The sequence below is a fragment of the Mycobacterium sp. D16Q16 genome, from assembly GCF_002013745.1.
Lineage (GTDB): Bacteria > Actinomycetota > Actinomycetes > Mycobacteriales > Mycobacteriaceae > Mycobacterium.
The window spans coordinates 230687-458278 of the sequence record NZ_MAEY01000004.1; the positions used below are offsets into that span (position 1 = coordinate 230687).

244 protein-coding genes, 4 tRNA genes and 5 pseudogenes (2 of these 253 only partly in view) are annotated in these 227592 nt (G+C 64.5%); 83 read left to right on the forward strand and 170 right to left on the reverse strand.

Features of this window, described 5'->3' with window-relative positions; genetic code table 11:
* The 7 genes from B4394_RS05600 to B4394_RS05630 form a co-directional block, all read right to left on the reverse strand.
* Positions 1-316: the beginning of a class I SAM-dependent methyltransferase gene (locus B4394_RS05600; RefSeq protein WP_078314457.1), read on the reverse strand. 461 nt of this gene lie to the left of the window's left edge; 316 of the gene's 777 nt are visible here — the first part of the coding sequence; it begins with the start codon at positions 314-316; its stop codon lies off the left edge, out of view.
* Complete coding sequence (locus B4394_RS05605) at positions 313-2493, reverse strand: molybdopterin-containing oxidoreductase family protein (protein WP_078308478.1); 2181 nt, start codon at positions 2491-2493, stop codon at positions 313-315. Before B4394_RS05605 ends, B4394_RS05600 begins: the two co-directional genes overlap by 4 nt.
* 90 nt (positions 2494-2583) lie before the next feature.
* Positions 2584-3711 (reverse strand): ABC transporter ATP-binding protein, encoded by a 1128-nt coding sequence (locus tag B4394_RS05610; RefSeq protein WP_078308551.1) that lies wholly within the window; start codon positions 3709-3711, stop codon positions 2584-2586.
* A 203-nt stretch (positions 3712-3914) separates the two neighbouring features.
* Complete coding sequence (locus B4394_RS05615; RefSeq protein ID WP_070952071.1) at positions 3915-5285, reverse strand: MFS transporter; 1371 nt, start codon at positions 5283-5285, stop codon at positions 3915-3917.
* 81 nt (positions 5286-5366) lie between these two features.
* Complete coding sequence (locus tag B4394_RS05620) at positions 5367-5963, reverse strand: DUF4126 domain-containing protein (protein WP_078308477.1); 597 nt, start codon at positions 5961-5963, stop codon at positions 5367-5369.
* Between the two features lie 51 nt (positions 5964-6014).
* Positions 6015-6593 (reverse strand): nitroreductase family deazaflavin-dependent oxidoreductase, encoded by a 579-nt coding sequence (locus B4394_RS05625; RefSeq protein WP_078308476.1) that lies wholly within the window; start codon positions 6591-6593, stop codon positions 6015-6017.
* Complete coding sequence (locus B4394_RS05630; protein ID WP_078308475.1) at positions 6571-8064, reverse strand: carotenoid oxygenase family protein; 1494 nt, start codon at positions 8062-8064, stop codon at positions 6571-6573. Before B4394_RS05630 ends, B4394_RS05625 begins: the two co-directional genes overlap by 23 nt.
* A 49-nt stretch (positions 8065-8113) precedes the next feature.
* Between B4394_RS05630 and B4394_RS05635 the strand changes: the two genes are divergently transcribed.
* Positions 8114-8869, forward strand: a complete 756-nt coding sequence (locus tag B4394_RS05635) for a TetR/AcrR family transcriptional regulator (protein ID WP_078314458.1) — start codon at positions 8114-8116, stop codon at positions 8867-8869.
* 7 nt (positions 8870-8876) lie between these two features.
* Here the strand turns inward: B4394_RS05635 and B4394_RS05640 are convergent, their stop codons facing one another.
* The 3 genes from B4394_RS05640 to rplJ all read right to left on the reverse strand — a co-directional run bounded on the left by B4394_RS05640 (position 8877) and on the right by rplJ (position 10237).
* On the reverse strand, positions 8877-9173 hold the full coding sequence (locus B4394_RS05640; RefSeq protein WP_078314459.1) for a hypothetical protein: 297 nt from the start codon (positions 9171-9173) through the stop codon (positions 8877-8879).
* 85 nt (positions 9174-9258) lie between these two features.
* On the reverse strand, positions 9259-9645 hold the full coding sequence (gene rplL / locus B4394_RS05645; RefSeq protein WP_070952067.1) for a 50S ribosomal protein L7/L12: 387 nt from the start codon (positions 9643-9645) through the stop codon (positions 9259-9261).
* 64 nt (positions 9646-9709) lie between these two features.
* Positions 9710-10237 (reverse strand): 50S ribosomal protein L10, encoded by a 528-nt coding sequence (gene rplJ, locus B4394_RS05650; protein ID WP_078308472.1) that lies wholly within the window; start codon positions 10235-10237, stop codon positions 9710-9712.
* A gap of 277 nt (positions 10238-10514) precedes the next feature.
* On the opposite strand from rplJ, the gene B4394_RS05660 reads away from it, so the two are divergent.
* The 4 genes from B4394_RS05660 to B4394_RS05675 all read left to right on the forward strand — a co-directional run bounded on the left by B4394_RS05660 (position 10515) and on the right by B4394_RS05675 (position 14872).
* Positions 10515-11474, forward strand: a complete 960-nt coding sequence (locus B4394_RS05660) for an alpha/beta fold hydrolase (protein ID WP_078308471.1) — start codon at positions 10515-10517, stop codon at positions 11472-11474.
* A 107-nt stretch (positions 11475-11581) separates the two neighbouring features.
* On the forward strand, positions 11582-12886 hold the full coding sequence (locus B4394_RS05665) for an ABC1 kinase family protein (RefSeq protein ID WP_078308470.1): 1305 nt from the start codon (positions 11582-11584) through the stop codon (positions 12884-12886).
* Position 12887: 1 nt separating this feature from the next.
* Complete coding sequence (locus B4394_RS05670) at positions 12888-13832, forward strand: alpha/beta fold hydrolase (RefSeq protein WP_070952063.1); 945 nt, start codon at positions 12888-12890, stop codon at positions 13830-13832.
* 179 nt (positions 13833-14011) lie between these two features.
* A complete protein-coding gene (locus tag B4394_RS05675; protein ID WP_078314460.1) occupies positions 14012-14872 on the forward strand; it encodes a cyclopropane mycolic acid synthase family methyltransferase in 861 nt (286 codons plus the stop codon).
* Here the strand turns inward: B4394_RS05675 and B4394_RS05680 are convergent.
* Both B4394_RS05680 and B4394_RS05685 read right to left on the reverse strand, forming a co-directional pair.
* Positions 14851-16296 carry a glycerol-3-phosphate dehydrogenase/oxidase gene (locus B4394_RS05680; protein WP_078314461.1) on the reverse strand — a complete coding sequence of 482 codons (1446 nt, stop codon included), beginning with the start codon at positions 16294-16296 and terminating at the stop codon, positions 14851-14853. The genes B4394_RS05675 and B4394_RS05680 overlap by 22 nt on opposite strands.
* A gap of 20 nt (positions 16297-16316) precedes the next feature.
* Positions 16317-16916: a TetR/AcrR family transcriptional regulator gene (locus B4394_RS05685; protein ID WP_078308466.1), complete on the reverse strand. Its 600-nt coding sequence runs from the start codon at positions 16914-16916 to the stop codon at positions 16317-16319.
* A 63-nt stretch (positions 16917-16979) separates the two neighbouring features.
* Between B4394_RS05685 and B4394_RS05690 the strand changes: the two genes are divergently transcribed.
* Both B4394_RS05690 and B4394_RS05695 read left to right on the forward strand, forming a co-directional pair.
* Positions 16980-18572, forward strand: coding sequence for an FAD-binding oxidoreductase (locus tag B4394_RS05690; protein ID WP_078314462.1), 1593 nt, complete (start codon positions 16980-16982; stop codon positions 18570-18572).
* 5 nt (positions 18573-18577) lie between these two features.
* Positions 18578-19456, forward strand: a complete 879-nt coding sequence (locus tag B4394_RS05695) for a diacylglycerol kinase (protein ID WP_078308464.1) — start codon at positions 18578-18580, stop codon at positions 19454-19456.
* Here the strand turns inward: B4394_RS05695 and B4394_RS05700 are convergent.
* A complete protein-coding gene (locus tag B4394_RS05700; protein WP_078308463.1) occupies positions 19453-20397 on the reverse strand; it encodes a class I SAM-dependent methyltransferase in 945 nt (314 codons plus the stop codon). The genes B4394_RS05695 and B4394_RS05700 overlap by 4 nt on opposite strands.
* Before the next feature lie 199 nt (positions 20398-20596).
* Here B4394_RS05700 and B4394_RS05705 point away from each other — a divergent pair, with 199 nt between their 5' ends.
* The 3 genes from B4394_RS05705 (at position 20597) to B4394_RS05715 (ending at position 23292) form a co-directional block, all read left to right on the forward strand.
* Positions 20597-21262 (forward strand): TetR/AcrR family transcriptional regulator, encoded by a 666-nt coding sequence (locus B4394_RS05705; protein ID WP_078308462.1) that lies wholly within the window; start codon positions 20597-20599, stop codon positions 21260-21262.
* A gap of 95 nt (positions 21263-21357) precedes the next feature.
* Positions 21358-22056 carry a YciI family protein gene (locus tag B4394_RS05710; protein WP_078314463.1) on the forward strand — a complete coding sequence of 233 codons (699 nt, stop codon included), beginning with the start codon at positions 21358-21360 and terminating at the stop codon, positions 22054-22056.
* A gap of 6 nt (positions 22057-22062) precedes the next feature.
* Positions 22063-23292 (forward strand): RNA polymerase sigma factor, encoded by a 1230-nt coding sequence (locus tag B4394_RS05715; RefSeq protein WP_078314464.1) that lies wholly within the window; start codon positions 22063-22065, stop codon positions 23290-23292.
* On the opposite strand, the gene B4394_RS05720 is transcribed toward B4394_RS05715, so the two are convergent.
* Together B4394_RS05720 and B4394_RS25330 are read right to left on the reverse strand one after the other, a co-directional pair.
* On the reverse strand, positions 23289-24281 hold the full coding sequence (locus tag B4394_RS05720; protein ID WP_176138284.1) for an alpha/beta fold hydrolase: 993 nt from the start codon (positions 24279-24281) through the stop codon (positions 23289-23291). The genes B4394_RS05715 and B4394_RS05720 overlap by 4 nt on opposite strands.
* A 10-nt stretch (positions 24282-24291) precedes the next feature.
* On the reverse strand, positions 24292-24699 hold the full coding sequence (locus tag B4394_RS25330) for a hypothetical protein (RefSeq protein WP_176138285.1): 408 nt from the start codon (positions 24697-24699) through the stop codon (positions 24292-24294).
* A gap of 314 nt (positions 24700-25013) precedes the next feature.
* Between B4394_RS25330 and B4394_RS05725 the strand changes: the two genes are divergently transcribed.
* Positions 25014-26009: a LysR family transcriptional regulator gene (locus B4394_RS05725; RefSeq protein ID WP_078314466.1), complete on the forward strand. Its 996-nt coding sequence runs from the start codon at positions 25014-25016 to the stop codon at positions 26007-26009.
* A gap of 24 nt (positions 26010-26033) precedes the next feature.
* Here B4394_RS05725 and B4394_RS05730 read toward each other — a convergent pair whose 3' ends face one another.
* The 22 genes from B4394_RS05730 to B4394_RS05835 form a co-directional block, all read right to left on the reverse strand.
* Positions 26034-27737 (reverse strand): sensor histidine kinase, encoded by a 1704-nt coding sequence (locus tag B4394_RS05730; protein WP_078314467.1) that lies wholly within the window; start codon positions 27735-27737, stop codon positions 26034-26036.
* 44 nt (positions 27738-27781) lie between these two features.
* Positions 27782-28432 (reverse strand): response regulator transcription factor, encoded by a 651-nt coding sequence (locus tag B4394_RS05735; RefSeq protein ID WP_078308550.1) that lies wholly within the window; start codon positions 28430-28432, stop codon positions 27782-27784.
* Between the two features lie 62 nt (positions 28433-28494).
* Positions 28495-28695: a hypothetical protein gene (locus B4394_RS05740; protein WP_078314468.1), complete on the reverse strand. Its 201-nt coding sequence runs from the start codon at positions 28693-28695 to the stop codon at positions 28495-28497.
* Between the two features lie 153 nt (positions 28696-28848).
* Positions 28849-29559, reverse strand: coding sequence for a 50S ribosomal protein L1 (gene rplA, locus B4394_RS05745; protein ID WP_078314469.1), 711 nt, complete (start codon positions 29557-29559; stop codon positions 28849-28851).
* 88 nt (positions 29560-29647) lie between these two features.
* Positions 29648-30076, reverse strand: a complete 429-nt coding sequence (gene rplK, locus B4394_RS05750) for a 50S ribosomal protein L11 (protein ID WP_070909331.1) — start codon at positions 30074-30076, stop codon at positions 29648-29650.
* Positions 30077-30159: 83 nt separating this feature from the next.
* Positions 30160-30822, reverse strand: coding sequence for a transcription termination/antitermination protein NusG (gene nusG, locus B4394_RS05755; RefSeq protein WP_286141942.1), 663 nt, complete (start codon positions 30820-30822; stop codon positions 30160-30162).
* Between the two features lie 147 nt (positions 30823-30969).
* On the reverse strand, positions 30970-31371 hold the full coding sequence (gene secE, locus B4394_RS05760; protein ID WP_078314470.1) for a preprotein translocase subunit SecE: 402 nt from the start codon (positions 31369-31371) through the stop codon (positions 30970-30972).
* Positions 31372-31441: 70 nt separating this feature from the next.
* A tRNA-Trp gene (locus tag B4394_RS05765) sits at positions 31442-31514 on the reverse strand.
* Positions 31515-31681: 167 nt separating this feature from the next.
* Positions 31682-32152, reverse strand: coding sequence for an FAS1-like dehydratase domain-containing protein (locus B4394_RS05770; RefSeq protein WP_078288558.1), 471 nt, complete (start codon positions 32150-32152; stop codon positions 31682-31684).
* A gap of 2 nt (positions 32153-32154) precedes the next feature.
* The gene (gene hadB, locus B4394_RS05775; protein ID WP_078288560.1) at positions 32155-32586 is read right to left on the reverse strand and encodes a (3R)-hydroxyacyl-ACP dehydratase subunit HadB; all 432 of its coding nucleotides are present in this window, start codon (positions 32584-32586) and stop codon (positions 32155-32157) included.
* Positions 32586-33056 (reverse strand): (3R)-hydroxyacyl-ACP dehydratase subunit HadA, encoded by a 471-nt coding sequence (gene hadA, locus B4394_RS05780; protein ID WP_078308447.1) that lies wholly within the window; start codon positions 33054-33056, stop codon positions 32586-32588. The genes hadB and hadA overlap by 1 nt, the downstream gene beginning before the upstream one ends.
* Positions 33057-33153: 97 nt before the next feature.
* On the reverse strand, positions 33154-33321 hold the full coding sequence (rpmG, locus tag B4394_RS05785; protein ID WP_030096611.1) for a 50S ribosomal protein L33: 168 nt from the start codon (positions 33319-33321) through the stop codon (positions 33154-33156).
* A 39-nt stretch (positions 33322-33360) separates the two neighbouring features.
* Positions 33361-33437 (reverse strand) — tRNA-Met (locus B4394_RS05790).
* A 38-nt stretch (positions 33438-33475) separates the two neighbouring features.
* Positions 33476-33548: transfer RNA gene (locus B4394_RS05795), tRNA-Thr, on the reverse strand.
* 418 nt (positions 33549-33966) lie between these two features.
* Positions 33967-34224, reverse strand: coding sequence for a DUF7218 family protein (locus B4394_RS05800; RefSeq protein ID WP_078308444.1), 258 nt, complete (start codon positions 34222-34224; stop codon positions 33967-33969).
* A gap of 189 nt (positions 34225-34413) precedes the next feature.
* Positions 34414-34647: a microaggregate-binding protein 1 gene (gene mbp1, locus B4394_RS05805; RefSeq protein ID WP_078297777.1), complete on the reverse strand. Its 234-nt coding sequence runs from the start codon at positions 34645-34647 to the stop codon at positions 34414-34416.
* A gap of 150 nt (positions 34648-34797) precedes the next feature.
* Positions 34798-35355 carry a Dps family protein gene (locus B4394_RS05810; RefSeq protein WP_078297778.1) on the reverse strand — a complete coding sequence of 186 codons (558 nt, stop codon included), beginning with the start codon at positions 35353-35355 and terminating at the stop codon, positions 34798-34800.
* 72 nt (positions 35356-35427) lie between these two features.
* Positions 35428-36072, reverse strand: coding sequence for an SAM-dependent methyltransferase (locus B4394_RS05815; protein WP_078308441.1), 645 nt, complete (start codon positions 36070-36072; stop codon positions 35428-35430).
* The gene (locus tag B4394_RS05820) at positions 36072-36839 is read right to left on the reverse strand and encodes a PIG-L deacetylase family protein (RefSeq protein WP_078308438.1); all 768 of its coding nucleotides are present in this window, start codon (positions 36837-36839) and stop codon (positions 36072-36074) included. The genes B4394_RS05815 and B4394_RS05820 overlap by 1 nt, the downstream gene beginning before the upstream one ends.
* On the reverse strand, positions 36836-37777 hold the full coding sequence (locus B4394_RS05825; RefSeq protein ID WP_078308435.1) for an acyl-CoA dehydrogenase family protein: 942 nt from the start codon (positions 37775-37777) through the stop codon (positions 36836-36838). The genes B4394_RS05820 and B4394_RS05825 overlap by 4 nt, the downstream gene beginning before the upstream one ends.
* The gene (locus B4394_RS05830; RefSeq protein WP_078314471.1) at positions 37774-38538 is read right to left on the reverse strand and encodes a glycosyltransferase family 2 protein; all 765 of its coding nucleotides are present in this window, start codon (positions 38536-38538) and stop codon (positions 37774-37776) included. Before B4394_RS05830 ends, B4394_RS05825 begins: the two co-directional genes overlap by 4 nt.
* Positions 38539-38854: 316 nt before the next feature.
* Positions 38855-40414, reverse strand: a complete 1560-nt coding sequence (locus B4394_RS05835) for a bifunctional aminoglycoside phosphotransferase/ATP-binding protein (protein ID WP_078308429.1) — start codon at positions 40412-40414, stop codon at positions 38855-38857.
* A 173-nt stretch (positions 40415-40587) separates the two neighbouring features.
* On the opposite strand from B4394_RS05835, the pseudogene B4394_RS05840 reads away from it, so the two are divergent.
* The 3 genes and pseudogenes from B4394_RS05840 to B4394_RS05850 all read left to right on the forward strand — a co-directional run bounded on the left by B4394_RS05840 (position 40588) and on the right by B4394_RS05850 (position 42919).
* Positions 40588-41468, forward strand: a pseudogene (locus B4394_RS05840) (Acg family FMN-binding oxidoreductase).
* Positions 41469-41477: 9 nt separating this feature from the next.
* Positions 41478-42335 (forward strand): universal stress protein, encoded by an 858-nt coding sequence (locus tag B4394_RS05845; protein WP_078314472.1) that lies wholly within the window; start codon positions 41478-41480, stop codon positions 42333-42335.
* A 152-nt stretch (positions 42336-42487) separates the two neighbouring features.
* Positions 42488-42919, forward strand: coding sequence for a hypothetical protein (locus B4394_RS05850; protein WP_286141903.1), 432 nt, complete (start codon positions 42488-42490; stop codon positions 42917-42919).
* A gap of 56 nt (positions 42920-42975) precedes the next feature.
* Here the strand turns inward: B4394_RS05850 and B4394_RS05855 are convergent, their stop codons facing one another.
* Both B4394_RS05855 and B4394_RS05860 read right to left on the reverse strand, forming a co-directional pair.
* Positions 42976-43200 (reverse strand): hypothetical protein, encoded by a 225-nt coding sequence (locus B4394_RS05855; RefSeq protein WP_078308421.1) that lies wholly within the window; start codon positions 43198-43200, stop codon positions 42976-42978.
* On the reverse strand, positions 43197-44477 hold the full coding sequence (locus tag B4394_RS05860; RefSeq protein WP_078314473.1) for a S8 family serine peptidase: 1281 nt from the start codon (positions 44475-44477) through the stop codon (positions 43197-43199). The genes B4394_RS05855 and B4394_RS05860 overlap by 4 nt, the downstream gene beginning before the upstream one ends.
* A 276-nt stretch (positions 44478-44753) precedes the next feature.
* Between B4394_RS05860 and B4394_RS05865 the strand changes: the two genes are divergently transcribed.
* The gene (locus B4394_RS05865) at positions 44754-44999 is read left to right on the forward strand and encodes a hypothetical protein (RefSeq protein WP_139359959.1); all 246 of its coding nucleotides are present in this window, start codon (positions 44754-44756) and stop codon (positions 44997-44999) included.
* Positions 45000-45025: 26 nt separating this feature from the next.
* Here B4394_RS05865 and B4394_RS05870 read toward each other — a convergent pair whose 3' ends face one another.
* Both B4394_RS05870 and B4394_RS05875 read right to left on the reverse strand, forming a co-directional pair.
* Positions 45026-47635 (reverse strand): LuxR C-terminal-related transcriptional regulator, encoded by a 2610-nt coding sequence (locus B4394_RS05870; RefSeq protein WP_078308549.1) that lies wholly within the window; start codon positions 47633-47635, stop codon positions 45026-45028.
* 103 nt (positions 47636-47738) lie between these two features.
* Positions 47739-48863, reverse strand: a complete 1125-nt coding sequence (locus B4394_RS05875) for a catalase family protein (RefSeq protein WP_078308412.1) — start codon at positions 48861-48863, stop codon at positions 47739-47741.
* 247 nt (positions 48864-49110) lie between these two features.
* On the opposite strand from B4394_RS05875, the gene B4394_RS05880 reads away from it, so the two are divergent.
* From B4394_RS05880 to B4394_RS05900, 5 genes are all read left to right on the forward strand, one after another.
* Positions 49111-50916, forward strand: a complete 1806-nt coding sequence (locus B4394_RS05880) for a peroxidase family protein (RefSeq protein ID WP_078308548.1) — start codon at positions 49111-49113, stop codon at positions 50914-50916.
* Positions 50917-50996: 80 nt separating this feature from the next.
* Positions 50997-52523, forward strand: a complete 1527-nt coding sequence (locus B4394_RS05885; RefSeq protein ID WP_078308409.1) for a S8 family peptidase — start codon at positions 50997-50999, stop codon at positions 52521-52523.
* A 17-nt stretch (positions 52524-52540) separates the two neighbouring features.
* On the forward strand, positions 52541-53815 hold the full coding sequence (locus B4394_RS05890; RefSeq protein ID WP_078308407.1) for an alpha/beta hydrolase family protein: 1275 nt from the start codon (positions 52541-52543) through the stop codon (positions 53813-53815).
* A gap of 126 nt (positions 53816-53941) precedes the next feature.
* Positions 53942-54886: a trypsin-like serine peptidase gene (locus tag B4394_RS05895; protein WP_078314474.1), complete on the forward strand. Its 945-nt coding sequence runs from the start codon at positions 53942-53944 to the stop codon at positions 54884-54886.
* Between the two features lie 45 nt (positions 54887-54931).
* The gene (locus tag B4394_RS05900; RefSeq protein WP_078297793.1) at positions 54932-55174 is read left to right on the forward strand and encodes a peptidase associated/transthyretin-like domain-containing protein; all 243 of its coding nucleotides are present in this window, start codon (positions 54932-54934) and stop codon (positions 55172-55174) included.
* Positions 55175-55189: 15 nt separating this feature from the next.
* Here B4394_RS05900 and B4394_RS05905 read toward each other — a convergent pair whose 3' ends face one another.
* A complete protein-coding gene (locus tag B4394_RS05905; RefSeq protein ID WP_078308401.1) occupies positions 55190-55438 on the reverse strand; it encodes a hypothetical protein in 249 nt (82 codons plus the stop codon).
* Between the two features lie 175 nt (positions 55439-55613).
* Between B4394_RS05905 and B4394_RS05910 the strand changes: the two genes are divergently transcribed.
* Genes B4394_RS05910 through B4394_RS05920 form a run of 3 tightly spaced genes read left to right on the forward strand, consistent with a single transcriptional unit; the run spans position 55614 to position 57303 of the window.
* Entirely contained in the window at positions 55614-56078 is a 465-nt protein-coding gene (locus tag B4394_RS05910) for a PadR family transcriptional regulator (protein WP_078308398.1), read from the forward strand.
* On the forward strand, positions 56078-56455 hold the full coding sequence (locus tag B4394_RS05915; protein WP_078308395.1) for a 2TM domain-containing protein: 378 nt from the start codon (positions 56078-56080) through the stop codon (positions 56453-56455). Before B4394_RS05910 ends, B4394_RS05915 begins: the two co-directional genes overlap by 1 nt.
* Positions 56452-57303: a metal-dependent hydrolase gene (locus B4394_RS05920; RefSeq protein WP_078308392.1), complete on the forward strand. Its 852-nt coding sequence runs from the start codon at positions 56452-56454 to the stop codon at positions 57301-57303. The genes B4394_RS05915 and B4394_RS05920 overlap by 4 nt, the downstream gene beginning before the upstream one ends.
* 111 nt (positions 57304-57414) lie before the next feature.
* On the opposite strand, the gene B4394_RS05925 is transcribed toward B4394_RS05920, so the two are convergent.
* Positions 57415-57497 (reverse strand) — tRNA-Tyr (locus B4394_RS05925).
* Between the two features lie 91 nt (positions 57498-57588).
* Here B4394_RS05925 and B4394_RS05930 point away from each other — a divergent pair.
* On the forward strand, positions 57589-58080 hold the full coding sequence (locus B4394_RS05930) for a YajQ family cyclic di-GMP-binding protein (protein WP_078288602.1): 492 nt from the start codon (positions 57589-57591) through the stop codon (positions 58078-58080).
* 12 nt (positions 58081-58092) lie between these two features.
* Positions 58093-58725, forward strand: a complete 633-nt coding sequence (locus B4394_RS05935) for a LysE family translocator (protein WP_078308386.1) — start codon at positions 58093-58095, stop codon at positions 58723-58725.
* 42 nt (positions 58726-58767) lie between these two features.
* On the opposite strand, the gene B4394_RS05940 is transcribed toward B4394_RS05935, so the two are convergent.
* Positions 58768-59832 carry a TIGR03617 family F420-dependent LLM class oxidoreductase gene (locus B4394_RS05940; protein ID WP_078314475.1) on the reverse strand — a complete coding sequence of 355 codons (1065 nt, stop codon included), beginning with the start codon at positions 59830-59832 and terminating at the stop codon, positions 58768-58770.
* Between the two features lie 34 nt (positions 59833-59866).
* On the opposite strand from B4394_RS05940, the gene B4394_RS05945 reads away from it, so the two are divergent.
* The gene (locus B4394_RS05945) at positions 59867-60889 is read left to right on the forward strand and encodes an NAD(P)H-dependent glycerol-3-phosphate dehydrogenase (RefSeq protein WP_078288610.1); all 1023 of its coding nucleotides are present in this window, start codon (positions 59867-59869) and stop codon (positions 60887-60889) included.
* Here B4394_RS05945 and B4394_RS05950 read toward each other — a convergent pair whose 3' ends face one another.
* The 7 genes from B4394_RS05950 to B4394_RS05980 all read right to left on the reverse strand — a co-directional run bounded on the left by B4394_RS05950 (position 60890) and on the right by B4394_RS05980 (position 67978).
* Positions 60890-61702 (reverse strand): RsiV family protein, encoded by an 813-nt coding sequence (locus B4394_RS05950; RefSeq protein ID WP_078314476.1) that lies wholly within the window; start codon positions 61700-61702, stop codon positions 60890-60892.
* 20 nt (positions 61703-61722) lie between these two features.
* Positions 61723-62214, reverse strand: a complete 492-nt coding sequence (locus tag B4394_RS05955) for a hypothetical protein (RefSeq protein WP_078308378.1) — start codon at positions 62212-62214, stop codon at positions 61723-61725.
* A 37-nt stretch (positions 62215-62251) separates the two neighbouring features.
* Positions 62252-63322 carry a ferredoxin--NADP reductase gene (locus tag B4394_RS05960; protein WP_078314477.1) on the reverse strand — a complete coding sequence of 357 codons (1071 nt, stop codon included), beginning with the start codon at positions 63320-63322 and terminating at the stop codon, positions 62252-62254.
* Positions 63323-63332: 10 nt separating this feature from the next.
* Entirely contained in the window at positions 63333-64196 is an 864-nt protein-coding gene (locus tag B4394_RS05965; RefSeq protein ID WP_078288622.1) for an SDR family NAD(P)-dependent oxidoreductase, read from the reverse strand.
* A gap of 29 nt (positions 64197-64225) precedes the next feature.
* Entirely contained in the window at positions 64226-65830 is a 1605-nt protein-coding gene (locus tag B4394_RS05970; RefSeq protein WP_078314478.1) for a flavin-containing monooxygenase, read from the reverse strand.
* A gap of 90 nt (positions 65831-65920) precedes the next feature.
* Positions 65921-66904 carry an AurF N-oxygenase family protein gene (locus B4394_RS05975; RefSeq protein ID WP_078308369.1) on the reverse strand — a complete coding sequence of 328 codons (984 nt, stop codon included), beginning with the start codon at positions 66902-66904 and terminating at the stop codon, positions 65921-65923.
* 90 nt (positions 66905-66994) lie between these two features.
* Positions 66995-67978: a diiron oxygenase gene (locus tag B4394_RS05980; RefSeq protein WP_078314479.1), complete on the reverse strand. Its 984-nt coding sequence runs from the start codon at positions 67976-67978 to the stop codon at positions 66995-66997.
* Between the two features lie 135 nt (positions 67979-68113).
* Between B4394_RS05980 and B4394_RS05985 the strand changes: the two genes are divergently transcribed.
* Complete coding sequence (locus B4394_RS05985; RefSeq protein ID WP_078308363.1) at positions 68114-68479, forward strand: DUF4873 domain-containing protein; 366 nt, start codon at positions 68114-68116, stop codon at positions 68477-68479.
* 12 nt (positions 68480-68491) lie between these two features.
* On the opposite strand, the pseudogene B4394_RS05990 reads toward B4394_RS05985, so the two are convergent.
* Positions 68492-69092, reverse strand: a pseudogene (locus B4394_RS05990) (TetR/AcrR family transcriptional regulator).
* A gap of 48 nt (positions 69093-69140) precedes the next feature.
* Between B4394_RS05990 and B4394_RS05995 the strand changes: the two are divergent.
* Complete coding sequence (locus B4394_RS05995) at positions 69141-69581, forward strand: PaaI family thioesterase (RefSeq protein ID WP_078314480.1); 441 nt, start codon at positions 69141-69143, stop codon at positions 69579-69581.
* Complete coding sequence (locus tag B4394_RS06000) at positions 69581-70114, forward strand: TIGR03086 family metal-binding protein (protein WP_078314481.1); 534 nt, start codon at positions 69581-69583, stop codon at positions 70112-70114. The genes B4394_RS05995 and B4394_RS06000 overlap by 1 nt, the downstream gene beginning before the upstream one ends.
* 76 nt (positions 70115-70190) lie before the next feature.
* Here B4394_RS06000 and htpX read toward each other — a convergent pair whose 3' ends face one another.
* Both htpX and B4394_RS06010 read right to left on the reverse strand, forming a co-directional pair.
* A complete protein-coding gene (gene htpX, locus B4394_RS06005) occupies positions 70191-71051 on the reverse strand; it encodes a zinc metalloprotease HtpX (RefSeq protein WP_078314482.1) in 861 nt (286 codons plus the stop codon).
* 77 nt (positions 71052-71128) lie between these two features.
* Positions 71129-72115: a polyprenyl synthetase family protein gene (locus tag B4394_RS06010; protein ID WP_078314483.1), complete on the reverse strand. Its 987-nt coding sequence runs from the start codon at positions 72113-72115 to the stop codon at positions 71129-71131.
* A gap of 38 nt (positions 72116-72153) precedes the next feature.
* Between B4394_RS06010 and menJ the strand changes: the two genes are divergently transcribed.
* Positions 72154-73383 carry a menaquinone reductase MenJ gene (gene menJ / locus B4394_RS06015; protein WP_078308351.1) on the forward strand — a complete coding sequence of 410 codons (1230 nt, stop codon included), beginning with the start codon at positions 72154-72156 and terminating at the stop codon, positions 73381-73383.
* A gap of 13 nt (positions 73384-73396) precedes the next feature.
* Here menJ and B4394_RS06020 read toward each other — a convergent pair whose 3' ends face one another.
* From B4394_RS06020 to B4394_RS06045, 6 genes are all read right to left on the reverse strand, one after another.
* On the reverse strand, positions 73397-74080 hold the full coding sequence (locus tag B4394_RS06020; RefSeq protein WP_078308348.1) for a demethylmenaquinone methyltransferase: 684 nt from the start codon (positions 74078-74080) through the stop codon (positions 73397-73399).
* A gap of 19 nt (positions 74081-74099) precedes the next feature.
* On the reverse strand, positions 74100-75242 hold the full coding sequence (locus B4394_RS06025; RefSeq protein ID WP_078308345.1) for a glycosyltransferase family 4 protein: 1143 nt from the start codon (positions 75240-75242) through the stop codon (positions 74100-74102).
* Positions 75243-75303: 61 nt separating this feature from the next.
* Positions 75304-75744 carry a DUF3592 domain-containing protein gene (locus B4394_RS06030; protein ID WP_139359960.1) on the reverse strand — a complete coding sequence of 147 codons (441 nt, stop codon included), beginning with the start codon at positions 75742-75744 and terminating at the stop codon, positions 75304-75306.
* Entirely contained in the window at positions 75741-77363 is a 1623-nt protein-coding gene (gene menD / locus B4394_RS06035; RefSeq protein ID WP_078314484.1) for a 2-succinyl-5-enolpyruvyl-6-hydroxy-3-cyclohexene-1-carboxylic-acid synthase, read from the reverse strand. Before menD ends, B4394_RS06030 begins: the two co-directional genes overlap by 4 nt.
* Before the next feature lie 12 nt (positions 77364-77375).
* Positions 77376-78212 (reverse strand): alpha/beta fold hydrolase, encoded by an 837-nt coding sequence (locus tag B4394_RS06040; protein ID WP_078308340.1) that lies wholly within the window; start codon positions 78210-78212, stop codon positions 77376-77378.
* A gap of 11 nt (positions 78213-78223) precedes the next feature.
* Positions 78224-79192 carry an o-succinylbenzoate synthase gene (locus tag B4394_RS06045; protein WP_139360004.1) on the reverse strand — a complete coding sequence of 323 codons (969 nt, stop codon included), beginning with the start codon at positions 79190-79192 and terminating at the stop codon, positions 78224-78226.
* Between the two features lie 163 nt (positions 79193-79355).
* On the opposite strand from B4394_RS06045, the gene B4394_RS06050 reads away from it, so the two are divergent.
* Both B4394_RS06050 and B4394_RS06055 read left to right on the forward strand, forming a co-directional pair.
* A complete protein-coding gene (locus B4394_RS06050; RefSeq protein ID WP_078308337.1) occupies positions 79356-79682 on the forward strand; it encodes a hypothetical protein in 327 nt (108 codons plus the stop codon).
* A 62-nt stretch (positions 79683-79744) separates the two neighbouring features.
* Entirely contained in the window at positions 79745-80194 is a 450-nt protein-coding gene (locus tag B4394_RS06055; RefSeq protein WP_078308335.1) for a nitroreductase/quinone reductase family protein, read from the forward strand.
* A gap of 13 nt (positions 80195-80207) precedes the next feature.
* On the opposite strand, the gene B4394_RS06060 is transcribed toward B4394_RS06055, so the two are convergent.
* Both B4394_RS06060 and B4394_RS06065 read right to left on the reverse strand, forming a co-directional pair.
* Positions 80208-81380 carry a GGDEF domain-containing protein gene (locus B4394_RS06060; RefSeq protein WP_139359961.1) on the reverse strand — a complete coding sequence of 391 codons (1173 nt, stop codon included), beginning with the start codon at positions 81378-81380 and terminating at the stop codon, positions 80208-80210.
* Positions 81381-82388, reverse strand: coding sequence for a pirin family protein (locus tag B4394_RS06065; protein ID WP_078314616.1), 1008 nt, complete (start codon positions 82386-82388; stop codon positions 81381-81383).
* 49 nt (positions 82389-82437) lie between these two features.
* Here B4394_RS06065 and B4394_RS06070 point away from each other — a divergent pair, with 49 nt between their 5' ends.
* The 4 genes from B4394_RS06070 to B4394_RS06085 all read left to right on the forward strand — a co-directional run bounded on the left by B4394_RS06070 (position 82438) and on the right by B4394_RS06085 (position 85027).
* A complete protein-coding gene (locus B4394_RS06070) occupies positions 82438-82788 on the forward strand; it encodes a GNAT family N-acetyltransferase (RefSeq protein ID WP_078314486.1) in 351 nt (116 codons plus the stop codon).
* Complete coding sequence (locus B4394_RS06075) at positions 82785-83243, forward strand: carboxymuconolactone decarboxylase family protein (RefSeq protein ID WP_078314487.1); 459 nt, start codon at positions 82785-82787, stop codon at positions 83241-83243. The genes B4394_RS06070 and B4394_RS06075 overlap by 4 nt, the downstream gene beginning before the upstream one ends.
* Before the next feature lie 108 nt (positions 83244-83351).
* Complete coding sequence (locus tag B4394_RS06080) at positions 83352-84050, forward strand: hypothetical protein (RefSeq protein ID WP_078314488.1); 699 nt, start codon at positions 83352-83354, stop codon at positions 84048-84050.
* Between the two features lie 56 nt (positions 84051-84106).
* Positions 84107-85027 carry a 1,4-dihydroxy-2-naphthoyl-CoA synthase gene (locus tag B4394_RS06085; protein WP_078314489.1) on the forward strand — a complete coding sequence of 307 codons (921 nt, stop codon included), beginning with the start codon at positions 84107-84109 and terminating at the stop codon, positions 85025-85027.
* A 68-nt stretch (positions 85028-85095) separates the two neighbouring features.
* Here B4394_RS06085 and B4394_RS06090 read toward each other — a convergent pair whose 3' ends face one another.
* Positions 85096-85932, reverse strand: a complete 837-nt coding sequence (locus B4394_RS06090; RefSeq protein ID WP_078308321.1) for an SDR family oxidoreductase — start codon at positions 85930-85932, stop codon at positions 85096-85098.
* Positions 85933-86064: 132 nt separating this feature from the next.
* Here B4394_RS06090 and B4394_RS06095 point away from each other — a divergent pair, with 132 nt between their 5' ends.
* Positions 86065-86949 (forward strand): SDR family oxidoreductase, encoded by an 885-nt coding sequence (locus B4394_RS06095; RefSeq protein ID WP_078308318.1) that lies wholly within the window; start codon positions 86065-86067, stop codon positions 86947-86949.
* Positions 86950-86977: 28 nt separating this feature from the next.
* Positions 86978-87364, forward strand: coding sequence for a VOC family protein (locus tag B4394_RS06100; RefSeq protein ID WP_078308316.1), 387 nt, complete (start codon positions 86978-86980; stop codon positions 87362-87364).
* Positions 87365-87398: 34 nt separating this feature from the next.
* Here the strand turns inward: B4394_RS06100 and B4394_RS06105 are convergent, their stop codons facing one another.
* The 3 genes and pseudogenes from B4394_RS06105 to B4394_RS25990 all read right to left on the reverse strand — a co-directional run bounded on the left by B4394_RS06105 (position 87399) and on the right by B4394_RS25990 (position 89190).
* Complete coding sequence (locus B4394_RS06105; protein WP_078308313.1) at positions 87399-87677, reverse strand: hypothetical protein; 279 nt, start codon at positions 87675-87677, stop codon at positions 87399-87401.
* A gap of 30 nt (positions 87678-87707) precedes the next feature.
* Positions 87708-88991, reverse strand: a complete 1284-nt coding sequence (locus B4394_RS06110) for an inorganic phosphate transporter (RefSeq protein WP_078308310.1) — start codon at positions 88989-88991, stop codon at positions 87708-87710.
* Positions 88976-89190: pseudogene (locus B4394_RS25990) on the reverse strand (hypothetical protein). Before B4394_RS25990 ends, B4394_RS06110 begins: the two are co-directional and overlap by 16 nt.
* 61 nt (positions 89191-89251) lie before the next feature.
* Here B4394_RS25990 and B4394_RS06120 point away from each other — a divergent pair.
* From B4394_RS06120 to B4394_RS06130, 3 genes are read left to right on the forward strand one after another with little or no spacing between them, the layout of a single operon-like run.
* Positions 89252-89593: a DUF3349 domain-containing protein gene (locus tag B4394_RS06120; protein ID WP_078308307.1), complete on the forward strand. Its 342-nt coding sequence runs from the start codon at positions 89252-89254 to the stop codon at positions 89591-89593.
* Positions 89590-90738 carry an o-succinylbenzoate--CoA ligase gene (gene menE, locus B4394_RS06125; protein ID WP_078308304.1) on the forward strand — a complete coding sequence of 383 codons (1149 nt, stop codon included), beginning with the start codon at positions 89590-89592 and terminating at the stop codon, positions 90736-90738. Before B4394_RS06120 ends, menE begins: the two co-directional genes overlap by 4 nt.
* Positions 90739-90772: 34 nt before the next feature.
* Positions 90773-91291, forward strand: a complete 519-nt coding sequence (locus tag B4394_RS06130; RefSeq protein ID WP_078308301.1) for a cupin domain-containing protein — start codon at positions 90773-90775, stop codon at positions 91289-91291.
* Here B4394_RS06130 and B4394_RS06135 read toward each other — a convergent pair whose 3' ends face one another.
* The gene (locus tag B4394_RS06135; protein ID WP_078314617.1) at positions 91292-91750 is read right to left on the reverse strand and encodes an SRPBCC family protein; all 459 of its coding nucleotides are present in this window, start codon (positions 91748-91750) and stop codon (positions 91292-91294) included.
* A 52-nt stretch (positions 91751-91802) separates the two neighbouring features.
* Here B4394_RS06135 and B4394_RS06140 point away from each other — a divergent pair, with 52 nt between their 5' ends.
* Positions 91803-92300, forward strand: a complete 498-nt coding sequence (locus B4394_RS06140; protein ID WP_078308298.1) for a pyridoxamine 5'-phosphate oxidase family protein — start codon at positions 91803-91805, stop codon at positions 92298-92300.
* On the opposite strand, the gene B4394_RS06145 is transcribed toward B4394_RS06140, so the two are convergent.
* A complete protein-coding gene (locus B4394_RS06145) occupies positions 92297-93070 on the reverse strand; it encodes an S-methyl-5'-thioadenosine phosphorylase (RefSeq protein WP_070952047.1) in 774 nt (257 codons plus the stop codon). The genes B4394_RS06140 and B4394_RS06145 overlap by 4 nt on opposite strands.
* 434 nt (positions 93071-93504) lie before the next feature.
* Between B4394_RS06145 and B4394_RS06150 the strand changes: the two genes are divergently transcribed.
* Both B4394_RS06150 and B4394_RS06155 read left to right on the forward strand, forming a co-directional pair.
* On the forward strand, positions 93505-94122 hold the full coding sequence (locus B4394_RS06150) for a superoxide dismutase (protein WP_286141944.1): 618 nt from the start codon (positions 93505-93507) through the stop codon (positions 94120-94122).
* A 36-nt stretch (positions 94123-94158) separates the two neighbouring features.
* On the forward strand, positions 94159-95031 hold the full coding sequence (locus B4394_RS06155; protein WP_078308542.1) for a 1,4-dihydroxy-2-naphthoate polyprenyltransferase: 873 nt from the start codon (positions 94159-94161) through the stop codon (positions 95029-95031).
* A 22-nt stretch (positions 95032-95053) separates the two neighbouring features.
* On the opposite strand, the gene B4394_RS06160 is transcribed toward B4394_RS06155, so the two are convergent.
* The 4 genes from B4394_RS06160 to B4394_RS06175 form a co-directional block, all read right to left on the reverse strand.
* Complete coding sequence (locus B4394_RS06160; protein WP_078308289.1) at positions 95054-95389, reverse strand: hypothetical protein; 336 nt, start codon at positions 95387-95389, stop codon at positions 95054-95056.
* 433 nt (positions 95390-95822) lie between these two features.
* Positions 95823-96404, reverse strand: a complete 582-nt coding sequence (locus tag B4394_RS06165; protein WP_078308282.1) for a Clp protease N-terminal domain-containing protein — start codon at positions 96402-96404, stop codon at positions 95823-95825.
* A 6-nt stretch (positions 96405-96410) separates the two neighbouring features.
* A complete protein-coding gene (locus B4394_RS06170) occupies positions 96411-96632 on the reverse strand; it encodes a sigma-70 RNA polymerase sigma factor region 4 domain-containing protein (RefSeq protein ID WP_078308277.1) in 222 nt (73 codons plus the stop codon).
* A gap of 134 nt (positions 96633-96766) precedes the next feature.
* Positions 96767-97075 carry a DUF4229 domain-containing protein gene (locus B4394_RS06175; RefSeq protein WP_078308269.1) on the reverse strand — a complete coding sequence of 103 codons (309 nt, stop codon included), beginning with the start codon at positions 97073-97075 and terminating at the stop codon, positions 96767-96769.
* A 76-nt stretch (positions 97076-97151) separates the two neighbouring features.
* Between B4394_RS06175 and B4394_RS25035 the strand changes: the two genes are divergently transcribed.
* On the forward strand, positions 97152-97313 hold the full coding sequence (locus B4394_RS25035) for a hypothetical protein (RefSeq protein WP_099051365.1): 162 nt from the start codon (positions 97152-97154) through the stop codon (positions 97311-97313).
* A gap of 33 nt (positions 97314-97346) precedes the next feature.
* Here B4394_RS25035 and B4394_RS06180 read toward each other — a convergent pair whose 3' ends face one another.
* From B4394_RS06180 to B4394_RS06215, 8 genes are all read right to left on the reverse strand, one after another.
* Positions 97347-98756, reverse strand: a complete 1410-nt coding sequence (locus B4394_RS06180; RefSeq protein WP_078308541.1) for a MinD/ParA family ATP-binding protein — start codon at positions 98754-98756, stop codon at positions 97347-97349.
* A gap of 251 nt (positions 98757-99007) precedes the next feature.
* Positions 99008-99982, reverse strand: a complete 975-nt coding sequence (ccsB, locus tag B4394_RS06185) for a c-type cytochrome biogenesis protein CcsB (protein ID WP_070952043.1) — start codon at positions 99980-99982, stop codon at positions 99008-99010.
* The gene (resB, locus tag B4394_RS06190; RefSeq protein ID WP_502688514.1) at positions 99979-101574 is read right to left on the reverse strand and encodes a cytochrome c biogenesis protein ResB; all 1596 of its coding nucleotides are present in this window, start codon (positions 101572-101574) and stop codon (positions 99979-99981) included. The genes ccsB and resB overlap by 4 nt, the downstream gene beginning before the upstream one ends.
* A 2-nt stretch (positions 101575-101576) precedes the next feature.
* On the reverse strand, positions 101577-102368 hold the full coding sequence (locus B4394_RS06195) for a cytochrome c biogenesis CcdA family protein (RefSeq protein ID WP_078308268.1): 792 nt from the start codon (positions 102366-102368) through the stop codon (positions 101577-101579).
* Positions 102365-102976, reverse strand: a complete 612-nt coding sequence (locus B4394_RS06200; RefSeq protein ID WP_078308266.1) for a TlpA disulfide reductase family protein — start codon at positions 102974-102976, stop codon at positions 102365-102367. The genes B4394_RS06195 and B4394_RS06200 overlap by 4 nt, the downstream gene beginning before the upstream one ends.
* Before the next feature lie 3 nt (positions 102977-102979).
* Positions 102980-103582, reverse strand: coding sequence for a histidine phosphatase family protein (locus B4394_RS06205; RefSeq protein ID WP_078308264.1), 603 nt, complete (start codon positions 103580-103582; stop codon positions 102980-102982).
* Between the two features lie 8 nt (positions 103583-103590).
* Entirely contained in the window at positions 103591-104895 is a 1305-nt protein-coding gene (gene hemL, locus B4394_RS06210) for a glutamate-1-semialdehyde 2,1-aminomutase (RefSeq protein ID WP_078308539.1), read from the reverse strand.
* Positions 104896-104947: 52 nt separating this feature from the next.
* Positions 104948-105337, reverse strand: a complete 390-nt coding sequence (locus tag B4394_RS06215) for a nitroreductase family deazaflavin-dependent oxidoreductase (RefSeq protein WP_070952038.1) — start codon at positions 105335-105337, stop codon at positions 104948-104950.
* Between the two features lie 21 nt (positions 105338-105358).
* Here B4394_RS06215 and B4394_RS06220 point away from each other — a divergent pair, with 21 nt between their 5' ends.
* Positions 105359-105730 (forward strand): nitroreductase family deazaflavin-dependent oxidoreductase, encoded by a 372-nt coding sequence (locus B4394_RS06220; protein ID WP_078308262.1) that lies wholly within the window; start codon positions 105359-105361, stop codon positions 105728-105730.
* On the opposite strand, the gene B4394_RS06225 is transcribed toward B4394_RS06220, so the two are convergent.
* A complete protein-coding gene (locus B4394_RS06225; RefSeq protein WP_078314491.1) occupies positions 105721-106968 on the reverse strand; it encodes an oxygenase MpaB family protein in 1248 nt (415 codons plus the stop codon). The genes B4394_RS06220 and B4394_RS06225 overlap by 10 nt on opposite strands.
* 135 nt (positions 106969-107103) lie before the next feature.
* On the opposite strand from B4394_RS06225, the gene B4394_RS06230 reads away from it, so the two are divergent.
* Entirely contained in the window at positions 107104-107697 is a 594-nt protein-coding gene (locus B4394_RS06230) for a TetR/AcrR family transcriptional regulator (protein ID WP_286141946.1), read from the forward strand.
* Positions 107698-107705: 8 nt separating this feature from the next.
* Here B4394_RS06230 and B4394_RS06235 read toward each other — a convergent pair whose 3' ends face one another.
* Complete coding sequence (locus B4394_RS06235) at positions 107706-109790, reverse strand: M13 family metallopeptidase (RefSeq protein WP_078314492.1); 2085 nt, start codon at positions 109788-109790, stop codon at positions 107706-107708.
* A 98-nt stretch (positions 109791-109888) separates the two neighbouring features.
* Between B4394_RS06235 and B4394_RS06240 the strand changes: the two genes are divergently transcribed.
* Complete coding sequence (locus B4394_RS06240; RefSeq protein ID WP_139359966.1) at positions 109889-110668, forward strand: sulfite exporter TauE/SafE family protein; 780 nt, start codon at positions 109889-109891, stop codon at positions 110666-110668.
* A gap of 19 nt (positions 110669-110687) precedes the next feature.
* Here the strand turns inward: B4394_RS06240 and B4394_RS06245 are convergent, their stop codons facing one another.
* From B4394_RS06245 to B4394_RS06295, 11 genes are all read right to left on the reverse strand, one after another.
* Positions 110688-112865 (reverse strand): heavy metal translocating P-type ATPase, encoded by a 2178-nt coding sequence (locus B4394_RS06245; protein WP_078314493.1) that lies wholly within the window; start codon positions 112863-112865, stop codon positions 110688-110690.
* A 47-nt stretch (positions 112866-112912) separates the two neighbouring features.
* The gene (locus tag B4394_RS06250; protein ID WP_078314494.1) at positions 112913-113671 is read right to left on the reverse strand and encodes a class I SAM-dependent methyltransferase; all 759 of its coding nucleotides are present in this window, start codon (positions 113669-113671) and stop codon (positions 112913-112915) included.
* 41 nt (positions 113672-113712) lie between these two features.
* A complete protein-coding gene (locus tag B4394_RS06255; protein WP_078314620.1) occupies positions 113713-113955 on the reverse strand; it encodes a hypothetical protein in 243 nt (80 codons plus the stop codon).
* Between the two features lie 20 nt (positions 113956-113975).
* Positions 113976-114494, reverse strand: a complete 519-nt coding sequence (gene mce1N, locus B4394_RS06260; protein WP_078314495.1) for a transport-regulating membrane protein Mce1N — start codon at positions 114492-114494, stop codon at positions 113976-113978.
* Positions 114487-114924, reverse strand: coding sequence for a hypothetical protein (locus B4394_RS06265; protein WP_070952031.1), 438 nt, complete (start codon positions 114922-114924; stop codon positions 114487-114489). Before B4394_RS06265 ends, mce1N begins: the two co-directional genes overlap by 8 nt.
* 50 nt (positions 114925-114974) lie before the next feature.
* Positions 114975-115451: a hypothetical protein gene (locus B4394_RS06270; RefSeq protein WP_078314496.1), complete on the reverse strand. Its 477-nt coding sequence runs from the start codon at positions 115449-115451 to the stop codon at positions 114975-114977.
* A 34-nt stretch (positions 115452-115485) separates the two neighbouring features.
* Positions 115486-116466, reverse strand: a complete 981-nt coding sequence (gene hemB, locus B4394_RS06275) for a porphobilinogen synthase (RefSeq protein WP_078314497.1) — start codon at positions 116464-116466, stop codon at positions 115486-115488.
* 27 nt (positions 116467-116493) lie between these two features.
* Positions 116494-118143, reverse strand: coding sequence for a bifunctional uroporphyrinogen-III C-methyltransferase/uroporphyrinogen-III synthase (locus tag B4394_RS06280; protein WP_078308247.1), 1650 nt, complete (start codon positions 118141-118143; stop codon positions 116494-116496).
* A 31-nt stretch (positions 118144-118174) separates the two neighbouring features.
* Positions 118175-119098: a hydroxymethylbilane synthase gene (hemC, locus tag B4394_RS06285; protein ID WP_078308245.1), complete on the reverse strand. Its 924-nt coding sequence runs from the start codon at positions 119096-119098 to the stop codon at positions 118175-118177.
* Positions 119099-119188: 90 nt separating this feature from the next.
* Positions 119189-120532: a glutamyl-tRNA reductase gene (locus B4394_RS06290; RefSeq protein WP_078308242.1), complete on the reverse strand. Its 1344-nt coding sequence runs from the start codon at positions 120530-120532 to the stop codon at positions 119189-119191.
* A gap of 111 nt (positions 120533-120643) precedes the next feature.
* Entirely contained in the window at positions 120644-120898 is a 255-nt protein-coding gene (locus B4394_RS06295; RefSeq protein WP_078308240.1) for a glutaredoxin family protein, read from the reverse strand.
* Positions 120899-120996: 98 nt separating this feature from the next.
* Between B4394_RS06295 and B4394_RS06300 the strand changes: the two genes are divergently transcribed.
* Together B4394_RS06300 and B4394_RS06305 are read left to right on the forward strand one after the other, a co-directional pair.
* Positions 120997-121917 carry an HAD family hydrolase gene (locus B4394_RS06300; protein WP_078314498.1) on the forward strand — a complete coding sequence of 307 codons (921 nt, stop codon included), beginning with the start codon at positions 120997-120999 and terminating at the stop codon, positions 121915-121917.
* Between the two features lie 85 nt (positions 121918-122002).
* Entirely contained in the window at positions 122003-122470 is a 468-nt protein-coding gene (locus tag B4394_RS06305; protein WP_078308236.1) for an FAS1-like dehydratase domain-containing protein, read from the forward strand.
* Here the strand turns inward: B4394_RS06305 and B4394_RS06310 are convergent.
* Positions 122467-123471 carry an AraC family transcriptional regulator gene (locus B4394_RS06310; protein ID WP_078308233.1) on the reverse strand — a complete coding sequence of 335 codons (1005 nt, stop codon included), beginning with the start codon at positions 123469-123471 and terminating at the stop codon, positions 122467-122469. The two genes, B4394_RS06305 and B4394_RS06310, sit on opposite strands and share 4 nt — an antisense overlap.
* A gap of 109 nt (positions 123472-123580) precedes the next feature.
* Here B4394_RS06310 and B4394_RS06315 point away from each other — a divergent pair, with 109 nt between their 5' ends.
* From B4394_RS06315 to B4394_RS06325, 3 genes are read left to right on the forward strand one after another with little or no spacing between them, the layout of a single operon-like run.
* Positions 123581-125014: a DUF1254 domain-containing protein gene (locus B4394_RS06315; protein ID WP_286141904.1), complete on the forward strand. Its 1434-nt coding sequence runs from the start codon at positions 123581-123583 to the stop codon at positions 125012-125014.
* Positions 125015-125024: 10 nt separating this feature from the next.
* A complete protein-coding gene (locus B4394_RS06320; RefSeq protein ID WP_078308231.1) occupies positions 125025-125369 on the forward strand; it encodes a heme-binding protein in 345 nt (114 codons plus the stop codon).
* A complete protein-coding gene (locus B4394_RS06325) occupies positions 125366-125647 on the forward strand; it encodes a hypothetical protein (protein WP_078314500.1) in 282 nt (93 codons plus the stop codon). The genes B4394_RS06320 and B4394_RS06325 overlap by 4 nt, the downstream gene beginning before the upstream one ends.
* Positions 125648-125663: 16 nt before the next feature.
* Here B4394_RS06325 and B4394_RS06330 read toward each other — a convergent pair whose 3' ends face one another.
* From B4394_RS06330 to proC, 8 genes are all read right to left on the reverse strand, one after another.
* Positions 125664-125903 (reverse strand): hypothetical protein, encoded by a 240-nt coding sequence (locus B4394_RS06330; protein WP_078314501.1) that lies wholly within the window; start codon positions 125901-125903, stop codon positions 125664-125666.
* A gap of 75 nt (positions 125904-125978) precedes the next feature.
* Positions 125979-126581: a DUF4352 domain-containing protein gene (locus B4394_RS06335; protein WP_078314502.1), complete on the reverse strand. Its 603-nt coding sequence runs from the start codon at positions 126579-126581 to the stop codon at positions 125979-125981.
* A 343-nt stretch (positions 126582-126924) separates the two neighbouring features.
* The gene (locus B4394_RS06340) at positions 126925-127854 is read right to left on the reverse strand and encodes an NAD(P)H-dependent flavin oxidoreductase (protein WP_078314503.1); all 930 of its coding nucleotides are present in this window, start codon (positions 127852-127854) and stop codon (positions 126925-126927) included.
* Positions 127855-128071: 217 nt separating this feature from the next.
* On the reverse strand, positions 128072-129145 hold the full coding sequence (locus tag B4394_RS06345; RefSeq protein WP_078314504.1) for a lysophospholipid acyltransferase family protein: 1074 nt from the start codon (positions 129143-129145) through the stop codon (positions 128072-128074).
* A 22-nt stretch (positions 129146-129167) separates the two neighbouring features.
* On the reverse strand, positions 129168-130232 hold the full coding sequence (locus tag B4394_RS06350; protein ID WP_078308220.1) for an SDR family oxidoreductase: 1065 nt from the start codon (positions 130230-130232) through the stop codon (positions 129168-129170).
* A 63-nt stretch (positions 130233-130295) separates the two neighbouring features.
* A complete protein-coding gene (locus B4394_RS06355; protein WP_003402602.1) occupies positions 130296-130397 on the reverse strand; it encodes a 30S ribosomal protein bS22 in 102 nt (33 codons plus the stop codon).
* A gap of 203 nt (positions 130398-130600) precedes the next feature.
* Positions 130601-130861, reverse strand: coding sequence for a helix-turn-helix domain-containing protein (locus tag B4394_RS06360; RefSeq protein WP_078294123.1), 261 nt, complete (start codon positions 130859-130861; stop codon positions 130601-130603).
* Between the two features lie 142 nt (positions 130862-131003).
* Positions 131004-131891: a pyrroline-5-carboxylate reductase gene (gene proC / locus B4394_RS06365; RefSeq protein ID WP_176138286.1), complete on the reverse strand. Its 888-nt coding sequence runs from the start codon at positions 131889-131891 to the stop codon at positions 131004-131006.
* 174 nt (positions 131892-132065) lie between these two features.
* Between proC and B4394_RS06370 the strand changes: the two genes are divergently transcribed.
* Complete coding sequence (locus B4394_RS06370) at positions 132066-133310, forward strand: serine hydrolase domain-containing protein (protein WP_078314506.1); 1245 nt, start codon at positions 132066-132068, stop codon at positions 133308-133310.
* Here the strand turns inward: B4394_RS06370 and B4394_RS06375 are convergent.
* The 9 genes and pseudogenes from B4394_RS06375 to B4394_RS06415 form a co-directional block, all read right to left on the reverse strand.
* Positions 133307-134268 (reverse strand): annotated as a pseudogene (locus B4394_RS06375) (R2-like ligand-binding oxidase). The gene B4394_RS06370 and the pseudogene B4394_RS06375 overlap by 4 nt on opposite strands.
* Before the next feature lie 203 nt (positions 134269-134471).
* On the reverse strand, positions 134472-134978 hold the full coding sequence (locus B4394_RS06380) for a MarR family winged helix-turn-helix transcriptional regulator (protein ID WP_502688374.1): 507 nt from the start codon (positions 134976-134978) through the stop codon (positions 134472-134474).
* On the reverse strand, positions 134975-135595 hold the full coding sequence (locus B4394_RS06385) for a DJ-1/PfpI family protein (protein ID WP_078314621.1): 621 nt from the start codon (positions 135593-135595) through the stop codon (positions 134975-134977). Before B4394_RS06385 ends, B4394_RS06380 begins: the two co-directional genes overlap by 4 nt.
* 96 nt (positions 135596-135691) lie before the next feature.
* Positions 135692-136135, reverse strand: coding sequence for a nitroreductase/quinone reductase family protein (locus tag B4394_RS06390; protein WP_078308208.1), 444 nt, complete (start codon positions 136133-136135; stop codon positions 135692-135694).
* 10 nt (positions 136136-136145) lie between these two features.
* Positions 136146-136601: a nitroreductase/quinone reductase family protein gene (locus tag B4394_RS06395; RefSeq protein WP_078308204.1), complete on the reverse strand. Its 456-nt coding sequence runs from the start codon at positions 136599-136601 to the stop codon at positions 136146-136148.
* Between the two features lie 29 nt (positions 136602-136630).
* Positions 136631-137470, reverse strand: coding sequence for a thioesterase family protein (locus tag B4394_RS06400; protein WP_078314507.1), 840 nt, complete (start codon positions 137468-137470; stop codon positions 136631-136633).
* 5 nt (positions 137471-137475) lie between these two features.
* Complete coding sequence (locus B4394_RS06405; RefSeq protein ID WP_078314508.1) at positions 137476-138321, reverse strand: sugar phosphate isomerase/epimerase family protein; 846 nt, start codon at positions 138319-138321, stop codon at positions 137476-137478.
* Between the two features lie 16 nt (positions 138322-138337).
* Complete coding sequence (locus B4394_RS06410) at positions 138338-139591, reverse strand: Rv0497 family membrane protein (protein WP_078308197.1); 1254 nt, start codon at positions 139589-139591, stop codon at positions 138338-138340.
* Positions 139592-139657: 66 nt separating this feature from the next.
* Positions 139658-140605 carry a Ppx/GppA family phosphatase gene (locus tag B4394_RS06415; protein ID WP_078308194.1) on the reverse strand — a complete coding sequence of 316 codons (948 nt, stop codon included), beginning with the start codon at positions 140603-140605 and terminating at the stop codon, positions 139658-139660.
* 34 nt (positions 140606-140639) lie between these two features.
* Between B4394_RS06415 and B4394_RS06420 the strand changes: the two genes are divergently transcribed.
* Positions 140640-141455 carry a DUF3109 family protein gene (locus B4394_RS06420; protein ID WP_078308532.1) on the forward strand — a complete coding sequence of 272 codons (816 nt, stop codon included), beginning with the start codon at positions 140640-140642 and terminating at the stop codon, positions 141453-141455.
* Positions 141456-141458: 3 nt separating this feature from the next.
* On the opposite strand, the gene mca is transcribed toward B4394_RS06420, so the two are convergent.
* From mca to B4394_RS06435, 3 genes are read right to left on the reverse strand one after another with little or no spacing between them, the layout of a single operon-like run.
* A complete protein-coding gene (gene mca / locus B4394_RS06425; RefSeq protein ID WP_078314509.1) occupies positions 141459-142328 on the reverse strand; it encodes a mycothiol conjugate amidase Mca in 870 nt (289 codons plus the stop codon).
* Positions 142329-142374: 46 nt separating this feature from the next.
* Entirely contained in the window at positions 142375-142920 is a 546-nt protein-coding gene (locus B4394_RS06430; protein ID WP_078308188.1) for an SRPBCC family protein, read from the reverse strand.
* Positions 142910-144490 carry a flavin-containing monooxygenase gene (locus B4394_RS06435; protein WP_078314510.1) on the reverse strand — a complete coding sequence of 527 codons (1581 nt, stop codon included), beginning with the start codon at positions 144488-144490 and terminating at the stop codon, positions 142910-142912. The genes B4394_RS06430 and B4394_RS06435 overlap by 11 nt, the downstream gene beginning before the upstream one ends.
* Positions 144491-144709: 219 nt before the next feature.
* Between B4394_RS06435 and B4394_RS06440 the strand changes: the two genes are divergently transcribed.
* Positions 144710-145486, forward strand: coding sequence for a class I SAM-dependent methyltransferase (locus B4394_RS06440; protein WP_070953481.1), 777 nt, complete (start codon positions 144710-144712; stop codon positions 145484-145486).
* A gap of 14 nt (positions 145487-145500) precedes the next feature.
* On the opposite strand, the gene B4394_RS06445 is transcribed toward B4394_RS06440, so the two are convergent.
* From B4394_RS06445 to B4394_RS06480, 8 genes are all read right to left on the reverse strand, one after another.
* A complete protein-coding gene (locus B4394_RS06445) occupies positions 145501-147324 on the reverse strand; it encodes an SDR family oxidoreductase (RefSeq protein WP_070953482.1) in 1824 nt (607 codons plus the stop codon).
* 15 nt (positions 147325-147339) lie between these two features.
* Positions 147340-148410 carry a PDR/VanB family oxidoreductase gene (locus tag B4394_RS06450; RefSeq protein WP_078314511.1) on the reverse strand — a complete coding sequence of 357 codons (1071 nt, stop codon included), beginning with the start codon at positions 148408-148410 and terminating at the stop codon, positions 147340-147342.
* Between the two features lie 53 nt (positions 148411-148463).
* Positions 148464-149348 carry a metal-dependent hydrolase gene (locus B4394_RS06455; protein ID WP_078314512.1) on the reverse strand — a complete coding sequence of 295 codons (885 nt, stop codon included), beginning with the start codon at positions 149346-149348 and terminating at the stop codon, positions 148464-148466.
* 4 nt (positions 149349-149352) lie between these two features.
* Positions 149353-150303, reverse strand: a complete 951-nt coding sequence (locus B4394_RS06460; RefSeq protein WP_070950626.1) for an SDR family NAD(P)-dependent oxidoreductase — start codon at positions 150301-150303, stop codon at positions 149353-149355.
* Between the two features lie 9 nt (positions 150304-150312).
* Positions 150313-151233: an SDR family NAD(P)-dependent oxidoreductase gene (locus B4394_RS06465; protein WP_078314513.1), complete on the reverse strand. Its 921-nt coding sequence runs from the start codon at positions 151231-151233 to the stop codon at positions 150313-150315.
* Entirely contained in the window at positions 151230-152801 is a 1572-nt protein-coding gene (locus B4394_RS06470) for a flavin-containing monooxygenase (RefSeq protein WP_070953486.1), read from the reverse strand. The genes B4394_RS06465 and B4394_RS06470 overlap by 4 nt, the downstream gene beginning before the upstream one ends.
* A 29-nt stretch (positions 152802-152830) precedes the next feature.
* Positions 152831-153685 carry a metal-dependent hydrolase gene (locus tag B4394_RS06475; RefSeq protein WP_070953487.1) on the reverse strand — a complete coding sequence of 285 codons (855 nt, stop codon included), beginning with the start codon at positions 153683-153685 and terminating at the stop codon, positions 152831-152833.
* A gap of 186 nt (positions 153686-153871) precedes the next feature.
* Positions 153872-154567: a TetR/AcrR family transcriptional regulator gene (locus B4394_RS06480; protein ID WP_030096462.1), complete on the reverse strand. Its 696-nt coding sequence runs from the start codon at positions 154565-154567 to the stop codon at positions 153872-153874.
* Positions 154568-154858: 291 nt separating this feature from the next.
* On the opposite strand from B4394_RS06480, the gene B4394_RS06485 reads away from it, so the two are divergent.
* From B4394_RS06485 to B4394_RS06535, 11 genes are all read left to right on the forward strand, one after another.
* Positions 154859-155518 carry a TetR/AcrR family transcriptional regulator gene (locus tag B4394_RS06485; protein WP_078314514.1) on the forward strand — a complete coding sequence of 220 codons (660 nt, stop codon included), beginning with the start codon at positions 154859-154861 and terminating at the stop codon, positions 155516-155518.
* Positions 155519-155867: 349 nt separating this feature from the next.
* Positions 155868-156830, forward strand: coding sequence for an ABC transporter permease (locus tag B4394_RS06490; RefSeq protein WP_078314515.1), 963 nt, complete (start codon positions 155868-155870; stop codon positions 156828-156830).
* 2 nt (positions 156831-156832) lie between these two features.
* Positions 156833-157711 (forward strand): ABC transporter permease, encoded by an 879-nt coding sequence (locus B4394_RS06495; protein ID WP_078314516.1) that lies wholly within the window; start codon positions 156833-156835, stop codon positions 157709-157711.
* A gap of 3 nt (positions 157712-157714) precedes the next feature.
* Positions 157715-158794: an MlaD family protein gene (locus B4394_RS06500; protein ID WP_078314517.1), complete on the forward strand. Its 1080-nt coding sequence runs from the start codon at positions 157715-157717 to the stop codon at positions 158792-158794.
* Complete coding sequence (locus tag B4394_RS06505; RefSeq protein ID WP_078314518.1) at positions 158791-159804, forward strand: MlaD family protein; 1014 nt, start codon at positions 158791-158793, stop codon at positions 159802-159804. Before B4394_RS06500 ends, B4394_RS06505 begins: the two co-directional genes overlap by 4 nt.
* A gap of 14 nt (positions 159805-159818) precedes the next feature.
* Positions 159819-160823 (forward strand): MCE family protein, encoded by a 1005-nt coding sequence (locus B4394_RS06510; RefSeq protein WP_078314622.1) that lies wholly within the window; start codon positions 159819-159821, stop codon positions 160821-160823.
* An 8-nt stretch (positions 160824-160831) separates the two neighbouring features.
* A complete protein-coding gene (locus B4394_RS06515) occupies positions 160832-162079 on the forward strand; it encodes an MlaD family protein (RefSeq protein WP_078314519.1) in 1248 nt (415 codons plus the stop codon).
* Complete coding sequence (locus tag B4394_RS06520) at positions 162076-163110, forward strand: MlaD family protein (protein WP_030096454.1); 1035 nt, start codon at positions 162076-162078, stop codon at positions 163108-163110. Before B4394_RS06515 ends, B4394_RS06520 begins: the two co-directional genes overlap by 4 nt.
* Entirely contained in the window at positions 163107-164183 is a 1077-nt protein-coding gene (locus B4394_RS06525) for an MlaD family protein (protein WP_078314520.1), read from the forward strand. Before B4394_RS06520 ends, B4394_RS06525 begins: the two co-directional genes overlap by 4 nt.
* Entirely contained in the window at positions 164180-164986 is an 807-nt protein-coding gene (locus tag B4394_RS06530; RefSeq protein ID WP_078314521.1) for a hypothetical protein, read from the forward strand. The genes B4394_RS06525 and B4394_RS06530 overlap by 4 nt, the downstream gene beginning before the upstream one ends.
* 3 nt (positions 164987-164989) lie before the next feature.
* Entirely contained in the window at positions 164990-165799 is an 810-nt protein-coding gene (locus B4394_RS06535) for a hypothetical protein (RefSeq protein WP_078314522.1), read from the forward strand.
* Positions 165800-165802: 3 nt separating this feature from the next.
* Here B4394_RS06535 and B4394_RS06540 read toward each other — a convergent pair whose 3' ends face one another.
* The 22 genes from B4394_RS06540 to B4394_RS06645 form a co-directional block, all read right to left on the reverse strand.
* A complete protein-coding gene (locus B4394_RS06540; RefSeq protein WP_078314523.1) occupies positions 165803-166351 on the reverse strand; it encodes an SRPBCC family protein in 549 nt (182 codons plus the stop codon).
* 2 nt (positions 166352-166353) lie between these two features.
* The gene (locus tag B4394_RS06545) at positions 166354-167925 is read right to left on the reverse strand and encodes a flavin-containing monooxygenase (protein ID WP_078314524.1); all 1572 of its coding nucleotides are present in this window, start codon (positions 167923-167925) and stop codon (positions 166354-166356) included.
* 198 nt (positions 167926-168123) lie between these two features.
* Positions 168124-169674: a flavin-containing monooxygenase gene (locus B4394_RS06550; protein ID WP_078314525.1), complete on the reverse strand. Its 1551-nt coding sequence runs from the start codon at positions 169672-169674 to the stop codon at positions 168124-168126.
* Positions 169671-170528 carry an SDR family NAD(P)-dependent oxidoreductase gene (locus B4394_RS06555; protein WP_078314526.1) on the reverse strand — a complete coding sequence of 286 codons (858 nt, stop codon included), beginning with the start codon at positions 170526-170528 and terminating at the stop codon, positions 169671-169673. Before B4394_RS06555 ends, B4394_RS06550 begins: the two co-directional genes overlap by 4 nt.
* Positions 170525-171526: an alpha/beta hydrolase gene (locus tag B4394_RS06560; RefSeq protein ID WP_070950619.1), complete on the reverse strand. Its 1002-nt coding sequence runs from the start codon at positions 171524-171526 to the stop codon at positions 170525-170527. The genes B4394_RS06555 and B4394_RS06560 overlap by 4 nt, the downstream gene beginning before the upstream one ends.
* 101 nt (positions 171527-171627) lie before the next feature.
* Positions 171628-172977 (reverse strand): ABC1 kinase family protein, encoded by a 1350-nt coding sequence (locus tag B4394_RS06565; RefSeq protein WP_070915839.1) that lies wholly within the window; start codon positions 172975-172977, stop codon positions 171628-171630.
* A 72-nt stretch (positions 172978-173049) separates the two neighbouring features.
* Positions 173050-174330: a TetR/AcrR family transcriptional regulator gene (locus B4394_RS06570; RefSeq protein WP_057967807.1), complete on the reverse strand. Its 1281-nt coding sequence runs from the start codon at positions 174328-174330 to the stop codon at positions 173050-173052.
* Between the two features lie 149 nt (positions 174331-174479).
* Entirely contained in the window at positions 174480-175166 is a 687-nt protein-coding gene (locus B4394_RS06575; RefSeq protein ID WP_030096443.1) for a winged helix-turn-helix domain-containing protein, read from the reverse strand.
* Entirely contained in the window at positions 175163-176476 is a 1314-nt protein-coding gene (locus tag B4394_RS06580; RefSeq protein ID WP_070915571.1) for a sensor histidine kinase, read from the reverse strand. The genes B4394_RS06575 and B4394_RS06580 overlap by 4 nt, the downstream gene beginning before the upstream one ends.
* Before the next feature lie 150 nt (positions 176477-176626).
* Complete coding sequence (locus tag B4394_RS06585) at positions 176627-177397, reverse strand: phosphoglyceromutase (protein WP_030096441.1); 771 nt, start codon at positions 177395-177397, stop codon at positions 176627-176629.
* 43 nt (positions 177398-177440) lie between these two features.
* Positions 177441-177980, reverse strand: coding sequence for a hypothetical protein (locus B4394_RS06590; protein WP_078314527.1), 540 nt, complete (start codon positions 177978-177980; stop codon positions 177441-177443).
* A gap of 19 nt (positions 177981-177999) precedes the next feature.
* On the reverse strand, positions 178000-179331 hold the full coding sequence (locus B4394_RS06595; RefSeq protein ID WP_139359971.1) for a phthiocerol/phthiodiolone dimycocerosyl transferase family protein: 1332 nt from the start codon (positions 179329-179331) through the stop codon (positions 178000-178002).
* Between the two features lie 168 nt (positions 179332-179499).
* Complete coding sequence (locus tag B4394_RS06600) at positions 179500-181038, reverse strand: flavin-containing monooxygenase (RefSeq protein ID WP_078314528.1); 1539 nt, start codon at positions 181036-181038, stop codon at positions 179500-179502.
* Positions 181035-181976 carry a reductase gene (locus B4394_RS06605; protein WP_078314529.1) on the reverse strand — a complete coding sequence of 314 codons (942 nt, stop codon included), beginning with the start codon at positions 181974-181976 and terminating at the stop codon, positions 181035-181037. The genes B4394_RS06600 and B4394_RS06605 overlap by 4 nt, the downstream gene beginning before the upstream one ends.
* A gap of 12 nt (positions 181977-181988) precedes the next feature.
* The gene (locus B4394_RS06610; RefSeq protein ID WP_078314530.1) at positions 181989-184028 is read right to left on the reverse strand and encodes an alpha/beta hydrolase fold domain-containing protein; all 2040 of its coding nucleotides are present in this window, start codon (positions 184026-184028) and stop codon (positions 181989-181991) included.
* Entirely contained in the window at positions 184025-184948 is a 924-nt protein-coding gene (locus B4394_RS06615; RefSeq protein WP_078314531.1) for an SDR family NAD(P)-dependent oxidoreductase, read from the reverse strand. Before B4394_RS06615 ends, B4394_RS06610 begins: the two co-directional genes overlap by 4 nt.
* A gap of 123 nt (positions 184949-185071) precedes the next feature.
* On the reverse strand, positions 185072-185626 hold the full coding sequence (locus B4394_RS06620) for a pyridoxamine 5'-phosphate oxidase family protein (protein ID WP_078314624.1): 555 nt from the start codon (positions 185624-185626) through the stop codon (positions 185072-185074).
* 51 nt (positions 185627-185677) lie between these two features.
* Positions 185678-187252: an AMP-binding protein gene (locus B4394_RS06625; RefSeq protein ID WP_078314532.1), complete on the reverse strand. Its 1575-nt coding sequence runs from the start codon at positions 187250-187252 to the stop codon at positions 185678-185680.
* Between the two features lie 89 nt (positions 187253-187341).
* Positions 187342-187845 carry a type III secretion system chaperone family protein gene (locus B4394_RS06630; protein ID WP_078314533.1) on the reverse strand — a complete coding sequence of 168 codons (504 nt, stop codon included), beginning with the start codon at positions 187843-187845 and terminating at the stop codon, positions 187342-187344.
* Entirely contained in the window at positions 187842-189173 is a 1332-nt protein-coding gene (gene mshA / locus B4394_RS06635; protein WP_078314534.1) for a D-inositol-3-phosphate glycosyltransferase, read from the reverse strand. Before mshA ends, B4394_RS06630 begins: the two co-directional genes overlap by 4 nt.
* 64 nt (positions 189174-189237) lie before the next feature.
* Complete coding sequence (locus tag B4394_RS06640) at positions 189238-189699, reverse strand: SRPBCC family protein (protein WP_078314535.1); 462 nt, start codon at positions 189697-189699, stop codon at positions 189238-189240.
* 136 nt (positions 189700-189835) lie between these two features.
* The gene (locus B4394_RS06645) at positions 189836-191074 is read right to left on the reverse strand and encodes an ROK family transcriptional regulator (protein ID WP_078308100.1); all 1239 of its coding nucleotides are present in this window, start codon (positions 191072-191074) and stop codon (positions 189836-189838) included.
* Between the two features lie 300 nt (positions 191075-191374).
* Here B4394_RS06645 and B4394_RS06650 point away from each other — a divergent pair, with 300 nt between their 5' ends.
* On the forward strand, positions 191375-192124 hold the full coding sequence (locus B4394_RS06650; RefSeq protein ID WP_078314536.1) for an SDR family NAD(P)-dependent oxidoreductase: 750 nt from the start codon (positions 191375-191377) through the stop codon (positions 192122-192124).
* Positions 192125-192224: 100 nt separating this feature from the next.
* Here B4394_RS06650 and B4394_RS06655 read toward each other — a convergent pair whose 3' ends face one another.
* From B4394_RS06655 to B4394_RS25910, 3 genes and pseudogenes are all read right to left on the reverse strand, one after another.
* Positions 192225-193202, reverse strand: coding sequence for an oxygenase MpaB family protein (locus B4394_RS06655; RefSeq protein ID WP_078308095.1), 978 nt, complete (start codon positions 193200-193202; stop codon positions 192225-192227).
* Entirely contained in the window at positions 193195-193668 is a 474-nt protein-coding gene (locus B4394_RS06660) for a TetR family C-terminal domain-containing protein (protein ID WP_286141906.1), read from the reverse strand. Before B4394_RS06660 ends, B4394_RS06655 begins: the two co-directional genes overlap by 8 nt.
* Positions 193669-193683: 15 nt before the next feature.
* Positions 193684-193932, reverse strand: a pseudogene (locus B4394_RS25910) (TetR/AcrR family transcriptional regulator); the annotation flags it as partial.
* A 494-nt stretch (positions 193933-194426) separates the two neighbouring features.
* Between B4394_RS25910 and B4394_RS06665 the strand changes: the two are divergent.
* Positions 194427-195683, forward strand: coding sequence for a cytochrome P450 (locus B4394_RS06665; protein ID WP_176138287.1), 1257 nt, complete (start codon positions 194427-194429; stop codon positions 195681-195683).
* A 20-nt stretch (positions 195684-195703) separates the two neighbouring features.
* Here B4394_RS06665 and B4394_RS06670 read toward each other — a convergent pair whose 3' ends face one another.
* The 3 genes from B4394_RS06670 to B4394_RS06680 all read right to left on the reverse strand — a co-directional run bounded on the left by B4394_RS06670 (position 195704) and on the right by B4394_RS06680 (position 198131).
* Entirely contained in the window at positions 195704-197068 is a 1365-nt protein-coding gene (locus B4394_RS06670; protein ID WP_078308088.1) for a L,D-transpeptidase, read from the reverse strand.
* Positions 197069-197167: 99 nt separating this feature from the next.
* Positions 197168-197611, reverse strand: a complete 444-nt coding sequence (locus B4394_RS06675) for a hypothetical protein (protein ID WP_078308086.1) — start codon at positions 197609-197611, stop codon at positions 197168-197170.
* 85 nt (positions 197612-197696) lie between these two features.
* A complete protein-coding gene (locus tag B4394_RS06680; protein WP_078314538.1) occupies positions 197697-198131 on the reverse strand; it encodes a winged helix-turn-helix transcriptional regulator in 435 nt (144 codons plus the stop codon).
* A gap of 87 nt (positions 198132-198218) precedes the next feature.
* On the opposite strand from B4394_RS06680, the gene B4394_RS06685 reads away from it, so the two are divergent.
* Entirely contained in the window at positions 198219-199457 is a 1239-nt protein-coding gene (locus B4394_RS06685; RefSeq protein ID WP_078314539.1) for an MFS transporter, read from the forward strand.
* On the opposite strand, the gene B4394_RS06690 is transcribed toward B4394_RS06685, so the two are convergent.
* Genes B4394_RS06690 through B4394_RS06710 form a run of 5 tightly spaced genes read right to left on the reverse strand, consistent with a single transcriptional unit; the run spans position 199346 to position 203622 of the window.
* A complete protein-coding gene (locus tag B4394_RS06690; protein WP_078314625.1) occupies positions 199346-200899 on the reverse strand; it encodes a radical SAM protein in 1554 nt (517 codons plus the stop codon). The genes B4394_RS06685 and B4394_RS06690 overlap by 112 nt on opposite strands.
* Before the next feature lie 11 nt (positions 200900-200910).
* A complete protein-coding gene (locus B4394_RS06695; protein ID WP_078314540.1) occupies positions 200911-201366 on the reverse strand; it encodes a hypothetical protein in 456 nt (151 codons plus the stop codon).
* Positions 201363-201698: a hypothetical protein gene (locus tag B4394_RS06700; RefSeq protein WP_078308078.1), complete on the reverse strand. Its 336-nt coding sequence runs from the start codon at positions 201696-201698 to the stop codon at positions 201363-201365. The genes B4394_RS06695 and B4394_RS06700 overlap by 4 nt, the downstream gene beginning before the upstream one ends.
* The gene (locus B4394_RS06705) at positions 201695-202471 is read right to left on the reverse strand and encodes a prolipoprotein diacylglyceryl transferase (RefSeq protein WP_078314541.1); all 777 of its coding nucleotides are present in this window, start codon (positions 202469-202471) and stop codon (positions 201695-201697) included. Before B4394_RS06705 ends, B4394_RS06700 begins: the two co-directional genes overlap by 4 nt.
* A gap of 59 nt (positions 202472-202530) precedes the next feature.
* Positions 202531-203622: a UDP-N-acetylmuramate dehydrogenase gene (locus B4394_RS06710; protein ID WP_078308074.1), complete on the reverse strand. Its 1092-nt coding sequence runs from the start codon at positions 203620-203622 to the stop codon at positions 202531-202533.
* A gap of 26 nt (positions 203623-203648) precedes the next feature.
* Here B4394_RS06710 and B4394_RS06715 point away from each other — a divergent pair, with 26 nt between their 5' ends.
* Positions 203649-204152, forward strand: coding sequence for a DUF2505 domain-containing protein (locus B4394_RS06715; protein ID WP_078314542.1), 504 nt, complete (start codon positions 203649-203651; stop codon positions 204150-204152).
* A gap of 10 nt (positions 204153-204162) precedes the next feature.
* Positions 204163-204678 carry a DUF2505 domain-containing protein gene (locus B4394_RS06720; RefSeq protein ID WP_078314543.1) on the forward strand — a complete coding sequence of 172 codons (516 nt, stop codon included), beginning with the start codon at positions 204163-204165 and terminating at the stop codon, positions 204676-204678.
* 9 nt (positions 204679-204687) lie between these two features.
* Here B4394_RS06720 and B4394_RS06725 read toward each other — a convergent pair whose 3' ends face one another.
* The 3 genes from B4394_RS06725 to B4394_RS06735 form a co-directional block, all read right to left on the reverse strand.
* Positions 204688-206139 carry an amidase gene (locus B4394_RS06725; protein ID WP_078314544.1) on the reverse strand — a complete coding sequence of 484 codons (1452 nt, stop codon included), beginning with the start codon at positions 206137-206139 and terminating at the stop codon, positions 204688-204690.
* Between the two features lie 94 nt (positions 206140-206233).
* Complete coding sequence (locus B4394_RS06730) at positions 206234-207313, reverse strand: hypothetical protein (RefSeq protein ID WP_078314545.1); 1080 nt, start codon at positions 207311-207313, stop codon at positions 206234-206236.
* Complete coding sequence (locus B4394_RS06735; protein ID WP_078308525.1) at positions 207310-208638, reverse strand: hypothetical protein; 1329 nt, start codon at positions 208636-208638, stop codon at positions 207310-207312. Before B4394_RS06735 ends, B4394_RS06730 begins: the two co-directional genes overlap by 4 nt.
* Positions 208639-208706: 68 nt before the next feature.
* On the opposite strand from B4394_RS06735, the gene B4394_RS06740 reads away from it, so the two are divergent.
* Entirely contained in the window at positions 208707-209144 is a 438-nt protein-coding gene (locus B4394_RS06740) for a hypothetical protein (RefSeq protein WP_078314626.1), read from the forward strand.
* Between the two features lies 1 nt (position 209145).
* Here B4394_RS06740 and B4394_RS06745 read toward each other — a convergent pair whose 3' ends face one another.
* From B4394_RS06745 to B4394_RS06755, 3 genes are read right to left on the reverse strand one after another with little or no spacing between them, the layout of a single operon-like run.
* On the reverse strand, positions 209146-210348 hold the full coding sequence (locus B4394_RS06745; protein ID WP_139359972.1) for a CHAT domain-containing protein: 1203 nt from the start codon (positions 210346-210348) through the stop codon (positions 209146-209148).
* Positions 210345-212030 carry a hypothetical protein gene (locus B4394_RS06750; RefSeq protein ID WP_078314627.1) on the reverse strand — a complete coding sequence of 562 codons (1686 nt, stop codon included), beginning with the start codon at positions 212028-212030 and terminating at the stop codon, positions 210345-210347. Before B4394_RS06750 ends, B4394_RS06745 begins: the two co-directional genes overlap by 4 nt.
* A gap of 56 nt (positions 212031-212086) precedes the next feature.
* Positions 212087-212545: a lipoprotein LpqH gene (locus tag B4394_RS06755; protein WP_078314628.1), complete on the reverse strand. Its 459-nt coding sequence runs from the start codon at positions 212543-212545 to the stop codon at positions 212087-212089.
* A gap of 128 nt (positions 212546-212673) precedes the next feature.
* On the opposite strand from B4394_RS06755, the gene B4394_RS06760 reads away from it, so the two are divergent.
* The 3 genes from B4394_RS06760 to B4394_RS06770 are packed head-to-tail and all read left to right on the forward strand — an operon-like array spanning position 212674 to position 215206.
* Positions 212674-213462, forward strand: a complete 789-nt coding sequence (locus B4394_RS06760) for an SAM-dependent methyltransferase (RefSeq protein ID WP_078314547.1) — start codon at positions 212674-212676, stop codon at positions 213460-213462.
* Between the two features lie 10 nt (positions 213463-213472).
* Complete coding sequence (locus B4394_RS06765; protein WP_078308060.1) at positions 213473-214261, forward strand: carbon-nitrogen hydrolase family protein; 789 nt, start codon at positions 213473-213475, stop codon at positions 214259-214261.
* A gap of 15 nt (positions 214262-214276) precedes the next feature.
* Positions 214277-215206 (forward strand): LmeA family phospholipid-binding protein, encoded by a 930-nt coding sequence (locus B4394_RS06770; RefSeq protein ID WP_078308058.1) that lies wholly within the window; start codon positions 214277-214279, stop codon positions 215204-215206.
* On the opposite strand, the gene deoC is transcribed toward B4394_RS06770, so the two are convergent.
* Positions 215203-215895, reverse strand: a complete 693-nt coding sequence (gene deoC, locus B4394_RS06775; protein WP_078314548.1) for a deoxyribose-phosphate aldolase — start codon at positions 215893-215895, stop codon at positions 215203-215205. The two genes, B4394_RS06770 and deoC, sit on opposite strands and share 4 nt — an antisense overlap.
* An 18-nt stretch (positions 215896-215913) precedes the next feature.
* Between deoC and B4394_RS06780 the strand changes: the two genes are divergently transcribed.
* Positions 215914-216732: an isocitrate lyase/PEP mutase family protein gene (locus B4394_RS06780; RefSeq protein WP_078314549.1), complete on the forward strand. Its 819-nt coding sequence runs from the start codon at positions 215914-215916 to the stop codon at positions 216730-216732.
* 30 nt (positions 216733-216762) lie between these two features.
* On the opposite strand, the gene B4394_RS06785 is transcribed toward B4394_RS06780, so the two are convergent.
* From B4394_RS06785 to B4394_RS06810, 6 genes are all read right to left on the reverse strand, one after another.
* A complete protein-coding gene (locus B4394_RS06785) occupies positions 216763-217224 on the reverse strand; it encodes a transglycosylase family protein (protein WP_078308045.1) in 462 nt (153 codons plus the stop codon).
* A gap of 356 nt (positions 217225-217580) precedes the next feature.
* On the reverse strand, positions 217581-217961 hold the full coding sequence (locus tag B4394_RS06790) for a DUF2599 domain-containing protein (protein WP_078308043.1): 381 nt from the start codon (positions 217959-217961) through the stop codon (positions 217581-217583).
* Entirely contained in the window at positions 217961-218239 is a 279-nt protein-coding gene (locus B4394_RS06795; RefSeq protein WP_078300852.1) for a DUF2516 family protein, read from the reverse strand. Before B4394_RS06795 ends, B4394_RS06790 begins: the two co-directional genes overlap by 1 nt.
* Before the next feature lie 48 nt (positions 218240-218287).
* Complete coding sequence (locus tag B4394_RS06800; RefSeq protein WP_078308041.1) at positions 218288-218935, reverse strand: heparin-binding hemagglutinin; 648 nt, start codon at positions 218933-218935, stop codon at positions 218288-218290.
* 32 nt (positions 218936-218967) lie between these two features.
* Positions 218968-219384 (reverse strand): helix-turn-helix domain-containing protein, encoded by a 417-nt coding sequence (locus B4394_RS06805; RefSeq protein WP_078308039.1) that lies wholly within the window; start codon positions 219382-219384, stop codon positions 218968-218970.
* 99 nt (positions 219385-219483) lie between these two features.
* On the reverse strand, positions 219484-220818 hold the full coding sequence (locus B4394_RS06810) for a DUF445 domain-containing protein (RefSeq protein WP_078314629.1): 1335 nt from the start codon (positions 220816-220818) through the stop codon (positions 219484-219486).
* 76 nt (positions 220819-220894) lie between these two features.
* Between B4394_RS06810 and B4394_RS06815 the strand changes: the two genes are divergently transcribed.
* Together B4394_RS06815 and B4394_RS06820 are read left to right on the forward strand one after the other, a co-directional pair.
* Positions 220895-221614 carry a TetR/AcrR family transcriptional regulator gene (locus B4394_RS06815; protein ID WP_078308520.1) on the forward strand — a complete coding sequence of 240 codons (720 nt, stop codon included), beginning with the start codon at positions 220895-220897 and terminating at the stop codon, positions 221612-221614.
* A 25-nt stretch (positions 221615-221639) separates the two neighbouring features.
* Positions 221640-222479: a polyphosphate kinase 2 family protein gene (locus B4394_RS06820; RefSeq protein ID WP_078314550.1), complete on the forward strand. Its 840-nt coding sequence runs from the start codon at positions 221640-221642 to the stop codon at positions 222477-222479.
* A gap of 25 nt (positions 222480-222504) precedes the next feature.
* On the opposite strand, the gene B4394_RS06825 is transcribed toward B4394_RS06820, so the two are convergent.
* Together B4394_RS06825 and B4394_RS06830 are read right to left on the reverse strand one after the other, a co-directional pair.
* On the reverse strand, positions 222505-223374 hold the full coding sequence (locus tag B4394_RS06825; protein ID WP_070915620.1) for a cyclopropane mycolic acid synthase family methyltransferase: 870 nt from the start codon (positions 223372-223374) through the stop codon (positions 222505-222507).
* Between the two features lie 74 nt (positions 223375-223448).
* Positions 223449-224108 (reverse strand): TetR/AcrR family transcriptional regulator, encoded by a 660-nt coding sequence (locus B4394_RS06830; protein WP_078308033.1) that lies wholly within the window; start codon positions 224106-224108, stop codon positions 223449-223451.
* A 261-nt stretch (positions 224109-224369) separates the two neighbouring features.
* Here B4394_RS06830 and B4394_RS06840 point away from each other — a divergent pair, with 261 nt between their 5' ends.
* The 4 genes in view from B4394_RS06840 to B4394_RS06855 are tightly spaced (each overlapping or abutting the next) and all read left to right on the forward strand, a layout consistent with a single transcriptional unit that may run on beyond the window.
* Entirely contained in the window at positions 224370-225920 is a 1551-nt protein-coding gene (locus tag B4394_RS06840; protein ID WP_078308029.1) for an amino acid permease, read from the forward strand.
* Complete coding sequence (locus B4394_RS06845; RefSeq protein ID WP_078308027.1) at positions 225920-226753, forward strand: urea amidolyase associated protein UAAP1; 834 nt, start codon at positions 225920-225922, stop codon at positions 226751-226753. Before B4394_RS06840 ends, B4394_RS06845 begins: the two co-directional genes overlap by 1 nt.
* Positions 226750-227358: an urea amidolyase associated protein UAAP2 gene (locus B4394_RS06850; RefSeq protein WP_078314552.1), complete on the forward strand. Its 609-nt coding sequence runs from the start codon at positions 226750-226752 to the stop codon at positions 227356-227358. Before B4394_RS06845 ends, B4394_RS06850 begins: the two co-directional genes overlap by 4 nt.
* Positions 227355-227592, forward strand: partial view of a 5-oxoprolinase/urea amidolyase family protein gene (locus B4394_RS06855; protein WP_078308023.1) — the beginning only. 1754 nt of this gene lie beyond the right edge of the window; 238 of the gene's 1992 nt are visible here — the first part of the coding sequence; it begins with the start codon at positions 227355-227357; its stop codon lies beyond the right edge, outside the window. Before B4394_RS06850 ends, B4394_RS06855 begins: the two co-directional genes overlap by 4 nt.

Below are 227592 nucleotides of genomic sequence, written 5' to 3' on the forward strand. Positions count from 1 at the left end.
TGTTTCCCGGCCCACAGGCGACATCGAGCACCCGGTCGCCCGGCTCGATCGCCAGCAAGTGCAGCGCCCGCTGAGCCTCGTGGGTTCCCGACCGCGCGGTCAGGACCGCGAACGCGAACGACCGCCAGAACCTGTCGTACACCCAGCTGAAAACGGCGTTCTGCATCGTCTGCTGTCCACGGTGCAAGCAGACGTTCTGGGGGCCCATGACATCGAGGTAGCCCTCGCTCCTAGCGCGCACCGGGACCGTGAGCAGCCCTTCGATCTGCTGCACGGCGCTACCCGCCCCGGGCGTTCGGCCCTGCGCACCCGTCACACGCGCTCCACCCTGACGGGCACCCCGTTAAGCCGTGCCATCCCGGCCAGCGCCTCCAGGTCCGCCGGCTCGCTGGACATCAGCAGGTTGACGTTGGCGCCGGGGTTCGCATTGGCGGTCTGCCACGCACCGCCCCGGTTATGGCCCCACCCGTGCGGTACGGCGATGACGCCGGGAACGATGTCCTTGGTCGCCACGGCGGGCAGCTCGATCTCTCCGTGCGCCGAGCTGATCCGGATCCGGTCATCGGTGGCGATCCCCAGACGTTCGGCATCGTCGACGTGAAGCTGAGCGCGCTGCATCCGCGCGCCACGCATGAGCATCGGCGAGTTGTGCATCCATGAGTTCTCCGACCGCATCTCCCGCATCCCGATCAGCCGCAGGGGGTAGTCCGGATCGCTGCGCCGCCGGGACAGCGAGGCGATCTCGCGCTCTATATCGTTGTGCTGCAGCCGCACTCGGCCGCCGCGGTGCACCACCGCCCGCCGCAGGCCACCCTCGGGCACCATCGGCGCCACCACCTTGCCGTGGGGATGCTGCTCTACCAGGTTGCGGAAGCTGACCCCGCCCCGCCGCAGCCCGAACCAGTCACCGCCCTCCCCGAGGCGAATCACCATGTCGATCATCGGGCGCGGAGTGAGGCGCCTACCGAACAGCGACATCAGCTTGCGAACGCCCTGGACCGCGCCCAACAGCGGGGTCATGCGCCACAGCCGCGCCGTCAGATCGTCGATGATCTCCCATTCCTGCCTGGCCAGGCCTGCCGGGGGGACCACAGCCTCACTGGCCTGCCGGAACGGAGTGGGCTGCATCGATGGAAAGGCGACCGGAAAATCGTCGCGCTCATACATGGTGGTGGCCGGCAGGATGTAGTCCGCGTGGGCATTCGTCTCGTTGACGTAGAGGTCGATCGCAACCATGAGATCGAGCTGCCTGAGGGCGCCTTCGAGTTCGTCACCGTTAGGCACCGAGAGCACGGGGTTTCCGGCGCTGACAAACAACCCGCGCACCTGGCCCTTTCCCGGCGTGGTGATCTCCTTGGCCATCAGGGCCGCGGGTTCGGATCCGAGCACCGAGGGGAAACCGCCGATGCGCGAGCGGCGACGGCGGTAGATCGCGCCGAGTGCCCGGCCCGCGACCTTCATGGCGTACCGCTCCCCCGGCATCCCGTACCCACCGAACACCTGCCCACCGGGGATATCGGCGTTACCGGCGACGAGGTTCACGACATTGAGCAGATAGCTCGTCAGCGTCCCGTTCTCGCCGAGACAGATCCCGACGCGCCCATACACGGCCGCACAGGAGGTGCCGGCAAGATCTCGCGCCAACCGGCGCACCGTCACCGCGTCGATCCCCGTCTGCGCACGAGTCGACTCGGGCGTGAATTCTCGAGAGACCGCCTCGATCCAATCGATTCCATTGGCTTGCTTAGTGATTCGCTCACGATCAACCAGGCCCTCGGCGAACATCACCTGAATGAGCGACAGCAACAGGAAGGCGTCCCCGTCGGGGGTGATACCCATCCACTCGAACTCCGAGGCCGTCTCGGTACGGCGCGGATCGATGACGAGCACACGCCCGCCACGCTTGACCACCTCGCGCATCCCGTCCTTGATTCGCGGCATCGATAACGCGCTTCCGTGTGACACAACGGGATTCGCGCCGATCACGACCAGCAGGTCGGTACGCGGGATGTCGGGGATGGGAAACACCAGCGGCGACCCGTACAGCAGCTGACTAGCGACGAACTGATTATTGATGTCCTGCGAGCCGGCCGTGAACAGGTGAAACCCCCCGCCCATCCCGTTGGTCATCAGCTGAAGCCACAGGACATGCGAGTAGCTAAATGCCCCGGGGTTTCCGAAGTACCAGGCCAGCCCGCCCGATCCGTGCGTGTGGTGGATATCGCGCACCCGGGCCGCGATATCGCCCATCGCGGTCTCCCAGTCCACCGGCTCGAACTCGCCTGATGCGGTGCGCCGCAAGGGGACAGTCACCCGATCCGGGTCGTTATGTACCTCGGCGAAGGCAATGCCCTTCTGACACGCAAAGCCTGCCGAGAGCGGATTCTCCTTATCGGGACGTAGCGAGAGCAGCTTGCCGTCCTCGACCGTGGCCACCATCCCGCACAGCGGCTCACAGATACGACAGAAGGTCGCTTTCGTTTCGACTGTCATAGTCGGCACCGCTTTCACACGTCACAGGGCTGACCCCTATTCGATAACGCGTGTTCGCAAATATCAACCCCGGATTCCCCGAGGCCGCTACTACCCCCGGACGGGCGGGATCTGGCCCGTGGGAGCGTCGTCGTCGACCGTGTTGATGGTCTGGGTGGGCTGCTCGGTCTGCGGCGGCGCCAGCGTGGCGGTGGTGACACCGGCGGGTTCGTCGCCGAAGTCGTGCACAGGGAACTGGTGGGTGCCGGCGAGGCTGTCCTGGATCGCGGCCTGAGCGTTGGGCGGCAGCTGGTGCATGATCTCGCGCACCCGCGCCTGACGACGCCCGACAGCCGCACGTTCCGGCATACCCGGGGTGGCCTGAATCTGCGGCGGTACGCCCTCGATCTCCTCTACACCGCCGTCGTGGTGTCCGGCGTCGAGGTGCGCCTGCTCCTCGGCCATGGTGGCCTCGTCCTTTTCCTCGGACATACCGATCGGACCGATACGACGGCCGTTCAGGAACTGCTTGATCACCGGCTCATCACTGGTCAACAGCACCTCACGAGGGCCGAACATGACGAGCTGGCGGCGGTACAGCATGCCCATGTTGTCCGGCACGGTACGGGCGATGTTGATGTTGTGCGTCACGATCAGGATCGTGGCGTCAATCTGGGCGTTGATGTCGATGAGCAGCTGGCTCAGGTACGCGGTACGCACCGGGTCCAGACCGGAGTCCGGCTCGTCACAGAGGATGATCTGCGGATCCAGCACCAGCGAGCGGGCCAGGCCGGCACGCTTGCGCATACCGCCGGAGATCTCGCCGGGAAACTTGGTCTCGTGGCCGGTCAGACCCACGACGTCAAGCTTCTGCATGACGATGTCGCGGATCTCGGATTCCTTCTTCTTGGTGTGCTCACGCAAGGGGAAGGCGGTGTTGTCGTACAGGTTCATCGAGCCGAACAGCGCGCCGTCCTGGAACATCACACCGAAGAGCTTGCGGATCTCATAGAGCTCCTTGGAGGAGCACTCCATGATGTTGGTGCCGTCGACGTAGATGGCACCCTGCTCCGGGCGCAGCAGCCCGATCAGCGACTTCAGGAAGACGGACTTACCGGTACCGGACGGCCCCAGCAGCACGCTGACTTCACCCGGCGGCAGGGACAGGCTGACGTTCTCCCAGATTCGTTGTGAACCAAAGGACTTGGTCAAACCCTCAACGGAGACTTCTGCACCCACCAGGCGATCCTTCCGCGACACGCACACTTCACCACCAACCCGGCCAGGCTGTGGTTCGGATCACTTTAGCGCATGCCCAGGAGCTGCATCGCGTTTGTGCCCAGACCAGCCCATCGACTGGCTAACTGTGATAACCAGGCACTACGCGTCTAGTGCACGCTACTGCCGGTCTTCCGCGAGTCCGCCCGCCCTCGCGTCCACGACTACTTGTCGGCGGGCTCCGCGTCCGTAGATGCATGCCGTCGACGCTCAACGATGAGCAGTGCCCCGGCCAGTAGCGCGATGAGCACGACGATCAGCCCGACGATGTCGGCGAAGACACTCGGATGGGCGAGGCCATATCCGGTCAGCAGATCCACCTCGGCACGCTGCCGAACGAACTGACCGAGGACTACACCCAGCGCAGAAGCTGTGACCGCCAGGCCCCCGACCACCGTCAGCTGCACCGGCGAAACCCCATGGAACACCGCGTAGAAAAGGTAGACGGCCAGCGTCGCGATACCAGCCCCGGATAGCAGCAAGCCCAGTAACAATCCGCCCTCTGTCGTCGCGGCATCCAGTTCGATGACGGTCGCCACCACTCCGGCCACCAGCAACGCCACGCCCAGCACCGCGACGAGCGTGCGCTTGCCCGCGTCGATGAGGTACCCGGCGACCGGAGCCAAGACCAGTCCGGAGACGAAGAGGGCGAACGCGGGGGTATCTGAGGGTGCCTGCTCGCGATCGATCGACCACCACATGGCCGCATGATCGAAGTCGGCGAACCGCACCAGGAAGGTGAGCACGGTGATGGCCAACAGTGCCGCCAGCACAACCGGACGGGTCAGCACGTCCGCGGCGATCAGTGCCGCCGAGCCCCTGCGCCGCGTCTGCGCGAAGAGCGCACCGAAGGACACCACAGCGACGATCGCGAGGATCGCGGCGCGCACCGGCGAGGCTTCGTCGATCAGGAGCCAGGCCAGGGCGGATACCCCCACTAGCCACAGCAGGGCGCCAACGAGGTCGAAGGTGTCGAAGGTGCCGACGAATTCGCGGTGCGGCTGGGTGAGAACCACCACCAGCACCACGACGGTCGCCGCGAGGATCCCGTAGGTGATCGGGCGCCAGTTCTGCGGCGAGTTGATATCCAAAACCTGACCCGCCAGCATGGCCAACGGATACATGGCCACCCAGAATCCCAAGGACAGACCACGCCCCTGTCTAGGTGTCGAATGCAGCACGATCAGCATCGAGGCCACCACGGTCAGCCCAGCGCCCAATGCCGAAACCAGCATGACCCAGGCAAGTAGTGTCGCCGATCCCGGTATCAACGACCCGGCCGTCGATAGGCCCAGGATCACCAGTCCGGCGGCCAGGAAGGTCGTCGGCCGAATGTGATTTCCCAACCGGGCGAACACAAGCAATGTCACCACTGCTACCACGTCACCCGCGACGGTCGCCCACTCCACCGTGCCAAGGGCGTCATCACCCCGGTCCACTCCCCACACCGCCGCCAGACCGTGGTCCAGCATGGTCACCCGCGCCACCAGTAGCGCGGCGCAAGCGATAAAGACGTGCCGTACGGCCAGATTCATGTCACCTTCATTCTCTCGTCTTGATCACTCTATGAGCCCCATCCACATTCGTCCTGCGATAGCCGTTATCGCGAGAGCTATCTACGGGCCGGCCGAGTCGGTTCTGCGCCTGCCACGCGCCCAGCGGATCGCCCGGAAGGCCACCCATCCCAGTGCGACCGCAAGCACCAGCACCACGACAAACGCAAGAATCGGCACTGCCAAAGCGAGGATCGTCAGCACCAGCGAGGTGCCGTCTTCAGCGGTCGAGACCACTGGATTCCCCACGCCGGCAGTGGTGCCCGTCACAAAGGGGCGTGCGACCGTTCGGCCGGCATGCACACTGCCGGCGGTGATGGCGCCGAGAATCGCGCCTACCGCCGGTGGCAGATTCGCGGAAAGGCTCGTTTCCGCGGTGAACAGAATGGCTCCCGACGCCGGTGCGATAAATGTGCCGATCGCATGCAGGACCGAGTCGAGGGCCGGAATCTTGTCGCCGATGAGGTCGAGCACGAAGATGACCGCAAGGACGATCAGCGCCGGAGTGGAGGACAGCCAGCCGTACGACTGCCCGAGCTCGATCCACCCGAATCGGTCGGCGGCACCCACCGCGAGCAGCGGCAGCCAAGCGTTCAGTCCGGCGGCACCCGAGAGCCCGAACGCCCCGAGGATGGCGCTGATGGCCGAGGTGATCTCCATGTCACGAGTGTGACGCGATCGCGCGGTTTCAGCGGCGATTTCCCGACGGCGTCACGCGCGTGTGTCGAGTTCGACGACGAGTGGTGTCCCGCCCTCGAACCAGGCGCGATGCAGTTCAACAATCTTGCGTCGCGATGGCAAGCCCGTGCGGTGGAACATGTTTTCGACGTAATCGAAGGGATGTACGACACCACAGAATCGCTCGCGAGCCGCGTCATACACCGGGTCGCCGGGTGCGATCGGCCGAGCCACCCCGGAGTACGTTCCGTCGGTGAGCCTCAGGCTTACCTGCGGGTTGGCCTGAATATTCTTGACCCACAGGGTGTGCCGACCGGTTATCGCGGCCAGATATGCCCTATCCCCGTGGCGCACCGCCTTGACATACGTGATGCGCGGACTCCCGGATCTTCTGCCGATGGTCGTCAGTATGCCCACCCCGCGAGGCACCCGGATCGCGAACCATGGCCGGTGTATCGCGTGCAGCGCCCCGGCGAAACGCCGGCGCTCTGCCAGCGGGGCTGCCGTGGTGTCCAGTCCCGGTCGCCGCTCGAACACGTACCGTCCGTCCGTGTAGCGCAACGACTCCGGCAAGGGGCCGTCCACGGTCTTAGCGGGGGTCCCAGTTCCCATGGAATCCTGCCGGCACTCGCTGTGGCAGATCGACCGTTGCCGCAAGCTCCAGAGTCTGTGCGTCCAGCACCACGAACTTGCCGTCGGACGTCCCGGCGCTGAGACCGAACCCGACGAGCACACCATCGTCTTCGGCAGTTCCCGAAGGATTCGGCACAAACGACATCTCACCCACCGCGAGCGAATCAAGCGCAGTCCGGCTGTCGGTGCCCGTCTGGTAATCGAACTTGACCAGGCTGCCGTCCACCTTGCCGTCGGACTCGAATGCCCCGGCAATGCAGGGCAGATATCCGTACCGGTGCTTCTTACCCGTCAGCTGCTCGTTGATCCGGGGGAACTCGAGATGGCGGTCATCACGACGCTCCATGGTGACGGTGCCCTTGGCCAGGTTGATAACCCAACGGTCAAGCAGGCCGCGCGCATCGCTGGGGCCGAGTACGTCGGCGGAGAACATGGAGTCATAACGGACCAGATCGATCACCAGGACTTCCTGGCCGTCACGCATCTCGGAGTATCCGTTCAGCGGGTGGAACACGTAACACGGCTCGATCTCGAACCAGCGCACATCGGATTTTCCTCCCTCACGCGGCATCACACCAATTCTGGCCGGGTACTTGGGATTCCACGAGTACGGAATCGAGGGCGACTTCCCCGAGAGTTGACTCGCCCTGGCGGCGATCGGGCCGGGGATCTTGATCTTGCCAATCAGGGATTGCATGACCAGCTGGGCGGGCTTGCGCAGAATCGCCGGCATTGGCACCGACTTGGTGATCATCGAGGTGTCCAGGGTGACGGGCAGGTCGTAGAAGACGACGTACTTCTCGGTGAGAGTGAAGTCGTGCATCATCGGAGAACCGTGGACCTTGATGTCAACCGTACGGCGGGCCCTGCCCGAGACGTCGATGACTGAATACTGCACGGTGTTCCCGCGCGCGAAAGAGTATGAGACGGCATGCATTTCACCCGTATCGGGATCAATTTTCGGGTGGGCGGTGTATCCACCCGGCAGTGTCCCCTGGAAATCGCAGGTCCCGACGGTATCCAGCTCCTCGGTGAGCTCGTAGTTGGCGATACCGCCCTCCACCAGCGCCAGGGTGCGACCGGCATGACTGAGCGCATTGGTGTTGGGTCCGATCAGCGATGTGCCGGCCGAGGTACCGACGGCGACCGCCGCCTCCCCCAATGCCTTGCGCACCGACGCGGTGCGCACCCAGCGATTGCGGTACCACTGCGCCTTCCCGTCGCGTAACGACAGGCCGTGCACCATCGCATCTCCGCTGAACAGGTGGTAGGTCGCGGGGTCCACCTCGGCGGCCGGGTTGGGACCGTTACGCAGGTAGCGCCCATCCAGGTAGTCCGGAATGGTGCCGGTGACTTTCAGGTCGGTACTTGTCACTTCCTGCTGAACCGGCTCCCAGACTCCGGTCAGATACAAGCTCTCCACGGCGGTGGGCTGGACTGTGGCGGTCATCGTGTCCTCCAGGGCTGACTGGCTGGCATAACATCGTTATTACGCCGTTATGGTGAACCTACTCCCGTTGTGCGAACATGGCAAGACCATGAGCTCATCCATACCGCGAAACAGTCAGGGAAACGACCGGGCCGTCGCACGCAATCCCCGGGTCGACCTGGTATCCGCGGCAGTGCAGCTGCTAAACGAGCAGGGCCCCGATGCACTGCAGACGCGGAAGATCGCCGCTGCCGCCGGCACCTCCACCATGGCGGTCTACACCTATTTCGGTGGCATGAGCGAGCTCATCGCCGAGGTAGCCGAGGAAGGCCTGCGCCAGTTCGCCGCAGCACAGTCCGACGTGCCCCAGACCGGTGACCCCATCGCCGATTTCATGGTGACGGGCATGGTCTATCGCCAGTTCGCCATCGACCACCCGCACATGTACCGACTGATGTTCGGCGTCACGAGCGCGCACGGCATCAACGCCCCCAGCCGCAACATGTTCAACACCGTGCACCTGACACCCCAGCACGCCAGCGCCACACGGCTCTATCGCAGCGTGCAGCGCGCCATGGCCGCGGGCCGGATCGACGGCTCACCCGACGACGCCGCGAAGGTCGCCGCGACCGCCGCCAAGTTCTGGACCATCATGCACGGGTTTGTCATGCTGGAACTGGCCGGATTCTGGGGCGAAGACGGCGCTGCGGTCGGCCCGGTACTGGGCTCCATGACCACGGATCTGCTGATCGCACTGGGCGATACGCCCGAACAGCTCAGCAGCTCGGCCGCCAACGCCGCTGCCCGAATCGCCGCGCTGGCCTAGCGCCGATCTAGAGCGGCGCCCAGGACAATTCGTCGGGATCTTCGTGGCTGATCGGCACGGTGGTCGGTGCCGGTGCCGACACCGCGGTATCCCGCAGGGCCGCCACTGCACGGACCGCTGTCGCGGTGGGAGCTCGCATATCCCGGGCAAGACGCGTTAGCAGTCGCCTGCGTAGCTCGTCATCGGTGGACGTCTGCGTTCGCGGCGTGGGTGCGACCGTCTCGGGAGTGCGACGACGCCGGGCGCGAAGCGCCGCGAGGAGCAGCAGGAAGCAGCTCACGCCGATGAGCAGAGAGACGATCACGGAATCGAGTGTGCGGGGTGAAAACGAAACCGGCCCCCGGAAGTCCGAAGACTCCCAGGGGCCAGGTTTCGAAACGTACTGCGAACTACTTGACGGTGATCGTCGCGCCGGCAGCCTCGAGCTTGGCCTTGGCGTCCTCGGCGGCCTCCTTGGCAACCTTCTCCAGCAGCGGCTTGGGGGCCGCGTCGACCAGGTCCTTGGCTTCCTTCAGACCCAGGCCGGAGACGATCTCGCGCACAACCTTGATCACGCCGATCTTCTTGTCGCCGGCGCTCTCCAGGATGACGTCGAACTCGCTCTGCTCCTCGGCAGCCTCGGCGGCCGGGGCAGCGCCACCGGCAGCGGCGACGGCGACCGGAGCGGCAGCGGTGACCTCGAAGACCTCTTCGAAGGTCTTGACGAACTCGGACAGCTCAAGCAGCGTCAGCTCCTTGAAAGCATCGATCAGTTCCTCGGTGCTCAGCTTTGCCATGATGTTGGTTCCTTCCTTGATTTACAACAGGTTTGGTTGGTACTGGCGGATCGAAGGGGCGCTTCTACGCCGCCTCTTCGCTGGCCTTCTTTTCCTGCAGGGCGGCGGCCAGGCGTGCAACCTGGGACGCCGGGGCGTTGAACAGCCCGGCGGCCTTGGCCAGGTTGCCCTTCATCGCGCCGGCCAGCTTGGCCAGCAGCACCTCGCGCGATTCCAGATCGGCGATGCGCTCAACCTCGGCAACTGACAGGGCGCGGCCATCCATGTAGCCGCCCTTGATGATCAGAGCCTTGTTTTCTTTCGCGAAGGTCTTGATGGCCTTCGCAGCGTCCACGGGCTCACCCTTGATGAACGCGATTGCCGTTGGGCCGCTGAACAGTTCGTCCAGGCCCTCCACACCGGCGTCCGCAGCCGCACGCTTGACCAGCGTGTTCTTGGCGACGGAGTAGGTGGCGGAAGCTCCGAGGGAGCGACGCAGGGTGCCCAGAGCGGACACCGACAGGCCGCGGTACTCGGTGATCACGGTCGCAGTTGAATCCTTGAACTGCTCGGTGATCTCGGCAACGGCGGTGACCTTTTCAGTCTTGGCCATGTATTGCCTCCTCATCTCGTTTCGGTCGCTGCACCTGGGACATGACGGCCTGAGATCGAGAAGGAGTCTGAAATGACGAACGCCCCGACGCAGACAGGTCGGGGCGTGAAAATCCGCGGACTTTTGGTCCGCGAGTCTAAACCTCGTCCTCCTGCGTGGGCCGTCAGGACATGTCCTGAACCTTCAACCTCGCGAGAGGTGACCGACGGTCTTCGGTGGAGCTCTGAGAGATTACCGCAGATGGGGGCGATCATCCAAAACGGCGTGGTATCCAGGAATGGTGCCGTTGTCCTCCGAAGTTCCCACCCGATCAGGCATCGCACGTAACGGCGATATCGAGCTCTTCTACGAAGACCTCGGCAACCCGGGCGATCCCGCGGTCATCCTCGTCATGGGTGTAGCGGCGCAGCTCCCGATGTGGCCGGACGGGTTCTGCCAGCGACTCCTCGATCGAGGCTATCGCGTGATCCGCTTCGATAACCGCGATTGCGGGCTGTCGACGAAGCTGGACGGGCACAAGGCGCCCGGATCGGTCCAGCGCCGGGTGGTCCGCTACGCGTTCGGCGTGGGCAGTGCGGTCCCGTACACGCTCCTCGACATGGCCGAGGACGTCCGTACCCTCATCGACCACCTTGGCCTGGACACCGTGCATATAGCGGGTGCCTCGATGGGTGGGATGATCGTGCAGGTCTTCGCGGGCACCTACCCCGAGCGCGTCAACTCCGTCGGCATCATCTACTCGGCGACCGGCCGCCCATTCTCACGGTTGCCGTCCTGGGCACTCATCAAGACCGCCATGACGGCCCCAGGTAAGAACGCGACGCCCGAGGAATGGCTCGAGTTCGAGGTGAACACCGGCATCGTCTACAACGGGCCCGACAACCTGCCCTCCCGCGAGGCACTGCGACAGCGCATCCTGGAACACCGGGCCCGCAGCGACTACAAGGTGGGTACCGTGCGCCAATTCGACGCCATCCTCGGCACCGGCAGCCTGCTGCGCTTCACCCGCGCCATCACCGCCCCGACGGTCGTGATCCACGGCCGCAATGACCCGCTGGTGCCGTATCAGAACGGGCGGGTGGTGGCCAAGAACATCCGGAACTCGCGGTTCGCGCTCATCGAAGGCATGGGCCACGATCTGCCCGAGCCCGTGTGGGAGCCCGTGACCACAGAGTTGTTGGCAACTTTCGACAGGGGCACCGCCCGCCCGCGGGGCTCTGTGTGCAGGACTGACTAGGGCCGCACGGCCATGATGCGGCACACTTGCATTTCATGACTGCCCAAGAACGTTCCGGCCGGAGCGTAGGTGAAGGCCGTGGACGTCAGGTTGCACCGCTCGGGCGCGTGGCGTTGCTCTCCGAGGCCGCGCGGCTGGGCACCACAGGCTGGCAGGTCGCCCGCACCGCAGGCCGAGTGCTGGGCAAGATCACCAAGAAGGGCAGCTTCGAGCAGAAGGTCATCGCCGAGCTTCCCCAGACCTTCTCCGATCTGGGTCCCACGTACGTCAAGCTCGGCCAGATCATCGCCTCCAGTCCCGGCGCGTTCGGCGAGCCGCTGTCCCGTGAATTCCGGGGCCTGCTCGACCGCGTCCCGCCCGCCGATTCAGCCCAGGTTCGAGAACTCATCATCTCCGAGCTCGGCGATGAACCCGAAAAGCTCTTCGCCAGCTTTGACTCCGAGCCGTTCGCATCCGCGTCGATCGCCCAGGTGCATTACGCGACACTGCATTCCGGCGAGGACGTGGTGGTCAAGATCCAACGTCCGGGGATCCGCCGCCGGGTCGCGGCCGACCTGCAGATCATGAAGCGCGGAGCGGCGCTACTGGAACTAGGCAAGGTGGGCCGGATGCTCTCCGCCCGCGACGTGGTGGACGATTTCTCCGGAAACCTTTCCGAGGAACTGGATTTCCTTGCCGAAGGCCAGGCCATGCAGACCTGGGTGGAGCACCTGCACACCTCGTCGCTCGGCAAGAACATCCGGGTACCGGACGTGCACTGGCACTACACGACATCCAAGGTGCTCACCATGGAGCGGGTGCACGGCATCCGGATCGACGACGCGCCGGCCATCCGCAAGGCGGGCTTCGACGGCACCGAGCTGGTGAAGTCGTTGTTGTTCTCGGTGTTCGAATCCGGTCTGCGCCAAGGCTTGTTCCACGGCGACCTGCATGCGGGAAATCTTCTCGTGGACCACGAGGGCCGGATCGTATTCCTGGACTTCGGCATCGTCGGATTCATCGACCCACGGACCCGCTGGCTGTTGCGCGAGCTGATTCACGCGCTACTGGTCAAGAAGGATCATCGCGCCGCGGGCAAAATCGTGGTTCTGTTGGGCGCCGTCGGCAATCCCGGCGACGCCGATAAGGGCACCCAGGACATGCAGGCCTTCGCCACTCCACTGACCATGAAATCCCTTGGGGACATGTCATATTCGGAGATCGGCAAGCAGCTGTCCGCACTCGCTGAACAATACGACGTCAAGCTTCCGCGTGAGCTGGTACTCATCGGCAAGCAATTCCTGTACGTCGAGCGGTACATGAAGCTGCTGGCGCCGCGCTGGCAGATGATGGAAGACCCCGAACTCACAGGCTACTTCGGCAACTTCATTGTCGACATCAGCCGTGAGCACAACCGCGAGGGAGACATCTGAGATGACGGCCAGCACCGCCAAGGTCGGCGATATCGAGCTGTGCTACGAGGAGTTCGGCAACCCAGCCGACCCCGCGCTGCTACTCATCATGGGCATTGGCGCGCAGATGGTGTTCTGGCGCACCGAGTTCTGCCAGCAGCTCGCCGGCCAGGGCTACCGTGTCATCCGCTTCGACAACCGGGACTGTGGCCTGTCGACCAAGCTGGACGGGGTGCGCGCCGGGGGCGGATCGCTCCTTCCCACGATGGCGAAATTCCTTGCCGGAGTGAAAATTGCCGGCACCGCGTACACCTTGGTGGACATGGCGGCCGACGCGGCCGGTCTACTCGATCATCTCGGCATCGAGCAGGCACATATCGTGGGCGCTTCGATGGGCGGCATGATCGCGCAGGTTTTCGCCGCCGAGCATCCTGATCGGACCGAGACGGTCAGCATCATCATGTCGAGCAACAACCAGCCGTTCCTGCCGCCGCCCGGACCACGTCAGCTGATGGCGCTGTTGACGCCTCCGCCCGCCGGCGCCACCCGTGAGCAGATCATCGCCAATAGCGTGCAGGTGGGCCGGACCATCGGCAGTCCGAAATACCGCCAGTCCGAGGCGAAGTCATATCTACACGCTGCCGAGTACTACGACCGTAGCTACTACCCCAAGGGTTTCGCCCGGCAATTCGCCGCGATCATGGGGACCGGTAGCCTGGTGCCATTCAACAACCGAATCACTTCGCCCGCACTGGTTTTGCACGGCAGGGCCGACAAGCTGATGCGTCCTTCGGGTGCGCGCGCCATCGCTCGCGCCACCCCCGGCGCACGGTTGGCACTGATCGACGGAATGGGCCACGATCTGCCCGAACCACTGTGGAACCGGGTCATTGCCAAGCTCACCGAGAACTTCGCCCGATCAGAGCCCGCAGAGGACGCAACGGAATCGGAGGCCGCGGACCGCTAATTAGGTCCCGTAGGGAACGATTTCGCCGGGATCAAGCTGGCTGTTAATTCTGCGCGGAATCCTTGTACCTGCTGCGGTCATGCTTTAACCTCGGCACGGGGTAACAGCCACCCCTAGATCCGATCAATCGCACGCGCGCCGTTCGGGGCACAGCGCCATCTCTCGCGAGAGGCCTTCGCATGTCCAGATTGACCCCTAAGTTCTCTGATGTACAAGCACATTACGACCTGTCTGACGACTTCTTCGCGCTGTTTCTCGACCCCAGTAGGACCTACAGCTGCGCATACTTCGAGCCCGAGAGCCTGACACTCGCGCAGGCACAGCAGGCCAAGATCGACCTCGCGCTCGGAAAACTGGGTCTAGAGCCCGGGATGACCCTGCTGGATGTCGGCTGCGGTTGGGGTTCCACCCTGAAACGCGCCCTCGAGCACTACGACGTCAATGTCATCGGCCTGACCCTCAGCAAAAACCAATTCACGCACGTCACCAAGCTTCTCGACTCCACTGAAAGTTCGCGTACGCACGAGGTTCGGTTGGCCGGGTGGGAGGAATTCGACGGCACCGTCGACCGAATCGTCAGCATCGGCGCCTTCGAGCATTTCGGCCACGAACGGTACGCCAGCTTCTTCGAGATGGCCCACCGGATACTTCCTGACGATGGAAAGATGTTGCTGCACACCATTGTCAGCTTTCACCCGGAGGAATTGAAGCGCAGGGGAGTTCCGCTACTGATGTCGCGGGTTCGATTCATGCACTTTATGCTCACCGAGATATTCCCTGGTGGTCGTTTGCCTTCCATACCGATGGTGGACCAGCATGCCGCGCAGGCGGGCTTCCGTATTACCCGCCACCAAGCGCTGCAACTCCACTATGCGCGCACCCTGGACTGCTGGGCCGAGAACCTGGTCGCACACAAGGGCGAAGCGATTTCCCTTCAATCCCAAGAGGTTTACGACAGGTACATCAAGTACCTGACAGGTTGCGCCGATGCCTTCCGGGAGGGCTGGATCGACGTAGTTCAGTTCACCTGCGAGAAGTAGGAGTCGACCAGGCCCTGAACCGCGCCGACGGCCAGTTCCTTGTCGGCGGGCACGAGCCCGATACGGGTACGACGATCGAGGACATCATCGGTGTCGAGCGCACCCTCATGAGTGAGCGCGAATTCGACTTGTTCACAGGTGATATCGACATCGTCGACCACCCGGGTACCGACGGCACCCGGCCAGTCGTCCACCACGGTCAGGTTCTGCGTCACACACTCCGAGGCCGCCAGCGGCCGGCGTTCCAGACCCGCGTCGAGGGCGTCCTCGGCCATCTTGCGATAGGTAGTCAGCTTGCCGCCCACCACGCTGACGACACCCGACTCAGATACCCGGACCGCGTGCTTACGGGACAGGTCCGCGGTCGCGGAGTCATCACCGTCGAGAAGTGGTCGCAGCCCCGCGAAACGTCCCGCCACATCCGATTCGGACAGTGAGGTCTGCAGCACCGTATTCACGGTGTCGAGGAGGAACTGCTCCTCCTCCGCAGAGGGTTCGGCCACATCCGGTACCGGACCGGGCGCCGGCTCGTCCGTGAGCCCGAGGTATACCCGATCGTGGATGGCGGGCAGGGCGAACACGAAACGGTTGATCGTGCCGGGCACCGGAACAGTCAGGGCGGCGGTAAGTCCGCCGAAGCTTGCCGCGCGGAACACCAGGTGTGTCCCACGGCTAGGACGCAGCTTAATGTCATGGTCGACTTGGCCGGCCCATACCCCGGCGGCATTGATGACCAAACCCGCCTGTACCGCAATGGTATTGCCGGTCAGCTCGTCGCGAAGCACCGCGTCGTCGCCGGTGACCTGCTCGGCGGACACTCTGGTGAGGATGCGGGCACCCAGACCCGCCGCCGTGCGCGCGATGGACACCACCAACCGCGCATCGTCGACGAGCTGCCCGTCGAAGGCCATCAATCCACCGCGAAGTCCGTTGCGCCGCACGGTCGGCGCCCGGCGGATGACTTCACCCGCGTCGATCGCGCGCGAGCGGGGCAGCACGTCGGCCGAGGTGTGCGCGAGCTTGCGCAACCCATCCCCCGCGACGAATCCCACCCGCACCAGGGTCCGGCTGAACATGCTCACCGCCGGGTGCAGCGGAACCACCTGCGCGAGCGGGTGAATGAGGTGCGGGGCGGTACGCGTCATGAGGATGTGCCGCTCGATCGCGCTTTCCCTGGCAATACCCACCTGACCCGACGCAAGATAGCGCAATCCGCCGTGCACCAGCTTGGAACTGAATCTGCTTGTGCCGAAGGCAAGGTCGTGCTTCTCGACCAGCGTGACACGCAGGCCGCGGCTCGCCGCGTCGAGTGCCACTCCGACGCCGGTGATACCACCGCCGATGACGAGGACGTCAACCGGAGCGCCACCGGCCAGCGCGGCGAGATCGGCACTGCGTCGTGTGCTGTTGAGCTGGGTTGTCATGAACTCTCCTAAGGGGCGGATCAAGCCGTGAGATATCCGTCTATGGCAGCGGCCAATTCATTCACCAGCTCATCCGGCGAGAGAATGTCGGCGACGATGCGCGCCGACTGGAGAACCGATTGGCCGATCAGCAGCACCATCGCCGCCATCTGCTCAGGGCCGCCGGCGCGAATCGATCCGTCCGCCTGACCCTCGGCGATGATCAGCGCGGTCCAGCCGATGAGTGCGCGCTGGCTGGTGCCCAACCGCCGCACGATGTAGGTCAGCAGGAGTTCGGGATCGGACCGCAGGATTGCCGCGAAAATCGAGTGCTCACGCACCTGGGTGACTAGACCTGCCACCGACTGGACCAGGCGATCGCGCGCATGCCCCTGTCCGGTCGCGGGCAGGATCGAGGCCATTTCCCGCGTCAGCAGATCGGCGACCAGGGAGCGCACATCGGGCCAGCGCCGATACACCGACGGACGGCTGACACCGGCACGCTTGGCGACCTCCACCAGTGTGGTCCGACGCACCCCGAACTCGGTGACGCAGGACAGCGCGGCATCCAGGATGCGTTCAGTGACGGGATCCGCCGGGACCTCCGCGACCCCGGCGATGTCTGTCGTCTCGACCGTCATGTCACCTCACCTTCACCAGAAAATCTGCGTTACAACTTGCCATCGTATGTAATACTGTAACGCATGATGGAGTGGGACGCCTGGGGCGTGGCCGAAAAACGACAGACTCTCTCACCTGAGGTGAAGACGCTCTTGGCGTCTGCGCTGGGCATTCCCGAACGGGATCCGGTCAGCCGCGACGAATCGACCGTCACCCTGTCCCCCGGCTCTCTCACCCACGAGCAGTTGACCGCCCTGTCGGATCTGCTCGGCGCTGAGCATGTGCGCACCGATCACGGTTCCCGGCTGCGACACTCGGGCGGCAAGAGCACCCCGGACCTGCTGCGCCGGCGCTCCGCCGGCGTCCAGGAGGCGCCCGATGCCATCGTCTACCCGGCATCGCATGACGAGGTGTCCGCACTCCTCACGCTCTGCGGTGAGCAGGCCATCGCGGTCGTACCGTTCGGCGGCGGCACCAGCGTGGTCGGCGGGCTGGACCCCGAGCGCGGCGAATTCACCGCAGTCATCGCGGTGGACCTTGGGCGGATGTCCGGCCTGGTCTCCCTTGACGAGGAATCCGGAACGGCCGTGCTGCTGCCCGGAACGACCGGGCCCAAGGCCGAAGAACTCCTTGGCGCCAAAGGTTTTTCGCTCGGACACTTTCCGCAGAGCTTCCGGTTCGCGAGCATCGGCGGTTTCGCCGCCACTCGCTCTTCCGGGCAAGCCTCCAGCGGATACGGGCGCTTCGACGCGATGGTGGATGCGGTCCGGATCGCCACACCGCGCGGTGATCTCAATCTGGGCAGGGCGCCCGCCTCGGCGGCCGGCCCGGACCTGCGGCAGCTCTTCCTGGGATCCGAGGGCGCACTCGGCATCATCACCGAGGTGACCGTGCGCGTGCACCGACTCCCCGAAGACACCTGGTACCAGGGTTGGTCCTTCCCCTCCTTCGATGCTGGGGCTCAGGCGCTGCGCACGCTGGTCCAGTCCGATGCCGCACCCACCGTGCTGCGGCTGTCCGATGAAGCCGAAAGCGGGCTCAATCTCGCGCTGGCCAAGGACATCGGCGGGAAGAACCCCGCCACCGGAGTGCTGGCGATCACCACGGTCGAGGGCACCCGCGGGCACGTTGAGGCCCGCTCGGCCGAAGTAGCGGCCGTTCTCACCGCGGCCGGTGGCACCGCGCTCGGCGACGAGCCCGGCAAGGCCTGGGATCACGGCCGGTTCGATGCACCGTACCTGCGCGATGCACTCATCGATGCGGGCGCTGTGGTGGAGACGTTGGAGACCGCGACCTCATGGCGGAACCTGGCCACCCTACGTACGGCGGTCACTACAGCACTCTCCGAAGCCCTTGGCGCCCAAGGCACTCCACCATTGGTTTTGTGCCACATTTCGCATACCTATCGCACCGGCGCCTCGCTCTACTTCACCGTGGTGTGCGCGGCCGCCGAGGATCCGATGATCCAATGGGGTAAGGCGAAGAAGGCGGCGGGTGATGCCATTGTCACCGCGGGCGGCACCATCACGCACCATCACGCTGTCGGACGCGATCATCAGCCGTGGCTTGCCGATGAGGTCGGCGAGCTCGGCATCGAGATCCTGCAGGCGGTGAAGCGCACCGTCGATCCGCGGGGAATTCTCAACCCCGGCAAGCTTATTCCTGTTAGCGAGTAGCGCCGATGACCCATCTCACCGTCCTGACGAACCCGGCCGCGGGCCACGGCGCAGCACAAGCAGCCGAGGCCGCCATCGCGCATCTGCGTGCGCGCGGACTGACGGTGACACATCACGCGGCCTCATCGGCATCGGAATCGCATGCCCTCGCACAGGAAGCCGCCCGCACGGGCGCCCGCGGAATCGTCGCCGCGGGCGGGGACGGTCTGGTGAGCATCGCGCTACAGGCGGTCGCATCCACTCCGGTGGCGCTCGGCGTGATCCCGATCGGCACCGGAAACGACTGCGCCCGCATGCTGGACATCCCGCTGGGCGATCCGGTGGCCGCCGCCGACGTGATCGCGACCGGCGATACCCGGGTGATCGACTGCGGGCGTGTGCAATACAACGGACACACAACCTGGTTCGCCACGGTGGTGGCATCGGGATTCGACTCGTTGGTCAACGATCGCGCCAATCGGATGAGCTGGCCCCGCGGCCGTCGCCGTTATGACATCGCGATGGCGTTGGAGGCCGCGAAGCTGCGGCCGCTGCCGTTCCGCATCGAATTGGACGATCAGGTGATCGAGACCGATGTCACCCTGGTCGCGGTCGGAAACGGAACCTCATATGGCGGCGGAATGCGCATCTGTCCCAACGCCATTCTGGACGATGGGCTACTGGACGTGACGGTGGTGGCGGCCGGTGGGCGGCTGCGCCTGCTGCGGCTGTCCCCCACCGTCTACAAGGGCACACATGTCAACCTGCCCGAGGTGAGCACCTTCCGGTCGCGGCGAGTCCGACTGTCCGCCGACAACATCACCGCGTACGCCGATGGGGATCCGGTGGCACCACTGCCGATCGATATCGACGTGGTTCCCGGCGCCCTGACCGTCTTCGCCTAGCCAGTTTTCTCCGCGATCAGGAATGCGGAGTTCGGGGTCGCGTCGGGCAGATCAGCGGGGATACCCCGACCGTGACGCTCCAACAGTGCGGTCGTGGTCTCGCTGGCCACCTGCCATCCACGGCCGGCCAGGAACTCCCCCGCGTCAGTACGTTCCTCCAGATACCACAGTTCCGCCACATCGGGAATGTCCTGATCTTGGATACTCTCGGCGGCACGCCGGAACACCTGCCCCCGTTCTCTTTGCCGGGCAAGTGTTTCCGGATCAAAGAAGCCTTCACCGAAGTTCTCCACGGCGACACGGCTGCCCGGCACACTGAGTGAATCAATCCGCTCGAACAGCAGGTCCTGGGCCGCGGGCGGCAGATACGGCAGCAGGCCCTCGGCGATCCAGGCCACCGGCTCGCTAGCATCAAACCCGCTGGCCGCCAACGCGGCGGGCCAATCGTCGCGCAGGTCCACCGCAACCGGGACATGGCGAACGCGCGCCGTCGCGCCCTGCGCGTCCAGGGTGTCGGCCTTGAAGGCGAGAACCGTGGGAAGGTCCAGCTCGAACAGCACCGCATCGGCGGGCCAGTCGAGTCGCCACGCGCGTGCGTCGAGACCGGCAGCCAGGATCACCGACTGTCGAATACCGGCCCCGGACGCTTGGCGGAAGAAGTCGTCAAAGAACTTGGTGCGGCACGCGACATAGGACCGCATGGCGGCAATGCGCTCGGCCAATCGGGGCTCGGCCGCTAGCAGCGCAGCGGGCGGTTCGCCGTCGAAGCGGTACACGCTCCACACTCCGTCGCCGGCAGCCTCGAGAAAGAGACCGGCGTACGGATCACTGATCAGCGGGTTCTCGCTACGCGTTTCCGCATCTCGGGCGCTGGCCACCCCCAACGCCGTGGTGCCGACACTCTCCGTGATCTCCCAGCTGTCTCCATCACTTCGCGCCATGAGTTCCTTTGTACGCCAGCCTGGATAGTGTGCCGACGGAACTGGCCGCCATAGTTTGTCAGTGCGGACCCCTCACGCCGCACATCCCACCACCGCGAACCAGTGAGGCCAGTCCGGAAGAACCACGGACGACCAGCTCGCACTATTTATAGAACAGCACGATATATTTGTCTAGTAATTCCAGGGATTGAGATACACGGTGACGGACCACACGGGAGCTGCCGAAGCAGGACGTGGCCGCGGTCGGCCCATCAAGGACGGCAAGACCTCCACAGAAGTGCAATCGCACTTGCTCGACGCGACTGAGCGTGTGCTGGCCCGCGTTGGCGTCACGGCACTCAGCATGGGCGCCGTAGCCCGTGAGGCCGGGTACAGCCGCGGGGTCGTGTATCGCTACTTCAACAACCGGGACGAGGTACTGGACGCGCTGATCGTGCGCAGGGCGACAACGAACATCGCAGAGACGGCTCCCCGGCTGATGGCGCTTGGGGACTGGTCCGAGATGGTGGTGGAGTCCATGGTCATCGTCGCGACCGAGACGACACAAGACCCCTTGCTCCGCGCACTCGCGGACCCGGATGGCACCCATAGCACCGCCGCCAGCCTGATATTCGGCTCACCCGGGCTGTCACAGATGCTCACGGCACTGTACGAGTCAATGTTCAGCAGCGGTCTGGCGCCGCTACGCGAGGGGCTCAGCGCCGGCGACGCCTCGCGCTATGTGTTGTCAGTGGTCATGAGCCTGCTGTCGGGTTCCATACCGGGCTGCGACGACGCCGATCAGGTACGCCGTTATGTCCGGACCTTTGTACTTCCCGCACTGCTGCAGACACCACCCCCGCCCGAGCAGGTCTTCACCCAGTAGTACCGAAAGTGTCTGATCGGTGATGCGCGGTTCGTCAGACAGGTAGAGAGTGGATCGCAGAGTTCCGCTCATTGATACCGACGGAGGGCTCCACCATGCATTATCTCGCGCTACTCGTAGGTCCCCAGCAAGAACGCACACCCGACGAGGCCGCTCAAGAAATGACGGACTACTTGAACTTTCAGGCCAGGGCGGCATCGGCGATCCGCGCAGGCGACGCGCTGTATCCGGAAGCCGACAGCGTGCGCATCACCGGCGGACCTGATGCCCCTGTCATCACCGACGGTCCGTTCGCCGAGGGCGCGGAGGTCGCGAACGGCTACTACGTATTGGAGGCGGACAACCTCGATGAGGCCCTTGCCTTGGCCCGGGATATCCCGGAGGCCAAACGCGGCGCGGTCGAGGTGTGGCCGCTGGTCCACTGCTCGCAAGACTTCGGCGGGCAGGGGTCCACGAGCTGGCTCGCACTGCTGCTGGAGCCCGGAGAACGCGCATATGTGCCCGGCAGCCCCGAATGGGAGGCGGTGGCGGCCAAGCACGGGGTGTTCGGCGCGAAGGCAAGCGAACACATCAAGATCGCCGGGCCGCTGCATCCCCCGTCCACAGCGACCACGGTCCGGGTACGCGACGGAGAGACCGTTCTCACCGACGGCCCGTACATCGAGGGAACCGAGATCGCCAACGGCTTCTACGTGCTCGCCGCCACTGACCGCGACCAGGCTATCCAACTGGCCTCGCAGCTGCCCGCATCCGCGGTGCATCTGCGGCAGCTCACCGGCGTCTCGGGTTTCTAACACCGTATGACCGGCTTGGACGGCGTCTTTCGGCGGGAGTGGGGGCCAACGGTCGCCGCCATCGCACGATGGTCAGGGGACCTCACCGTCGCCGAAGACGCCGTCCAGGAGGCGTGCGCCGACGCGGTGCGCACCTGGCCGCGAGACGGCGTACCCGACAATCCGGGCGGGTGGTTGTTGACGGCCGCGCGGAATCGGGCGCGTGATCGGCTCCGGCGCGAGACACTGCGCCCCGGAAGGGAATTGGCTGCCGTGCTCGATGACATCACCGCCCGCACCGACGTCTCCGATCCCCGCTCCGTGCCGGACGACGAGCTCCGGATGATGTTCACCTGCGCTCATCCATCCCTGGAGCGAGTGTCACAGCTCGCCCTCACGCTACGGCTGGTATCGGGACTGACGGTGGCCGAGATCGCCCGGGCGCTGCTGCACAGCGAGGCCGCGATAGGTCAACGGATCACCCGCGCCAAGGCCAAGATTCGCGCCGCCAACATTCCGCTGCGGGTGCCGCCCGCCGAGCTACTGCCCGAACGCACTCCGCACGTGCTCAGCTGCATCTACTCGGTGTTCACCGAGGGCTACTGGTCGACGTGCGGACCGTCCGCCATCCGCGACGAGTTATGCGACGAGGGTGTGCGCCTGGCCGGTGAGCTGTGCAAGCTCATGCCACAGGAACGGGAAGCTAATGCGCTGGCCGCGCTTGTACTGCTTCATGACTCGCGGCGCCTGGAACGTGTGGATCACGACGGCGCACTGGTGCCCCTGGACGAGCAGGACCGCACCCGGTGGGATCACGGTCGCATAGCCCGCGGGCTCAGTCAGTTGCGGCAAGCGGCGGGCTCGACGGGCCCCTACCTGCCGCAGGCGGTCATCGCCGCGCTGCATGCCACCGCCCCCACCTGGGAGGAAACCGATTGGCAGGCAATCTGCCAGGCCTACGACCGGCTCGCGTCCATGACGCATTCGCCTGTGGTGCTGGTGAATCGGGCGTTGGCGATCGGCCTGCGCGACACACCTGACGCGGGATTGGCGGCGCTGGAGAAGGTGGCCCACGATCCACGCTTAGCGCGATCGAACCTGGCGGCTACCGTCCGCGCCGATCTGCTTCGGCGTGCCGGCCGTCACGCCGAAGCCGCCGACTGGTACCGGACGGCCTTGTCCACCAACGGGTCCGATCCAGGGAGCGAGTTTCTGCGGCGCCGCATCACCGAATGCGAAAACCGGTACGAGAACTAGACAGCGTCGAGGACGCTCTCCAACCACAGGCCAACATCGCGCTGCACGCGATCCTTCTCCGGCTCGTTGAGGATCTCGTGACGGCCTCCCGCGTAGAACCTGTACTCCAGCCGCCGGTGACCTTCGGCCAAGTAGCGAGTGATGAGACCCTGGATCGTCGCTGTTCGGCCCCCGACCGGATCCTCACTTCCCGCGATGACGAGGATCGGCAGCTCGACCGGAATGCGCGATTCATTTCCCGGCACCCACAATGCGTGGAATCCCTTGATCACCGAGTAGGTCATCGCGTTGGAGAAAGGTTTGCCGCACAAGGGATCCGACTGAAAGACACGAATCTCTTCGGGGTCGCAGGTCTGCCACTCCGACCCAGTCGGTGTGACACCGCCGACCACGAAGGGAGCATTGAACCCTGCCAGGAGTGAACCGAAGAACTCGCTCGGCGCCATCGCGTTCGGACCAGTCGCGACGGCCTCGAGTTCGGCGATGGCCTGCCGATAGGCCTCCTCGGTGAGACCCGGAACCGCGCCGAGCGTCCCGCACAGGACGGCCCCCGCGAGCAGGTCCCCGTGGTGCTGGATGTGGAACTGCGTCAACGCCGAACCCATGCTGTGACCGAAGGCGATCAACGGCAGACCAGGGTCCTGGGTACGCGCGATCTCGGCCAGCTGTTTGATATCGGCCGTCATGTCCTGCCAGGCCGTGACGCCCAGTTGTCCCAAACCTTCGAGTCCGGCCGTCTGTCCGTGTCCGCGCAGGTCAAGCGCGTACACCACACATCCACGCGCTGCGAGGAATCGGGCCAAACGGTCGTAGCGCGCACTGTATTCGGCGATGCCATGTGTGATCTGCACGGCCGCGCGCGTTTCGATCCCGCATGGCGGCTGCCACATCCGATACCAGATCACCATCTGATCCACCTCGGAGACGAACGTGGAAAATACCGGCCCTCCAATGGGATTCGAAAAGTCCGCGGGCAAGTCCTGACTCATCGCGGTCCTTTCACGAGGTGATTTCCTCGGCATACTTACGGGCGTACATCGCATAGAGCACGGTGTCCTCCGCCTCTTCGACTGCCGAAAACGCGATGTCCACCGCGTATGCCGCATCGGATTCGGCGATATCAGCCTCCTGCTCGGCATGCCTGGCATCAATCTTGTGTTCCTTGTGACCGAATGCGATCGTCACCCTTGCTACATGGGCCTTCCAGCTCTCGACCAGTTCCGCCCAGGCCGAGCCGGCTTTGGCCGCCGCCTTGTCCGCTCGGGTCTCCCATTCCTCCCGACGCGCCTGCACCCTGTCCAGGTCTTCCTGAAGTTGGTCCCTCGTCTTGTCCCGTGCCAGCTCAGCGCTTCGCCGGGCCTGATGAGCTCGCTCAACGATGGACAGATACGACCGGTCAGCCCCCATCGCCAGCCTCCTTAGCCGTCGAGAAGATCGCCGGATATGAGAAATACCGCGAATCAGCAATTCGCATTTTCAGCCACAGTTGGAAACACATTCCGACTACCCGAAAGTGTTCCACTGATTTAACGCCAATGAGCAGGAAGAAAATCTGATAGCAAATTCATGTAAGTACCGTAGTCCGCAGGAATTCGTGCTCATGAACGTTGAACTACCGACGGACTCCAGCGCTGACATCAGCAAGTTAGCACGGCAACTACCCAAGTTCTCGGCGAGGAGTATTACCGATTTAGCAATGGCGTGTTGCCCACAGAGAAACAATGTTGAGCCATCCAAACAACCTCATTCTACCTGCGCGATATGATCACACAGTGGGTCTTCAGAGCCTTGATATATACGATCTTCGCTGCTTTGTCGCCGTGGCAACAACACTGAATTTCTCCCAAGCCGCACGGGATCTTCATGTCTCTCCCCCTCCCCTTAGCCGAAGGATCAGAGACATGGAACGCCTGTTGGGGGTGGCGTTGTTTCTCCGTGACACCCGCCGGGTAAAACTGACCCCGGAAGGCGCCCGGCTGCTGCCGGCGGCGCGACGCGTACTCGCACAGTTCGACGAGTTGCCGGCCATCGTGTCGCCGGAATCCACGACGCCCACACGGTCCATTGACTATGGCGTACCCCCCTTGCTGCACACCGACCTGCGCGCGACGTTGGCGGACCTGGAAAACATGCATGCAGGTGGCTTCACCTTGCGGAAATGGCCACGCGGGAGCGCAGAGATCATTTCCGCACTGAGGCGGGGAGACATCGCATTCGGGCTGGCCCGCCCACCATTCGACTCAGATGGATTGATGAGCAAGGTGGTGTGCGAAGAACCTTTGGGCGCAGTACTTTCCAAGAAGACGTACGGATCGAGGCACTCGATTTCGGTATCCGAACTCACCAACCTCAACTACGTCACCGCGCGGCGAGACACCGACACCGAGTATCGACAGCAGGTGGACCATGCATTGGAGTCCGCGGGGGTGCCTCGACGGGAAAACGTCGACCCTGGCGACTACGTGGGCGCCGCCGATGTCATCGGCGTTGGCGATGGATTCGCCATCGCGCCGCTCGCCCCGACCAGCGGCGCCTGGATGTACAACCTCGCCGAGGATGTCTGTGTACCGATCAACGACATGAAGCTGACCCTCGTCACCTGCCTGGTGTGGCAGGTGAATCTCGCCGAGCAGGACAAAGAGATCCGCGCGGTCATCGACACGGCAGTCGCGTTACTGCACAGACCCGGTACACCTCGGCGATCCGGCTCGATATAGCCATTCCCAGCCGGGCTCAGACCTTTACGGCAGCGGTGCCGACCACACCAACCGGGTGCCCCCGGTGTCCATCGCCGACACACTGAACGTGCCCCCCGATTCCGCGGCCCGGTTTGCCAGCCCGCTCAGGCCGCTGCGTGCGACCACTTCCGGTATCCCGATGCCATCGTCCACCACGTCGATGACCAACTCGTCGTCGACGGACACGGTCACCGACAGCTCCCTGGCACGGGCGTGCCTGACCACATTGCTCACGGCCTCACGCACCACCGCCTCGGCGTCACCGGAGGTGCTGGCGGGTATCACGTCCAACGGTCCGCTCATGCGCACAGATACCCGCAGCCCGGTATCGGCCGTAAGCTCGTTGATGGTGGAACGCAGTGTGGCGCGCAAGGATTCGTCATTGGTGTGCAGATCGAAGATCGCGGTCCGGATCTCTTGGATAACCTCGTGCAGCTGATCGATATGGTCGGAGAGGCGGGCCGCCACCGTCGGATCGACGGCCCGGCGATGGGTGCTCTGCATCCCCAGGCCGACGGCGAACAACCGCTGAATGACGTGGTCATGCAGGTCACGGGCGATGCGATCGCGATCGGCCAGCACATCCAGTTCATGTTTGGCCAGACGAACCTCGGCCTGTTCCAGCGCCAGCGCCGCCTGCCCCGCGAAAGAGGCCGCCATATCGAGCTGCTCTTCGTCGAAGGCCACCGATCCCACCGTGCGCAGCAAGATCAACACACCCGCCGTCGACTCCCCTCGCCCGAGCGGAAGTACCAGGGCGGGCCCGAAGGCCAAGTCCGTACCCTCGGCCAGATTCACGGCGAGCCGGCCCACGTTCCTCGGCTCATGATCAACAAAGGTGCTCCCGGAGGTCGACCCGTCGACAGGGATCACCTTCTCGGACAGTACTTCTGAACCTTCGCCTTCACAGACCGCCACCACCAGTTCGGCGGTGTCCTCCTCGTCACCGACGGGTAGCGCGATGAACGCGAAATCCGCCTCCGCCAGCAGCGCCGCGGAAGAAGCCACCAGGTGTAGCGCCTTGCCCGGGTCCACCCCGCCAAGCAGCTCAGCGGTGATATCGGCGGTGGCACGCTGCCATTGCTCACGACGCCGGGCATGCTGATAGAGACGGGCATTCTCGATCGCGATACCGGCCGCCCCCGCCAGCGCACGCACCACCACCTCGTCGTCCTCGGTGAATTCCTGCCCGTCGAGCTTCTCGGTGAGATACAGCCGTCCGAACACCTCACCGCGCACCTGCACCGGCACTCCCAGGAAGGTCCGCATGGGCGGGTGGTTCGCGGGAAAGCCGACGGAGGCCGGGTGCGCCGCGATATCCCGCAGGCGCAGGGGCTTGGCCTCGTCGATCACGACGCCGAGCACACCGTGGCCCGTGGGTAGCGGGCCTATCAGCTCGCGGGTCGCCTCGTCGATACCCTCGTAGACGAACTCTGCCAGCTTCTCGTCCGATCCCACCACACCGAGTGCACCGTATCGGGCACTGACGAGCTCCGATGCCGCACAGACGATTTCCCTCAGAGTAGCGTCAAGTTCCAGCCCCGAACTGACGGCCATGACGGCGTCGAGAAGGGCATCCATGCGCCCCCGCGTGCCGTCGACAATCTGCTCGATCCGGCCCTGCACCTCCGCGAGTAATTCACGCAGTTGCAGATGAGCCAGCTCGGCCGTCACTCGATTGGGTTGCGCACCAACATCCTCGACCACAATTCAACTCTCGCACACCTTGACCTCGAGTGAGCACGAACCCGTCAGCCGTGCGGCCCCTGGTTCTCGCGCGCGAGTTTGGTGGCGAGCACGGCGACCTGTGTCCGGCGCTCGAGGTCCAGCTTGGTGAGCAAACGCGAGACGTAATTCTTGACTGTCTTCTCCGCCAAGAACATTCGTCCCGCGATCTGACGATTGGTGAGGCCCTCTCCGATCAGTTCCAGCAGCGTCCGCTCCTGCGCGGTGAGCCCGGCCACCGGCGACGGGTTGTCGGCCGCCGCGCGCAACTTGTTCATCAACGCGGCGGCCGCGCGGTTATCCAGCAGCGAGCGTCCCGCCCCGACGGTACGGACCGCGGAGATCAGTTCCATGCCCTTGATGTCCTTGATGACGTAGCCACCGGCTCCCGCCATGATCGCGTCAAGCATGGCGTGTTCATCGGTGAATGAGGTGAGCATCAGGCAGTTGAGATTCGGTAGCTTGGAACGCAATTCGCGGCACAGCTCGACGCCGTTACCGTCGGGAAGCCGGATGTCCAGCACGGCGATGTCCGGTTGTAGCGCGGGGATGCGCGCCATTGCCTCGGCCACCGAGGAGGCCTGACCGATCACCGAGAAGTCCTCTTCCTCCTCAAGCAGGTCGGCCAGACCGCGGCGCACCACCTCGTGGTCGTCGACCAGGAATACCGTGATCATGTCCGTTTCCCTTCCATCTGCCGCACCCAGTGTGGCACCAGCGACGGAATCCAGCACCGGCATCACTGCGGTCCACCCACGGAGAGATCACCGATGTTTTTGTCGCTGTGCGATATCGCGTCCAACAGATGACGGGCCGACACGATGTCCGGGATGCGCTGCGAACCGTCAGACGCAAGCAACGTGCTGTCGATCAGTGCCGACGCCTGCACCAGCGCTCCGGCGGTCACGCTGCCCGGCAGTGGGATAGAGCGCGCCAACATGGCATTCCTTCCCGTGGTACCCCGTTGTTCAACGGTAGGACGGGAAGGCTGCGAGCCGCTACGGTCTTTGGTCCCTACTCACGACAAAGCCCCCATTTCCTCCCTCGATAGGAAGGGGAAATGGGGGCTTGTGCAGATAACGCGCGTGGGAGGTTACTGGACTTCGAGGAAGTTCCGGGTAACGCTCGGGTCAACCTGGATGCCCGGGCCGGTCGTGGTGGTGACGACAACCTTCTTCAGGTAGCGCCCCTTGGCCGACGACGGCTTGGCACGCAGGATCTCGTCCAGCACGGCACCGTAGTTCTCCGCCAGCTTCTCGGCATCGAACGAGGCCTTGCCGATGATCAGGTGCAGGTTGGAGTGCTTGTCGACGCGGAAGTTGATCTTGCCGCCCTTGATGTCGGTGACGGCCTTGGCGACGTCCGGGGTCACGGTGCCGGTCTTGGGGTTCGGCATCAGACCACGCGGTCCCAGGACACGGGCGATACGACCAACCTTGGCCATCTGATCCGGGGTGGCGATGGCGGCGTCGAACTCCAGCCAGCCGCCCTGGATCTTCTCGATCAGGTCGTCGCTACCGACAACATCGGCACCGGCAGCCGCGGCCGCTTCGGCCTTGTCGCCCACCGCGAAGACGATGACGCGGGCGGTCTTACCGGTACCGTGCGGAAGGTTCACGGTGCCGCGGACCATCTGGTCAGCCTTGCGGGGGTCGACGCCGAGGCGCATCGCGACCTCGACAGTGGCGTCGTACTTCTTGGACGCGGTCTCCTTGGCCAGCTTTGCGGCCTCAAGAGGGGTGTACAGCTTCTCGCGGTCCACCTTCTCGGCGGCCTCGCGATATGCCTTGCTGTTCTTGCTCATGGGTATCCAATCAATCGTTGGTTCGTGGTCGTGCAGGCCGAAGCGGGCCTTACCACTGGGTGTTCGGTATTACTCGGTGCTGTGCGTGCTACTCGACCGTGATGCCCATCGAGCGCGCGGTGCCGGCAATGATCTTGGCGGCGGCGTCGATGTCGTTGGCGTTGAGGTCTTCCTTCTTCGTCTCGGCGATCTCGCGCACCTGGTCCCAGGTCACCTTGGCGACCTTGGTCTTGTGCGGCTCACCGGAACCCTTGGGCACACCGGCGGCCTTCAACAGCAGCTTGGCGGCGGGCGGGGTCTTCAGAGCGAAGGTGAAGCTGCGGTCCTCGTAGACGCTGATCTCCACGGGGATGACGTTGCCGCGCTGCGACTCCGTCGCGGCGTTGTACGCCTTGCAGAACTCCATGATGTTGACGCCATGCTGACCGAGCGCGGGACCGACCGGAGGCGCGGGGTTGGCTTCGCCGGCCTTGATCTGCAGCTTGATCAGCCCGACGACCTTTTTCTTCGGGGCCATTGGGTGTTTCCTTACTTTCCTTCCGTGTTCCGGCCGTTATTCGACCGGAGGTTCCGCGGACCGTGACGCGGTCCGAAGTCTTGTTAGAGCTTCTCCACCTGGGTGAAGTTGAGCTCGACAGGGGTTTCGCGGCCGAAGATGGACACCAGCACCTTGAGGCGCTGCTGTTCGGCGTTGACCTCGCTGATACTGGCCGGCAACGTCGCGAACGGACCATCGGTGACGGTGACCGACTCACCGACCTCGAAGTCGACCTCGATGAGCGGACGCTCCAGACCACCGGTCTCGGCCGCCGCGGCTGCGGTCTCGGCCGCAGAACCCTTGGCGGGCTTCTTGGCCGGAGTCTGCGGCAGCAGGAACTTCACCACGTCGTCGAGGGACAGCGGCGACGGACGCGAGGTCGCGCCGACAAATCCGGTGACACCGGGGGTGTTGCGGACAGCACCCCACGACTCGTCGTTCAGTTCCATCCGGACCAGAATGTAACCGGGCAGCACCTTGCGGTTGACCTGTTTGCGCTGGCCGTTCTTGATCTCGGTCACCTCTTCGGTGGGCACCTCGATCTGGAAGATGTAGTCGCCGACATCCAGGTTCTGGACACGGGTCTGCAGGTTCGCCTTGACCTTGTTCTCGTATCCGGCGTACGAGTGAACGACGTACCACTCGCCCGGCTCACGACGCAGCTGAGCCTTCAACGTGACGGCCGGGTCGGCATCCTCGTCGGTCTCGGCCTCAGCGGCCGGCACATCCGCGGTCGGCTCCTGAGCCGTCTCCTCGGTCTCGGTGCTCTCATCCACCACGTCAACCGATACAGCGGTATCCGCGGTGTCTTCTGGCTCGCTCGTAGCGTCGCCGTCGAAGGTCGTCACCGTTCGTCCTCTCTCGTCTCTCTACTACCCGAACACCAGCATGACCAGCCGGGCCAGGCCCAGGTCGATCACGCCGATCAGGGTCACCATGAACACCAGGAAGACCAGCACCACCGAGGTGTAACTGACCATCTGCTTGCGGTTCGGCCAGATGACCTTGCGCAGCTCGGCAACCACCTGCTTGAGGAACACCCAAAGCTGGACGAGCGGATTGCGCGACGGCCCCGTCTTGTCCTTCTTGGCGGCCGGCTTCTTAGCCTTCTTCTTCTTCACCTCACCGGTCTCGGAGGCACCTGAATCGGTGAGCTCCGTAGCCGCGATCGAGGCGTCAGCACGGCGGGTCCGCTTACCCGTCGGACGAAGCGGCTTGGTCGAGGTGACGGCCCGGTCGCTGTCGACTCCGGACTCGTCTAGCTCGTCGCTCATGCCCTTCCGTACCTCTCTTACCTTTCGGCGAGTGATCTCGTCGTTCCCTAGTGCGTACCCCAGGATGTTGCAGGGGTGACAGGACTTGAACCTGCAACCTGCGGTTTTGGAGACCGCTGCTCTGCCAGTTGAGCTACACCCCTATGGCTGGCATGCCAACCCGGTTGGCCGGGGCCTCACACAACACACGCGCCTCCCGAGTACCCGACAGGCGCGTTGTGGTGGGAAAACCCCGAATCTCGAGTGTACCCCGACGCTATCCCCAGACTGAAATTGCCCGCCGATCAGCACAGACTGGCAACCAAGATTTTCAGATGAGCTTGATGTCGGCCATCCGCTCCGAGTCGCGACCCATCAGGGTCGTGAACGCCTCCATGACCAGCTCGTCGTTCTGGTTGCGGACGACATTGCGCGTGGTCACGATGTCCACGCCGAAAGCTTCCTTGTGAGAGTCCACCTGGAAGTCGCAGGACAGCTCGTCGCCTTCGGTGATGGGCTTGTGGTACACGAACCGCTGTTCGGAGTGCACAATCTGCATGGTTTCCATGCCGACGTCATAGGTCCGGAAAAACTCCTTCTGCACCAGCAGCGCCATGACCGCCGGGAAGGCTAGAGGCGCGATGAGACCGCCGTGTCCGAGTTCGGCCGCCGCCTTGGGATCGTGGCTGGCCGGGTCCACGGCTTTGACCGACTTCGCGAACTCGCGAATCTTCTCCCGGCCCACCACATAGGTCTGGGAGTACTTGTGCGTCATTCCGACGACGTCGAGTTGGAGCGCCACGACTACGCCAGCGTCGCAGTCGCGATAGCGCGGCCGAAGATCTTCTTGCCGTTGGTGGTGGCGGTCAGCGCGATGGTCACCGACTTGGTGTCCTGATCGACTGACTTCACGCGACCGTTGAAGACGATCTCCGCACCGACACCGTCATTGGGGACGGTGACGAAACTGGTGAAGCGCACGTTGTACTCGGTAACCGCTGCCGGGTCGCCGATCCACTCGGTGACGTAGCCGCCGCCGAGGCCCATGGTCAGCATGCCGTGGGCAATGGCGCCGTCCTCGAGCCCCACCAGCTTGGCGGTCTCGTCGTCCCAGTGGATCGGGTTAAGGTCGCCGGAGACTCCGGCGTAGTTCACAAGATCCTGCCGTGTCAGCGGAATCATCTTCTCCGGCAGCTGGTCTCCCACGTTGACCGAACTGAACTCACGCAGTGCCATCAGTTGAACCCGCCTTCTTCTCCGTCTTCTGCAGTGCGCCCGGCAAGAGTCGTGATCAGCTCCTGCACCAGCTCACCCTTGTCATTGGTGATGAGGCTCTTGGTGACGATGATGTCGGCACCGAACGAGCGTCGGATTGAGTCGAGGTACACATCGCAATACAGCTTGTCGCCGGCCGTGATCGGGCGCAGGAGTTTGAGTTCCTGGTCAACCTGGACGATCTTCTCGTCCTTGATCCCGATATTCGCGTTCTCGAAGAAAGCTGCCTGAGCGGTGTATCCGAAGATGCAGAGGAAGGTCGGGGTAGCGACCAGCGAGTCGTAGCCGAGGGAAGCAGCACCAGCCTCTTCGTGATGGGCGGGGTGATCGCTCTTCACGGCTTCGGCGTGCTCGCGAATCTTCTCCCGCTCAACCACATAGTGGTCGGGGTATCGGTAGTGCGTTCCGACGAGATCTTGCGATAAAGCCACGGGGCGGAACCTACCTACTGATGTTGACCGATACCAAGTAAGGCTTGCCTATTCGTGTCGCATTCGGATGACACGGGAAGGCCAAAGAGAAGCGCGATCAGCGCGACTCTTTGTGGGGCTGGTGCGATCCGCAGTTCGGGCAGAACTTCTTCAGTTCCAGCCGGTCAGGGTCGTTGCGCCGGTTCTTCTTGGTGATGTAGTTACGGTGCTTGCACGTCTCACAAGCCAAGGTGACCTTGGGCCGGACGTCTGTGCTGGAGGCCACTGCAGTTGCCCTCTTTCATTCGTTGTCTCTATGTTCGGGTGGTAGCGGTGGGGAGGCTCGATCTCCCGACCTCACGATTATGAGTCGTGCGCTCTAACCAGCTGAGCTACACCGCCCCGCAGACAGAGCCGGCGTTTCCGCCTGCCGTCTACCGAGCCCCCTAACGGAATCGAACCGTTGACCTTTTCCTTACCATGGAAACGCTCTACCGACTGAGCTAAGGGGGCATAAAGCCCTCACGAGGGTACCCGGTGACGTCGGCGGATCCAAAACCGCTCTACCGGGAGGCAGACCCCTCAGCTTTTGGTCACGCATCACCCGTGTGAGAGACACCAATGTGGGTATCCAGGGGCCATGAGTGAACCAGGCCTGATCTTCGCAGGTGGTGGCCCGGCAGGCGTCACGGCAGCGAGCGCGCAATCGATCTCATCCGCAACACAGCGATAGATCGCATCGATGTGGGCGAACGTGCCGTGTACGCAGACCACCAGCACTATGACTTCCGGACCCTCATCCTTGCCTGGGGCGCAGCACCCACCCCATTGGCCGTACCGGTGGGCACTGCGCGCTGCCATTGCGCTCATTGACCGACGCCACAGCGCTCCGGGATGCAGCAGACACTGCCGTCGTTGTCGGCTCCGGGGCTTAATGGTTACGAAGCTTGCCAATCAGTTCACTCTTCGCCAGCCGCGAGTATCCCGACATACCAAGCTCCTTGGCGCGCTTGCGGAGCTCGACCACCGTCCAGTCATCGTAGGAACCAGATTTGCCGCCCTTACGCCCTACCGCGGAGCTCCCACGGGCAGCGATCGCATTGGATATCCGGGCTGACTTCTCTCGGGAATCGCCCTGCCTCCGCAGTTCTTTGTACATTTTCTCGTTCTTGATCGACGAGTTCGGCACAACATTCACCTCCGTAGTAGAACCATGTCCGGTGGGCGATTCCCACTCACCTAACGTCCTAAACGTCTGCCCCAGCTGTCGGCGCCATTCCGGTTTCCGCAGTCAGACAAAGACTCACGCCTGTTCCATCCAGGACGGCAAGCCAGCGGCCCGCCCCCTCGCCGGGAACGGGCCGCTGTCGATAGGTAGCTACCGCTGGGCTTTTTCGCGCGCCTCATTGACGTCGGCGGCCTTGCGCGCGGCTTCGGCCTCCGCTTCCTTCTTCGCGGCTTCACGCTGAGCATCGGCCTTGTCCTGCTGAGCCTGGCCTTCGCGCTTGAGGTCGTCGCGGCCCGTTACCGCGCCGGCGACTTCCTTGAACTTGCCCTTTGCGCCCTCAACGACGCCCTCGATACCTTCTTCGGGACCACTCTTGTCAGACATACATTTCCTTTCCTCTGCCGACCACGTATGCACGCGGCAGACGGTGTTCACCGCCCTTACTTGCGGGCTTCCCGTATCCAGTGCCCTTAAACCGCAAGGGAAGTAACCTCCAACACATGCGGCGGTGACCCGCGATCCGGACCGCGCCCGTCACTTGACAGGAGCCCTCTTCTTGGCCTGAGCCGCCGCCTTCTTCTCGGTGCTCGCATCTCCACCGGCCAGCTGACCACCGGAATTCTCCAGGTGCGCACGAACGAACCACTGAAATTTCTCGAGTTCGCCGGCGTGGCCGATCAGCAAGTCCTGTGATACGAGATCTAGATCGTCGAGCGTCTTGATCGCCTTACGGGTGTCCTCGACCACGCCGTCGTACACCAAGTTCAGCGCCGCCAAATGAGCCTGCACCGTGTCACGGCTCACCGAATAGTCATCCCACGTACGGTCTTTCAGGATGGCGCCGGGGGTTCCTTGCGGCGATCGACCCAATGCGGCGATACGCTCGGCGACCTCGTCGGCGTAGCCGCGTACCAGCTCAACCTGTGGATCCAGCATCTCATGCACCCCGATGAAGTTGGGGCCCACGACATTCCAGTGCACATGTTTCAGAGTGAGGTGCAGGTCGTTATAGGTGCTGAGCTGTGTTTGCAGCAGATCGGCGATCTTCCTGCCCTGTGCATCAGAAAGCCCAGGGATGGTGAACGTGGTCATAATCAGCTCCTTCGCTATGTGGCGTCAGAACAGGACTACCCACCGGATGCCGGAACCAAACAGGTCTAGTTCCTAGCTTTCTTGTCGATCGCCGTGATCCGCCCCTGGAACCCCGGTGGCTGCGGCGACCGACGGCAAGAGGCCGACGACGAACACGTCGATGGCGACATCGTCGTCACGATAACGCGCGGCCCGGTGCAATCGGGCCGTCGCACCGATCAGCCGGTTCGCCTCGTCGCCCGTCAACGGATAATCGGCCACCGCATGACGCCAATGCGCGGCCAGGACCGTCGTTCCTTCCCGCATCCGCGCAAGCTCCCGGTCCAACACGTCGCGCAACAGGACGGCGTCGAGATAGTAGGCCACCTCCGACAGCACCACTAGATCGAAATCTTCTGCAGGCCAATCTGAATCCAGCGACCGCCGATGAAAACTCACCCGGGCCGAGTGGCCACACCGAGCGATGCGCGCACGAGCGGAATCGAGCGCCGAGTCCACAAGATCGATGGCGGTGACCTGTTCGCAGCGCGCCGCCAACTGCTCGGTGAGTATCCCCACGGAGCAGCCGGGCTCGAAGACATGGCGATAGCGCAGCTTGGGCAGCATCGCCATCGTGATGGCGTACTTTCTCTGTTCATACCAACGCTGCGCGAGTTGCCACGGATCGTCGGATATCGCGTACATCTCGTCGAAGAAGTCATCCGGTACACGCCCCATCAGCGGAACACCACCTCGCCAAGGACCAGGAGCCGATTCACGACGTGCGGCGGCAGTATCGCCTCCTCATCCGGTTTCCGAGGGCAAAGCTGTGTCCGGAACGCATTGGTGGCCTGCTGTTTCAGGCCGAACGAGGTGTGGTCACGGGGTACCGTGCACAACTGATGCCAGGGCACCTCGTTGTCGTCCGGCACGGCCCAATGCCACATCCACACCGGGTACTCCAGCAGCACCGCACCGGTGCGGCTTGCCGCTGCGGCGGCGGCGCGGCCGACGGCCTCGTGGTCCGGGTGGCCGTCGCCACGCCAGGTCGCCGCGCACCAAACCCCGGGCCGTGCGGCAACGAGAATCTCGACGAGACGGCCACTCATTTCCTCTTCACACTCAGCGAGCGCACCGTCGGCCAGACCGAGCCTTACAGGCGGATCGAGTCCGAGAATGTCGGTAGCGCACAGTAATTCAGCACGACGATCTCGCTCCAGCCAGCGACGCTCCCTCGACGACAAGCCCGGGTATGCGCCGCCGCCATCGCTCACCGACACGACGACGACATCGACTCCCCGTGCGCGCAGCAGCGACGCGGCAGAACCGAACCCCAACGTCTCGTCGTCGGGATGCGGCGCGACCAGGACCAGGGCCGGGCACTCGTCAAGATCTAGGCGCGGAAATTCCCGCGGCCACGCCAGCCACTCCTCAAGAGACGTACCCCCGGCTGATATCGGCCGTTCGGCGAGCCGCCCGCAGTTTCCGGCATTGGCGGCACTCATTCGGCGGCGACTCTCCCCAAGGCCGCGAGATCGCGTTCGGCATGGCTCTGCCGCACGTACATGGTGAGATCGGCAACGTGCTGGGCATGCCTGGCGTCGAGTGCCAGTGGCGCGGGCCCCAACGCCCGGCCAGTGCGCACGATCGCCTCATCCACGGCGTGCTCGACCACAGCTCTGACACGGCGGGCCAGCAACTCCGTGTGGTCACTACGAGGTTCGGCGTCTACATAGATGGCGGCCGTCATGAGAATGGACTCCGCCGCGGCAAGCGCCGCATCCACCGCACCGAGGTGAGCTTGAGCGTGAGGGTCACCGGAAGAGCCTCGATGATTCTCGGCGACGGCCCGGTAGAGGGGTTCGGCCGCACCGCGAGCCCCGCCGAGCCAGCAGGCCGCCACGCCCATGGCGCCATGCCAGAAGCCCGGGCGGTCCAGGTACTGCCCGGGCCTCCCGACGGGCACGCCGATCGCACCACTCAATTGCACCGAACGCGTGTCGCTTTCCCGCATGCCGGCGTTCTGCCAAATCTGCGGCAGCGCGGTCGCCTCCGGCTGGCTCATATCAACGGCATAGAGCCCCCGCGTGTTGTCCTTTCCCCGGGCGGTGATGAGCGCATGGGTGCACGAACCGGCACCCGAACACCAGGCCCTGGTCCCCTCCAACAAGGTGACACCGTCCCGTTGTACGGCGGTAACCATCGTGTTGGGCGCCTCCGCCGCCCACACGCCCCACAGCTGTGCCGGCCCGGGAGCCGGCCCACCGAGTTCGCACAGAATGGCCACCGCATCGCAGTGTGCTTCGGCAAGCCGTCCCGCGGTCACATCGTGCCGAGTCAACGCGGCAAGCTTCCACCACCGCGCCGCGGTATGTCCTGCTCCCGGCATCGGGAGCGCCAGCTCACCGGCGTGCAGCCACCGGCGCACGAGATCGGCCGTCATCCCACACCCTCGCGGCGTGCGAAGGACCTCAGATACGCCGCGAATCCGTCGGGGGCTCTGCCGACGCGACGGGCCGACGTCTCGACCGATAGCCCTTCATCGCGGTGGATCCGGTAGCTCCGCTGTTCGAACCGCTGGGCTAGATCGACATCCTCTCCGCTGCCGATCGCAGCGAATCCGCCTTCTTTCCAGTACTTGTCAGCACGAAATCCCATGTTCGCGCCATGCACGTGGCCATGACCGTCAGCCTTGCGCTTCGCGCGGTACCTACTGAGGTAGCGGCGTACAGCACCTGCCGGGGCCTGCTGCCAATTCTCTACGCGAACCACGCCGAGCACCATGTCCGCTCCCGAATCCGTCTGGCGTACCAGCCAATCGGCGTCAACCCGGCTGTCTGCGTCCGTGGTGGCGTACCACACACGATGCTGCGCAGAGGCCGCCACCCCGCACACCGTCCGCGAATACGCGAAGCCAGCCGCTCTGGCCGCCCCGACATTGCGGGCGTCTACCTCAACGAAGTGCACATCGGAGCCGTATTTACCTGCCAGAAGAACGCTTTCGTCATCGCAGTCATCCAGCACGACGACGGTCAGGGTCGGCGCCGGGAAACACGCAGCTGCAGTCACCACCGCGTTGAGGCATCTCGGCAGATTGGTGGCTTCATTGTGCGCAGGCACCACCACGACCGCTCGCTCGTATGCGAAGGCACGGTGTGGCTTGTCACCGAGATCCCGGCAACCCAGCGGAACGCCTACCGACATGGCAGGCCTTGAAATGAAAAGACGGACATCACTTCTCCTCGCAAGCTGAATCGGCCAGCGCATCCTGGGCCCCACCGTTCCGGACGTTTCATCGCCGGTGTACCCGTTATGGCGCGATTCATGCATGGCGGCGCCGCCAGCGTGCCGACACGACGAAATCCACGGTCAGTGCATAAACGACCGCAAACCGGATATCCAACTTCGATGTTCTGCATCCAACGAAAGGACCGCAACGAGGTCGACTGTGCTCAAGGAGCGGACGATCGCGATACTGGCCGCCGACGGAGTCGAGCGTGTCGAGCTCGAAGAACCGGCTCTACCGGGGGTGACACGGCACCGGAGCGTATAGCGCCTGCCGGCACAATTCCTCGGCCTCGGCGGTCGATCGATCCAGCGGCAGACGCGTATCGATGACATGCGCCTCGCCCCACCCATTGTCCAATCCGGCGAATTCGGCACCCAACGCGGCCGCGATATCGCCGGCGGCATCCGACATCCCGTCATAGCGAGTGGCGACCCGATGTTGTGCGGTGACCAGTGGCGCCATGCACAGAAACTCCACCATCGGCGCGCCCGCCTCATAGGCCAGCTGATGCGCACGCAGCCGGTGCCGAGGGTTTCGCCATGTGCCGTCCAGGATGACGGTGTGGCCGCCTGCCAAGCACAGCCGCGCTCTCCGGAGTACGGCGTCGTACACGGCACCAACGTTCTCCGGCGAATACAGCCCAGCATCGAGCACCCCCTTCCCCCCGGATATCACACCCAATCGATGCAGCTGATGACGCACTTCATCCGTTGAAAGTATTTGAGCACCAATGTCTTCCGATATCCGGCGGGCCAACGTGCTCTTACCGGTGCCCGGTCCGCCGCCGACCAGCACCAGTCTCACTGTCGCGGCCCCCAGGTGGTTCAGGGCCATCGCGAGATGCTTGGTGGCCCGGGCCGAGGCCGAGCGCTGCCCCTGAGTGAACCGTATGCAGTCCACCTTGGCCCGAACCAGCGCCCGATAGGCGACGTAGAAGTGCCGCAGCGGTTCCGGCGCGGGATCCGCAGACAGCTCCACGTACCGATTCATGAAGTAGTCGCCGAGATCTCGCCGCCCCAGGAACTCCAGATCCATGGCCAGGAACGCCGCGTCGTCGAGGCCGTCCACGTGCCGCAGGCGATCATCGAATTCCAGGCAGTCCAGCAGCACCGGCCCGTTGGGCAGGCAGAAGATGTCGCTGGCCAGCAGATCTCCGTGCCCGTCGATGAGCCTCTTATCCGCCACACGCTGGGCGAACAGCACCGCCCGACCCGAAATGAACTGCGTCGCGAGTGTCCGGATCAGCCGCACGTCGTCCGCCGCGAGCACCGTCCCCGCGTACCGCTCCAGGGACGCCAGGGTGTCCTCCCACCGGTCGACAACGGCATCGAGCGCCCCGGCCTCGTCAATCGACGGGCTGCGATCGGCCCGTTTGTGGAACGCCGCCAGTACCTCTGCGATCGCGTCCAGATGCGCCTTGGTCACCCGGCCACTCTTGGCCATCGCCGACAGCCGCGCAGAATCCGGATAACGCCGCATCACCACGATCGGCTCACCTGGCCCACCGTCGGGATCGGCGAGATGCGAGACGCCGATGTAGCTGTCGTGCGAGATGCGGCTGTTGAGTGCGACTTCGCGGGCACAAGCCCTTTCACGAAGTTCCGGAGTGCTGAAGTCGAGGAAGTTGGTGGTGACGGGCTTCTTGAGCTTGTATGCCCGGCCTCCCACCAAAATGACGATTCCCGTGTGGGTTTCGCGGATCTCCGCACCGACGGAGGTGGGACTGACTGGCGATCGTGATGCGCGCATGAGTTCATCGTGGCCGCGTGCTCCACCCGGATATCCGGCCATGGGCCCTCGATCTGTGGGCCGGAAGTCACCAATTCTTCCCGCGATGGGCTCGCCGAGCCCGTCGCACTTCGGTACGTCAGGTACTTCGGGCCGAGCACCGGTGACCAAGTGCCCTGTCCACGCCGGAGTTCGTCACCAAGAGTCGATATCACCACCAGCCGAGCGGAGCCGATATGCCCAAGACCATGGTTCACATCGACGTCGTCCAGACCGCGATCCAACTTGCCTGCCGCGCGCGGGCCGCGAGGCGATCATCAGCTGCGGCGCAGCGCTGGATCATTTCCGGGTCGCGATGGCCTCGGCCGGATGGACGGCCCGCGTGGAACGGATCCCCGACCCCGATAACCCCGATCATCTCGCGACCATCACCTTCTCGCCCAGAAACGTTGTGGTCGTGGGTGATCGGCGACGCGCGGACGCTATCTTGCAGCGGCGCACCGACCGCCTGCCCTTCGGGTTACCGCCCAACTGGTCACAGTTCGCGCGGATGCTCAACTCGGTGATCGCCGATAGGGCGGTGATTCTGGACGTTGTCGACGACGCGATGCGGCCGAGATTGGCCGACGCGTCGGCGCTCAGTGACGCCCTACGTATCTACGATTCGGCCTACCACACCGAGCTCGATTGGTGGACCGCGTCGTTCACGCTGCAGGAAGGTATCCCCCGCAGTGCGCTGGTGTCGGCCGGCGAGAGCGATCGCGTTGACATCGGCCGCACCTTTCCCGTCGTCTCGGAACGGGCCTCGCGATCTGGCCCACAGGAGGACCAGGCCAAGGTGCTGGCGCTGTCCACGGCCCGAGACACCCCCAAGCATCTGTTGCGCTGCGGCGAACTGCTGTCCGAGGTGCTGCTGGAAGCGACGCTGGCGGGGATGGCAACCTGCACCATCACCCACATGCTGGAGTTGACGGCGAGTCGCGAGGCAGTCGGCGCCGCCATCGGGCGCGCGCACCCACAGGCATTGATCCGGGTGGGCCTGGCTCCCACATTCGGCCGCGTTCCGCCCCCGACACCGCGCCGGTCGCTTGCCGACGTGCTCGAGATTCGCGGCTAGGGCACGGCCATGAGCGATATCCGCATTCCCGAACCCGCGGTGGTGGTCGGTATTGACGGCTCGCGGTCTGCCGTGCGGGCCGCGTTGTGGGCGGTCGATGAGGCGCTGCACCGTGAGGTGCCACTGCGCTTGGTCCACGTGGTGCCCGCGCCGCGGTTCCCCGAGTTCAACAACGAGCCAAGTCCCGCCGGGGCCGCCGTAGGGCATGCCTTCCGCGAGATTAGTGCGACACGAAAGCCGGTGAAGGTCCTGGTCGACATCCGGCATGGCCGGGTGGCAGACGTGCTCCTGGACTCCTCGCGCGGTGCCCTCATGCTCTGCGTGGGTGCGATAGGCATCAGCGGCTCCGACACCCGGAAGGTCGGGTCCACCGCTGCTGAAGTTCTCCGATCGGTGCACTGCCCGGTCGCGGTGATCCGTGACGGACAGCCACCCCCGGGTGCGACACCGGCGGTAGTCGTGGAGGTCGACGAGTCCCACGAGTCCGTAGCCTCGCTGGAGCTGGCCGCGCACGAGGCAAGGCTGCGCGGAGCGCCGATGCGAGTCCTGCTGCGCCACCGCGTGCAGAGCGCGGCCGGGCACCGGGTCGCCACCCTGGCGCGTGAGGACCGTCAGGTGTCGGCCGTCCTGCTGGAGCGACGCCTGGCACCGCTGCGAGCCCGGCATCCCGACCTGGACGTCCGCGCCCTCGATCCGGTGGGCGGCACGCTGGATTACCTGGAGCGTCACGGGCATTCCGTGCAGCTGGTCATCGTCGGGGCCGGCGACGCGGCGCATGTGCGGGAATTGGTCGGCCCCCATGGGTGCGGCGTTCTGGGCAGGACGCACTGTTCGGTACTTATTGCCGCGCGGCAACGGCTGCTATAGGCCACACCTCCGCGTGCGGCCCACTGCGCGCACCACGCCCCGTTTGGGGTACCTCGCTACTCGCGTCATCGAGACCGCGTCAGGTCAGGATTCTGTGTATCGCTTTGGCACAACGAAACCGAACTGCACGGCCCTTGCCGGGAGGAGTAGAAATGATTACGCGAACTGCCCCACACAGCGTCTCGCCGGACGTCAACCTGCTCATCCTGGTCGAGGCCGGTCCTGCTCACGACCTTCGTGAGCAGCCGGGTGGAATAAATTCAGCTACACCGATTTTCGAGGCTGTTCGAGTCGCCGGGCACACCGTCGCGCCCCTCCACGCCAACGCGGCGGGCGTACCACCCGAGCTTCGATCCATCTTCGTCGTCACCGCACCCGCCGGGCCCGAATTCGATCGGCTCGCCGAGCACCTGCGGGCACTCCCCGGTGTCGCGGCCACCTACCTGGAATCCCCCGAGGTTCGCCCGCAGCCCGTCGGCCCCCGCCCCATTCCGGTGTCGATCGGCAGTCAGCGCCGGGCAGCAATCCACCGTGTCACCCGTGGCGGCATCGGGGCTCTGCACACGCGCAGGCTAGCCGGTTAGTACCGACCACGAAGGGGGCTGTGCGGCGCCGCACAGCCCCCTTCCCTCTCGTGCCGCTATTGGATACCCGCGTTGGGCGGCGCGATATGCGTTCGCCCCTCCGGCTCCACGACCATGACCCCGGGAATATCCACCAGTTCAGCGGCATTCGCGATATCGCCGGACACCACGCCGATCTCGCGGTGTACCTGCATACCCGCCATGCCGGCGGCCCGCAACGCCGCCACCGTGCCGTCGAAATCACGCTCGTCGACCGTCACGGTGACCCGCTGTCCCGTCACTGTGGGGCCTGCACAAGCCCGGAGCCGACGTCGACGGCCGGAACGTTGAGCGGCACCGCGTGTTGCAACAGCACCGCCCACAACTGCCTGCCGGTGAGCCCGGTGGCCTCGCACCACAATGCCGCGATACCCGACACATGGGGTGTGGCCATGCTGGTGCCGCTGATCGTGTTGTAGCGCTTCGGCATCGGCCACGACGAGTAGACATCGACACCCGGTCCGGCAAGGTCGATACGGCCGGCGGCTTTCGTCTTGGTGCTCGAGCGCGCCGAGAACCAGCCCGGCCTCAACGACGAATCCACCGCGGCGATGGCCATGATCGAGCGGCTGTTCGCGGGCACTCCGACAAAGCCGTAGTTTCCGACCCGTCGGTTCGCGTTGTTTCCCGCCGCAGCGATGATCAGCGATCCGCGATCGAGTGCTCGCTGTCCCACCGTCTCGTAGGCAAGAGATGTCTTGTCGACATTGGCGCCCAATGACATCGAGATGACGGCGCAGTTGTTGGCCACTGCCCAGTTGATACCGGCAAGTATGCCGCCATCGGCGCCCGACCCGGCGTTGCTCAACACCTTGCCCACAAAGATCTCGGCCTCGGTGGCCGCCCCATAACGGCGGCTTCCGCGCGGGGAACGCGGCCCGCAGGAGGTTCCGATGCAGTGCGTGCCGTGTCCGTGTCCATCATCGGCGGTCTCTCCGTCGATAAACGATTGCATGGTCACGTGACGCTTCTTGAAGTCCGGATGTGCGGGGTCGAAACCGGTGTCCAACACCGCCACCCGAACGCCGCGGCCGGTCTTTGAACTCGTATCCGTCCTCGTCGCCTGCAGACCCCATGTCGACGCGTCGGTATCCGCAAAGGCAGCGGCGAGCTCAGCGGCGGCCGGTATCGCGGTGTCGGCCTGTAGGCGGGCGAAGAGGTCGGAGACACCATGCTGGTATCCGCTGAGGTACTCGGGAGACGTGACCGTCAGCGCATGATGGATCAGCTCCGGTTCCACGGACAACACCACGTCGCCTGCGTCAGCGGCGGCCTGAAGTGCCACGGTCTGTTCGGCGTCGGAGTCGACGACCGCCAGCCCCAGCTCGTCGAACACTGTCGCGTCGGCGTCGACGACAGCGCTGATATCCATTGCCTGGTTCTGAAAATCACTGCTGTGGGCGATATTCGAAAACCCCGCGACGCCGGCAAGGGTGTTGGCATGGTTTCCGCGTGCCTTCGCCGGAGCGAGTACCACCACGTGCCTTCCGGTGTAAATCTGCGAGTCGGTGTTAGTCATTTCTAGGTCCGTCCTTTCGTGACGTACATGATGGGAAGCCGCAGACGCCCAACGGGATACAGACGCACTAGCTCGGCTACCAGCAATAGTCGGCAGCGCCGTGCGATTTCGAACGAGTGGTCCACTACCTGCATTGACAGCAGTGGGCGCGAGCCCGGTCCGATCCCAAAGTCGGCACGTCATCGCCGCCCACGAACGAAGTAGCCCGCTACTCGTGTGGGTGTCCGCCCGCCGGATCTACGGTTCGAGAAGACCTATAACCAAAAGGAGCGAATCATGACAACGCTTGAACGACAGGCAGTCCGGCAGCCGTCACACGCACCCACGACCAAGGTCGCGGCCAGCGGCACCGCCGGCGCGATCTCGGTTGTCCTGGTCTTCGTTCTCGGCAAGTTCAATGTCGAGATACCCGGAGACGTCGGATCGGCCATCACCGTCCTCTTCTCCGTGGCATCCGGCTACTTGGTGCATGAGCGCACCGTTCTTCAGCGACCGGCATCAGAAGGCACCGCGGAAGATTGACGCGCGGCCGATCGCGCGCGATATGTCTATTCCTGAGGGTTGGCCAGATCGCTCCACACAATCTTGGCAAGTTGATCACGGTCTGCGACATCGAGTTTGATGCACGCACGGTAGATGTGACCCTCGATGGTCCGCACCGACAGCGTGAGACGCTCAGCGATCTCGCGGTTGCACAGCCCCTCACCGATGAGCGCCGCGATTTCACGCTCACGTGCCGTGACCGGCAGTGGTCGGGCGGCGGCCCGAATCGCGGGTGTGGCCGCGCCACCGCATTGGCCTGCGATCCGCAGTGCACGCGCGGCAGACTCCGCGCACTTGCTTCTATCCCCATCGCGCCCGCGCAACGCCACCGCTTGTGCCGCGGCATCGGCCGCCGAGAGCAGCAGGCCGGCGTTCTCGAACTCGCCACTCACCGCGTCCAGTGCCGCGGCGTCCGATGTGCCGACCGCGACCGCGTGCCGGGCGTACAGCCCCACCAACGGGCCATGAACCCGCGGTACCAGTGATTCGAGGCGGCGCCCCACAGTCCGGTCACCGAACCGTGCCGCATGGTGCAAGGCCTCGGCCTCCACCGCATACTGACCGGCCGTGTGTGCGGCATCGGCCGCGCGCCGGGCGGCGTCTACCGCCGACCGATCCGCACCACGCGCTGCGGCGAGCCATGATTTCGCGATCAACAGCTGGGGGTCGTGCAACGCGACGAACTGCCCCGAGTGTTCCCCCGACTCGGTCAACACGCGCTCAGCATCGTCGACCTTCCCGAGTGCTGCGTAAGCGCGGGCGAGCAGAAGCCGCGCGGGCAACTGCCACGGCAGCGGCCTCTCGGCATTGAGCGCGGCCAGAGCCTGCTCGATCGACGATATCGCCGTCGGGAAGGCGCCGCGGTGCACAGCGACCAGCCCGGCCATGATGCGCGCAATCGCCCATGCGAGAAACTGTCCGGCAGAGGAGAATTCGGTGTACTCAGTAACACGGCGGTCGGCCAGCCGGAGCTGCCCGGTGTAGACGAGCGCCAGCACGTCGCAGTAGCGCACCATCACCGCGATCATGCCGTCGGTGGACCGTTTCTGAGCGCGGCACCTCGCCGCGATCGGCTCGAACTCGTCACCGCGTCCGGCGACGGGCAGCGCCAGCCCGATACCGAATGCCGCGAATTCCACGGCCTGCCGGGGCGCCTCCGGATCCGACAGCACCAGGGTCGCGGCGGCCAGCCCCTCGTCGAACTGATTCTCGTGCACAGCCAGCGCCGCCCCCGTCGCATCGACGACCAGTTTCAGGGCGGGATGCTGTACCCGTTCACGGAGCAGAGCCATCAGCTCGTGCGCACGCTGGACGTCGCCCATCGACCAGAACGCGATGGACACGAGTGGAAGGCCCCACAGGACCAGCGAGAGCTCGTCGAGCTGGTCCGGATCAAACTCGGCGAGCGCCTGCTCGGCTTCCTCGGGCCGGCCCTGCCACAGCAGAGCCCGGGAGAGCACCTCGGCCGCACGCAGTCCGCCGTCGCGTTCCACCGCGCACCGCGCCAGGTGCTCCCCGACCGGCAGGTTGGACAGGTACACGGCGTCTTTCGCGGCGGAGACCAAGAGGGCCGGGTCGGTGGCCTCGTCGCTGTCGACCGACAGCTGCGCCAGCCGGATGCGCTTGGCGGCCGAGCCGATATCGCGCTCCCGGAGCGCCCGCACGAGCTGGCCGCGCAGACGTCGGGCCGAGGCGGTTCCCACTCTGCGCCGGACCACCTCACCCAACATCGGATGGCTGAACCGCACATTGATCCGCCGGCCGTCGGCCTCGACACGGACAAAGCCGGTGATCTCCGCGCCATCCAGGGCGTCGCCCCCGGCGATCTCGCACAATGTGTCGAGATCAAGCGGTTCGCACAAGGACAGCAGTTTCAGCACGTTGAGCACGTCGCCATCCAGCTGTTCGAGGCGATCTCCGAGGAGTGCGGCCAACCCCGACGGAACCACCGTGTTACCGCGCAGCTGCCACACCCCGTGGACAGCGGTGAGGGATCCGGCCTCGACAGCCCCTTCCACCAGATGCCGAAGGAACAGCGGATTGCCACCGGATGACTCCCACATCACGTCCGCGCTGAGCCCTTCGAGCGCTCCGCCGAGCACCGACTCGACGAGGGCGACGCTCTGCTCCTTGGTGAACGCCTCGAGCTCGAACCGGCGCAAGTAGTCGTCTTTCCACAATGCGGTGACCGCGTCCGGAACGGGCTCGCCGCTACGCACGGTGGCCACCAACCGGCACGCGTGGCCGACGGCGATCTGATGCAGCAATGTCGCGGAGAGGTCGTCCAGCAGATGAGCGTCATCGATTCCGATAATCGGATGTGGCGTTGCGACAATGGATTCCCGCGCTGCCGCAATAAGGGCGGCCGGATCACGCGACCCGGTGGTCTGTATCCAATGGGCGAACACCCCCAGCGGAATGCTGCGCGACGACTCGGTGCACGCCACCCAGCGAACCTGGCATTCCAACGAGTCGGTAACCGTACGCGCGAGGGTCGTCTTGCCGACTCCGGCGGAGCCGACCAACACCACCCCACACGACACATCGTCCGCCAGCGTTGAGCGGACGGCCTCGAATTCAGTTGGGCGGTCGAGCAACTGCCAGCTCCCCGACATGGAAACTGAGTCTAGATCGCGATACCGATTTGCGTGGGCCAGTCCGCCGGACGACTTCTCCCGCGCGGCGGGTTTGGTGATCGTAGGTGTCATCGCAACCATCTCAGTCCGGCAGATCCTCGACCCCGGCCGGCTCCATCCGCGACACCCCGTTCTTCTCATGCCGAAAGTTGCTGGATGCCTCGTAGACTCGGAGTTTCAGCCGATTGATCGATCCCAGTGGGCGATGCGCCGCCAGGGCGCGCCAGGAGTTGAAGGACAGCACATCGTCGCCAAATACCTGCCGTTCGGCGCTGTATGAATCTTGCACGGGGAAGACGATTTTGGCGATTGCCCGGTGTGGTGAGTCCGCCTCAGGCCACGCGACGGTGGCGTCCTCGAGTGGCATGGTCTTGGCATCGGTGCACAACTGCGCCCTCAGTTCGTACTCAGCGCTGTTGTGCCGGAAGAACTCTGCGACCAAATGACGGAGCTCGTCGTCGGCGATAGGCTCCGGCAGGAGCACCCCCTCAAGGTCCCGCACCGACTGTGACAGGGGAACGTAGCTGAGCTTGGCCACGTACTCTCCGTACCGTAGCGGCGCCGAGGAGTAGAAGGTGTCGCCAAGGATATGCGTGTTGGGACGCACGAACACGGCCACCGATTCCGGTAGTGAGAGTCCCACGCGTGGAAGAAATTTCGCCACACCACCGAGAAGGTTGCTACCCAGCCTGAGCGCGGTGTCCGGCAGGCGCGCTAGCAACCATGCCGTCGGCATTCCCCGCCGAAGATATGCCTTGGCGCCCGCGAAGAGGAACTCGCGATGGGTGACCAGGACGAAATCCTGGGTGGTGGCCTCGTCATCCGGAAGAGTACGGGCACCCTCGACGCCCAGGACCTTGATACCCAGGCCCCGCACGCCCCGGATCCGGTCGCTGCGCAGTAGACCAGAGGTCGTAGACAACCTCGAGATGACCGGGTATCTACCAGGAGTCGCGAACATGCCCTGGCGTAGGTGCGGCGGTAGGTCCGGATAAACCGTCAGCTCGCCGCGCAAGATGCCGTGACTCTTTGCGTGTGCATCGCGGACGGCATGCCGGTACTTCCGGAAGGCCCGTTCGTTGTTGGTGTGCAACACCTTGATGATCTTGTCGATGACCTCCTCCTCGCCGGGCGGGGCCACACTCATGTCCTCGTGGTACCGAAGGTAGGTATGCGTCGCGTCGAGTGGTCGCTCCGTTGTGCCCATCGCGCTCCAGTCCTCCCGTATTAGTGGTCCGAGACTGTCGATATCCGTCGGACACGGTGACTTGGTCAGTGTCGTGAAAGCCGGCGGCGCGCGCACGAGTACACGACTACTCAATCCTGCGCCGCTGCAGGGGCCGATGCAGGTGAAATGACGAGGTATTCCCGCTGCGCTCGGAAATCCGAATTTCATGGGATCGAGTAGTTCAATACTCACGTTCCATGCCACCGGATTTGTCAGCATTATCGGTATGCCGAAAAAGGACAGACCCGCCAGTTCGGCCGCCGCTCTGGCGTCGTGGCTCGCGACACGAATCGATCGGTCGGTCGGATGGTCCAGGCTGCCGCCCGCGATCGGTATCGCAGTACTCATCGGGCTACGCAACGCATTACGGGCCGACAATCTGTTCGACACGGGACGGGCTCCGGGCGGTTGTTCGCCGCCTGAGAATGCCGGCTACCGCACCGCCCGGACATTGGATGGCACCTACAACAACCTCGACCACCCGCTCATGGGTTCGGTGGGAAGTCGATTCGGGCGCAACGCTCCACCGGCACAGACCTTCCCCGAACCTGCCGGGCAACTCCTGGACCCGAATCCCCGGCTGATCAGTCGCAGACTGCTGACCCGTGACCAGTTCATTCCGGCGACGACGCTCAACGTGCTGGCCGCGGCGTGGATCCAGTTCGAGGTGCACGACTGGTTCAGCCACAACACCGCCGAGTCCGAGCCCTGGGCCTTGCCGCTCGATGAGGACGATCCGTGGCCGCAGCGCCCCATGCAGATACGTCGCACCGCCCCCGATCCCTGCCCCGACGCATCAGGTCCCCCGACATTCGTCACCCAGGACACCCACTGGTGGGACGGATCGCAGGTCTATGGCGGCACCCGCGACATCGCTGATGCACTGCGCTCCGGGACCCGGGGCACGCTGCGGCTGGACCCGCTCGGTCTGCCGCCGGCCGATGTCGAAGAGCTCGCCAGCGCATCGGAGACAACCGCCAACTTCTGGGTTGGTCTGGCCATCCTGCATTCGCTGTTCATGCGGGAACACAATGCGATCTGCGCGCACCTGGCCGCCAGCCACCCCGACATGTCCGATCAAGAGCTGTACGACAAGGCTCGCCTGGTCAACACCGCACTCATGGCGAAGATCCACACGATCGACTGGACCCCCGCGATTATTGGGCACCCCACCACAGTGTTCGCGATGCACACAAACTGGTCCGGCATTCTTGGTGAGCGCTTGAGCAAGCTGTTTCGCCGTCGCCCCCATAACGCGCTGCTGCGCGGCATTCCCGGCTCACCGACGAGTCTGCATCACGTGCCTTATTCGCTAACCGAAGAGTTTGTCGCGGTGTACCGGATGCACCCGCTCATCCCCGATCATTTCGTGCTCCGGTCGGCATCCGACGACTCCGTGATCGCCGAGCAGGAACTGCCCGATCTGGCCGTCCAGCACGTCCGGACCCGGTTCAGTGAAACCTCGATAGAGAACATCTTCTATTCGTTCGGCCGTGCCAATCCGGGCGCACTGACCCTGCATAACTTCCCCCGTCATCTGCAGCGTCTGGAGCGACCGGACGGATCGATTCTGGACCTCGCGGCCATCGACGTGCTTCGGGTCCGTGAACGCGGCGTCCCCCGCTACAACCAGTTCCGTCGGATGTTGCGGCTGCTGCCGGTGTCTTCCTTCGCCGAACTCACCGATGACCCGGTGGTGGCTAGGGAACTCGCCGCGATCTATGGCGACGTGGAGCGGGTGGACCTGATGGTCGGTCTGTACGCAGAGCCCAAACCGAAGGGATTTGGGTTCAGCGACACTGCTTTCCGGATATTCGTGCTGATGGCGTCCCGACGGTTGGAGAGCGACAGGTTCTTCACATCCGACTTCCGGCCCGAGATCTACACCACGGAAGGCTTTGCGTGGGTCAGGGATAACTCGATGCGCTCGGTCCTGCTCCGGCACTTCCCATCCCTGGAGCCCGCGCTGACCGGTGTCGCCAATCCCTTTGCACCGTGGGCGCCCGCATGGGCCAGCGGGCCAGCCGAGTAGTCGAATACTCATGACCGGCAAGGGCCTTTGGGTCCACAATCGTCAGATGAGCCCCACTGGATTCATGCCAGCGGTGCGCGGTGACTAGCCCCGTGCCGCGTGGCCCCAAGCGGCCGTCGGTCATCAGTCCGATGGTGCTCGCCGATCCGCAGACGGCGCCTCCGGGCGAGGCCAAGGCATTGGTCACCGACAATGACGACCGCAGGATGGTGCTGATCGAGCTTCTCGTCGGCGCCGGCATCGACCCCGACGACGTACGCGACCAATTCCTGCACATGTTCCACCGGGTGCTGCGCGACGAGCCGCCCGCGCCGACACCCGTCGGCCGCCACTATGTGCGGTGCATGCTCACCCCCGACGAGATCCAGCGCCTGGTCCGTGGCGGCGCCAAGTCCTCGAGCGCCAAAAGCGCGCAACAAGCACTGCAGCTGATTCGGCGCGTGTGGCCCGATCTGGTGGTCGAGGCGCACCTGGATCGGTCGCTCACGACGATCAAGGCAGATGCGGCGATCCGTACCTATGGCTCCGGCGGCACCGGGGTCGTCTGGGCGGTGCTGGATTCGGGAATCGATGCCGAGCACCCGCATTTCGCCGCCAACGGCACCCTCACCGCAGACTCCGTGCGGCCCCTGCACAAGGACTTCACGCTTTCTCCGGAAGCGTCGAAGGGCCCACTCGTGGACGTGTACGGACATGGCACCCATGTGGCCGGCATCATCGCGGGCGAATCACCCACCGACCCGAAACTCATCCGGATCGCATCCACCCAACCAACCGCCGAGGGACTGCCCGAATGGGTTCCGCGAGTGCTGGCACAGGGGTCGCGTCTGTCCGGGGTGGCGCCGCACGCCAATCTGGTAAGCCTCAAAGTTCTCGATGACGACGGCAAGACGCTGTCGAGCGTGCTCATCGATGCCCTCAACTACGTACGTGAGATCAACAGCTACGGCAACGACCTACAGATCCACGGCGTGAATCTGTCTCTGGGATGCGGCTGGATGCCCAGGGATTACGCGGCAGGTCAAAGTCCGCTGTGCCGCGAACTCGATCTGCTCACCGGCACCGGGGTGGTGTGCGTCGTGAGCGCGGGAAACCTGGGTGCCGGCACCGCCGCAGCCGGTGTGGGTGCTGCCATTCTCGGAACGACGGCCGATGTCTACGGGCAGCTGTCCACCATCACCGACCCCGGCAATGCCGCCACCGCCATCACCGTCGGTTCGGTCCACCGGTATCGACCCCACACCAGCGGTGTCACCTTCGACTCCTCCAAGGGGCCGACTCTCGACGGTCGGCGCAAGCCCGACCTGGTGGCACCCGGCGAGCGGATAACCTCTGCGGCAACCGGTCTCATGTCCGAGGGCATTGATCTGTTGAAGGACGACGGTACCGAAGGAGCCGCCAACTACATCGAGGACAGCGGGACCTCGATGGCCGCCGCGCACGTCTCGGGTGCGATCGCTGCGTTCTTGTCCGCCCGCACGGAGTTCGTAGGTAAACCGCAGGAGGTCAAGGAGATCTTCCTGAAGTCGGCCGTTGACTTGGGACGCCACGAGTTCTTCCAGGGCGCCGGGCTGGTCGACCTGATGCGCGCACTATCCAACACGTAGCGAAAGGCGAGGACATCATGACAACGACGGTAACGATTAGCGGACTGCCTTACTACGAACCAGATTTCAATGCCGACGGCTCACTGAACGACGCCACTGGCGACGGTGACGGCGGCCTGCCCGCGGCGGTGGCCGCCGGGGGCATCACCGATCTGTTTGTGATGTCACACGGCTGGAACAACAGCGTCAGTTCAGCACGCCAGCTCTACACCGCCATGTTCTCGCTGATCGCCGACCAGCTCGGCGGCCACACCGACGGCGTGGCTGTCGTGGGGATCAACTGGCCGTCCGTGTTACTGCCCGACGACGATCCGGATAGCGCTCCTCCAGTCCCTTCGACGGGTGCGCAGCTCGCCGCCGCGCTGGCTCCACGTTTCCCCGGCCAGGCCGAGCAGCTCAAGACGATGGGCGAGCTGCTCGACGAGAAACCGCAGCAGCCCGCCAAGCTCATCGAGTTCCACGCATTGGCCTCCGGACTGGTCACCACCAAGCCGCAGTCGGAAGAGGATAGCGGCGAGTCGAGCATCGTGGACAGCGATCCCCTCGCGGTGTTCGGGCAAGCCGCGGCCATGGCACCGAAGTCCACGAGTGCCGCGCAGGGGCTGGGCAATCCATTCACCGCGCTGTGGTCGGGAGCGCGCGAGATCCTGCGCACGATGAGCTATTACGAGATGAAGAACCGGGCCGGAGTCATCGGCGAACGCGGCCTGGGCCCGCTACTGGCCTCATTGTCGGGTCCTGGCGGCGCACCCCGCATTCACCTCATCGGGCACAGTTTCGGCGCGCGACTGGTCTCCTATGCGCTGGCGGGGCTGCCGAAGACCGGAACGAGCCCGGTCAAGTCGCTCACCTTGATCCAGGGCGCCTTCTCGCACTTCACCTTCAACCGCAAGCTGATCTTCGACCCGGGCCGTGGCCCCGGCGGCCTGGCCGGGCTCGAAGAGCGGGTGGACGGGCCGCTGCTCGCAACGTATTCGTCTGCCGATCGCGCGGTCGGCTGGTGGTACCCGGCGGCCAGCATGCTTGCGCGGCAGGACAGTCAGGCCGGGCAGGACCTTTGGTTCCGCTGGGGGGCGATGGGTCACGACGGATACCAGCAGGATCCCTCCGCCACCACGCTTGAGCTGTCCGAGCCCGGGAAGCCCTATGACTTCCAGCGCGGGCAGTTCTACCGGCTCGATGCCAACAAGGTCATCGACGACGCCAGCCAGTCCGAGTTCAGCGGCGCCCATAGCGATATCCAGCACCCCGAGGTGGCCTGGGCAATCGTCTCGGCCGCCCGCGCCACCTGATTGACCACGAAAATCATTCCTGCACTGTGAGATCGAGTACCGGACTACGCGCGAACCAGACCCACACATCGGAAGACGATGAGCAGGTCCTAGCTCGAACCTCACGCACTATGCAAGGAGTCCCCCATGGCTACCGCAGTCAAGTCAACGAATCACAAACCATCCGAGACCGAGTACGAAATATCAGGGGCCGCCGGTGCAGCCGCTGTCACCGAACACGAGTTACCGTCGGCGCAAGCGGGTAACGCCGACACCGAGACCTCCAACGCCGCAACGCAAGCGCAGGGTGAATCGGCAGTCAGTGAACTGGGTTCGGTCGACGGGTTAGCCACCGATGAGTCCGAGCTCGCGCCGCTGGACGCCATCCTGGGTAGTTATCCTGAGTTGGCCAATAGCGCCGAAGTCATCATCGGTACCGACGATCGCGTTCGGGTCGGCAACACCACGACGTTCCCGTGGCGCGCTATCTGCCACCTGATCATCACCTCTGCCAACAATCGCACCTATGTCGGGACGGGATGGCTGATCGCACCCCGCACCGTCATGACCGCCGGACACTGCGTCTACATGCATGCCGATGGCGGATGGGTGCGCTCGATCCAGGTGATTCCCGGCCGCAATTCCGGTGTCCGTCCGTTCGGAACCCATGTGGGTACCTCCTTCCGCAGTGTTACCGGGTGGACCCAGAACCAGAACCGCGACAACGACTACGGCGCGATCATCCTGCCGCCGTCGTCGCGACCGGGCGATCAGACGGGCTACTTCGGTTTCGCAACCCGCAACGACGACTTCCTGAAGGCCGCGGCGCTGAATCTATCCGGGTATCCCGGTGAGAAGAACGGTGAGCAGTGGTTCATGGCGCAACGCGCCAAGGCGGTCTCCGATCGCGTCATCACCTACAACATCGACACCACGGGCGGGCAGAGCGGCTCACCGGTGTGGGTGCTGCAGAATGGAAACCGTTATGGCGTCGGCGTTCACACCAATGGCGCCAACTCAGGCAACTCGGCCACTCGCATCAACAGCGCCGTCTTCAACAACATGTCGACCTGGAAGAGTAACGGTATGTGACAAGGCATTTCAGGAAACCCGAGAAATCCGGACACTGGAGGATACGTGGTCGGTATCTCATTCCGTGACCCCGCCGGGCGTCCCATGGCCGGTGCTGTGATCAGCATCGCCGCGGCGCCCGGCGAGGTCCACGATATCGCGATGGTCGCCGACGACTGGGGCGAGATAGTGATCTCCGCCCCCCTGGCCGGCGACTATCGATTTCTTGTGTCGCACACGGGGAAGACCTTTCACGCCACGGCCCATATCGCCGAGGGACAAGATCAACTCACGGTGACCGCCAGCTAGGCGTATGGGCACGGATCAGGGCGCCGTCCGGCCCGGGATATCGCGCGCGGCCGGATAACAGCCGTGCAGGCCTCGGATGAGGCGATGCGCCTCATCAAGATCCTTCTGCATTACCCGCAGGCGCTTACGATGCCGCGGCATCACATCGCCGGTGCGGCAGATCTGCCGTTCGGTCTTGGCGATTTGTTGGGACACGTGGTCCACATGCTCATACAGCGACCGCAGCAGCACCCGAGCCTGCGCTACCGCCGCGTCTTCCGCCATGCGGGCATGGTCGCACCATTTCCTCGCCCGTTCGCGACGGCACAGGCCCCATGGAGAAATGAGCCACGACACCTGTAGTGCTTCGTCTGCCCGATTGCTTGCCATCCGTTGACTTCGTAATAGTTTCGATATAGCTTTCGTAATACTTTCGTAGGAGAAGAGAGGGGGCTCTGATATGGCACGTTTCTTCCGTCATGGCGAGCTGCCGCTCGTACTTCTGGCACTGCTGGCGCAGCGCCCAATGCATGGTTACGAGCTGATGTCCGAACTGTCGAGGCTCTTCGGGCCCGGCGGGTACCAACCGTCCCCCGGCACGGTGTATCCCGCCGTCGAGGCATTGGCCGTGGAAGGCCTGCTGACGGGTCAGACACGCGAAGGCCGGACTGTGTATCGGGCGTCCGCAGAGGGCGAACAAGCGCTGACCGGCCGCGCCGATGTGCTCGCGGCGGTGGAACTGCGCACCGGCGCACGGTTCGGCCGTGGGGATTCGTTCGAGAAGATCCTCGCCCGGTTCTCCGCGCGGGTCATGCCGTCCGCAGGGCGCGTGGATCCGGTCGCGGTCGAGGCGATCCTCGATCGGGCCGCCACCGAGATCACAGGGCTTGCCCGAGTTGACGACCGCAGGAGAGGAGCCAAGTAGTGAGCGGTGATGCCTTTGAACGAGCGGTGGAACGCGCCGAACGCCGGGCCGAGGAGGAACAGCACAGGCTCGAGCGAAAACGCCGGGCATGGATCGGGCAGGTGAATCGAGCAGCCTTCCAGATCCACGCCGCCACCTATGTGGCCGTGCAGATCCTCCTGGTCGCGATCTGGGCACTCACCTGGCAATTCGACCACGGGACTGCGTACCCCTGGTTCATCTATCCGTTGCTGGGCTGGGGCATTGCCCTCATCGCCCATTACGTCGTCGCCAGGTCCATTTGGCGTCACGCCGAGGGTGAGCCCGCCCTCGAGTCCTGGCCTGCCGAGGGCACTAACCGAGCCACTCACGAAACACCCACTCAGGAGTCACCATGACCACCGACGAGAGCACCAGGACCATCAAGACCAGGCGGATCACATTCCAGTATCCGACCGGTTCACTGGATCGCCACTACGTACAAGGCGACCTGGTGATGAGCCACGTCATCGCGATGCTCTCCGCGGTGTTCCCCGAGGGGGAGGACTACTTCATCCGGTCCGTCAAACACTTCTCCGACCAGATCACCGATCCCGTGCTGAAGAAGCAGGTGGCCGGGTTCATTGGCCAGGAGGTGACTCACGGGCGCGAACACCGCGAGCTCAACGAGCGGCTACAGCAGATGGGCTACCCGACGCGCATCGTCGACCGGATGACCATGCGCGTGATGAATCTCTACACGCGATACCTGCCGCCTCGCTTCAACCTCGCCATGACGGCGGCCCTGGAGCATTACACCGCGACGCTCGCCGAGACGCTGCTGACCGATCAGCGCGCCCAGGATCTGCTGGGCGAGGGCGAGGTCCGCTCGATGCTTCTCTGGCATGCGCTGGAGGAGTCCGAACACCGTGCCGTCGCATTCGATGTCTATCGCGCCGTCGGGGGCACCGAACGGATGCGCAGGTGGGCTATGCGGCTCATCACCACGGTGTTCCTCTGCGGGACCGTCCTCGACACCCTGATGTCCCTGATTCCGGACAGGGCGACGTACAACCCCGTCAGGTTAGCCAAAAGTGTTGGCGAGCTGCGGAATTCACCCTTCGCCACCCGGGACGTGCTTAACCGTGTCAGGGCCTACAACCGCCCCGGTTTCCACCCGGACGAGTTCGACAACACAGACCTCGTGGAACGCTGGAACACCGAACTCTTCGGTGAGCAAGGACAGCTGGCCGGCCATCTGCGCTGAGCGGACCCGCCCTGCGTGCTGGGGCAGTCGCACAGAGGATTCTGCCCGGCCGGTGATGATCCAACCCCCTAAAACGACCTCAGGCCCCCTCGAGAGGGGGCCTGAGTGCTGTGGCGGGTGCAGGATTCGAACCTGCGTAGGCGTAAGCCGACGGATTTACAGTCCGCTCCCATTGGCCGCTCGGGCAACCCGCCTTATCAGACGATGCAGGATACAACGATAGGGTCGGGCCAACGCAAACCGACTGGATACGGAACATACGAGGACCAGAAAGAGGGAGCAGTTATGGCGGATTCATCATTCGACATCGTGAGCAAGATCGACCGTCAGGAGGTCGACAACGCGCTGAACCAGGCGGCCAAGGAACTGGCCACCCGATTCGACTTCCGTGGGACCGACACCACTATCGCCTGGAAAGGTGACGAGGCCATCGAGCTGGTGAGCTCCACGGAGGAGCGCCTGAAGGCGGCCGTCGACGTCTTCAAGGAGAAGCTCATCCGCCGGGACATCAGCATGAAGGCCTTCGATGCGGGCGACCCCGCCCCCAGCGGCAAGACCTACCGGCTCACCGGAACCCTCAAGCAGGGCATCGACGCCGAGAACGCCAAGAAGATCAACAAGATCATCCGCGACGAGGGCCCCAAGGGTGTCAAGTCGCAGGTACAGGGCGAGGAAATCCGGGTGTCGAGCAAGAAGCGCGACGACCTGCAGGCTGTTCAGGCCCTGTTGAAGGGCTCCGATCTCGATATTGCGTTGCAGTTCGTCAACTACCGGTAAGACGATGGTCCGGTGATCACTCCAACGCATCTGATCGGTTTCGCGATCGCGGCCTACGCCATCATCGTGATCCCCGGGCCCAGCGTGCTGTTCGCAGTCGGCCGCTCGCTGAGCCTGGGGCGCAAGTCGGGTCTGGTCACGGTGCTCGGCAACACCGCCGGCACGATGGTGCCGCTGGTGCTGACCACGGCGGGATTGGGCGCACTCCTGGCCGCGTCCGCCTGGGCACTGACGGCGGTGAAGCTCGTCGGCGCCGCCTACCTGATCTACCTTGGCGTACAGGCGATCCGGAACCGCAAGTCGCTCATCAACGCATTGAACGCGCAGCATCCCGCGGTCGGTACGCAACGCGTGTTCCGGCAGGGCTTCGTCGTCGGTATGACGAACCCCAAGACCGCACTGTTCTTCGCGGCGGTACTCCCCCAGTTCGCCGACCCCGCGGCGGGGTCGATGCCGGTGCAAATCGCGGTGTTCGGCGCCATCTTCGTGCTGATCGCGCTCGCCTCGGACAGCCTGTGGGCGGTGCTGGCGGGCACCGCACGCAGCTGGTTCGCACGCTCCCCCAAGCGTCTTGAGGCGGTCGGGGCCACGGGCGGATTCATGATCGTCGGGCTGGGCGCCGGTGTGGCGGTGAGCTCCAGCTGACGCCGACACGCCGCGTTTCGTCGGATCTACCCGCGATACGCGTCAGGAACCGGAGTCTCGACGACCGGCGGAGCACTCTCGCAGCAGCTCGGCCAGCAGCGCGCGGTCGGGCCGGTACGGAGTGTTGAAACCCAATCGGTGCACCAGATCCCCGTAGCAGCACTGTAACTCGCGTGCGCCCTGCGCGACGTCGGTCACGGTAACGGCCGCAGTGTCGACGAACTCGTCGTCGATCAGGCTGGTCATCGCATCCCATTCGCCTTGTTTGGACAGCTCTTTCAGTTTCGGGCCCACCTCTGTGCGGCCGTGCAATTCAAGGATCGGCCAGTAGGCGGGTGTGGACCCGTAAAAGGCGAGCTGCTTGCGCACCGCGGCGCGGGCGCTGGCCAGCTCGGCGTCATCACGCCCGATGATGATCATCGGCGAGTGATGGATGTGAATGTCGGCGAGCGTCTTTCCGGATTTCTCCGCGCCCCGCGCCAGCGTCGGAAGGGTGACCTGCGCGAGGTAATCGGGCGTGCAGAACGGGTGCGACAAGAATCCGTCCGCGACCTCGCCGGCCACCTCGGTCATCCCGCTACCGACACCGGCCAGCCAGATAGGTGGCGGGCCAAAGGCGCTCACCTCACCCGGATCGGGCATGAACATCGGCGTCATGAGGGTGTTCTGGTAGAACTCACCGCGATAATCCAGGCGGCCACGCTCCTGCCACGACTGCCAGATGGCGCGCACGGCCAGCACCATGTCCCGCATTCTCGCTGCGGGACTGCTCCACGGCATGCCGAACCGGCGGGTGATGTGGGGTTTGATCTGCGTGCCGAGTCCCAGGATGAATCGCCCATTCGAATATGCCTGCAGGTCCCAGCCAATAGTGGCGAGCAGCATCGGATTTCGCGCGAACGCGACCGCGATCGAGGTGCCCAGGGTGACCTCCTTCGTGTGCTCGGCGGCCAGCAACAGCGGCAAGAATGGGTCGTGCGCTCCCTCGAACGTCCAGATACCGGAGTACCCGGCACCCTCGGCCTCGGCAGCGTCGGCAGCCATGGCGGTCAACCCGGTCGTGAGCGTTACATCGATCAGCACCACACTCATATTGCCGAAGTCCATATTCGAGGCGCACCGGGCCCATACCCTGGCGGGCATGGCAGCACTTCGTGAACCACAAGTCGTCGTCCTCGGGGGCGGATCCTGGGGCACCACTGTGGCGTCGATTGTCGCGCGTCGCAGCCCCACCCTGCAGTGGGCCCGCTCGCCGGAGACCGTGGCGGATATCAATGAACGGCACCGTAATTCGCGATATCTCACCGACGAGGTAGAGCTCACCGAAAGCCTGCGCGCCACCTCGGACCTACACGAGGCCATCGAGCAGGCCGACGTGGTGATCATGGGGGTTCCCTCGCACAGCTTTCGCGAAGTGCTGACCGAAATCGGGCAGTCGCTGCGCCCGTGGGTGCCGATCGTCTCGCTGGTCAAGGGCCTCGAGCAGGGGTCGCGGATGCGAATGTCGCAGATCATCGAGGAAGTGCTGCCCGGGCACCCGGCGGGCATCCTGGCCGGGCCCAACATCGCCAAGGAGGTGGCTCGCGGGTATGCGGCCGCCGGTGTTGTCGCGATGCCCGATCAGCACCAGGCAGCGCGTCTGGGAGAGCTCTTCCGCACCTCACGTTTTCGCGTGTACAGCACCAACGACGTGGTGGGTGTGGAGATGGCGGGCGCGCTCAAGAACGTCTTCGCCATCGCGAGCGGTATGGGTTATGCGATCGGGATCGGCGAGAACACCCGCGCCATGGTGATCGCGCGGGCCCTGCGGGAGATGACCAAACTCGGTGTGGCCATGGGCGGTAACCCCGAGACGTTCCCGGGCCTGGCGGGCCTGGGCGACCTCATCGTCACCTGCACCAGCCCCAGCAGCCGCAACCGGCACGTCGGTGAGGAGATCGGCAAGGGCAAGACCATCGACGAGATCATCCAGGCGATGAACCAGGTGGCCGAGGGCGTGAAAGCCTCGTCGGTGGTGATGACGCTCGCCGACGAGTACGGCATCCACATGCCGATCGCCCGCGAGGTTGACGGGGTGATCAACCACGGCTCCACCGTGGAGCAGGCCTACCGCGGGCTCATGGCGGCGACACCCGGCCACGAGGTGCACGGCACCGGATTCTGATCAGGCCGGCAAGTACTCGGGCTTCACCACATCACGCAGCTCGGACAGCGCCACCCGGCTCTGCATCGGCCCCTCGGCATACGCCGCCACCTGATAGGGCTCGAAGGAGAACAGCAGCGCGTCGCCGTCGAGGGAGAGATTCTTGAAGTTTCCGGCCTCAGGAACCGTTCCGGTATCGACGAATTCGGAGCCCACACCGCCGAGTTGCGCGCGCAGATCGCTGCGGACCAGTGCGGAGATCTTGGGCAGCGCCGCCGCGAGATCGATCAGCAGCGACCCCAGGGTGATGGCCTGTTTGGTGATGCGGTCGAAGGTGACGGTGCGAAACGCGAATCCCGGGTGATAGCCGCCGAGCGACTCACTGATGGAGAACCGGACTCCATCGGACGGGTGCACACCCTTGCCCTGGTACGCGTCGAAGGTGACGTTGAGCGCCCACTGCTTGCCTTCGGGTGGGGCACCCGCACGCTCGACGGACGTGCGGAATTTGGCGCGGATATCCGCCACCAGCTCGTCAACCGCCTTCTGCAGCTCAGGGAACGACGAATCCCACTGGACGGGGACGAGCAGATGTTGCGTGGCCTGCGGCGTGACCTCGTCGATGACGCAGCCCTGGGTGGCATCCCAGCGACCACCGTGTTTGGGGCACGCGGACTCCGCAGCCGGATCGACCGTCACGGTCGGGGTGGTCGCGGCGGCGTCTGACGCGCCGCTGGACGCTTGAGTGGGCGTGTCGCTGGGTGCTTCTCCCCGATCGCAACCGACGAGGAGGATGCCGCACACGGCGGCGATCAGCAGGTTCCCAAGACGCATGGAACCAATCTAACGGGCCACTAGGTGGTGTAGCTGCCGCCCGGACCGACCACGAAGCCGTTCTGCCAGCGGTTGTTGACACAGGTCAGCGTGCCGGCGCCGTCCAGGCCGCAGCTGACCTCGCGGTAACTCAGGCGATGACCTGGCGGCAAGGGCTTGAAGGATTCACCGCCGATGCCGTAGATCGGCCGATCGGTGCTGGCGAAACCGGGAGCCGTACTGCCGCTGACGAGGTTCGCCCCGTTCGGTGCCCCGGGCAGTGGACCACTGCAGCCATAGCTGGCGTCGGCGCGCTTGATCAGACAGGAGATCCCGCCGGGGATGGTGAAGCCATAGGCGGTGTCCGCCATGATGCTGTATTCCAGCGGCGATACCGCAGTGAATCCGTTGACGTTCGGAAGCCCGGACGGGTCAAGCGGATTCGGGGTGTCCGGGTCGGCAGACGCCATACCCGCGAGCATGACGGCGGCGACCGCGCTGGTCATAGCGCCAAGGATGGGCAGGGTACGCATCCCGTGACCATATCCAAGATCGCGCGCAATCTCGCGTCTACTGATCAAAGACGATATCGACGCTGTCGGTGACCGGAACGGCCTGGCAGGCCAGGGTCAGCCCCATGGCGAGGTCGGCGTCGACCAGGGTGTCGTTGCGCAGCATCCGCACCTCACCGCGGCGCACCGTGCAGGCACAGGCACTGCACGCGCCTTCGCGGCACGAGTACGGCGCGTCGATGCCCCGGACCAGCAGCACATCGAGCAGCGGAGTGTTCCTGGGCCACTCGACGGTGATCTGCGTGCCGTCGAGTTCCACGCTCGCCTCGGCGGCGTCCCCGTCACCGGCCCGCGGCACCACAATGTCGGCGAACGGATCGCCGGTCAGCGACTGGTACAGCTCGACGTGAATGTGGTGGGCGGGCATCCCGACGGCCGATAACGCGGCACGGGCGCCGTCCATGAAGGGTGCCGGACCACAGATGTACGTGCTGTACCGCCGATAGGCGGCGAACAGCTCGCCCATGGCTTCGCGGGTAGGCAGTCCGCGTTCGGACTCGAGCCAGTGCACCACCCGCAGCCGGTCCGGGAATTCCACCATGATCTCTTCGATCTCGGCGCCGAAGATGACGCTGCGCTCATCCCTGTTCGCGTAGAAGAGGTAGACCGTTCCGGCGCCGCCGAGCAGAACCGATTTGGCTATGGACAGCATCGGGGTGATACCGCTGCCCGCCGCGATCAGTAAGAAGTCGCCGTCCAGCGAGCGCGGCACGAAGACCCCGGAGGGGGTGAGCACGGTGATGCGGTCCCCGACAACGACGTTGTCGCACAGCCAGTTCGACGCATACCCGCCATCTGTCCGCTTGACGGTGACGACGAGGTCGTCATCGAGATGGGGCGAGCTGGACAGCGAATAGCAGCGCGCCACCGAGCCTGTCTGCTCACTCGGGATTTTCAGCGTGAGGAACTGGCCCGGCCGGTAACGGAAGGCAGGCGCGAGCGCATCCGGCACTTCGAACACCAGGGAGACCGCATCGCCTGTCTCCCTGATGATTTCGACGACCTCCAACGAGTGAACGTGGGGGTTTCCGGTCACTGTGCGTGTATCGGGCGAGACGGTGTCTGTCATCGACGGCTTCCTAGAGCTCGATACCGAAGCGGCCCGCGACCTTCTTGCCGATTCCGTACTTGCCGATTCCGTAGAAGGGCGCCATCAGGTCCCCGTAGCGCGGCCCGATGATGCGCGGTATGGCGTCGAACACGCGAGCGTCGGGACCGATCAGCACACGGGGCCGATTCTTCTCGACTCCCCGCAAAATGATCCGGGCCGCCGAGTCCGGCCGGGTGATCGCCGCGAGCTGGAAGCCCTTTCGGACGGTTTCCCGGTCTACGCCTTCGGGGATACCGCGCGCGCTTGAGGCGATATTGGTCTTGATCCCGCCGGGATGCACACAGGTGACGCCGACGGGATACTTCGCCGCCCGGATCTCCTGGCGCAGTGCCTCGGTGAAGCCACGGACGGCGAATTTTGCCGCGTTATAGGCACTCTGCGAAGGTATGCCCATAAATCCGAACACCGACGACACGTTGACTATGTGGCCGTCGCCCGATTCGATGAGGTGCGGCAGGAATGCCTTGGTGCCGTGCGCGACACCCCAGAAGTTGATGTTCATCAACCAGTCGAAGTCATCCCATTCCATGTCCTTGACGTCGGCAGAAAGCGCCACTCCGGCGTTGTTGAACACCAGATTGACCTGACCGAACTCGTTCTTGACGTCGGCGGCGTGGGCATACACGGCGGCCCTATCGGCGACGTCGAGTTCGAATGGGATGGCAGTCGCACCCGCCTTCTCACAGCGCCCGGCGGTATCGGCCACCCCGGCGGTGTCGATGTCCGAGAGCGCCAACCGCGCACCGCGCTGGGCCAGCGTCAAGGCCAGGCTGCGGCCGATACCCGAACCGGCGCCGGTGATTACGGCGACCTTGTTGTCGAAGTTTTTCATCGTTTTCTCGCTTCTGTTGGGCGGGTGGCCTAGTTCGCGGCCATGCTCGGCGAGGTCTGCCGGGGGCCGTCGGCGAGCGGAACGGTCTTGCGTACGGCCGGAGGCACCGCACCCTCGAACTCGTACTCGGTGGGGTCCACTTTTCTTGTCTGCGACCAGTATTCGAAGGTGAATCCCGACCATAGCGTCCGATTCTTGCCATGCTCGTCCAAGTACCAGCTTTGGCAGCCGCCGTTGTTCCAGACCGAGCCCTGCAGCTTGCGCTGGACTTCGGCGTTGAACCGGTCCTGCGCCTGGCGGGTGGGCACGATCGCCTGGGCATAGGCCGCATCGACGTGCTTGATCGCCTCGGTGACGTAGTGGATTTGCGACTCGATCATGAACACGATCGAGTTGTGGCCCAAACCGGTGTTGGGGCCCAACAGGAAGAAGAGGTTGGGCATGCCGGCGATGGTGATTCCGCGGTGGGCGGTAACGCCCTCCCGTGACCAGCGGTCGCCGAGGTCCTCCCCGTTCTGCCCCTTCAGATCCAGGTACTTGTACGAGTCGGTGACGTGAAAGCCGGTGCCGAAGATGATGGCGTCGACCTTGCGCTCAATCCCGTCGCTGGTGACGACGCCGTCGGTGGTCACCCGCGCGATGGACTCGGTGACCAGTTCCGTCTTCGGGTTCTCGATGGCCTTGTAGTACGTCGCCGACCCCAGGAGCCGTTTGCATCCGGCGCGGTAATCGGGTGTCACCTTGCGGCGCACTTCCGGATCCGAGATCTGGCTCTTGATGTACGCACGCCCGAGCAGCTCAACGCCTTTGAGTAGGGCGGGGCGCCGGTTCATCGCGTACGCACCGGCTTCCGCGCCGAAGTACATGCCGCTGCGGAACAGCGCACGCAGACCCGGAATGTTGGCAAACGCCCGCTTGGCCACCGAGCCGAACTCGACATTGGTGCGCGGCAACACCCATGGTGCGGTGCGCTGGAACAGCTTCAGTTCGCCGACCTGGCCGACGATCTCAGGGACGAACTGAATGGCGCTGGCGCCCGTGCCGATGACGGCGACCTTCTTGCCGGCCAGGGCGAAGTCGTGGTTCCACTGCGCGGAATGAAAGACCGGTCCCTCGAAGCGGTCCAGGCCCTCGATCTCCGGGATGCTCGGGATGTGCAGGGCACCAACCCCGGAGATGAGGAACTGACAGATGTACTCTTGGCCGCTCTCGGTGAACACGTGCCAGCGGTACTCGCTCTCGTCCCAATACCCGCGGGTGACACGCGTATTGAAAGTGACGTGCCGGTACAGACGATATTTGGCGGCGACTTCCTTGAGGTAGTCGAAGATCTCAGGCTGCCGGGAGAAGAGCTGTTCCCAGTTCGAGCGCGGCTCAAACGAGAACGAATACAGGTGGGTGGGCACATCGCACGCTGCGCCGGGATAGGTGTTGTCGCGCCAGGTGCCGCCCATTTCGCCGGCCTTTTCCAGGATGAGGAAGGGCACCCCCATCTTCTGCAACGCGATCGCCGCGCCGATACCCGAGAACCCGGTGCCGACGATCAGCGCACGAACACGGATGGGCTCCGACTGGCCGCCCTCGACTACAGTGTCTGGCTGCCGCTCTTCGGACGATGTATCGGTAACAGTCATGTGGCGCAATCGCTTTCTCTCTCGAAGGTGGAACCCTGACACGGCAGAACTGGCTCATTGCCCCCGGCAACGAGCCAGTTCTTTCGGCGCTTACCGCGCCTTGATCTCGGCCAGGATGTCGTCCGGCATCGCCCGCGACATCCGCAGCAGCCGGCCAGTGAATTTGCCGTCCAGGAAACCGATCTCGTGCATGAAGCGCATCAGCGGCTCCGAAACCCACGTCGCGTTCTCGCGATAGTTCGGTGACGTCAGGAAGGCAAACATGCCACGCAGGGGATGAACACCCACCGACCGGTAAGCCTTGGGGTTGAAGAGCACCGGATAGATACCGATCACCGAGAGAGCGAAGACCGCACGGTGGAACGCGTTGGAGACCGGCCCCCGCTCGGCGATCTGTCGCACCAGTTCCTCACGCGCATAAGTGATATGCCGCGCTTCCTCCAGCACGTGAATCTTCATGAGCTGCCGAGCGTGCGGCTGCACCGTCTCATCCATCATCGTTTCCCGCTGCGCGCGGTCAAGCACCTCCTCGACCAGCAGCAGCGTGCCAAGCCCCGAGGGGCCCAGCGGCACCAAACCGAGAAGCCGGATGACACGCGTCGCAAACTTGGGATAGGTGTACGGCTCGATGCCGAGCTTGTTCACCAGGCGGCCAAACATGGTGGAATGCCGCGCTTCCTCGCTGATCTCGGTCAACGCGTAGCGGCCGTGATCGGTCGCTCCCCCGTTCTGCTCGACAACCTGCCGCCACAGCATGGCGCTGAGACCGGTCTCGACATAGATGCCGAAGCTCAACACGGAGCCGAGCTCGTGGCGCGTCAGCTCGATGCGCTGATCCTGAGTCAGCTTGTCCCACAGCTTGGTGCCGTACAGCGACGTCCGGCGCGGCGTGGCCCAGTACAAGCCGGGCACCACCGGGGCGTCCCAGTCGATGTCAACCTCGCCGTCGTAGGCACGCTCCGCGGCCGAGCGCAGCAGTCGTTGCGCCGTCTTTTGCCGGTCGCCCACGGTCTTGCCCCGTACCGACGAGGCTCCCGCCTCATGTAGGGCCGTCGGTTGGTCGATGGTCGTCATTGATCCCGCCCTCCAATTTTATGCATTACTTTCAGTACCCATTACTTTTAGTCTCATGCTGGCGCTGTCGTTTGTCAATCCCCAGCGAGGTCACAGGAGGCCGCGACCTCTGAGAATCGCCCGTGCAGCACTGGTTCTGAACATGCCCGCGTCCTGGGCGACGTCGAAGTACCGCCGCAGCAGCACCGCGTTCCGATAGCGGCCGTTCTCGCCGCGGGCGGCCGCCCTGCGCCCTGCCCGCTCGGTCAGCCCCACGCTCCGGTACACCGGCGGACGCACGATCAAGGACGTCGCCAACACCGTCAGCAGTGCGACCGAGACATCAGCCAATGCCGGCGGGAGATACCTGCGCGCATCCACGGCGCGGTAGAGCTCATCCTCGGCGAACTCAAGCTGGCGACGGCCGACCAGAACGCAGATCTTCGCGACCTGCCGGACCACGGGCTGGGCCTGTTCGTCGGCCTCGAGCTCACACATCAACTGATGGATCAACCGCTGCAGCAGGAGGATGAATCCGCGACCGAGCGGACCGTGCGGGATGAGCGGCACGAAGAACCGCTGAAGGCGCTGCACCGCCATCGGAGCGGGCTGGAGCTCCAACCCCGTCTTGTTGATCAGCCGGCCAACCATGGTGGCGTTACGGCTGATATCGCGGACGCTGGCGAGGAGAAAACGGGTGTAGTCGTCGGTCAGGGTGTTGCCTTCGATGACGTCGCGGAACATCAGCGAGGCCAGCGCGCCCTGGGCATCCATGACGAAGCTCAGCAGGCTGACCAGCTCCTGGCGCGCCAGCTCACCGCGCTGCTCGACCGAAAGCACATCCCACTGCGGGGTGCCGTAGAGGGATACCTGCTGGGCGGCCAGCCAGTGCATTCCCGGGTCCAGGGGCGCGTCCCAGTCGATATCCAGCTCGGGGTCGTAGCTGAGCTCCGTGGCCTCGAAGAGCAGTCGCCGGGCCGTCTTGAGCCGATCACCCACCCGGCGCCGGCGCGCAGGAATCCCACCATCGACCGTGGTAGCCGGCCTGAAGTCATAGTCGGTGTAGTTGATGTCTTTGTAACTGCTGGACGTCACGTCATCGCCTTCTGGTCAGCCAAGATTGAATATCCGTATCCAAAAGTATGGGGTACTCTTTGTTACGCATATGTCAGCGAGTTTGTCGGGACGGCGTCCCGATTGTCAAGAGGCAACCAAGCCGGACGGAGAATCATGAGCCTTCCCCGACATGACGACACCAACAGCGTCTTCACGCACAGCCCGCATGACGATTCGGACTACATCGGCGAGGCAACGGTGAGCGTTCGTGGTGTCGACGTCCCGGTCGAGCTGGAGCTCAAGGGGTACAGCGAGCCGATCGACGGCATTTACCGGTGGATCGGCCGCATCAGGCCCAACGAACAGCTGACCGCGATCATCGGCGACGAGGCACGGGTGAAGGCCACGATTCGCACTTCTCACAGCGCCCGGGATGCCTTCATCGGCGATCCCGACCCATGGAACCGGTACCGGGTGATCGGGAAGAGCACTCCCCCGTTTCACGTCGCCACCAACCTCACGGAAGTCGAAGCGGAATAAGGGTTTTCGCCCTCACTGCCGCCGGGCGCGCAGGAGCGAGATCAGTTCATGCTCAACATCGCGCAGCGGTTGCACCGAGTGAGCGGCCTGCGCCTGCAGTAGCGCCCCCTCGATCGCGCTGACCGTCAGCGAGGCAAGGGACTCCGCGCCATCGGTCACCCCCGAATCCCGGAAGGATTCCGCCAGCCGGGCGCGCATCCCGATGAAGGCATCGTTGGCCGCCGCGCGGATCTGCGCCTCCCCCGGGCCGGCGAGCGCGGCCGCGGCATGCGGGCAACCGGTGTCGAAGTCGTGAGTCTCAAGCTGATTGACCCACCACGCGATGAACTTGGTGATGAGGTACTCGGCGTCCCCGCGTGCCCGCAGCGCGTCGAGAAATCCGTTGGCGAGTTCGGCCGCCGCGAGCTCGGCCGCGGCAAGGAGCTCCGCCTTGCCCTCCGGAAAGTGCTGGTAGATGGAGTTGCGCGCGGTGCCGCTGCGTTTGAGCAGGTCAGCAAGGCCCGTGGCATGCACCCCGCGTTCGCGCATCATGACGATCGCACTGTCGATCAGACGCTGCCGTGGACCCGTCGCCACCTCGGCCTCCTCACTCGACATGGACCAGTCGGTCTATAGCCTGCTACCGTCGTATGGACCAATCAGTCTACGCGGAAGGGTGGCCATGACCACGGAAATCGAGAACCTGACCGGACTCGAGCTGCTGCGCAGCATGGGCGGGACGTCCGACGGGATGCCGCCCATCGGGCGTCTGCTCGGGATGCAGATGGAAAAGATCGAATTCGGCTCGGTGTCCTTCAGCGTGGTGACCCGGCCCGAGTTCGCCAATCCGCTCGGCACCCTGCACGGCGGGATCTGCGCGACGCTGCTCGACTCCGTGCTGGGCTGCGCCGTGCACTCCACTCTGGAGCCCGGAATCGGCTACGGGACACTCGAACTCAAGGTCAACTATGTCCGGACTGTCCCCACGGACGGCGAGAAACTGGTCGCGACGGGCAACGTCCTGCACCCCGGCCGCCGGGTGGCGACGGCCGAGGGCAAGGTGGTCGACTCCCAGGGCAGGCTGGTGGCGCATGGCACCACCACGGTCATGGTGTACCGGTAATGAGGCCCGCCGACGACTTCCTGCGGGCCTCGGCGGCCATCGAGGCACTGATCGCGGCCGTGCGTCCAGACCAGTGGGACGCCCCGACGCCCTGTACCGAGTGGAATCTGCGCCAGTTGGTGAACCACCTCGTCGAGGTGAACTACTCCCTGGCAGCGCGCTTCGGCGGGCCCAGCGGCGGCACTGGTGAAGATCCCGTGGTGGCATACCAGCAGTCAGCGCAGGCGTTGCATGACGCGCTGGCGCTTCCGGGTGTGCTCGAGCAGACCTACCCGGGCCCGTTCGCGCACACCACCGGCGACAGGCAGCTACAGGTCCGCATGGCCGATCTGCTGACCCACGGCTGGGACCTGGCACAGACCACCGGCCTTCCCGCGAATCTGCCCGCCGACCTCGTCGAGGACGCATTGGACCTCGTCGAGAAACGCGCCGGGGCATTCGCGCGGTCCGGCAAGTTCGGCACCCCGCAGCCCGTCGCCGCGAACGCGCCGGTACTCGAGAGGCTGGCCGCGCTGAGCGGACGGTCCGTCTGACGGTTTCACCGACCGTGAAGCTACGGCGGGATTTTCACCGAATGTCCGCCGTGGCTTCACACTCGGCGGCCTAAGGTTAGAAGCGGGCCATATCCTCAAGGCGCGCAATGCGATCAGCCATCGGCGGGTGTGTCGAGAACAGCGATGCCACCCGGTCGCCGGCCCGGAACGGGTTGGCGATCATCAGGTGCGACTGGCTGGCCAGCTGGGGTTCCGGTGGCAGCGGAGCAGCCTGCACCCCGCCGGAGATCTTCCGCAGCGCGGAGGCCAATGCCAGCGGATCTCCGGTCAGTTCGGCGCCGGACTGGTCGGCCTGATACTCCCGCGAACGAGACACCGCCATCTTCACCACCGTGGCAGCGACCGGACCCAGCATCGAAACCAGGAACAGTGCAAAGGGATTCGGGCGATTTTCGCCCCCGCCGCCGAAGAAGTTCATGAGCATCGCCATATTGGCCAGCCCCGAGATGACGGCCGCCAGCGCCCCGGCCACGCTGGAGATCAGGATGTCGCGGTTGTAGACGTGCGAAAGCTCGTGACCCAGCACGGCGCGCAGCTCACGCTCGGAGAGCAGATCGAGAATGCCGCTCGTGCAGCAGACCGCCGCATTCCTCGGATTACGGCCCGTGGCAAAGGCGTTCGGCGCATTGGTATCGCTGATGTACAACCGCGGCATGGGCTGGCGCGCGACGGTCGCGAGCTCCCGCACGATCCGGTACATCGCGGGCTGCTGCAACTCCGTCACCGGCTGGGCATGCATCGCACGCAACGCCAGCGTGTCGCTCTTGAAGTACATGAACGCGTTCATGCCGACGGCGAACACAATGGCCAGCAGCAGGATGCTCTTGCTGTGGAACAGCGAGCCGACGAACACGATCATCGCCGACATGCCACCGAGTAGCAGCACTGTCTTGAGTCCATTGGCGTGGCCGTGCATGGTGTCCCTTCCCTCTAGCTGGTTCACCACGCTAACGAAGGACAGTGCTCCTGGGTTCCGGACGGGTTGCCAGGCACCTAGCCGTGCCGGAGCACGGTGTACTCGATCAGCACACCCAGCGCGTCGCGGGCAGCGCCCGGGGGCAACTCCACCAATTCGGCCTTGGCGCGGTCCGCGTATTCGATGACAACCGACTTGGCCGCCACCAGCCCATGGGAGGCCCGCAGCAGCGTCAACGCCTCGTCCACCTCGGCATCGTCGGTAATGGGCGCCGCCAGCAAGGCACGCAGCCGGTCGGCATCGGGACCGGTATCGCGCAGGGCGTACAGCATGGGCAGGGTATGCACCCCCTCACGCAGATCCGTGCCGGGTGTCTTGCCCGACTCGTCCGTGAGGCTCTCGATGTCGATGATGTCGTCGGAGATCTGGAAGGCGGTCCCGACGATGGCGCCCAGGCGGCTCAGCCGTTCGATCTGCTCGTCGTCGCACCGGGACGTCATCGCGCCGAAGCGCCCGGCCGCCGCGATCAGTGATCCGGTCTTCTCATGGATCACCTTGAGGTAGTGCTCGGTCTCGTCGCCGTCCTCGGGTACCCCGACGGTTTCCCGCATCTGACCGGTGACGAGTTCGGCGAAGGTCTCGGCGACGATCCGCACGGCCGTGGGGCCCAGCCGCGACACCAGCCGCGAGGCCGTGGCCAGCAGATAGTCCCCGGCGAGGATCGCCACGTTGTTACCCCACCGGGCGTTGGCGCTGGGCACGCCACGACGCTTCTGCGCCTCGTCCATGACGTCGTCGTGATACAGCGTGGCCAGGTGAATGAGCTCGCACACCGCACCCGCGAGAATCACCTCGTCGTTGTCTGGATCTGGTCCGGTCTGGGCGGCGAGCACCGTGAACAGCGGGCGGAAGCGCTTACCGCCGGCGTGGAAAAGGTGCAGCACAGACTCCGTCAACAGCGGGTCGGACTGCCCCAGCTCGGTCACGATGAGGGTTTCGATGGCGGCCAAATGGTCGCGCACCTTCGCGGCGAATACGGGATCGCCGAGATCAACTCCGGCCACCGTGGTCGAGTTACTCACCGGTCCAACATACTGGGGGGGTGCAGACGTCAGCGGACCTGGTCGTCGTCGGTGCCGGACCAGCCGGATCGGCGGCCGCGGCGTGGGCGGCGCGATCCGGGCGTGAGGTGGTCCTGGTCGATTCGGCGGTGTTCCCCCGGGACAAGACCTGCGGCGACGGACTGACCCCCCGCGCCGTCGAACAACTCGAGTTACTCGGCCTCAGGCCATGGCTCGACGAACACATCCGATACCAGGGTCTGCGCCTGCACGGCTTCGGCGGCAATCTCGAAGTGCCATGGCCCGGGCCATCTTTCGGCGGCACCGGCAGTGCGGTGCGCCGCACCGAGCTGGACGACAAGATCCGGCAGGTGGCGGTGGACTCCGGGGCCAAGATGGCCGAGTCCACCAAGGCGGTTGACGTGGAACGTGACGCAGCGGGCCGGGTCACCGCCGTCCGGGTGCTCGACAACAGCGGCCCCGGCGAGATCGCCTGCAAGGCCGTCATCGTCGCCGACGGCGTGCGCTCGCCCCTCGGAAAAGTGCTTGGGCGTGAGTGGCACAAGGACACCGTGTACGCCGTCGCGGGGCGCGCGTACATCGAGTCGGCGCGCGGCGACGAGGAATGGATGACCTCGCACCTGGAGCTGCGCTCCCCCGAGGGCGAGGTGCTCCCCGGATACGGCTGGATCTTCCCGTTGGGTGGCGGGCAGATCAATATCGGTGTTGGCGCACTCGCCACCTCGAAACGCCCCGCTGATGCGGCGCTGCGCCCGCTCATCGAGTACTACGCGGAGCTGCGCCGCGAGGACTTCGGGCTCAGCGGGCGCCTGCACTCCATCGCCTCGGCACTGCTGCCGATGGGCGGGGCAGTGTCCGGCGTCGCGGGTCCCAACTGGATGCTCATCGGCGACGCCGCGGCATGCGTCAATCCGCTCAACGGCGAGGGCATCGACTACGGGCTGGAAACCGGGCACCTCGCCGCCGAAGTGCTCGACGCCGACGACTACTCGCAGCTGTGGCCGGAGCTGCTACGAGACCGGTACGGACGGTCGTTCTCCATTGCACGACGCCTCGCGGGGCTGCTGACCCTGCCGCGCTTCCTGCCCGTCATGGGCCCGGTCGGCATGCGTTCTCAGGTGCTGATGCGAATTGCCGTACGGCTCATGGGAAATCTCGTCACCGACGAGGACCATGACGCGATTGCACGCGCCTGGCGCGTGGCGGGCGGCGGCTCACGACGCCTCGACGCGCGTCCGCCGTTCAGCTGATCACTACTCGCGGTTAGAGCACCGCGACGTGCAGGGCGACGATGCCGCCAGTGAGATTGCGCCACCGCACATTCGACCAGCCCGCCGAGATGATCTGCTGAGCCAGCGCCTCCTGATCGGGCCATGCCCGGATCGATTCGGCCAGGTATACGTATGCGTCCGGATTGCTGCTGACGGCGCGCGCCACCGACGGCAGCGCCTTCATCAGATACTCCATGTACAGCGTGCGGAAAGGCCGGTTGACCGGAGTCGAGAATTCGCACACCGCAAGGCGGCCACCGGGTTTGGTGACGCGGGCCATCTCGCGCAGCCCTTCGACGTGATCGACCACATTGCGCAATCCGAAGCTGATCGTCACCGCATCAAACGAGTGATCCGCGAACGGCAGCCGTGTCGCGTCCCCGGCGACCTTGGGCACATCGCGATGCGCACCGGCCTTGAGCATGCCTACAGAGAAATCGGCGGCCACACACCAGGCACCGGACTGGGTGAGCTCTGCCGTCGAGACCGCGGTACCGGCGGCGATATCGAGTACCTTGTCTCCGGGTTTCAGCTTCAGCGATTCGCGGGTGGCGCGGCGCCAGGCGCGGTCCCGGCCAAAGGACAACACGGTATTGGTGATGTCATATCGCTTGGCCACCGCGTCAAACATGGACGCGACCTCGTGCGGGTCCTTTTCCAGGGTGGCGCGGTTCATACCGTGACGGTACAGCGCACTAGGCCGTCATGATGCCGCGGCCCAGCGTGGTGCCCGCCGCCGCGGCGTAGTGCTCGAGCAGCTCATCGCAGATGGCGGGCCACGTGCGCGACAGCACTCCCCGCCGCGCGGCCGCCGAGAATCGGCTGCGCGTCGCCGGTTGCACCAGATGGTCAACAGCCATGCCGAGGTGCGCCTCGAAGTCGGCCACCGGCAGCAGCATTCCGTTGCGACCCGGGATCACCAGATCTCGCGGCCCGCCGGCATCCGGCGCGATGGCCGGAACACCGCTGGCCAGCGCCTCCTGCACAGCCTGACAGAAGGTCTCGTGCTCGCCCGGGTGGATGAACACGTCGAGGCTGGCATATGCCCGCGACAGCGCCGATCCGGTCAGCTCGCCAGTGAAAATTGCTGTGGGCATCAGCTTTTCGAGAGCGTCCCGTTCCACGCCGCCGCCCACGATGACGAGCCGTATGTCGTCGCGTTCGGCCAACACGGCCAGCCGCTCCACATGCTTCTCGGGGGCGAGCCGCCCGACGAACCCGATGATCGGCTTGCCCTCGGGTGACCAGGATCGACGCAGCTCCTCGTCGCGCGCCGAGGGCGCGAAGCGTTCGATGTCCACACCGCGCGACCATCGGAACACCCGCGGGATTCCGTGTGCGGCAAGACCTTCCATCGCGGACGAGGAGGGGGCCAACGTCCGGTCGGCGCGGCCGTGCAAATGCTTGGTCCAGCGCCAGGCAGCGCGAGCGGCGAACCCGGCGCCATAGCTGTCGGCGAACCCGGCCACATCGGTCTGGTAGACGGCGACAGTGGGGATGTCGAGGTGCTGCGCGGCGCGCAGTCCCCCGTATCCCAGGACGAACGGCGAGGCCAGGTGCACCACATCGGGCGCGAAATCACGAAGGATCCGCACCATGCGCGGCTGCGGCACACCCAACGGCAGGGTGCTCACCTTGGGGAACATGATGGCCGGCACCCGGTGCACGGGCACCCCGTCGTGTTCGGTACCGGCAGGGGCCTGTCCGCGGGGGGTGTCCGGTGCGATGACGACGGCCTCATGCCCGGTGCGGCGGAGGTGCTCCAGCACCCGCAGCACCGAGTTGGAGACTCCGTTGACGTTCGGCAAGAACGACTCGGCGACGATCGCGATGCGCACACTGGGAGCATGTCAGCGTCACTTGGCAGTTAGGTTGCCCCCAGGCATACGTCATGCAAACTTAAGCGTGAACAGGCGCCGGACTTCGGCGCTGCATCCATGCCAGCCCCAGCAGTATCGTCCCGGCGACCATCCACACCACGACGATGATGGACCCGGCGGGGACAATCGACAATGACGCGTTACGTCCTTGCACGCGAACCAAATCCGGGTTGGATGTGTCGTACTCGACGTAGATGCGCATACCCGGGCTGAGTTCGGATGGATAGAGAACGCCCAATTCGGGCCGATACGTGACTCGTTCCGGCGTGACGAACTCGATGGTGGAGCGCCGTGGCCCTGCGCTGAGCACCTCGGCCAGCGCGACACCCATATCCCGTTCGATGGCCTTGTCATTTCGCCAGGCCCCCGCGACCAACAGCAGGGACTGCAACGTCATCAGTCCCGCCAGCACCAGCACCGCGATCCGGACTCGCTTGATGACGCGGGAGCGCCGCTTCACAGAGCTGCCCTGATGGCCGCGTGCAGCTCGCGCAGGGTGGAGCGGTCGGCCTTGACCTCCAGAACCCTGATACCACCGGCCGGTTCGTCCAGCGCGGGGCCAAGCTCTTCCACCGAGATGGATCTCGAATCCACGTGGTAGGCCCGGCACAGCGCCGCGATGTCGACGTCATGTGGGGTGCCGAAAATGCGGGAGGACACGTCACGAAATCGAGGGTCGCCCTGCTCCAGAAGCTCGAAGATGCCGCCGCCGTTGTCATTTGAGACCACGATGGTCAGGTTCTCGGGACGCGGCTCGGTCGGACCGATCAGCAGACCCGAGCTGTCGTGCACGAAGGTGAGATCCCCGATCAAGGCCACGGTACGGCCCCCCTGGTGTGCAAGCGCCGCGCCGATCGCGGTCGACACCGTGCCGTCGATGCCGGCGACCCCCCGATTGGAGCGCACGCGAACGTCTTTGGCCCCCCACGGAACGAGCGCGGCATCGCGTACCGGGTTGGAGGCGCCGAGCACCAGCTGATCACCATCGCGCAATGACCCACACACCCTGGCCGCGACATGCAGACCCGTGGTCAGCGGGTGAGTATCCAGCTGTCCGCGCACCGCATCGAGTGCCTTCTGGTGCGCGTGCGCGCACCGGTGCAGCCATGCGGCATCCGGCTCTCCGGAGATGACGGCCCGGGTACCGGTGGCCTGCGAGTTGCCGGACACATCGGGCCAGCGCGGGCCGGTGGTCAACGCGTACACCGGAATCCGGTTGTCCGCCAACAGCGATGACACCTGCCGGTGCAGGGTCGGCCGACCCAGCATGATCACCTGTTGCGGATGCAGCAGGGCGAGCGCCAGCGGATGCACCGGGTTGTCAGGTTGGGGCGCAGTCGGTTCGGCCACCGTGGGCAACATCGCCAGGTTGGCGTGAGCGGGCGCGCCATGGCCCGCGATCACTACGGTATCGGGAGTCAGATCGATCTCGACGGGTTCGTCGAACGTCACGTCCGGGGTGTACGTCCAGGGCGCCCCACCCGGGCGGCCCGCGGGTATCGGCCCCTCATCGCGATCGGGCACAAGCGGTTCCCGTAGCGGGATGTCGAACTGCACGGGGCCGGCATTGGCGGTACGGGACCCCTTGGCAGCGGCCAGGACTCGGCAGGTCGCTGAACGCCAGTGCGGGTTCTGCGCCTCGATCTTCTCTGAACCGTCTTCCGCCAGGCCCAGGCTGATCGCGGCGCGAACCTGGGTGCCGAAGTAGCCGAGCTGCTCCATCGTCTGGTTGGCGCCGGTGCCGAGCAGCTCGTAGGGGCGGTTGGCCGACAGGACAATCAGCGGAACCCGGGCGTAGTTGGCCTCCACCACCGCGGGGCCCAGATTGGCTACCGCCGTCCCAGAGGTCATCGCCACCGGAACAGGGGCGCCGCTCGCCGCGGCCAGCCCGACGGCCAGGAAGCCCGCGGTGCGCTCGTCGATGCGCACGTGCAGCCGTAACCGCCCGGCCTTGTCCGCATCGTGCAACGCGAAGGCCAGCGGGGCATTGCGCGACCCGGGACACAGCACCACATCGCGTACTCCGCCGCGGATGAGCTCGTCGACGACCGCGTGGGCCTGAGCGGTCGACGGGTTCATGCCATCAGGGTGTCATACCGCCTGAGAGGCACTCGCAAAGAACTCCAGGATCACGCGGTTGACCTCGTCGGGGCGTTCGATGAAGCCCAGATGCCCGGCGTCGGCAATCTCGACGTACTTGCCGCCGGGAATGGCATCGGCCACCTCCCGGCCAAGGTAGGGCGGCAGGGTCATATCGTCACTAAACCCGATGACCAGCGACGGAACAGTGATCTCCGAGTAAGCGCCGGGCCGGTCGGGGCCGGGTATGGCACCGCGCTGGTGATCGATACCACCCGAGGTCGGCTCGGGCCACAGCGTGAACATGTCGATCCAGTCCTTGATCGCGGCATCGTTGTTCAGAGTCTTCGGGGAGAAGTTCAACAACAGGCGCATGGCCGCCTGATAGGACGCCGGCACCTCGACACCCGATGCGGACAGCTCAAGCTCCGCCTTGCGGAAGAACGAGCGCGTGGAATCCTCCCGCCCCCGCGTTCCCATGAACACCGCGGCGGTCACGAGATCCGGGCGGGTGAGGGCGAGTTCCTGGGCGATCAGCGCTCCCATGGAGAACCCGACCAACCGGGCTGGCGCAGCACCAAGATCCTCGATGAGCGCCGCGGCATCGGCCACCATGTCCTGCAGGGTGAAGCCATCGGCGCACTCGGTGGTCGGCGGTATCCCCCGGTTGTTGAAGGTGATCGTGCGATATCCCGCGGCGCGGAATGCCGGTACCTGATGCAGGTGCCAACTGCGCCCCGCGCCACCGCGCCCGGAGATAAAGACGACAGGATCACCGGAGGCGCCGAGCGCCAGGGGCCCACGATCGTCGTAACTGATCTGGATGCCGTTGATGTTCGCGAGAGGCACGGTGACTGAACCTACCGGTTCAACAGCGGGTAGCAGTCGGCCACTCGGCGCCGCCACCAGTCACACCGGTCAGCAGGCGCGGCGAGCGCCGCCAGCCGGGCCCGGTCCGGAGCGAACGACGCCACCGTCAAGTAACCGTTCTCGGGTGCCGGGGCCTCGGCCACATCCTCGACGAAAAACCCTCCGGTACCCAATCCGCAGGCATGCTCCAGCACCGGTAGCGCCGCGGCCGCGCGCAGACCGATGCCGATGCCCACCGCGCTGTCCAGGGCACTGGAGATCACCACGGGCATACCGATGCGCTCCGCGATATCCAACAGCGCCGCCACACCACCGAGCGGGGCCACCTTGAGCACCGCGATATCGGCCGCCCCGGCTCGTGCGACGCGCAGCGGATCGCTTGCCCGCCTGATACTTTCGTCAGCGGCGATCGGCACATCCGGGAGGCGTCGGCGCACTTCCGCCAGCTCCTCGACGGTGACGCAGGGCTGTTCGGCGTACTCAAGAACACCGTCGCGGGTCAGCGCGGTCAACGCCTGGATGGCCTGCTCGACGGTCCACCCTCCGTTGGCATCGACCCGCACGGTGGGGATCTGCGCGCGGACCGCTTCGACGCGGGCGATGTCGTCGTCGAGGGTCTGCCCGGGCTCGGCCACCTTGACCTTGGCGGTTCGGGCTCCGGGAAAGCGGGCCAGCACCTCGGGCACGTCCGCGGCGGACACCGCGGGCACCGTCGCGTTGACGGGTATGCGGGTGCGCCGGGCCGCGGGGAGCTCGGTGTACGCGGCCTCGATGGCGGCCCCTAGCCAGGCAGAGGCCTCGGGCGGGTCGTACTCGGGAAAGGCACCGAATTCGCCCCAGCCGGCCGGCCCCTCGATCAGAGCGACCTCCCGAGTAGTGATGCCGCGAAATCGCACCCGCATGGGCAAGGCGACGACATGCAGCCGGCCGAGCACATCGTCCAACGCGGGCAGCTCCACATCAGCGATCGTCGCACGCTGTTCAGATGGTCCGGTGCGACGCCCCGAAGCCTTCCCCCGCGGCCCGGTTCCCATCACCGCGCGAAAGTGACTTTGGTTTCTAGAGCGGCAGTGCGGCCGGATGCCAATCTGCCCACATCGGCGGACAGGCGAAGGAGAGCACATGCTGACGGTTCACGGCGTGGCGGGATATCAATCGGGTTGCCGGTGCGCAGGCTGCTCGTCGGCGGAGGCACAGCGACTGCAGCGGATCGGCGAAGCGGAACGCGAACGCTGGGAGCAGATCAATCAACGGGCCGCGCGGCGCTCGCAGCGTTACTTCGCCGACGCCGCGGATCATCCGCTGAACTGGCAGAAGCCCTGGACCACTGAGGAGATCGACACGGCGCTGGACGCATCGTCGACCGCCGCGCAAGTCGCGACGCGCTTGGGCCGCTCGATCGGGGCCATCCATGCCGCGCGCAGACGATTCCGGCCACGCATCAGTTGATGCCACCACTGGTCAACTTTTGGTCCCTAGCCAACGCATCTCGGAGGGCGTACCTTAATGTCATGTCAGTTGACATCAAGCCTGTTCCCCGATGGCTCCGATACTTCAACAAGGTCGTCATCGGCGGACACAAGATAGGCCTCAAATTGCCGATGATGGTCCTCACGGTCCCGGGCGCCAAGTCCGGCAAGCCGCGTTCGACTCCCATCACCCCCTTCACCCTCGACGGGCAGCGCTATGCCGTCGGTGGAGTTCCCGGATCGTCCTGGATCGCCAACGCACGCAAGGCCAAAGAGGGCACCCTGACACAAGGGCGCCACACCCAGCGGGTACGCATTGTCGAGCTGTCCCCCGAGGACTCCCGCCCGGTGCTCCGCGCGTTTCCGATCGAGGTGCCCACCGGAGTCGGCTTCATCAGAAACGCCGGGCTGGTCAAGGAGGGCACCCCGGATGAGTTCGAGGCACTGGCCGGGATGGCCGCCGTGTTCCGGTTGGATCCACTGGACCGCTAGGCCCTCGCCACGGCTAATCGTCCACGAGGGCATGACCCGGATAGAGAATTCGGGATTGATTCCCGCCGTTGCGTTTTGCCTCGTACATCGCGCGGTCGGCGCAGGCGGTCAACACATCGATCGCCTTTTGAGAAGCCGCCGACGCCACACTCGCAACCGCCTGGGCCGCGACCCCCACACTCGCGGTCACGGTGATCCCCGCAGGTGTGGATGACGTCACGGCTTCCCTGAGTCGCGTGGCGAATTCGGCCACGGCCTCCGCCGGGCAGACCGTCACCACGAGAAACTCCTCACCACCCGAGCGGCCCACCAGATTCCCCCGGCTCGATTCGGCAGTGAGCGCGCCGGCCAGGTCGACGAGCACCCGATCACCCGTCCCGTGACCGTACCGATCGTTGATCGACTTGAACCGGTCGATATCGACGATGGCGGCGGCGATCACCCGGTCTCCTTCCAACATGTACCCACGCGCCAGCCCACTGTGCAGCCGCTGCCACTCGCCGTAGATGCCACGGCGGTTGAGCAGCCCGGTGAGTGGATCACGCTGGGCGGCAAGCGCGTCCAAGCGCACCACCGCGATCCCGAACTGGATGACCGCGGGTATCAACACCACCACGACCAACATGCTCGTCACCTTCACCACGGCGGTCATCGCCGCACCGACGGTGCCCTCGGCGAACAGACGCGACGACAGCGCCAAGATCATCGGGCCGCACCACGCGACATGCGCCACCAGTAGCCGGTTTCCCAGGAAGAAACTGACGTATGCGCCGACCGGGGTGAACAGCACCGTTCCCACCAGACCTGCCAGTGGGTCGGAGTCCTGCCAGCAGGCGAGCGCGATCCCGACGTCCGCGAAGGCGACGAAGGCGACCGCCTCGCGCAGGGATGGCCACGGCCCCACCACCCAGCGCACCGCCCAACCCAACGCCCCCAGGGCGCACACGCCGACGATGACGCGGCCCACCGTGCTCCGGGGTCCGGTGTCGCTGAACTGCACCGCGACGCAGATCGCCGCGAAGATCAGCGCATATCCACCGATGAGGTTGCGGACGGTCCGGTCAAGCTTGCGCGCGCGCAGGAATGCCCGCAGCCAGCCCGTGGGGACCGGTTCGGTCCACCACTGGAGCAGAAAACTCATCCACGCGGTGGAGCGGACGTACGTGACGATTCTGTTCAGCGGCATCTAGCTCTCCGGATTGGAGGTCGGCGGATTGCGCCTGGGGACCATACGCACGGTGGGCAACGGCGGTGCAGGCAGGCGCGCCACCGCACCCTCGTATCCCTCGACATGGCCGAAGCGTTCGGACTCGGCCTGCCATGCCTCGCGGAATTCCGCGATCTCGTCGTGATGACGGCCGACAAAGTTCCACCACATGACGATATGCTCTCCGAATGGCTTGCCGCCCAGTAGAATTGCCCGTGCTATGGAATCTGTCGGGTTGAGGACGGTGAGCTGATCGACTCCGGTGCCCACGTAACCGAGCTCGCCCCGCGACAATCTGGTGCCGGACAACTCGACCGCCTCGGTATCCACCAGCAGCCCGTGCTCAAACCCGGGATCGACATCCAACCGCGCCATGCTCCGCGGTTCGAGCAGCAGCTCGGCACCCAGCAAGGGGGTGGCGGTACGCACCGGAGATGCCTGCCCCGCCAGGGTCCCCAAGAACACCCGCAGACGCACCCCGCCCACGGCGACCGCCTCGGGCGCGTAATGCTGAAAATCGCGTGCCGCATCCCGGGATTCATCGGGCAGGGCGACCCAGAGCTGCACACCATGCAGCGTGGTGGTCTGGGCCGTCGACACCTCCGAATGGCAGATACCGTGGCCACCCGTCATCAGGTTCAGCTCACCAGGGCGCACCATCGCATGCACTCCGTGGCTGTCGCGATGCTCGATCTCCCCCGTGAACAGCCAGCTCACCGTCTGCAGTCCGGTATGTGGATGAGGCGCCACATCCATTCCGCCGGTCTGCGTGATGTCATCGGGCCCGTAATGGTCGGCGAAGCACCAGGCGCCGATCAATGATCGCCCCGCCTGGGGCAGGGTCCGCAACACCGTCATCGCACGCGGTCCTCCGAGTGGAACCTCTCGGGGAGTGAGTATTTCGACCACGGGGTGTCCGGCTCCATCCCGTGAACACGCGCCACCCTCGCAGCGGGTTTCCGTCGGGGTAGTCTCCGTATTACTCATGTGACCATCATCGGCCGTACTCCCGGCGTCTGGGGCATAGTTGGTCACCATGGATGAATCCGAAGCCGGCGCCACGGTCGCCGACGCACCCGATCACCACCGGTTCGAGATCACCGCCGACGGTGAACTCGCGGGCTTCACCGAATACCTGGATACGGCCTTGGGCAGCACCGACGTGCGGATTTTTTATCACACGGAAATCGACGACAAGTTTGGCGGCCGCGGCCTCGCCGGGACGCTGGTGCAGTCGGCGCTGACATCCACCCGATCCACGGGACGAAGGATCGTGCCGGTATGCCCATACGTCAGGAAGTTCGTCGGCAAGCACCACGAGTTCGACGATGTGGTCGCCCCGGTGACGCGGGAAGCCCTGGCCGCCGTCGAGGCGCACCAGGGATGACCGATCATCGTGTCTACATCGACAAACAGACTCCATCCGTCTACCAGGGGCTGACCAAGACCGCCGCCGAGCTCCGTGCCCGGGCCGCCGAGGCCGGGCTCTCGCGAACAACCTTGGAATTAGTCAACATTCGAGTCTCTCAACTCAATCGCTGCCTGTTCTGCCTCGATCTACACACCCGTGTCGCGCTGGAGGAAGGCGAGTCCGCTCAGCGGATCGCCGTACTGCCGGTGTGGCAGGAGGCCGAACTGTTCAGCGATGTCGAGCGCGCGGCGCTGACGATCGCCGAGGCGGTGACAGAGGTCGCCGATCGCCACCTCACCGACGAGCAGTACGCCGCCGCCCGGGCACACCTGTCCGATGATCAGATATCGGCGCTGGTGTGGTCGGCCATCATGATCAACACCTTCAACCGGATCTCGATTCTGAGCCGCCACCCGATCACGAGGCGCTGACACCCGATCGTCTGGGGCGGGAATACAACCGAACCACCACGAGTTGGGTTTCATAAGCCAGACTAATAAACTGGTTACTGACTTATCTCACGGGGAAGGTATTCAACGATGCCGCAGCTGCGTGCCACATACGTCCGTAAGACAGCGCGCTCGGCGGTACTCGCCGTGACGCTCGCCAGCGCCCTGTCCGGGTGCACCGTCTACCAGACGCTCACCAAGCCCACGGAAACTCCCCCGGCGCCGGCCACCACCTCACCCCTCAGTGACCAAGATCAGATCCGGCAAGTGACCGCCCAGATGGGCAAGGTGCTCGGAAGCCTCGATGCGGACGCCGCCAACGCCCTGACCTGCCCGCGCTACCAGGTGTCCAGCCGCACCGCCGACGAGAAGCTCGTCCCCTCGATCAATTCCTGGCAGGGGGCCCAGGAGGCGCTGCTGTACGGCGATACCTCGACGCTGTCCAGCCATGTGGCACAACGGTTCCCCAGTGCTGGCAGCGGCGAACGCGCCACACTCGTCAAGGCGATCGTCAACCGCGATCAGTTCGCCTACACGGCCACCGCGCTGCAGGTAATCCGCGAGTCCACCACGGTCGAGAAGTTCGCGATCGACAACATCAAGATCATCGGTGACAGCGCCACCGGAGACATCACCGCGACGTACAGCCTGGGTGGTGGCGCCACCCAGACCCGCACCCAGCCGAACCAGTTTCGGAAGGAGGACGGCAAGTGGGCGTGGTGCCAGCAGCCGCCGCCGGGCCTGTTCACCCAGTGGGCGACATCCTCGGCGGCACAGTCGTCCGCGTAGCGGCTCACCGGTAGCGTCGACCGGCCACATACCGGGCGGCCTCTAGAGTCGGAGCCATGACCCAAGACGACGGGCAGACCGCCAATCCCTTTGACCCGACGCGCTGGCAACCGGTGGCGGGATTCGAGGATCTGACCGACATCACCTATCACCGCCACGTCAGCCAGGGAACCGTGCGGATAGCCTTCGACCGGCCCGAGGTACGGAACGCCTTTCGGCCACACACCGTCGATGAGCTCTACCGAACCCTGGACCACGCACGGATGACCTCCGATGTCGGTGCGGTGCTACTGACCGGGAACGGCCCCAGCCCCAAGGACGGCGGCTGGGCATTCTGCTCCGGCGGGGACCAGCGCATCCGAGGCCGCACCGGCTATCAATACGCGGGGGGCGAGACCGCCGAGACCGTGGACCCGGGCCGTGCGGGCCGTCTGCACATCCTGGAAGTGCAGCGCCTCATCCGCTTCATGCCAAAAGTGGTGATCGCCTTGGTGAATGGGTGGGCAGCGGGCGGTGGACACAGCCTGCACGTGGTGTGCGACCTGACATTGGCCAGCCGCGAACACGCTCGCTTCAAGCAGACCGACGCCGATGTGGGCAGCTTCGACGGTGGCTACGGCAGCGCATACCTGGCCAAGATGGTTGGGCAGAAATTTGCCCGTGAGATCTTCTTCCTGGGCCGGCCGTATACGGCCGAACAGATGCATCAGATGGGCGCCGTCAACGAGGTCGTCGACCACGAACATCTGGAGACTGTCGCGCTGGAGTGGGCCGCCGCCATCAACGAAAAGTCACCTCAGGCACAACGAATGCTGAAGTACGCCTTCAACCTCGCCGATGACGGACTCGTCGGACAGCAGTTGTTCGCCGGGGAGGCAACACGATTGGCCTATATGACCGATGAGGCCGTCGAAGGCCGTGACTCGTTCCTGGAGAAGCGCAAGCCGGACTGGTCGCCCTACCCCTGGCACTACTAAGACCCAAGGGCCCCGCTCAGCACGGGTTGGCCCAGCTGCGGCCGCCGGCTACTCGATTTTCCGTGCGGCTACCGTGCCGCGCGTTCCATCCAGAAGTCGAGCTCGAGGTCCTCTTCTGCGCATTGGCGATACTTCGAGAAGTCGGTGACACCGGCCTCGGTGAGCACCTCGTCGTCGATGAAGCTGTTTCCGGTGACCTCGCGGCTGGGCTTGATCAGGATCTCGTACGCGGCGTCGGCCATGATCTCGGCGGAGCGACAGCGGGCCACGAGTTCCGCGCCCAGGATGTTGCGGATGGCGGCGGTGTCGATGGTGGTGCGCGGCCACAGCGAGTTCGACGCGATGCCGTACTTGCGTAGTTCGGCGGCTAGTCCGATGGCCACCAGGCTCATGGAGAACTTCGAAATCGTGTACGCGGTGGTGGTCTGATCGAACCACTTGGGTTCCAGCGTGATGGGCGGTGACAGCGTCAGGATGTGCGGGTTCTCCGCCTCCTTGAGCGCGCCGAGCGCCGACGTCGAGAGCGAGAAGGCGCCCCGCGCGTTGATGTCCTGCATCAGGTCGTAGGCCTTCATCGAGATCGACTCCGAGGGAGCGAGATTCAACGCGCTCGCATTGTTGACCACGATGTCTATCCCACCGAACCTCTCCACCGTCTGGGCCACAGCCGAGGCCACGACCTCGTCGTCACGGACGTCACCGAGGATGGGGAGCGCATGACCACCGGCGGCCTCGATCTCCTCGGCAGCGGTGTAGATGGTGCCGGGAAGCTTGGGATGCGGCTCTGCCGTCTTGGCCATGATCGCGACATTCGCACCGTCGCGCGCGGCCCGGAGTGCGATCGCCAGTCCAATGCCGCGGCTGCCTCCCGACATGATGATGGTCTTACCTGCCAGCGATCCCATAGCCACGTCCTTGTCGTCATAGGGAATGAGTGAGGCCAGCGTAGGGCACCGCCGGTAAGGCATACCTTCGAGACCTAAGTCACCCAGGCCCGGCATTTCGCACTCATCGCGGTGGGCTTACAGTTCTTACTCGTGAGTAAGAACTCGGTGAGCAAGCGACTCAACACCGCCTTTGCCCGCGCCCTGATGCAGCCTTTCCCCAGCCCATCGCTCTTTCGGGCGAAGCTCGACGCGAACTACGGCGTCTCGGTCAAGGACAAGCGCGTCCTCATCACCGGCGCTTCGTCAGGTATCGGCGAGGAAGCCGCGTACCAATTCGGCAAGCTCGGCGCCAAGGTCATCGTGGTGGCACGGCGTGAAGACCTGCTGAACGAGGTCGCCGCGCGTATCACCGCCGCCGGCGGCACGGCGGATGCCATCGCATGCGATCTGTCGGACCTCGATGCCATCGACAAGCTGGTGGAGACCGTTAATGAGCGCCATGGCGGCGTCGACATCCTGGTCAACAACGCCGGTCGCTCCATCCGGCGCAAGACCTACGAGTCACTGGATCGCTGGCATGACGCCGAGCGAACCATGCAGCTCAACTACTTCTCCCCGTTGCGGCTGATCCGCGGGTTCGCTCCCGGCATGGTCGAACGCCGCAGTGGCCACATCATCAACGTGGCCACCTGGGGAGTGCTCACAGACGTCGTGCCACAGTTCGCGGTGTACAACGCGTCCAAGGCCGCATTGTCGACGGTCAGCAGGATCGTGGATGCCGAGTACGGCAAGTACAACGTGCACACCACCACGCTCTACTTCCCTTTGGTGCGTACCCCGATGATCGCGCCCACCGAGGCGTACACCAACGCGGCGGCGCTGACCTCCGCCGAGGCCGCGGATTGGATGGTGCTGGCGGCACGTACCCGACCGGTGCGCATCGCCCCGCGAATTTCGGTGATGTCGGCTGCCACCAACGCGCTGGCCCCCAGCCTGGTGACAAAGGTGGCAATGTCCGGGCGCGAAACCCTCTAATATCTCCATCCCCGTGATACACACGGGTATGGAGATATTGTCCAGCCGAATACTGTTGCGTCCTAAGGACTATGACGCGACGCTGGCCTTCTATCGGGACACGCTGGGCCTTGCCGTCGCGCGCGACTACGGAGCCGGCGTGGTGTTCTTCGCCGGGCAATCCCTCATCGAGATCGCCGGACACGGCCGCACGGACGGACCTCCCACCGCATTTCCCGGCGCGCTCTGGCTCCAGGTACGCGACGTCTACGCGGCGCAAACCGACCTGGAAAGCCGCGGCGCGTCGATAAGCCGTGCCGCGCAACAGGAGCCGTGGGGACTGCATGAGATGCATGTCGCCGCCCCCGACGGCGTCACGCTGATCTTCGTGCAGATCCCCCCGGACCACCCACTACGCAAAGACACCCGACGATAGCTTCCGCCGGGTGTCTGTGGAGTTGGTCGCGTTACTACTTGACGAACGGGAAGAAGTCGATGCCCGTGTGGTGGATGATCGTGGTCCGGGTAATCCACAACAGCGCCAGCACGATGACCGCTCCGACCAGGGTGAAGAGCGCCAGTCCCAGAAACTTCACGGCCGGGTTGGGCGCGGTGACCGTGCCGTCGTCGTTGGCGCCACCGGCACCCGACGAGTAGGCGACCAGGCCCGCCGCGAACACCGCCGGCAGACCCGCACCGAGGACCAAACCAACAACGAGCACCTTGCCGATGGCTTCCACGTAGTTCATTGAGGCTTCCTTACTATTCGCGGGGTTGGGTTAGACCGAAGCCGTGTCGCTGGCAGAGTCCTGCTTCGAGGCGTCCTTGCTCTCGGCGGACACTTCGGCCTTGACCTCGCGGACATCGGCGGGCACCACAGAGTTGGTGGAGTCGTCCCAATCGGCGTTGACGTTGCTGGAGTCGACCTTCTCCTGCTGAGCACGCCACCACATGTAACCGGAGAGCACCACGAGCAGGCCGAAGATGATGAGGTCGCCGACCATCGGCGTGGTGAGATCGCCGACACCCTTGGAGAGCCAGTAGGACAGCGCGCCGACGATGCCGGCTGCGGGCAAGGTGACCAGCCAGGCCAGCACCATGCGACCCGCCACCGCCCAGCGCACCTCGGCACCGGGCTTACCGACACCGCTGCCCAGGATGGAGCCAGTGGCCACGTGCGTGGTGGACAGGGCCATACCGGCGGCACTGGAGCTCAGGATGATCGCGGCCGAGGACGCTTCGGCGGCCAGACCCTGTGGGGACTCGATCTCGACGAGGCCCTTGCCCAGGGTGCGGATGACGCGCCATCCGCCGAGGTAGGTGCCGAGGCCGATGGCGAGCGCGCAGCTGGCGATAATCCAGAACGGGAGCCCGGTCTCCTTGACGTTTCCGGTCAGGTGGCCGGTGGTGATGAGCGCCAGGGCGATGACACCCATGGTCTTCTGTGCGTCATTGGTTCCGTGCGACAGCGCAACCAGGGACGCGGTGGCGATCTGGCCCCAGCGGAAGCCCTCTTCGCGACGCTTCTTCACCACGTTGCGGGTGATGCGGTAGACCAGCCAGGTACCGGCGGCGGCGACCAGGCCGGCGATCAGTGGCGCGGCCAGCGCGGGGATGATGACCTTCTGCAGGATGCCGTCCCACTTCACGCCCGACAGACCGATGGCGGCGAGTGCGGCGCCGATGAGGCCACCGAAGAGTGCGTGCGACGAGCTGGACGGAATACCGAAGAGCCAGGTCAGCAAGTTCCACAGGATGCCGCCGATGAGGCCCGCGAAGATGATCGTCAGGCCCATCGACGGGGTGATGTTGGGCAGCAGGTGACCGGTCTTGCTGTCTTGCACCTTGATGACCGAGGTGGTCACGGTGACGGCGACCTCGACGGAGAGGAACGCGCCGACGAGGTTCAGGACGCCTGCCAGCAGAACCGCGGTCTTGGGCTTGAGCGCACCCGTTGCGATGGACGTCGCCATGGCGTTACCGGTGTCATGAAACCCGTTGGTGAAGTCGAAGGCCAGTGCCGTTGCGATCAACAGCACCAGAATGATCATGGTTGCGTCCATGGCGCTAATTCTGGGGTAAAGGCCTTGACTTTGACCAGCTGATGGACGAGCAAGTTCGGGCGCTGACCGGCCAGTTTGATATTTCCCGCAAGGAGTTCACATTCCGTTAACCTTCCGGGTGCTGACTGTTCGGACTGGACGCGGGCTTCCTGGCTCATTGCGGCTAGTTTTGCCTGGCGACAACAGCAGCCAACAGCACTACGATCCCTAGCAGTCGACACGAAGAGGACGGCCGCCCGTCCCTACAGGAGTTTGAGGCCGTGAACGCATTTCTGAGCAAGATCGTCACCTGGCTTCGGGCGGGGTACCCCGAAGGCGTCCCGCCACCTGACTATGTCCCCCTGCTGGCGCTGCTGGGGCGCAGGCTGAGTAACGACGAAGTCAAGACCGTGGCGCGTGAACTGATGGCCCGGGGCGACTTCGACAACATCGACATCGCTGTGCTCATCACCCAGGTAACCGATGAGCTGCCGACCGGAGAAGATATCGAGCGGGTCCGCGAGCGACTGGCGAAAAAGGGCTGGCCCCTGGATGATCCGCGTGAGCCCGCGGATCATCGGGAAGAACCGGGCTCCGGTCAGGCCACCGACCACCCGGCGTGACCCGGCTACTGCGCGCCTTGCCCGTACCCAGCGGGCAGACCATGCTGGGCCTGCTCCCCCGCCTGGCGGAGCTGCTGGACGGCCGTGGCGACGCGGTCTTGCCCGTGCCTGTCGACGATGCCGATCGGGCCCACTTACTCGCCTCTGAACTCGCCGCCGACGAACCGATCGCCGAGGATGTCGCGGTGGTGGTCTCAACATCAGGCACAACGGGAAAACCCAAGGGCGCCATGCTCACCCGCGATGCCCTCGCGGCCAGCGGTTCGGCCACGCATGCCCGCCTGGGCGGTACCGGCCAATGGCTACTGGCACTGCCACCCCATCACATCGCCGGAATGCAGGTGCTGCTGCGCAGCATCCAGGCCGGAACCGAACCCGTCGTCGTTGACGTCTCGGCCGGTTTCTCCCTGTCCAATTTCGTGCGGGCGGCCGCCGAGATGACTGGGAATCGCCGGTACATCTCTTTGGTGGCAACACAATTGGTGAAGGCACTAGACAATCCCGCGGCATCGGAGGCACTCGCCTCCTTTGACGCCGTACTCCTGGGCGGTGGTCCGCTACCCGCCGCCGTCGCCATCAGGGCAGCGCAGGCCCGTGTCCCGGTGGTCCGGACCTACGGCATGAGTGAGACCTGTGGCGGGTGCGTGTACGACGGGGTGGCCCTGGCCGGCGTCCAGGTGCGCATCGGCCCGGAGGGCCGGATCAGCCTCGGTGGCGCCACAGTGGCATCGGGCTATCGGAATATGCCAGACCATAAGGCATTTGCGGATCCCCGATGGTTCCATACCGATGACTTCGGCGAGCTCGACGAGGGCCGATTGCGGGTGCTGGGACGGTTGGACGAGGCCATCGGTACCGGCGGGCTCACCGTGGTTCCGCAGGTGGTGGAGGCCGCCCTTGCCACTCACCCGCTGGTCGCCGAATGCGCCGTGTTCGGCGTTCCCGACGACCGGCTCGGCCAGCGCGTCGCCGTCGCGGTAGTGCCGTCCCCAGCGGGCACCCCCACGCTGGAGGATCTCCGGACGCATGTCATCGCGACACTCGAAGACACCGCCGCCCCACGTGAACTACATCTTCTCGACGAACTACCGCGGCACGGAATCGGGAAACTCGACCGCCGCGCTCTCGTCAAACGCTTCTCTTGACCTCAAGCTGACTTGAGTTCATAGCGTTCACACCATGACACGCGAACAGTTTGCGCCGGGTTCCCCGCCGCTGGTTCGGGACGGCGACCGCGAGATCGTCAGCACCGCGGCCGGGAACGAGACCGGATTGGTGATGGACTCCGACGCGACAGGCGGAGCGGTCAGCGTCCTGAGCATCTACCTACCCGAGGGCGCGAATGGCGCGGCCCCGCATTTCCACACTCGATCCACCGAACTGTTCTATCTGGTGTCGGGGCGGCTGGAAATCCTGGCGGGTGATCGTATCGAGATTCTGGAACAGGGCGACACACTGTTGGTTCCCCAGCTGATGCCGCATGCGTTCGGCGCTACCGGCGATAGCGATGCCAATATTTTCACGGTGCTCTCCCCCGGCGTCCAGCGCTTCGACTACTTCCGGCTGCTGGACCGAATTGTCCACGGGCAGGCCGATATCAGCGAGCTACAGGCCGCGCAGGAAAGCTATGACAACCACTTCATCGAGAGTCCGGTGTGGTCCGAGGGGCGAGGGCTGTCGGCGCTGGACGCCCGCTGATCAGCCAGACTCGGCGACCGCTTTGATCCGGTTGAGGGTCTCACGCATGCCGTTACGGTTGGTGCGACCACGCGCCCAGCCGAGCAGTGCCCAGTAGATGCGCAGCGGCAATGTCGGTGTCAGCTCAAAGGATTCGGTGACATCGGTGCCACCGCCAACGGGCTCGAACCGATAGCGCCAGGTGTTCACCGTCTTGCCGTTGGGCCAGAGCACCGCGAAACCGAAGGAACGGCCGCGGTCGCAATCGACGATTCGGCACACCGTCCAGTAGACGGGCCCCTTCTGATTGCGCTTCACATGACCGCGGAAGCGCACGCCCACCGCAGGGGCGGTGGCGCCGTCGAGCCATTCGGCCTCGAATGTCTCCGGACTGAACTTCCCGGTGTTGGTGATATCGCTGACCAGTTCCCAAATCTTGTCGGCGGGAGCGGCGATGTGGACGGTGACCGAATCACGCATGGCGTTACGGTACCCGCGATGAATCTCGGTGACGGGCCGGGTCTGTATCACCATGACCCTTACCTCCCATTTCGATCAGCGGTTCAGCGAGCCAGGTGCCACCGCCCCCGCATGGCGCGACGTGTCGGCACTGCTGGTCGCCGCCGAGCTGTACTGGATGACCACCGTCCGCGCCGATGGCAGCCCACACATGACTCCCCTGGTCGGACTGTGGCAGGAGGACTTCTTCGTATTCTGCACCGGCCCTACCGAGCAGAAGGCGCGCAACCTCGACGCGAACGCCGCGGTGGCCGTCGCGACCGGCGTCAATACCTGGAACGACGGACACGACGTCGTCGTCGAAGGAACAGCCGAACGCGTCCTCGAGCCCTCAGCCCTGCACATCCTGGCGGACGCCTACATCCAAAAATACGGCGAAGAATGGAGATTCACGCCGAGCGAGGGCGGATTCGGCGAGGGCGATCAGTTCGCCGCCGTATACAAGGTGGTGCCGTCGAAGGTGCTGTCCTTTACCAAGAATCCGCACGGACAGACGCGATACGCCCCCTAAGGAAGCTCGATCGGCAGTGTGACGCCGTCATGTGCGCGGCAGTGTCCGCAGGTGTCGACGGATTCGGTCGCGGTCACCGCGGTGCGCACCAGCTCCTTGAATCCGCCGATATTCCGCTCGAACTCGGCGAACACGTCAACCGCCCGGACGCCCTGGCCGTGTTCGATTCCGGCATCCAGGTCGGTGACCAAAGCGATTGCGGCGTAGCAGATTTCAAGCTCACGGGCCAGCACCGCCTCGGGGTATCCGGTCATGTTGACCAGAGTGAAACCCTGCGATGCGTACCACCGGCTTTCGGCCCGCGTCGAAAACCGCGGACCCTGCACCACCACCATCGTGCCGCCGTCGACGGTCTCAGGTTGCAGCGATACGGCCCGTAACCCGGGGCAGTACGGGTCGGCGAATTCCACGTGGATACCGCCACTGTCGAAGAATGTCTGCTCGCGCCCGCTGGTGCGATCCACCAGCTGATCGGGTACCACGATGGTTCCGGGGCCCAGATCAGCGGTGAGGCTGCCCACGGCGCACGGCGCGAAGACCCGGCGCACACCCAGCGCACGGAGCGCCCACATGTTGGCGCGATAAGGCACGGTGTGCGGCGAGAACTCGTGGCGACTTCCATGCCGTGGCAGAAACGCCACCTCGCGCTCCCCTACCAGCCCAATCGTGATGGGTGCACTGGGCTGACCGTACGGCGTCGTCGGGGTGACGGTCCGCACCGGTTTGTCGAAGAACGAGTAGAAACCGCTACCACCGATCACCGCGAGCATGCCGATATTGTCGTTCAAGGCTTCGACTTACGACCAGTTGGGGTGTACGGCCGCACCGCACAGATAATTAGTCGCCCGAATGCCTGCAATAGTTCCCAACAAATTTCGGCCGCAATTTTCTCAATTTCATGAAGCAATACACACATAGTTGCCGCAACTGAATAGCGGAGCGGACACTCCCGCTCTGAGCTATCGCACGGCAGGTGCATGAATTGCTGACGGAAATTCATAGTCACCCACAGATAATGCCGCCGGCGCTCCGGCCTTGACGCGCCCCGGGCCGGGGCTACGGTAGAGAGATGAATTCGATTGGGCCTCAACTACATCGAAGACACTTCCTGATAGCCACCGCAGCATCGGCCGGAGCCCTGGCACTCGCGTCATGTGCCGATCGGCCCGGTGAAGAAGCGGCCCTCACGAAGGAGACGACCGGCGTGTACGAATTGCCGAATCTCGACTGGGATTACTCAGCCCTGGAGCCACATATTTCCGGCGAGATCAACCAGCTGCACCACGACAAGCATCATGCCGCATACGTCAAAGGCGCCAACGACGCCGTGGAGCAACTCGCCGAAGCTCGGGCGAAGGGTGACAACGCAACGATCGTGCTGCTGGAAAAGAACCTCGCGTTCAATCTCGGCGGCCACGTGAACCACTCGATCTGGTGGAAGAACCTCTCCCCCCATGGCGGTGACAAACCCCAGGGCGACCTGGCTGCCGCGCTCGACGAGCAGTTCGGGAGCTTCGACAAATTCCGCGGGCAGTTTTCCGCGGCAGCCAACGGTGTTCAGGGCTCGGGCTGGGCATGGCTCGGGTACGACACCCTCGGCAAGAAACTGCTGACTTTCCAGATGTACGACCAGCAGTCCAACGTGCCGTTCGGGATCGTGCCGCTCCTCGGCGTGGACGTCTTTGAGCACGCGTACTACCTGCAGTACAAGAACGTGAAGGCCGACTACGTCAAGGCGTTCTGGAACGTGGTGAATTGGCCCGATGTCCAGGCACGTTTTGCCTCGGCACTATCGAAAACGCCTGGCTTGATCTTCCCGTAGCGAATGTTCGGACGTGGTCATGGCAGGATCGGCCACATGGCCAGCATCGCGCAATGGATCGAAGGTTCCCGCCCCCGCACCTGGCCCAACGCCCTCGCCCCGGTGATCGCCGGCACAGGTGCCGCAGCGGCGGCCGGCAGCCCCGTCTGGTGGAAAGCACTTCTAGCACTGGCCGTATCGGTGAGCATGATCATCGGCGTCAACTTCGCCAACGACTATTCGGACGGGATCCGCGGGACCGATGACGACCGAGTGGGACCGCTGCGGCTGGTCGGCTCCCGTCTGGCATCACCCGCGGCGGTCAAGGCCGTCGCCATCGCATTCCTGGCCCTGGGCGCGGCCGCGGGATTGGCACTGGCCATCACCACCGCCTGGTGGCTAGTGGCCGTCGGCGCGGTATGCGTCGCCGGGGCCTGGTTCTATACCGGCGGGTCGAAACCCTACGGATACAGCGGTTTTGGTGAAATCGCCGTCTTCATATTCTTCGGCCTGGTGGCCGTGCTGGGCACTGAATATGTGCAGACCTTGACGGTCAGTCCCATCGGCCTGGCGCTGGCGGTGGCAATCGGCAGCTTCTCCAGCGCGGTGCTGGTCGCCAACAATCTGCGTGATATCCCCACCGATCGAGAGTCCGGCAAAATCACACTGGCCGTGCGGTTGGGCGACGCACGGACCCGAATCCTGTTTCCGGCGCTGTTGACGGTTCCGGTTCTGATCAGCCTCGGACTGGGCTTCGGGCACCCGTGGCGCCTGTTCGGGCTGGTGATGTTGCCGTTGATGGTCAAGGCTGCCCGCCCGGTTGTCACCAAAGCGCAAGGGCCAGCGTTGATCCCGACGCTGCGCGATACCGGACTCGCCATGCTCGGCTGGGCGATTCTCACCGCCTCAGCTCTGGCCTGGTTGAGCTAAATCCCTTGGGGCCGCGACGGGCTCAGGAGAAGTTCTTACAGACGACACCCGTGTTTTGGCACGTAACACCGGTGTGGTCCGGTGCGCTCACCCATCCGCCCCCCTGGTTGTAGCCCGGAGGAAGATCTGACCGATTCGGGTTACCGGTGGCGTCGCAAAATATCCAGCTGTTCTGGCAGGCGTGTCCCTGGCCCTGAGGAAGCGTTCCCCAGCCGCTATTGCCGTCCCTGCCGGGCTGCTGATTGGTGAACGACTGACGCGAACCATCTCCGACGCCCGGTCCGGGTATCGGCGGCTCAATGGGGCCGGCCAATGTCTGCCCAACCGCCGGCTCGCGCAGAACATCGACGCCTTGCATCCCCAGTCCAAAGAGGGGAACAGCTAACAGCGCCGTACAACAAAGAACGTTTCTTGCCTTCGTGAATGCATACATAGTGACTCCGTTAAGTCCGCATATTCAGGTGCGGCCCCCGGGAAACCACTGACAACGAAAACGTTAGGCGCCGCTTGTATGTCACCCACAGTACACCTGTCGTTCACTTTTGCTCAATCTGAAGTTAAGAAATGGATAAACCCTTACCCCGGAGGGGGTATGCGAGTCACGATGTGGTTACAACCGTCCACTACCTGGGCAAAAGCTGCAGCGAAAAGACGGCGGCGCGGGAGGTTCGCTGTCATCCGCAGATTCCGGCGCGGACCGCGGCCAGCGAGCCATTGACCATGTGGCGCCCGAGTGATAATGGGCGAGTCGAGCGCCCTCAGGCCGTCACACCAGCCGACGGCCGAAGCTGCTAGGCGGCCCGATCTAGCAAACCAACCACGGCCTGGCGCAGTTCCTCGGCGGGCACCCGCTCGGTGATCACGGCCAGCGCCACCGGATCGCCGCCACGCAGGATGCCCAACACCATGTGCTCGCACCCGATCCAATTGTCCTTGTGCGCGATGGCCTCACGCAGTGCCAGTTCCAGGCATTTCTTAGCCGAGGAATTGAAGGGGATCATCCCGAACGGGCGCCAGCCGCGCATCCGGCCCTGACGGCGCCCCGATTTTTCGAAGGCTTTGTCAAAGGCCTGTGGCCCAAAGACTTTCGACACGCTGTCCCGTACCTGGGACAGATCAATGCCAATGGCCTTGAGCGCCTGCGCGTCCTCATCGTCCAGCGGCGGCTCGTGAGTTCCGGTCCGGAGCCGGTCGCGCACAGTGTCGGCGGTCAGCCCGTATCCGGCCAGCAGCTCCGCGAGTGGTCCGCTCGCACTATCCAGGACACCAACCAGAACGTGCTCGGCTCCGATCCGCGATTCGTCCATCTCGCGGGCTTCTTCCTGCGACAGCACCACAGCGACCTTGGCCGACTTCTGGAACTTCTCGAACATGGCTGCTCACTTCCTCGCGCGGTTGTATTTCTGATGCACTGCCTGACGGCTGACTTCGAGCGCTTCGGCGATGGCCTGCCAGCTCCAACCCTGGCCGCGGGCGTTGGCCACGTGGATCGCTTCCAATCGTTCACACAGGCGCCGCAGCGCCTGCACGGCCCGCAACCCCACGGCCGGATCGGTACTGCTCACGGCGTCGTCCAGATCGGCCGTCGGGAGATCGCTCATGACTGTCAACATAGATTGACAGCCGTGAGTTGTCAATCTATGTTGACAGCTGAGGGCGCGCGTCGGCACGCCCGCTTATGGCGAAAACATGGGATACGAACCCGCCACCGGGCGGCGTGCCGGCGGGAAGCGGGTTAGGAGTCTTGTGGCTTTTCGCCGCGCAGCCGCGCCTGCAGATCCGCACGCTCCGCACGGCGCCGCTCGTCGACGACGGCGATGCTGGCGGTCACCCGGCGACGCAACGGTGCGAACACCGCCATGCCCAAGGGCAGCGCGATGATCAAGGCGAACAGAATGGCGATCGCCAAGGGAAAGTCCTGGTACCCGATGAGCCGGGCCACCCAGAAGATGACGAGCGTCAAGACGACCGCGAGACCCAACCGCGCCAGCGTGTACAACGCGATGTCGATAGCGAGCCGGCTCCCCGGCGACCGTTCAGCCACGTCACCACCCTATCGCTGCGCCGAACACCAGCCTTGGCCGCGCGTATATTTGCAGTTAGTTGTTCAGGAGGCTCTTGTGTACTACGTGCTCATCGCGGTCGTGCTCGGCGCGCTGGTCTATGCCGGATGGCGGATCAGTCAGTCGGTCCCGACCCGTCCGCAGACCCGCGTGACCGGCCCCGACGACGACCCCGAATTCCTGTGGCGCATCAGTAGAGACGATCCCTCCGAACACTGAGGGTTGTGTGGCCAGCAGCCGCACAACCGACGGCTAGCCCTGGAACGTCTGCTGCTGCTGACGCTGTGTACCGGTGAACCCCTGCGCGACGACGGCGGCCAGCTCGATGAGCGAGCGACGCGTCGCGGGCCGGAGCCGGTCCAGGCTGATCTCGGCGCCCTCTTCCAGGTGCGGATCGAACGGCACCAAACGCACCGCACGGCACCGGCGCGAAAAGTGATCGACGACCTTTTGCATGTCAACCTTGCCCGAACGCGGACGCACCGCGTTGATGACCGCAACCGAGCGGCGCACTAGCTCGCGATGCCCGTGCGCATCGAGCCAGTCGAGAGTGGCGGAGGCACTGCGCGCACCGTCCACCGAACCGGAGCTGATCACCACGAGGGTGTCGGCCTGCTCCAGCACCGACGACATCGCCGAGTGCATGAGTCCGGTACCGCAGTCCGTGAGCACCACGCTGTAGAAGCGCTCCAGAATCTCCAGTGTGCGCGAGTAGTCCTCGGCGCTGAACGCCTCGGACACCGCCGGATCGCTTTCCGAAGCCAGCACCTCCAGACGGCTCGGCCCCTGTGAGGTGTAGCTGCGGACATCGCTATAACGCTGAATCGAGTTGGCGTCGCGCAGCAGGTGACGGACCGTTGCCGGCGTCTCCAGCGGGACCTTCTGGCTCAGCGTTCCGCGGTCCGGATTGGCGTCGACCGCGATGACCCGGTCGCCGCGGATGGACGCGAACGTCGCACCGAGGGTTGCGGTGACGGTGGTCTTGCCGACGCCTCCCTTGAGGCTCAGCAGAGCGATCTTGTAGCAACCTTGCAACGGCTGATTCACCTGGGCGACGAGGTCGTTTTCCTCCGTCTTCTTGGTGCCCTCCCCGAGGTTGATCGTCCCGAACGACGCACGGTAGACGGTCTTGCGCCAACCCGCTGACGGTGCCGGCTTGTGCGGGCGCAACAACGCCGACGTAGACAGGTCACGCGAGGAGGGCGGCAGCTCGGGCCGAATCTGGGATCCGATACCGGTTTGCTGACCGCCGACCGGCGTGTAGTACCGGGAAGCACCGACGGGAGGCTGCTGGGCCTGTTGGGGAATGCCCGACGCCGGGGTGTCGTTGGCCCAGCGATCCGCCGTGAAGGGCGTCAACTGTGCGGGCCGCTCGGCCGAGTCGCTGAATCGGTTGTCGGCCCTAAAACCTCCGGGACCGCCCTGGCTGCCGGATGACCCGGCCGCACCGATCGCGGTGGGATCGGTGCTCTCCTGCCCACCGGAAGGCGTGAAATCGAGCGGCGCGAACGAGCCGCCGAGCGTATTGAGCGACGGCACCGAGGGATCGTGCCCACCCAGGCCCGCGATGTCCTGCTGTGGCGCGAACGGGTCCTGGAACGGGATCGCTTGGAACTGTTGGGTCATCTCGTGGGGCTGCTGCGGCGCGCTCTGGCCATACATCACCGGCTGCGCTGGCTCCTGTGCTGCCCACGGAGGGGCCGTTGGTCCACCCTGCGCCTCGTCGGCGTACGGCGACGGTCCATCCGGCGCGCGGTGCGCGGGATAGTCAGACATCGATCCCCCAATGCATTGGTTGGATGTGCAGTTCGGACACGGAGAGCCCGGAACGACTGTTCAGAAGGACTCAGCATCGCACCCTATCGCAGGTGTGATGAACCGATCTGGCGGAACAGTTCCCCCAGACCTCCCGCCTAGCTCACCCCAGCGTACGAGTGAAGACCGACCGTCACCAGATTGACGAAGAACAGGTTGAACACCATGGCCACGAATCCCGCCACATTGATCCACGCCGCCTTCTTGTCCCGCCACCCGGCAGTGGATCGTGCGTGCAGGTAGGCGGCATAGATAACCCAGGCAACAAAGGAAACGGTCTCCTTAGGATCCCAAGCCCAGAACCGCCCCCATGCCTCCTCGGCCCAGATGGCACCGAAGATCACGCCGAACCCGAAGATGGGGAAACCGAAAATGGTGGTCCGGTACGCCAACCGGTCCAATGACTGGGCATCGGGCAGGCGCTGCACCACGGTGTTGTCCGGGAAGTACATCTTGACCAGGAACAGGATGCTGGCCACTCCGGCCACCAGGAACACGCCTGATCCGAGACTCACCACCGACACGTGGATGGGCAACCAGTAGGACTGCAGGGCCGGCATCACCGGGGCCGCATAGGTGTAGAGGTACCGGCCGGAGACCGTCAGCAGGATCAACACGGGAATGAGCACGAAGACCCAGAGCGCCCGGCGTCCCTCCGCGCTGTTGGCGCGCGGGCGCAGCACCACGGCCGCAGTGACCAGACCACAGGCACACGTCAGATTGATGAACTCGTACATGTTGCCCCAGGGCACCCGGGTGGTGGCCACACCGCGCAGCACGATGCACGCCAACAGCAGTCCGATGCCCAGGTACACAAGCGCCAACCCGGCGCCACCGACCCGCTCGCCGAGGGGGCGCTTACCCTGCGGCACCACCAGCCCCGGCTGATTCTCGCCGGCGGACACCACCTCACCACCGGAGCTGACGAGCTCTCGCTGGGCGGTCTTGTTGCTCTGCCGGTAGGCCAGCTCGATGGCCAAGAGCACCAGCGCACCGACCATCACCACAATCGCCGAGGTGAAGGCGTAGTCGGAGAACCTGGCCAGATTCACATCGATATTGGTCGAATTCATTCGGCATCCTCATCTTTGTGGCCGTTCCCGGCCCTTACGACGGGCAGATTCTCAAGGCATCGGTCGCATAGCCGCTCGAACTCATCGCCCCAGCCGGAGCTGTCGGTGCGTGCCAGCCCTCCCAGCTCGACGTTTACGGTACCTGCGGCCGCGCCCGGGGTCAGCCGCGCCCAGACTCGACGGCGCTTGATGATGAGCGATACCACCAGGCCCGCCATCATGGTCAGCGCGAAGACGAGCACCCACAGTTGGGCGGGGTCGCGTGACACCTGCAGATTGACGAAGTTGACGGCGCTGTCGAACCTGACGATGGTGCCGTCATTGAGCTTGACCGACTGTCCGGGCAGCAGGTTGGCGCGCGCCACCTGATTGAGCCGCTTCTGCTCGATCATGCGGGGGTCGAGCTCGAAGATCGACTGGGCACGACCCGAGTCCAGCCCGGTGTCTCCGCGGTAGATGTTGATGGCGACCGCGGGCTTGCGCATCTCCGGGAAGCTCGACGAGAGCAGGGTGCCGTGCAGTTGTTCGGTGGGCGCGAACAGACCCTGGATGGCGATCTGATTCTTGCGACGCACATTGGGATCCGGATAACTGCCGGCCGGAGGATCGATACGCACGGCCCCTGAAGACAGCAGGGTGGTCGGGTCGTCCGGTCGCCACTGAATGGTCTCGCTGCGCTGACGCCCGTCCGGGAAGGTCACCGTGAAGGTGGGGGCATATCCATAGCCGAGCAGATACACGCGGTTGCCGTTGACACGCAGCGGATGGTTCATGGCCAGCCGCTCCGGTCTCCAGATGTTGTTCTGGAGGTCGTCGCCCGCCTGGTACTCAATGTTCGATTCGAACGAATGCGCCTGTCCCGAGGCAAGATAGGTGGCCTTGAAATCCTGGACCTTGACGCAGATCGGGTCCAGGTTGGTGCCATCGACGGTGTTGCCGGCCCGGAACGAGTCGAAGGCCGCGGGCGACGACGAGCAGAATCCCGGGCCATTGTTGGCGATGACGATCACATTGCCCTCGTACCCGAAGAGCTTGCCCGCCGCGAACGCGACCAACAGACCAACGAGGGAAAGGTGGAAGACCAGGTTCCCGAACTCTCGCAGATAGCCCTTCTCCGCGGAAATCTCAGTGATCTCGTCCTTTTCGCGGGTGGTTCTGCGCCAGCCCTTCAGCTGCCCCTCGATGGTCGACGCGATATCGGCCTGATCGCCCCGCACCACCTTTTCCTGGTGTTTGGGCAGTCGTGCCAGATTCCGGGGCACCGGAACCGGCTGCGCACGAAGGGCCCTGGCATGCTCGACGGTCCGGGGAATGATGCATCCCACTAGCGAGACGAAGAGCAGAACGTAGATCGCCGTGAACCAGAAGCTGGAGAACACGTCGAAGGCCTGCACCCGGTCCAGCCAGGGACCGATGGTGGAATGTTCGGCCAAGTACTCGTCGACCTTGGCCTGGTTGAGCGCGCGCTGCGGCAGCATCGCGCCCGGTATCGCGCCGAGCGCGAGCAGCACCAGCAGCGCCAGTGCGGTGCCCATGGACGTCAGGCCGCGCCAGGTGTTGCGCGAGTAAGCAAGGAGACGCTTGGCGATCATCACTAGATGGGTAACCTCGCGTCCGAAACGAATGAATCGCGAACCCAGGCAACAAAATCGGCCCACACGCCGGTAACCAGCGCGACCCCCACCGCCAATAGCGCGATACCACCGATGACCTGGATGGTCCGGCCGTGCCGTCGCAACCAGTCCATACCCCGCACCGCGCGCGCCGAACCGAAGGCCAGCAGCAGGAACGGGATTCCCAGCCCAAGGCAGTAGGCGATCACCAGCGTGATCCCGCGAGCCACGTCGGCCCCCTCGGTGGCCGATGCCACCGCGACCACACCGGTGAGGGTAGGCCCCAGACAAGGCGTCCACCCGAGCGCGAACACCGCGCCGAGCAGCGGCGCTCCGGCCACCGTCGAAACGCGGCGCGGCGTAAACCGGAAATCGCGCTGCAGGGCCGGCACCAGCCCGATGAACACCAGCCCCATCGCGATGGTGATCACTCCGCCGATGCGTTGCAGCAGCACCTGATTGGTGATCAGTGTGGTCGTCATGCCCATCACAGCCACGGTGCCCAACAGGAACACCGCGGTGAACCCGGCGACGAACAGCAAGGCCGATCCGGTGACCCGTAACCGCGCCGCGCGGGCACCGGCGCCGTCATCATCGCGGCCATCGGCCCCCACCACGGCGGCGAGGTAGGACAGATAGCCGGGCACGAGTGGGATCACACACGGCGAGGCGAACGACACCAGCCCGGCCAGCGCACAGGCACCCAGGGCCAGCAGCAGCGGCCCGCTGGTCGCGGCGTCCTGGAACGCGGAGCCGGCATCGGCGAGGGTCACTTCTTTACTCCCGCCGGCTCTTTCGCCGATTCTTGGGCGACGCGCTCAACCACTGGTTGCAGATCCTGGGTCAACAACTCGCGCAGGAATACCGCCGCCACCCGATGCTGCCGGTCCAGCACCAGGGTCGCGGGAATGGCCCCCGTCGGGAACTTCCTGCCGAACGCGATGAGCGTGCGCATCGACGGGTCATAGATGGATGGGTACGGCACCTTGCGGTCGGCCACAAAGTCCTGCGCCTTGGTGATCTCGTTGTCCCGGACGTTGATGCCGAGAAATTCGACGCCTTGAGCGTGGGTGGCCTTGTAAACGTCTTCCAGTGCCGAGAACTCGGAGCGGCAGGGCCCGCACCATTGCCCCCATACGTTGATGACGACGACCTTCTCGGTGAAATCGTTGAGCGACAGTGTTTTTGTGGGGTCCAGCAGGTTGGGCCCCTCGATCAGACCGGGGGTCTGACGGGACTCGGGCGGATCGTAGAAGATGTCGGTCTTGCCGCCGGGTGAGACGAACTGGAACTGCCCGCCGCGCGCCACCGCGTCATCACCGGTAGAGCACCCGGTGATGAGCAGAGCCAGCGCGGCCATCGCCGCGACCACACGTCGCACTAGCTACCCTGCCGGTTCCGAGTACACGACGTCGACGAACTCGTCCCCGTCGAATACCAGCGAGGTGAGTGAGGCGACGTTGCACTGGCGTTTGCGTGGGTCGTGCCACAGTCGCTTGCCCAGCAGGTACTGGCGCGCCGTCCACACCGGCAGCTGATGACTCACGCACACGACCTCGGAGCCCTCGGCACGACCGCGCGCCCGGTCGATCGCCGACGTCATCCGGGATGCGATGTCGCGGTACGACTCTCCCCAGGACGGGGTGAACGGGTCGCGCAGCTTCCACCAGTTCCGGGGGTCGCGCAAGGCCCCGTCACCCACCGACACCTTCATGCCCTCGAAAGAGTTGTCGGCCTCGATCAGGTCATCGTCAGAGATAATGGTGAGGCCATGAGCCTCGGCGATGGGCGTAGCAGTCTGCTGGGCGCGCAACAGCGGTGAGGCCACTACCGCGGCAATCTCATTGCCCCGCAGAGACTCTGCCACCTTGACCGCCTGTGCCTGCCCCTTGTCCGACAACCGGAAATTTGGCAGTCGGCCGTACAGAATGCCCTCGGGATTGTGTACTTCGCCATGGCGCATCAAATGAACGATGGTGCGGGTCATGAAATTCCTTACCTCTCCTCGACAGAGGCCGCGGCGCGGGCAGCGGCGGGCAAAGCGTCGGCAATACGGTCGAACGCCTCGTCATCGAGGGCGGTGGAAACAAACCAGGTCTCGAACGCGCTCGGCGGCGCGTACACGTCGCGGCTCAGCAGCGCGTGGAAAAACGCGGGATAACGCCAGGTGTCGGTCGCCTTGGCGCTCTCGAAATCGTGCACCGGCTCAGCACCGAAGAAGAGGCTGAACATGTTGCCAGCCCGGCCGATCTGGTGCGCCACCCCCTCGGCATCCAGAGCCGCGGTGATCAGTGCGATGAGCGCATCGGCGTTACGATCAAGCGTCTCATAGGCTTTCGCATCTGCCGCACGCAAAGAGGCCAGCCCTGCGGCAACAGCGATCGGATTGCCGGACAACGTGCCTGCCTGATACACCGGCCCCAACGGCGCGAGGCGCTCCATGACGTCGGCGCGACCACCGAACGCGGCGGCGGGCATGCCACCGCTCATCACCTTGCCGAACGTGACCAGATCTCCGGCCACCTGCTCGATGCCGAACCAGCCCGAGCGGCTGACCCGAAAACCCGTCATGACCTCGTCCATGATGAGTAGCGCGCCATGGTTTTCCGTGATGCGCCGCAGCCCGGTGTTGAAATCCGGTGCGGGCGCGACGGTGCCCATGTTGCCGGCGGCGGCCTCGGTGATGACAGCGGCGATCTGATCGCCCTGTTCGGCGAAGGTGCGGGCCACGGCACCGATGTCGTTGTACGGCAACACGATGGTGTCGGCCGCGGAGGCGCCGGTGACACCGGGCGAGGAAGGCAGGCCCAGGGTGGCCACGCCGGAACCGGCATCGGCCAGCAGGGCGTCCACATGCCCGTGGTAGCAACCGGCGAACTTGACGATCTTGGGCCGCCCGGTGAACCCGCGCGCCAGGCGCACCGCACTCATGGTGGCTTCGGTTCCGGAGTTGACCAGGCGCACCTTTTCCACTGGCTGCACGCGATCGATGAGCTCGCGCGCGAGCTCGATCTCCCCCTCGACGGGCGCGCCGAAGGACAGCCCATCCTTGGCGGCCCGTTGCACGGCCTCCACCACGGCGGGGTGTGCGTGGCCGAGGATCAGCGGACCCCAGGAGCAGACCAGGTCCACGTACCGGTTGTCGTCGACATCGGTGAGCCAGCATCCGGCGCCGGATTTGATGAACCGCGGGACACCGCCGACCGCCGCGAAGGCGCGCACCGGCGAGTTCACTCCACCTGGGATGACGGCCGAGGCGTCGGCGAACAAACGTGCGGAGTTGGCTGTCTCGTCAGGCACGGCATCCAGTGTCTCAGCTGGTGCCAAATCGTCCACTACAGGGTGTAGTGGATCAGGCAGGTCTCAACGCAAAAGTGGGGTGATCGGCATCGTCGGGCAGCTGGGCGAAGTAGCCGTCCACGACCTTCCCGGCCTTGGGCTTGTAGGCGGCGATGATGGGCGCGCGGTCGGCGACCGGGACCTCGGTGGCCGTGTATGCCGTGGTGGCGCCCTTGACGGTGAGTGTCACCTGCGGGTTAGCCCTGATGTTTTTGACCCATTGACTCTCGCCACGGGTGGACACCAGGTACTTGACGCCATCGACGTCCACGGTCGCGACCGGGATCTGCTGGGGCTCGCCGCTGACCCGCTTGGTGATCGTGAGGGTCTCGCCGATATTGGCGGCCATCGCCACCCTGTTGAAGACCTTGCGCACGAACCAAGGGGGCTTGAGGTATGCCATGGATCACAGTTTGATGGTGGTATGCAGATACCGCAATCGGTCGCGCGCTTCAACAAGTACGTCACCAACCCCGTCCAGCGGCTGTGGGCGGGCTGGGCCCCGAGCTTCGCCATCATCGAACACAAGGGCCGCAAGTCGGGCAAGGAGTTCCGGACGCCCGTCACCGCATTCAAGACACCCGACGGCCTGGCCATCCTGCTGACCTACGGCCCGGACCGGGACTGGCTGAAGAACCTGCAGGCGGCCGGTGGCGGGAGGATCGTGCGCAGGGGGAAGACCCACGACGTCGTCAATCCGCGCGTGGTCAGCCGCGACGAGGCGGCGGCGCTGGTGAAGAGCCGCGCCTTCGGACGTCTGCCGTTCGAACAGGCCGTGCTGCTGACCTACGCCTGAGCGGCCGGTACCGGTGCCCGTTGCGATACCTCGCGGCGGGCCGTGCTGACGGTGCGGCTGGTCCGTTTCACCGCGTCCTCGAGGATCCGCTGCTGGCGGCCTTCGAACCTGGTGCGCAGGCGTGGGCTCATCATGCGTGCCACACGTGAGGTCAGATTGCAGACGGTGATGACGGGCGTGATCAACAGCAGCGGGCTGGGCGCGGGCAGACCGAACTTCTTCCGTTGCGGCCCATAGGCAATGCCGGCGATCTCGGCATGGAACCGGCGAACCGCCCATTGCACGGCGGCGGCGACGGGTCCACCGGTGGGCAATCCGTATACGCCGGTGACGGCGTCGAGGGTGGCCTGGGTGAGCGCGCGCGTGTGCTGGTCACTGCCCGCATCGGTGAGCATGATCAGGTACGCGAGTCTGCCGAGCCCGGTCAAGGTATCCATCTGTAACTCCGGGGCCAGTCCCATGAGATGGCTCTGGTAGCGCCAGAGATGCAGAATCGCCCTGAGATCGGCCGGGGTACCGATGGCGCCGAACGCCACCAGGCTGATCGAACCGGCGAAGATGGGGACCCAGCCCGCGGCGGTCTGCGCCTGCCCGGCCGGACAGTCGAACTTGTCCTCGTCCCAGCCGCCCATCGCGCGTGCCCCGGACCGGGCGTACGCGTGGATGAGCCGCACCCGCACCGTCGCCTTGAATCCGTTGCCATAGCGGTTCATTCCGCCGGGCTCCCCGGACGAATACATCCACTTCGCCGCTTCTATCAACCGTCCTGCGGAGGCATCCTCGATGCCGCCCGCTCGGGTCAGCAGTTCGTTACCGCCACGCTCGTTGAGGAAGCTCGCCGGCAAGGTCACCGCCAGCGCACCGAGGAAGGCCAGCCGGATCGGGGTGTTCCTCAGCATTCGTTGGGCGCGCCGGATCTTGCGGAAGTCCACCCAATACGGCGTGGCTTCCGCGTCCTCGATAAAAGCCACCAGCTCGGGCAGTGGATCCTCAACACTGACGAGCCCGTGTTCCAGGGCATCTTCGAATTGCTTGCGGCCCAATCCCTTCGGTAGGCGTGACATGGCCTCCACCAGATGGTCGGCCAACGGATCACCCATCAGGGTGTACTTGCGGAACGTTGCCAGCTGAGCTTCCGTGGGGCGCGCGCCGACGGCATCCAAGAGCGCCATGAGCGGCTCGGACGGCATCCGCCGCCGGTTTCCGACGGGTGTTTCCAATGCGGTGACGTCTGACATGACCTGTCCTTTCGGGCCGATTGCCCACAAACCAGATCAATTGATCTGTTTTATTGAACATATGCTCTACCCGACAGTCCGTTCACGCAAGAGCCGGAGGCGAAGTCGCAGATGAAAGCGGGTGACGTGACCCATATGTCGCAGGCTGAGCGGCGACGGAGCACCACCGCGAAACTGCTGGAAGCCACCATCGAGTCCATCCTCGATATCGGCTACGCCGCCACCACCGTGCGCGGCGTGGCCGAACGCGCTGGGGTCTCCCTGGGTGCGCGCAGTCATTTCTTTCCGCGCCGGATCGACATGGTGATGGCCGCACTCGACTATCTCTGCGCCGATCGGCTGGCGGCCGCACGCGCCAGCGTGGACCAGATGCCCACGGGCGCCGACGGCAGACTGCGACACCTCCTGAACCTCATGTGGCAGGACTACACGGGCCGGAGCTTCATCGCAGGAATGAAGCTGTGGGTTGCGGCGGCCGACGACCCCGAACTGCGCACACACCTGGCCACCAGCACGCAGGCGCTGAATACATCGCTACAAGAGCTCTACGCACACGCCATCGACGACGACTTGGCCCAAACCCCCAACCTGTTACCGCGGATCGTGATGGTTCATCACCTGCTCAGTGGATACGCGTTCAACCACGCCTTCGCACCCGATGGTCAAGAGCCAGGAAGTCTCGACTGGCCGCAGCTACGCGACGAACTTGAGCGATTGATTCGCGGGTAGCGGCACACCTACCAGATCTTCACAAACTTTTCCGGCGAGTTCACCATGGGATCGCCTGCCAGACAACCAAATTCGGCGGCATACGGCGCAACATTGGGCACCACGCCGTTGATGCGCAACGCCGGCGGCGAATGCGGATCGCTGGCCAGCTGGGTAATCGCGGCCTCGGGGCGCTGTTTGTCTCTCCAGATCCGCGCGTAGTTCAGGAAGAACCGCTGCGTGTCGTTGAACCCGACAATGCCGCTGATCTTGTCGCCATCTTTCTTCTTGGCCAACTCCGCGACCAGCGCGTCATAGGCGGTGTTGACGCCGCCGAGATCCGCGATGTTCTCGCCCAACGTGAGCTTGCCGTCGACATGTAGCTCGGGGTGGCCCGGAATAGGCGTATAGGCATTGAACTGCTCCACCAGCCGGTTGGCGCGCTTCTCGAACTCCTCGCGATCGTTCGGAGTCCACCAATTGACCCGGTTGCCCTCACCGTCGAACTGGCTGCCCTCATCGTCGAACGCATGGGTGAATTCGTGACCGATCACCGCACCGATACCGCCGTAGTTGAACGCCGGATCACCCTTGGGGTCATAGAACGGCGCCTGCAGGATCGCCGCGGGAATGGTGATGCTGTTCTCGGTGGGGTCGTACTGAGCGTTGACCGTCTGCGGCGTCATCCCCCACAGCGACCGATCGGTGGGGTGCCCGATCTTGCCCATCTCGAAGTCGTGATTGAACTTCAACGCGGCGGCCCTGTCCGCGTAGAAGTTGTCGCCGGTCAACTTCAGCTTGGAGAAATCCCGATTCTTGTCGGGGAAGCCCACCTTGAGGATCAGCTTGTCCCACTTGCCCTTTGCGGCGAGTTTGGTCTGCGGGCTCATCCAGTCGACGGCCTCAATGCGCTTACGGAGAGCCTCCTTGACATTGCCCACCACCTCGGTGGCCGAGCGCTTGGCGCGATCGCTGAACATGCGGTCGACGTACAACTGTCCCAGCGCCGGGCCCACCAGCGTGTTGACGATCTCAAGGCCCTGCTCCCAGCGCTGCTTCTGCGCCGTGGTTCCGGTAAGCGCCGAATCGTATGTAAAGGCATTGTCGCGGAAGGCTTTCGACAACGCGTCGGCAGACCTGTGCACCGCGTGGAAGGTCAGATACGACTTCCAGGTGTCCAGATCGGTGGTGGCGAGCAACCGATCGAATGTCGTGAAGAACTCGGTCTCGGCAAGGGAAAACGACCTGGCGAGCGGGGCCCCGTGCGCCTTCAAGTAGGCACCCCATTCGAAATGTGGTGTCACCGCGTCTGCCTGAGCGACGGTCACGAGCTTGTACTGGTTGGCCGGATCACGTTGCTGCACAGGACTCAACGTCGAGGCGGCCAGCGCTGATTCGAGCGCGGCCACCTGTTCGGTACGGGCCTTGGCAACCTCCTGGTTCGCTCCGATCAATCCGAATGTCGATGCGATGTAGGTGCGATACGCGTTGAAGACCGACGCGTACTTGGGGTCGGTGTAGTAGTCCTTGGCGGGCATGCCCAGCGCGTCGGCCCTGGCGTAGCCGATCTGCTCGGTGGCGTTGGCGTAGTCGGCGCCGGCCTCGAAACCGAACACCAGATGCTGCCCGGTGGCGGCATCGGCAGCCAGAAAGGCCGCGAGCTCCTGGGGCGAGTTGATCTGATCGATCGCGGCAAGCGTTGGACGAATGGGGTCATACCCGGCCGCGTCGAGCTTCGCGTCGTCGGTGGCGGCACGGTATAGGAGACCGACTTGGTAGTTGACCGACTCATGATCGGCGGTTCCGAGCCCGGAGACCGCACCGTCGACGATCTCGTGCTGAACGTCACGGGACTGGTCGGCCAACATGTCGAAGCTGCCATAGCTGGACTTGTCCGCAGGGATGGTGGCCTGCTCAATCCATTTGGCATTCACAAACCCATTGAGATCGGTGCACGCGGCGAAACGCATGCTCAGCTGCGCGTTATCGAACGTTGGAAGGGGCACATTCGACGCCACCGGGGCGGTGGGCTGGTCCCGGGTACACCCGGAAATGGACATGGCCAGCACTAGCGCCGCCATACCGGCGGATCGACTCAGAGGCATGCCCACCATTTTGCCCATCTGAACCGTTACGTCGAGCCTCACGCTGTGGCGGGTTTCACTGAGAGCAGGAATTGGTTCGGCTGGCTAACGGTCGTAGGCTGGCACGGGTGCCGGTGCAGGAGATGATCCTCGTCGCGCTTGCGGCGTTCGGGGCCGGCGCGATCAACGTGGTTGCCGGGTCCGGCACCCTCATCACCTTCCCCACCCTCATCGCCTTTGGCTACCCGCCCGTGGTGGCGACGATGTCGAATGCCGTCGGACTGACCGTCGGCAGCATGACGGGCGTATGGGGCTATCGCCGCGAACTATCCGGACAGTGGCCGCGGCTCAAGTGGCAGATACCCGCGGTGCTGGTCGGTGCGCTCATCGGATCGTTCCTGCTGCTGCATCTGCCCGAGAAGACATTCGTCACCATCGTGCCGGTGCTGCTCATCCTCGCGCTGGTTCTCGTGGTAGTCGGCCCCAAGATTCAGGCCTGGGCGCGCCGGCGTTCCGAAGCGCAGGGCCTAGATGCCGATCATGTCCCTCCGCGCCGGATGGCGGCGCTCACCGGAGGCAACTTCCTCGTCGGGATTTATGGCGGGTATTTCACTGCGGCCCAAGGGATCATGCAGATCGCGGTGATGGGCGCACTACTCCCCGAATCCATGCAGCGGATGAACGCGGCCAAGAACGTACTGGCCATGATCACCAATATCGTTGCAGCTCTTGCATATACGATCGTCGCCTTCGACCGGGTGAGCTGGACGGCGGCCGGGATCATCGCGGCGGGCTCGTTCGTGGGCGGGCTGGCCGGTGCACGCTGGGGGCGCAAGCTGTCGCCCGGCGCCTTGCGTGTGGTCATCGTGGCGGTGGGTCTGATCGGCCTGTGGCGCCTGCTCTTCTGAGTGTCGGCGCCAGCGGAACCTAGCGGAAGGTTCGCAGCCGCAGGCTGTTCAGTACCACGAAGACCGATGACATCGCCATCGCCGCGCCTGCGATCATCGGGTTGAGCAAACCCAGGGCGGCCAACGGAATGGCGGCGGTGTTGTAGGCGAAGGCCCAGAACAGATTGGCCTTGATGGTGCCGAGTGTCTTGCGCGACAGCCGCAGCGCCGTCGGCACCGTGGTCAGGTCACCGCGCACCAGGGTCACATCGCTGGCCTCGATCGCGGCATCGGTACCGGTGCCCATGGCCATCCCGATATCGGCCGTGGCCAGCGCGGCGGAATCGTTGACCCCGTCGCCCACCATCGCGACCTTCTTGCCCTCTGCCTGCAGATGCTTGACGACATCCGCCTTCTCGGTGGGTTTGACTCCCGCGACGACATCGCTTGCGGCGATACCGACTTCCTCGGCGACACGTGCGGCCACCTCTGCGTTGTCACCCGTCAGCAGCACCGGGGTGATGCCCATGGCCCTCAGTTCGTCGATGGCCTGCCGGCTCGACGGCTTTACCGTGTCCGCCACCTCGATCTCACCCCGGCGCAGGCCACCCCAGGTGATCGCCGCGGTGGTGTTCTGACCCGCGATGGCCTCGATCGAAACCTCTTGACCGTCAACGACACCGGTGACACCGATGCCGGGTTCGTTACGGAATCCGGTCACCGGGGACAGCGTCAGCCCACGCGTCCGGGCCGAATCCACGATGGCCCTGGCCACCGGATGCTCGGAGGCGGACTCCACCGAGGCGGCGATACGCAGGATCTCATCGGCGTCGGGGACACCTGACCCAATGTTGCGGCGCACGGCCACAACGCTCATCACACCCGTGGTCACGGTGCCCGTCTTGTCGAGTACAACGGTGTCGATGCTCTTGACGTTCTCCAGCACCTCCGGGCCCTTGATCAGCACGCCCAGCTGAGCTCCACGCCCGGTGCCTACCAGAATCGCTGTGGGGGTAGCCAACCCGAGCGCGCATGGGCACGCGATGATCAGCACCGCGACGGCCGCGGTGAATGCCGATGACAGCGGGTAGCCCTGCGCCACCCAGCCGACGAACGTCAACGCGGCGATACCGAGTACGACGGGCACGAACACCGACGACACCCGATCGGCGAGCCGCTGCACCTGCGCCTTACCGGTTTGCGCCTCCGACACCAGCTGCGCCATCCGGGCCAGCTGGGTATCGGCGCCCACCGTGTTGGCGCGTACGACAATCCGCCCGTGCGTGTTGACGTAACCGCCGACCACCAGGTCTCCCGCGCCGACCTCCACAGGTACGGACTCACCCGTCATGGTGGCGGTGTCCAATGCCGAGTGGCCGTCGACAACTACGCCGTCTGTCGCGACACGCTCCCCCGGCCGCACGACGAATTCGTCGCCCACCGCCAATTGCCCGACGGGGATGCGCGTCTCGTGCCCGCCACGCAACACCGCGACATCCTTGGCCCCCAGGGACAGCAGCGCCCGCAGCGCCGAGCCTGCCGAGCGCTTGGCGCGCGACTCGGCGAACCTGCCCGCGAGCAAGAACACGGTGACCGCCGCAACGACCTCGAAGTAGACGTGGACATCCCCGTGGGTGTGCCCGGCGCTCGCGAACAACACCCACAGCGACCACACGTACGCCGCGATGGTGCCCAGTGACACCAGCGTGTCCATGGTCGAGGCACCGTGGCGTGCGTTGACGAACGCGGCACGGTGGAACGGGTAGCCACCCCACAGCAGGATCGGTGTAGTCAGTGCCGCGACCACAATCTCCCAGCCGGAGAAATGCCAGGGCATCACCATGGAGATGGCCACCACCGGGATGGCCAGGAGCAGCGAGCCAAGCAGCCGCGTCTTGAGCTGATTGTCGGGCACGTCGTGATTCATGTGGTCGTGCGGATCGGCACCGTCGTGCTCATGGCCGCTCTGCGGAGCACCGTTCCGTGAGCCGCCGACCACCTGGGCCTTGTAGCCCACCGACTCGACGGCCTTGACCAAGTCCTGGTCGGAGATCGAGCCGTCGTGCTCGACCCGGGCGCTTTCCAGCGCCAGGTTTACGCGCGCCGTCACGCCCTCGAGCTTGTTGAGTCCCCTCTCCACACGGGACGCACATGAGGCGCACGTCATGCCCTGAAGGCGCAGATCAGTGGTCTCCATGCCCGTGTCAGTGAACTCCATGCCAAAATCATACCCCTAGGGGGTACCAAATGATAGGGTGACCTGCACTACAAGTCGCGCCGCGCCACCACGATCTGCAGTGGCATCGGCAGCTGAACTCTGGCGCGGAGTTCGACAACGATCGACGGATCCGCATGTGCAGCCAGGCTACGCAACGCCCTCGGGCCATAGGCGCGCAGCTGGCTGATCGCACCGTCATGCAGGACCGGGCGCACCCATCCCGCGGCCGCCGCGAGGAGATACGACGGCGCCAGCAGCGGTGCCGGCAGGCGCAGCAAGTCGATGATCAAGAGCGTGCGTCCCACCCGGGTGCCCTCGGCGAAGACCTTGGCAGCAAGCGACGGCTTCAGATGATGAAACGACAGTGCGAACACCACCAGATCGAATGATCCGTCGCCTGCGTCGATGGCCGTGGCATCCATGGCCCGGACCGTGACCCGGGAATCCGAGCCCAGATCGGACGCCGCGATACCCGCGACAGAGGTGGGCTCGATGTCCGTCACCATGATCGAAGCATCAGGACGTAGCTTCAGCAGTTCACGAGACAGACCGCCGTGGGCGGCACCGAGCTCCAGCACCCGAGGGTTGTCAATGCCGGCAAGAAACCCGGCCGCCTGCTCCGCATTCCACCTGTGCAGACCCTTCTTCTCACCCATGAGGTCAAGGGACGCGACGACGGCCCGTTTCTTTGCGGGAACATCGTCGCGGTCCAGATACTCGAGTCGGCCCGTCTGCAATGCGCGGTCAAGCACGCAGGCACCGAATCCAGCGCGCGGCATCACGTCGATATCAGCGGTGTTCGTCATCACCCCAGCGTATGTTCATGTCAGCTATCTTGACATAATAATTAGCTGTGAATTGATCGCCCTGCATCGCGACGATCACGAACACCGCGCGATACCGCCATGACCAGGAATATCCCCGCCAGAGCGGTGAGCGCGAGCGCCCGGGCTACACATGCGCCATCCAACGCGGTGAAGTACAACGTTGGCTCACCCTTGGCAATGGGCGCGACCTCCGTGGGTACGCGCGCAGCCACTGCCGCCCAGCCGGCGAGCGCGATCGCCACCACTGCGATGGCCAGATCCACCGCTACTCGCTTACCAAACTTCACCACTGCTCACTTTCGGTATCGATCTCCGGGTCGTCGCCCAGATCCATGCCTGCCGGCGGCGCGGGCACCAACGCGGTGAGCGCCGTCCGCAGCGCCTCATGCCTCCTGGCCCACGCCTGCGCGCGACGCCCCCCGGTCAGGCGCAGACCGACGGATTTACGTCCCTTGGGCACCCCGTTCAGCTCTCCGAGCGGACGGGACTCCTCCCAGATGTGACGGTCGGCGTCGGGGTACAGCCACTTGATCTGGCTGATCTCCAGCGTCTCGCCGCCCTGGCGGAGCTCGGTGGGTGTCAGCTCTACGGTGGCGTGCACCCGCGCCGCGTAGATCTGCAGCGCGATAAAGAAGGCGACGATGGCTGCCGTGATCAACGGCATGACGGGACTGAAGCCCCCCTGGCCCCAAATCTGCAGGCCTAACATGATCAGCCCGGCGAGCGGACCAAGCAGGAGCCACCGCCACCGGCCACCGGGCTCATAGAACAGACGCGGTTCGGTATCCGAGACGTCAGCCATGCTCACCCCCGTCAAACCAGTTTTGCGCGGTCGGCCTGATGATCAGCACATTGGCCACGATCAACGACAGCGCGGCGATGAGCAGTAGCGGGCCCACCGAACCGGAGCTGGCCATCGCGATCGCCCCGAGCACCGAGACCAACGAGAGGGCGATCAAGGCCCGGCGGTAGCGCTTGTCCCCCTGCCGCGTCCGCCCGGCGAGAAATGCGATACCGGCCGCCAGCACGATGCATAACACGCCCCAGGCCCGGAAGTAGGTGACGAGATTTCTTATCTCCGCGTCGGTCAGCTCGGGCTTCGCGGCGGCCCGCACCGCGTCGAAGCGCTGGGTCACCCCGGCCAGACCGTTGAGGAACAGGGCGGCCGATGAGACCACCCAGAACCAGAACGCCACATCGACGATGCGCGGGCGCGGTTGTTCGGGTGTCATGCGGGCCCCTATCGTCATTTCGGGCATCATTCCGGCAGCGTATCGGGGTACTAGCGCTGCCTCGTCAGGTACGCGGTGGAGTCCTCGCGATGCAACAGGAACAGCCCGCCGCAGATCAAGACGGACGCGGTGATCCCCGAGAGCGCCTGCACAATCGCCGGCACCCCCTCCAGGTCGACCAACCGCGTCGCGGTGAACACCACCGAACCCACCGCGCCACCGGTCAGGAAGGTGCGAGCCAGGCGGTATCCCGCGCGCATCAGGAAGATCCCGGTGACGACGAGGGCCCCCACCACGACGACGATGAACCCGTTGAAGGCATACACCGTCCACAGCGGGGCGGCCTTGCGCACCTCCGGGTCCTGCTGCCATTGACCGACGTTCGCGGCCATGTAGCTCACGATCATCAGCGGGAGCGCGGCAAGCCACAGCCAACAACCGGTGTCGATATCGTCGGGTCGCGGCTTGGCCGGACCTGCCGAGGGTTGTCCAGTCAATCCACTCTGATTGTGCGGATCGGGATACATCACGCGACCACGGTAGTGGAAGGGGACAAACCGCCTACTCCAGCCAGCCCGCGACGTCCGCGGCCCAATATGTCAGCACGATATCGGCCCCCGCACGCCGGATCGAGGTCAGCGTCTCCAGCGCCATGGCCTGCAAATCGATCCAATTATTCTGCGCCGCAGCACAGATCATCGAATACTCCCCCGACACCTGGTATGCCGCGACCGGCACCGGAGAGACATCGGCAACCTGCCGGAGCACGTCGAGGTAGGCCATCGCCGGTTTCACCATCAGGATGTCGGCGCCCTCCTCGACGTCAAGCTCGGCCTCGCGTAAAGCTTCCCGGCCGTTCGCCACGTCCTGCTGGTAGGTGCGCCGATCTCCGCGCAGCGATGATCCCACCGCCTCGCGGAAGGGCCCATAGAAGGCCGAGGCGTACTTGGCGGCATACGCCAGGATGATCACGTCGGTGTGCCCGGCAGCATCCAGGCCCTCGCGAATGGCCGCCACCTGGCCGTCCATCATGCCGCTGGGACCCACCACACGAGCACCCGAATTCGCCTGCGCCACCGCCATGTCCACGTACTGCGTCAGCGTCGCATCGTTATCCACCCGGCCCGAGGCGTCCAGCACCCCGCAGTGGCCGTGATCGGTGAATTCGTCGAGACAGGTGTCGGCCATCAGCACCGTGGAGTCACCCAGGTCCGCCGACAGGATCGACAGCGCACGGTTCAGAATGCCTTCCGGAGCCAGCCCGGCACTCCCGGAGGCGTCCTTGTCCTTCTCCTCGGGAACCCCGAACAGCATGAGCCCGCCGACACCGGCCTTTACCGCGTCCTCGGCGGCCCCACGCAGGGATTCAACGCTGTGTTGCACCACACCCGGCATAGACGCGATGGGGCGCGATTCGGCCACACCATCGGCCACGAACATCGGCAACACCAACTGCCGTGGCGCCAGCGTGGTCTCGGCCACCAGCCGGCGGATCGCCGGGGTGGCTCTCAGCCGACGCGGACGCTGGTATGGAAATGGCACGGCAATGGCCTTCCGCTGAATCTCCGCTTAACGCCGTCGGCTCTTCTTACGGGGCGGCGGCAGTGCGCCCTCGGTGCGCAACCGGGCGGCGTGCTCGGCAAGAGCCTCCACCAGTGGACCGACAGCGGCAGTCTCCGGCTGCACGTCCACGCGCAGCCCGAATTCGATGGCGGTCTCAGCGGTTTTCGGTCCGATGCAGGCCACGATGGTGCGTGCGTGCGGCTTCCCGGCGATACCCACCAGGTTGCGGACCGTCGAGCTCGAGGTGAAGCACACGGCGTCAAATCCGCCGGTCTTGATCATCTCGCGCGTCTGCGCCGCCGGCGGCGCCGCCCGCACAGTGCGGTAGGCGGTCACGTCGTCGATTTCCCAGCCACGCTCCCGCAGGCCCTCGGCGAGGGTCTCGGTGGCGATGTCGGCGCGGGGCAGCAGCACCCGGTTCACCGGATCGAAAACGTCGTCATAGGGCGGGAACTCGTCGAGCAGTCCGAGCGAGGACTGCTCACCCGCGGGTACCAGCTCCGGATTGATACCGAAGGCACGCACCTTCTCGGCGGTGGCCTGACCCACGCATGCGATCTTCACACCCGAGAAGGCGCGAGCGTCCAGGCCGAATTCGGCGAACTTCTCCCACACCGCACGGACCGCGTTGGTGGAGGTGAAGACCACCCACTGGTAGCGGCCGTCGACCAAACCCTTCACGGCCCTTTCCATCTGTGCGGGGCTACGCGGGGGCTCGACGGCGATGGTGGGCACCTCGACCGGCAGGGCTCCGTATCCGACAAGCTTCTCGCTCATCTCGCCGGCCTGATCCTTGGTGCGCGGCACCAGCACAGTCCAGCCGTACAGCGCGCGGCTCTCCCACCAGTTCAGCTTGGAGCGACCAGCAACCACACGGCCGATCGTCAACACCAGGGCGCCGGTCATCGGCCCGTGCGGATCATTGGCGTCCACCGGGACACCGTCGATCAGCGAGGCCAGCGTGGTCTCCACGGTCCGCTGCGCGCAGGTGGTGCCCTGCGCGGTGACCGCGACCAGAGTCTGATCGGACAAACCGTGCTCGATGAGCGCCTTAGCGGCGTCCGGTACATGCGTCGGGGTGGCGTGCAGGATCAGCGGGCCGGGGGCGGCGGCCAGCGCCGCCCAGTCCACATCGCCGCGCACATCGGCGACGGTGTGCGCCGATCCCGGCGGCAGGCCGGCGTACGCGGGCACCGCTGTGCTCGACGACAGACCGGGCAGAATCTCAAAGGCCACCTGGGTACGCGTAACCGCGATGACCTCGGCGAGCACCGAATCGATCGAGAGCGGATCTCCGGCGACCAGCCGCACCACGTCCACGCCGTTCTTGGCCTCGGCGACCAGAGTCTTGGCGACATCGGCAGGATCGCCCAGAGCCGGGCGAATGTCGATGGTGAGTGGCGGTTCGGCAGCGGCCTCAGCGTCACCCGACGCGGGCGCTTCCTCACCACCGGTCGCAGGTTTGACGGGCGCCGGTTCAGGAAGTTCGACCGCGGACCCGACGAGATCGAGTACCGCTTGCGGCACATCGGGGTCGGTGAACGCGACCGTAGCGCTGGTGAGCACCGCGCGCGCCCGGACGGTCAACAGGCCAGGGTCTCCCGGCCCGGAACCAACGAACAGGATGCGCCCTGGCTTCTTGCGCCCTCGGGTCACTACTGCCTCCCATATCGGCGGTTTGCGCCGCCTATTCAGCTGTCATCAGTGCTCGCGCACCGAGATCGAGCAGTTCCCTCGCGACCGCGAGCCCAAGCTCTGCGGCCCGTTCGGGGGTGCCAATCCCGGAGGCCCGAATCACGTCAGATCCGTCCAGCGCCGCCGCACATCCGCGCAACGACAGTTCGTCGAAGACACGGCCATCCTCATCAATCGACTCGACCACCTCGGCGATCGCGCCAACTGGTGCGGTACAGCCCGCCTCCAGCTCGGCAAGCAGGGCCCTTTCGGCAGTCACCGCGGCGCGCGTGTCGGCGTGATCGAGTTCCGCCAGTACAGCCACCAGATCGGTGACCTCACTGCGGCACTCCACCGCCAGCGCTCCCTGAGCCGGCGCGGGCAATACCTGCACCGGTTCCAGTGTCTCGGTGATGCGGTCCAAACGTCCGATACGGGCCAAACCCGCCCGGGCGACTACCACAGCATCAAGATCACCATTGGAGACCCTGCTCAACCTGGTATCCAGGTTGCCTCTTAGGGGGCGAATTTCCAAACCGAGACCCAGTGCTCTAAGCTGCGCGGCGCGTCGCGGGGAGGAGGTACCGATCACCGAGCCCGTGGGCAACTCCCCCAACACCAATCCGTCCCGGGCCACGAGGGCGTCCCGATAGTCTTCACGAGGCGGAATGGCGGCTATGACGAACCGCGGATCGGCCGCCGTTGGCAAATCCTTGTAAGAGTGCACGGCAACATCGACGACGTTATCGGCGATGGCCTCGCGCAGAGCGGCCGTGAAGACCCCCACACCGATTTGCTCGACGGGTGCAGACGACTGGTCCCCGGCTGTGGTCACGATTACCAGCTCCGCCTCGTGCCCTTTGGCGCGCAGAGCATCCCTGATTCCCCCGGCTTGCGTCGTCGCCAACAGACTGCCGCGGGTACCAATTCGGATCATGGATGAGCCTCTCGGGCGAAGACGGTCAGGATCGATGAGCCGCTTACGCGAAGACCATGAGGAATCGGCGAGCCACTCGGGTGAGGACCATCAACCACGGCTCTCTTCGTGCAATTCCGTTGTGGCAAGCGGTAGTTCACCCGCCGTCGCCACCGCCTCGACGGTGTGCGGATCGAGCTCGAACAACTCACGCAACGCCTCGGCGTAGCTGTCACCGCCGGGTGCGGACGCCAGCTGCTTCACCCGCACCGTGGGGGCGTGCAGCAGCTTGTCGACGACTCGGCGAACAGTCTTGGCGACCTCGTCCCGCTCGGCCCCCGCCAGACTCGGCAGACGGCCGTCCAGGCGCAGCAGCTCGGCCTCCACCACCTCGGCGGCCCGTTGGCGCAGGGCGGTAACCGTCGGGGTGACCTCCGCCATCCGCTCACCGGTCAGGTACCGGGCGACCTCGTCGTTGACGATCTGGCGGGCCGCGCCGGCATCGTTGGCCGCCGCACGCGCGGTGGGCTCACGCTGGATGCGCTCCATGTCCACCACGACGACGCCGGGCAGACCGGCCACCGTGGGGTCCACGTCACGCGGCATGCCCAGGTCACAGAAGACGAGTTGGCGTCCACCACCCAGAGCACGGTGCACGTCGGCCAGCGAGATCACCGGCCGGACTGCCCCGGTACACGACACCACCACATCGGACTGCGCCAGCGCCTGGTCCAGGTTGTCGAGGGTGATCGCCTGCGCGTTCACACCCGCCTCGCGCGCCGTCGCCGCGAGGCGTTGCGCACGCTCCGCGCTGCGGTTGACCACCCAGAGGTTGTCGATACCCGCGCGGATCAATTGCGCGGTCGCCAAGGAGCCCATCGAGCCGGCGCCGACAACGGCAGCGGTGCGTCCGGGCAGACCGTTGAGCTTGCCGTCGGCCAGATCGAGGGCCACCGACACCACCGAGGCCCCGGCCGCGTCGATACCGGTCTCCGAATGCACTCGTTTACCCACGCGCAGGGCGCTCTGGGACAGCTCGTGCAGCACCCGGCCCACCGCTTGATGCGTTTCGGCGGTGGCATAGGCGTTGCGCACCTGGCCCAACACCTGCTGCTCGCCAACCACCATGGAATCCAGGCCGCTGGCCACCGCGAACAGGTGCTCGACGGCGGCCTCGCTGTATCGGACGTAGGCGTATTTGGTGAGCTCGTTCATGCCCATACCGGCATGCCGGGCAATGGCCTCACCGATGACAGTCAGGCCACCATGGAAGGCCTCGACCACGGCATATACCTCGACCCGGTTGCAGGTCGAGAGCACCATGACCTCGCTGACCAGGGGCGATTGCAGAATGTGTTCAATGATCTTGGGCTGATCGGCCTCGCCAATCGCCAGCTTCTCCAGCACCGGCACAGGCGCGCTACGGTGCGAGGCTCCGAACAGCAGGACGCTCACCGCAGGTCACTCCGCTGACATCTCACTGTCCAGCTCCCTTGCTTTTGGTGAGGCTCGAACTTCATGCACGGTAGCCCGAAAATGGCCACTGGGCAAAATCCAAACAGCCTGTTATCGGTCACGTTTCAGGTCCGCCCGGAGCCGGGGCTCATCCACTTCCCAATAGCTGTGCTCCTGACCGTCCAACAGCACCACCGGAAGCCGGTCACCAAACTCCGCACGCAAAGACGAATCTGTGATCGCGGCCTCATCCACATCGGTGACGGTGAGCGGGACCCCGAACTCGCCGGCCAGGGCCGCCAATTCACGCTGCGCTCGTTCGCAGGCAGAGCAGCCCGGGCGCGTCAGCAGCGTTAGAGATGTCATATACCAATTCTGCCACCGGGTCCCCCGAGCTCCCGCCACCCTCAGTAGGGTTAAACGGCATTCGGAAACGGCGGACAGGAAGGGCGGTTAAGCCGGTTATGACCAGCCCCCAGATCAACGGCGACCCCCCTGCCGAAGGCTCCGCGGAGGAGCAGCTGCTCGCCGAGGCGTTCGCCGAAGACGTCGCACGCGCCGCCTCCTTCGCCGAGGCCGACTCCGCGGCGGCCGAAGTGCCCTCGGGCCCTCCGCCCGCGGATCTGACCGCCGCCGCGTTTTTCGATGTCGACAACACGCTGGTACATGGCTCCTCGCTGGTTCACTTCGGCCGCGGCCTGGCCGAACGCGACTACTTCAAGTACTCGGACATGCTTCAGTTCGTCTGGGCGCAGGCGAAGTTCCGGCTGACCGGCCGGGAGAACTCCGATGACGTCGCCGCGGGCCGGCAGAAGGCGCTCTCGTTCATCGAGGGTCGCAGTGTCGATGAACTCGTCAACCTCAGTGAGGACATCTACGACGAGACGATCGCCGACAAGATCTGGCCCGGCACCCGGGCGCTGACCCAGATGCACCTCGACGCCGGCCAGCAGGTGTGGCTCGTCACTGCCACACCCAAGGAACTCGCCGAGACCATCGCCCGACGGCTGGGCCTCACCGGAGCGCTGGGCACCGTCGCGGAATCGGTGGACGGGGTGTTCACCGGACGCCTGGTTGGCGACATCCTGCACGGACCGGGCAAGGCGCGTGCCGTGCGCAACCTTGCCATCCGTAACGGACTGAATCTCAAGCGCTGCACCGCCTATAGCGACAGCGTCAACGATGTGCCGATGTTGTCACTGGTGGGCACCGCCGTGGCCATCAATCCCGACGCGGAGCTGCGCGACGTGGCACGACGCCGGGGCTGGGAGGTCCGCGACTTCCGCACGGCGCGCAAGGCCGCCCGCATCGGCGTGCCGTCGGCGGTGCTGCTCGGTGCCGCGGGCGGAGCGTTGGCGGCCGCGCTGGCCCGACGCGAGACGTAACAATCACCATTACCGCTGCTGATAGGCTCAGCGCCGCTCGAACTGTCTAGATTCGTACCTGACCTGCAGCGAAATGGGTTAATGCATGGCCATCCGCCAAGACATCATCGGAACGCACTACCGCTACCCCGATTACTTCGAGGTCGGTCGCGAGAAGATGCGTGAATTCGCGGCGGCCATCAAGGACGGCTGCGAGGAGAACTCCGGTGTCGTCGCGCCTATCACGTTCCTCGCCGTCGCGGGCCGGCGTGTGCAGCACAAGATCTTCACCGAGATGGATCTGCCCATCAACGTGGCACGTGTGCTGCACCGCGACCAGAAGCTGAAATTCCACCGCCCCGTCAAGGCGGGAGACCGGCTGTACTTCGACAGCTACCTGGACAGCGTGCTGGAGTCGCACGGCATGGTGACCGCCGAGGTGCGCGCCGAGGTCACCGATGCCGACGGGCAACCCGTGGCCACGAGCATCGTCACCATGATCGGCGAGGCCGAGGGACACGAGACCGACGCGAACTCCATGGCGGCCAACATCGCCTCACATCGCAAGGGCTAGCGGCCTCTGCGGTTCGTTCGGTAAGCACTCGGGGTAGTACCGAACCAGCGCTTACAACTTCGGGTGAACACACTCTGTTCGGCGTAGCCGAGTTGCCTGCTGACATGGTCCAGGTTCAGCTCGGTATCGGAAAGCAATCGCTCGGCGGTTTCACGGCGGATGTGGTCGACGAGTTCGGCGAAGGTCGTGCCCTCGGAACGGAGACGCCGTTGCAGCGCTTTTGGGTGTACTCCGAGGTGTAATGCGATGTCCCCCAGACCGATCGCCCCAGTGGGAAGCAGCTGCCGGATGAGGATCCGGGCCAGTCGGCTCGAATCCGGCCGACGGTCGGCGAGGGTCCCCGTCAGGTAATCGACGGCGGTCTGATGCGCGAGCCGGTCTTTGGGTAGCGACCTCTGCATATCGGTGGCGCGCAGTGTGAACCCCGCAACGGGTTCGCGGAACAACGTCGGACAGCCGAAGTAACGCCGATACTCCGACGGTGCCGTCAAGGCCGCGTGGGGCAGGTGCACCGCCACTGGTCGATAACCGCGGCCCAGGAAGTGGTGCAGCACCCGCAACGTCACGCCGAGGGACAGCTCGAGCGCCTGTGCCTGCGGGGGCGCCGGGGTGAGCAGGAACTCGAACTCGCACCGGCAGTGCACCGGATCGGGCAGATCGATAACCCGCACGCCGATGGCGGGACAGTATGCGGCCATGAACTTTTCAAGAATGTCGAACGCATCGGCAACGGTTGCCGCGCTACGCGCGGCTAGGCCCACGGGCCCCAGGATCTCGATCCCCTGCCGTCGCGCAAGCCGCAGGCCGAAGTCGGGCACGCCGAGCGCAGTCGCGGTCTCCTCCAGCACGGCCATCCCGCTCGGCAGCGAGATGAACCGGTCGTAGACCCCGACATCGTCCGGTGAAATCCTCGCTGCGGCAAGCAGCTTGCCGCAGTCACCGCCGAGCTCCGACACCAGGGGGTGATAGTTGGTCAACGCCGAGCCGCGGATGACTGACATGTCCTGAACTGTCAAATATCTGTCCGTCAAAGTCAAGACAACCCTGTGAAAATGCTGCACGATCGACGGTGATCGACCAAGATCATCACAACTGGAAAGGGTGTCGCCCGTGAGCGGTAGGCGTTGGCAGTGGAGCAGATGGCTGGCCGTCACGAGCGCCGTCTTGTTGGCGACCGGGATGACTAGCTGCTCGAAAGATTCTGAACCCCAGAAGCTTTCCGCCGATGAGGCGAAGGCGATTGCGCTGGATGCCTACGTGTACGGCTACCCGCTGGTGACCATGGAGATGACGCGGCGGGTGATGACCAATGTCGCCAAAGTCGAAGCGCCGCGGGCTCCCATGGGCCAGCTCGCGCGGATGCGTGAATACCCGACGGCGGCGTTCCGGGATGTCACCACACCCAACGCAGACACCCTCTACACCAACGGATTCGTCGACGTAAGCAAGGAACCGTATGTGCTGAGCCTGCCCGAGGCGGATGATCGCTACTACCTGTTCCCGATGCTGGACGGGTACACCAATGTCTTCGAGGTACCCGGCAAGCGCACCACCGGTACAGGGCCGCAGACCTACGCCATCACCGGCCCCAACTGGAAGGGCACCCTGCCCGCGGGCGTCAAGGAGTACAAGTCCCCGACCGCCATCGTGTGGCTCATCGGTCGCATCTACTGCTCCGGCACGCCCGAAGATTTGGCAGCCGTCCACACGATGCAGGACGCGATCTCGCTGGTTCCGTTGAGCTCCTACGGCAAGCCCTACACCCCACCGGCCGGCACGGTCGATCCGAGTGTCGATATGAAGACTCCCGCGCGCGATCAGGTCAACAACCTGAGCGCCAAGGACTACTTCGGCCTGCTCGCCACCCTGATGAGAGACAACCCGCCCACCGAGGCCGATAAGCCGATGGTCGACAAGATGGCCAAGATCGGCATCGAGGCCGGTACGCCCTTCAATATCGACGGGCTCGGCGCCGCGGCCGTGAACGCCTTGCAGACGGTGCCCAAGGAGGGCGTCGACAAGATCACGGCACACTTCAAAGATCTCGGCAAAGACATCAATGGCTGGCAATTCAGCACCCAGATGGGGCTTTACGAAACCAACTATCTGCAACGCGCCACCGTCACCTACTTCGGCCTCGGAGCCAACCGGCCAGAGGATGCCGTGTACCCCACCTCCGAAGCCGACGCCACCGGTCAGCTCTACAACGGAGCCAACAAGTACACGCTGCACTTCGGCAAGGACCAACTGCCACCCGTCGAGGGGTTCTGGTCGCTGACCATGTACGACGGGGATTTCTACTTCGTCGACAACCCGCTGGGCCGCTATACCCTGAGCCAGCGCGATAACTTCACCCTCAATCCCGACGGCTCCGTGGATCTGTATCTGCAGCATGAGACCCCAGGACCCGAGAAGGAAGCCAACTGGCTCCCCGCACCCGCGGGCAGATTCAATCTGACGATGCGCCTGTACTGGCCCACGCAGACACCGCCGTCGATCATTGACGGCACCTGGAAACCACCCGCTGTGCAACAAATCCCGTAAGGAGCGGTCCATGAAACTCATTGCCACAAGCCTGTTTACGGCCCTGGGCGCCGCCGCGCTCATCGCCGCGGCGGCCGCGAATGCGGAGCCCGAGCGTCCGACGAACTGCACGGCGGCCGACCTGGCCGGAGTCTCGGCGGGCGTCGCCGCATCGACATCGAGCTACCTATTCACCCACCCGGACGTCAACGAGTTCTTCACCGGCCAGGCGGGTAAGCCGCACAGCGAGATGCAGAGCGCGGTGAAGGCCTACTTCAGCACCAACCCCGAGGCCGAAAACGATCTGCGCTCCATCCGGCAGCCCGTCGTCGACTTCCGTGAGCGCTGCCAGCTGCCACAGGAGCGCCAGCCGTGAGGCGCGCGACAGCAATGGTGACCGTTGCGGTGGCGTTCGCCGGACTGCTACCGATTGCGCAACCAATAGCCAACGCCGACGTCTGCGTAGGGGGCGGCCGCCGAATCTCGGTGAGCGGCTGCGCAAACATCGCCGACACCGTGCAGCGATACGCGCCGCCACCCGAGGACTATGCACCCTTGCCGGACGATCCTCCGCCCCCTCCCCCCGCACCGAACGTTCACGCGTGCGTGGGCTACAACGGCCGCTGGGTCAACGCCGGGACGTGCAGCCCGTAACGGCGCAATGGGCGAGCTAGCCGCCCTTTTTGAGGCTGGCGATGTACTCGATGAGTGCCGGATGCAGTCGGTGCCGGCCGAAACCGGCGTCCGGGTCCGGCCGCCAGAAGATCGGCAGGTCGTTCTTTTCGGCTGCGCGATGACACTTGATCAGCAGCTCATCATTCAGGGGTTCGGAGGCCCGCCCGATCAGTGCTGATGTGAGCTCGCCGGGCAGTGCCTTCCAGATTGCTTCCGGGTTCAGTTCCGTGGTCACACAGCGCCTCTCACTCGTACCCCGGGCGCCGACCAGCACCCGGGAGTCGCCTTTCCCGACCAGAAACTGGGTTGATCACTGCGCCACGCCGCTATCGCCCACGTCAGCCAAACTCACCTGAGTGCCGGCGGCTGTCACCGAGTCACGCAGGATGATCGCCGAAGGCTCGGCACCCTCGGGAACGTCGAACGCAATGGACGCAACGATGCTCTCGCCGGGACCGAGATCTGCGCCGAGCACGGGCTGCGAGACCGTCGGGTTCGCGCCGAAGGTTTGATCGCCCACAACAAGTTGCTGAATCGCAGGCTCGAACCTCTGCGGGGCGTCACCGTCATTGATCACGCGCACACCGACCAGAACATGGCCGCTCTGTTCGGTCTGGGTCAGCGAGAGATCGCCTGCCACCGGGGATGCCGTGACATCGGTCACGGCCAGAGCTAACTGACCAGCATGCGCCTGGCGGCCAGGTCCCTCACCCTCGGGTGTCACAGAAGCAACTTCCTGAACTAGCGTCGGCCGAGAAGCACTGAAGTTTCTGCCGTCCTCGATCCCCACCAACGTGGCAACCACGATGAAGGTCGCGATAACACCCCCGAACATCATGGGAGCTGCGGGAAAATTGCCGCTGCCGTAGTACAGAGCGGTGCCGGTCTCACCTTCCAGCGAAGGTTGAGTCACAATACTGATCCTCAATTCAGGGTAGCGGTGTAACAGCCGAGCGCCCCCCGCAATGAGTGAAAGGCTAACATCAATAGTGCCTATCGGCACGTCAGCATATTCGTTACAGGCGGCCACCAGCTGTTTGCGAGGAACTACCGATAACTCCTGGTGTCAGGACCGAATACCTTTGCTGATCCGCAGGTATAGCGGTCCTGCACCACCGAGACCAGCGACGACTACAGCGGGCGGCAGACGCGGACACTCTTGCGGGCGTCCTGTTTGCCGTTGGATATCCCCTGCACTCGGGCCAGCCGACGACCGCGATGCGGTACGCACGGCCGTTACCGGGCTCTATTCGTGGTCAGCTGTATTGGGCGGCGAGCTTGCCGATCACGGCGGTGAACTCGTCCATGGTGGTGTCGAGGATGTCTTTCACCGACTCCACCGCGCCGATGCGCCCGGCGACTTGACCGCCGAGCGGTACGAAGGTGTCCATATTGCCTCCGAAGTAGAGGTCCAACGGATTCCCGGTCTCCAGCAGTGACACCAGATCTCGCCGTTCCATCTCCTCGGTGCGCTCGCTGCGTAGCGCACGCAGGCCTGGCTTGGTCAGCCGGTTGAGCAGTACGGTGTCGGTCTCGCGGGCGGCGACGACCGCAGCCTTCCAATTTCCGTGGATGGGCGATTCGGCGGCCGACATCATCCGGGTGCCCATCTGTACCCCCTCGGCGCCGAGCGCGAACGCGGCAGCCATCGAGGCGCCGTCGCAGATGCCTCCGGCAGCGATGATGGGGACGTCCACATGCGAGCGCACCAGCGGCAGCAGCACCATGGTGGATGCACCCTTGGGGTCCTTGAAACCACCGCCTTCGACGCCTTCGACCACCAATCCGTCCACTCCCGCGTCGACGGCCTTGAGGGCTGCCGCAAGTGTGGGAACAACATGAAAGACGGTGAGCCCATTGCCTTTCAGGATCCGGGTGTACTTATTGGGGTCGCCCGCGCTGGTGGTCACGAACGTCACGCCCTGGTCCACCACGAACTGCGCGATGGACGGGTCTCGCACGAATGCCTGCGCGATGTTCACCCCGAACGGCCTATCGGTGAGCTCACGCATGGCGCGGATCTCGCCCTTGATGGCATCGAGTTCACCAGAGCTGGTTTCGATGATCCCGAGTCCACCGGCATTGCAGACCGCGCTCGCCAGCTGGGAGCGCGCGATCCACCCCATCGGGGCCTGCACTATCGGCCGCTGCACGCCCAGCATCTCGGTAACCCGGTTTGTGACCACCCGTCGAACCTACGCCGATCACTCGGGCGCCACTACAGCAGATCCGCGAGCGCGCCCGGCAGGTTGGGGTATTGAAACTGAAAGTTAGCTTCTTCCGGCACTTTTGAGGTCGCGTACCGGTGCTGATCACGCCATCGCGGTAGCGAGACTACGGTTTTCGACACATCGGCCGGGTAGAACGCGCAGAACGCGGCGTGTCGGCGCAGAAGAAACCCGCTCAGCCGAAGAACATGTTGCGCCGCCCGGCAAGCAGCCGGTACAGCGTCTGTTGAATCGTCTCGCGCACCTGGTCGGTGACGTCGAAGGTGACCATCGGGTCGTCGGCGGCCGCGTCGTCATATCCGTCCGTGGGGATGGGCGTGCCGAACTCGATGTGCCACTTGGACGGCAGCGGCACCAAGCCGACGGGTCCAGCCGCCGGGAACAGCGGGGTCACCGGGAAGTACGGCAGCCCAAATAGCCGGGCGATGACCTTCAGGTCGGCGATCATCGGGTAAATCTCCTCGGATCCGACGATCGAGCACGGGATGATCGGCGCTCCGGTCCGAATGGCTGCCGCGACGAATCCCCCGCGACCGAACCGCTGCAGCTTGTAGCGATCCTTGAACGGCTTGCCCAGACCCTTGTATCCCTCGGGGAACACGGCGGTCAGCTCGCCCGCGGACAGTAGCCGGTGCGCATCGGCGGTGCAGGCCAGCGTATGACCGGCTTTTCGCGCCAACTGCCCCAGGAACGGTGCGTCGAACACCATATCGGCGGCCAGGTTGCGCAGGGTCCGGTTGCCGGGGCAGCGGTCGTGTACCGCCACCGACAGCATCAGACCATCGAGCGGCAGCACACCCGCGTGGTTAGCCACAACCAGGGCTCCACCGGTCGCTGGAATGTTCTCTACGCCGGTCACGTCCACTCTGAACCATCGGTTGAACAATGGCCTCAGCAAAGGAAGTAAGAGTGATTCGTTGAGATGCTCATCGAACCCGAAATCATCAACGCTGTAGTCGCCGCCCACCCGGCGGCGAATGAACTCAGCGACGGCGGCAATGTTGGCCGCGAGCGCGGTCAGCGACTCCTCGTCGCCCACGTGCGCGTTGCCCTGCGCCGCACGGATCTCGTTGAGGTCATGGATCACCGCGGCAGTGTCCGCGGAGTTTTCGGCCGGCGTACCGCTTGCCAACGATGACGGGTGCCGCCTTCCGGCGTCGGCACGAGCCTCTGCCCGGCGAGCGCGTGCAGCATGGCGCTCCGAATTAGCCTGCAGTTGAATGACTTTGGCTTTTGTTTCACCGGCCATGCTTTTCACCTCCACCCTATTTCTACGAACTGATCTTCTGCGCGAGAGCCACCGCACGATCTCCTAAAGAGCGTACCCACTCTGGCTCGATAACTGGAGTGATCCCGCGGCCCCGAACGTAATCTCCAAAGGCGCCCATGGTCGTCCACTTGGGCTGATACCCGAGCTCGGTCTTCATGCGGGTGTTGTCCATCGCGCGCCCATACGCCAGCCAGTCACGCTGTTCGGAACTCAGCTCGGTGTACCTGGTGCCCTTGGTGAAGGACGCGATCGCTGCTACCGCAAACGAGGGGACGGGGATGCCGAGTTGTCCGGAACGACGGACCGCCTGCGACATCATCATCATGCCGTCGGCCGCGATGTTGAACGTGCCCGCCTTACCGGCCATGGTGGCGCGCTCGAGTGCGCCCAGCGCATCCTGCTCATGCAGCAGCTGCAGGCGGGCGTCGCGTCCGAGCATGGTCGGGACCACCGGCCCCGCCAGATAACGAGCCAGCGCGGTATCCATACCGGGGCCGATCAGGTTGGCCAACCGCAGAATCGTCACCGCGACATCGGGCCGGCGACGGCCCAGACCGCGGGCATAGCTCTCGATGTCGATGCTGTCCCGCGCGAATCCGTCGGATGGTGGGCGGCGAGCACCCATCTCTTCGGTGAACATCACCGGATCGCGACCGCTGGACCCGTACACCTGCGCCGTCGATTTGACGACGACGCGTTGCACGGTGGGCGCTTTCTGGCAGGCCGCGAACAGCTGCATCGCACCCATCACGTTCAGTTCCTTGAGCGCAGCGCGCCCACCCGAACGCGGGGAGTACGAGGCCGAGGCGGTGTGCACCACCGTATCGACCTCACCGTTGCGGATGACCTTCGCGATGAACGGGTTGCGAATATCGGCCCGCACAAACTCGGCCCGGCCCATCCTGCGCAGCAGGTCCTTGCTGGGAGCGACGGCGTCCACCGCGATGACGCGGTTGATCATCGGGTTCTGCACCAGGCGTGCAGCCAGGTAGCCCCCGAGGAATCGGCTGGCCCCGGTGACCAGCACCACCCGCGGGTAATGCAGATTGGTCTCACCGGTGCTCACGGACGAAGCCTATCCATCACAGCACCAATGGGCATCCCGAGCGGATACCCACTAACGCAAGGTTTACTTACCGAGTTTTCTGCGCTGAACCCGGGTGCGGCGAAGCAGCTTGCGGTGCTTCTTCTTGGACATACGCTTGCGCCGCTTCTTGATAACTGAACCCATGAACTCCTGCTAACTACTTTGAAATCGTCTTTTCCGTGGGCGGTGCACAGCGGCTTATGCCAGCCGTACACGAGCGCCCTAACCCCTCAAGGCTTAAAACCAGGGTGCCGCATGACTCTACCCGTTACGGTCCCCCGTCAGGAAACCGGCCGAATCGGGGGGTACCCCCCACGAGTGAGAGGTACCCATCCGCTTGCGGGGGCCTATCCAGCGTCGAAGTACGAGGCCTGCAGCAGATCGTTGACGGCCTTGGCGTGCACACGGAACGATCGGCCGACCCGCACCGCGGGCAGCTCTCCGTTGTGCACCAGCCGGTAAACAGTCATCTTGCTGACGCGCATCAGCGCGGCGACCTCGGCGACTGTGAGGAACTGAGCTTTTCCAGATTGGCCAGTAGCCGCCGCATCACGGCCCGGCTTGGCGCCGGCCCCGTCGCGCGCGGATGGCCCGTTCATTGAAGTCATCGCATACCCATTTCCCTTGGCACATGTCGTGCCGCCGATCTTCCCCATCGGCGGTACGGACACGCACGTGCTAGAAGGAGAATAGCGGGACCAGTGGGGTTACTGATACCCGTGTGGGCTAATTGATCAAGATTTGGTTAAATTACTCTGATGTGATTCCGAGCTGCTCGGAGCGGGTTTTTGCGGCTTCGACGGCCGCGTAGACGCTTGCCCGCAAACCTCCACGTTCCAATTCACGCAGCGCAGCGGCGGTAGTGCCACCCGGCGAGGTAATCGTCGCGCGAAGCTCGGCAGCGGTCGTATCCACCTCGGTGCGGGTCTGCAGTCCGGGGGCACGATTTTCGTCGGTTTCCGCCCGTTCGAGGAGCATCGCAGCGGATCCGGCCATGGTTTGGATGACCAGGTCGGTTGCGACGGGGCGAGTGAGACCCGAAGCGACCCCCGCATCGACGAGCGCCTCCACAAGCAAAAAGAAGTAGGCCGGGCCCGATCCCGACAGCGCGGTGACGGTATCCATCTGGGATTCGGCCACCTTGATGACGCTGCCCACCGACTCCAGCAGCTCGGCGACGGCGCTCAGCTGCTCGTCGGTCGCGAACCGGCCCTTGGCGATGGCGCTGACCCCGGCGCCGACGAGCATCGGCGCGTTCGGCATCACCCGTACTACCGGCGCCCCGGCGGCCAGTTTGGACTCGAAGAAGCCCGCGGAAACTCCTGCCGCCACCGAGACCAACACCTGTTCGGTCTCGCGTTCATCACCCTCCGCGTCCAGTTTCGCCAGCGCGACAGCGATCTCGCTGGTCGCGCTCTCGACATCGGATGGTTTGACCGCCACCACAATGAAGTCGGCGCCCTCGACGGCGTCGGCCACCTCGCTGACCCGGATGGAGTACGCCTCGGCCAGGGCCTTCGCCCGAGCGGGGACCTTCTCGGAAACGACGATGTCCTTGGCTTGCCGCCCGGCTCGCAGCAGCCCGGAGATAAGTGCTTCGCCGATATTGCCGCCACCGATAATTGCGATTCTGGACATGGCGACCAGCATGGCAGACCAGCTAGCGCGCCCGGAAACGGCTTTCTGGCCGGGTGCCGGGTGTCCCGCGCCCTATGTGCACGCAGATAGGCACATTCGCCTCGGTTTGTGACTCTTCGCAGATCCGGCGCCAAGTGGTGGCGCACAGCGGGGTATCCGGACTACAAGTTACATATGTCACAACCGCAGCGTCGCGTGGAGACGGACCCAGTTTCCGCACCTGAATCCGTCGGCACCGGTCTGCCTGACGGGGTACGTGGGTGGGCACAGCCCGAGTTCGACCGGGTGGTCCGGCGGTTCGCGTCCATGTATGTCGGCCACCCCGGCGGCGGCGCGCTCTGCGTCTACGTCGACGGCGAACCGGTTCTCGATATCTGGGCCGGTGAAGCACGGCCTGGCTTGTCATGGACCCGCGACACCGCCCCGATCGTCTATTCGGCATCGAAGGGTCTGACCGCCACGGTGATTCATCGCCTGGCCGACCGGGGACTACTGAGCTACGACGCTCCCGTCGCCCGCTACTGGCCGGAGTTCGCCGCCAACGGCAAGGAAGCGGTTACCGTGCGCGATGTGCTGGCGCACAAGTCCGGTTTGGCGGCGCTGGCCGCGATCGCCTCGACCCCCGAAGAGCTTCTCGACCACGAACTCATGGAGCAGCGACTCGCCGCCGTACCGGTCGGGCGCTACTACGGCAAGGCCGCCTATCACGCGATGAGCTACGGCTGGCTACTGGCCGGGCTGGCGCGAGCGATCACCGGCACCGATATGCGCACGCTGTATCGCACCGAGCTCGCGGACGTTCTCGGGGTCGACGGCATTCACCTGGGCCGCCCGCCTGCCGATTCGCCGACGGTCCCTGCGGGTATCTACGCGCAGCTCGACAAGGCCGTGAAGCTGCCCTTTCTTTCGCGCGGTCTGTCCATCGGGGCACGTGTCGTCGACTTCATGCCCGGTGCGCGGGGCGCCGCCGGAGCGATCCACCTGCCGGGAGCCGAGCGCATCGTCGCCGACGACGGACACACCAGCGCTCCCGTGTTCGACACCCAGATGGGTGCGGGCAACGCCATCTGCACCGCCCCCGCGCTGGCCAAGCTCTACGGCGCGCTGAGCAATCGGGGAAGCGTGGACGGCAGGCAGCTGCTGTCGGCCGAGAAGACCGCCGAACTCGCTCACGGCCGCGGGGGCAGGCCCAACCTTCCCGTCACTCGCGATCTTTGGGAACTCGGCTATCACTGCATCCCCGCGCCGGGTTTGGCGGGCGGTTTCGGACATATGGGCGCGGGCGGTTCCACCGGATGGGCGGACCCGAAGCGCCGCATTGCCGTTGGGCTGGCACACAACCATCTGATCCTGCGCAACCCGCTGCACAACGTGGCCTTTCCCCGGTTATGGGCGGCGACCGTGCGGAGCGCGCGCTAGGCCGTGGCCGCGAGCGCCCGCCGATCCTCGGCAGCAAAGGTGTCTTCCAGCTGGAGCGGTGAGTAGTCGAGATCGATCTCACCGAGTGGGCGCCCACGCGCGCTGCTGATGGTTCCGAACCGGCGCATTCCCTTGTCGGCGGAGTACTGCATGAACTCGTCCAGCACGAGCCCAAACGGGGTGTCGTCGCCGTACAGTCCGAAGCCTTCCTCGGTGAGACGCAACGCGATGGGGATGAGTTCGTTCATGCGGGCCTCGAACACCGGCCAGTTGGCGTCGTCGGCGGCGACATGCCGCCGGCAGGTGAAGGTGCCCCAGGCCATGTGGCGCCGCTCGTCGTCGCCGATCCGCCGGATCAGTTCCTGCATACCGGGCAGAATCCCTCGGTCCACACAAATCTTGTGCCATGCAAAGTATCCCGTGAGCGCCAGCATCCCCTCGACGACGTGGTTATACGTCACCGATGCACGAATCTGGGCGGCCGGTGACGGGTCCGTGGCCAGCGTTGCCAACGCGTCGGGAAGCTCATCGAAAAAGATCTCGCGGTATGCAGGAAGGTCGTCGAGGTAGCCGTGCAGATCGTCGCTGATCCCCACGGCGTCGAGCCAGAGCCTAAACACCTGGGTGTGCTTGGCCTCCTCAAAGGCGAACTGCGTCAAGTACATTTCGTCACCGAGCCGCCCCTCCGCGCGCATCGCCGCCATGAACGGCTGAATATCCTGCGTCACCGATTCATATCCTGCGTCACCGATTCCTCACCGGCGATGAACTGCGCGCACAGGCGCGTCGCGTAGTCGCGCTCTCGATCGCTGAGTGACTCCCAGTCCGCCCGGTCGCGCGAGAAGTCGATATCGGCAGGATCCCAGAACTTCGCATTGCCGCCGGCGAAAAGCTTGAGCGGCAAAGAATCCCAGTTGAGCCCTCCCTTGCGTAACGATCCGTAGTGTGTCCGCGTCATGAGGGCCTCCTAGTGTCGACATTGACCTAGTAACCATCCTGAGTATGAGGCAGCTCACAATCAAGAGCTCAGTTCACCCACACCTAACGCAATCCGCGCGTGATGCAGTCGGCAGCCTCCGGAGCGATGCGGCCGGGAATCTCCGTGCACTCCTACGCTTCCCGTATGCAGGGAGACCAGAGCGGTGATCTACCCGCAGGGCGTCACCGCGAGTCAGCCCCGAGACGCGCGATCAGCTGCCGCATGGTCCCCAGCGCATCCTCAAGTTGTTGGTCGTCGATCGAATCAGCAATCCGGTCAGCCCAGGGGCGTTGAGCCACGGCTATCCGGTGAACAGCCCAATTCCCCGCTTGCGTGCAGGCCAGCATTTTGGCTCGACGGTGAGCCGGATTCGGCAGGTACTCGGCAAGACCCTTCTCGACGAGCAGGTCAGCCACACGAAGTACTCCCTGGCGGGTCATCCCCATGCGACGGGCGATGTCTGGCACAGCGCGCGGGCTGTCGAGAATGGCGCCGAGAACCTGCCACCATGCGGCGGTAATGTCGCCATTCGCGGCGAGTTGTTGAGCCGCATCCAGGAACCGGGCATTGAGCCGGAAGGTCGCCAGGACGATCTCGCTCAGCAAGTCCCCGCCGTGCGTTCGCGCGGGCAGTTCAGGCCAATCTGGCGCAGGTACCCCTTCCGGAGGATGGCCGCGTATCTCGGTCACGACGCCTGCTGCACTCCGGCGAGCGTCGCGAAGGCCGCCAATTCTGCGCGGTCGAACAAGGCCTCGTAGGCGGCGAGTGTGGCTTCCGATGCCAATCCCAGGCGCCGCAAGACGGCGCACGCAAATTGGACGGGCGACTGGGGGCCAGCGGTGATTAGGTCTCCGTCCAGCACGGCACGCTCGTCGAGGTAGCGGGACCCACCGCGGTAACCGGTCGCTACGAGGTAGTCCGGCGCGGCGCTGGTGTGGTCGCGTTCGTCGAGTAAGCCGGCCCGAGCAAGCCCCGCAGTAGCCCCACAAATCGCGGCGACCGGTACCCCCGCCTCTAGGAAATGCTCTGCCGTAGTTATGAACTCGGCCCCGCCTCCGTCATCCCACATGTGCGCACCGCCGAGTATCAAGAGGTCGCTGGCCGCGACGTCGAGCTCAGACAACACTAGATCGGGAAGCACACGCAGGCCCCCCATCGTCGTCACGGGCAGGCGAGAAGCTGCGACGGTCACGATTCTCACCTTCGCCCGGGTGAAGCGGCCGGTTCTCAATTCGACAAGAAGGTGCCCGATCTCGGAGTCGGCCAGCCCGTCGTAGATGGCCACGTGAGCGACAGAAGGTGTCATCGACATGATGTTGTCAATACGACAGCATGCTGTCAATTTGGGATACCGTGGCGGCGCGACCAGCCACCACGAAACTCGCGGGCAGGCCCGCGGCGGTTACGCAGGTACGCAGATGATGACCGGGATCTCCCGGTCGGTGTTCTTCTGGTATCCCGCATACCCGGGGTTGGCCTTGACGATCGCCGGCCACAGCGCGGCCTTCTCCTCGGCAGAGGCGGTGTGCGCCGTGAAGGGACGCGCTACGTCGTCCACGGCGATCTCGACGGCCGGGTTCTTGACGAGGTTCTTGTACCAGGCCGGGTTCTCGGTGCCCCCACCGTAGGAGGCCACCAGCACCACCTTGTCGGGCTCATAGATCGGCGCGGTCAGCAGAGTGCCGCGGCGCTGTCCCGTCTTGCTACCGATGGTGTAGAGCTCCACCGGCTGCATGCCGAGCACCTTCTTGGGATACCGGCCGCCGGTGAGCGCGAGCACCGCCCGGTGTCCGTTCTCCAGGAACCATGCGCCGGTCCGGATTGCCCAATCAGGTTGTGTGCTCACAGAAATCTCCTTAAACCGGTTCACAGATGACGACGGGGATGTCCCGGGTGGTGCTGCGCTGATATCCCGCGTACGGGTTGCCGAATCCCCGGGTGATCTCCGGCCAGAGCGCAGCCTTCTCCTCGGGCGAGGCGGTGCGCGCCGTGTACGGCTTGGTCTGTCCGCGCACCGTGATCTCGACATTCGGATTGGCCACGAGATTCAGGTACCAGGCCGGGTGGTGCGAGGCGCCGCCGAGCGACGCGATCACGACAATCCGCTCCGGTGTGAAGATGGGCGAGCTCAACAAGGACGACCGGCGTTCACCGGATTTGCGCCCTATGGTGTGCAGCTCCAGCGTTGGCATGAACCCGAGCTTGTGCGGCCAGCGGCCGCCGGTCAGCTTCAACAAGGCGCGGTGCCCGTTCTCGAGCACCCAGGCGCCCCGCTCGGCGGCCCAGTCAGGCGTCTTCTGCTTGTCACCCATGGTCGGCACCCTCCAGTCGAGTAGCCCGATCAGTTTACCGGCACCATGGCGAGCTGGCGAGACTGCACCACCAGAGCACCCTCGGAGTCAATGACCGTGTGTTCGGAATCAAACCAGTGTTGGCCGATCTGGTTGGTACTGCACAACACTCGCAGCCAACCGTCCGAAGGCAGCGTACGAAGATACGTGGTCAGCTGCACGGTGGGCGCCCAGCCGAAGCGCCCCAGCGGGAAGGTCACCGGTACCGAGATATCGCCACAGACCAAGGCGAACAACCCGTCAGGCGCCATATCGCGCGGGCGTGCCCACAGCACGATCTCGGGCTTGCCCCGCTCGCTCAGGTCGCTCATCGAGCGCAGGGAGGGGCGCACGTCGATCCCGCCGAACAGATGGAAGATGTCCCCCATCGGATGGCCGGCGGCAATCGGGGCCACCCCGGGTGGCGGCTCGGCGGGCAGCTGAGTGAGCGCGGGCGGCAGGGCCGTCAGCAGGGGGCCCACATGCAGTTCAGGTGTGCCCAGCGTGACGACGGCGTGTACCGCGGTGCGTCCACCCTGGACGAGCTCCGCATCCACGAGGGAGATCTGCCTGCCCTGCTTACGGACGGACGTACGCACCTGCATGTCACCGGGAGAAGGGGCGAACAGGTAGCTCGCGCTGACGGCGATGGGCTCGCTCTCGCCCGCGGATGAGCCGCTTGCGCGAAGACCCTCAGCCAGCGTCCCTCGTGCAGCTCCCGCGAGCAGCGCGAGCATGACGCCGCCGTGCAGCTTGGGTCCGATGGTCCAGATGTCGTTTAGGTGCGCGTCAAACAGCCCGTCGCCCGCGGGCGTGAGAGACATTGCTTGCGCGAAGGGAGCATTAACCACGCCACCTATCGCACCAGATGGGTTCTGGCGAACTCCAGCGACTCCCTCAGAATCGTCTCGCGCTGGTCTTCGGTGCGCGCCGTCGAGGTGTGCACCTCCAGCACCACCTGTCCGGTGAAGTCGCCGGACGCCAGCTCCCGGCATACCTGCGCGACCGGCTGAGTTCCCTTGCCCGGCACCAGATGTTCATCGACGGACGCACCCGTGCCGTCGGTGAGATGCAGGTGCGTCAGCCCCGATCCCATCCGGCGCATCATCTCCACCGCGTCGGTCCCGGCGGTGGCGGTATGCGATAGATCGAGGGTGTAGTGGGCATGGTTGGCGTCGGTGGGGTCGAACGACGGCGCGAAGGCGGAGACTCCGATTCCGGGCCTGCCGCCGCGGCGCTTCATCCGTTCCACCGATGACTGCCCGGCACCGAACAGACGGTCGGCCCGCAGCGGGAACATGTTCTCCACCGCGACGTGTACGTCACTCGAATCCTCCAGCGAAGCAACCTGTTCGGCGAACCCTTCGGCGTACCGCCGCTGCCACCGAAATGGTGGGTGCACGACAACGGTCTGCGCACCCAATTTTTCGGCGGCCCGGACGCTGCGTTCCAGCTTCGGAATCGGGTTGGCACCCCAGACGCGCTGTGACACCAGTAGGCACGGGGCATGCACGGATAACACCGGCATGTCGTACTTGCGGGAGAGCTTCGCGACGGCGGCGACGTCCTGACTCACCGCCTCGGCCCACACCATGAGCTCCACACCGTCGTACCCGAGCCGGGCCGCGTACTCGAAAGCCGCTTCGGTTTTGAGTGGATATACCGAGGCCGTGGACAGACCAACCTTGATCGCAGGGCGCACGGTTGGATAACGCTACCTAATCCACCGACTGCAGCATGAGGACAAGCGGGCCGAACGCGATCAGAGCTCCCACCACGATCGCGATCAGAATGCTGGCCAGGTCGACTGTCTTGCGAATCACCCACAGCGAGGCGACCAGGATTGCGATGAACAACACACCCAGGATCAACGCGATGCCCTGGTTCCAGCTCCACAATTCCCGGAAGCCGAAGAAGAGGCCCGCGCCTACGGCCGCGGCCAGCAGGTACTGCGCGGCGATCCAGCTGCCCTGTAGATAGGTCTTGATCTTTTCCCGGCGGTCGGCCTTGGCTTCGGCGTCGGACTCGCCGGTGTCGGCCTCACCATCGGCGAACTGACTGGCCTCGGGTTCGGCCGGACCCCCGTGCGCGCCGACGAGCTCCTGCAGCTCGCGCTCCAGCTGGTAGTCGTTTTCTTCGCCCTCGAACTCGTCGTCCTCGACATCCTGCTCGGCGTCGTGTGAGGTCCATTCGACGGCGGGTGCGTGGGCGTACTGCTCGTACTCGTCGTCTTCTTCGTACTCCGCGTGGTCCGAAGACTGCACAGCCTCCACGGCCTCCACGTGCTCGTCTTCGTGAGTCTCCGGCTCGGCGACGACGGCCTGCGGCTGGGCGACAGGCTCGGGCTCTGGCTCCGGTGTGACGGGCTCGGGGCGAGACACCGGAGGGACGGGCACCACGGGCGCAGGCTGCGCCGTGGGTGGGGCGGGAGCGACCGCGGCGGGCTTCGGCGCGGGCGCCGGCTCAGCCGCGGGCGGTTCCTTGGGAATCGGGGAGATGACACCGGTGGCGTCGTTGAAGTCGATCGACTTGCGCGGTTCGCCGGGCCGGGCGACGGGCGTGGGGGTCGGCGGGAAGATGCTGCGAAGCGGCGACGCCATCGAGGAAGGCTGAGCCGGCGTCGCCGAAGCAGTGGTACCGCGACGCGCGGCCTCGTCGGCCATGCTGTCGCCGCCGAACAACGCATCCTCGTTGGAGCGCAGGTAGGAACGTGCTCCCGTTTCGGGCGTCTTGGGTATCTCGGGCGTCGTCGAGGTTTCCGCAGTAGGCGACGGCGCCGGATTGGGGCGCGCCCGTCCACCCTTCTTGTCACGGATGACGGGGATCTCGCCGGTCAGCTCGGCCACCGGGATCGCGTCGGCATTGCCCCGCATCCTGCGGCGGTGGCCGCTGATCTTGCCATCAGCGGCACCATTGCGTGCCAGCAGCTCGGCAACCGATACCGGCCGCTGCGTGTCGTCTGAGTCGGTCATGTCCTCTCCTACCGTCCGAGGCTGAATGTCGCCGGCGTCGCGGCTCCGAGGCCGTGTCGGACGGGTTCAGTCAACGAGTGCGGTGCCATCGGCTTCGCTATCCAGCTTGCGCAGAATTAGCCCTTCGCGCAGAGCCCACGGACAGATGTCGACCGCCTCTAGCGACAGAGCACGCATGCTTGCCTCCGCAACGAGTGCTCCGGCGACGATCTGAGGCGCCCTGTCGACACTGACTCCCTCCAACTCCGCACGGTCTGCGGTCGTCATTCGCGAGATGAACGCGATCAACTGGCGCAGTCCGCTTGCTGTAAGTGTCCTCTTAACTCGTGGTCCTGCGCCGGAAGGCGCCGCACCGGTGAGTCGCGCGAGCGACCGGAACGTTTTCGAGGACGCTACGGCCAGGTCGGGCACTCCGGCCGCCGCCATCTGTTTGGCGGCGTCCACCAGTTCCGATTCCAGCCAGTCACGCAGCATAGCGACGCGGCGTCGTCCCGGCGGATCTTCGGCCAACCACTCTCGGGTCAATCGTCCCGCGCCCAGGGGCAGGGACAACGCGATATCGGGTTCCTCGTCGACACCGCAGGACAGCTCCAGCGAGCCGCCGCCGATATCGAGGTTGATGATGCGTCCAGCGCTCCAGCCGTACCAGCGCCGCACCGCCAGGAAGGTCAGCCGCGACTCGTTGACACCGGAAAGCACGGCGAGATCCACGCCGGTTTCCTTCTTGACACGTGTCAGCACCTCATCGGAGTTGGTGGCGTCCCGAACGGCCGACGTGGCGAACGCCATGATCTCCGCGCAGCCGGAGCTGTGGGCAATCTTGGAGAACTCCTGGATGGTGTGCACCAGGCTGTCGGAGCCCTTGCGGGTGAGCTTGCCGGACTCATCGATGGCCTCCGCCAGACGCAGTGCCGCCTTGGTGGAACTCATGGGTGTGGGGTGTCCACCCCGTCGGGCATCGACCACCAACAGGTGCACTGTGTTGCTGCCGACATCCAGCACGCCTAATCGCACGCAGCACACGTTAGTGGGTCTACCGTTTACATCTGTGACGACGCTGCCAAAACAGCCCTTTGGACGTGACGCCTCCCTCGACGGCCAGGAGGTGGAGCTCGACTTCGCCCGCGAATGGGTGGAGTTCTACGACCCGGAGAATCCTGAGCATTTGATCAAGGCCGACATGACCTGGCTGCTATCACATTGGACCTGTGTGTTCGGCACTCCCGCCTGCCAGGGCACGGTTGCCGGACGGCCCGACGACGGTTGCTGCTCACACGGGGCGTTTCTCTCCGATGCCGACGATCGGGCGAAGCTCGACGACTCGGCGAAACAGCTCACCGATGAGGACTGGCAATTCCGGGAGAAGGGGCTGGGCCGCAAGGGCTACCTGGAGAAGGACGAGCTCGACGGGGAAAAGCAGTGGCGCACACGCAAGTACAAGGGTGCGTGCATCTTTCTGAACCGTCCCGGCTTCGCGGGCGGCATCGGCTGTGCCCTGCATTCCAAGGCCATCAAGCTGGGTGTCGAGCCGCTGACGATGAAGCCCGAGGTGTGCTGGCAGCTGCCGATTCGGCGGACGCAGGCATGGGTGGACCGGCCGGACGGTTCGCAGATCCTCAAGACGACGATTACCGAGTATGACCGTCGCGGCTGGGGTGAGGGTGGCGCCGACCTGCACTGGTACTGCACGGGAGACCCGGCCGCACACGTCGGCAAGAAGCAGGTGTGGCAGTCCTATGGCCCCGAGTTGACGGAACTTCTGGGCGAGAAGGCCTACGCAGAGCTGGCGGCGATGTGCAAGCGCCGCCGGGGGCTGGGACTGATCGCGGTGCATCCGGCGACTGTTGCCGCGGCACCCCACTAACGGTCAGAAACCGGCGAAGAGGTCGGTCTCGGGCGCGGTCGTCGCGATGCGGGTGCGTGCGAGTTCGAATTTCTCCGTGGGCCACAGCTGCTGTTGCCAGGTCCATGGCACCAGGAAGAACGGCCCGTTGGGATCGACTTGCGACGCGTGCGCCCGCAAGGCCCTGTCACGTACAGAGAAGTAGTCGGCGCAGGGGACTTCGGTGGTCACCCGGCGCCCTCGCAGCCGCCGGGTCAGCAGGCCCACCCGCCGCACCCAACCGGGGACCGCGACATCGCCCGCTCGGGGATCCGCTGGGCCTGCGTTAGATCTCCGGCATGGGATACGGCCGATGATCCGCTCCATCCTTCCGGCGAGCTTCACCATTCCCGGTGTCACCCTGACAATTTCGTGGAAGTAATAGAGCTTGCCCACCTCTTCACACGCCTCATACGCGGCGACGGCGAGCTGGTGACAGCGAAGGTGATCGGGGTGCGGGTAGCCACCGCATTCGTTGTAGGTGATCATCACGTCCGGCCGGAAATGCCTGATCACCTCGACAAGGCGGGGCACCGATTCGGCCAGTGGCACCCGGGCGAACCCGTCCTCGGGCAACAGACTGGAGTCGAGCTGCAGACCGGAGTCCATAAAACCCAGCCAGTGATGGTCAACACCAAGAGTTTTCGCCGCGAGCGCCATCTCTTCACGACGCACATCCGTCAGATTTTCGTGAGTGCCCGGCAGATTCATTGCCGGGTTGAGGATGTCACCACGCTCCCCGCCGGTGGCCGTGACGACAAGAACCTCATGCCCCTCGGCCGCGTACTTGGCCAGGGTCGCCGCACCGCGGCTCGACTCGTCGTCGGGGTGGGCATGCACCGCCATCAACCGCATGTTTTCAGTGGAACACAACGCGAACGCGGGGGCACCCCGGCCGGGATCAGCCGGTGCGCTGCGGACCGCGCACCGGCAGCTCACGCGCGAGACCACCCAGGCCGAACCAGAAGACGGGCTTGAGGATGGCGGCGACCGGGCGAATCACATACTGCGATCCCGGGATGTTCGTCAGGTATCGCGGCGCGCAGGCCAGTGTCCAGTCCACGGTGGACTTGCCGGGATCAGACTCCGGCACAACCCGATACTCCTCACACCACGACCCGAATACCGGCAGGGTGGCATCCAGCGCCGTGTACCGCATGACGCGGGGGGCATCGAAGTGAATGATCTGCTCGTGCTGGGCGAACACCATCCAGGAATGGATGTACATCTGAAAATCCCGCACGGTGCCGGCGGTCGGCGTGATGTCCTGCGGATACCGGCAACCCCAGACCGAGGGCAGCCACGACCACATGCGGTCGCCCGACACCACCCGCCATACCTCCTCGGGAGGTGCGTCGAAAGTGCGCCGAACACGAGTCACGAACGGCGCGGTGGCGAAGAACTCCTCGACCCCGTCGAGCTCGACGGGGACTGCGTCAAATCGCATGTTCGATCTCCTTCACTGGGCTGTTGATGGACCTGAAATCGTAAGCACCCGAAGGGAATGCGACACTGCGCCGATATGACTGCAACACCGTCCACGGCCGCACATAGGGTGTGTCGCCCTGCGAGTTGATGAAGTAACTGTTCGACCCCGCGCAGTTCACCGTGAAGTACCGATTCAGGTTGGCGCCGCTGCGGGCGATGTTCGCCTGGAAGTCGTCCAGCGCCTCCTGCGTGACCTCGACCCAGGTGGCCCGTTTGGCACGGGCGAGCTTGAGGACGGCCTCGATGTGACGCATCGAGTTCTCCAGGATGTAGTGGAAGCTGGTTCCGGTCCACGAGTACGGACCGACCAGCATGAACCTGTTGGGAAGGCCCGGGACCGAGGTGCTTTGGTAGGCCTGCAGCCCGTTGTCGCGATAAAACTCTGCAAGGTCGAATCCCTTGGTCCCCAGCACAGTTCCCAGCCGATAGGTTTCCGGGTCCGAGAACATCTCGTACCCGGTGGCCAGCACCAGAATATCAACGGGGCGTTCGACACCCGCCTTGTCGACGATGCCCGTCGGGGTGATCCGGTCGATACCGTTCGATACCAGTGTCACGTTCGGCCGGTTAAAGGTCGGGAGGTAGTCCGCCCCCAGCGTGCCGCGCGTGCAGCCCGCCCCGAACCGCGGCCGCAGCTGCTCGCGCACCTCGGGATCATTCACTTTGTGCCGGAGCCAGCCGCGATACGCCCAGAGCGCCACCTTGTCGAAGATCGCTGCCCCCGCCCGGAACAACGGCTTGGGCGTGTAGATCAGAACCCGTAAGCCAAGTTCTATGCCCCCCAAGGCAATCCCGTTGACTGTATTGGCGAATCTGCGCCCCGCCAACAGCCGCTGCAGTATGCGCGGCATCCGGAAGTCTGGTTTCGGGAAGTACCACTGCGGCGTCCGCTGGTACACATCGAGGTGCTCCACCTCGCCGGCAATGGCCGGTGCTATCTGCACGGTGGAACTTCCCACGCCCACAATTCCGACCCGCTTGCCGCGCATGTCCACATCGTGTTGCCATCGGGACGGCACCTGGATCGGACCCGCGAAGGTGTCCAGCCCTGGGATATCCGGGGCCGTTCGCGGGTTGATGTAGGCGCCTATCGCGCTGATCAGGAACCGCGACGAGATGACCTCACCGTCGGCGGTATGCACCTGCCAAAGGTGATTCTCTTCGTCGAACACCTCTCGTTCGACACACGTACCGAACCTCGCGTGGGCACGCAATCCGTGCTCGGTGACCAAATCCAGTGCGTACTGCTGTATTTCGGCGCCGGTGGCGAAGAATCGTTGCCAATCCCCCTTCGGCGCGAAGGTGAACTGGTAGGCAACGGTCGGGATGTCGGCACCCACTCCGGGGTAGGTGTTGCGCAGCCACGTGCCTCCGAAGTCCTCGTCCCGGTCGATGATGACGAAGTCCTGGATACCCATCTCGAGCAACTTGATGGCCGCACAGATGCCACCCAGCCCGGCGCCGATGATCGCGACTTCGTAGTCGGGTTCATCATGCAGACCCAGGGCTGGATCCACGGTTCGTTTCACGGCACGTTCCTTCCATTACTTGCGGCGCGCACACGGCTCTTCCCCACCCGTCCCCCGCTCACATATTTAATAGACTGACATGCCATTCACTAAATAACAAGCCCTGCCGGTCGCATGGTTCTGCGCAAACTCGCACATCACAGGTCTATGCGTGACCATAAGTATCCAGTACTATCCGTTTCACTAATTTCGAATCAACCGATGTGCACTGGAGGGACCGTGGGCAACCAGCCAGATCTGACGCTCGCCGAGACGTTCGTGGATCCCACCCGGATCACACAGTCCCCCACGCGCGAGCACGGCTATCTCGACGTGCTCGGCCCCGAGGACGACGAGCCGGTGTCCCTGGCCAACCGATTCATGCAGAGCCGGCTGCTGGCGGCGATCTACGAGCGCGCCTGGCGGCCGATGTTCACCCGCGGATTCAGTTATGGCGGCAAGAGCACCCTCAAGGCCCACACCGCATTGATGGGCGAGATCGCCGGCCGCGGCGATCTAAAGATCCTCGATGTCGCATGCGGTCCCGGTCTGTACACCCGCGAACTCGCCGCGCAGCTCGGCAACGACGGCGCGTGTATCGGCCTGGACCTGTCAGGCCCCATGCTGCGGCGGGCAGTGCGCGACAACTCGGCCGAACACATTGACTACATCCGTGGGAGCGCGCACGCACTTCCGTTCGCCGACGCGACATTTGACACCGTGGTGTGCCTCGCCGCGCTCTACCTCATCCCGAATCCCGAACAGGCCGTGCGAGAACTGTGCCGAGTCGCGGGACCCGGCGGCCAGATCGTGATCTTCACATCCCTGCGCACCCCGGCGGCATCGCTACCGGGTGTCACCGGAGCCATGCGCATCGGCGGCTTCCGCGCGTTCGGTCGCGAAGAAGTCACCGGTTGGCTACGTGCTCAGGGGTGGACCGATATCGATCAAACACTCACCGGCCAGGGACAATTCATCCGCGCCCGCCGCGAGGCCGCGCTGCGCATCGCGACCTGACGGCGGAGCGCTCTCTACTTCTTGTTGGGCACCAATTTGATGAGGTCGGTCATACCCGCCTTGGATGCGAAGTAGCGGGTAAGGCCCGGCGCCAGCCGGTTGTTGAGATACTGTAGCCGGGCCTCGGGTGTCACGGGCACGACCTGCTTATTCTTACGTACCGCGTTCACGATCTGACGCGCCACCTTGTCGGGGCCGTATCGACGCATCGCATAGGCCTTGTCACCGGCCTGTTGCATCCGCGCCTCTTCCTCAGCATCCACACCCGAAATCTTGGTGTTGGCAACAATATTGGTGTGTACCACGCCGGGGCAGATGGTGGTGACACCGATGTTGTTGGCGGCGAGGTCGGCGCGCAGGCAGTCCGAGAACATGAACACGGCGGACTTGCTCGTCGAGTATGCGGTGAAGGCCTTCTGCGGGCTGTAGGCAGCCATGCTGGAAAGATTGACGATGTGCCCGCCGAGTCCACGTTCGGCCATCTTCGCGCCAAATGCCCGACTGCCGTTCACCACTCCGAACAGGTTGATCTCGATAACACGGCGGAACTCTTCCGAGGGTGTGTCGAGGAAGCCGCCCGCGGCACCCACTCCGGCGTTGTTCACCAGGACGTCGGGTACACCGTGCCGCTCGACGACCTCCTCCGCGTGCGCGTTGACAGCGTCCTCGTCCGCGACGTTGAGCCGGTAGGCGTGCGCCACACCGCCGGCCTCTTCGATGAGCGTGACGGTCTCGTTGGCACCGTCGAGGTTCACGTCCGAGAGCACCACCTCGGCACCCTGTCGGGCGAATTCGAGGGCGGTCTCCCTGCCGATACCACTGCCCCCTCCCGTGATGACCACCAGCTGGTCTTCGAACGGCTTGCGGCTCTTACCCATTTCTGCCCTTCGTAATGCGCGGTCGGGCTCCTTGCCCGATACCGCGTCGATGAGTTCGACAGCCGCCGTGGCGAGCACATTCGGGTGCGAGAACGGCAGCCAATGGCCACCGTCGACCACTCGCCGCCATGTCCGCTGGTTCCATTTGAGCTCGTCGTCGTAGTTCGACTGGCGCACCGCGGGATCACGGGTGCCGACAATCACCTGGACGGGCACACCGGTGTGGCGGTCCTGTGGGTGCAGCATCGCCGGTAGTGCATTGGCCCGGTAGACACGCAATGTCCTGGTGATATCACTCATGAACGTCGGCCCGAGGTGAATTTGCTCGACAGGTGCACCTTCGGCGACGGACAGTCCAGCACGCCAACGGTTTTCGTTCATGGCGAGCTTGAGCAGAACGTTGGGGATGACGGGGGTCATCGACCCGAACATGTACAGCAACGAGCCGATCTGCCCGAGGGCAAGCGCCACATTCTTCGGCGTGGGGCTGCTGAGTCGCGAGCGCACCCACCGGCTCATGTGATGCGCAGAAGGGCCGGACACCGAGGTGAACGAGGAGAACCGGTGTTCCAGGTCGGGATTGCAAATGGCTTCCCACATCGCGACGCTGCCCCAGTCGTGGCCCAGGACATGCACGGGCTTGTCGGGGCTCACCGCATCCGCGACCGCGACGTAGTCGCTGGCCATCTCGGCGAGCCGGAAGTCACGGAAGCTCTTGGGGTTGGTGCTCTTTCCCGCACCGCGATTGTCAATGGCAACCACCCGGAAGCGGTCCCTGAGCAGCGGCGTGACACCGTCCCAGAGGTGATGCGAATCGGGCCATCCGTGCACCAGCAGTAGGGTTTCCCCATCCGGGTTGCCCTGAATGAAGTACGCGACGTCGATATCCCCGTTGCGCACCACGTGTTCGGTGACGACGTCGTTCGTCACTCCGTCGGCGCGCTCTGTCGTGAGAGTCATCCCATGTCTCCGTTCTTAGATGTCCAGTACCAGTCGCCCGCCGTCGGCACGAGACACACATAAGAGCATCTGGCCTTCGGCGCGCTGAGTTTCGGTCAAGAGGGTGTCGCGATGATCGGGGTTGCCCGCGAGCACCTTGACTTTGCAGGTGCCGCAGAAGCCCTGCCTGCACGAGTACGGCGTGCCGGGTCGGGCCGCGAGAACCGCAACCAGTGCACTGTTCTGCGGCCCGACATCCAGCACCGGGCCGCCCCCGCCCAGCTGCACCTGGAATGGCACCCCATTCTCGATCGGCGGAGCCGAGAATCGCTCGAAATGCAGTTCTGCGCCCGGGTACTCAGCGACCGCATCGCGAATCACCTTCAGCATGGGGCCGGGCCCACAGCAATACACCGCCAGATCGGGATGCAATGGCGGCAGCAGATCGGCTGCCGTCGGCATCCCGCCCTCGTCGTCGGTACGGACGGTGATCCGCTCGCCGTATCGGGCCAGCTCATCGCGGAACGGTATGGACTCCTTACTGCGTCCGGCGTAGGTCATCGTCCAGGGCAGCCCACGCTCTGTGGCGACCGCCAGCATGGGCAGAATCGGTGTGATGCCGATGCCGCCGGCCACGAAATGGAACTGGCGGACCCCGGCGTTCAGGTGACCGGTAGTGGCCAGCGGGAAGGCGTTTCGCGGCCCTTTGACGCCGAGCACGTCTCCAACGCGCACCGTGTCGTGCAGCTCGATGGATCCCCCCTTGCCTTCGGGTATGCGCCTGACCGCTATCCGGTACCGGTACCGGTCGCGCGGGTCACCGCACAACGAGTACTGACGCACAGCCCCCGACGGCAAGGTGACATCCAGGTGTGCGCCCGGTCGCCACCTCGGCAGTTCTCCACCACCCACGGCGGCCAACGTGAAAGCCACCACGTCCTGATCGGCAGCGACTACCGAACGTTCCCGGACAACCAGATTCAGTGAGCGGTCCACCCATGTGGGTTGACGCACGGGCCCCAACAACGGGCTCAGCCGCAGCACGGCGGGCAGTGTCTTACCCAATGCGGCGACGGCGGGCGGCCCCACGACGTCAAGAACTTTCATGCCCCAGCCGAGTGGGTGACGGCCCGTCGGGGCCGCCACCGGGAGTGCCCGCGTCATGCCGCGGCCGCGGCTTTGGCCGCCGGAGACTTGGCAAGATACGCGACCGCCTGTGCGGTGTCCCCGATCGATTCCGGAGTGAAACCGGGCCGCAGAAAGCTCCGGAACCCCTCCCCCAAGACACTCCACTTCAAGGTGACGCCCCGCTTCATCGCCTTGTTGGTTTCACGAGTCCAGCGCGCCAGGCTCACCTTCGGCAGGCCCGGATCGGCACGTGCGAGCAGCCAGCTGAGCAAGACAAGCCCGACCGGGATTGTCGCGCAGGAACCGATAAAGTACGCCAGCATCCGGGGGCGTCCGACCCCAAGATGCCGAGCAAGATCCCAAGCCACACTGCGGTGTTCGACTTCCTCTGCACCGTGCCAGCGGAACATGTCGGTGATCACCGGGTCCGCACCGTAACCCTCGAAGTCGAAGTTGAGTAGCCAGTCTCCGGCGGTGGCGGTGAGATGCTCCAGGCCCGCGATAATCGCCACACCTTCGACCATCGCCCGGTATTGCGCCTTGGGTGGGAGCCGGTCCGTCTGCCGTTTGAAGATGGCGAGCATCCGGTCGGTCAGATCGTGCAGCGGCTGTGCATCGATACCGTGCTGCCCGAAGTACTGCAGCAGCGCTTTGTCGTGCGTGTCGGAGTGCAGCTGCTCCTGACCGATAAAGCCGATGACCTCTTCACGCAGCTTGTCATCCTTGATATGCGGCAGCGCCCGGCCGAACACCTCGACAAAGAACAGCTCGCCGGCAGGCAACATGAAGTTGAGCGCCGACAGTGCATGTGAGGCCACCGGCTCATTCGGGATCCATTGCAACGGGGAGTTCGAGAAGTCGAACGTGACGTTGCGCGCATGCAGCGCCACATCGCCGATGTCTGATGTGTCGTTCATCTGTCTACCTCCGTGCTGCCGTGGGCTTTCGAGCCTCCTCGACGCCACTTTGGCGCGGAAGCAGATTCAGATCATCCAGCTTGCCCAGCGCCCAGGCTCCCCATCGCTCGGCTCGCTCGATCGAGAATGCCTGGGTGGTACGACGGTTGATTCCCGGCGCCACTCGGCCCAGGACGTACCCGAGCCATGCCTCGGTGCGCACCGGCACCACCGCAAGGTCGTACTTCACCGCGCGTAGGACGGCGCGCGCCACCAGGTCGGGGCTCATCGGGGAAAACGGCAGGCTGGCCGCGAACTCCTGCACCCGGAGCATGATTTCCTTACCCCGATCGACCATGGCTTGGTCCACGCCCACAGTTATTCCGTTGATCCCAATATTGGTGTTGATGAATCCTGGGCAAATTGCGCTGACACCAACACCTTTCGGACCAAGTTCCAGGCGAAGACATTCGGTGAGCATCTTCACCCCGGCCTTGGACACCGAGTACGGAGCCATCACCGGCGTCGGCGTGAAGGCCGCTGCCGAGGCGATGTTGACGATATGCCCGCTGCCGCGTTCAACCATCTGTTCACCGAAGACCCGGCACCCATGCACCACTCCCATGAGATTCACCGAGAGCAACCGGTCCCAGTCGGCCGGACTGAGTTTCAGAAATGCCCCGCCCAAGGCGATTCCAGCGTTGTTCACCAGCACGTCGGCTACGCCATGGTCGGCGAGTACGTCACGCGCGAAGGTCTCCCACTGAACCGGATCGGTAACGTCCAATTGCACCGCCGATGCCGTGTTGCCGTCGGCGCGGATCATGGCCGTGGTGGCTTGAGCAGAGTCAAGATCCATATCGGAAACGACCACGTGGGCGCCGTGTTTGGCGAATCGAATGGCGGTGGCCCGGCCGATGCCGCTGCCTGCACCGGTCACCACCACCAGCTGGGGCTCGAGTTTGTTGAGTTTCACCTTGGTCTCCTACCGCACGCTCTCGACAAGAATCGGAGCCTGACACTCAGTGTGTTTGGCCGCCGCACGCTCACCCAGACGCTCGAATCTGTCGATACCGAACGGAGACATCAGTCGCCTGTTCAGGGCCGGGAACGCCCGCGACAGGAAGTACCCCAACCACGATTCGAGCTTGACCGGAACCACCACGAGATCCAGACGGACCGCACGGGTCACGGCCCGCGCGACGAGGTTGGGGCTCATCGGCGTCCACGGCAGCTTCTCCGTGACGTCGCGCATTCTCTGCATGCTGCGCTGGCTTGCATTAACGATTTCCTGGTCGACGCCCACCATGGTGCCGTGCAGACCGATATTGGTGTTGATGAATCCGGGGCACACCGCGCTCACGCCAACACCCTTGGGTCCCAATTCAAGCCGCAGGCATTCGGTGAGCATCTTCACCCCTGCCTTGGACACCGAATATGGTGCCATCACCGCGGTCGGCGTGTAAGACGCCGCCGAGGCAATGTTGACGATGTGGCCTCCCCCACGCGCGACCATCTGCTCACCGAAGACCCGGCATCCGTGCACCACCCCCATCAGATTCACGGACAACTGCTTATCCCAGTCCGCGGCGCTCAGCTTCAGGAATGGGCCGCTGACCACAATTCCAGCGTTGTTCACCAGCACGTCCGCCACGCCATGTTCGATGGACACATAGCGGGCAACATCCTCCCAGTGGGCGGGATCGGTGACATCGAGCTGCACAGCCGATGCGTTGCGCCCCTCCGCGTGGATCAGATCCACTGTCTCATTGGCGGTGTCCAGATCCAGATCGGTAACCACCACGTAAGCACCGCGTTTGGCGAATCGGATGGCGGTCGCTCGCCCAATACCGCTCCCCGCACCGGTCACCACCACCAACCGGGGTTCCAGCGGATTGTTTCTCATGCACTCTCGCCGACGGTCGATGCCACGATCTCGGGAACCACAGCGCCCGTTGAATAGCGATATACGTCGAGGTTGTAATGCCGGTTTTGCCAGTACATCTCGCCGTGCGTCGTCGGCCGGAATGGCGAGTCACCATTCTGATCCAGGTAGTACGTATTCGAACCGGCGCACACATCGGTGAACAGGAAATTCTTCTCCTGCCGCTTCAGGCACTTCTGGAAGTACTGGTCGTGGGCCTCCTGCCGGATCTCGCAGACGGTGGCTCCGCGGCGCTTGGTCTCGGCGATGGCCCGCGCCAAGTGCGCCGATGTCGCCTCGATCATCCACAGGTAGGACCCCAGGACAAATCCATACGGCCCGGTGATGGAGAACATATTGGGGTACCCGGGCACTGAAACCCCTTGGTAGGACTGGAAACGGTGTTTGTCCCAGAAGTCGCCAAGATTCTGTCCGTGGCGCCCGAGGACAGGGAATGGTGGCACAGAACCCTTGTCCCACAGCTTGAATCCCGTCGCGCAGATCAGCACGTCGACGTCGTGCTCAACCCCGTCCACCGTACGCACTCCGGTGGGCGTCACGCATTCGATCGATTCGGTGATCAAACTGACGTCATTCCGGTTGAACGTCTTGAGGTACTCATTGGACATCGACGGGCGCTTGCAACCCAACCCGTACTGGGGGATCAACTTCTCCCTGATGACGGGATCATGGACCTGCTCGCGCATCCAGCGGCGCATCGGCGCCTCGCCGGCACGGCGAACCGCGTTGATCAGCCAGGCCGGGCCGGCCACCTGACCGCTCATCGCTAGCTCGATACCGACGGTCGCCACCGATCGGATGGCAGAACGAATCCGCCTATTTCCCAGCACCCTCCGCCCAAGAGAGCCGATTTCGAGATCGAACTTCGGCCCCACCCAGATTGGTGTGCGCTGGAAGACCGTGAGATGGCTGGTGTGGTCGACGATGGCCGGAACCAACTGCAAGGAGGTCGCCCCGGTCCCTATCACCGCGACACGCTTACCCTCAAGCGCCACATCGTGATCCCACAGTGCGGTATGCAGGAGCGTTCCGGCGAAGTCATCGACTCCTGGAATGTCGGGCATCTTCGGGCGTTCCAGGCCACCGACCGCCATCACGCAGTATCTGGCGGTAATTTCCTTTCCGCCGTCAGTAGTCAATCGCCACAAGCTGTTTCGCTCATCAAACTCCGCGCGGATGATGCTTGTCCCTAATCGCAGCTTCTCGCGCAGTCCGTACTTGTCCACCATGAAATCGGCGTAGTGCTGTAACTCGTCCCCCGGCGCGAACAGACGCGACCAATCGCCACGTTGTTCATAGGAGAAGCTGTACACCACTGACGGGATGTCAACTGCGACACCGGGATAGGTGTTCGCATGCCAGGTGCCACCCACCTGGTCCCATTTGTCGATGACGACGAAATCGTGGATACCTTTGCGTTGCAATGCAATGCCGGTTCCGATTCCACCGAATCCGGCCCCGATCACCGCTACCTCGTGATCGGGTAGTGTCAGTTCGGCCGTCGTTGAATGCCGTGCGGCAGTGCTCACCGTTCGCGTCTCCTTTGACGTGTCGCGGGCTACTTGAGATGGTCGACGAGAATGCCCTTGGTGCCGAAAAGCTCTTTCTGCCAACGATCCAGCAGTTCATCGGTGTTGATGTCGTCGGGGTGAAAGCCCGGTCGCAGATACTTGCGGACGTCTCCCAAAATTCCCTTGAACAAGGGTCCGCCGAAAAGTCCCCGCGCTTCTTTCAGCAGTCGAAGCGGTTGACGCCGCGCAACCGGATCGGACAGCAGTGATCCCGCCAGGATGCCGAGCGTCAGCGGCGGCACGATGGTCATCGCGGCCAGCGTGAGCCCGATCCTCATCGTCTCGGTACCGCCAACCGCGCGATACACATCGAAGGCCACCGACTTGTGTTCCAGCTCCTCCAAAGCGTGCCAGTTCAGCAGATGCCAGACCTCGGGATCACCCGGAATGGCCTGCACCTCATCACTGCCCAGCAGCCGCTCGGCGAGGATCGCGGTCATATGCTCGGCCATCGCCGTGAACGCCAGATGCGCGTGGGCGGGGAGCATGTTCTCGAACCGGATCAACCGGTCAATCTGCTTCTGCGAATCCCACCAGGCGATGGGATAGCCCATTTCGACCAGCTTCTCGTTGACCCGGCGATGCTCCTGCCCGTGTACCGACTCCTGCCCGATGAATCCCGCGACACGCTTCTTGAGCACTGGATCGGTGATCTGGTCAGAGAACTTGCGCACCGAACGGATGAATCCCTCTTCCCCAGGCGGGAAGCCTCCCGAAAGTCCCGCGACGAAGTGGCTGTACACAATGTCGTCTTCCACGAAGTACTTGTGGGCATTGCCGTCATCGCCGAAACGAAATCTGATCCGCCGAGTCTTGGGGTACGCCGCAGCTGGGCTCACCATGTCATCACTCCCTTGTGACGGTAAGTTACTAGTACTCAAAGTACTACCTGGAGTACACCATAAGACGGCGGCGGCATGGGGCGCAATACGCCGCGGCAGATGAAAAGGGCGCAACACGACGCTGGGCCGATCAGCGGTCGGCCCAGCGACAGGACACAAGAAGGCGCCCTGGAACAGGGCCGGAAGCTATTCGGCAGGTACGAGGACGGGTTCGTCTGGATTCAGCTCGACGCCACGGGCCTTGGCCGATGCCGCGAGCCCACCCCACACGTAAACCACCAGCTCGTCGACGAGAGTCTCCTTGCTGATGACCGGCTCATCGAACCAGCGCAGTACGGCAATACCGGTGGAGGCCAGCATCGCGTCGATCACGTACTCGATGTGATCGGCGTTGCCGCCGCGGGAGCTGAAGACCGAGCCCACCAGCTGGGCAATGGCATCGGACAACGGGCGCCCGCTCTCGATCAGCGATGTCGCATTCGCGTACTGAACGCTCAGCAGAAACCGCACCAGGTTGGGCCGCTCATCGACGAGGTCGACATAGCCGGCCAGCCCGGAGCGGAAAAGTTCGAGCAGACTGACGGACAGGTCGATGTTCGAGACCAATCGCTCGACAACCAACTCCTGAACGCGCATCGCCACCGCGGCGAAGAGGGCTTCCTTGTCGGTGAAGAAGCGATACAGCTTGGGCCGGGAAATCCCGGCCGATTTCAGGACGTCGTCGATCGAGAGGTCGGGACCGAGTTCGTCGATCGCGTTCAGGGTGGCTTCGACCAATTCCGCGCGAACCTTCGCACGGTGCTCACGCCACCGGTCGACGCGCGCATCACCGGTCAGCTCAGGAAGGCCGCGATCGGGATACACCTGCGTTGACACGCCCACATCGTAGACCGAATAGCTGGGCGTCCGAGGCGCATAGGACCACGTAGGAGGACCGATCTTCGCCATGACAGATCGTGACAAATGACCCTCGACAGGTGACCAGCAAATAATGCGGTTACCGCGATGAGATCGTGCGCCCTAGATGGGGGTATGGACCATCTCTACCCCACCTCGGTATATTTATCCGACATAGAGTTCAGCTAATGAAGCTGGTTGTGACCGCGCCCGAATGCGAGGCGGCAAGTTAGTGTATTTACCAAAATATTTGCCAGGAGTGGTTACTGTGTTCGCGTGGCCAGCACCAACGGAGACCGGCGAGGACCGGGCCGCCCGCCGAACCCCCAGCGTGCACGCGAACGCCAGCGCACCCTGACCGAAGCGGCCGCACTGGAGTTCGCCGAGAAGGGCTACCACAAGGCCAGCATCACCGACATCACCCAGCGCGCCGGCGTCGGCCGGGCCACGTTTTATCTGTATTTCGATACCAAACGCGATGCGCTGGACGCGGTGATCGACAGTTACTTCCAGAGAACACTCGCCGCGGTGAATGACACCAGCGACCTGTCGGGCAACGCGGGCGACTTTGAACAGCATCTGCGCACGGTCTTCACCCGCCTCTTCGACATGCTGGACAACAGCCCCGAGATCATGCAGGTCATCCTGCGTGAGGGCTTGCTCGACTCGGCGATGACCAAGCGCATGTTCGGCATCCTCGACCTCATCGAGTCCGTCAACATCACCATCATCGAGCAGGCCCGCGCCGACGGCACCATCACCTCGGCCATCGATGCCGCCTTCCTGGCGCATGCCATCACCGGGTTGTCGATGGCGGCCACCCTCAAGGCGGTCCGAGGCGAGCTCGCGGGCGATGCGCGCGAGACATACATCGACTCGTTCATCGAGCTGGTGCGGTCGATCACGACCGTTCCCCCCGCACTCGCAAATTCTTGACAATTCGCGTCCCAAGATCTGGAACCTCCGCTAGCCTCTGCTCTAGCCAATAAACTGACCACTGAACCAGTGAATTGCTAGAGGACCGGGTCGGGGGACCTCCGACAGCCTCGTCATGACTGCGCCCTCACCGGGACGCAGGCCACGCCCGCGTGTGCGGGCACACGCTCCGACCTGACGATCGCGGCAACCCCGCGCTTGACATGGATCATGACCTACACCACACTAAGCCAACGGCTGTGATGTGGGGTACTAGATACCCGCTGTTACACAGTTGTCCATTAGGCGGGCTGTTCGTCCAGGTCGGGCCCGAATTGAGAAGCCAAAGGAGCCACTGTTGAACTCAGCCGTGAGTCAAGTAGTGGCCGAGACGCGGGCAGCGTCCGCTCCGGTGGACTGGTTCGAAGACTCCGATGGTGAATCCGACAGCAAATCGAGCGTGGACAGCGTGCCCGGTTCTCCCCCCGGCGGAGCATTCCAGCTACTCGATCGGGCGCCCGGAATCGTCCGGCGCCCCGCTGAATATGTGATCTCTCAGACCGATTCGATGCTGAAAACGCTCGGACGTTATGTCGATCTGGTGGCGCAATCTTTCGCGTTTCTCATCAGCGACATCGTCCGGCTGCGCCATCCGTGGCAGGACACCGTGATCCAGTCCTGGTTCATCCTGACGGTCACGGTTGTTCCGGCGATCCTGGTGTCCATCCCGTTCGGTGTGATCGTCGCCGTTCAGGCGGGCAGCATCATCTCGCAGGTCGGCGCCTCGTCTATCTCTGGCGCGGCCGGCGGCCTGGGCGTGATCCAGCAGGGCGCACCCATCGTCGCCGCCCTCCTCCTGGGTGGCGCGGCAGGGTCGGCCGTCGCCACCGATCTCGGTGCCAGAAGCATCCGGGAAGAGGTTGACGCCATGCGGGTCATGGGTGTCAATCCCGTCCAGCGCCTGGTCACCCCGCGACTGGCGGCGATTCTCTTCGTGTCACCGCTGTTGTGCATCTTCATCATTTTCGTGGGCATCTTCGCCGGCTACCTGGTCAACGTGGGTTTTCAGGGCGGCACGCCTGGCAGCTACCTGTCTTCGTTCGCCGCGTTCGCCAACGTCAACGACGTCACCGTCGCGGTTCTCAAGACCTGGCTGTTCGGTGTGGTGGTCATCCTCGTGGCCTGCCAGCGCGGCCTGGAAGCCAAGGGCGGCGCACGAGGTGTCGCCGATGCCGTCAACGCCACCGTGGTGATCGGCGTGGTCACCGTCATGGTGCTCAACACCGTGATCACCCAGATCGTGGCGATGTTCATGCCATCGAAGGTGGGCTGAGAATGGCGACTTCCCGTCCGGCCCGGTACTTCCCCGACGAACTTCCCGCAGCCGCCAGGTCGATCTGGAACTTCACCAAGGGGGCAGGCGGCTCCGCCGAACATCTCGGCCACCAGATCACGTTCGTCGGGCTGGTGCTGGCCGCAATACCGCAGACCATCAAGCGTTATCGGCGACAAACCGGTGTCCTGCTCGTCGATATGACCTGGGGCAACGGCTCGATCATCGTCGGCGGCGGGGTCATCGGCGTCCTGGTGTTCATGGGCATCGCGGTGGGCGCATCTGTTGGGATCGTTGGCTTTTCGACCCTGGACATGGTGGGCATGGGATCTCTCACCGGATTCATCTCGGCCTACGTGAACACCCGGGAGATGGCACCGATGATCGCCGCCATCGGATTCGCCGCACAGGCCGGATGCCGGATGACCGCCGAGATCGGGGCCATGCGTATTTCCGAGGAGATCGACGCGCTGGAAGCTCAGGGCATCAGGTCCATTCCGTTCGTGGTCACCACCCGCGTGATCGCGGGCGTCATCATCATCGTCCCGCTGTATATATTGACCTTGCTGCTGGCCTACGGCTCCTGTGCCTTCATGGTGTTCTTCGTCCACAACCAGTCACAGGGCGTGTACAAGCATTACTTCGACTCATTCGTCCATCCGATAGACGTGCTTTATTCGGTGATCAAGGCCGTGGTGTTCGTCGTCATCATCATCGCCATCCAGTGCTATCAGGGCTATTACGCCGGCGGCGGTCCCGAGGGGGTTGGGATGGCCTCGGGTCGCGCCATCCGGGCCTCCCTGGTCGCGATCGTCCTTTTCGACATGCTTCTCACGTTGCTCTTCTGGGGCAACAATCCTGGAATTCAGATATCGGGGTAATGGGTGGCCATCTATAAAGATCCGAGCGGGCGGGCCGCAGGCCCCGGGGCGCTCAAGTTGCGCGGGCTTGCCCTGGCGCTGGTGGTAGCCGCGGGCGGTTACTCGCTGTATCAGTCCGGAATCGGCAGCTACGGCCAACCATTCGAGCTCACGCTGATCACCAACACCATCGGCGAGGGCATGGGCCCCGGCGGCGAGGTGAAGTACCGCGGCTACAACATCGGGCAGGTCAAGTCGCTGCAGACCACCGGATACAACAAGCAACGGATGACCGTGATCCTCGACGGCCGACAGGCCAAGGCACTCACGTCAGATACCAAGGCGCAGTTCACTTCATCGAACATCTTCGGCACCGCCGCCGTCGAACTGGTCAGCAGCGGCGTCGGCGAGCCGCTGAAACCCGGTGGCGTGCTGGAGATCAGCAGCGACGTCCAGGCCGCGTCCATCACCGGATTCCTGCGGATGGGTCAGCGGCTGGGCGCGATCCTGGACACCCGCGAATTCAACGCCATCATCGCGACGTTCGAGCGCCACGCCGATCTGACCGGCCCTGTCGTGAAGTCGTTCTGGGACTTGTTCGCGATGATCGCGGATACCCAGAAGGTGCCCTTCTCCAAAACACTGGATGTGATGGCCTCATTGATCGACGGGACCAACGACTTCGTCCCCGTGATCGGATCAACCAACAAATTGCTGGACAGCCTCAACTTCACGGTGGGTCCGGGCAATACCGAGCGCGCGACGGCCGCACTCGACTCCTTGTCGGATCTGCTGAAAGTGGCAGGCGACGGACTGCACACGAACAACGACTGGCTCGTTCCGCTGATTCGATCGATCATGGATCTCGCTGTCCCCTATACCTATTTCCTGGGGAGCCTGGCCCCGGCGTACGACCGGCTCAACGGTCTGTTCGATCGCACCACTGCCGCATTCCCTGTCGACAACGGCAAGGTGCGCCTGAACGTGCAGCTGATCATGGATACCGCCCCCGGCCTCGGCGCGGCATTGCCGATGGTGCCTGAGGGGCAGGCTTCCAACGCGGCCGCCCCCGCCCCCGGACCGCCGGCTGGAGCGCAGCGATGAAACGGATTGCGCTTCTCATGACGGGCCTCACCGCGATTATCGCGGTGGCAGTGGTGCTGACTCTGATCATCGTGAATGCCCTACGCACCCCGGTAAACGGTCCGGTCCGCCGCTTCGACGCGCTGTTCACCGATGCCTCCGGGCTCATCATCGGCAACGATGTGCGCATCTCCGGCGTACAGGTCGGCAAGGTCGAAAAGATTCATCTGGACGGCAAGAACGCACGGGTCACGTTCAACGTGCTGACGGATCACCCGCTCTACCAGAACACCACGGTGGCAATCCGGTACCAGTCCCTAGTCGGTCAGCGGTACGTCGAGATCGCGCAAGCGCCGACACCGAGCGCACCACTGGCGGCCGGAGCCACGATACCGCTCGGCCAGACCATTCCCTCCTTCGATATTGCCAAGCTGTTCAATGGTTTTCGCCCCATATTCGAAACACTTGACCCCGCCCAGTTCAATCGGCTGACCGAGAACATCCTGCAGCTCATCCAGGGCGACCAGCGGGGCATTGGGCCGATCCTGCGGGATATCGATGCCGTGCTAAAGCTTTCGGTCGATCGTCAGGCCGCTCTACAGGCCATCATCACGAATCTGGGTGATGTCTCCAAGGAACTGGGCGGCACCTCAGATCAACTGTTCTATTTGATCAACGACCTCAACGATGTGCTGACACCGTTCGAGAAGCAGGCCGACGAGTTCAACAGAGCAGGCGCGGACGCACTGCCGGTGCTGCGCAGATCGGTCAGCATGCTGCGGTACATCGAGAACACGGTGGATGGCGCACAGTTGCCCCTGTACGACGTGGCCAGCCGCACCACGCCGGGGACACCGACCATCATGGCCGGGCTATCGCTGATACCAGACTTGGTACAGGGCATGCGTGACGCCTTGATCGAGGAGAAAACAGCGCCCCCCACCGCATTCGAGTGCAAGAACGGGATCGTCAAAATGCCCGGTATCGGTGAAGTGTCCTTCGCCAACCAGGATCTGGTGGTGTGTAAGTGAGCTTCTTCAAGAAGATCTTCGCTCGAAACAATCCGATCCTCGACGAGCACGAGGCAGCCAAGCGTAATCGCCGCAACGGGCTGATCGGGGTCCTGGTCATCGCCTCGGTACTGGCCGCAACAGGCGTCGCCTTCGTCAACACCAGCGGCATGAAGACCTATGCGCTGCATCTGCGGGCTTCCGGAGGGCTGCGTGCCGGCGACGACGTGCGCATCGCCGGGATTTCCGTGGGCAAGGTATCGACCGTCAGCATCGATAAATCACTGGTAAAGGCCGTCTTTACGGTGGATCACTCGGTCCCGGTCGGATCCGAGTCCCGTGCCGACATTCGGATGCTCACTCCACTGGGCGGGCACTATCTGGCCCTCTACCCGGAAGGCAGCACGCCTCTGGGCAACACACCCATTCCGCCCGAGCGCACCAGTGTCCCCTTCGAGATCAACGAGTTATTCCAGAAGTTCACACCCGTGGTGAAGAAGGTGGACGCCAAGGTCATCCACGACAGCCTGATGGAAGTGGCGAACGCAGTCGACAAGTACCCCAATGGTTTACGCGACTTCTTTCAGTCATCTCAAGCGCTCATCAAAGCACTTGAGCCCACCACCGAGGACTTTCACGCCACGCTGAACTACGCCAATGAATATCTGCGTGCCTTCAAGACAGGCAAGGAACAACTCGCCACGATCGTCACCATGCTGTCCAAAATCGGTGCCAAATACAGCAAGTCGACGACTGACCTGATCGAGGTGTTCGTCCTGGTGAGGGATCTCTTCCGACTCTTCAATCGGTTCTTCACGGCGTACGCGCGCGATTACGAGCCCATGCTCAACGGCCTCGATGACATCGTCGACACCCTCACCAAATACCCCGAGAAGCTCGGCAAGGCCGCCGAACAATGGGGCCAACTCGTGGGGATTGTCCTGCCCATGCTCAGCGGCAACGGCATCACCATCAACGAGAACGACCGGGTGATCCCCGGGCAAGACGTCTGCCTACCGCACTTCTTCAGGTTCTGCTGAGGCCCTTGATGACACAGCCAGCATTTGTGAGCAGCATTCGGACCCGTCTCGCGGGTATGCGTCCCGCCGCACGCGCGGGTCTGGTGAGCGCCGTCGGCGTGGTACTTGTCGCGGTAGTGGCGGTTGCCGGAATCTTCGGTGCGCGCACTGTGTTTCCCGCCGTCAAGAACATGGTGATGCCGTACCTGGGGAACGCGCATATCCCGTTCCTGGACGACACCCGGGCGCTCTGCGCGAATTTCCGCGACGGATCCGGTTTATACAAGGGCAACAAGGTCTTACTTCTCGGTGTCGAGATCGGCACCGTGACAGCCGTCACCAACAAGCCCGACCATGTCGAGGTCGACTTCGACATTCCACAAGACATGGAGCTGCCCGCCGATGTGGGCGCAGCCAGCTATTCGCAGTCGGTGATCACCAACCGCAGTATCGAACTCACCCGTTCATGGAGCGAGGGGCCTAAATTCACTGGCGATCAATGCATCTCGACAGAGAACACCAGAACTCCGGTGACCGTCACCGAGTCGTTCTCCGCCATAGGCGAGCTCGCCGATACGCTGATGCAAGCAGCGCCTGGCCAGGACCCGGCGAACTCGCCTGGCGTACAGGCACTGAACAAAACCCTCAAGGGTGCAGCTCGATCGCTCGACGGCGTCGGCCCCGGGTTCAAGGAGATGCTGAACAACCTCACCACGATGGTGGGCGATCCCTACAAGGCCGACGCCGACTACCGGCAGCTATTCGAGAACAGCGCCATCGTCACCTCGAACTGGTTGCAATATTGGAACGAGTTCGCGGGTGTGGTCACCTCCCTGCCCGATACCGCACGCCTGATCGAGGGCATTTCGGAGAACTTCTCGGTCGGCCTCGACTACCTCACGACGCTCCTTCCGACGCTGAACGGCATGGTGCAGCGCGCCGCCGGCCGGCTCTACAAGAACGTCTTCGACAAGCTGGTGCCCTGGATACGCGACATCCTCAACGCCTACACCCCGCACATCCTCACCTTCTTCAACACATTGCCACCGGTGATCAACTGGCTGGCCGATGACATCTATCTGCCGAACACGAAGACCCACGGTGTCACCTATGTTCCTCCACGCGTGGCCATCTCGCCGGAACAGGCCAGTGCCATCTGCCAGAACCTGCGTGACCGCAACACCCCCGGCTCCCAGGCGGCATGTGCACCGGGCACCGCCTCGGACCCCGTGACCCTCGGTTTGACGAATCTGATCATGGGGGCGGCACTGTCATGATTCGACGTGTACTGATCGTCCTGTTCGCCGCCGCATTCACGGTGGTCCCGGCGTGCTCCACGGAGGCACTGGATCCCACCAAGATGCCGATGCCCGGCGCGTACATACCGAAGAACACGTACCGCCTCAAGATCGAATTCTCCAGTGTGCTCAATCTGCCCGGACGGGCGAAGGTCGACTCGGGCGGCGTGCAGGTGGGCCTGTTAGATCGGGTGGAGCTCAAAGGCACAACCCCCGTCGTCTACGTAGATATCGACGGCGGTGCGAAGTTCCCGCGGAACGTCAAGGCCGAACTCCGGCAGGCCACCGTGCTCGGCGACATCTACATCGCCATGATCTCGCCCACCGATCCGGCTCCGACACATCTTCAGGATGGCGACACCATCGCCCTGGCCAACACGGTGCCGGCGGCCAACGTCGAAGATCTCATGCGGTCCATGTCAAACCTCATCGGCGGGGGCAGCCTCAACACGATGCAGACCACCGTGGCGAACATGAACAGCTCCTTCCCTCCGCCCGAGGAGCTTGACCGCATCCACCGCGCGCTGGCCGGAATCATCAATGACCTGTCCAACAATCAGGACACCCTCAACAAGATCCTGACGAATATGCAAGCCGTCAGCGAGTCCTTCCGAGCCAATAAGGGAACGTACCGACGGCTTCTGACCGAGGGACCCACCAAACTGCCGTCACTGGCCAAAGTGGTTCTGAGTCTTAGTGATCTGATCATCAATGGCGCCGAGTTCGGACGGCAGATCGCCCAGATACTGGACTACCCGAACCTCATGCAGATCCTGTCCTATCTCACGCCATTCATCCACAGCGCCTCAACCGCCGACACCACTATCCCGGTGCTCGGCGACAAGATGGTCCGAACCATCCGCGACAGGATCATCCCGTTCTTCAAGGATGGCGGTCCCAAGTACACCGTGACCGATATCCAAACTCCCGATGGCACATTGGGAGTCAGCCCCGGGGAACGCGCCGACTCGGTTATCCGGAACATGCAGACGATGGGGCTGGTGCGATGAGGCTCAATGTCCTACTCACTCTCGCGGTGCTCTCGATCATTTCTCTGGTGGGCGCCGTCTACATGGCCTTCGGTGTCCTGGACATCGCCTCCACCAACAAGACCAATCACATGACGCTCATGCTGGAAAGCTCTGGCGGGCTGATGTCCACCTCGCAGGTCACCCTGCGGGGCATCAAAGTCGGCCGGGTCACCAACATTCAGGCCACCCCGTCGGGATTGGCGATCTCGATGGCCCTCGACAGCGGCTACCCCATTCCCGTCGACAGCCAGGTGAGCGTCCAGAATCTCTCGGCCGCGGGGGAGCAGTACGTGGAGTTCAAACCCGCGCGCATCGAGCCCCCCTACTACAGCGACGGCGCCGTGATCCCGGCGTCGAAGGCAGCGCCGGTCTACACCGTGAGTGATCTCCTGCAAAAGGGCAACGCACTAATGCAGGCCATGAACGCCGACGACCTGGAAATCACGCTCAACAACGTCGCTGCCGGATTCGTGGACAACACCAAGACCATCGATCAGTTGGCCACCACGGCAAGGCTGTTCGCGCAAATGGTGAAGGACGACAAGCACTATCTGGCCGAGGTCATTGGCAACACATCGACCCTGACCAACGGGCTCGGTGAGATCCGGGCCGGCGATATCTTGAAGCAGTCCGCCAAGACCATTCCGGGTAGCCTCGACGGCCTGGCGTCCCTGGTGAAAGTGATCGAAAAGCTGGAACCGCTCGTCGAAGCAGGCCTGGGCGATGGGAAGCCCCTGACGGATCTGGTCGAAAAGCTCTTCGACTACATCAACGCACTGTCCGAACCCATGTCGGAATTCGCGACAGTACTCGAACCCATCGTCGCGCCGCTGCGCGATGTCAAGCTGGACGCCGGGCACTGGCTGGACTTCTGGGATTCCAGCTTCAACAACCAAGGCGGACTGCGCATCCATCTCGGGGTACCCGAATGGCCACAGCCCGACACACCGCAGCCAGGATCAGCTCAGCCAACGCGGCTGGCTGCCACACCACCCGCCCCCAAACCCACATCGGCACCACAAACGGCAACAGCAGGAAGGCCCGGATCATGACCGACATCGACGATCGCACACTCACCCTCGATGACGCAGATCCCGATGAGCTCGCGAAATCGGAGACCAAGTCCACCACCGACTCCGCCGAGACCGAATCTGACGCGGAACCGAATGCCAAGCGGGTGAAGCGGGCCAAGGCTGTTGAACAAGAAGCAGGTCCAGCCGAAAGTGATAGCGCTCCCAATATCTGGAAGTGGATCACCTTCGGTCTGCTCGCGTTGGGAATCATGGGAGCGGTCCTCGGCGGCTGGCAGTATCAGAAGTTGTCCGATGCCCTCGCCGCCACACGCGCCGGCGATACGGAACGCGCCGCGGCCACCGACGCGGCGTCGGCGTACGCGATGAAGTCGCTCACCTATAGCTTCGAAGACCCGGACGGCTTCTTCAAGAACGTCAAAGAGAACGCGGCAGAACCGCTGAAGAACAAGTACAGCGATGCCGAGAAGCTGCTCAAGGCCATCATGCTGCAGGCCCAGGTGACGTCGAAGGGCGAGATCATCGCCGCGGATGCCGTTGCCCAGCAGAACGGCATCTACCAGGTGGTGGTCACCACCCGACAGACCACCCGGAACGTCCAGAACCCGGAACCGCGGGCTACCACACTGGTTCTGCAGATCACGGTCAAGAAGGATGGCGACAACTGGCAGGTGACCGATATCGGCCCCAAGAATGCCAACTCGACCGGCACCATCATGCACCCCGGCGACCAGAAGCTGCTTCCCGACGAGACGGCACCCGCACCCGGTAAGGCACCCGCGCCGGCCCTCCCGCCGCTGCCCACGCTCCCCGGTCAGAAGTAGGCAATGTCCCGGCGCATAGGTGGTCTGGGAGCGGGTATCGCCGCTGCCGCCCTGATGGTTTCGGCGCAGACGGTCCATCCCGTGGCCGTGGCACGGGCTGCTCTGCCGCCGTGCCCGAGCAGAGCCACCACGATCGTCCCGGACAGCCCCAAGGCACATACAGACTGCCGGCTGTCTGCGGCCGACGGCACCGGGATCACCTTCGATGTGGAGTATTGGCGTCCGCACCCCGACAACAGGGATGCACCGGACTACCCGCCGCTGTCGGCCCGGGTAACCATCAAGGACGCCACCGGCAACAGGCTGCAAGAAGTGAACGAGCTCTTGGAGCCGTCAAGCCCCTCACCGGCCGGTCTGCAGGACATCGACGGAGACGGCCGCGACGAGATGATCATTCCGATCTCTACCCGGGTCATGAATGGTGCTGTCAACACCCGGTTTTCCGTCTGGCGAGCTGAGAAGGACACCACCCACTTCGAGCGCGTCCAGATGTTCGGACAGGCCGTCTATCCCAGTGGCGACGGGTACATCGTGGTCAACAGCGGTGCGTTCTCTAGCCGCGATCTGGATTTCTACCTGCCCACCGCCGCCGGCTACACCCACATCATCACGTTGACGATGACTGCCGAAGAGGTCGACCTGAACACCCGCAAGGTGCTCACCGCAAGCTGCATGGTGCACAAGCAGTCCGGCCTGGGTGCCATCGACATGGACTGGCAGGATTCGCCGGTGTTCTGTGATTCTCCTGCGGCCAAGTCGATTTGGCCGGATGCCGAGCGCGTCGAAACCAACAGAAGAGTGCAGGGCCGCTAAGCCTTACACCGCATCCCGGGATATGTCCGTGTCTTCCAGGAGCGCGATGAGCGACCGCATACCCGGACGGAAACCCCACGCGAAGACCACCCGCAGAAGGGGTTGGAGCCAGCGCAAGGGCAACCCGGAAACGAAACGCGGGGTTATCGCCACCGTCCAATCGACGGTGCAGCCGCCCGGAGTGCTGGTGAGCACGTAGTCCTCGGCCCACAGCTGCAACAGGGGCCAGCTTCCCGCCACCGCCGAGTAGGAGAGCCGATGCGGCGCCTCGTACCGCCAGAACCTCTCTCGCTGGATCCACAGGAACCGCCACGGTGCCGACACGGTGCCCATCTCTCGCTCCATGCCCACTCGCCGGCACGGTTCGTCATAGCGCACACCGCACCCGAAGGGCAGCCATGACCAGGCATGGTCACTGTCCAGCGCCGCCCACACCTGACCACGCGGCGCATCGAACGTGTGGGAGGTGCGCAGCACGATGGCTGCCGATTCGAACGCGGAATCGTCCGCCATCGCGACCCGGCACTTCGGGGCGAGTATCGGCCACCCCATCCTCAGACCACCACCTGTGAATCATTGAGGACCGCAATGGAATCGACACGTTGACTCTGTTGCGCATACTCGTAGTCATCCGCCGGGAACTTCTTCGCCGCCCGGCGGGCCTGCAGGGTCGTGGTCGGCCGCAACAACGGTACATCATCGTCGGCGTTCTTCCAGTACGACCGCACACCTCGATTGAGTTCCGTGAAGTAGTACTTCAGGTTCCGCCCGTTGCGCAGCATGAGTTGGTGGAAACGGTCCAGTGCCTCCTGGCGCACTTCCATACGGCTGGCGCCACGTTCTCCCGCCAGGGAGATGGCCCGGACGATGTGCGTGACGGCGGTATCCGCCAGCCCGTGCCATCCGCCGTTGCCGGTCCAGGAGTAGGGCCCGACGATGATCCAGCGGTTGGGGAAGCCGGTGATCGAGACACTCTCGTACGCCTGCATACCGCGACTATTGAAGAAGTCCCCCAGATCACGGCCACCGGCGCCGGTCACACGTCCTCGCTTGTAGGAGGCGGGTTCGGAGAACAGATCGAAACCTGTTGCGGTGATCAAGAAATCGGCCTCATATACCGTCCCGTCCACGGTCTTGACTCCCTCGGGAACGACCTCGGCGATGGGCGTGGTGACCAGTGAGCAGTGCGGCTTGTTGAAGACCCGCGGAAAGGCGGAGTTGAGAGTCGGCCGGTTCCCCAGCGGCCCGAAGTACGGGAGAAGATCCCGCGCGACCTTCCTGTCCTTCACCACCGCACGCAGGTACGCGCCGTATAGTGCACGCCCGGCGGCATCGAACAACCGCATCAACGGCCGCATCACCGCGCCCGGGGTGTGAATCAGGAACCACAGACCCAGGCTCCCACCGAGCAGGGCCCCCCACTCGATCACGGAGAACAATCCGGGGATACGAAGCGCCCATTGGGCAATCACCGGGATCCGGAAGTCGGGTTTGGGGATGCAGTAGACGGGTGTCCGCTGGAAAACCACGAGCGACTCGGTCTCGTCGGCGATGGCACCGCACAATTGGACGCCGGTCGCCCCGGTGCCTATCACCGCCACGCGTTTGCCCCGCACGTCGTGCTCCGGCAGCCACTGCACGGGCGTCACCCGGGTACCGGTGAAGCTCTCGAGCCCCTTGATGCCGGGCTGCTTCGGATCGAAGAAGGGACCGATCGCCGAGATCACGAACCGTGCGGTGATGAGCGAGCCGTCAGCCAGATTCAGCCGCCACCAGTGGTTCTCCTCATCCCACTCCTCGTTGCGAACGTCGACGCCGAAACGGAAGTGCGGCCGCAGATTGAACCGTTCGGCAACCTGCTGGTGGTAGGCCTGCACTTCGGAGCCGGGCGCAAAAACGCGAGACCACTTAGGGTTTCGGAAAAACGGGAACTGGTAGATCACCGACGGGATGTCGACGGCGATCCCCGGATACACATTGTCGCGCCAGGTCCCGCCCAGATCCGCGGCCCGGTCGAGGATCACGAAGTCCTCGATACCCGCCTGCTGCAAGCGCACCCCGGCACACAGGCCTCCGATACCCGCACCGATCACGACGACATGATGATCGGGAACTGATGTGGTCATGAGGACTCCTCACTCGATGTCCGATACGGACTACTCACTGACAATTCCGGCGTTGAAAACGACAGGCCTCCGGCCCGGACCCCCTCCGACGCCGTCACGGGATGACGTTGGTTCCCCCTCAACGGGCCGCCCTAGTGGACATCGCAGCGTTACCCATCAAAAGCGGCATGGACACAGGTCTCCTTCTCGAAGGCTTGGCTAGTTCACCTGCACGGCAGTGGTTTCGGCCACGGGGGCGCGATCACCCACCACCGGCAATCGGTCGAAGCGAAAATCATCGAGCGGAAAGCGTTTACTCGCACGCGTCGACTGGTACGCCGTGGTGGGGCGCAGGAACGAGAAGTCGCCATGTCGGTCGATGTAATAGGAGTTGGCGTTGACACACGCACGCCCGTGCATGAGGGTCGATTCCGCCTTGGGCGCAATGAAATCGAAGAAACGGTTGTTCGCGTCTTCGGTTACCGCGAAGGCGGTGGCGCCACGCTTGCGTGCCTCGGTGATGACCCGCACGGCGATGCGCGTCGCGTTTTCCACCATCACGTGCCAGGAGCTGCCGCTCCACGCGAACGGCCCGAAAACCATGAAGGTGTTGGGCAGTTGGGGCATGGTGACACCCTCATACGCCCTGGCACGATTGTTCTCGTAGTAGTCGGCCAGGTCGAAGCCATTGCGCCCCTTGACGGGGCGGGCACGATAGACCTCGGGGCTCTGCGACATCTCGAACCCGGTGGCCAGAACCAGGACGTCGATATCGCGGTGCGCACCGTCCGCCGTGACGATTCCCGTCGGGGTGATCTTGGCGATCGGATCGGTCACCAGTTCGACGTGGGGCTGGGTGAAAGTCCGGTAGTAGATGTTCGAGACACTCGGGCGTTTGCACCCGAATCCATACTGAGGTGTCAGCTTCTTGCGCAGCTCGCGATCGCGGACCTGGCTGAACAGAAATGCCCGGCAGGCCCAGTTCGGAATGAGGGTTATCGGCGCAATCTGCTTGCCGTATACCGTGATCGCCACCAGGCCGACCTCCACCGCGGCGGCAGCGATCCCCCGGATCAGGGATTGCAGGCCCGGGACGTACTTCAAGGCCCACCGCGCGATACGCGGTATCGGGAAGTCGGGCTTGGCGAAAACCCAGATCGCCCGGCGCTGGTAGACGTCCACGTGGGAGGCCACCCTCGCCATCTGCGGAATGAGCTGAACCGAGGTTGCTCCGGTGCCGATCACCGCCACCCGCTTACCCTGCAGATCGAAGTCATGGTCCCAGTTCTGTGTCTGGATCACCTTGCCCGCAAAGGAATCCAGACCCGGGATATCCGGCACCTTCGGCTCCACAAATGCGCCGACCGCGGTGATGACGAACCTGGACGTGATGACCCGGCCGTCGGCAAGGGTGAGGTGCCACAGGTGGTTGTCCTCGTCCCATACCCGTTTCATGACCTCGTGGCCCAACCGCAGGTGGTCGTTGAGGCGGTACTGGTCGACCAGGCTTGCGATGTATTGCTGCACTTCCCGGCCTTTGGGAAAAGTGCGGGACCAGTTGGGGTTTTTTGCGAAGGAGAACTGGTACACGATTCCCGGGACATCTACTGCCACATCAGGATAGTGATTGTTGTACCAGGTGCCACCGATGCCCGCGGACCGCTCCAGGATGACGAAATCGGTCAGGCCGGCACGCTTCAATCCGATGGCGGCGCCGAGCCCGCCGATCCCAGCGCCGATGATGACGGTCTCGTGCTCGGGGGTACTCATATCGTCGCCTCGACCTGCCGGTCGATCCGGCCGTCATACTCGCTGCGGGCGCTCCGGTCTACGGGTCCGACCGTCCTGTCCGCATTCACGACCCGCCGGCCCAGCAGCCACAGCCACTCGGGAATCAGATGCTGTAACCGCAGCGCGAGGACCGTACCTCGCGGGGAACCGACCACTGCCGGCCGATTGCGCACGGTCCCGACCGCATCGCGTGCCACCCAGGTGGGAGGAATTATGCCCAGTTTCTCCCACCACTTGAACGGAATACCATCAACGAGCTGGGTGCGGACGGCCGCCGGCATGACTGTCGAGATGGTCACGCCGGTACCGACCAGCTCCTCGCGGGCGCTGCGCGCGAACCCGGTGGCGGCATGCTTCGAGGCGACGTAACTGGCCAGGCCCGGTGAGTGAATGGCTCCCGCCGCCGATGTCACATTGATGAAATGTCCTCTGCCCCTCGCGATCATCCGCGGGGCGAGCACCTGATAGGAGATGTAGTGGCTCCAGAAGTTGACGCGCATCGTCGCCTCGGCCACTCCCCGGGACTCTTCCAGCAGCGGCCCCACTGGCATGATGCCCGCGTTGTTCACCACGATGTCGATGGGCCCGACGGTGTCCTCGACCTCGGCGACAACACGTCGATAGTCATCGGACTCGCCTACGTCCAGCGCGAAACCTCTTGCATCCGCACCAATCTCCCGCGCCGCCAGAACAGCGGCGTCACCGTCGAGGTCCGCGATGACCACCCGAGCGCCCTCACGCGCCAGCCGCTGTGCGATAGACAGCCCGATACCGCGCGCGCCGCCGGTGACCAACGCGACGGCGCCGTCGATCTGAATCTCGGTGAATTTCATGCGGCGGGCCGTCCAACATGAGCTCTGACGAATGCCGAGATCTCCCCCACGGCCGCCCGCGCATCGGGGAGCACATCCGCGGCGATCTGGAAATCGTGCACTTGATTCCTCCATATCTGCAGTTCGACAGGCACTCCGGCCTCGGCGAGCCGAGCAGCCGCGAATTCGGCGTCAGGGCGAAGGATCTCGTCACTGCCCACCTGAAGAAGTGTTGGCGGTAGGCAAGCCAGCGTGGCCGTGGCGCCCTCGACGAAACTGTCGAGGACCCTGAGCCCGGCGGTAGCCGTCTCCCCCGACATCATGAGGCGCTCCATGGCTATCAACGCCGCCCGCGGGAACAACGGGTCGTTGGATTGCGCGGCCAGCACCAGCTTGCCTGCCGGGTCACGTTGCACCAGAGGTGAAATGCACACGAGAGCGCCGGGTGATTCCAGTCCGCGACGCTGCGCGATCAGACTGGCGGCCAGAGCAAGGAATCCACCCGCGGAATCGCCGGCGATGACGATCTCCGAAGGCTGGTAGCCCATGTCGATGAGGTACCGGTATCCGTCAAGTGCGTCCTCGACCGCCGAGGAGACCGAGTGCCCGGGCAGCTTTCGGTAGTTGACGGCAAGCGACGTGACGCCCGCGCTCGTGACAATGCGCGACACCAGCCTGCGGTGCGTGTTCAGTCCGCCGACGACAAATGCCCCGCCATGCAGAAAGAGCATGGCGCCGTGTGGCGAACCGCCTCCGGCAGACATGAGCTCGGCTTCGCAGTGCGTGAGTCGCACCCGGACACGACGCACTCCCCGAACGGGCCGCAGCACGATCGCCGCGAGGTCGATGACTCGGTACGGCCACGGCAAATGCGGAAAGCGCGCCCACAGTGCAATCACCGGATACGCGAAGAGGCGGATGGCCAACCGTCCTAATCGCAACAGAACCGTCAGAGAGCCTCGCTCGGAGCGAGTGAGCTCCAGACGCTCCGGATGTAGCGGCACCACGTTGGCCGTCATCGGCGCTCCTCGGTGATCTCGAACACGGGTAGGTGTTTTATAGACTGACATGCCATTCATAAAAATACAAGACGGCATTCCCGCCTACCCCGAGATGACTGTTATCGCTGCTGAGCCCAGCTTTCTATGGCCTGCCCCATGGGGGTGGCTGTGTCGGCCATGCCGAGATACTCGCGCGCAATCGCCGACCAGGGCGCCTCTGCGCCGAGCCTGCCGAGGAGTGCGGCCACACACATTTCGGTGCGCCGCGCCATCGCATGCGTCTCCACTAGACGCTGGTTGCGGATGCCGTCGTAGAACCTGGACGAGGGCAATACGGCATCGGCAACCGAACGCCGCGCGATATCCGGCGTCATCCGCAAGATCCCGTCTCCGAGATGCCAGCTACTGACCGCGCGGATGTACTCGGTGGCGGCGCTTCGCTCCATGGCCTCCGGGTCTGCCAGGAATCCCGCGGCCACCGCAAGCTCGAACGCCTGGTCATCATCCCCGGAGAGCAGCGCCCGAAACACCTTGCGCTGCACCTCGGCGTCCTCGTAATCCATATCCATGCACAATCCGAAGTCCACGAAACCGACCCGCCCATCGGGAAGCAGCATGATGTTGCCGGGATGTGGATCGGCGCAGAAGAATCCGGTTCGGTACATCTCACCGCAGTAGAAGCGATAGATCGCCTCCCCCACCAGGTTCCGCACCGGCTGATCCTGTTCGGCAAGGCCGTCGAAGGCCATACCGTCGAGGTACTCGGTCACCAGGACGTGCTCGGTGCACAACTGCGCGATCGGTTCGGGGATGCGCCATGCCGGATGCCCCTGAAACGCATCGAAAATCCGCTGGTGGTGGGCTAGCTCGGCCCGGTAATCCACTTCCTTGATCATCTGCCGCTGTACCTCCGCGACGATGGCCTGGGTGTTGCTCGCGGGCATCTTCTTCGCCGCCAGCTTGGTGACCAGCTGCAGATTCTTCAGATCCGCGCGGACCTTGGACGCGATATCCGGGTACTGGATCTTGACCGCGACCATCCGTCCGTCGTCAAGTTGGCCGCGGTACACCTGGCCTATCGAGGCCGAGGCGATGGCACCCGAGTCAAGGCTCACGATCCGGGCACGCAGCTCACCCAGCTCACGTTCCAGCGCCCCGTGCATCGTCTCGTCGGGAATCCTTGGGGCATTGTCGAACAGGGGTGCAAGCCGGGCAGTGAACTCGTCTCTGGCCGATGTGGATGTGATACCCACGTCCACCACAGAAAGCAGCTGGCCAAGTTTTTGCGCGGCGCCCTTCATCGAGCCCGCGACGGCCACCAAGTCGTCGGCGAACCGCAGAATATCGGCGTCCCGCCGAGCCGCGACGTCCGCCGAGACCGGTTTCATCGCCGTCGTTATCGCCGAGCGGACGGCATGACCGGCGACAACCTTGCCCAGCGCCGCCGCCCTCTTCGCACGCAGCGGCACGCCAGCTCGAGTTGCGTTGGCCTCGTTGTCAACTGGTTCGCCGATGGGATGCTCCTTCATTGCCGCACCGACCTAGGGCGCTGGATTCAGACCATAAAGCAAAAAGTGCGTGATGGCCCGCGCGTACTCATCAATACGGTCAGTCCGGCCGTCGTCATCGACGACGAGGGTGACGGCGCCGACCAGCAAGGACACAAATGCCTGGCCGAGGAACTCGGTATCGATCGACGGGTTTATCCGGTCGGCACCAATCATCGAATACACGGACTGCTCGCTGCGCACCGAGGCGAAGCGGAAGAACTGAATGATCGACTGCAGTGCCTCCGGATCCACTCCGGCGGCCTCCGTGCAGACAAAGATCAATGCGGGCAGCCTTTCGGCCACCGCCTCCAACGCGTTTGTAAATCCTTGCGCGAGAGCGTTTTCGATGTCCTGACGGGCATCCAGACGCCCAACCGGCCGCGACAGGACGGGCTCCATGGCCGAGAACTCACGAACCATCAGCGCATCGAGCAAATCGCGTTTGTTCTGGTAGTAGTTGTAGAACGTGCCGTGGCTGACCCCGAGTCGCTCGACGATCTCGTTCACCCCGACGGCGTGATATCCATCGGACAGGAAGCAGCCGAGCGCCGCATCCAGGAGTTCATTGCGGCGATCGGACGCGACAGGCACCGGAACATGCACGGAATCAACGGTTTCCGCCGCGCCGCTCCCCGCGCTCGACTCCAGGACGACACCGTCGCGCAAGATGCCGCTTTCGGCGATCTGCGAAGCGGTACTCACGAAACGTTCTCGGGTACCGGGGTTGTCGTGCCGGCTTTGTGCGAGCAGAAAACCGGGCAGCACCAGGGCCGGCAAGAGCCGCGCGAGCACGGCGTGGTTCTGTGCGTCCTCGGCCAGCCATCCGGCCCGACGGCCGCCGTCCAGGCCCCGCTGCACGTAGGAGTCGAGCATCGACTGGATACCGAGGACTCGCTGCTTGAGCTCCTTGTCGGCGGCGGCCGACTGGACGGTGAGAAGTTTGAGCAGCGCAGGCTCCTGATCCACCAGCGCGTAGAGGCGGCGGCCGCCCTCCATGATGATGTCGTTTCGTTCTTCGATGCCGCCGGTTCCGCCGACTACCTCGAGAAAGTCGTCGAGCGCCAGGGTGTCGACGAGGCGTTCCACGGCATAGTCGAAGACCAGGTCGAGAACCTCGCGCTTGCTGTCAACGTATCGGTAGACAGTGCCTTGTCCCATGCCGGCACGGCCCGCTATGTCGGACATGCTGGTCTGCTCGTAGCCGTTTTCGGTGAAGGCCGAAAAGGCCGCGTCGACGATCTGCTGACGGCGTTTGTCGGCAAGCCCGGACACCGGGGGGCGTCCTCGGCGAGGCGGATCCTGCGCCACTCGCTGCTCCATCGACGTGTCTGACCGAACCGAAACCGGAGCGTCCCACAATTACGAACGCCTCGATGCCGTCAAAGTCTAAACACGTACGTGATGGCCCCTGCGGTGAGCGGTCAGCCCTCCAGCTTGTAGCCCAGGCCGCGCACCGTCACCAGATGCACCGGATTGGCCGGATCCGACTCGATCTTGGAGCGCAGACGCTTGACGTGTACGTCAAGCGTCTTGGTGTCGCCGACATAGTCGGCACCCCACACGCGGTCGATCAACTGACCGCGGGTAAGCACCCGCCCGCTGTTCCGGATCAGGTATTCGAGCAGGTCGAACTCCTTGAGCGGCAGGGTGATCGCTTCCCCGTTCACCGACACCGTGTGCCGATCGACATCCATGCGGACCGGACCGGCCTCCAAGACGCCATCGCCCGCGGTGGTCTCTTCGGAATCCGATCCGCGGCGCAACACGGCGCGAATGCGGGCGATGAGCTCGCGCGCCGAGTACGGCTTGGTCACGTAGTCGTCGGCCCCGAGCTCCAGCCCGACGACCTTGTCGATCTCGCTGTCGCGTGCGGTCACCATGATCACCGGAACGCTGGACTTGGCGCGCAGCTGCTTGCACACGTCGGTACCGCTCATTCCGGGCAGCATCAGGTCCAGCAGCACGATGTCGGCACCAGCGCGTTCGAATTCGGCGAGCGCCGAGGGCCCGTCGTTGACGATGGTCGCCTCGAAGCCCTCCTTGCGCAGTAGGAAGGCCAGTGGATCGGCCAGCGAGTCTTCGTCCTCAACAATCAAGACACTGGTCATCGACGTACATGTTCCTCTCGTGTAGTCGCTTGACGCTCCTCGCGTAAGCGGCTGGTTGGTGCGTGCGGCGGGGCTTGGTTGGTCGCGTCTTTGCGGGGGGTGGGTTGATCTGCTTGCGGGCCGTCTGCGGATTCTTCGATCACGTCATCCTCTTCCTCATAAACCGGGAGAGACAGCGTGAAGGTCGACCCGGTGCCGGGCTGGCTCCACAGCTTGATGGCGCCGTTGTGATTGGCCGCCACATGCTTGACGATCGCCAGACCCAATCCGGTGCCGCCGGTGTCGCGGGAGCGCGCCTTGTCCACCCGGAAGAACCGTTCGAAGACACGTTCCTGATGTTCCTTGGCGATCCCGATGCCACGGTCGGTGACGGCAATCTCGACCTTGTCGCCCCGGCGCCGGCGGCTGATCGACACCGGCGATCCGTGCGGCGAGTAGGCAATGGCGTTGGCCACCAGATTGCTGATCGCGGTGATGAGCAGCGTGGGGTCACCGCGCACCTCGAAACCACTGGGCGCGTCCGTGGTGACCGCGATATCGGCGTTCTCGGCGGCCACCTTGGACCGGCTCAACGCTTCGGACACCACGAAGTCGACGTCGACGACCTCCAGATCGGGAAGCTTCTCGGCGCCCTGCAGCCGGGAGAGCGCGATGAGTTCGGTGACCATGTTGCCCAGGCGACGGGACTCCGCGAGAACCTGCTCACCGAAATGCTGCACCGTCTCGGGTTCGTCCGAAGATTCCAGTAGTGCCTCGGCGAGCACGCCCATCGCGCCGACAGGCGTCTTGAGCTCATGGCTGACATTGGCCACGAAGTCGCGGCGGGTGGCCTCCATACGGACATGCTCGGAGTCGTCGTCGACATAGATGACGGCCCAGCGCGGATCGGCATCGGAGAGCCTGCGCACGTGCCCGCGCAGCGAGAACCCCGCGCGACCCGGCGCCTTCGGCTTGGTGGTCAGATCCACTTCGACGGCCTCACCGGTGGCCAGCGTCCGTTGGGCGGCGGTCCATGCCTGCTCGTCGAGCTGGCGGTCGCGTACCAGGCCCAGCTCCCGCGCGCGGGCGTTGACCAGGACGACGTCCTGGTGTTTGTCGACGACGACAATTCCGGTCGGTGAGATGGCGACAATGCGCTCGAGCATCTGGGAAACGGTCAAACCGCTCTGGGCTACCTGCGAACCTTTCCGGGCCGCGCGGTGGGTCGAGGAGCGGCGCGAGTACCACGCGCCCAGCACCGCACCCGCAGCAAGCGCCACGAGGGCTGCGATCGTCACGATCACAACCAGAGAGCCCGATGAGGCGGTCACGCGAAAAGCGTACGCATTCGGTGAACGTCACCCCAGCAGCGTGCGGCTAAATGCCGAGCAAGTCACACATTCCCGCACAGGTGTTAGGCGTGAGTTCACCGAATATTCGCCGATTGGCGAAGTTTTGGTGGGTCAGGCTCACCGGGAAGGCTATTTGGCGCCCTGATTGGCTACCGCCGCGGCTCCTGCCGCAGCCGCCTCCGGGTCCAGGTAAACCCCGCCTGCCGTGATCGGTTTGAGGTTCTCGTCAAGGTCATACCGCAACGGAATACCCGTGGGGATGTTCAGTCCCACGATCTCCTCGTCGGAGATCCCGTCGAGGTACTTCACCAGGGCCCGCAGCGAATTACCGTGGGCGGCAACCAGAACCGTCTTACCCGCACGAAGTTCCGGCACAATGGCCTCCTCGTAGTACGGCACGAATCGCGCCACCACATCGGCCAGGCATTCGGTGAGCGGTCCACCGCCGATATCGGCGTAGCGAGGATCCTGATCCTGGCTGTAGTGGCTGCCCCGCTCGATGGGCGGCGGCGGGGTGTCATAGCTGCGGCGCCAGGCCATGAACTGGTCCTCGCCGTACTTGGCCTTGGTTTCGGCCTTGTCCAGACCCTGCAGCGCACCGTAGTGGCGCTCGTTGAGGCGCCAGTCCCGCACCACCGGGATCCAGAGCCGATCAGCGGTGTCGAGGGCCAAATGCGCGGTGTTGATCGCGCGGCGCAGCAGCGAGGTGAACAGAATGTCCGGCAGCAGTCCCTGCTGAGCCAGCAGCTCACCACCGCGCTGGGCCTCTGACCTGCCCTTTTCGGTGAGGTCGACGTCGACCCAGCCGGTGAACAGGTTCTTCGCATTCCACTGGCTCTCACCGTGGCGCAGCAGGATAAGGGTGGCTCCGTGTGCCTGATTGGAGGTCTCGCCGCTCATGAGCGCCAGTCTCTCATGTGGCTGCCCAGCTGCTCCCGACGTATCAACCCTGTCCCCTGTCCAGATCGGCGTAGCGCATGTCCCGAACGACGACGGACGCATTCGCCACGAGTTCGCCGAGGGAGTATCGGCATGCGACCGGGTCGCGCACCACGCCCACGCTGATCCGGAGCACGTTGAGTGCATTCGCGATATGCAGTGCCACCACTGCGCCAGACCATCGGGTCGTCGGGGGCGCCGGAACCTTCATCACGGCCGACAACATGTTCACGTTCCGCGCAGCGGGGTCGTCCACAAGTCTGGGCTGCGCCGCACCAGGGGCAGATAGCTCCTGCACAACCATGTCCAGGAGGACCCCTTCGGCGATCGCCGCTTCAAAGAACTGGACATGCTGGATGTAGACGGGGTCGCCCCCTGCCGCTGCGGCACCATGCGCGAAGAAGACGGCGGTGACCGCCCGGGGCGACAGACCCGCGGACGCTGCGATGCCCAGGGCCGCCGCGGCGACGTCGAACACCCCGGCGTCGTCGGTGAATCCCATCTGTTCCCGGCCCCAGCCAGATGTGTCAAAAAGCGAGGTCACGTCGGCGCCTCCTGCCGATTCATTCGAAAACCTTTGCAGGAATCAATTTCTCGATCTCGTCCCGCAATATCTGCTCAACGCTCCGCGCGCTGTTCGTACTGGTCACGAGTTCGGTGAAATCAATACTCAGCCGCCCCTGGTAGCTGGTGACGAAGTAGATGCGACCCTCCACCATCGCGATGCCCCGTGTCGCGACGAATGCGCTCACGGGGTGAAGCTCGACACCACAACGGAAATCGTGGATATCCATGCCGTCGGGCGTTGTGAACTCCGATACCCGCCCCCAGTTGGTGATCTGGATGGCCGTGAAGGTGGGCACCAAACCTCCCATCGGCACAAGTAGGAAATACCGCCTCATCAGAGACAACGCCCGCCGGATGTCGCCGCGGACAAACGCGGTGTGGTGAATGCGGGCGGTTCGTAACCCGTCGTGGATGTCCGCGACAACGCGGCGGGCGAGGTCGAGCGCATCACTGCCCCGGCTCACCTCAAGGATCATCTCGGCAATGCCCAGCACGTTGGTGCCCTCGGTCGGAGCAACCGGCGGATCAATCCGGGAACGCAAGTTCACAAATGATGAAAGCGCCACGGGCAGTTCACTTTTTCCGGACATCTCGCGCTCGGCGAGCACCAGTGCCGCACTGACGAGACCATTGAGCGTGACCCCGTGTGCGCGCCCCACATCAAGGAGTCGATCGGTCTGCTCCACTGACAGCTGAACACGTGCCCGCTGCGCGCGACGTGGACGCAGTGCGGTCCAGACCCATTGGGGCCCTCGGTATGCCGGACGCAGGTCCATCATCTGCCTGGACGCCGGCTCGCCGTAGCCACGCGCACGGAGCAGCGTCTCAGCGCTGACCGGAATGGGATGCGGCGGTGGCGCACTAACCAGCCTGACCACGCCGTTTACCCGTCGCGTTCGCTCCGTGTAGAGCTTCCACACATCGTGCAGATACGCCAGGGCCGCGTCGGCATCCGCGATGGCGTGGTGCAAGAGAAACGTCACCCGGAACTTCCCGCCGGACCGGTACACCCACAGGGCACACACCTGCCCCAGGGGCAAGGCCGACTTCCCGGCCACCACATAGTCCTCAACATCGGCGTCACCGACATCCCGGAACACGGCCCCGGGGCGTTCACGAGGGTCGAATCGCAGCTCAAACCCCTTCCGCGACATATGAATCCGACCACCCAATAGCGGGTACAGGTCCACCAATCCGGCGAGCGCATCCGCCAGCGCAGCATCGTCCAGCGTTCCCGTGCCATAGCAATGTTGCGCCACGGTGGCACCCGAGACGACGAACACAGACTCCGAAGGCGACAGGACGCGCGGCGGCAGCAGCTCGGGCATGAAGCTCCTTAGGCAAGCCAGGTATTCGATACATACAGTTATCGATACTGAAAGTACCCGATACTCGCCATATTGCCATGCACTACGGGATCGGCGCAGGCAGCGGGCTTAGCCGACGCGCCGCGCAGGACCTGATCACCCCGTCGAGCTGCGGATAGGGCGTAATGCCTATTCGGCCATCGCCGGCGCCGCGACCGGCCGGACCGCTTCGCGACCTTCGAAAACGTAGTCGTGGAGAGGGAAGGTGCGCGACGAGCGGCGCGCTGCCTGCGTCGACAGCGGCCGGATGTACGCGGACTCGCCGTTGTGGTCGAAGTAGTAGCTGTTGGCGGTGACGCAGTTGCCGGTCTGAAACAGCGAGTAGGTGTACCGCGACCGCGCATCCTCGGTCCAGGCATCGGCGGCGTCCACCCGCACCTCGACATCGGCGGCCCCGAGTCGTTGCGCCTCGCCGATGACCCGCCCGATGTGGATGGCCGCGGTGTCCACCACGCTGTGGTAGGTGCCGCCGGTCCACCCGTATTGGCCAAAGACGTTGAAGGTGTTGGGCAGTCCCGGTATCGAGAAGCCGTGATAGCTCTGCGGTACGTGGCTCTGATAGAAGTCGGCCAGATCGAAGCCGTCCCGGCCGATCACCGGCCGGTCCCGGTACACCTGCGGATCGAAGAACAACCGGAAACCGGTGGCGAGGATCAAGACATCGACCTCTCGTTCCACACCTGCGGTGGTTCGGATGCCCTTCTCGGTGACGGTCTCGATCGGGTCGGTCACGAGCTCCACGTTGGCCCGGTTGAAGGTCGGCAGGTAGGTGTTGGACGTGGCGGGGCGTTTGCACCCAAAGTCGTAGTCGGGCGTGAGCCTGGCCCGCAGCTCCTTATCGGGCACCTGCAACCGATAGGAGACATTGCCCAGTAGCCAACGCAGGGCCCCCGGGGTGTTGCCGAGACGACCGGCATACAGCACCCCGTAGACGAGCGCACCGCCGACGATGAACTCCAGGCTTTCCTGAAGCAACCGTTGCGCGGTGGGCACCCGGCGGAACAACGCGCGCAAGGGTGCCGGCATGCTCGGGTCGATCTTGGGGAAGACCCAGATCGGGGTGCGCTGGTAGACGTCGAGATGGTCTACTTCGCCTGCGATCTCAGGAATGATCTGCACGGCGCTGGCTCCGGTACCGATGACGGCGACACGCTTACCCTTCAGCTCGACGCTGTGGTCCCAGGCGGCCGAACGCAGGATGGTGCCCCGGAAGTCGTCCAGCCCCTTCAGTTCAGCCGGTTTGGGTTCGGGAAACGGCCCGGCCGCGGCGACGACGAACCTGGCCGTCACCTCCTGCCCGTTGACCCGGAGCCGCCAAAACTTCGCATCCTCGTCCCACGTACGCGCACCCACATCGCTGCCGAATCTGACAAAACGCTGCACATCGTTTTCGCGGTACAGCCGCTCGATGTAGCTGAGCACCTCCGCGCCCTTGGCGTAAAACCTGGTCCACTCCGGGTTCAGAGCATGGCGGAACTGGTAGGCCTGTGCCGGGATGTCCACGCCGATACCGGGATAGACGTTCTGACGCCAGGTGCCACCAACACCATCCATGCGCTCAAAAATGACGAAGTCTTCGATGCCCCGTCGGCGCAACTCCAATCCGATACCGAATCCGGCCAGCCCCGCACCGATGACGGCCACATAATGATCAGGTTGGCCGGTCATGCAATGGCCTCATAGGTGAGTTCCTTGGACCAGCTCGGCTGTTCGGCAAGCCAGCGCTTCGGGTAGTAGTCGGACAGCTTGACCATGGTGTTGGCCACAGCGTGATACGGACCGTGAAGCGGGTTCTGCTCATTGGTGATCATCGCCGCACCGAGCCGCAGTACCTGGTACACCAGCAATCGAGTGCCCTTGCCGCGGCTGCCGACATTGACGAACCGCTCCATGGCGTCGTACAAACGCTGTTCACGCAATCCCATGCCGATCAGATTGCCCTTGATTCTGTTGATGAGCGGGATGCCCGTGCCGAGCCCCAGCAGCAATCCCATCAACAACGAGGGGTTGAGCACCGTGGCGACATTCTCGATGATGACGCGGCGCAGATTGCCCTGCCCCATCATGTCTAGTACATGGAAATCCACTGCCAGATGGCGTGATTCGTCAGAGTTGATATGCCGGAAAGCCTGGTGACAGACGGGGTCATGAACCTCCTCCAGCAGGAACTTCAGCAACGCGCCATCCAGGGCCACTTCCAGCAGCGGGATGATGGTGCCCAACACGGTGAGTGACAACCCGTCCGAGTATCGGTCCAGCCATTCAATGGCCAAGCGCACGTTCACATTCGGTACAGGAACTTCATCCTTCTCGAGCATGTCCCAGCGCCGCATCAACGCCAGCTCGGCGTTGGCGTGCTTTTGTTCCTCGGCATGGAAGTACCGGTAGATCTCCGCGAGCGTCTCATTGGGGGCCTTTTTGGCCAACGCCGAAAACCCACGCGCGCCGATATTTTCAATCCAGACCAGATCGGCCATGAAGGCCTTCAACTTGGGCCGCTGCTCGTCGGTGATCTGCTCGGCGCCAGGAGCTTCCCAGTCCACATCGGCCAGGGCCCACTGCTTGTCCTTGATGGTCTGCAGCATGTCTTCCAGAACAATGGCCATCTCTTCGCCTTCCTATGCGGTCCGGGCCGTACGCAGGGGCTGTTGGGCCAGCACCCCGGTGATGAATCTGGCGGCCTCGCCAAGCGCCGCGTTGGCCTCCGGAATCAATCGGGGCAGGGCCTGGAACACGTGGATCTGCTCGGGCCAAATCTGCAGATCGCATTGCCCGCCGGCCTGAACGATCATTCGCGTGAGCTCCTCCGCGTCGGCGGCCAGGAACTCGGCCCCACCGGCCTGAATCAGAGTGGGCGGCAGGGCGATTCCGGCGGGAAAGCTCAGACGTAGGCGTGGCGAGTCCGCAGGCTCACAGCGGGTGTACTTGTCCACCAGATGTTTAGCGGCGGCCGCGGTGATGGCCGGGTCTGGCCGCATCTTCTCGCGTTCGGCAGCCAAACCGAGCGTCACGTCCAGCAGCGGCGAGAATAACGCCACCGCACCGGGTTGCGGCACGTTCAGCCGGTGGTTCTCGATGAGCAGGTCCACCGCGAGATGCCCGCCCGCCGAATCACCGGCAACCACAATGTCCTGGGCAGCATGACCGCGTTCCAGCAGCCAGTCATAGGCGGCCCGGACGTCGTCGGCGGCCGCCGGAAAGACATGTTCGGGTGCTAGCCGGTAGTCGACAGTGAAGGCAGGCAGGCCGGTCGCCTCCGACAGGCGAGCGACCATCGAGCGGTGAGTTTTCGCCGAGCAGATGACATAGCCACTGCCATGGACGTACAGGATGATCGGCCCCTGATCATCGGCACTGAGCGCAGCCCCCGCCCGAACCCATTCCCCCCGTAGCGGATCCCTCAACCGCGCCACTTCGGTGCCGCGGGGCATCGCTCCGCCGACCGCCATGATGGCCGCGACGATCCGGCGCGCCAGCAGCACACCGGGCTTGCCCGTTTTGTCCAGGCGGGCGCGAGACAGCACTGGCCGCAACCCGATGGCGGTCAGCGCCGCGGTGGCCCTGGTGCGCCGCGAGGCCTCGGAGACCGCTGTCCCGGCGACATCCGCCGTGCGCAGTGCCAAGGACACACCACCGACGACGGCATTGATTCGCGCCTGTGTCTTGCGAGCACTGTCGCGACTCGGTTCGGCGGCAGGCAGGTCGGCGAGGAACAAGTTCGGGAATCCCGCCACGGTGGCCGAAACGCGGCCCGCCGGCTTGAGCTTTCGACGCTGGGCCCCCACCACCGGCACCACCGCGATGGTCGATCCCGCATCCGGGCTGGATGCGAAAACCACGACATCGCACTGATGATCGATGCCTTCGGCGGTGCGGATGCCTCCACTGCTGAACCGGGCAATCGGCCAGGTAACCAGCTTGCAGTTGGGTGCTTGCAGTGCGGTAAGGAACTCATCGGTCACCACGACGTTGGGGCGACCGGTGAGCCTCAGCGGCGTCAGTTGACGCCGGATCCAGGGGTCCGGCACACGCCGGCGCAGGTTGCGCTGGGCCACTACTTCGAGCAGGCCGAGCGTCGTGGGACGCCTACCCGCGAACCAGGCCTGGCGCGTCTCACGGCGTAGCGTGCGATCCACCAGCTGACCGACGCGGCCACTGGTCCGAGGCAGCACCCAATCGGGTGAGCTCTGGAAAAGCTTGACGCTGGCAGCATTTCGAACCACTACGGGCAGCACCGACGCGGCGGCGGCACTATTGCCAACGACGGCGACACGCAGCCCGGCGAGCTCTGTACCGTCACCGATCCGGGCGGCGTCGAGGATCTTTCCGGTGTACCCCTCGATACCCCGAATGTCGGGACTGCCGTCCACCGACCCGGTGGCCAGCACGACCGCGCGTGCGGTGAAGCGCTGTCCTGCTTCCGTGTCCACGATCCACAGGTCACCGTCGAGCGCGATCCGGGTGACGTCATGACCGAACTTCACGTGCGGATCGAGCGCGAACAGGGCGATGGTGTCGTCACGCCAGCTTCCTGGCGCCGGGCGGGCACGATCGAGCACGGTGAAGTCGGTGATCCCGGCTTCCTGTAAACCCACCGCGGTACCCAGACCGGTGTATCCGGCGCCTACGACGACGACCGGCAGCGTGGGGCCCGTCACTGGGGCACCACCGTGACCGGGGATTCCTTTTCGTAGGCGGTATCCCACAATTCACGCGGATCGGTGTCCGCGGGCAGTAGCCGGCCCAACCGTGAGATGATTCCCGAGCCCCACGAATAGGGCACGGGCGCATGCCGTTTCATCGCCCAGATGAGTTTTGCATCGGGCTGCGGGACCACATAGAGCCGCCCCCGATCGTGCGCGTTGAGGGTGGTCTTCGCAATCCATTCCGGCGACACCCCAACCCATTTGAACGCGGTACTCGCGAGGTTGGTCAGCGGCCCGGGGATGCGTGCACCGTCCAGGATGTTGGTCTTGACGGCCGTGGGACACAGCACCGTTACCCGCACCCCGCTGCCCGCAAGCTCGGCACGTAGCGTCTCCGAGAGCGCAAGCACGGCAGCCTTGCTCACGTTGTACGGGCCCATCAACGGCGCGGCCGCGAAACTGGCGGCGGACGATACGTTGATGATGCCGCCGAATCCCTGTTCACGCAGCCGGGGAGTGAAAACCTGGCAACCGTAGATCATTCCCCACATGTTGATGCCGATGGTGGCGTTCCAGTCGTCCATCGACACCTCACCGATGGGTTTGCCGCCCGTTCCGATACCCGCGTTGTTGATCACCAAATCGGGGGCCTGCCCCAGCCAGTCGGTCGCGGTGTCGGCGAGCATGACGATCTCGTCATACGAACTGACGTCGCACACGACAGGATGTGCGTTGTCACGCCCAAGTTTGTCGGCGGTCTCCTGCGCGCTGGCCAGGTTGATATCGGCACACACCACCCGGCCGCCACGGGCGACGATGGCCTCCGCGAAGGCGCGTCCGATGCCGCTGCCCGCGCCCGTCACCACCGCGCTCGCCCCGTAACTGACCTTCGGACGTCGGCGCGGGTAGGCTCCCGCGTCGGGTGCCGTCATTGGCATCACCCTTCGCTTGTCGCTTACGCATCAGTCGTAAACGTAAACCAAGCGTGTGTCACACCCGCCCACTTGTCAAGGGTCCGGCGAGATTAATGTCGGGTTAGTCGTACCGCGCGAAGACTACTGCAGCGCAGGCAGGCCATCAATCGAGCTGCCGTTGTTCTCCAGCACGCTCTCCAGGGTCATCTTCTCCTGCGGCACCTTCTCGACATGCTTCTCGTACACGTCTCGATGACCCACAAAATCCATGAGCGGAACCGAGTAGCCACACGAGTCGGCCACGCGGGTGACCTCAACCAAAATGATTGAGCGCGCTCCCTTTTCGAGCTTCTTGGCGAAGTGGCTGCGCAGCTTCGGGTACTCGGGTTCGTTGAACTGCACCACGCGAGCGCGGCCGTGCAGCCGGATGATGCGGCAACGCTTGTCGAATGAACAGAACATGAGCACGATGCGCCCGTTGTCGCGCACGTGCGCGATGGTCTCCGCACCGCTGCCGAAGTAGTCCAGGTAGCCCACGTGGTGTGGCCCGAGCACCGCGAATGTCCCGGCCATCCCCTTAGGAGAGACGTTGACGTGCCCTTCCGGGCCGCTCGGCGCGGTGCCGACGAAGAACACCGGCTGCTCGGTCAGCCAGCGGGCGAGCTTGTCGTCGATCTCCTCGTACACGTGACTCATGCGGTCCAGGGTGCCACCCGAGTCCGACAACCCGCCACTGGATTTCGCAGGTCAGATGCGTGCGCGCAGGTCCTTGCGCAGGATCTTGCCCGCGGCACTCTTGGGGATGGCGTCGATGAACTCCACCTGACGAATCCGCTTGTGCGGAGCCACCTTCTGTTGGACGAAGGTCATGACCTCTTCATCGGTGAGGTCCTGATCGGTGCGGACCACGAAAGCCTTGGGAATCTCGCCGCTGGACGGATCGGGAACACCGATGACGGCAGCGTCGCCAATGCCCGGATGCGTCAGCAGCAGCGCCTCCAACTCGGCGGGAGGCACCTGGTAGCCCTTGTACTTGATCAGCTCCTTGAGCCGGTCGACGATCGTCACCACGCCGTCGGCGCGCACAACCGCGATATCTCCGGTGTGCAGGAACCCGTCGGGTTCGATCGTCGCGGCGGTGGCCTCCTCGTTGCCGAGGTAGCCGGCCATCACATTGGGGCCACGCACCAGCAGCTCCCCGGGCGCACTCTCGCCCTCGGCCGGAATCTCGATCTCCGCACCGGTCTCGGTGTCGATGAGCTTGTTCTCTGAATTCGGTACCGGGACACCCACAGAGTTCAGCGGGATATCGGGCCGGCCCGGCGGAATGAGGTGGCTGACGGGACTCAGCTCGGTCATTCCGTAGCCCTGGCTGACACGGCAATTCAGACGTGCGGCAACGGCATTGCCCAACTGCTCGTCCAGCGGGGCGGCACCCGAGAAGACCGAGCGCAGGCAGGAGACGTCGTACTTGTCGACATCGGGGTGCTTGGCCAGCACCACCGCCACCGGCGGGGCGACGAAGACGTGGTCCACGCGGTAGTTGGCGATGGAACCCAGGAAGGTGTCGAGCTCGAACCGGGGCAGGATGACCAGCTCGGCGCCCAGCTTGAGTTGCACGTTGAGCAGCACGACCAGACCGTAGATGTGGAAGAACGGGAGGACCGCCAGCACCCGGTCGCCTCGGTCCACCCCGTAAAGGTGTTTGGCCTGCGCAATGTTGGCGACCAGGTTGTGGTGGGTCAGCATGACGCCCTTGGCCTTGCCGGTGGTTCCCGACGAGTACGGCAGCACCGCCAAATGTGTTGCCGGGTCAAAGGAAACCTCCGGCGGCGCCAGATCGGGCCGCGCGATATCGGCCAGGGAGAGGCGTCCCTCGACGGGATCGATGGTGATCACGTTGACGGCATCAAGACCCGCGATCTCCGCGGCCTCCAGCGCACGCGACAGCAGCGGCGACACCGTGAAGACGAGCTGTGCCTTGGAGTCGATGAGCTGCTTGGCCAGCTCCTCGGCGGTGTACAACACGTTGACAGTGCTCGCGGTGCCGCCCGCGCGCAGGATGCCGTGCAGCACCACGGCGAAGGCCGAGCAGTTCGGCAGGAAGACCGCCGCGACGTCGCCGAGACCGAATCCTCGGTCGGCCAGACCCGCCGCCGCCGCGTCAATCTGCGAACGCAGCTCGCCAAAGGTGGTCTGTGCCCCGGAAAGCCCGTCGATGAGCGCGACGCGGTCGTCGTCTCCGCTCGTGTCGCCGAACACGTACTCGTAGACAGAGCAGTCGGGAATGGAAACGTCGGGCAGAGGGCTACGAAACGTCACGCCGGACAGTCTTGCACGCCGCGTCTAGTCCGTGTCGATGGTCCTGGCCTCTTCCGGGCCTCGTCTGGGCATCTCTTGGCCGACGAGGGTCAATCCTCGATGAGGTGCTCGAAGGCCTCAAGGTTCTTCAGCGACTCGCCCCGCGAGGTACGCCACGCCCACTCCTTCTGGATCGACGTCTTGAACCCCAACTCCAGCAGGATGTTGAAGTCGTTGTCCGCGGCCTCCAGCACCTGTCCGAGCAACCTGTCGATCTCATCCGGGGTGATCGCCGGCAGCGGCAGGCGACCCACCAGGTAGATGTCGCCCATGTTGTCGATCGTGTACGCGACGGCGTACAAGCGGCGGTTGCGTTTGAGCAGGTAGCGGTAGACACCCTCGGTGTTCTCGTCGGGGCGCCGGCAGACGAACACCTCGACGCGCACGGCGTGCTCACCCGGGCTGAGCATCGTGGTGATCTTTTGCTTGCGTTCACCGGGCAGCTCCACGATCAGCGCCGGCTTACCGTCCGGACCGTGATGCTCGGTGAAGGTGATCTCCCGCTCCACGAGCGTCCGCACGATAGTGGCGTAGGCGTCCCCGGCGATGGTCATCGCCGCAGCCCCGACAGCCGACGCGACCGAAACCGCGAACGCGGCGGACGCTGTGTCGAGGGTCTTTGTGGCGCACGGTAATCGGAGATGGCACGGCTGTAACTGGCAAGCAGGGCATCGGCGGTGCTGGACCAGGAAAAGCCGGCGGCATGCGCGACAGCCGCACTGCTGAACTCGGTCCCGGTGCGCGCCAACAGGTCCGCGATGGCATCCGCCCAATCCTCGGTGCGGTGCGTCGGGACCAGTAGGCCGGTCCGTTGGTCGGAAACCGCGACCGGAAGACCCCCCACCTCGGCCGCCACCACCGGGGTCCCGCAGGCCTGGGCCTCGATGGCCACCAGCCCGAAGGACTCCGAATAGCTGGGCACCGCAACGATATCGGCTGCCCGATACACCTGGGCCAGCCGTTCTCGAGACTGTGGCGGCAGGAAGGTGACCCGTTCGGCGATCCCGAGGTCCGCAGCGAGATCCTGCAGTGCCGTCGGCTCATCGAGACCACTGCCGGACGGCCCGCCGACGATGAGAACGCGAACCCCCGGCAGCTTGGCGGCAGCGCGTACCAGCAGATCGGGGGCCTTCAGGGGCTGGATGCGTCCGACGAAGGCGACGATCTGCTCATCGGCCCGCAGACCGAATTCGGCGCGGGCGGCCGCCTTGTCGCCGGGTGTGAATACATCCAGGTCGACGCCGGGGTGCACGATATCGATGCGACCTGGGTCGGCATTGTGTATCGACATCAGTTGTTCAGCTTCGTCCTTGGTGTTGACGATGAGCCTGTCGGCCTCGTCCACTACCTGCTGCTCCCCCACCGCGCGCAGTGCGGGCTCCGGGCGGTCGCCCTCGGCGAGCGTTTGATTCTTGACCGCGGCGAGCGTGTGCGCGGTGTGGACCAGCGGGACGCCCCAGCGGTCGCGGGCCAGCCAGCCCGCTTGACCGGAGAGCCAGTAGTGCGAGTGAACCAGGTTGTAGTAGCCGGGCTCGTGGATCGCCTCTGCGCGCAGCACCCCGGCGGTGAACGCGCACAGCTGGGTGGGCAGGTCGTACTTGTCCAGGCCCTCGAACGGGCCGGCGACAATATTGCGCACCGTTACCCCATCCGCGACGGCCACCGCCGGCTCGTCGGAGGACGCGGTGGCGCGGGTGAAGATGTCGACGGCAACACCCCGGCGGGCCAGCTGAAGAGCCGTTTGCAGCACGTAGACGTTCATGCCGCCGGCGTCGCCGGTACCCGGCTGGGCCAGTGGCGAGGTGTGTACGGATAGGACGGCGATGCGGCGCGGCTTCAGCGCCGAAACCGCCCGGCGCGCGACCTCATCGCCACTAAGCACACAGCCATCTTGTCACTTACGCACAAGCTGTCGACGCGCAGCACTCCTACCAGCGATGCGAGCCTCAGCGCGCCGTGATCTTCTGGCGATATCCCTCTTCCAGGATCTTGCGCAGCTTCTCGTCCGAATGTGTGATGGCCAGCGAGATGAACGGCGAGATGACCTTGCCCAGCGCGCGTCCGGCAAGCCCGCCGGGCAGCCGGTAGTCGATGTTGATCTCCAGCTCGGTCTCACCATCGGAAATGGGCCGGAACCGGCATTCGACCTGGTTGTCGATCCCCGACCGCGACGCGGTGGTGAACAGCGTGTCGGGATCCCACTGCGTCACCTCGATCGTCGACCGGAGGGTGGCACCGAGGTTGATGGCGATGTCGTACTTGGCCCCGAGCCCCCGTGGCACGTCGTTCACAAAACGAACATGCTCGATCCCGAACATCCAGTCCGCCAGATGGTGCGCATCACTGATGTAGTCGAAGGCGTATGCCATCGGGACCTTCGCGGAGGACACGTGGTGGATATGCGTCATGCGCACATGCCTATCACTTTTTGGCCCCGAGTCGTAGATTCGCGGCCAAAACGCCAGCAACCACCTTGCTCGGCGTGAGGCTACGGCGGAACTCGCAGGAAGTCCCGCCATAGCGTCACACTCGACATGCCCAGGGCTAGGCCAGCGCGGACGTCTCCGACCGCCGGGCCGATGCCCGCCGCATGGCACCCAACGGGTCGGCGAACAACCCACCGAGGGAGACCACACCGGCGCCGGCCTCCTGCACGCGGTTGCCGAACGCCGTCACACGAATATCGCGCTTGGACAACGTCGATCGGTCCAGGAATGCGGTCTCGACGTCGTTCATCACCTCGGGGTACTCGGTAAAGGCCTGCCCACCCACGATCACCTCGTCGGGGTTGAGGATGTCGCGCAGCAGCGCCACCGACTGGCCCAGCACTCGGCCACGTTCGGAAAGCAGTTGGCGCGCAGAATCATTGCCGCCGCGCGCGGCCTTGTACACCGCGCTCACCGAGATCCCGTCTCCCGCCGGCACGATGCGCAGCCTGCGTGCCGCGGCCAGCACCGCCTCGTCACTGACGGTGGTCTCCAACTTGCCTGTACCGCCGAGCAATTCGGAATCAACCGGCAGTGCCGCAATTGTCCCCGGGCCGCTCGACGGGCTGTGCACCCGCCCGTCGATCGCCAGCGCGAAACCGACTGTCTCACGGGTGTATACGTACAGGCTCGTCAGGGAGCGGGCCGCGAAGCGCCGCAGCCCCAGTAGCAGCTCGGCGCCGGCCATCGCGTCCACGTGCGAGGCCACCGATACCGGCAGACCTAGCGTGTCGGCGAAGACTCGGCCAACGGGTGCCTCGGTCCAGCCCAACCGCGGATGATCCACCGTCCCGGCCGGTCCGTCGACCACACCACCGGTGGCCACGCCGATCCACAGCGGCCGGCGCCGGTGCCAGCGGGCCAGGTACCGCTGCGCGCTCCCGGCCAGCGAGGCCAGTGCGGCGCCCTGCGGACCGTTTGGCGTGGGGGTTTCCACCACGTCGAGGGTTCGTCCAAACAAGTCGGTCGCCACAATGCTGGTGGCTCGGGCACCGATGTGGATACCCAGGGTGAGGAATGGCTCATGGTTGAGCTCCACCGGCACCCGCGGTCGGCCGATGGCGCCAGAGACGGCCAGATCAGCACGTTCGCGAAGTAGTCCGGCGTCCAGCAGCGCGGTGACCTGCCGGTTGACGGTGGCGATGGAAAGGCCTGTGACCTGGGCAATTGCATCGCGGGCCACGGGTCCGCGCACACGTGCGGCGCGGAATACCGAGGATGCGGCGCTATCGCCGATGTACAGGGCAGGGGGATGAATCTGGTGACGGGAAACAGGTCGGCGAACCGGAGAAGTCATGAGAAGGGTCCTTTGGCGGAAGGCCGGATTCAGACGAAGGCTGAAGCGCGGGCTACAGATGGCTAATGGTGTTGTGAACTGGGGCGATACCGCGCCCGAGACGTCAGGAAAGACGTGCAGAAACTAGGCGCAGCGACAGACGCAGCGACAACACAGCTCGCGAGCCAGCGGCAGCCGAGAACCAATACCCGCGATCACGAAAGTGACCCGGGGTTCGGCGGCGCGCTTGATGGACACAGGCGCAATTTAGCATCCCTACGAGCCGATGTCCTAGTAGGCCTTCTGACTACAGTGGCCTGCATGACCAATCCCTCGTTCGACGGCCGGGTCGCGGTCGTCACCGGCGCCAGCTCAGGAATCGGCGCGGCAACCGCTAAATCCCTTGCAGCCCTTGGATTTCACGTTGTGGTTGCGGCTCGGCGCGAGGACCGCGTCAACGCTCTGGCCGCAGAGATCGGTGGCACGGCGGTTGTGCTCGACGTCACCGACGCCGATTCGGTTGCCGCCCTTGCGCAGAGCCTGGATCGGGTGGACGTGCTGGTCAACAACGCCGGCGGCGCGTGGGGCCTGGAACCGGTGCTCGAAGCGGATCTGGAGCACTGGCGCTGGATGTGGGAAACCAATGTGGTGGGCACTCTGCAGGTGACCCGCACCTTGCTGCCCAAACTGATTGCCTCCGGTGACGGACTCATCGTCACCATCACCTCCATCGCCGCGCTTGATGTGTACGACGGCGGCAGCGGATACACGTCGGCCAAGCATGCCCAGGCGGCGTTACACCGCACGCTGCGCGGCGAGCTTCTCGGAAAGCCCGTGCGGCTCACCGAGGTCGCACCGGGTGCGGTGGAAACCGAGTTCTCGGTGGTGCGCTTCGACGGTGACCAGGACCGGGCGGACGCGGTCTACCGGGGCATCACCCCGCTGGTCGCCGAGGACGTCGCCGAGATCATCGCGTTCGTCGCGTCACGGTCTCCGCACGTCAACCTGGACCAGATCGTCGTCAAACCGCGAGATCAGGCCTCCTCTACTCGTAGGGCAACCCGCGACTGAGCCTTGGAGTGTCCCAAAATTCGGCGCACCGGCCGTATTGATACCATCACCGAATGATTGAGTCCCTTTGTTGCACAGTGCGATACGACTCCCCGGCAGCCTAGTTCGGTGAGATCGCCGATGGCCTAACAGGTTCTGGCGAGGCTGACCTGCGGGCGTTGCGCATCTGGTTTCGGTAGTGCTGCAGTGATTCTGGAGAGTAGTGCGTACGCCATGGCATTTTTCCGAAACGGATTCGGCCAGCCATGTACCACCCAACCCATCCGCGTGTGATGGCGACAGGAAGCACCTTCCAGACACGTCGGTGGATCTTCATACTCAGCTTGTCCCTCCTGCTCAGTTCGATACGAATGGCATCGTTGAGGGCATCGGTAGTAGCAATGAGCAATCCGACACGGGCAAGGTGGCGGATCGGCCAACTGACCACGCGCAGTACCGAGCCGGGTAGCCAAGGCATGGCACGAAATGACGAGGGCCTGCGCAACTGGGCAAGCAGGAAGCTGGCGGCTTGCGCGGCATGCGGGTCGACGCTATCCATCCAGGCGCCGTCTCGATACGCGATGAGATCTTCGTATTGCTCTGGAAGTTGGTCGGCGCCGAACAATTGCCCAATCGCCCAGAGTCCTTCGTATGCCTTCTGCTGCACCAGGGGCGACGGCCAGCCGCGCAATTGACCATGAACCTCCATCAACGGCAGCACAATCGCCGCCCACGTCCAATTCCACAGGTCGCGCTCCCAGGCGTGATAGAGAGTTCCGTCGTCCAACTCGCCGTGGATGAACCGGTGAATCTCGCGGATAGCGTTGGCCACCTCGACTCGCTCATCGTCCGCGAACACCACGCCCAGGACGAGGTCGACTGTGTCGCGGGCACGTCCGATGACATCCTCAAGCCGGACTTGGGCACGAACGCTGACCTTGCCGATCCGGTCATGGTCGTCGACACCTTTTCCCCCCTTTGCGCTGAGAACCGGATAGATGAACGACGGGAACGCAGAGTAAAGCGTGCTCAGATCCGCCAGCATGTCGCGAGTGGCGCTACCCGGCCCCAACAGCGCATTCAGTTCGACGCTATCCACTGTGCCGCCCCTTCGTACCGACGAGATCCATCAACCGGGACTGCAGCTCGACCGGCACCATGCCCCGGTAGAAGGCGGCCAGGGCAACCAGAACATCGACAACCACTGTGTGAGGGTCACTCGAAGCCGCGACCAAAGTGTTTCCGGCGCACGCCGCCTTGAGTAAGAGCGCCGCCACCGTTTCCAAAGGCAGTCCCGGCATCAGTTCACCTCGAGTATCCATCGCACGAAGTAACGACACCAGCGGCGATAGCACGTGCTCTTCGTCGATCGCGGCGAGCAACTCGGCGCCCAGAACCTCGGGTGCCTGGCGGAGGAGTTCCCGGTGCACCGCATCCGTCACTGACAACATCGAGAACTGTGCCGCGGCGCCGGCCATGATCTCGACACCTTCACCGTGCGGCCGGCCTGCGAGACGGCGTTCAGCGTCGCGAAGCAATTGCGCAGCGACCTGAAGGCGCTGCACGAAGCATTCTATGAACACTGATCGCTTGTCCGGGAAATGCTTGTAAAATGAACCTTTGCTTAGACTTGCATCATTTGTTAGCTGCGAGACCGAAGTCGCCTCGTATCCCCGCGTTGAGAAGCAGGCGACCGCGCTGTCCACGAGGGAAGCCCGGGTTCCCGCGGCGGTCACCTCACGTCGCGTTGGCGACACACTTTCATCCTTTCCCGCCGGCCCGAACTCGATGTTATGACCCGAAGTCACTCGGCGACCCGTGGTCACCATAGATAGTCATCCCACGTCAGTCAAGGTTTGCTCACAGCCAGCCCTAAGTATCTGTTATTTATAGTTGATAGTACTTCTCGTAACCAGTACTGTCGGGCAGTATGGTCATCTCAACGGTTTCCGCACAGGAATCTGAGTCCGCGCAGAACGCTCCGCTCTTCCCCATGCTGCCGTCGTGGCGCAACTGGGGTGTGTTGCGCATATATCTAAAATTTGTTGCTGGAGTGCAGAATAGATTCTCAATAACCGATTCGGATCAGATCAGCGCGGAGCTGCGCACGCACGGTGAAGGATTCCGTGTGGCAAATCCACACCTCCCTCAGCGACTGAGGTTCCTACTCAAATGGGTGATCCCGGGACACAACCTTGAGTTCCTCACGTTGAACACCCCCGGGTTGTGCCGCGAGCTGTACGGATTGTCGCCAGATCAAGTTGACTTTGAAGTCGGCAAGGACCCATTTCTACGGTTTTTTTTAGGCCCTAACAGCCCATTCTTGCTACACGGCCCAGAGCACGCGGCGGTACGGCGTGCCCTGACTCCCGAGCTCACACTGGCGGCAGTGGAGCGGTACCGGGAGATCAGCATCGAGGTACTGGACCGATACATCGACGAGATGCCGCTCAACGATCCTGTGTCTCTTCAGGAAATGTTCTATCGCTTCACGCAAGAGGTCATATTGCGTGTTGCGTTCGGGCTGGAGGATCAGGATGAGATCGACGAGGGAGTCAGTGCACTCTCTGATCTACTCAGCAGCCGGAACGCATCGCTCAGGACATTGGTTACCCTCTGGCCCGCGGCGCTGTTCTATCAGTTCGTCCGTGGGACGAAGGAGCATCTGCCGCGCTGGCCTGGGCGGCGGATTCAAGAACCCCTTGCGCGAATGGACGCGCTGATCGCCCGACAGATCTCGCGATTCCGGGCCAATCCAGAGATGGACTGCTTTGGCGCCCGGATGGTGGAAAAGGCAGACACCAACCCGAGAATATGGTCCGGGGAGATGTTGCGCGACGCGTTCCGAACCCTCCTCATCGCTGGACACGAGACGTCGGTTACTGGTTACAGCTTCACTATCGACCTGCTGCTCAGGAACCCGGACAAGCTTGCCAAACTTCGCGAAGAGGCACGCGCCGCCCAGTCCGACCGCTACGCGATCGCTGCCAACAATGAGGGACTCCGATTACACCCACCGGTATGGGGTGTACCAGTGATTGCCCGTGAGGACGTCTTGATTGGCGGCCACCGCGTTCGCCGTGGGACATGGATACAGGCAATGCCTGCCGCGATTCACCATGACCCCGATGCGTACGCCAATCCCACACAATTCCAGCCCGAGCGATTCCTGGACAAGGCGCCAGATCGATACGGCTTCATGGCCTTTGGAACCGGCAAGCACCGCTGTCCGGGCATCAATTTCTACCAGCTGGAAGCCAGCATCGTGCTCCACCGAATCTTCGGTCGTCTCGAGCTAGAACCGCACGGCAGGCCCGAGCGCGCCTACTTGGCATTCGCGGCGTTCAGCCGCCCCGCTCTCGGCATGATGGTCATAGTCCGGGATCGCAAGCAGGCAAGTGAGGTCCCCTGCTATCGAGCAAGCACCCAGCACGAAAGAGAGCGCTCAGCGCTGATGCGTGCGCCAGAAGCAGAAGACTTTCCGGCCGACACTTCGCCTCGGGTGACCGAACCTTCGTTGCCCAACGGCGCTCCCGACGAGATTCAGGTATGCCCGTTCACCGGCGCCGCGCACGACTAGACCTCTCGCGCCCGGTAGCGCTATCGGGACGTGGTTGTCGGGGTGCCCGATAGCGACGGTGCGCCCGACGGCGTCAACGGAGCTGACGTCGGCGTCCCCGACAACGTCGGTGCACCCGACGGGGTGAGCGGGACGGTGGTCGGGATGGACGAGGTCGACGGCGTCGAGGTGATCGTCCGCTCCTTCGGATTGGGAGGGAGCGCCGACATCGATTGCCAGGTCGGCCAGTCCACCACCCAATCCCACAGGTCGCCGTCGGCGTACGACAGCTCGATCGAGGTGCCGGTCACCTCGACGGGATCACCGTAGATGGCCGTACGGAAGTACGACTCGGCATCACCCAACGACAAATTGATACAACCGTTCGTGACATTGGTACTGCCTTGCTGACCAACGGTATTGGGGTTCGCGTGAATGAACTCGCCGTTGTTGGAGATCCGGACCGCGAAACGTTCGTGAACGTTGGTATACCCGGCTGCCGGATTGGACATCCAGAAATCCTCGTACTTCTCGGTGACAACATGAATCCCACTGCGGGTGACGTTGCGCGGCAGGTCTGCCTCGCCGTAGCTGCAGGGCAAGTCCAGGATGGTGCCCTCGTCCGTGGTCACCCGGATACGGTGACTCGGCGCATCGGCATAGACGATCTGGCGGCGCCCCACGCTGAAATCCAGGGACATGTCTTCGTTCCCAAACGCCCCGTCCCCCAGGGGAATCCCATAGAGATTGGCTTTCACCCCGACCTTGGTGCCGGCCTTGAAGTACTCACGTGATCGCCAATGCACTCGGGAACCCTGCTGTTCGTCGGGCAGCCAGGCCCAACCACCTTCGGTGGGCGGGTCACACACGATGCTCAACGATTTCTCCGCCGCGGCCTTGTCGGCGATATGCGCATCGAACTGGATGATCACGGGAGCCGCGATCCCCACCGTCTGCCCATCGGCGAGCTGGAACTGACCGTTGACCTTCGCCGTGGGCACCAGGGTGGTGAATGTGCCGGACACCGCAACGGCCTTGCCGTCCAGCCCTACGGCCGAGCCCTTCCAGGTGTACGTCACATCGAATCCGAGGGGCTCGGTGGTGCGGAACCTCGTTTGGTCGCGACTGAGCGCTCCGGCGACGACCTTGCCGTCGGCGTTGACCAACTTCACGTCCCGGAACCACCCGTTGGCCACGGTCACGCTGACCGGCGCGGTCGGGTTGACCTCCTTGGCCTTGTCGTCGGGCAAGAAGGTCAGGACGGCGCCCGGCGACGGGACATCTTGCGGCGCATTCGAGCCGACGGTCGTGCAGGCGGCAGCAACAGCGGGCACGGTCAGACCCAGCATCGTGAGCGCGCGCCGTCGCGTCAGCGCATCACCGAAATTTGGTCTGGGGTACTTCACGACACCCCACGATACGGCCCACCGCGGACAGCTTCGCCCGGCCCGACCAGGATCACACCCCAGATCGTGCGGGACCTGCGGTTTTGCCGGGCCCCGCGACTAGTAGACCGGGATATCGAAGATCGCCGCAGGCGCACCGTACTGCGCACCCCAGCCCGCCCAGGCGACATCGCTCGGTCCCACCCGCTTGTCGACGAGCGCCCAACCCTGCTCGCCCTGATGCAGCAGGGCTATGTATTTCTTCGACAGGATGCCATTGGCGGAGGCTTCGGCAAAGGGCGTGCCGGCGTAGTCAATGGGGCCGCCGTCGGGCTCCTGCATGGCCGACCAGAGGAAGACCCATCCGTCGGCGGACTTGAGGCTGCGCACATCCAGGCGCACCGGCTTGCCGAGCTGGGCCGTCACGTCCGCGAGCGCCGGCGCCAGGATCGAGGCCGCTTCCGGGGACGCCGGGTCCACCGGCGTCGCGCCGGGGTCGGCCGTCGCGAGCGGCGGCGCGAGCAGGGCGACGCACACCAACAGCACCAGGAATCCGATCCGCATGGGTCCTCCTTCGTTCCGCGACATGGGAACGGTAGACGACCGCAACCCGCATATGCGGAAGGCGCGGATTCCGGCTCGACCAGAACTAGCCGCCGATCACGGCCGTATCTTCCGGAGCCAGTGCGTGGCCGTCTGCCGCACGCAGCTCGAAGCGCTGCACCGGACGGGACGTCTCGCGATCGACCAGGGCGACGCGCCGTTCTCCAGGGGCGAAACAGAACTCGTCGCTCCACTGTCTCAGGGCCACCAAGACGGGAAACAGCCCACGCCCTTTCTGTGTCAGTTGGTACTCATGCCGCGCCCCGGCGGGAACGACCTCGAGGATGCCGTTGTCCACCAATGTCGCCAGACGAGAAGCCAGGATGTTCTTCGCGAGCCCAAGACTCTTCTGAAACTCCCCGAACCTCCGTAAACCGTCAAACGCGTCACGAACGATCAGCAGTGACCAACCGTCCCCGATCTCACCCAGCGGCCTGGCCAGGGTGCAGCTCGAATCCGCGTGACTGGCGCGACCCACCATGGACAGCCTCCCTTGGTTGCAATATGCAACCATTCATGCCAGGCTCAAATGGTTGCGAAGTGAAACCAACTCTACCGAGGGGCGCGCGTGCTGACCAGACCCGTCATCGTGTTGTTCTCGATCGCCTGCGGCCTCGCGGTGGCGACCATCTACTTCTCACAGCCGCTGCTGGACACCATCGGGGCACAATTCTCCATGCCCACAGCACAAGTCGGCATCGTGCTAACCCTCACCCAGGTTGGGTACGCCATCGGCCTACTGCTGATCGTGCCCCTTGGCGATACCGTCAACCAACGTCGGCTCATCGTCGGGCAGACCGTTCTGCTGGGTGTATCTCTGCTGGCCACAGCGATATCGCCCAACCCGTGGACGTTCCTGCTCAGCGTCACCGCCGTCGGCGCACTCGCGGTGGTGACGCAGGTGATGGTCACCTACACGGCGGTACACGCCGAGCCAGAGCGGCAGGGATGGGCCGTCGGCGTGGTCACCGGCGGCATCATCAGCGGTATTCTTCTGGCGCGCACGGTATCCGGCGCCCTGTCCGACCTGTTCGGCTGGCGAGCGGTGTATCTGGTGGCCGCCATTGCCGCCGTAGCGACCGCAGCGATTTTGACGCGCGCGCTGCCGCACTCCACCCACTCGCCCCAGGGGCTGCCCTACGGACAACTGGTCGCCTCCACGCTGCGACTCCTGCGCGACGTGCCGGTGTTGCGCTCGCGGGCCATCATCGCGATGCTCATCTTCGCCGCCATCACCGTCCTGTTGACGCCCATGGTGTTACCGCTCACCTCTGGCCCATACCACTTGTCGCATACCGAAGTCGGGTTGTTCGGGCTAGCCGGGGCGGCGGGCGCGCTGGGTGCGTTCAAGGCCGGATCGTGGTGCGACAAGGGCTGGGCCAACCGGGTTACCGGCGTGGGTCTGTCGCTGATGTTGACGGCATGGGTATTCGCGGCGACTCTGCGCTGGACCCTGCTCGGACTGACCGTCGCGGTCGTGATCATCGACTTCGGGCTGCAGTCGGTGCATGTGGCGAATCAGAGCCTCATCTACCGGCTGGATACCGAACTCCACGGCCGACTCACCGCCGCCTACATGACGTTCTATTCCATCGGCAGCGCCATCGGCGCCATCGTGTCGACCTGGGTGTACGCGACCCACGGTTGGGGCGGCGTCTGCCTGCTGGGTGCCGCGATCAGCCTTGGCGCACTGTGCTATTGGATTGGGAGCAACACCAGCTCGGGCGTGGAGGCCGCCGCGGACACCGATAGCCGCTGCCGGGAAAGTGCCGGCCATGCCTGCACCGCACAGAACGGCGCGCACTGATCCTGCGCGGCATGCGTCGCGACATGCACGCAGCATTGAGTGAGCCGCTCCTCGATCATCGTCGACATATCCATGAACGGCTTGACGGTGATCCGCACTATGCGCTCTCCGAGCATGCGCCGCAGCTTCGCCCTCCGTCCCGGCAACGCCGAGGCAGCAAGGGTCATCAATGTGGCGATACCCAAATCGCAGCTGTCGCAGATGGTCTTCCACACATCGCCGATAGTCGGATGCGACAGAGAGGATTGCTCGGACAGCAGGCCCAACAGCGACTCTTTCACCGCCAGCCGCAGCTGCTGCGGAACCTCCTGATCGGCAATGCGATTGGATACCAAACCAAGGTTCTCCTTGAGGCGATCGTGTCCGATCAAGGAGGTCAACGACCGCCACACCGCGGCATCATCGCGCAGCATGTATCCCACTGAACAGCAGTGCGGGTGCGAACACGGCAGCGCCGTCAGGTCACGCCAGGTGACGACGTCTCCGGTCTGCGGGCCAAGACGTTTCAGCACACCGGTGTGAGTCAGCCGCTGCATGGGGTCGATCACGCCCGCCCGGCCGGACCCGAACTGCGGCTGTATCGAGACACCACCCACGTAGGGCGTGTCGAAGGCGAGACCGATGACCGCGCCGATATCCGCGTCGTTGACTCCGAGCGCCGCAGTCATGACCAATGTCGTGAAGATCTCACTGTCCGAGAGACGTTGTACCGCCGCGGCTTTGATTCTCGTCAGATCGCCACCCCGATGATGCCGCGAAGCGTCGGCCGACGGACCGTCGTACTGGAGATAGACCTCTACGCGCTCACGGTGACGAGCCAGCAGCTCTAGCAAGGCATCATCGCGGGCAATGAGAACACCGTTGGTATTGATCAGGATTCGGGTGATCGGTCGAGCCATCAGCTCATCGAGCAGCCGGGCAAGCTCCGGGTACACAGTGGGTTCGCCACCGCTGAGCATCAAGACATCCAGTCGGCCGTTCTCCCGTGCAAGCCGCTGGTCGACATTGCTGAGCACCCGCTCCACCGGTACCACACCGTGCAAGTCCGGCGAGGAATCAGCAAAGCAGGTGGGGCAGCGCAGATTGCACGCCTCGGTGATGTCTGCCAGCAGGATGCACGTGTGCTGGGTTTGCATCTCGGGCAACCCCCGCAGATAAGCCATCGGGATGGGATCGAAGTTGCCCGGCACATCCGGTACATGGGTCTTGGTGGGTGCCGTCCATTCCTCCAGGTACTCAAGGATCTCAGCGTCCTCGTCGTACAGCGTGCGCACCAACCCATGCACGCGGCAGGCCCGTTCGAGCCACACCCGGTCGTCACGGTGGGCGAGCCAGCCCGAGAGCCGGGCCACCTCCGCGAGGGGGCGCTCCGGGTTCGCCTCGTGGCACTGCGGACAGAAAGCGTTGACGTACCGCAAGATGCGGTCCCCGCGCAGCCCCATACCCGCCACGTCTACTCCAATCCGTCCAACATCGAAAGACAGCCCACAATGAACCCCGTCATGATCGCCACGGTTGCCCAACCGATCATGAAGCCGATTCCCAGCCCGCGGACCCAGTCCCGGCCCCACACTGTCAACGCGAGCCCACCGCCCAAACCGATGACCGACATCACGACGGCCACCACGGTCGCCCGGGTATCGGGTGCGAACCCACCACTCATCGCGTTCTCCAGCACCAGAAAGGTTCCGAACGTCATCACCCAGAAGACGAAGACACCGACGAAGGTCATCCCCACCACCGCACCACCGCTGGATTTCGGCGGCGGCTGCCGATAGGGGTAGTAACCGAGCGGATACGGCGGATATCCGGGCGGCAGCGGATATCCGGCGGGACCGTACTGCTCCGGGCCATACGGGTATTGCTGAGGTTGCTCACCTTCGGGCGGCGGTTGCGGCGGGATGCTCATTGGTACAACACCGGATTCAGCCCCGTGCAGATTCCGACCGTGAGCATGGACACCAATGCCCAGCCGACCATCAGGCCCACACCCCAACCACGCTTGTCACGATCCCCCGTTCTGATGAGCACCGTGCCCACGCCGAAAGCGACCGCAATCCCTACCAGCGCAACAAATCCGGGCACCACCTCGAGGCCGGCACCGTACCTGTCGGCCAACGACCCGCCGATCATCAACGAGAGGAATCCAAACACCGCGTTGCCGAAAATGAAGGAGAGTGCACCGGCGACCATCGTCGCCCCACTCGTGCCGGGTTTGGGCTGTTCGGGTGGATAGCTCATGCCGTCACCACCTCGGCGCGGCGCTTGCGGAACATGCCCTGGTAATAGCCCGCACGGTTTCCGCGCCATAGCCTCCATGCGGCCAGAGTCATTCCTAGCAACAGAACCCATTGCGGACGAGTGAGATTCAGCCAAACTGTTTCGTTGGCGCGGGTGAACTCGACGAAGAACCGGAACACCGCGTACGCGGACACATAGAGCACGAAGAGCTCACCGGGATGTGTCACACGCGGACGCAGCCACCACCACAGCACGGCGAAGGCCACCACCTGGAAGGCGATCTCGTACAGGAAGGACGGATGCATGGCCACCCCGGCCAGGCACCCCGGACAGTTCGGTCGCGATGCCGGAGCGTGCACCCCCCACGGCAGCGAGGTCGGCCGGCCCGGGGCCTCGGTGAGGTGACATCCGATCCGGCCCACCGCCATACCCAACGCCACCGCGGGCGCGAACAGATCGCCGGTCTTAGCCTGGTATCCGATGAGCCGCTTGGCCACCAAGACGCCGACATATGCGCCCAACAGCCCGCCGATGATGCTGCGTGACCCGAACATCCACGCCTCGACAAGGCTGGGATTATGCACCGGGTTGAGATGTTCGATCCAGCCCGAGAGTCGCATACCGATCGCACCGCCGACCAAGGCACCCGCCACCGCGATCAATGACTGCTCAGCGGGAGCACCCCTGCGTCGTGCTTCGTAGGCGAAGACCACGGCAGCAACCAGCACTCCGAGCCCTACGAAGAGCCCGTGCACGCCAATTCCCAGCCCCATCGGCTCACTGTACGAGCCAGTACCGGGGATACGCAGCGCAAATGCGCGATTACCGGAAGTTACAGCGCGCAGCCCACCAGCACCGGCTCGGGGACCAGCCGGACACCGAAGGCGGCCAAGACCCCGTCGCGAACGGTACGCGCGAGCTCCAGTAGGTCGCCGGTACTCCCTCCCCCGCGATGAGTCAGTGCCAGTGCATGTTTCGTGGACACCCGCACCGAAGACTGCGCGCCCGGATACCCCTTGACAAAGCCGGACCGCTCCACCAGCCAGCCCGCCGAGAGTTTCACCCCGTCCGGGGCCGGATACTGCGGAATGGCGATATCGGGCCCGAGCCGTTCGTGGGCGCGTTCCCGAACGTTATCCAGATCACCTTCGGTAACAACAGGATTCGTAAAGAAGGAACCGACACTCCAGGTGTCGTGATCGGACTCGTCGAGCACCATGCCCTTGCCCCGCCGCAGGCCGAGCACCGCCTCACGCACCGCCAGCGCATCAGTGCGCGCCCCTCGATCCACCCCGAGCTCGTTGGCAAGCTCCGGGTACCGGATCGGAGAACTCAAACCGTCGGCGGATAAACCGAACTCAACCCCGAGTACCACCCGGGCATCGGTGCCCTTGAGAATGCTGGTGCGATAGCCGAACCCCAGCTCGCCGGGCTCGTACCACCGCACGTGGCCAGTCGCCCGATCCAGTACCTGTACGCGCCGCAGCAGCGCGGCCACCTCAACGCCGTAGGCACCCACGTTCTGCACCGGCGTGGCACCGGCGGTGCCCGGGATTCCCGAAAGACATTCCAGCCCCCCCAGACCGGCCCGCAGTGATAACGCCACAACCTCGTCCCAATTGGTCCCCGCGTCCGCGCGCAACAGCGGCCCGTCCACCGTCACACCGGCCGAGGCGATGTGCACCACCGTGAGGTCCGGAAGGTCGTCGGCCAAAACCAGATTCGAACCGCCCGCGAGCAACAGGACGGGATGGCCGTCCAGCGCGGCCAGCGCACCGGTCACCTGCGCACTGCTCTCGCACCGAATGAGCGTGGAGGCCACCGGCCCCAGCCGCAGGGTCGTCAACGAGGCAAGCGGAGCATCGTCGGTCACCACGGCGCCGAGATCCTCGATCTTCGCGCGCGTTGTTGGTGCCAAGCTCACGGGGGGTAACGGTAGCCTTGCCACCCATGGCACGCTCATTTGACCTGTCAGTGGAGTATTCGGCCAGCGTCGAACAGGTCCACGCGGCCCTCGCCGACGAGGACTACTGGAATGAACGTCTGGCCAGCTCCGGCGCCGACACCGCCACCCTGGATTCCCTGAAGTCCGACGGCGGCGCACTCGAAATCGTCACCACGCAAGTGCTGCGCAGCGACAGGCTGCCGGGCATCGTGTCGCAGTTTCACCGAGGCGACCTGCAGATCGTCCGCACCGAGAACTGGAGCGCCATCACCGATGGTGCGTCCGAGGGCACCGTGGTGGGCTCGATACCGGGCGCACCCGTCACCCTGTCCGGTGCCGCACGGCTGCACACCGGCGCCAAGGGCTCACGCCAGGACCTAAAGGTCAGCGTGGAGGTGAAGATCCCCCTGGTCGGAGGCAAGATCGAGGGCTTCGTCGGCGGAAAACTCATGGACCTGTTATCTGCCGAACAGCGATTCACCTCGGAGTGGATCGCCACCCACGGCTAACCTGGGTCCGATGTCCAGGCGTTCGGTGTTCACCGTGAATTTTCCGGCTCCGGCCGAGAAGATCTACCAGGACTTCGCGAGCCGGGACTACTGGGAAACCCTGATGTCTGCGTATGGGTGGATCACACCGGTCTCGGAGATTCACACCCTGACGGTGACCGACCGCGGTATCGACGTGGTGGTCAAACAGAATCTGCCCCGCATGTATCTGCCGCCCATCGCGCAGAAGGTGATGCTCACCGACATGATCATCACCCGGACGCAGCATTTCGAGCCGTTCGATCAGGGCAAGGGATCCGCGAAGGGCAGCTACGGTGCCTCAGTACTCGCCGGACCGGGCGCCTTCACCGGGGTGTGCAAGCTGTCCGATACCGATCAGGGCTCGCAGCTGAGACTCGCCAGCACGTGCAAGGTGTATATCCCGTTCATCGGGGGCAAGCTCGAAGACCTGATCCTGTACCACGTCAACGACCTGTTCCGTGTGGAAGAAGGTTTCATCGCTGACTGGATCTCGAAGCACCACTAGTTGCACGCACTATTTCGGAGCCTCGAACCCGCCAATCTTCTGCTCGAGCAGTTCGGCCATCCGCAGCGGGGTGCGGTCCTCGAACATGGGACCGATGAGCTGCACGCCCACGGGCAGGCCCGCCGCGGAGCGGCCCGCTGGTATCGCGGTGGCGGGCAGACCGGGCATGGTCGCCACGCCGGCCCAAACCAGCTGATTGACGAACGGGTACGCGATACCGTCGATGGTGACCTGCCGCGCTTGTAAATCCGGTTCGTGGTCGTGCGGGAAGGCGGGAGTGGGCGTGATCGGGCACACCACCACATCGAATTCGGCGAAGAGCTGCCGCCAGCTGTGGCGGTGAAGCTCGCGACGGTTGTTCGCCTCGATCCATTCGCGGTGACTAAACACCGGACCGCGTAACCACGCGGTATCGAAACCCCGGTCATCTGGATTCAGTGCGGCGGCGAGGATCCGCAGCTGCTCGTATCTCTCCACGGGATAGCCTGCCGCAAGATTCGAGGTGAGTAGCTCGGCATAGAGCGCTGCGGCGTCGGTCAGATCCGGCAGCAGCGGACTGTGCCGTTCGACGCGGGCGCCGCCGTCGACGAGCGCATCGGAGACGCGGTCAACGGCTGCCCGCACGGCGGATCCGGTGGGGATGAGTGGATGCTCGTCAAGAACCAGAACACGAAAGTCGCGGAGACGATCGTGGCGGGCCGGTGGTAGAGCGACGTCGAACCCGACGCCCAAGGTGAGCGGGTCCGGCCCTGCCATGACCTCCAGAAGCAGGGCGAGGTCGCGGGCCGTGCGCGCCATGGGGCCGACCACGCTCAGATCGCGGTCGGTAGGCAATGGTGGATTGGGCGGAGGAAGATGACCGCGATTCGCCACAAGTCCGAGTGTTGGCTTATGCGCGTAGACGCCGCAGAAATGAGCGGGTGTGCGCAGCGAACCGGCAATGTCTGAGCCAATGGACAGTGCGCCGAATCCGGACGCCAGTGCGGCGGCTGATCCACCCGAGGATCCGCCCGGCGTGCGAGCGTGATCCCACGGGTTGTTGGTAGTGCCGTAGATACCGTTGAAGCTCTGTAAGTCTTGAAGCATCAAGGGCACGTTGGTCTTTCCGAGCACGACGGCCCCGGCGGCCTTGATCCGCGATACCTGGACCGCGTCGTCGGTCGGCCTGTAGTTCTTGTGCTGGGGCATGCCCCAGGTCGTGGTCAGCCCCGCCACGTTGTAGGACTCTTTGACGGTCATCGGGATACCGAGCAGCGGCCGATCCTCGCCGCGAGCACGTGCCTGATCGGCATGGCGCGCCGCGGCCCGCGCACGATCGAAGTCCGGTACACAGATCGCGTTGATCACCGTGTCGTCCTGCTCGATACGGGCGATTGACTCGTCGGTCAGTGCTACTGATGTGACCTCACCGGCGCGCAACGCGGCCGAGAGCCTCTCGGCCGACTCAAAACTCCACTCCATGATCTGACGTTATAGGCCTGCCGCCGAGGACATAAAACACCTTTGAGCGCAACAGGTTCGGTGCTCCCTCATGACGACGCCCCCGGCGCCGACATCAATAGTCCGATTCGGCGGCGAGCAGCTCGGCGAGGAACACGTCAGGGGCGGGGGCCGCGAGCCGGGCGCGTGCGAATGCCCGGACCCGATCGCGTAGCTCGCTCGACTCGGTGGCTTCTCCGGCGCCCACGCTGACCCGCGCCGCCGACCAGTCGGCGTTCCAGGCTTGTGCCTCATCGGCGGGCCGACCGTCGGCGTCGAACACCGGCAGCAGCGCGCCCCCTTCGGCGTCCAACGCCCCGGCCGCATGAAACGCACCGCAAGACAACGAGACCGGAATACCCGCGGCTGATTCGGGGCCGGATAGCGCCGCCCGCAGCTGGGCCATTACCGTCGCGCCCTCGGCGACTACCCCCCACGCCAGATTGCGTTCGGCCGCGTCGAAGATCCCCGGTGGTACGTCCGACCAGGCGATGGTCACGTTCCCTGCGGCGATCACGCCCGAGGGGCTGGACTCGCCGTCCAGACCGGCCGCCAGCGCGTAGTCCTCGCGTCGCGCGGCCGTGGCGGCCGGTGCACCCCACTGGAGTCCAGCATCATCGGCCAGGTCACGACACCGTGCCACGAGCGCGTCCACGCGCGGGTCGCGATACGAGCCGAGCGCCGCACCGTGGGGCGCCAGCAGCTCAGCCACGTCGGCATCCAGGGTGTCGTCGGTGAAGTAGCCCTCGGCAGCCGCGGTCAGCACCGCGAGTTCAGCGTCGAGCACCGGCCGATCCAGCGCGACAATGCCGTCACGGCGACTCGCCGGCCACCATCGCCGCAGCCAATGTCCCAACGCCAGCCGCCGCAAGGAATCTGCCGACCCCGGCAGCACCGTCACCGACGGCAGCTCGATCACCTCGGCGGGATCGGGATCGCGCAGCGCCTCGATGACCGCGACGTGCCCGGCCTCACCGAGCACCCTCCACATCCAGTCGGCTCGCGCCGCATCGGTGAAGCTGATCACCGGCAGATGCGACGGGTCGTCAATCGGCCAGGACAACACAGCCCCACTGACCTCGAGAAGCGCCACCGCGCCAACCGGGGCAGGTGCGGAACCTGTTGCCCACAAACCAGATTCATTGATCAGCTTCATGCCGTGGCCTGCAATTCCAGCATGGCCTTGATCCGCTGCCGGTGGTCCAGGCTCACCGAGCGGGCCACCCCCTCCAGCAGCGACCGAAGATCATCGACATCGCCGCAGGACTCCTGCCAGACATCGCGGCCATGCAACCTGGCCCACAGCCTGCTCACGTAGGGCCGCGCGAACGCCGCGAGGTCGTCGACAACCTGTCGCTGCCGGGGATGGATCGCCGCACCGTCGGCGAGATAGCGCCGGGCGTGCATCACGTAGGCCTCTTTCACGAGCCGGGCCTGGACGCGCCCGGACAGGTTGTAACGTGTCGTCACCGAATCACCCAGTGGCCGCAGGTCTGTCGCCATCTCAACGCCCGCCAGCAGGGCAGCTTGTTTGTCCTCGCTCATCAGCCCCCATGGGGCGCAGGCCCGGTCGACCTCCTCGGCGCACAGCAGCGGGACATCGGGCAGCTCGTCATGGTCCAGCGCCCGGCGCAGCGTGGCCCGCACCCGATCAACGACGCTGCGATCCAGCGGACGGTCGCCGTCGGTGTCTCCATCGATGGCCGGCGGCAGTTGCGGTTCAGCGGAACTCAATCCGATCTCGACAATGGACCACGGCAGCGTAGCGACCACGCCGTGCGCACTCGCGCCCAGGTTGTACGGGGTGGCATCGGCGATGAGTGCCGTCCAAACCCGTTGGCGTGCAGACATCTCACGGTGAGTACTGGCCTCGCCCAGGACCGTGGTAAGGCCCGTGAAGAACGGGCCGGTGATGGTGTCGTCCGGCCGCACATCGCGCCAGCTCCGGTCTCGCAATCTGGTGAGTCTGGCGACCACGTCGGGGTCATCGACATGGCGGTTGAGCACCTCGATCGCCGTACGGTCCCGATCACGGTGCAGATCGTGCAGAACCTCCGTTGCGGTGCGCTGATCCTCAACCTGCGGAACGCCTTTGGTGACAGCCAATTCGAAACACACCGGGAAGTAGAGCTCTTGAGCGTTACCCGTCGTAATGCGCTGTCTGCGCCGCTCGGCCTTGAGCATCACGAACCAGTCCGCCGTGGCCCGCAGCTGTGGACCATGTCCCACGATTTGAGCGTGCATGGCAGCGGCCACCTCGGGCCCCAGCACTGGAGCCGAGAAAGCCGCATTGCTCCGCAACCTCAGCACCAGAGGGTCCAGGATCCGTTTCACGGTCCGGCGCAGCGGCCCACCGTCGTCGGCACTGAGCACCTCGACACCGGGGCCGATAGCGCGCCAGGCCCGGTCGATCACGGCACGCCGCGGCACCGCCGACCGCACCGAGACGGCGGCCTCGGATGTTGCCGACCCGATGCTCACCGTCACAAGGGTAATCGCTTTCGGCCACCCGAAAGTTGGGTTCGGTAGCGGCGGGCCTGGTCGACGATATCGACATGACCACAGGACGATTTCCCACCATTACCAGGGTCTTCGGTGGATGCGCCGCGTTGCTGTCCGGCCGCCGGAACACCTCAGCACACTCGGACGCGGAGGCCGAAGAGCGGCTCGTCACGATCGAGGAATTCGCCGCCGAATTCGACCATGTACTGATCCGCAAGCGGCTGCTGACCGGGGCACAGCGCGCCGTGATCGACGGGGGCACCCGTTCTCGCGGGGTCGTCACCGGGTTGAGCGCCACCGGTTCGGGCCGCGAGATGCAACTGGACCTCATGGTGACCCGGCCGGACGGCCGCCAGTTCCCGGCACGCGAAACCGCGGTGATACCCACTTCCGCGCTGCCGAAGATGGCACCGGGCAGCGTGATCGACGCCTACTACCGGCCCGGAGATCACAGCATCATCGCGGTCTGGGTGTGTGCCGACTGACTCAGCGGGCACCGTCGACGGCGAAACTGACCACGGCCGCCCAATGCAGTGGAGTCGCCGCGCAGTCACCGTCGCGCCAGCGTCGCAACTGAACCCGCTGCCAGCGGTTCACCGCACGGCCCGCATCCTCGCCGCGGTGCGCCCGGTCGACCTCGGCGACCGTATCGGCCATGGGATCTTTTGCAGACAAGCCAAATTGACCGTAGGCCGCCGCAGTCGGCAACGACCACAGGGTCGCGGTGACCAGCTCCGCTCCCCCCAGGATCATCGCCGCGGCGAGCCCGGTTGCCTCATCGAAGCGGTAATCGCCTCCCGAGGAACAGGCCAGCAGCGCGACTCGCGGCGGGATCGAAAGCCGCGTAGCCATCATGTCGGCCGCGGTCAGCGGACGATCCTCGGCCAGGTGCAGGGCAGCCCGTTCAGCATGGCCCACGGTTCCCTCAGCCGCGCTGGCATGCCCGACGTAGAGCAGCCGGGCGGGGTGCTGCGCACACGCCCGCGCAAGCCAGTCGCGGTCGATATCGGTCCGGCGGAACAGTTCCACCGGCGCACCGACCGCGGGCAGCACCCGGTGACCGGCCATCAACTCGCCGAAATGGCGCGTCAGCGCGGCCTCCGGCGACGGGCGTCCCAGCACCGAGCCCAACGTCGAATCCGGTCGCTGCCCGGGGATCCGCGGATCCAGCAGGAGCACCACCGGACCGTTCTGGCGATCGCGCCACCGAGCCGGTGCACGCGGCGCATGCACGATGTTCGGCGGCACAGCCATCAACACGTCGGCCAGCTCCATCAATCGGACATCATCCGCACCCGGCATGGCCAGCTGCCCCCAGGGCACTCGCGCCAATCGCGGGCTGGGTGTCACGAACAACACCGCGCGCTCAGGTGACCCACCATCAGACAACGCAGACAACAGCGTCCAGCCGTCGGCTGCCACCAACGCGGACCCGAGCATGCGTGCCAGGTTCAATTCGGTCTCAACGCCGACGAAAGCCCCTGTGGTCAAGGCCCGTTCGATGACCACGAGTGCGGTCTCGGCGCCAGAAGGATCCGGCAGCGCGGCATTGAGGGCAGCGCAGGCCGTTTCCAGCGCCTGCTGCTCGACGACCCAGGTGATGGTTCGCGACGGCTCCCCCACCACCCGCAGGCTGGCGTAGGTGGCTACGCCCACGTCGGCGAATCGCAGGACCAGGGTGTCGGTCATGGCCACGTCGACCATTCGTCGTCGGCGGCGGTTACCTCACGGCCGTATCGCTGCCAGGCCAGCTCCCGGTAATCGCTCATGATCTGGTCACCGGCGGGATCCATCCTCATCGGCGGCAGCGGCCCGAGACGGGTGAGCCCACCGTCCGCCTGCACCGGCGGTGCCGCGGCGACGAGCGCGAGGTCGCCGTCGACGGGAACCGCTGCGGTGGCCGTGGCCGCCCACGCTCCCGATGACGGACCTACCCGGGTATCGCCCAGCTCTGTAGTGAAAGCCCCTCGCGCGCTGTGGTATTCGATCAACTCACTGACCAGTTCGGCGTTATCCCATTCCTTCGCCACCGCGAACGCGCCCGCGAGCAGAGGCGCCGAGACACATCTGGCCCAGCGCATGCGCGCCCCCGCGTCAGGGATCGCGTAGCGCACCGCGTCGACCGCCAGCGCCGCCGGCACCTTGAGCTCGGCGGCCCGTTGGAGCTTGGACATCCCGCGCCGGTACTCGGGACTGTCCGCACCACCGGACATCACCCCGGTCGTGGGATCCAGGCCCAAGTCGGCGAGCGCGTCGGCACGCCAGATGTTGCCCAGCTGATCGTCGAGCCGGGCGTACTGCAACCAGCTGTGCCGCGGATAGGAATCCAATAGCTCCCTGGCCTGCGCCACCTTCGCGGCCGCTTCGGCAAAGTCACCACGGAGTATGGCAATCCAGCTGCGCTGTAACAAGATTCGATGAATATGCAGTGGCTTTTCGATCTCACGCCAGTGCCGCTCGGCATGTCCCCAGCATTCATCGGCCTCGTCCAGTGCGTTCATCCGGAATCTGATCAGACCGAAGTACAGCCAGCTGCGGGATACGTCGTGTGCCCGGACATGCTCGGCGATCGCCGGGTATGCCTGGTGGACCAGCGTCTGGGTTTCGGCGATATCGCCGTCTGCCCATCGGGCCGCGGCTCGTTCCAACTGCGCACGGGCGCAGGCCAGTTGCCAGCCCCGCGCCCCCGCGCGCGCCTCGGCCCGCCGCAGCCACGGTTCGGCGTCGTCGAGCCGGCCGGTCTCCACACAGAATCGGCCATACGAGAGCGCGCCATTGACAAACAGATGGTCGGACTCGGGGTCGCCCTCGCGCACATACTCCTCGAGTAGATCGAGAACCTCGGCCCATACCGGCACCGAGTCCGCGTACATGTCGTCGTCGCACAGGCCCCGGGCAATCAAGATCCTGGCGTAACAGATGAGACCGCGGTGTTCGGCGGCCAAATCCTCGAAATCCCCAGCAGTTTCGATCAGTGCTCGCAGGCTTGCCGCGGCCCCGTCGTGGTCACCATTCGCCGCGGCCAGTCCCGCCGCGAGGAACTCAGCGCGCCGGGTATAGCGGCAGATCAGGCGGTCGACCTCGCCATCGGACAGGGCGACCTGCGCAGCAAGATCAGGCCGCAGCCCCGAGCGGATGTCGGCATAGGTCGCCAGGCATTCACGGATCCTCCGTACACCCTCCACCACGCCGTCGTAGGCGGTGCGCACCAGGTAGATCTCGGCGAGTTGAGCCAAGACCTCGCACGCGAGGTCGTCACGGTCGGCCTCCTCGGCCTGAGTCAACAGCGACAGCAAGATCTCCTTGGCGGCCTCTTCCTTGGCCGCCAAGGCCAGGTGACGGGCCCGCTCCAGGTCGCCGATGATCGTCACCTTCGAATAGTAGGAAGCGGCGGACGTGCTGTGCACGCCCGCCGCTTCTCGAGATGTCAGCCGCAGCTCACCTTGATGGTGAACGGCTTGGTGATCATCCCGGCCATCGGGTTCTTGACATCGGCACCGGAGGCCTCGCCGGTGATGGTGTACGTCTTCCCGTCGACCTTGACATCGGCCGAGCCAACGCTGGCCCCCATGCCGCTGCTGACCGCGAGTGCGGCACCGTCGTACACCAATCCCAGCGACTGCACCTTGGGCGGCGCCTCGTCGGTCATCACGACACCCAGGCCCTGTTGGCCGCTGACGGCACCGCTGGCCACATTGATCTTGCCGCCCTGCTTGACGCAGGTCACGGACTTGAGGTCGAGGCCGGCCAGGTCCTTGCCGTCCACCTTGACCTCGGCATTGCTGCCCGAGCTCACCTGCGATCCGCCCGGCTTGTCGGTCGAGCAGCCGACCACCACCGCTCCGGCAGCGAGAAGTCCCATGGCGCCCACGATCACTCGATTCATCATCTGTCCCTTCGTCGTCCGTCGCCCCGATGGCTCCGTCATGGCTCAAGTGAAGGCGGGCAGCGGCGCTACCGATCCCAAGAAATCCCGATTACCGCAGGCAGCGGCCGCCCAGGCACCATGGAGAGGTGGCACTCTCCCCTGCGTCCCGGCCGCACGGAACCATCACCCGTGGCACCACGGGCATCAACCGGCTGCGCCGTAGCGACCGCTGGCTGGTCCATCGCCCCGATGTGCAGACCGCGCTGGCCGATGCCGCCGATCCCCTGGTAGTGGACCTGGGATACGGCGCCATGCCCACCACCACCCTGGAGCTGGCCTCGCGGTTGCGGACAGTCCGGACAGACATCCGGGTGGTAGGACTGGAGATCGATCCGGAACGGGTGGTGCCGCCACGCGACGGGGTCCATTTCGGTCTCGGCGGCTTCGAATTAGCAGGCCACACACCGGTTCTGGTGCGCGCCTTCAATGTGCTGCGTCAGTACCCGGAATCGGAGGTGGCGCAGGCATGGGCCACGATGACGGCCCGGCTCGCACCCGGCGGGCTCATCATCGAGGGCACCTGCGACGAGCTGGGCCGCCGCTGCGCGTGGTTGCTGCTCGATGCGACCGGACCGCGAACCCTCACCCTGGCCTGCGACCCCTTCAACATCGAGAGACCATCCGACCTGGCCGAACGGCTACCGAAAGCCCTTATCCACCAAAATGTTCCGGGCCAACCCATTCACGATCTACTCACCGCCGCCGACCGCTCCTGGGCAGCGGCGGCCCCACACGGCGTGTTCGGGCCCCGAGTCCGCTGGCGCATGATGTTGAAATCACTGCGCGACAATGGCTTTCCCGTGGAACAACAGCGCAGACAGGTCCGTGACTGCATCTTGACGACACCGTGGGCGGCCGTGGCGCCACTGGCCTAGGCTGGAAGACATGCGGATAGTGTTGGCGCAGATCACCAGCAGTGCCGATCCCACCGAGAACCTGGCCACCGTCGCGGCCACGGTGCGGGATGCCGCCGCGCAGGGCGCCGCGTTGGTCGTCTTCCCGGAGGCGACCATGTGCCGGTTCGGTGTGCCCCTGCGCCCTGTCGCACAGCCCATCAACGGCCCGTGGGCCGACGGAGTCCGCACCATCGCCCACGACGCGGGCCTGACCGTCGTGGTCGGAATGTTCACCCCCTCCTCCGACGGCCGTGTCCACAACACGCTGCTGGCCACCGGCCCCGGCGTGGACACGCACTACAACAAGATCCATCTCTACGACGCGTTCGGCTTCCGCGAATCGGCCACCGTCGCGCCCGGGGACAAGCCGGTGCTCATCACGGTCGACGGAGTGAGCGTCGGGCTGACCACGTGCTACGACATCCGCTTCCCCGGCCTGTACACCGACCTGGCACATCGCGGCGCACAGGTGATCACCGTCAGCGCCTCCTGGGCCGCCGGAACCGGGAAATGGGATCAGTGGACGCTGCTGGCACGAGCGCGGGCGGCCGACTCGACATGCTTCATCGCCGCCGCCGACCAAGCCCTGCCCGCTCTGGAGACGCCCGCCAACGGTTCCCCGACGGGGATCGGCGGAAGCCTGCTGGCCTCACCCACCGGCGAACTCATTGCCCAGGCCGGTCCGGAGCCGGAGCTCATCGTGGCGGATTTGAACCTGGACGCGGTCGCCGAGACCCGCAAGATCTTGCCCGTCCTTAACCCGTCCTCAGCCGAGTAAGGCACAATCGCGCGGGTGACGACACCGCCTCAGCCGCCGCTCGGCCCACCCGGATCGACACCTTCCGAGCCTTCGCCGTGGCAACCGCCGTCCCAGCAGGTGCCGTCCCCGCACCAAGAGCAGCCGCCGACCCTGCAGAACCCGGTGGCTCCGCCCCCCGTCGAGCCCCCGCCCTCAGACGCGCCGCCGCAACCTGCCGAGCCCAAGAAGGGCCGCGACTACAGGTCACTGGTGCTCATCGCCGTCATCGTTGTCGCCGTATTTGTGGCCGCCGTCCTCGGCATCGAGCTCTACGCTCGCCAGCGGACCAGCAGTGAGGTGAATGCCGCCACGTCATGCCTGGTGCAGGACGGCGCGACCGCATCCTTCGGCCCGATGCCCCTCGTCGTGCAATACCTCGGCAATCACATCGACAAGCTCACGATCAAGACCGCGGGTAATCAGATCGCACAGGCCAAGAAGATGTCCGTCGCCATCACGGTCCGCGACATCTCGCTGAAGAAGACGGCCGACTCGCTCGGCACCATCGGACGCCTCGACGTCGAGGTGTCCTGGCCGACCGCCGGCATCACCGAGAGCGCGCGTGACCTCGTGCCGGGAATGCTCGGCTCGTTGGTGGGAGATGCCACCACCAACGAATCCACCGGCGAGGTGACGCTGAGCGCGGCCGGCGGGTTGGCACAGATCACCACCAAGCCCGTCATCAAGGACGGCATGGTGACGCTGCAATCTGAGAACGTGTCCGCGTTCATCGGCCTGCCCCGCGAGATCATCCAGCCGGCGCTCGACACCTTCTCCAAGGGGCTCGTCGGCGGTGCGTACCCGATGGGGCTCAAGGCCCAAGAGGTCAAGGTCACCAACGATGGGATCACGGTGAAACTGTCGAGCACCAACCAGCCCATGAAGCCGGTGGAGAATCCCTGCCTGCAGAACCTCTCGTTCTAAAGCAGGAACCCGTCCAGCACGGTCCGACTGCTCGACAGGCCTAGCCGGGTCGCACCGGCATCGAGCATGGCCGCGGCGTCCTGTGCCGTCCGGATTCCGCCGCTGGCCTTGACCTCGAGCCGACCGCCGACGGTCTCTGCCATGATGCGCACGGCCTGCACGGTAGCTCCTCCCGATGGGTGAAACCCGGTGGAGGTCTTCACAAAATCGGCCCCGGCGGCCTCGCTCACCCGGCAGGCCTCACGGATCGCCCCCGCACCGGAATGCTCCAGCAAAGCCGCGGACTCGATGATGACCTTGAGCGTTGCGGCCGGGACCGCCCGCCGGACCGCCTCGATATCAGCCTGCACCGCCGTGAAATCACCTGCCACCGCGGCACCCACATCGATCACCATGTCGATCTCGGTCGCACCTGCGGCTGCCGCGAGGGCGGCCTCGTGCGCCTTGACGGACGAAAGATGTTTTCCCGACGGGAAGCCCGCCACCGCCGCGACAATCAGCCCGGGAGCATCGACCGGGAGCATCGACGGCGAAACGCATACCGCGAGCACCCCGAGGTCGATGGCCTCCGCGATAAGGGCCTGCACGTCCCCGGCCGTTGCTTCGGGCTTGAGCAGCGTGTGGTCGATGCGCGCGGCAACCTCCCCGCGAGTGGGCCAAACCGCCGGTGTGCCTACCGAATCCGTCATGGGCGTAGCGTCCCATACATGACCTCCCAGCATGGGCGCGCGGTCGTGTTCTCGGCCCTTCATCAGTCCGGGACGTTCGTGGTCCCCAACCCGTGGGACGCCGGGTCGGCCCGCATCCTCACCGGCTGCGGCTTCCCCGCGCTGGCCACCACCAGCGCCGGATTGGCGTTCGCGCTCGGACGGCATGACGGCGCCAATCTGGTCAGCCAGGCCGAGACGCTGGCCAATGCTTCGCAGATCGCGGCCGCCACCCATCTGCCGGTCTCGGCCGACCTGGAGAACGGCGGCCCCACCATCGGGGACATCGCCATGACCATCCGCGAGGCGGCGGCCTCGGGGCTGGTGGGCGGATCGATCGAGGATGCCACCGGGATTCCCGGCGCACCGATCTTCTCGCTTGCCGAAGCGGTGGACCGCATTACGGCGGCGGTGCATACGGTGCGCGATTTACCGTTCCCCTTCACGCTGACGGCGCGGGCCGAGAACTTCCTCTACGGCAGGCCGGACCTGTCTGACACCATCACCCGGCTGACCGCATACGCCGAGGCCGGCGCCGATGTGGTGTACGCGCCGGGCCTGCCCGATGCCGACGCCGTCCGCGCCGTCTGCGCGGCAGTCGATCGCCCGGTCAATGTGCTCGCCACGGGGTTCGTGCTGAATCACTCGGTGGAGGAGATCGCGCAATGGGGTGTGCGCAGGATCAGCCTCGGATCCGCGATGGCACGCGCCGCACTGGGGGCGTTCGTCGACGGGGCCCGGGAGCTCGCGCAGCACGGCACCTTTGGATTCGCGACCCGCGCCATCCCCTATGCGGAAGCCAATGCCCTGTTTCCGTGAATCTTTCGGTGCACGTGATTTCTTGCCCGGCTAGCCGGCGGGGGGAATGAGCCCGACAACTCCGCTGCACATCTGGCGGAAGTTCACGATCCCGAAAATGCTGCCACCGGGAACGAATTGGCACCCCGAGCGCCCGGTCATCGGGCCGGTGCCGCCACCGCCACATTCGGGCCACGCACCAAGGCCTTGCGTCTGCATAACACTCTCGGCGACCGCGATCTGCTGTTCACGGGAAGCATCGGCGGGATTCCCAACGCCACCGTGGGACGCCCAGGTGGACGGCTTGAATTGCAGCCCGCCATAGAAACCGTTTCCGGTATTTGCAGACCAGTTTCCACCGGATTCACATTCGGCGATCGCGTCCCAATTCACAGAATCGGCCGAGGCGACGCTCGCGGTCATGGACAACGACATCACGAACAGCACGTTGACGATCAGACACACCGCACGCCTGTCGCGCACCCATCGCGCGCGGTCCATGACGACCTTCATGTCACTGCACCCCGATCCTCTGTCACCGGAGAGATCACGTGATGCGTGATGTACCACCTGCCACTCCGGTCGTGATCAGATTGTGATCACTGTTGTAATCGTTACTCACGAGGTGTGCGTTACGCAAGCGGAGAATGGTAAGAAAAGTTGCCACTGAGCTGCCTGATGCTTTAGTGATTTCTTACTTCCGCCAATAACGTCGAGATAAACCAGTAGTCTCGGGGGAATTACACGTTTGTCATTTAATCGCGCAATTGATTCACATCACAGTGCAATTTGCCCGCCCATACGGCGCAGACCGCGAACCCGCCCCTCGGACCCGAGATTGTGCCGCCGAGAGCCGGACGGGTCAGGGCCTAGATCTCAGGTCCACCCGGGTTGCACTGCGACACCGTCATCAACGCCTCGTCCACCGGCGGCCGCCATGGCTCCAGATTCCAGCTCGGCTTGTTCGGGATGAACACCCGCCCGTACCAATGGCAGTCGAACTGCATCCGCATACCCGGCGACTGCGCGTCGGGAGCCAATGCGAGAACCTCAGCCCACGCGATGTCCGCGCCGTCGGGTGCCTCATAGGTACGTCCCAGCGGCGTCGGGTAAATACGCAGCGTACGTCCCAAAGACATTGCGCCCCAAGACACGTGATCAATAAGTGCAGGCTCTACCGCAGCCGCGGGCACCGCATTCGCAGCCAGCAAGACGGCCGTCAGCGCAACCAGCGCCGCAACCGCGCGCATTACCGCGACTTGCCCTGCACCTCAAGCACACGGGGACGAACATCGACGAAGTACACCCCGGCCGCCACGGCGGCGATACCGGCGGTCAACAGCTCCAACCCCGGAATCAGGGTGAGCACGGCCGCTCCGGCAAGGATGACTATCCAGGTGGTCTTGGTCTGCTTTTCTGCCGCCACGAACGCATCTGCGGGCTGAATCGCGGCATGGACCAATCCGACGATCGCCGCGATAAGAGCGACGAGCGAGATCAGTGCGAAGACATGAAAAGTGAAAGCCACCCGATCAGCCTACGTGGCTGATCGGGTGGCTGTCAGAGCTGGAACTGCCTACTTCTGGGTGACGGTGCGGGTCGCCGTCTTCTTGGCCGGAGCCTTCTTGGCGGGCGCGGCCTTCTTGACAGCAGCCTTGGCCGGAGCGGCCTTCTTGGCGGGCGCGGCCTTCTTGGCAGGCGCCTTCTTGGCGGGCGCCTTCGCGGCCGGAGCGGCCTTGCTCGACAGGTCGATGCCGACCAGCTTGGCGGCACGCTCACCGACGGCGCGAGTCTGGCTGGCCACGGTGCCCAGCGCCTGCTCGGTCAGCTCGGCGTAATTGCCGACCAGACCCTCAGCGCGGGTGACGTTCTCCTCGATGCCGGGGGTGCTGCGGATGCGCTCAATAGCCTCTTCACCACGCTCAGCGAGGTTGTTGTAGATGTCGGTCGCCACCTGCAAGTAGGCCTCGGCAACCTTGCGCAGCTCCTCGGGGGTGAACCGGTCGCGCAGCTCGTTGACGTCGGTGGGCAGCTCGGCCGACAGCTCGCGCAGCCGGTCGCGGGTCTCGTCCACGCGGGCACCGGCCTCAGAGGCGGCCTCTTCGGCACGCTCGCGCAGCTTCACGACAACATCGGCGACCGCGGCCAGCGCCAGGTCACCGGCGCCGACGGCTACGTAGAACGGGGTCTTCAGGTCGTCGAACGAGGTGTTCTTCTTGGTCATGCCAGATTCCTTTCAGGGATGGGGAAAGTTATTCAGTTGTCGCCAGTAGATTCGGGGTCGGATTGAGCCAGATCCGAATTGGCTTCGGCGTTTTGCTGGACGAATGAGCCGTAGACGTCCAACAACACCTGCTTCTGTCGCTCGGTGATGACGGTATCGGCAATGATGGCGTCCCGTACCGGACTGGCATCACTACGATCCAAAATGCCCGCACGCACGTATAACACCTCCGCCGAAACCCTTAGCGCCTTTGCGATTTGATTGAGAACCTCTGCCGACGGACGACGCAGTCCGCGTTCGATCTGGCTGAGGTACGGGTTGCTCACGCCGGCCTTCTCGGCCAGCTGACGCACGGAGACCTGAGCGGCCTCACGCTGTGCCCGGATGAAGCCTCCGATATCGGAAGCGGCGTTGCTCACAGCGGTGGCGAGGTCTGATTCCTGCGACATAAGAACCACCGTAAGCTGCAGTGCTAGCTATTGCAAGCACTTCTGTTAGCAATGTGCTCCACGTCACTTCGGCACGGGAATAGCCGGGTCAGGGCCTTTTTAGAAGAGCACCTGCGCCACGGTATAGATGACCAAACCTGCTAGCGAACCCACCACGGTGCCATTGATGCGAATGAACTGCAGGTCACGGCCGACATGCAATTCGATCCGGCGACTGGCCTCCTCGGCGTCCCAACGCTCGATCGTTTCGGTGATGACGGCCGTTATCTCCGCGCCGTACTGATCCACCAGATGCCGGGCCGCGCGTTCCACCCAACCGTCGACCTTGTCGCGCACGGAGTCGTCGTCGCGCAGCGTCTCCCCGATCCGCACCACGGTGTCGGCAATCCGCGTACGTAGCTCGCTGGACGGATCGTCCACGGACTCGGTGATCATTTTCTTGGCAGCGGACCACGCGGTGGCCGCGGCGTTCTGGACTTCCGCGCGCGCCATCAACCGCGACTTGATCGCCTCGGCCTTGGCGATGGTCAGGTCGTCGTGCTGAAGATCGTCGGCGAACTCGTACAACAGCCTGTTCACGGATTGGCGCAGGTCATGATCAGGATTGCGACGCACCTTGTCCGTGAAGTCCACCAACTCGCGATAGATACGGTCGCCCACGAAATGGTCGACGAATTTGGGTGTCCAGCTGGGAGAGTCACGCACCACCACTCGATCGATGGTGTCGCTGGCGCCCAGCGCCCATTCAAAGGCACGGTCGCACAACAGCTGGATCACCGGCGCATGCCGGTCCTCCTTGAGCACCGTCGAGAGCACCCGCCCCACCGGCGGCCCCCACTTGGGTTCGGCGATCCTGCGCACGATCACGCTGTCTATCGCCTGCTGCACGTCCTCGTCGCGCAGCATCTGCGCGCCGACCCGGAGCACCGTGGAAGCCTCGGCCGCAACCCGCTCGGCATGCGACCGGTCACTCATCCACTTGCCCAGCCGGCCCGCGATCTGCGCATCCCGCACCTTGGCAGTGATGACGGCCGGCGACATGAAGTTCTCCCGGACGAAGTTCCCGAGCCCCTCCCCCAGCTGATCCTTCTTGCGCTTGATGATCGCTGTATGCGGGATCTTTAGCCCAAGCGGATGCCGGAACAGGGCGGTTACAGCAAACCAGTCTGCAAGCGCACCGACCATGCCCGCCTCTGCGGCCGCTCCGACATAACCCACCCAGCCCAGCGCCCCGACCGACTGCCACCAACGGCACGCCAGAAACAACACGGTAGCCGCGACCAGGAACCCTGTAGCCACGGCTTTCATTCGGCGAAGCTGCTTCTGGCGCTCCTCGTCGACGGCCGAATTGCCCATCGCGAAGACGCCGCCGGACGCATTCCGCGTGCGCGGCTGATCGCTATGCTTGCCTGCCACTCCTCCATCATCCGGTATCGAGCGCGTCACGCATCCCCGAGGGGCCCGTGAAGTAGTATCGGTTACAGATAACTAAGGGAATGTGGCGATAACCGTGGCAAGTAAAACGCAGCCTGCGGCTATCAAGACTGATGGTCGCAAGCGCCGCTGGCATAAGCACAAGGTCGAACGACGAACCGAACTCGTGGACGGCACCCTCGATGCCATCAGGCACCGGGGGCGTGATATCAGCATGGATGAGATCGCCTCCGACATCGGCGTCTCCAAGACGGTGCTCTACCGGTACTTCGTCGACAAGAACGATCTGACGACGGCCGTCATGACACGGTTCGCGCAGACCACCCTCATTCCCAAGATGGCCATGGCTCTGTCGGCCCGGCTGGATGGCTACGACCTCACCCGCACAGCGATCAAGGTGTACGTCGAGACTGTGGCCGCCGAGCCCGAGATTTATCCGTTCGTGATGGCCAACAGCTCCACCAGCCGCAGCAAGGCCATCGCGGATTCCGAACGCATCATCGCCCGCATGCTCGCGCTGTCGTTGCGCCGCCAGATGTCCGAGGCGTCCATGGACACCCGCGGTGTGGAGCCGTGGGCGTACATGATCGTCGGCGGCGTGCAGCTGGCGACCCACTCGTGGATGTCGCACCCGCGGATGAGCTCCGATGAACTCATCGACTACCTGACGATGATCTCCTGGAACGCGGTGCTGGGCATCGTGGGTGTGGGTGGGTCCCGGGAGAAGTTCGTCGACATGCCACACCCGTCACCGGTTCCTCCTCCACCACAAGTGCGTCAAACCCACTCCGGGTAACCCGACGTCGCTAGGGTCACTGGGCATGACCCCCAGGATCGACACGTCCGCACTGCGCTATCGCTCCGGCTTGCTGTTCGCCGATGTCGATACCCGTTCCACACCCGGGTTCGACGGGTCGCGAGAGGACGGCGAAGCCCTGCAGGCCGAACTGTCCGAGCGCCTCGGGGTGCTACAAGAGCTGCTGTACGCCAATGGGCGCAGCGGCGACCACCGTTCGGTGCTGCTGGTTCTGCAGGGCATGGACACCTCCGGCAAGGGAGGTATCGTCAAACATGTTGTGGGACAAGTTGATCCGCAAGGAATTGAACATGCGAGCTTCGGGGTTCCCACAGCGGAAGAACGTAAGCACCACTATCTGTGGCGCATTCGCAACGCACTGCCTTCGGGTGGGCAGCTCGGTGTCTTCGACCGTTCGCACTATGAGGATGTCCTGGTGGTGCGGGTGCACGACCTGGTGCCGCCGGAGGTCTGGGGCGCTCGCTACGACGAGATCAATGCCTTCGAGAAGGAGCTGACCGAGGCAGGCACGACAATCCTCAAGGTGGCCCTGGTGGTATCGCTCGACGAGCAGAAGGAACGCCTCGCCGAGCGGCTGGACCGTCCGGACAAATACTGGAAGTTCAATCCCAACGACATCGACGAGCGTGCGTTCTGGTCCGCCTACCAGGATGCGTATCAAGCGGTGCTGGAGAAGACGAGCACCGAGTACGCGCCCTGGCACGTCATCCCGTGCGATCGCAAGTGGTACAGCAGACTCGCGGTTACCGCACTTCTCGACGAAACACTGGACGGCCTAAATCTCTCGTGGCCACCCGCCAATTTTGATATCGAGGAACAGAAACGCCGCCTCACGCAAGCGTGAGACGGCGTTGACCTGTTAAGTCTCGCTATTTGACGAGGGTGAACTGACCCACGTTGGTGATACCGCGGCGGAAGAAGTCCGCGCAACCGGTCAGGTACCGCATGAAGCGGTCGTAAACCTCTTCGGACTGAATCCTGATGGCTTCCTCGCGGCGCTGTTCAAGATTCTGGGCCCAGATATCCAGGGTCTTCGCGTAGTGCGGCTGCAGCAAATGCGTGCGCTCCAAAGTGAACCCGGAACCAGCAGCTAGTTTCTCGATATCCTCGACCGCCGGCAACTGACCACCGGGGAAGATCTCCTCGCCGATGAACTTCATGAATTTCAGATCACTGATGGTGAGTGGAATTCCATTTTCCCGGAAGAATTTCTGAGTGTGGGCCAAAATGGTGTGCAAAAGCATTCGGCCATCATTGGGAAGAATGTCATATGCGCGTTCAAAGAAGATCGGGTACCGCTCTTGCTTGAATGCCTCGAATGCACCGATCGTGACAATTCGATCGACTTTATCGTTGAATTCTTCCCAGCCCTGCATGCGAATATCGGCGGTACGGCCAGTTTCCTCGGCCACCTTCGCCAGGCGGGTGCGGCTGTACTCGCTCTGATTCTTACTCAACGTAATACCGACGACGTTGACGTCGAACTTACGCATGGCGCGCTCCAGGCATGCGCCCCAACCACAGCCGATATCCAGCAGGGTCATTCCCGGCTCGAGGTTGAGCTTGCCGAGCGCCAGGTCAAACTTCGCCAGCTGCGCCTCGGCAAGGGTCAGGTCGTCACGCTCGAAGTAGGCGCAGGTATAGCCCATGGTTTCTTCGTCAAGGAAAAGGCCATAAAATTCGTCCGAAATGTCGTATATGGACTGAGATTCCTCGTAGTACGGCTTCAGATCGGACATTTACTGCAGCACCTAATTCCCATCACATTTTGGCTACTTTGTACTGGCCCGCAGACTAGCACGGTCAACTGTGCCTACCTCTTAGGAACGGCCACCGGCCAGTCCAACTGCACCAACAGCGCTCGAGCCGCCCCCTCAACCTGATCAGCATCCCCCGTAACCCCCAGAACGCGCAAGGTCGCATCGGCCAATGCCTCGGGAGCTATGGAATCACCGTCGGCGCGGAGCATGATCACCGACTCGACGAGCCGGAAGGGCAGGCGCTCCACCCCCTCGCGGATCATCTCCGCGCGGCACGCGGCGGCGGCCAGATCCTGATAGTGCGCGCGGAGCTGGTCGCGCTTGCGCCGGAACACCACGAATCGATCGGCACGCAGATCCGGTAGTAGATAGAGAGCGCCCAGGTTCCACCGGCTCGCCGCCAACTGGGCGGCGTCGGCGAGCGCGAGGGCATAGAGACGCACGACTGGGGGCTCCGGGCGATCGGCGATCAGCGCCGCATAATGCAGCGGCTGGTCGATCGTCATCGCCAGCAGCGCATCGAGGATGTCGTCCTTGGTCTTGAAGTGGTAGTAGAGCGAGGCCTGCTGCACGCCCACCGACTCGGCGATGCGGCGGGTGGTGGTTGCCGCGAACCCGTCGGTGGTGAACAACTCGGCCGAGGCATCGAGGATTTCGTCGCGAGTGGTGTTCCCCTCGCGAATGGGACTGATACGCCGCGGTCGCCCTGACATTGTGCCGACCCTTCCATGTACCCCTCGGCAACGCCCCGATTCCATCGCCTGGTGAGCGTTTCGTCATCGCTCCGACATCTGCGCAACGACAATGTTACACCGCGCCCCCGTCCCGAAACGGCGCTGTCACCCATGCGTACCGGCCGGCCGTCAGACTTACTTACCTATCGCATGACAGATATTTCTTCCCACATAGACGTGGGTTTTGCCGACCACCCAGGGCGCAAAACATGTTGCCCGAGGACCGATCAGGGAGTGCCCATGAACGCCCCAACGGCCACCCAATCCGCGGCCCGGTCCGCGGCGAGCATCGCCGGTTCGGACTCCGATGACCTTGCCGCGTTCGGCTATAAACCGCAGCTGCACCGAAGCCTTGGCAAATTCGCGTCCTTCGCGGCAGGATTCTCATTCGTCTCGATCCTGACGACGATCTTCCAGCTGTTCGCCTTCGGGTTCAGCTTCGGCGGCCCGGCCTTCTTCTGGACCTGGCCGATCGTCTTCGCCGGGCAGTACATGGTGGCGCTGAACTTCGCCGAGCTCGCCGCGCGTTATCCGATCTCCGGCGCCATCTATCAATGGTCCCGCCGACTCGGGGGAGCCGTCGTGGGCTGGTTCGCCGGCTGGTTCATGATCATCGCCCAGATTGTCACCGCGTCCGCGGCCGCGATCGCGCTGCAGGTGGTGCTGCCCACGGTCTGGAGCGGATTTCAGCTGGTCGGCACCGACTCGTCGCTGACCAGTGTCAGCGGTGCGTCGAACGCCGTGCTGTTGGGATCGCTGCTGCTGGTCGTGACCACCGCCATCAACGCCGTCGGCGTCAACTGGATGTCCCGGATCAACTCCATCGGTGTCACCTGCGAAATCGTCGGCGTGATCGCCGTGGTCGGCATGCTCTTCGCCAGCGCCGAGCGCGGCCCCAGCGTAGTGCTGCACACCGGTGACGCCGGCAGCGGATATCCGTGGGCGTTTCTGGCGGCAGGGCTCATGGCCGCCTACGTACTCGTCGGATTCGGGTCGGCCAGCGAGCTCGCCGAAGAGACCCGTAATCCGCGCCGGGTTGCCCCGCGCACCATCTTGTCCGCGATCGTGGTGTCGGCGATCGGCGGGGCACTGATGATCCTGGGTGCGCTGATGGCCGCGCCCAGCCTCACCGACGGTCAGCTCGCCACCGGTGGCCTTCCTTATGTATTGGACAGCAAGCTGGCCTCCCCGTTCGGCACCCTGCTGCTCATCGACGTCGCGATCGCTGTGTTCGTCTGCACCCTCGCCATCCAGACAGCGGCCTCCCGGCTGATGTTCTCGATGGCTCGCGACGGCAAGCTGCCGTTCTCCACGGTGCTCTCGCACGTGAACCCGCGCACCGGCACACCGATCGCGCCGGCCGTAGTCGTCGGGGTCTGCTGTGTCTTGATCCTGGTGGTCAACTTCGGCAACGCCGCACTGTTCACCAGCCTGTGCAGCGTGTGCATCGCCCTGATCTACCTGGCCTACCTGATGGTCACCACACCGTTGTTGTTGCGCCGCTTAGGGATCGGCGGCAGCAAGTGGGACGCCAACGCGGGGCAGACAGATGCCGATGGGCGCAAGCTCTTCTCGCTCGGACGATTCGGCCTCCCGATCAACATCCTCGCCGTCGGCTATGGCGCCTTCATGGTCCTCAACCTGTCCTGGCCCCGGCCGGCGGTCTTCGACCCCACGGGAGCGCACCCCTATCTGGTGTGGATAGCCCCCATCTGCATCGCTGCGGTGCTCATCGCCGGGATCTTGGCCTACCCGCGGCGCACCGATTCCACCACCAAGGAGATCTCCTGATGACGACCGCGACCACCAAGGGAGCGCGAGATCACGCCCGCTCACAGGCCGGCCAGATCACCGACGCCATGCCGGTGCTCCCCGCTTCCCACTGGCCCTGGGCCCCCGATGACGTCGATCCACTGACGCTCATCTGGGCCGAGACCATCCCCGGGGGCCGGTACGCCAGCAAGGTGCTGGGTCGCGGCACCCGGCTGCGACTCACCGACGTCGCCGGCTCCGCGTGCGTGAGCGTGGTGCTGCTGCGCGCCGACGCCCCATGGGAACGACTGAACGTCGCCGACACCGTCAAGGTTCCGTGGCAGGCCTATCTCGGCGCCGGGCATCCGCTGCTGTCGGATCAGGGCCGGGTGCTGGCCACCATCGTCGCCGACAGTTCCGGGCATCATGACACCTTCTGCGGAACCAGCACGTTGACCGCTAACACCGCTAAATATGGTGCGGGCGAACTTTATTCAGCGAGCCCGGCCGGACGCGAGTTATTCACGCTCGCCGCGGCCAAGCATGGCCTGGCACCGCGCGATATCGGCCCGTCGGTGTCCCTCTTCCACGGCATACGCGCCGAGGCGGACGGTACGTTGCGCAGCGCCGGCACCGCGGGCCCGGGGGCCGCGGTGGATCTGCTGATCCACCTGCCGGTGATCGCCCTGCTGGTGAACACCGCACATCCCCTCGATCCGTCGGACACCTTTGACACCGGACCCGTCCAGGTGCTGGCCTGGCCCGCGCTCGATGAGCTGGTCGACCTGCCCAACAAGGACCCGGAATATCAACGCGCCGTGCTCAATACAGAGGACGCCTGGGCCGCGGCACAGAATGGAGACTCCCTGTGACAAGCACGGTTCTCGACGAGGTAGTACCCGCGCGCGCACCCTGGAGCGCCGTGGTCGCCGCAGGAGATGTGTTGACCATCATCGACCTGAAGGGTAACCAGGCCGTCGACACCCTGTTGTATTCGGCGGCCGATACCGCCGTCCGCTACTCGGCGCAGGCAACCATCGCGGCACAGGGAAACCTGTTCCTGCGCAACGGAACCGTACTGCGCGCCGAGGACGGCAGCCCGCTGATGACGATCGTCGAGGACGAGGTGGGCAGCCACGACACCATCGGCGGCGCCTGTTCCCAGGAATCGAACACCCTGCGCTACGGACACCACACCAAGCACCAACACGCATGTGTCGAGAACTTCCTGATCGAGGGCGCCAAATGGGGCCTGGGTAAGCGAGACCTGGTGTCTAACATCAACTTCTATATGAATGTCCCGGTAGACGAGGACGGGACCCTCGGTATCGTCGACGGCCTTTCCGCACCGGGCAAGAAGATCAGGCTCCGGGCCGAGATCGACACCCTGGTGCTGGTGTCGAACTGCCCGCAGATCAACAATCCGTGCAACGGATTCGATCCCACTCCGGTGCGGATGATGGTGGAGAGCGCATGAGCACCGTCTCAGTCACGGCGCCCGGCATGCTGACCACGGTGCAAGACTGGCCGGGACGCACCGGGTACTGGCAGGTGGGCGTGCCTCCATCCGGCCCGATGGACGACCTGTCGTTCCGGCTGGGCAATCGGGCCGTCGGCAACCCCGAGGGCGCCCCGGGACTGGAGGCGACACTCGCTGGTCCCACACTGCATTTCACCCAAGCGACCCTCGTCTGCGTGACCGGTGCACCCG

Bases quoted from the DNA above. Each gene is read 5' to 3' on its own strand.
- htpX (WP_078314482.1), bottom strand. From the start codon at position 71,051: ATGCACGGCCACGCCAATGGACTCAAGACAGTGCTGCTACTCGGTGGC.
- B4394_RS06225 (WP_078314491.1), bottom strand. From the start codon at position 106,968: ATGTCAGACGTCACCGCATTGGAAACACCCGTCGGAAACCGGCGGCGG.
- B4394_RS06245 (WP_078314493.1), bottom strand. From the start codon at position 112,865: ATGGAGTTCACTGACACGGGCATGGAGACCACTGATCTGCGCCTTCAG.
- B4394_RS06135 (WP_078314617.1), bottom strand. From the start codon at position 91,750: ATGCGTGATTCGGTCACCGTCCACATCGCCGCTCCCGCCGACAAGATT.
- B4394_RS06805 (WP_078308039.1), bottom strand. From the start codon at position 219,384: ATGTCGCAGGAATCAGACCTCGCCACCGCTGTGAGCAACGCCGCTTCC.
- B4394_RS06765 (WP_078308060.1), top strand. From the start codon at position 213,473: ATGCGGATAGTGTTGGCGCAGATCACCAGCAGTGCCGATCCCACCGAG.
- B4394_RS05870 (WP_078308549.1), bottom strand. From the start codon at position 47,635: ATGTCGGGGAGCTGGCAGTTGCTCGACCGCCCAACTGAATTCGAGGCC.
- B4394_RS05690 (WP_078314462.1), top strand. From the start codon at position 16,980: ATGATGGAGTGGGACGCCTGGGGCGTGGCCGAAAAACGACAGACTCTC.
- B4394_RS06270 (WP_078314496.1), bottom strand. From the start codon at position 115,451: ATGTATCCCGATCCGCACAATCAGAGTGGATTGACTGGACAACCCTCG.
- B4394_RS06780 (WP_078314549.1), top strand. From the start codon at position 215,914: ATGACCTCCCAGCATGGGCGCGCGGTCGTGTTCTCGGCCCTTCATCAG.
- B4394_RS06575 (WP_030096443.1), bottom strand. From the start codon at position 175,166: ATGACCAGTGTCTTGATTGTTGAGGACGAAGACTCGCTGGCCGATCCA.
- B4394_RS05725 (WP_078314466.1), top strand. From the start codon at position 25,014: ATGTTGAGCCATCCAAACAACCTCATTCTACCTGCGCGATATGATCAC.
- B4394_RS05940 (WP_078314475.1), bottom strand. From the start codon at position 59,832: ATGGACTTCGGCAATATGAGTGTGGTGCTGATCGATGTAACGCTCACG.
- B4394_RS05635 (WP_078314458.1), top strand. From the start codon at position 8,114: ATGGTGAACCTACTCCCGTTGTGCGAACATGGCAAGACCATGAGCTCA.
- B4394_RS06620 (WP_078314624.1), bottom strand. From the start codon at position 185,626: ATGAGTCACGTGTACGAGGAGATCGACGACAAGCTCGCCCGCTGGCTG.
- B4394_RS05820 (WP_078308438.1), bottom strand. From the start codon at position 36,839: ATGAGTGCCGCCAATGCCGGAAACTGCGGGCGGCTCGCCGAACGGCCG.
- B4394_RS06800 (WP_078308041.1), bottom strand. From the start codon at position 218,935: ATGACCAAGAAGAACACCTCGTTCGACGACCTGAAGACCCCGTTCTAC.
- B4394_RS06305 (WP_078308236.1), top strand. From the start codon at position 122,003: ATGGCCATCCGCCAAGACATCATCGGAACGCACTACCGCTACCCCGAT.
- B4394_RS05625 (WP_078308476.1), bottom strand. From the start codon at position 6,593: ATGGGAACTGGGACCCCCGCTAAGACCGTGGACGGCCCCTTGCCGGAG.
- B4394_RS05695 (WP_078308464.1), top strand. From the start codon at position 18,578: ATGACCCATCTCACCGTCCTGACGAACCCGGCCGCGGGCCACGGCGCA.
- B4394_RS06410 (WP_078308197.1), bottom strand. From the start codon at position 139,591: ATGACCGACTCAGACGACACGCAGCGGCCGGTATCGGTTGCCGAGCTG.
- B4394_RS06495 (WP_078314516.1), top strand. From the start codon at position 156,833: ATGGCGACTTCCCGTCCGGCCCGGTACTTCCCCGACGAACTTCCCGCA.
- B4394_RS06475 (WP_070953487.1), bottom strand. From the start codon at position 153,685: ATGGTGAGCCCAGCTGCGGCGTACCCCAAGACTCGGCGGATCAGATTT.
- B4394_RS06845 (WP_078308027.1), top strand. From the start codon at position 225,920: ATGACGACCGCGACCACCAAGGGAGCGCGAGATCACGCCCGCTCACAG.
- B4394_RS06055 (WP_078308335.1), top strand. From the start codon at position 79,745: ATGTCAGTTGACATCAAGCCTGTTCCCCGATGGCTCCGATACTTCAAC.
- B4394_RS06545 (WP_078314524.1), bottom strand. From the start codon at position 167,925: ATGACCACATCAGTTCCCGATCATCATGTCGTCGTGATCGGTGCGGGT.
- B4394_RS06155 (WP_078308542.1), top strand. From the start codon at position 94,159: ATGGCCAGCATCGCGCAATGGATCGAAGGTTCCCGCCCCCGCACCTGG.
- B4394_RS06100 (WP_078308316.1), top strand. From the start codon at position 86,978: ATGGAGATATTGTCCAGCCGAATACTGTTGCGTCCTAAGGACTATGAC.
- B4394_RS06550 (WP_078314525.1), bottom strand. From the start codon at position 169,674: ATGAGTACCCCCGAGCACGAGACCGTCATCATCGGCGCTGGGATCGGC.
- B4394_RS06220 (WP_078308262.1), top strand. From the start codon at position 105,359: ATGCAGATACCGCAATCGGTCGCGCGCTTCAACAAGTACGTCACCAAC.
- B4394_RS05890 (WP_078308407.1), top strand. From the start codon at position 52,541: ATGACAACGACGGTAACGATTAGCGGACTGCCTTACTACGAACCAGAT.
- deoC (WP_078314548.1), bottom strand. From the start codon at position 215,895: ATGACGGATTCGGTAGGCACACCGGCGGTTTGGCCCACTCGCGGGGAG.
- B4394_RS25330 (WP_176138285.1), bottom strand. From the start codon at position 24,699: ATGGGGGCTGACCGGTCGTATCTGTCCATCGTTGAGCGAGCTCATCAG.
- B4394_RS06755 (WP_078314628.1), bottom strand. From the start codon at position 212,545: ATGAATCGAGTGATCGTGGGCGCCATGGGACTTCTCGCTGCCGGAGCG.
- B4394_RS05955 (WP_078308378.1), bottom strand. From the start codon at position 62,214: ATGCGTACCCTGCCCATCCTTGGCGCTATGACCAGCGCGGTCGCCGCC.
- B4394_RS05965 (WP_078288622.1), bottom strand. From the start codon at position 64,196: ATGAAAAACTTCGACAACAAGGTCGCCGTAATCACCGGCGCCGGTTCG.
- B4394_RS06505 (WP_078314518.1), top strand. From the start codon at position 158,791: ATGAAACGGATTGCGCTTCTCATGACGGGCCTCACCGCGATTATCGCG.
- B4394_RS06720 (WP_078314543.1), top strand. From the start codon at position 204,163: ATGTCCAGGCGTTCGGTGTTCACCGTGAATTTTCCGGCTCCGGCCGAG.
- B4394_RS05950 (WP_078314476.1), bottom strand. From the start codon at position 61,702: ATGCGTCTTGGGAACCTGCTGATCGCCGCCGTGTGCGGCATCCTCCTC.
- B4394_RS05660 (WP_078308471.1), top strand. From the start codon at position 10,515: ATGGTGCCGTTGTCCTCCGAAGTTCCCACCCGATCAGGCATCGCACGT.
- B4394_RS06130 (WP_078308301.1), top strand. From the start codon at position 90,773: ATGACACGCGAACAGTTTGCGCCGGGTTCCCCGCCGCTGGTTCGGGAC.
- B4394_RS06065 (WP_078314616.1), bottom strand. From the start codon at position 82,388: ATGAGTAATACGGAGACTACCCCGACGGAAACCCGCTGCGAGGGTGGC.
- B4394_RS06070 (WP_078314486.1), top strand. From the start codon at position 82,438: ATGGATGAATCCGAAGCCGGCGCCACGGTCGCCGACGCACCCGATCAC.
- B4394_RS06515 (WP_078314519.1), top strand. From the start codon at position 160,832: ATGACACAGCCAGCATTTGTGAGCAGCATTCGGACCCGTCTCGCGGGT.
- hemC (WP_078308245.1), bottom strand. From the start codon at position 119,098: ATGATCCGAATTGGTACCCGCGGCAGTCTGTTGGCGACGACGCAAGCC.
- B4394_RS06595 (WP_139359971.1), bottom strand. From the start codon at position 179,331: ATGCCCGAGCTGCTGCCGCCGCGCGTCCTGTCGCCTTCGGAGTCTGTG.
- B4394_RS05740 (WP_078314468.1), bottom strand. From the start codon at position 28,695: ATGTTGGCGCGCTCTATCCCACTGCCGGGCAGCGTGACCGCCGGAGCG.
- B4394_RS06105 (WP_078308313.1), bottom strand. From the start codon at position 87,677: ATGAACTACGTGGAAGCCATCGGCAAGGTGCTCGTTGTTGGTTTGGTC.
- B4394_RS06355 (WP_003402602.1), bottom strand. From the start codon at position 130,397: ATGGGTTCAGTTATCAAGAAGCGGCGCAAGCGTATGTCCAAGAAGAAG.
- B4394_RS05685 (WP_078308466.1), bottom strand. From the start codon at position 16,916: ATGACGGTCGAGACGACAGACATCGCCGGGGTCGCGGAGGTCCCGGCG.
- B4394_RS06525 (WP_078314520.1), top strand. From the start codon at position 163,107: ATGAGGCTCAATGTCCTACTCACTCTCGCGGTGCTCTCGATCATTTCT.
- B4394_RS06060 (WP_139359961.1), bottom strand. From the start codon at position 81,380: ATGCCGCTGAACAGAATCGTCACGTACGTCCGCTCCACCGCGTGGATG.
- B4394_RS06160 (WP_078308289.1), bottom strand. From the start codon at position 95,389: ATGCAAGGCGTCGATGTTCTGCGCGAGCCGGCGGTTGGGCAGACATTG.
- B4394_RS06170 (WP_078308277.1), bottom strand. From the start codon at position 96,632: ATGAGCGATCTCCCGACGGCCGATCTGGACGACGCCGTGAGCAGTACC.
- menD (WP_078314484.1), bottom strand. From the start codon at position 77,363: ATGAACCCGTCGACCGCTCAGGCCCACGCGGTCGTCGACGAGCTCATC.
- B4394_RS05835 (WP_078308429.1), bottom strand. From the start codon at position 40,414: ATGGCCGGATATCCGGGTGGAGCACGCGGCCACGATGAACTCATGCGC.
- B4394_RS06085 (WP_078314489.1), top strand. From the start codon at position 84,107: ATGACCCAAGACGACGGGCAGACCGCCAATCCCTTTGACCCGACGCGC.
- mbp1 (WP_078297777.1), bottom strand. From the start codon at position 34,647: ATGTCTGACAAGAGTGGTCCCGAAGAAGGTATCGAGGGCGTCGTTGAG.
- B4394_RS05850 (WP_286141903.1), top strand. From the start codon at position 42,488: ATGATTACGCGAACTGCCCCACACAGCGTCTCGCCGGACGTCAACCTG.
- B4394_RS06700 (WP_078308078.1), bottom strand. From the start codon at position 201,698: ATGAGCTATCCACCCGAACAGCCCAAACCCGGCACGAGTGGGGCGACG.
- B4394_RS05735 (WP_078308550.1), bottom strand. From the start codon at position 28,432: ATGATCACGGTATTCCTGGTCGACGACCACGAGGTGGTGCGCCGCGGT.
- B4394_RS05830 (WP_078314471.1), bottom strand. From the start codon at position 38,538: ATGTCGGTAGGCGTTCCGCTGGGTTGCCGGGATCTCGGTGACAAGCCA.
- B4394_RS05700 (WP_078308463.1), bottom strand. From the start codon at position 20,397: ATGGCGCGAAGTGATGGAGACAGCTGGGAGATCACGGAGAGTGTCGGC.
- B4394_RS05810 (WP_078297778.1), bottom strand. From the start codon at position 35,355: ATGACCACGTTCACCATCCCTGGGCTTTCTGATGCACAGGGCAGGAAG.
- B4394_RS06530 (WP_078314521.1), top strand. From the start codon at position 164,180: ATGACCGACATCGACGATCGCACACTCACCCTCGATGACGCAGATCCC.
- B4394_RS06650 (WP_078314536.1), top strand. From the start codon at position 191,375: ATGACCAATCCCTCGTTCGACGGCCGGGTCGCGGTCGTCACCGGCGCC.
- B4394_RS05620 (WP_078308477.1), bottom strand. From the start codon at position 5,963: ATGGAGATCACCTCGGCCATCAGCGCCATCCTCGGGGCGTTCGGGCTC.
- B4394_RS06535 (WP_078314522.1), top strand. From the start codon at position 164,990: ATGTCCCGGCGCATAGGTGGTCTGGGAGCGGGTATCGCCGCTGCCGCC.
- B4394_RS06450 (WP_078314511.1), bottom strand. From the start codon at position 148,410: ATGAAAGTTCTTGACGTCGTGGGGCCGCCCGCCGTCGCCGCATTGGGT.
- B4394_RS06725 (WP_078314544.1), bottom strand. From the start codon at position 206,139: ATGGAGTGGAGTTTTGAGTCGGCCGAGAGGCTCTCGGCCGCGTTGCGC.
- B4394_RS05715 (WP_078314464.1), top strand. From the start codon at position 22,063: ATGACCGGCTTGGACGGCGTCTTTCGGCGGGAGTGGGGGCCAACGGTC.
- B4394_RS06675 (WP_078308086.1), bottom strand. From the start codon at position 197,611: ATGCGGATCGGATTCCTGGTGCTGTTGGTGTGCGTCGCCCTGCTCGCG.
- B4394_RS05895 (WP_078314474.1), top strand. From the start codon at position 53,942: ATGGCTACCGCAGTCAAGTCAACGAATCACAAACCATCCGAGACCGAG.
- B4394_RS06310 (WP_078308233.1), bottom strand. From the start codon at position 123,471: ATGTCAGTCATCCGCGGCTCGGCGTTGACCAACTATCACCCCCTGGTG.
- B4394_RS06680 (WP_078314538.1), bottom strand. From the start codon at position 198,131: ATGGTGGGTCGCGCCAGTCACGCGGATTCGAGCTGCACCCTGGCCAGG.
- proC (WP_176138286.1), bottom strand. From the start codon at position 131,891: ATGTCCAGAATCGCAATTATCGGTGGCGGCAATATCGGCGAAGCACTT.
- B4394_RS06820 (WP_078314550.1), top strand. From the start codon at position 221,640: ATGACCCCCAGGATCGACACGTCCGCACTGCGCTATCGCTCCGGCTTG.
- B4394_RS06230 (WP_286141946.1), top strand. From the start codon at position 107,104: ATGTCGCAGGCTGAGCGGCGACGGAGCACCACCGCGAAACTGCTGGAA.
- B4394_RS06385 (WP_078314621.1), bottom strand. From the start codon at position 135,595: ATGACACCTTCTGTCGCTCACGTGGCCATCTACGACGGGCTGGCCGAC.
- B4394_RS06430 (WP_078308188.1), bottom strand. From the start codon at position 142,920: ATGCGATTTGACGCAGTCCCCGTCGAGCTCGACGGGGTCGAGGAGTTC.
- B4394_RS05920 (WP_078308392.1), top strand. From the start codon at position 56,452: ATGACCACCGACGAGAGCACCAGGACCATCAAGACCAGGCGGATCACA.
- B4394_RS05605 (WP_078308478.1), bottom strand. From the start codon at position 2,493: ATGACAGTCGAAACGAAAGCGACCTTCTGTCGTATCTGTGAGCCGCTG.
- B4394_RS06020 (WP_078308348.1), bottom strand. From the start codon at position 74,080: ATGAACCGCGCCACCCTGGAAAAGGACCCGCACGAGGTCGCGTCCATG.
- B4394_RS06705 (WP_078314541.1), bottom strand. From the start codon at position 202,471: ATGGGGCTGGGAATTGGCGTGCACGGGCTCTTCGTAGGGCTCGGAGTG.
- B4394_RS06145 (WP_070952047.1), bottom strand. From the start codon at position 93,070: ATGCTCGCGGTGATCGGTGGTAGCGGTTTCTACTCGTTCTTCGACAAA.
- rplL (WP_070952067.1), bottom strand. From the start codon at position 9,645: ATGGCAAAGCTGAGCACCGAGGAACTGATCGATGCTTTCAAGGAGCTG.
- B4394_RS06265 (WP_070952031.1), bottom strand. From the start codon at position 114,924: ATGACACCCGAACAACCGCGCCCGCGCATCGTCGATGTGGCGTTCTGG.
- B4394_RS06520 (WP_030096454.1), top strand. From the start codon at position 162,076: ATGATTCGACGTGTACTGATCGTCCTGTTCGCCGCCGCATTCACGGTG.
- B4394_RS06555 (WP_078314526.1), bottom strand. From the start codon at position 170,528: ATGAAATTCACCGAGATTCAGATCGACGGCGCCGTCGCGTTGGTCACC.
- B4394_RS06455 (WP_078314512.1), bottom strand. From the start codon at position 149,348: ATGAACGACACATCAGACATCGGCGATGTGGCGCTGCATGCGCGCAAC.
- B4394_RS06295 (WP_078308240.1), bottom strand. From the start codon at position 120,898: ATGACATCTCTAACGCTGCTGACGCGCCCGGGCTGCTCTGCCTGCGAA.
- B4394_RS06745 (WP_139359972.1), bottom strand. From the start codon at position 210,348: ATGACCGACACCCTGGTCCTGCGATTCGCCGACGTGGGCGTAGCCACC.
- B4394_RS06645 (WP_078308100.1), bottom strand. From the start codon at position 191,074: ATGACTTCTCCGGTTCGCCGACCTGTTTCCCGTCACCAGATTCATCCC.
- B4394_RS06600 (WP_078314528.1), bottom strand. From the start codon at position 181,038: ATGACCGGCCAACCTGATCATTATGTGGCCGTCATCGGTGCGGGGCTG.
- B4394_RS06180 (WP_078308541.1), bottom strand. From the start codon at position 98,756: ATGTATGGCCAGAGCGCGCCGCAGCAGCCCCACGAGATGACCCAACAG.
- B4394_RS06080 (WP_078314488.1), top strand. From the start codon at position 83,352: ATGCCGCAGCTGCGTGCCACATACGTCCGTAAGACAGCGCGCTCGGCG.
- B4394_RS06000 (WP_078314481.1), top strand. From the start codon at position 69,581: ATGAGGCCCGCCGACGACTTCCTGCGGGCCTCGGCGGCCATCGAGGCA.
- B4394_RS06730 (WP_078314545.1), bottom strand. From the start codon at position 207,313: ATGAAGCTGATCAATGAATCTGGTTTGTGGGCAACAGGTTCCGCACCT.
- B4394_RS06585 (WP_030096441.1), bottom strand. From the start codon at position 177,397: ATGAGCGGCGAGACCTCCAATCAGGCACACGGAGCCACCCTTATCCTG.
- B4394_RS06090 (WP_078308321.1), bottom strand. From the start codon at position 85,932: ATGGGATCGCTGGCAGGTAAGACCATCATCATGTCGGGAGGCAGCCGC.
- B4394_RS06615 (WP_078314531.1), bottom strand. From the start codon at position 184,948: ATGACGGCACCCGACGCGGGAGCCTACCCGCGCCGACGTCCGAAGGTC.
- B4394_RS05960 (WP_078314477.1), bottom strand. From the start codon at position 63,322: ATGACAGACACCGTCTCGCCCGATACACGCACAGTGACCGGAAACCCC.
- B4394_RS05680 (WP_078314461.1), bottom strand. From the start codon at position 16,296: ATGACAACCCAGCTCAACAGCACACGACGCAGTGCCGATCTCGCCGCG.
- B4394_RS05945 (WP_078288610.1), top strand. From the start codon at position 59,867: ATGGCAGCACTTCGTGAACCACAAGTCGTCGTCCTCGGGGGCGGATCC.
- B4394_RS06560 (WP_070950619.1), bottom strand. From the start codon at position 171,526: ATGACGGCCAACGTGGTGCCGCTACATCCGGAGCGTCTGGAGCTCACT.
- B4394_RS06235 (WP_078314492.1), bottom strand. From the start codon at position 109,790: ATGGTGGGCATGCCTCTGAGTCGATCCGCCGGTATGGCGGCGCTAGTG.
- B4394_RS06465 (WP_078314513.1), bottom strand. From the start codon at position 151,233: ATGAGAAACAATCCGCTGGAACCCCGGTTGGTGGTGGTGACCGGTGCG.
- B4394_RS06205 (WP_078308264.1), bottom strand. From the start codon at position 103,582: ATGACCCGCACCATCGTTCATTTGATGCGCCATGGCGAAGTACACAAT.
- rplK (WP_070909331.1), bottom strand. From the start codon at position 30,076: ATGGCCCCGAAGAAAAAGGTCGTCGGGCTGATCAAGCTGCAGATCAAG.
- rplJ (WP_078308472.1), bottom strand. From the start codon at position 10,237: ATGGCCAAGACTGAAAAGGTCACCGCCGTTGCCGAGATCACCGAGCAG.
- B4394_RS06165 (WP_078308282.1), bottom strand. From the start codon at position 96,404: ATGTTCGAGAAGTTCCAGAAGTCGGCCAAGGTCGCTGTGGTGCTGTCG.
- B4394_RS06830 (WP_078308033.1), bottom strand. From the start codon at position 224,108: ATGTCAGGGCGACCGCGGCGTATCAGTCCCATTCGCGAGGGGAACACC.
- B4394_RS06715 (WP_078314542.1), top strand. From the start codon at position 203,649: ATGGCACGCTCATTTGACCTGTCAGTGGAGTATTCGGCCAGCGTCGAA.
- B4394_RS05905 (WP_078308401.1), bottom strand. From the start codon at position 55,438: ATGGCGGAAGACGCGGCGGTAGCGCAGGCTCGGGTGCTGCTGCGGTCG.
- B4394_RS06395 (WP_078308204.1), bottom strand. From the start codon at position 136,601: ATGGGTGACAAGCAGAAGACGCCTGACTGGGCCGCCGAGCGGGGCGCC.
- B4394_RS05910 (WP_078308398.1), top strand. From the start codon at position 55,614: ATGGCACGTTTCTTCCGTCATGGCGAGCTGCCGCTCGTACTTCTGGCA.
- B4394_RS05720 (WP_176138284.1), bottom strand. From the start codon at position 24,281: ATGAGTCAGGACTTGCCCGCGGACTTTTCGAATCCCATTGGAGGGCCG.
- B4394_RS06360 (WP_078294123.1), bottom strand. From the start codon at position 130,861: ATGACTTCAATGAACGGGCCATCCGCGCGCGACGGGGCCGGCGCCAAG.
- mca (WP_078314509.1), bottom strand. From the start codon at position 142,328: ATGCGGTTGATGGCGGTGCATGCCCACCCCGACGACGAGTCGAGCCGC.
- B4394_RS06320 (WP_078308231.1), top strand. From the start codon at position 125,025: ATGAAACTCATTGCCACAAGCCTGTTTACGGCCCTGGGCGCCGCCGCG.
- B4394_RS06075 (WP_078314487.1), top strand. From the start codon at position 82,785: ATGACCGATCATCGTGTCTACATCGACAAACAGACTCCATCCGTCTAC.
- B4394_RS06345 (WP_078314504.1), bottom strand. From the start codon at position 129,145: ATGGCCGGTGAAACAAAAGCCAAAGTCATTCAACTGCAGGCTAATTCG.
- B4394_RS06790 (WP_078308043.1), bottom strand. From the start codon at position 217,961: ATGCGCGCGGTTGCGGCGCTGGTTGCGCTGACGGCCGTCTTGCTGGCT.
- resB (WP_502688514.1), bottom strand. From the start codon at position 101,574: ATGATCGCCAAGCGTCTCCTTGCTTACTCGCGCAACACCTGGCGCGGC.
- B4394_RS05995 (WP_078314480.1), top strand. From the start codon at position 69,141: ATGACCACGGAAATCGAGAACCTGACCGGACTCGAGCTGCTGCGCAGC.
- B4394_RS06540 (WP_078314523.1), bottom strand. From the start codon at position 166,351: ATGGGGTGGCCGATACTCGCCCCGAAGTGCCGGGTCGCGATGGCGGAC.
- B4394_RS05710 (WP_078314463.1), top strand. From the start codon at position 21,358: ATGCATTATCTCGCGCTACTCGTAGGTCCCCAGCAAGAACGCACACCC.
- B4394_RS05860 (WP_078314473.1), bottom strand. From the start codon at position 44,477: ATGACTAACACCGACTCGCAGATTTACACCGGAAGGCACGTGGTGGTA.
- B4394_RS06640 (WP_078314535.1), bottom strand. From the start codon at position 189,699: ATGACGCATATCCACCACGTGTCCTCCGCGAAGGTCCCGATGGCATAC.
- B4394_RS06605 (WP_078314529.1), bottom strand. From the start codon at position 181,976: ATGGCCATTGTTCTGGAAGACATGCTGCAGACCATCAAGGACAAGCAG.
- rplA (WP_078314469.1), bottom strand. From the start codon at position 29,559: ATGAGCAAGAACAGCAAGGCATATCGCGAGGCCGCCGAGAAGGTGGAC.
- B4394_RS06370 (WP_078314506.1), top strand. From the start codon at position 132,066: ATGTCACAACCGCAGCGTCGCGTGGAGACGGACCCAGTTTCCGCACCT.
- B4394_RS05845 (WP_078314472.1), top strand. From the start codon at position 41,478: ATGAGCGATATCCGCATTCCCGAACCCGCGGTGGTGGTCGGTATTGAC.
- B4394_RS06050 (WP_078308337.1), top strand. From the start codon at position 79,356: ATGCTGACGGTTCACGGCGTGGCGGGATATCAATCGGGTTGCCGGTGC.
- B4394_RS06300 (WP_078314498.1), top strand. From the start codon at position 120,997: ATGACCAGCCCCCAGATCAACGGCGACCCCCCTGCCGAAGGCTCCGCG.
- B4394_RS05970 (WP_078314478.1), bottom strand. From the start codon at position 65,830: ATGACTGTTACCGATACATCGTCCGAAGAGCGGCAGCCAGACACTGTA.
- B4394_RS05985 (WP_078308363.1), top strand. From the start codon at position 68,114: ATGAGCCTTCCCCGACATGACGACACCAACAGCGTCTTCACGCACAGC.
- B4394_RS05880 (WP_078308548.1), top strand. From the start codon at position 49,111: ATGCCGAAAAAGGACAGACCCGCCAGTTCGGCCGCCGCTCTGGCGTCG.
- B4394_RS05615 (WP_070952071.1), bottom strand. From the start codon at position 5,285: ATGAATCTGGCCGTACGGCACGTCTTTATCGCTTGCGCCGCGCTACTG.
- B4394_RS06250 (WP_078314494.1), bottom strand. From the start codon at position 113,671: ATGACGAACACCGCTGATATCGACGTGATGCCGCGCGCTGGATTCGGT.
- B4394_RS06140 (WP_078308298.1), top strand. From the start codon at position 91,803: ATGACCCTTACCTCCCATTTCGATCAGCGGTTCAGCGAGCCAGGTGCC.
- B4394_RS05825 (WP_078308435.1), bottom strand. From the start codon at position 37,777: ATGACGGCCGATCTCGTGCGCCGGTGGCTGCACGCCGGTGAGCTGGCG.
- B4394_RS06215 (WP_070952038.1), bottom strand. From the start codon at position 105,337: ATGGCATACCTCAAGCCCCCTTGGTTCGTGCGCAAGGTCTTCAACAGG.
- secE (WP_078314470.1), bottom strand. From the start codon at position 31,371: ATGAGCGACGAGCTAGACGAGTCCGGAGTCGACAGCGACCGGGCCGTC.
- B4394_RS06825 (WP_070915620.1), bottom strand. From the start codon at position 223,374: ATGTCCGATCTGAAGCCGTACTACGAGGAATCTCAGTCCATATACGAC.
- B4394_RS06785 (WP_078308045.1), bottom strand. From the start codon at position 217,224: ATGAAGGTCGTCATGGACCGCGCGCGATGGGTGCGCGACAGGCGTGCG.
- B4394_RS05630 (WP_078308475.1), bottom strand. From the start codon at position 8,064: ATGACCGCCACAGTCCAGCCCACCGCCGTGGAGAGCTTGTATCTGACC.
- B4394_RS06110 (WP_078308310.1), bottom strand. From the start codon at position 88,991: ATGGACGCAACCATGATCATTCTGGTGCTGTTGATCGCAACGGCACTG.
- mce1N (WP_078314495.1), bottom strand. From the start codon at position 114,494: ATGGCTGACGTCTCGGATACCGAACCGCGTCTGTTCTATGAGCCCGGT.
- ccsB (WP_070952043.1), bottom strand. From the start codon at position 99,982: ATGAATTCGACCAATATCGATGTGAATCTGGCCAGGTTCTCCGACTAC.
- hadB (WP_078288560.1), bottom strand. From the start codon at position 32,586: ATGGCACTGCGTGAGTTCAGTTCGGTCAACGTGGGAGACCAGCTGCCG.
- B4394_RS05875 (WP_078308412.1), bottom strand. From the start codon at position 48,863: ATGGGCACAACGGAGCGACCACTCGACGCGACGCATACCTACCTTCGG.
- B4394_RS05865 (WP_139359959.1), top strand. From the start codon at position 44,754: ATGACAACGCTTGAACGACAGGCAGTCCGGCAGCCGTCACACGCACCC.
- B4394_RS05670 (WP_070952063.1), top strand. From the start codon at position 12,888: ATGACGGCCAGCACCGCCAAGGTCGGCGATATCGAGCTGTGCTACGAG.
- B4394_RS05675 (WP_078314460.1), top strand. From the start codon at position 14,012: ATGTCCAGATTGACCCCTAAGTTCTCTGATGTACAAGCACATTACGAC.
- B4394_RS06690 (WP_078314625.1), bottom strand. From the start codon at position 200,899: ATGGGGCTGCGCGGGGACCGCATCTTGCGGTACGTCAACGCTTTCTGT.
- B4394_RS06630 (WP_078314533.1), bottom strand. From the start codon at position 187,845: ATGACCATCGCCGGGGACGCCTACGCCACTATCGTGCGGACGCTCGTG.
- B4394_RS06840 (WP_078308029.1), top strand. From the start codon at position 224,370: ATGAACGCCCCAACGGCCACCCAATCCGCGGCCCGGTCCGCGGCGAGC.
- B4394_RS05815 (WP_078308441.1), bottom strand. From the start codon at position 36,072: ATGGGGCGTGTACCGGATGACTTCTTCGACGAGATGTACGCGATATCC.
- B4394_RS06695 (WP_078314540.1), bottom strand. From the start codon at position 201,366: ATGAGCATCCCGCCGCAACCGCCGCCCGAAGGTGAGCAACCTCAGCAA.
- B4394_RS05930 (WP_078288602.1), top strand. From the start codon at position 57,589: ATGGCGGATTCATCATTCGACATCGTGAGCAAGATCGACCGTCAGGAG.
- B4394_RS06445 (WP_070953482.1), bottom strand. From the start codon at position 147,324: ATGACTCTCACGACAGAGCGCGCCGACGGAGTGACGAACGACGTCGTC.
- B4394_RS05975 (WP_078308369.1), bottom strand. From the start codon at position 66,904: ATGACGACCATCGACCAACCGACGGCCCTACATGAGGCGGGAGCCTCG.